The sequence below is a fragment of the Nostoc sp. UHCC 0302 genome (assembly GCF_038096175.1).
In the GTDB taxonomy this organism is placed as follows: Bacteria; Cyanobacteriota; Cyanobacteriia; order Cyanobacteriales; family Nostocaceae; genus UHCC-0302.
Genome location: NZ_CP151101.1, coordinates 1 through 230,686, shown reverse-complemented (window position 1 = coordinate 230,686; position 230,686 = coordinate 1). Strand labels below are relative to the sequence as shown.

203 protein-coding genes, 12 pseudogenes and 4 CRISPR repeat arrays (1 of these 219 cut by a window edge) are annotated in these 230,686 nt (G+C 41.0%); of the genes and pseudogenes, 94 read left to right on the top strand and 121 right to left on the bottom strand.

Features of this window, described 5'->3' with window-relative positions:
• Both WKK05_RS39440 and WKK05_RS39435 read left to right on the top strand, forming a co-directional pair.
• On the top strand, positions 1-164 hold the 3' portion of the coding sequence (locus WKK05_RS39440; RefSeq protein WP_341531685.1) for an AAA family ATPase. It extends 5,791 nt beyond the left edge of the window; the window shows 164 of its 5,955 coding nt (coding positions 5,792-5,955); the start codon falls outside the window, past its left edge; its stop codon occupies positions 162-164.
• 540 nt (positions 165-704) lie between these two features.
• Entirely contained in the window at positions 705-878 is a 174-nt protein-coding gene (locus WKK05_RS39435) for a hypothetical protein (protein ID WP_341530168.1), read from the top strand.
• A 233-nt stretch (positions 879-1,111) separates the two neighbouring features.
• Here WKK05_RS39435 and WKK05_RS39430 read toward each other — a convergent pair whose 3' ends face one another.
• Together WKK05_RS39430 and WKK05_RS39425 are read right to left on the bottom strand one after the other, a co-directional pair.
• Positions 1,112-1,333: a hypothetical protein gene (locus WKK05_RS39430; RefSeq protein WP_341531684.1), complete on the bottom strand. Its 222-nt coding sequence runs from the start codon at positions 1,331-1,333 to the stop codon at positions 1,112-1,114.
• 401 nt (positions 1,334-1,734) lie between these two features.
• Entirely contained in the window at positions 1,735-2,850 is a 1,116-nt protein-coding gene (locus tag WKK05_RS39425) for a hypothetical protein (protein WP_341531683.1), read from the bottom strand.
• Positions 2,851-3,304: 454 nt separating this feature from the next.
• Here WKK05_RS39425 and WKK05_RS39420 point away from each other — a divergent pair, with 454 nt between their 5' ends.
• A complete protein-coding gene (locus tag WKK05_RS39420) occupies positions 3,305-3,526 on the top strand; it encodes a hypothetical protein (protein WP_341531682.1) in 222 nt (73 codons plus the stop codon).
• 31 nt (positions 3,527-3,557) lie between these two features.
• On the opposite strand, the gene WKK05_RS39415 is transcribed toward WKK05_RS39420, so the two are convergent.
• From WKK05_RS39415 to WKK05_RS39355, 13 genes are all read right to left on the bottom strand, one after another.
• Positions 3,558-3,980, bottom strand: coding sequence for a hypothetical protein (locus WKK05_RS39415; RefSeq protein ID WP_341531681.1), 423 nt, complete (start codon positions 3,978-3,980; stop codon positions 3,558-3,560).
• 119 nt (positions 3,981-4,099) lie between these two features.
• Positions 4,100-7,342 carry a plasmid replication protein, CyRepA1 family gene (locus WKK05_RS39410; RefSeq protein ID WP_341531680.1) on the bottom strand — a complete coding sequence of 1,081 codons (3,243 nt, stop codon included), beginning with the start codon at positions 7,340-7,342 and terminating at the stop codon, positions 4,100-4,102.
• Positions 7,343-7,475: 133 nt separating this feature from the next.
• Complete coding sequence (locus tag WKK05_RS39405; protein WP_341531679.1) at positions 7,476-8,075, bottom strand: alpha-ketoglutarate-dependent dioxygenase AlkB; 600 nt, start codon at positions 8,073-8,075, stop codon at positions 7,476-7,478.
• Positions 8,076-8,378: 303 nt separating this feature from the next.
• Positions 8,379-9,116 carry a hypothetical protein gene (locus WKK05_RS39400; RefSeq protein ID WP_341531678.1) on the bottom strand — a complete coding sequence of 246 codons (738 nt, stop codon included), beginning with the start codon at positions 9,114-9,116 and terminating at the stop codon, positions 8,379-8,381.
• A 94-nt stretch (positions 9,117-9,210) separates the two neighbouring features.
• On the bottom strand, positions 9,211-9,450 hold the full coding sequence (locus tag WKK05_RS39395) for a hypothetical protein (RefSeq protein ID WP_341531677.1): 240 nt from the start codon (positions 9,448-9,450) through the stop codon (positions 9,211-9,213).
• Positions 9,451-9,484: 34 nt separating this feature from the next.
• A complete protein-coding gene (locus WKK05_RS39390) occupies positions 9,485-9,943 on the bottom strand; it encodes a DUF1392 family protein (RefSeq protein WP_341531676.1) in 459 nt (152 codons plus the stop codon).
• A 424-nt stretch (positions 9,944-10,367) separates the two neighbouring features.
• Positions 10,368-10,583 carry a hypothetical protein gene (locus WKK05_RS39385; protein ID WP_341531675.1) on the bottom strand — a complete coding sequence of 72 codons (216 nt, stop codon included), beginning with the start codon at positions 10,581-10,583 and terminating at the stop codon, positions 10,368-10,370.
• A gap of 81 nt (positions 10,584-10,664) precedes the next feature.
• Positions 10,665-11,495: a hypothetical protein gene (locus WKK05_RS39380; RefSeq protein WP_341531674.1), complete on the bottom strand. Its 831-nt coding sequence runs from the start codon at positions 11,493-11,495 to the stop codon at positions 10,665-10,667.
• A 97-nt stretch (positions 11,496-11,592) separates the two neighbouring features.
• A complete protein-coding gene (locus tag WKK05_RS39375; RefSeq protein WP_341531673.1) occupies positions 11,593-11,781 on the bottom strand; it encodes a hypothetical protein in 189 nt (62 codons plus the stop codon).
• A 343-nt stretch (positions 11,782-12,124) separates the two neighbouring features.
• Positions 12,125-13,612 carry an IS1380 family transposase gene (locus WKK05_RS39370; RefSeq protein WP_341531588.1) on the bottom strand — a complete coding sequence of 496 codons (1,488 nt, stop codon included), beginning with the start codon at positions 13,610-13,612 and terminating at the stop codon, positions 12,125-12,127.
• A 3-nt stretch (positions 13,613-13,615) separates the two neighbouring features.
• Positions 13,616-13,861: a hypothetical protein gene (locus WKK05_RS39365; protein ID WP_341531672.1), complete on the bottom strand. Its 246-nt coding sequence runs from the start codon at positions 13,859-13,861 to the stop codon at positions 13,616-13,618.
• Positions 13,854-14,333 carry a hypothetical protein gene (locus tag WKK05_RS39360; RefSeq protein ID WP_341531671.1) on the bottom strand — a complete coding sequence of 160 codons (480 nt, stop codon included), beginning with the start codon at positions 14,331-14,333 and terminating at the stop codon, positions 13,854-13,856. Before WKK05_RS39360 ends, WKK05_RS39365 begins: the two co-directional genes overlap by 8 nt.
• Positions 14,334-14,455: 122 nt before the next feature.
• Positions 14,456-15,388 carry a hypothetical protein gene (locus tag WKK05_RS39355; protein ID WP_341531670.1) on the bottom strand — a complete coding sequence of 311 codons (933 nt, stop codon included), beginning with the start codon at positions 15,386-15,388 and terminating at the stop codon, positions 14,456-14,458.
• Between the two features lie 212 nt (positions 15,389-15,600).
• On the opposite strand from WKK05_RS39355, the gene WKK05_RS39350 reads away from it, so the two are divergent.
• The 3 genes from WKK05_RS39350 to WKK05_RS39340 all read left to right on the top strand — a co-directional run bounded on the left by WKK05_RS39350 (position 15,601) and on the right by WKK05_RS39340 (position 20,999).
• Positions 15,601-15,954, top strand: a complete 354-nt coding sequence (locus tag WKK05_RS39350; protein ID WP_341531669.1) for a helix-turn-helix transcriptional regulator — start codon at positions 15,601-15,603, stop codon at positions 15,952-15,954.
• 220 nt (positions 15,955-16,174) lie between these two features.
• On the top strand, positions 16,175-17,137 hold the full coding sequence (locus WKK05_RS39345; RefSeq protein WP_341531668.1) for a hypothetical protein: 963 nt from the start codon (positions 16,175-16,177) through the stop codon (positions 17,135-17,137).
• A gap of 266 nt (positions 17,138-17,403) precedes the next feature.
• Positions 17,404-20,333: direct repeats of the CRISPR family, unit length 37 nt; unit sequence GTTTCCATTGACTAAATCCCCTCACGGGGACTGAAAC.
• 210 nt (positions 20,334-20,543) lie between these two features.
• The gene (locus WKK05_RS39340; RefSeq protein WP_341531667.1) at positions 20,544-20,999 is read left to right on the top strand and encodes an EVE domain-containing protein; all 456 of its coding nucleotides are present in this window, start codon (positions 20,544-20,546) and stop codon (positions 20,997-20,999) included.
• Positions 21,000-21,293: 294 nt separating this feature from the next.
• Positions 21,294-23,630: a CRISPR direct-repeat array (repeat unit 37 nt; unit sequence GTTTCCACGAACCATTACCCCGCAAGGGGACTGAAAC).
• A gap of 62 nt (positions 23,631-23,692) precedes the next feature.
• Here WKK05_RS39340 and WKK05_RS39335 read toward each other — a convergent pair.
• Together WKK05_RS39335 and WKK05_RS39330 are read right to left on the bottom strand one after the other, a co-directional pair.
• Positions 23,693-24,265, bottom strand: a complete 573-nt coding sequence (locus WKK05_RS39335; RefSeq protein ID WP_341531666.1) for an HD domain-containing protein — start codon at positions 24,263-24,265, stop codon at positions 23,693-23,695.
• Between the two features lie 7 nt (positions 24,266-24,272).
• Positions 24,273-25,640, bottom strand: a complete 1,368-nt coding sequence (locus tag WKK05_RS39330; protein ID WP_341531665.1) for a TIGR03985 family CRISPR-associated protein — start codon at positions 25,638-25,640, stop codon at positions 24,273-24,275.
• A gap of 100 nt (positions 25,641-25,740) precedes the next feature.
• Here WKK05_RS39330 and WKK05_RS39325 point away from each other — a divergent pair, with 100 nt between their 5' ends.
• The 10 genes from WKK05_RS39325 (at position 25,741) to WKK05_RS39280 (ending at position 36,187) form a co-directional block, all read left to right on the top strand.
• On the top strand, positions 25,741-26,046 hold the full coding sequence (locus WKK05_RS39325; protein WP_341531926.1) for a CRISPR-associated protein Csx3: 306 nt from the start codon (positions 25,741-25,743) through the stop codon (positions 26,044-26,046).
• A gap of 42 nt (positions 26,047-26,088) precedes the next feature.
• Complete coding sequence (locus WKK05_RS39320) at positions 26,089-27,021, top strand: CRISPR-associated protein Csx3 (protein WP_341531664.1); 933 nt, start codon at positions 26,089-26,091, stop codon at positions 27,019-27,021.
• 15 nt (positions 27,022-27,036) lie between these two features.
• A complete protein-coding gene (gene cas10 / locus WKK05_RS39315) occupies positions 27,037-29,322 on the top strand; it encodes a type III-A CRISPR-associated protein Cas10/Csm1 (RefSeq protein WP_341531663.1) in 2,286 nt (761 codons plus the stop codon).
• A 98-nt stretch (positions 29,323-29,420) separates the two neighbouring features.
• A complete protein-coding gene (gene csm2, locus WKK05_RS39310; RefSeq protein ID WP_341531925.1) occupies positions 29,421-29,849 on the top strand; it encodes a type III-A CRISPR-associated protein Csm2 in 429 nt (142 codons plus the stop codon).
• Positions 29,850-29,851: 2 nt separating this feature from the next.
• Entirely contained in the window at positions 29,852-30,802 is a 951-nt protein-coding gene (gene csm3 / locus WKK05_RS39305) for a type III-A CRISPR-associated RAMP protein Csm3 (protein ID WP_341531662.1), read from the top strand.
• Positions 30,803-30,805: 3 nt separating this feature from the next.
• The gene (gene csm4 / locus WKK05_RS39300; protein ID WP_341531661.1) at positions 30,806-31,888 is read left to right on the top strand and encodes a type III-A CRISPR-associated RAMP protein Csm4; all 1,083 of its coding nucleotides are present in this window, start codon (positions 30,806-30,808) and stop codon (positions 31,886-31,888) included.
• Positions 31,889-31,890: 2 nt separating this feature from the next.
• Positions 31,891-33,165 (top strand): type III-A CRISPR-associated RAMP protein Csm5, encoded by a 1,275-nt coding sequence (gene csm5, locus WKK05_RS39295; protein ID WP_341531660.1) that lies wholly within the window; start codon positions 31,891-31,893, stop codon positions 33,163-33,165.
• A 27-nt stretch (positions 33,166-33,192) separates the two neighbouring features.
• Positions 33,193-34,476: a protein kinase gene (locus WKK05_RS39290; RefSeq protein ID WP_341531659.1), complete on the top strand. Its 1,284-nt coding sequence runs from the start codon at positions 33,193-33,195 to the stop codon at positions 34,474-34,476.
• 15 nt (positions 34,477-34,491) lie between these two features.
• A complete protein-coding gene (gene cas6, locus WKK05_RS39285) occupies positions 34,492-35,253 on the top strand; it encodes a CRISPR system precrRNA processing endoribonuclease RAMP protein Cas6 (RefSeq protein WP_341531658.1) in 762 nt (253 codons plus the stop codon).
• A gap of 22 nt (positions 35,254-35,275) precedes the next feature.
• Positions 35,276-36,187: a putative CRISPR-associated protein gene (locus WKK05_RS39280; protein ID WP_341531657.1), complete on the top strand. Its 912-nt coding sequence runs from the start codon at positions 35,276-35,278 to the stop codon at positions 36,185-36,187.
• Positions 36,188-36,249: 62 nt separating this feature from the next.
• Here WKK05_RS39280 and WKK05_RS39275 read toward each other — a convergent pair whose 3' ends face one another.
• Entirely contained in the window at positions 36,250-36,888 is a 639-nt protein-coding gene (locus WKK05_RS39275) for a Uma2 family endonuclease (protein ID WP_341531656.1), read from the bottom strand.
• Between the two features lie 127 nt (positions 36,889-37,015).
• Here WKK05_RS39275 and WKK05_RS39270 point away from each other — a divergent pair, with 127 nt between their 5' ends.
• From WKK05_RS39270 to cas6 (WKK05_RS39220), 11 genes are all read left to right on the top strand, one after another.
• Positions 37,016-37,624, top strand: a complete 609-nt coding sequence (locus WKK05_RS39270) for a DEAD/DEAH box helicase family protein (RefSeq protein ID WP_341531655.1) — start codon at positions 37,016-37,018, stop codon at positions 37,622-37,624.
• Positions 37,625-37,626: 2 nt separating this feature from the next.
• Entirely contained in the window at positions 37,627-39,669 is a 2,043-nt protein-coding gene (gene cas3, locus WKK05_RS39265; protein WP_341531654.1) for a CRISPR-associated helicase Cas3', read from the top strand.
• A gap of 369 nt (positions 39,670-40,038) precedes the next feature.
• A complete protein-coding gene (locus WKK05_RS39260; protein ID WP_341531653.1) occupies positions 40,039-40,314 on the top strand; it encodes a hypothetical protein in 276 nt (91 codons plus the stop codon).
• 125 nt (positions 40,315-40,439) lie between these two features.
• Complete coding sequence (locus tag WKK05_RS39255; protein ID WP_341531652.1) at positions 40,440-42,257, top strand: hypothetical protein; 1,818 nt, start codon at positions 40,440-40,442, stop codon at positions 42,255-42,257.
• Positions 42,250-43,212 carry a DevR family CRISPR-associated autoregulator gene (locus WKK05_RS39250; RefSeq protein WP_341531651.1) on the top strand — a complete coding sequence of 321 codons (963 nt, stop codon included), beginning with the start codon at positions 42,250-42,252 and terminating at the stop codon, positions 43,210-43,212. The genes WKK05_RS39255 and WKK05_RS39250 overlap by 8 nt, the downstream gene beginning before the upstream one ends.
• Positions 43,193-43,951 carry a hypothetical protein gene (locus WKK05_RS39245; protein WP_341531650.1) on the top strand — a complete coding sequence of 253 codons (759 nt, stop codon included), beginning with the start codon at positions 43,193-43,195 and terminating at the stop codon, positions 43,949-43,951. Before WKK05_RS39250 ends, WKK05_RS39245 begins: the two co-directional genes overlap by 20 nt.
• Positions 43,929-44,978 carry a CRISPR system precrRNA processing endoribonuclease RAMP protein Cas6 gene (cas6, locus tag WKK05_RS39240; protein WP_341531649.1) on the top strand — a complete coding sequence of 350 codons (1,050 nt, stop codon included), beginning with the start codon at positions 43,929-43,931 and terminating at the stop codon, positions 44,976-44,978. Before WKK05_RS39245 ends, cas6 (WKK05_RS39240) begins: the two co-directional genes overlap by 23 nt.
• A gap of 16 nt (positions 44,979-44,994) precedes the next feature.
• Positions 44,995-45,594, top strand: a complete 600-nt coding sequence (cas4, locus tag WKK05_RS39235; protein WP_341531648.1) for a CRISPR-associated protein Cas4 — start codon at positions 44,995-44,997, stop codon at positions 45,592-45,594.
• 59 nt (positions 45,595-45,653) lie between these two features.
• Complete coding sequence (cas1d, locus tag WKK05_RS39230) at positions 45,654-46,631, top strand: type I-D CRISPR-associated endonuclease Cas1d (RefSeq protein WP_341531647.1); 978 nt, start codon at positions 45,654-45,656, stop codon at positions 46,629-46,631.
• 25 nt (positions 46,632-46,656) lie between these two features.
• A complete protein-coding gene (cas2, locus tag WKK05_RS39225) occupies positions 46,657-46,950 on the top strand; it encodes a CRISPR-associated endonuclease Cas2 (protein ID WP_341531646.1) in 294 nt (97 codons plus the stop codon).
• Positions 46,951-47,170: 220 nt separating this feature from the next.
• A CRISPR array of direct repeats spans positions 47,171-49,720; the repeat unit is 37 nt; unit sequence GTTTCCACGAACCATTACCCCGCAAGGGGACTGAAAC.
• A 105-nt stretch (positions 49,721-49,825) separates the two neighbouring features.
• Positions 49,826-50,977, top strand: coding sequence for a CRISPR-associated endoribonuclease Cas6 (gene cas6, locus WKK05_RS39220; RefSeq protein ID WP_341531645.1), 1,152 nt, complete (start codon positions 49,826-49,828; stop codon positions 50,975-50,977).
• 261 nt (positions 50,978-51,238) lie between these two features.
• Positions 51,239-52,754: a CRISPR direct-repeat array (repeat unit 37 nt; unit sequence GTTTCCAAATTCAATTACCCCGCAAGGGGACTGAAAC).
• Between the two features lie 630 nt (positions 52,755-53,384).
• On the opposite strand, the gene WKK05_RS39215 is transcribed toward cas6 (WKK05_RS39220), so the two are convergent.
• The 4 genes from WKK05_RS39215 to WKK05_RS39200 all read right to left on the bottom strand — a co-directional run bounded on the left by WKK05_RS39215 (position 53,385) and on the right by WKK05_RS39200 (position 57,666).
• Positions 53,385-53,942 carry a hypothetical protein gene (locus tag WKK05_RS39215; RefSeq protein ID WP_341531924.1) on the bottom strand — a complete coding sequence of 186 codons (558 nt, stop codon included), beginning with the start codon at positions 53,940-53,942 and terminating at the stop codon, positions 53,385-53,387.
• A gap of 18 nt (positions 53,943-53,960) precedes the next feature.
• Positions 53,961-54,311, bottom strand: a complete 351-nt coding sequence (locus tag WKK05_RS39210; protein WP_341531923.1) for a hypothetical protein — start codon at positions 54,309-54,311, stop codon at positions 53,961-53,963.
• A 33-nt stretch (positions 54,312-54,344) separates the two neighbouring features.
• Complete coding sequence (locus WKK05_RS39205) at positions 54,345-55,031, bottom strand: patatin-like phospholipase family protein (protein WP_341531922.1); 687 nt, start codon at positions 55,029-55,031, stop codon at positions 54,345-54,347.
• Positions 55,032-55,770: 739 nt separating this feature from the next.
• On the bottom strand, positions 55,771-57,666 hold the full coding sequence (locus tag WKK05_RS39200; protein WP_341531921.1) for an alpha-amylase family glycosyl hydrolase: 1,896 nt from the start codon (positions 57,664-57,666) through the stop codon (positions 55,771-55,773).
• A 531-nt stretch (positions 57,667-58,197) separates the two neighbouring features.
• On the opposite strand from WKK05_RS39200, the gene WKK05_RS39195 reads away from it, so the two are divergent.
• Positions 58,198-59,685 carry an IS1380 family transposase gene (locus WKK05_RS39195; protein ID WP_341527375.1) on the top strand — a complete coding sequence of 496 codons (1,488 nt, stop codon included), beginning with the start codon at positions 58,198-58,200 and terminating at the stop codon, positions 59,683-59,685.
• A gap of 556 nt (positions 59,686-60,241) precedes the next feature.
• Here WKK05_RS39195 and WKK05_RS39190 read toward each other — a convergent pair.
• From WKK05_RS39190 to WKK05_RS39165, 6 genes and pseudogenes are all read right to left on the bottom strand, one after another.
• Positions 60,242-61,030 (bottom strand): annotated as a pseudogene (locus tag WKK05_RS39190) (tyrosine-type recombinase/integrase).
• 58 nt (positions 61,031-61,088) lie between these two features.
• Entirely contained in the window at positions 61,089-63,131 is a 2,043-nt protein-coding gene (locus WKK05_RS39185) for a family 16 glycoside hydrolase (RefSeq protein ID WP_341531920.1), read from the bottom strand.
• Positions 63,132-63,707: 576 nt separating this feature from the next.
• Positions 63,708-65,342: a hypothetical protein gene (locus WKK05_RS39180; protein WP_341531919.1), complete on the bottom strand. Its 1,635-nt coding sequence runs from the start codon at positions 65,340-65,342 to the stop codon at positions 63,708-63,710.
• Between the two features lie 818 nt (positions 65,343-66,160).
• Positions 66,161-67,012 (bottom strand): hypothetical protein, encoded by an 852-nt coding sequence (locus tag WKK05_RS39175; RefSeq protein ID WP_341531918.1) that lies wholly within the window; start codon positions 67,010-67,012, stop codon positions 66,161-66,163.
• Between the two features lie 356 nt (positions 67,013-67,368).
• The gene (locus WKK05_RS39170) at positions 67,369-67,674 is read right to left on the bottom strand and encodes a protealysin inhibitor emfourin (protein ID WP_341531917.1); all 306 of its coding nucleotides are present in this window, start codon (positions 67,672-67,674) and stop codon (positions 67,369-67,371) included.
• A gap of 183 nt (positions 67,675-67,857) precedes the next feature.
• Positions 67,858-69,030 carry a M4 family metallopeptidase gene (locus tag WKK05_RS39165; RefSeq protein ID WP_341531916.1) on the bottom strand — a complete coding sequence of 391 codons (1,173 nt, stop codon included), beginning with the start codon at positions 69,028-69,030 and terminating at the stop codon, positions 67,858-67,860.
• Positions 69,031-69,166: 136 nt separating this feature from the next.
• Between WKK05_RS39165 and WKK05_RS39160 the strand changes: the two genes are divergently transcribed.
• Complete coding sequence (locus WKK05_RS39160) at positions 69,167-69,316, top strand: hypothetical protein (RefSeq protein WP_341531915.1); 150 nt, start codon at positions 69,167-69,169, stop codon at positions 69,314-69,316.
• A gap of 771 nt (positions 69,317-70,087) precedes the next feature.
• Here WKK05_RS39160 and WKK05_RS39155 read toward each other — a convergent pair.
• The 5 genes and pseudogenes from WKK05_RS39155 to WKK05_RS39135 all read right to left on the bottom strand — a co-directional run.
• Complete coding sequence (locus WKK05_RS39155; RefSeq protein WP_341531914.1) at positions 70,088-70,648, bottom strand: transposase; 561 nt, start codon at positions 70,646-70,648, stop codon at positions 70,088-70,090.
• Positions 70,638-70,766, bottom strand: a pseudogene (locus WKK05_RS39150) (transposase); the annotation flags it as partial. The gene WKK05_RS39155 and the pseudogene WKK05_RS39150, both read right to left, overlap by 11 nt.
• A 54-nt stretch (positions 70,767-70,820) precedes the next feature.
• Positions 70,821-71,330: a transposase gene (locus WKK05_RS39145; RefSeq protein ID WP_341531913.1), complete on the bottom strand. Its 510-nt coding sequence runs from the start codon at positions 71,328-71,330 to the stop codon at positions 70,821-70,823.
• Positions 71,293-71,643 (bottom strand): transposase, encoded by a 351-nt coding sequence (locus WKK05_RS39140; RefSeq protein WP_163928970.1) that lies wholly within the window; start codon positions 71,641-71,643, stop codon positions 71,293-71,295. The genes WKK05_RS39145 and WKK05_RS39140 overlap by 38 nt, the downstream gene beginning before the upstream one ends.
• Before the next feature lie 321 nt (positions 71,644-71,964).
• A pseudogene (locus tag WKK05_RS39135) lies at positions 71,965-72,399 on the bottom strand (transposase); the annotation flags it as partial.
• Between the two features lie 16 nt (positions 72,400-72,415).
• On the opposite strand from WKK05_RS39135, the gene WKK05_RS39130 reads away from it, so the two are divergent.
• The 3 genes and pseudogenes from WKK05_RS39130 to WKK05_RS39120 all read left to right on the top strand — a co-directional run bounded on the left by WKK05_RS39130 (position 72,416) and on the right by WKK05_RS39120 (position 73,256).
• Positions 72,416-72,628 (top strand): transposase, encoded by a 213-nt coding sequence (locus tag WKK05_RS39130; protein WP_341531912.1) that lies wholly within the window; start codon positions 72,416-72,418, stop codon positions 72,626-72,628.
• Entirely contained in the window at positions 72,549-72,713 is a 165-nt protein-coding gene (locus WKK05_RS39125) for a hypothetical protein (RefSeq protein WP_341531937.1), read from the top strand. Before WKK05_RS39130 ends, WKK05_RS39125 begins: the two co-directional genes overlap by 80 nt.
• Before the next feature lie 2 nt (positions 72,714-72,715).
• A pseudogene (locus WKK05_RS39120) lies at positions 72,716-73,256 on the top strand (transposase).
• A gap of 44 nt (positions 73,257-73,300) precedes the next feature.
• Here WKK05_RS39120 and WKK05_RS39115 read toward each other — a convergent pair.
• Positions 73,301-74,700: pseudogene (locus WKK05_RS39115) on the bottom strand (transposase).
• Between the two features lie 113 nt (positions 74,701-74,813).
• Between WKK05_RS39115 and WKK05_RS39110 the strand changes: the two are divergent.
• The 3 genes and pseudogenes from WKK05_RS39110 (at position 74,814) to WKK05_RS39100 (ending at position 77,656) form a co-directional block, all read left to right on the top strand.
• Positions 74,814-74,957, top strand: a complete 144-nt coding sequence (locus WKK05_RS39110) for a hypothetical protein (protein ID WP_341531911.1) — start codon at positions 74,814-74,816, stop codon at positions 74,955-74,957.
• 316 nt (positions 74,958-75,273) lie between these two features.
• Positions 75,274-75,714, top strand: a complete 441-nt coding sequence (gene cynS / locus WKK05_RS39105) for a cyanase (protein ID WP_341531910.1) — start codon at positions 75,274-75,276, stop codon at positions 75,712-75,714.
• Positions 75,715-76,254: 540 nt separating this feature from the next.
• Positions 76,255-77,656, top strand: a pseudogene (locus WKK05_RS39100) (IS110 family transposase).
• Between the two features lie 129 nt (positions 77,657-77,785).
• Here WKK05_RS39100 and WKK05_RS39095 read toward each other — a convergent pair.
• The 10 genes from WKK05_RS39095 to WKK05_RS39050 form a co-directional block, all read right to left on the bottom strand.
• Positions 77,786-79,318, bottom strand: a complete 1,533-nt coding sequence (locus WKK05_RS39095; RefSeq protein WP_341531909.1) for a hypothetical protein — start codon at positions 79,316-79,318, stop codon at positions 77,786-77,788.
• A complete protein-coding gene (locus WKK05_RS39090; protein WP_341531908.1) occupies positions 79,318-80,538 on the bottom strand; it encodes a hypothetical protein in 1,221 nt (406 codons plus the stop codon). Before WKK05_RS39090 ends, WKK05_RS39095 begins: the two co-directional genes overlap by 1 nt.
• Before the next feature lie 141 nt (positions 80,539-80,679).
• Positions 80,680-81,771, bottom strand: coding sequence for a hypothetical protein (locus WKK05_RS39085; RefSeq protein ID WP_341531907.1), 1,092 nt, complete (start codon positions 81,769-81,771; stop codon positions 80,680-80,682).
• 114 nt (positions 81,772-81,885) lie between these two features.
• Positions 81,886-83,781, bottom strand: a complete 1,896-nt coding sequence (locus tag WKK05_RS39080) for a ferritin-like domain-containing protein (RefSeq protein ID WP_341531906.1) — start codon at positions 83,779-83,781, stop codon at positions 81,886-81,888.
• Positions 83,774-85,096: a radical SAM protein gene (locus tag WKK05_RS39075; protein ID WP_341531905.1), complete on the bottom strand. Its 1,323-nt coding sequence runs from the start codon at positions 85,094-85,096 to the stop codon at positions 83,774-83,776. Before WKK05_RS39075 ends, WKK05_RS39080 begins: the two co-directional genes overlap by 8 nt.
• Positions 85,093-86,727: a ferritin-like domain-containing protein gene (locus WKK05_RS39070; RefSeq protein WP_341531904.1), complete on the bottom strand. Its 1,635-nt coding sequence runs from the start codon at positions 86,725-86,727 to the stop codon at positions 85,093-85,095. Before WKK05_RS39070 ends, WKK05_RS39075 begins: the two co-directional genes overlap by 4 nt.
• An 85-nt stretch (positions 86,728-86,812) precedes the next feature.
• The gene (locus WKK05_RS39065; protein ID WP_341531903.1) at positions 86,813-88,075 is read right to left on the bottom strand and encodes a hypothetical protein; all 1,263 of its coding nucleotides are present in this window, start codon (positions 88,073-88,075) and stop codon (positions 86,813-86,815) included.
• A gap of 227 nt (positions 88,076-88,302) precedes the next feature.
• Positions 88,303-89,649 (bottom strand): hypothetical protein, encoded by a 1,347-nt coding sequence (locus tag WKK05_RS39060; protein ID WP_341531902.1) that lies wholly within the window; start codon positions 89,647-89,649, stop codon positions 88,303-88,305.
• A gap of 843 nt (positions 89,650-90,492) precedes the next feature.
• Positions 90,493-91,161 carry a hypothetical protein gene (locus tag WKK05_RS39055; protein WP_341531901.1) on the bottom strand — a complete coding sequence of 223 codons (669 nt, stop codon included), beginning with the start codon at positions 91,159-91,161 and terminating at the stop codon, positions 90,493-90,495.
• Positions 91,162-91,312: 151 nt separating this feature from the next.
• Entirely contained in the window at positions 91,313-91,960 is a 648-nt protein-coding gene (locus WKK05_RS39050) for a sigma-70 family RNA polymerase sigma factor (protein WP_341531900.1), read from the bottom strand.
• Positions 91,961-93,353: 1,393 nt separating this feature from the next.
• Here WKK05_RS39050 and WKK05_RS39045 point away from each other — a divergent pair.
• Both WKK05_RS39045 and WKK05_RS39040 read left to right on the top strand, forming a co-directional pair.
• Positions 93,354-93,485, top strand: coding sequence for a hypothetical protein (locus WKK05_RS39045; protein ID WP_341531899.1), 132 nt, complete (start codon positions 93,354-93,356; stop codon positions 93,483-93,485).
• A gap of 450 nt (positions 93,486-93,935) precedes the next feature.
• Complete coding sequence (locus tag WKK05_RS39040) at positions 93,936-94,490, top strand: hypothetical protein (RefSeq protein WP_341531898.1); 555 nt, start codon at positions 93,936-93,938, stop codon at positions 94,488-94,490.
• Positions 94,491-94,956: 466 nt separating this feature from the next.
• On the opposite strand, the gene WKK05_RS39035 is transcribed toward WKK05_RS39040, so the two are convergent.
• Positions 94,957-95,229 (bottom strand): hypothetical protein, encoded by a 273-nt coding sequence (locus WKK05_RS39035; protein ID WP_341531897.1) that lies wholly within the window; start codon positions 95,227-95,229, stop codon positions 94,957-94,959.
• Positions 95,230-95,679 (bottom strand): hypothetical protein, encoded by a 450-nt coding sequence (locus WKK05_RS39030; protein ID WP_341531896.1) that lies wholly within the window; start codon positions 95,677-95,679, stop codon positions 95,230-95,232.
• A 370-nt stretch (positions 95,680-96,049) separates the two neighbouring features.
• On the opposite strand from WKK05_RS39030, the gene WKK05_RS39025 reads away from it, so the two are divergent.
• Positions 96,050-96,997, top strand: coding sequence for an RpoD/SigA family RNA polymerase sigma factor (locus WKK05_RS39025; RefSeq protein WP_341531895.1), 948 nt, complete (start codon positions 96,050-96,052; stop codon positions 96,995-96,997).
• A 39-nt stretch (positions 96,998-97,036) separates the two neighbouring features.
• Positions 97,037-97,327 (top strand): HNH endonuclease, encoded by a 291-nt coding sequence (locus WKK05_RS39020; RefSeq protein ID WP_341531894.1) that lies wholly within the window; start codon positions 97,037-97,039, stop codon positions 97,325-97,327.
• Positions 97,328-97,392: 65 nt separating this feature from the next.
• On the opposite strand, the pseudogene WKK05_RS39015 reads toward WKK05_RS39020, so the two are convergent.
• Together WKK05_RS39015 and WKK05_RS39010 are read right to left on the bottom strand one after the other, a co-directional pair.
• Positions 97,393-98,336 (bottom strand): annotated as a pseudogene (locus WKK05_RS39015) (IS5 family transposase).
• A gap of 231 nt (positions 98,337-98,567) precedes the next feature.
• Positions 98,568-98,834, bottom strand: coding sequence for a hypothetical protein (locus tag WKK05_RS39010; RefSeq protein ID WP_341531893.1), 267 nt, complete (start codon positions 98,832-98,834; stop codon positions 98,568-98,570).
• Between the two features lie 252 nt (positions 98,835-99,086).
• Between WKK05_RS39010 and WKK05_RS39005 the strand changes: the two genes are divergently transcribed.
• Entirely contained in the window at positions 99,087-99,338 is a 252-nt protein-coding gene (locus WKK05_RS39005; RefSeq protein ID WP_341531892.1) for a hypothetical protein, read from the top strand.
• 302 nt (positions 99,339-99,640) lie between these two features.
• Here the strand turns inward: WKK05_RS39005 and WKK05_RS39000 are convergent.
• Positions 99,641-101,127 (bottom strand): annotated as a pseudogene (locus WKK05_RS39000) (IS1380 family transposase).
• Positions 101,128-101,390: 263 nt separating this feature from the next.
• On the opposite strand from WKK05_RS39000, the gene WKK05_RS38995 reads away from it, so the two are divergent.
• The gene (locus WKK05_RS38995) at positions 101,391-101,783 is read left to right on the top strand and encodes a hypothetical protein (protein WP_341531891.1); all 393 of its coding nucleotides are present in this window, start codon (positions 101,391-101,393) and stop codon (positions 101,781-101,783) included.
• Between the two features lie 266 nt (positions 101,784-102,049).
• On the opposite strand, the gene WKK05_RS38990 is transcribed toward WKK05_RS38995, so the two are convergent.
• The 3 genes from WKK05_RS38990 to WKK05_RS38980 form a co-directional block, all read right to left on the bottom strand.
• On the bottom strand, positions 102,050-102,247 hold the full coding sequence (locus WKK05_RS38990; protein ID WP_341531890.1) for a hypothetical protein: 198 nt from the start codon (positions 102,245-102,247) through the stop codon (positions 102,050-102,052).
• A 947-nt stretch (positions 102,248-103,194) separates the two neighbouring features.
• A complete protein-coding gene (locus WKK05_RS38985; RefSeq protein ID WP_341531889.1) occupies positions 103,195-103,446 on the bottom strand; it encodes a hypothetical protein in 252 nt (83 codons plus the stop codon).
• A gap of 73 nt (positions 103,447-103,519) precedes the next feature.
• Entirely contained in the window at positions 103,520-103,954 is a 435-nt protein-coding gene (locus WKK05_RS38980) for a hypothetical protein (protein WP_341531888.1), read from the bottom strand.
• A 272-nt stretch (positions 103,955-104,226) separates the two neighbouring features.
• Between WKK05_RS38980 and WKK05_RS38975 the strand changes: the two genes are divergently transcribed.
• Complete coding sequence (locus tag WKK05_RS38975; protein ID WP_341531887.1) at positions 104,227-105,249, top strand: filamentous hemagglutinin N-terminal domain-containing protein; 1,023 nt, start codon at positions 104,227-104,229, stop codon at positions 105,247-105,249.
• Here WKK05_RS38975 and WKK05_RS38970 read toward each other — a convergent pair.
• The 11 genes from WKK05_RS38970 to WKK05_RS38920 all read right to left on the bottom strand — a co-directional run bounded on the left by WKK05_RS38970 (position 105,212) and on the right by WKK05_RS38920 (position 114,045).
• A complete protein-coding gene (locus WKK05_RS38970; RefSeq protein WP_341531886.1) occupies positions 105,212-105,586 on the bottom strand; it encodes a BRO family protein in 375 nt (124 codons plus the stop codon). The two genes, WKK05_RS38975 and WKK05_RS38970, sit on opposite strands and share 38 nt — an antisense overlap.
• A 24-nt stretch (positions 105,587-105,610) precedes the next feature.
• Positions 105,611-107,191 (bottom strand): hypothetical protein, encoded by a 1,581-nt coding sequence (locus tag WKK05_RS38965; RefSeq protein ID WP_341531885.1) that lies wholly within the window; start codon positions 107,189-107,191, stop codon positions 105,611-105,613.
• Between the two features lie 235 nt (positions 107,192-107,426).
• Entirely contained in the window at positions 107,427-107,813 is a 387-nt protein-coding gene (locus tag WKK05_RS38960) for a four helix bundle protein (protein ID WP_341531884.1), read from the bottom strand.
• Positions 107,814-107,884: 71 nt separating this feature from the next.
• A complete protein-coding gene (locus WKK05_RS38955) occupies positions 107,885-108,565 on the bottom strand; it encodes a hypothetical protein (RefSeq protein ID WP_341531883.1) in 681 nt (226 codons plus the stop codon).
• 2 nt (positions 108,566-108,567) lie between these two features.
• Positions 108,568-108,969: a hypothetical protein gene (locus WKK05_RS38950; protein WP_341531882.1), complete on the bottom strand. Its 402-nt coding sequence runs from the start codon at positions 108,967-108,969 to the stop codon at positions 108,568-108,570.
• Positions 108,912-109,430, bottom strand: a complete 519-nt coding sequence (locus WKK05_RS38945) for a hypothetical protein (RefSeq protein ID WP_341531881.1) — start codon at positions 109,428-109,430, stop codon at positions 108,912-108,914. The genes WKK05_RS38950 and WKK05_RS38945 overlap by 58 nt, the downstream gene beginning before the upstream one ends.
• Entirely contained in the window at positions 109,396-109,920 is a 525-nt protein-coding gene (locus WKK05_RS38940; RefSeq protein ID WP_341531880.1) for a hypothetical protein, read from the bottom strand. Before WKK05_RS38940 ends, WKK05_RS38945 begins: the two co-directional genes overlap by 35 nt.
• A 149-nt stretch (positions 109,921-110,069) precedes the next feature.
• Positions 110,070-110,879 carry a hypothetical protein gene (locus tag WKK05_RS38935; RefSeq protein ID WP_341531879.1) on the bottom strand — a complete coding sequence of 270 codons (810 nt, stop codon included), beginning with the start codon at positions 110,877-110,879 and terminating at the stop codon, positions 110,070-110,072.
• Between the two features lie 238 nt (positions 110,880-111,117).
• A complete protein-coding gene (iscB, locus tag WKK05_RS38930) occupies positions 111,118-112,401 on the bottom strand; it encodes an RNA-guided endonuclease IscB (RefSeq protein WP_341529966.1) in 1,284 nt (427 codons plus the stop codon).
• Positions 112,402-113,201: 800 nt separating this feature from the next.
• Positions 113,202-113,624, bottom strand: coding sequence for a hypothetical protein (locus WKK05_RS38925; RefSeq protein ID WP_341531878.1), 423 nt, complete (start codon positions 113,622-113,624; stop codon positions 113,202-113,204).
• Positions 113,625-113,835: 211 nt separating this feature from the next.
• Positions 113,836-114,045 carry a hypothetical protein gene (locus WKK05_RS38920; protein ID WP_341531877.1) on the bottom strand — a complete coding sequence of 70 codons (210 nt, stop codon included), beginning with the start codon at positions 114,043-114,045 and terminating at the stop codon, positions 113,836-113,838.
• Between the two features lie 283 nt (positions 114,046-114,328).
• Between WKK05_RS38920 and WKK05_RS38915 the strand changes: the two genes are divergently transcribed.
• Positions 114,329-114,544, top strand: a complete 216-nt coding sequence (locus WKK05_RS38915) for a hypothetical protein (protein ID WP_341531876.1) — start codon at positions 114,329-114,331, stop codon at positions 114,542-114,544.
• 2 nt (positions 114,545-114,546) lie between these two features.
• Here WKK05_RS38915 and WKK05_RS38910 read toward each other — a convergent pair whose 3' ends face one another.
• The 9 genes from WKK05_RS38910 to WKK05_RS38870 form a co-directional block, all read right to left on the bottom strand.
• Positions 114,547-115,449 (bottom strand): hypothetical protein, encoded by a 903-nt coding sequence (locus tag WKK05_RS38910; RefSeq protein WP_341531875.1) that lies wholly within the window; start codon positions 115,447-115,449, stop codon positions 114,547-114,549.
• A gap of 100 nt (positions 115,450-115,549) precedes the next feature.
• On the bottom strand, positions 115,550-115,906 hold the full coding sequence (locus WKK05_RS38905) for a hypothetical protein (protein WP_341531874.1): 357 nt from the start codon (positions 115,904-115,906) through the stop codon (positions 115,550-115,552).
• A 172-nt stretch (positions 115,907-116,078) separates the two neighbouring features.
• Entirely contained in the window at positions 116,079-116,282 is a 204-nt protein-coding gene (locus WKK05_RS38900; protein ID WP_341531873.1) for a hypothetical protein, read from the bottom strand.
• Between the two features lie 28 nt (positions 116,283-116,310).
• Complete coding sequence (locus WKK05_RS38895; protein ID WP_341531872.1) at positions 116,311-116,577, bottom strand: hypothetical protein; 267 nt, start codon at positions 116,575-116,577, stop codon at positions 116,311-116,313.
• A gap of 13 nt (positions 116,578-116,590) precedes the next feature.
• Positions 116,591-116,920 carry a hypothetical protein gene (locus tag WKK05_RS38890; protein WP_341531871.1) on the bottom strand — a complete coding sequence of 110 codons (330 nt, stop codon included), beginning with the start codon at positions 116,918-116,920 and terminating at the stop codon, positions 116,591-116,593.
• Positions 116,917-117,117: a hypothetical protein gene (locus WKK05_RS38885; protein ID WP_341531870.1), complete on the bottom strand. Its 201-nt coding sequence runs from the start codon at positions 117,115-117,117 to the stop codon at positions 116,917-116,919. The genes WKK05_RS38890 and WKK05_RS38885 overlap by 4 nt, the downstream gene beginning before the upstream one ends.
• A gap of 59 nt (positions 117,118-117,176) precedes the next feature.
• Entirely contained in the window at positions 117,177-117,380 is a 204-nt protein-coding gene (locus WKK05_RS38880; protein ID WP_341531869.1) for a hypothetical protein, read from the bottom strand.
• 84 nt (positions 117,381-117,464) lie between these two features.
• Positions 117,465-118,586, bottom strand: a complete 1,122-nt coding sequence (locus WKK05_RS38875; protein ID WP_341531868.1) for a hypothetical protein — start codon at positions 118,584-118,586, stop codon at positions 117,465-117,467.
• 35 nt (positions 118,587-118,621) lie between these two features.
• Positions 118,622-118,759: a hypothetical protein gene (locus WKK05_RS38870; protein ID WP_341531867.1), complete on the bottom strand. Its 138-nt coding sequence runs from the start codon at positions 118,757-118,759 to the stop codon at positions 118,622-118,624.
• A gap of 123 nt (positions 118,760-118,882) precedes the next feature.
• Between WKK05_RS38870 and WKK05_RS38865 the strand changes: the two genes are divergently transcribed.
• From WKK05_RS38865 to WKK05_RS38855, 3 genes are all read left to right on the top strand, one after another.
• Positions 118,883-119,209 (top strand): helix-turn-helix transcriptional regulator, encoded by a 327-nt coding sequence (locus tag WKK05_RS38865; protein ID WP_341531866.1) that lies wholly within the window; start codon positions 118,883-118,885, stop codon positions 119,207-119,209.
• A 174-nt stretch (positions 119,210-119,383) separates the two neighbouring features.
• Positions 119,384-120,982: a hypothetical protein gene (locus WKK05_RS38860; protein ID WP_341531865.1), complete on the top strand. Its 1,599-nt coding sequence runs from the start codon at positions 119,384-119,386 to the stop codon at positions 120,980-120,982.
• A gap of 228 nt (positions 120,983-121,210) precedes the next feature.
• Positions 121,211-122,458 carry a hypothetical protein gene (locus WKK05_RS38855; protein ID WP_341531864.1) on the top strand — a complete coding sequence of 416 codons (1,248 nt, stop codon included), beginning with the start codon at positions 121,211-121,213 and terminating at the stop codon, positions 122,456-122,458.
• 293 nt (positions 122,459-122,751) lie between these two features.
• On the opposite strand, the gene WKK05_RS38850 is transcribed toward WKK05_RS38855, so the two are convergent.
• The 8 genes from WKK05_RS38850 to WKK05_RS38815 form a co-directional block, all read right to left on the bottom strand.
• On the bottom strand, positions 122,752-123,909 hold the full coding sequence (locus WKK05_RS38850; RefSeq protein ID WP_341531863.1) for a filamentous hemagglutinin N-terminal domain-containing protein: 1,158 nt from the start codon (positions 123,907-123,909) through the stop codon (positions 122,752-122,754).
• A 366-nt stretch (positions 123,910-124,275) separates the two neighbouring features.
• A complete protein-coding gene (locus WKK05_RS38845) occupies positions 124,276-126,867 on the bottom strand; it encodes a CHAT domain-containing protein (RefSeq protein ID WP_341531862.1) in 2,592 nt (863 codons plus the stop codon).
• Positions 126,868-127,035: 168 nt separating this feature from the next.
• Positions 127,036-128,829, bottom strand: a complete 1,794-nt coding sequence (locus WKK05_RS38840) for a ShlB/FhaC/HecB family hemolysin secretion/activation protein (RefSeq protein WP_341531861.1) — start codon at positions 128,827-128,829, stop codon at positions 127,036-127,038.
• Positions 128,819-131,749, bottom strand: coding sequence for an S-layer family protein (locus WKK05_RS38835; protein ID WP_341531860.1), 2,931 nt, complete (start codon positions 131,747-131,749; stop codon positions 128,819-128,821). The genes WKK05_RS38840 and WKK05_RS38835 overlap by 11 nt, the downstream gene beginning before the upstream one ends.
• A 30-nt stretch (positions 131,750-131,779) precedes the next feature.
• Positions 131,780-132,592 (bottom strand): DUF928 domain-containing protein, encoded by an 813-nt coding sequence (locus WKK05_RS38830; protein WP_341531859.1) that lies wholly within the window; start codon positions 132,590-132,592, stop codon positions 131,780-131,782.
• 2 nt (positions 132,593-132,594) lie between these two features.
• A complete protein-coding gene (locus WKK05_RS38825; RefSeq protein ID WP_341531858.1) occupies positions 132,595-134,952 on the bottom strand; it encodes a CHASE2 domain-containing protein in 2,358 nt (785 codons plus the stop codon).
• 20 nt (positions 134,953-134,972) lie between these two features.
• A complete protein-coding gene (locus WKK05_RS38820; RefSeq protein ID WP_341531857.1) occupies positions 134,973-135,932 on the bottom strand; it encodes a DUF1822 family protein in 960 nt (319 codons plus the stop codon).
• Positions 135,933-135,937: 5 nt separating this feature from the next.
• On the bottom strand, positions 135,938-136,690 hold the full coding sequence (locus WKK05_RS38815; protein WP_341531856.1) for a hypothetical protein: 753 nt from the start codon (positions 136,688-136,690) through the stop codon (positions 135,938-135,940).
• Between the two features lie 610 nt (positions 136,691-137,300).
• Here WKK05_RS38815 and WKK05_RS38810 point away from each other — a divergent pair.
• From WKK05_RS38810 to WKK05_RS38790, 5 genes are all read left to right on the top strand, one after another.
• Positions 137,301-137,717: a hypothetical protein gene (locus WKK05_RS38810; protein ID WP_341531855.1), complete on the top strand. Its 417-nt coding sequence runs from the start codon at positions 137,301-137,303 to the stop codon at positions 137,715-137,717.
• A gap of 284 nt (positions 137,718-138,001) precedes the next feature.
• Positions 138,002-140,224, top strand: coding sequence for a peptidase domain-containing ABC transporter (locus tag WKK05_RS38805; protein ID WP_341531854.1), 2,223 nt, complete (start codon positions 138,002-138,004; stop codon positions 140,222-140,224).
• Positions 140,225-140,230: 6 nt separating this feature from the next.
• Complete coding sequence (locus WKK05_RS38800; RefSeq protein ID WP_341531853.1) at positions 140,231-141,616, top strand: HlyD family efflux transporter periplasmic adaptor subunit; 1,386 nt, start codon at positions 140,231-140,233, stop codon at positions 141,614-141,616.
• 404 nt (positions 141,617-142,020) lie between these two features.
• On the top strand, positions 142,021-142,737 hold the full coding sequence (locus WKK05_RS38795) for an AraC family transcriptional regulator (RefSeq protein ID WP_341531852.1): 717 nt from the start codon (positions 142,021-142,023) through the stop codon (positions 142,735-142,737).
• Positions 142,738-143,040: 303 nt separating this feature from the next.
• The gene (locus WKK05_RS38790) at positions 143,041-143,409 is read left to right on the top strand and encodes a beta/gamma crystallin-related protein (RefSeq protein WP_341531851.1); all 369 of its coding nucleotides are present in this window, start codon (positions 143,041-143,043) and stop codon (positions 143,407-143,409) included.
• 301 nt (positions 143,410-143,710) lie between these two features.
• Here the strand turns inward: WKK05_RS38790 and WKK05_RS38785 are convergent, their stop codons facing one another.
• The 15 genes from WKK05_RS38785 to WKK05_RS38715 all read right to left on the bottom strand — a co-directional run bounded on the left by WKK05_RS38785 (position 143,711) and on the right by WKK05_RS38715 (position 152,604).
• On the bottom strand, positions 143,711-144,253 hold the full coding sequence (locus tag WKK05_RS38785; protein ID WP_341531850.1) for a WGR domain-containing protein: 543 nt from the start codon (positions 144,251-144,253) through the stop codon (positions 143,711-143,713).
• 245 nt (positions 144,254-144,498) lie between these two features.
• Positions 144,499-144,729 carry a hypothetical protein gene (locus WKK05_RS38780; RefSeq protein WP_341531849.1) on the bottom strand — a complete coding sequence of 77 codons (231 nt, stop codon included), beginning with the start codon at positions 144,727-144,729 and terminating at the stop codon, positions 144,499-144,501.
• Positions 144,730-144,802: 73 nt separating this feature from the next.
• On the bottom strand, positions 144,803-146,428 hold the full coding sequence (locus tag WKK05_RS38775; RefSeq protein WP_341531848.1) for an AAA family ATPase: 1,626 nt from the start codon (positions 146,426-146,428) through the stop codon (positions 144,803-144,805).
• The gene (locus tag WKK05_RS38770; protein WP_341529936.1) at positions 146,425-146,682 is read right to left on the bottom strand and encodes a hypothetical protein; all 258 of its coding nucleotides are present in this window, start codon (positions 146,680-146,682) and stop codon (positions 146,425-146,427) included. Before WKK05_RS38770 ends, WKK05_RS38775 begins: the two co-directional genes overlap by 4 nt.
• Positions 146,683-146,724: 42 nt before the next feature.
• Positions 146,725-146,931 carry a DUF2997 domain-containing protein gene (locus WKK05_RS38765; RefSeq protein ID WP_341529935.1) on the bottom strand — a complete coding sequence of 69 codons (207 nt, stop codon included), beginning with the start codon at positions 146,929-146,931 and terminating at the stop codon, positions 146,725-146,727.
• Between the two features lie 3 nt (positions 146,932-146,934).
• The gene (locus WKK05_RS38760) at positions 146,935-147,402 is read right to left on the bottom strand and encodes a DUF1257 domain-containing protein (protein ID WP_341531847.1); all 468 of its coding nucleotides are present in this window, start codon (positions 147,400-147,402) and stop codon (positions 146,935-146,937) included.
• A 148-nt stretch (positions 147,403-147,550) separates the two neighbouring features.
• Positions 147,551-148,624 carry a hypothetical protein gene (locus WKK05_RS38755; RefSeq protein WP_341531846.1) on the bottom strand — a complete coding sequence of 358 codons (1,074 nt, stop codon included), beginning with the start codon at positions 148,622-148,624 and terminating at the stop codon, positions 147,551-147,553.
• A 72-nt stretch (positions 148,625-148,696) separates the two neighbouring features.
• Positions 148,697-148,885: a hypothetical protein gene (locus tag WKK05_RS38750; RefSeq protein ID WP_341531845.1), complete on the bottom strand. Its 189-nt coding sequence runs from the start codon at positions 148,883-148,885 to the stop codon at positions 148,697-148,699.
• A gap of 3 nt (positions 148,886-148,888) precedes the next feature.
• Positions 148,889-149,158, bottom strand: coding sequence for a hypothetical protein (locus tag WKK05_RS38745; protein ID WP_341531844.1), 270 nt, complete (start codon positions 149,156-149,158; stop codon positions 148,889-148,891).
• A gap of 88 nt (positions 149,159-149,246) precedes the next feature.
• A complete protein-coding gene (locus WKK05_RS38740; protein WP_341531843.1) occupies positions 149,247-149,543 on the bottom strand; it encodes a hypothetical protein in 297 nt (98 codons plus the stop codon).
• A gap of 123 nt (positions 149,544-149,666) precedes the next feature.
• The gene (locus WKK05_RS38735; RefSeq protein ID WP_341531842.1) at positions 149,667-149,939 is read right to left on the bottom strand and encodes a hypothetical protein; all 273 of its coding nucleotides are present in this window, start codon (positions 149,937-149,939) and stop codon (positions 149,667-149,669) included.
• Positions 149,940-150,162: 223 nt separating this feature from the next.
• On the bottom strand, positions 150,163-150,717 hold the full coding sequence (locus tag WKK05_RS38730; protein ID WP_341531841.1) for a hypothetical protein: 555 nt from the start codon (positions 150,715-150,717) through the stop codon (positions 150,163-150,165).
• A gap of 463 nt (positions 150,718-151,180) precedes the next feature.
• The gene (locus tag WKK05_RS38725; protein WP_341531840.1) at positions 151,181-151,786 is read right to left on the bottom strand and encodes a hypothetical protein; all 606 of its coding nucleotides are present in this window, start codon (positions 151,784-151,786) and stop codon (positions 151,181-151,183) included.
• 369 nt (positions 151,787-152,155) lie between these two features.
• Positions 152,156-152,335: a hypothetical protein gene (locus WKK05_RS38720; protein WP_341531839.1), complete on the bottom strand. Its 180-nt coding sequence runs from the start codon at positions 152,333-152,335 to the stop codon at positions 152,156-152,158.
• Positions 152,314-152,604: a helix-turn-helix transcriptional regulator gene (locus WKK05_RS38715; protein WP_341531838.1), complete on the bottom strand. Its 291-nt coding sequence runs from the start codon at positions 152,602-152,604 to the stop codon at positions 152,314-152,316. Before WKK05_RS38715 ends, WKK05_RS38720 begins: the two co-directional genes overlap by 22 nt.
• A gap of 389 nt (positions 152,605-152,993) precedes the next feature.
• Between WKK05_RS38715 and WKK05_RS38710 the strand changes: the two genes are divergently transcribed.
• Complete coding sequence (locus WKK05_RS38710; RefSeq protein WP_341531837.1) at positions 152,994-153,797, top strand: hypothetical protein; 804 nt, start codon at positions 152,994-152,996, stop codon at positions 153,795-153,797.
• A gap of 19 nt (positions 153,798-153,816) precedes the next feature.
• Positions 153,817-154,878, top strand: coding sequence for a hypothetical protein (locus WKK05_RS38705; protein ID WP_341531836.1), 1,062 nt, complete (start codon positions 153,817-153,819; stop codon positions 154,876-154,878).
• A gap of 165 nt (positions 154,879-155,043) precedes the next feature.
• Here the strand turns inward: WKK05_RS38705 and WKK05_RS38700 are convergent, their stop codons facing one another.
• Complete coding sequence (locus WKK05_RS38700; protein ID WP_341531835.1) at positions 155,044-155,991, bottom strand: XRE family transcriptional regulator; 948 nt, start codon at positions 155,989-155,991, stop codon at positions 155,044-155,046.
• Positions 155,992-156,268: 277 nt separating this feature from the next.
• On the opposite strand from WKK05_RS38700, the gene WKK05_RS38695 reads away from it, so the two are divergent.
• The 4 genes from WKK05_RS38695 to WKK05_RS38680 are packed head-to-tail and all read left to right on the top strand — an operon-like array spanning position 156,269 to position 161,339.
• Positions 156,269-157,801, top strand: a complete 1,533-nt coding sequence (locus tag WKK05_RS38695) for an SAVED domain-containing protein (RefSeq protein WP_341531834.1) — start codon at positions 156,269-156,271, stop codon at positions 157,799-157,801.
• A gap of 55 nt (positions 157,802-157,856) precedes the next feature.
• Complete coding sequence (locus WKK05_RS38690; RefSeq protein WP_341531833.1) at positions 157,857-159,026, top strand: hypothetical protein; 1,170 nt, start codon at positions 157,857-157,859, stop codon at positions 159,024-159,026.
• A complete protein-coding gene (locus WKK05_RS38685; RefSeq protein WP_341531832.1) occupies positions 159,026-160,840 on the top strand; it encodes a ThiF family adenylyltransferase in 1,815 nt (604 codons plus the stop codon). Before WKK05_RS38690 ends, WKK05_RS38685 begins: the two co-directional genes overlap by 1 nt.
• A gap of 7 nt (positions 160,841-160,847) precedes the next feature.
• The gene (locus WKK05_RS38680; RefSeq protein ID WP_341531831.1) at positions 160,848-161,339 is read left to right on the top strand and encodes a Mov34/MPN/PAD-1 family protein; all 492 of its coding nucleotides are present in this window, start codon (positions 160,848-160,850) and stop codon (positions 161,337-161,339) included.
• Positions 161,340-161,463: 124 nt separating this feature from the next.
• On the opposite strand, the gene WKK05_RS38675 is transcribed toward WKK05_RS38680, so the two are convergent.
• Positions 161,464-163,029, bottom strand: a complete 1,566-nt coding sequence (locus WKK05_RS38675) for a restriction endonuclease subunit S (protein ID WP_341531830.1) — start codon at positions 163,027-163,029, stop codon at positions 161,464-161,466.
• A gap of 192 nt (positions 163,030-163,221) precedes the next feature.
• Positions 163,222-164,691: an N-6 DNA methylase gene (locus tag WKK05_RS38670; protein WP_341531829.1), complete on the bottom strand. Its 1,470-nt coding sequence runs from the start codon at positions 164,689-164,691 to the stop codon at positions 163,222-163,224.
• 303 nt (positions 164,692-164,994) lie between these two features.
• On the opposite strand from WKK05_RS38670, the gene WKK05_RS38665 reads away from it, so the two are divergent.
• On the top strand, positions 164,995-165,612 hold the full coding sequence (locus WKK05_RS38665; protein WP_341531828.1) for a Uma2 family endonuclease: 618 nt from the start codon (positions 164,995-164,997) through the stop codon (positions 165,610-165,612).
• 12 nt (positions 165,613-165,624) lie between these two features.
• Here WKK05_RS38665 and hsdR read toward each other — a convergent pair whose 3' ends face one another.
• The 5 genes and pseudogenes from hsdR to WKK05_RS38640 all read right to left on the bottom strand — a co-directional run bounded on the left by hsdR (position 165,625) and on the right by WKK05_RS38640 (position 172,838).
• Positions 165,625-168,957, bottom strand: coding sequence for a type I restriction-modification system endonuclease (hsdR, locus tag WKK05_RS38660; protein ID WP_341531827.1), 3,333 nt, complete (start codon positions 168,955-168,957; stop codon positions 165,625-165,627).
• A gap of 494 nt (positions 168,958-169,451) precedes the next feature.
• The gene (locus tag WKK05_RS38655; protein WP_341531826.1) at positions 169,452-170,936 is read right to left on the bottom strand and encodes a serine/threonine-protein kinase; all 1,485 of its coding nucleotides are present in this window, start codon (positions 170,934-170,936) and stop codon (positions 169,452-169,454) included.
• A 173-nt stretch (positions 170,937-171,109) separates the two neighbouring features.
• Positions 171,110-171,259, bottom strand: a pseudogene (locus WKK05_RS38650) (transposase); the annotation flags it as partial.
• 73 nt (positions 171,260-171,332) lie between these two features.
• On the bottom strand, positions 171,333-172,604 hold the full coding sequence (locus tag WKK05_RS38645; protein ID WP_341531825.1) for a patatin-like phospholipase family protein: 1,272 nt from the start codon (positions 172,602-172,604) through the stop codon (positions 171,333-171,335).
• A gap of 81 nt (positions 172,605-172,685) precedes the next feature.
• Positions 172,686-172,838: a plasmid partition protein ParG gene (locus WKK05_RS38640; protein WP_341531824.1), complete on the bottom strand. Its 153-nt coding sequence runs from the start codon at positions 172,836-172,838 to the stop codon at positions 172,686-172,688.
• A 910-nt stretch (positions 172,839-173,748) separates the two neighbouring features.
• Between WKK05_RS38640 and WKK05_RS38635 the strand changes: the two genes are divergently transcribed.
• The 20 genes from WKK05_RS38635 (at position 173,749) to WKK05_RS38540 (ending at position 187,731) form a co-directional block, all read left to right on the top strand.
• The gene (locus WKK05_RS38635) at positions 173,749-174,057 is read left to right on the top strand and encodes a hypothetical protein (RefSeq protein ID WP_341531823.1); all 309 of its coding nucleotides are present in this window, start codon (positions 173,749-173,751) and stop codon (positions 174,055-174,057) included.
• A 117-nt stretch (positions 174,058-174,174) separates the two neighbouring features.
• Positions 174,175-175,218 (top strand): hypothetical protein, encoded by a 1,044-nt coding sequence (locus WKK05_RS38630; protein WP_341531822.1) that lies wholly within the window; start codon positions 174,175-174,177, stop codon positions 175,216-175,218.
• 128 nt (positions 175,219-175,346) lie between these two features.
• Positions 175,347-176,282 (top strand): hypothetical protein, encoded by a 936-nt coding sequence (locus tag WKK05_RS38625; RefSeq protein ID WP_341531821.1) that lies wholly within the window; start codon positions 175,347-175,349, stop codon positions 176,280-176,282.
• A 147-nt stretch (positions 176,283-176,429) separates the two neighbouring features.
• On the top strand, positions 176,430-176,927 hold the full coding sequence (locus WKK05_RS38620) for a hypothetical protein (protein WP_341531820.1): 498 nt from the start codon (positions 176,430-176,432) through the stop codon (positions 176,925-176,927).
• A gap of 318 nt (positions 176,928-177,245) precedes the next feature.
• Positions 177,246-177,617: a hypothetical protein gene (locus WKK05_RS38615; protein WP_341531819.1), complete on the top strand. Its 372-nt coding sequence runs from the start codon at positions 177,246-177,248 to the stop codon at positions 177,615-177,617.
• Positions 177,614-178,180: a DnaJ domain-containing protein gene (locus tag WKK05_RS38610; protein WP_341531818.1), complete on the top strand. Its 567-nt coding sequence runs from the start codon at positions 177,614-177,616 to the stop codon at positions 178,178-178,180. Before WKK05_RS38615 ends, WKK05_RS38610 begins: the two co-directional genes overlap by 4 nt.
• Complete coding sequence (locus WKK05_RS38605) at positions 178,177-178,875, top strand: hypothetical protein (protein ID WP_341531817.1); 699 nt, start codon at positions 178,177-178,179, stop codon at positions 178,873-178,875. The genes WKK05_RS38610 and WKK05_RS38605 overlap by 4 nt, the downstream gene beginning before the upstream one ends.
• Entirely contained in the window at positions 178,841-179,494 is a 654-nt protein-coding gene (locus WKK05_RS38600) for an alpha-ketoglutarate-dependent dioxygenase AlkB (RefSeq protein WP_341531816.1), read from the top strand. Before WKK05_RS38605 ends, WKK05_RS38600 begins: the two co-directional genes overlap by 35 nt.
• A 62-nt stretch (positions 179,495-179,556) precedes the next feature.
• A complete protein-coding gene (locus WKK05_RS38595; RefSeq protein WP_341531815.1) occupies positions 179,557-180,723 on the top strand; it encodes a helix-turn-helix domain-containing protein in 1,167 nt (388 codons plus the stop codon).
• Between the two features lie 60 nt (positions 180,724-180,783).
• Positions 180,784-181,635 (top strand): hypothetical protein, encoded by an 852-nt coding sequence (locus WKK05_RS38590; protein WP_341531814.1) that lies wholly within the window; start codon positions 180,784-180,786, stop codon positions 181,633-181,635.
• A gap of 44 nt (positions 181,636-181,679) precedes the next feature.
• Positions 181,680-182,513 (top strand): Rpn family recombination-promoting nuclease/putative transposase, encoded by an 834-nt coding sequence (locus WKK05_RS38585; protein WP_341531813.1) that lies wholly within the window; start codon positions 181,680-181,682, stop codon positions 182,511-182,513.
• A 414-nt stretch (positions 182,514-182,927) separates the two neighbouring features.
• A complete protein-coding gene (locus WKK05_RS38580) occupies positions 182,928-183,437 on the top strand; it encodes an SLOG family protein (RefSeq protein ID WP_341531812.1) in 510 nt (169 codons plus the stop codon).
• Positions 183,438-183,442: 5 nt separating this feature from the next.
• Positions 183,443-183,646, top strand: a complete 204-nt coding sequence (locus WKK05_RS38575; protein ID WP_341531811.1) for a hypothetical protein — start codon at positions 183,443-183,445, stop codon at positions 183,644-183,646.
• A 10-nt stretch (positions 183,647-183,656) separates the two neighbouring features.
• Complete coding sequence (locus WKK05_RS38570; RefSeq protein ID WP_341531810.1) at positions 183,657-183,848, top strand: hypothetical protein; 192 nt, start codon at positions 183,657-183,659, stop codon at positions 183,846-183,848.
• A complete protein-coding gene (locus tag WKK05_RS38565; protein WP_341531809.1) occupies positions 183,841-184,221 on the top strand; it encodes a hypothetical protein in 381 nt (126 codons plus the stop codon). The genes WKK05_RS38570 and WKK05_RS38565 overlap by 8 nt, the downstream gene beginning before the upstream one ends.
• 10 nt (positions 184,222-184,231) lie before the next feature.
• A complete protein-coding gene (locus WKK05_RS38560) occupies positions 184,232-184,624 on the top strand; it encodes an ASCH domain-containing protein (RefSeq protein WP_341531808.1) in 393 nt (130 codons plus the stop codon).
• Positions 184,621-185,076, top strand: coding sequence for a hypothetical protein (locus WKK05_RS38555; RefSeq protein WP_341531807.1), 456 nt, complete (start codon positions 184,621-184,623; stop codon positions 185,074-185,076). The genes WKK05_RS38560 and WKK05_RS38555 overlap by 4 nt, the downstream gene beginning before the upstream one ends.
• Positions 185,077-185,213: 137 nt before the next feature.
• A complete protein-coding gene (locus WKK05_RS38550) occupies positions 185,214-186,368 on the top strand; it encodes a DNA cytosine methyltransferase (protein WP_341531806.1) in 1,155 nt (384 codons plus the stop codon).
• Entirely contained in the window at positions 186,365-186,835 is a 471-nt protein-coding gene (locus tag WKK05_RS38545) for a DUF1392 family protein (RefSeq protein ID WP_341531805.1), read from the top strand. Before WKK05_RS38550 ends, WKK05_RS38545 begins: the two co-directional genes overlap by 4 nt.
• Positions 186,832-187,731 carry a DUF488 family protein gene (locus tag WKK05_RS38540; RefSeq protein WP_341531804.1) on the top strand — a complete coding sequence of 300 codons (900 nt, stop codon included), beginning with the start codon at positions 186,832-186,834 and terminating at the stop codon, positions 187,729-187,731. The genes WKK05_RS38545 and WKK05_RS38540 overlap by 4 nt, the downstream gene beginning before the upstream one ends.
• 10 nt (positions 187,732-187,741) lie before the next feature.
• Here the strand turns inward: WKK05_RS38540 and WKK05_RS38535 are convergent, their stop codons facing one another.
• On the bottom strand, positions 187,742-193,258 hold the full coding sequence (locus WKK05_RS38535; protein WP_341531803.1) for a ribosome assembly protein 4: 5,517 nt from the start codon (positions 193,256-193,258) through the stop codon (positions 187,742-187,744).
• 28 nt (positions 193,259-193,286) lie between these two features.
• Complete coding sequence (locus tag WKK05_RS38530; RefSeq protein ID WP_341531802.1) at positions 193,287-194,636, bottom strand: ATP-binding protein; 1,350 nt, start codon at positions 194,634-194,636, stop codon at positions 193,287-193,289.
• Between the two features lie 516 nt (positions 194,637-195,152).
• On the opposite strand from WKK05_RS38530, the gene WKK05_RS38525 reads away from it, so the two are divergent.
• Positions 195,153-197,372, top strand: coding sequence for a choice-of-anchor Q domain-containing protein (locus tag WKK05_RS38525; protein ID WP_341531801.1), 2,220 nt, complete (start codon positions 195,153-195,155; stop codon positions 197,370-197,372).
• 331 nt (positions 197,373-197,703) lie between these two features.
• On the opposite strand, the gene WKK05_RS38520 is transcribed toward WKK05_RS38525, so the two are convergent.
• Both WKK05_RS38520 and WKK05_RS38515 read right to left on the bottom strand, forming a co-directional pair.
• A complete protein-coding gene (locus WKK05_RS38520; RefSeq protein WP_341531936.1) occupies positions 197,704-198,900 on the bottom strand; it encodes an IS4 family transposase in 1,197 nt (398 codons plus the stop codon).
• 377 nt (positions 198,901-199,277) lie between these two features.
• The gene (locus tag WKK05_RS38515) at positions 199,278-199,418 is read right to left on the bottom strand and encodes a hypothetical protein (protein ID WP_341531795.1); all 141 of its coding nucleotides are present in this window, start codon (positions 199,416-199,418) and stop codon (positions 199,278-199,280) included.
• A 69-nt stretch (positions 199,419-199,487) separates the two neighbouring features.
• Here WKK05_RS38515 and WKK05_RS38510 point away from each other — a divergent pair, with 69 nt between their 5' ends.
• Together WKK05_RS38510 and WKK05_RS38505 are read left to right on the top strand one after the other, a co-directional pair.
• Positions 199,488-199,685 carry a hypothetical protein gene (locus WKK05_RS38510; protein WP_341531800.1) on the top strand — a complete coding sequence of 66 codons (198 nt, stop codon included), beginning with the start codon at positions 199,488-199,490 and terminating at the stop codon, positions 199,683-199,685.
• A gap of 87 nt (positions 199,686-199,772) precedes the next feature.
• A complete protein-coding gene (locus tag WKK05_RS38505; protein WP_341531799.1) occupies positions 199,773-199,970 on the top strand; it encodes a hypothetical protein in 198 nt (65 codons plus the stop codon).
• Positions 199,971-199,992: 22 nt separating this feature from the next.
• Here the strand turns inward: WKK05_RS38505 and WKK05_RS38500 are convergent, their stop codons facing one another.
• Positions 199,993-200,625 carry a MarC family protein gene (locus tag WKK05_RS38500; protein WP_341531798.1) on the bottom strand — a complete coding sequence of 211 codons (633 nt, stop codon included), beginning with the start codon at positions 200,623-200,625 and terminating at the stop codon, positions 199,993-199,995.
• A 749-nt stretch (positions 200,626-201,374) separates the two neighbouring features.
• Between WKK05_RS38500 and WKK05_RS38495 the strand changes: the two genes are divergently transcribed.
• Together WKK05_RS38495 and WKK05_RS38490 are read left to right on the top strand one after the other, a co-directional pair.
• The gene (locus WKK05_RS38495; protein ID WP_341531797.1) at positions 201,375-203,246 is read left to right on the top strand and encodes a choice-of-anchor Q domain-containing protein; all 1,872 of its coding nucleotides are present in this window, start codon (positions 201,375-201,377) and stop codon (positions 203,244-203,246) included.
• 292 nt (positions 203,247-203,538) lie between these two features.
• Positions 203,539-203,694, top strand: a complete 156-nt coding sequence (locus tag WKK05_RS38490; protein WP_341531796.1) for a hypothetical protein — start codon at positions 203,539-203,541, stop codon at positions 203,692-203,694.
• 317 nt (positions 203,695-204,011) lie between these two features.
• Here the strand turns inward: WKK05_RS38490 and WKK05_RS38485 are convergent, their stop codons facing one another.
• Positions 204,012-204,152, bottom strand: coding sequence for a hypothetical protein (locus WKK05_RS38485; protein WP_341531795.1), 141 nt, complete (start codon positions 204,150-204,152; stop codon positions 204,012-204,014).
• A gap of 553 nt (positions 204,153-204,705) precedes the next feature.
• On the opposite strand from WKK05_RS38485, the gene WKK05_RS38480 reads away from it, so the two are divergent.
• The gene (locus tag WKK05_RS38480) at positions 204,706-205,704 is read left to right on the top strand and encodes an NAD(P)/FAD-dependent oxidoreductase (protein WP_341531794.1); all 999 of its coding nucleotides are present in this window, start codon (positions 204,706-204,708) and stop codon (positions 205,702-205,704) included.
• 239 nt (positions 205,705-205,943) lie between these two features.
• Here the strand turns inward: WKK05_RS38480 and WKK05_RS38475 are convergent, their stop codons facing one another.
• On the bottom strand, positions 205,944-206,282 hold the full coding sequence (locus WKK05_RS38475) for a hypothetical protein (RefSeq protein WP_341531793.1): 339 nt from the start codon (positions 206,280-206,282) through the stop codon (positions 205,944-205,946).
• A gap of 292 nt (positions 206,283-206,574) precedes the next feature.
• Here WKK05_RS38475 and WKK05_RS38470 point away from each other — a divergent pair, with 292 nt between their 5' ends.
• On the top strand, positions 206,575-206,868 hold the full coding sequence (locus WKK05_RS38470; RefSeq protein ID WP_341531792.1) for a hypothetical protein: 294 nt from the start codon (positions 206,575-206,577) through the stop codon (positions 206,866-206,868).
• Between the two features lie 235 nt (positions 206,869-207,103).
• On the top strand, positions 207,104-207,247 hold the full coding sequence (locus tag WKK05_RS38465; RefSeq protein ID WP_341531791.1) for a hypothetical protein: 144 nt from the start codon (positions 207,104-207,106) through the stop codon (positions 207,245-207,247).
• Positions 207,248-207,307: 60 nt separating this feature from the next.
• On the opposite strand, the gene WKK05_RS38460 is transcribed toward WKK05_RS38465, so the two are convergent.
• Together WKK05_RS38460 and WKK05_RS38455 are read right to left on the bottom strand one after the other, a co-directional pair.
• Complete coding sequence (locus WKK05_RS38460; protein WP_341531474.1) at positions 207,308-208,000, bottom strand: Coq4 family protein; 693 nt, start codon at positions 207,998-208,000, stop codon at positions 207,308-207,310.
• A 573-nt stretch (positions 208,001-208,573) separates the two neighbouring features.
• Positions 208,574-208,705, bottom strand: a pseudogene (locus tag WKK05_RS38455) (DNA polymerase IV); the annotation flags it as partial.
• A 506-nt stretch (positions 208,706-209,211) separates the two neighbouring features.
• Between WKK05_RS38455 and WKK05_RS38450 the strand changes: the two are divergent.
• Positions 209,212-214,212 carry a hypothetical protein gene (locus tag WKK05_RS38450; protein WP_341531790.1) on the top strand — a complete coding sequence of 1,667 codons (5,001 nt, stop codon included), beginning with the start codon at positions 209,212-209,214 and terminating at the stop codon, positions 214,210-214,212.
• Positions 214,213-214,653: 441 nt separating this feature from the next.
• On the opposite strand, the gene WKK05_RS38445 is transcribed toward WKK05_RS38450, so the two are convergent.
• Together WKK05_RS38445 and WKK05_RS38440 are read right to left on the bottom strand one after the other, a co-directional pair.
• The gene (locus tag WKK05_RS38445) at positions 214,654-215,211 is read right to left on the bottom strand and encodes an Hpt domain-containing protein (RefSeq protein WP_341531789.1); all 558 of its coding nucleotides are present in this window, start codon (positions 215,209-215,211) and stop codon (positions 214,654-214,656) included.
• Between the two features lie 34 nt (positions 215,212-215,245).
• Entirely contained in the window at positions 215,246-215,464 is a 219-nt protein-coding gene (locus WKK05_RS38440) for a zinc ribbon domain-containing protein (protein WP_341531935.1), read from the bottom strand.
• A gap of 213 nt (positions 215,465-215,677) precedes the next feature.
• Between WKK05_RS38440 and WKK05_RS38435 the strand changes: the two genes are divergently transcribed.
• Positions 215,678-216,820 carry an IS4 family transposase gene (locus WKK05_RS38435; RefSeq protein WP_341531934.1) on the top strand — a complete coding sequence of 381 codons (1,143 nt, stop codon included), beginning with the start codon at positions 215,678-215,680 and terminating at the stop codon, positions 216,818-216,820.
• A gap of 22 nt (positions 216,821-216,842) precedes the next feature.
• Here the strand turns inward: WKK05_RS38435 and WKK05_RS38430 are convergent.
• Positions 216,843-217,226, bottom strand: a pseudogene (locus tag WKK05_RS38430) (transposase); the annotation flags it as partial.
• A 77-nt stretch (positions 217,227-217,303) separates the two neighbouring features.
• Between WKK05_RS38430 and WKK05_RS38425 the strand changes: the two are divergent.
• The gene (locus WKK05_RS38425) at positions 217,304-217,516 is read left to right on the top strand and encodes a hypothetical protein (protein ID WP_341531480.1); all 213 of its coding nucleotides are present in this window, start codon (positions 217,304-217,306) and stop codon (positions 217,514-217,516) included.
• 156 nt (positions 217,517-217,672) lie between these two features.
• Here WKK05_RS38425 and WKK05_RS38420 read toward each other — a convergent pair whose 3' ends face one another.
• Genes WKK05_RS38420 through WKK05_RS38410 form a run of 3 tightly spaced genes read right to left on the bottom strand, consistent with a single transcriptional unit; the run spans position 217,673 to position 224,278 of the window.
• On the bottom strand, positions 217,673-221,236 hold the full coding sequence (locus WKK05_RS38420; protein WP_341531479.1) for a CHAT domain-containing protein: 3,564 nt from the start codon (positions 221,234-221,236) through the stop codon (positions 217,673-217,675).
• 57 nt (positions 221,237-221,293) lie between these two features.
• A complete protein-coding gene (locus WKK05_RS38415) occupies positions 221,294-223,987 on the bottom strand; it encodes a CHAT domain-containing protein (RefSeq protein ID WP_341531788.1) in 2,694 nt (897 codons plus the stop codon).
• A 48-nt stretch (positions 223,988-224,035) separates the two neighbouring features.
• Positions 224,036-224,278 (bottom strand): hypothetical protein, encoded by a 243-nt coding sequence (locus WKK05_RS38410; RefSeq protein WP_341531787.1) that lies wholly within the window; start codon positions 224,276-224,278, stop codon positions 224,036-224,038.
• Positions 224,279-224,385: 107 nt separating this feature from the next.
• Here WKK05_RS38410 and WKK05_RS38405 point away from each other — a divergent pair, with 107 nt between their 5' ends.
• Positions 224,386-224,892, top strand: coding sequence for a DUF1993 domain-containing protein (locus tag WKK05_RS38405; protein ID WP_341531786.1), 507 nt, complete (start codon positions 224,386-224,388; stop codon positions 224,890-224,892).
• Between the two features lie 60 nt (positions 224,893-224,952).
• Here the strand turns inward: WKK05_RS38405 and WKK05_RS38400 are convergent, their stop codons facing one another.
• Positions 224,953-225,318, bottom strand: coding sequence for a hypothetical protein (locus WKK05_RS38400; protein WP_341531785.1), 366 nt, complete (start codon positions 225,316-225,318; stop codon positions 224,953-224,955).
• A 296-nt stretch (positions 225,319-225,614) separates the two neighbouring features.
• Between WKK05_RS38400 and WKK05_RS38395 the strand changes: the two genes are divergently transcribed.
• Both WKK05_RS38395 and WKK05_RS38390 read left to right on the top strand, forming a co-directional pair.
• A complete protein-coding gene (locus tag WKK05_RS38395) occupies positions 225,615-225,908 on the top strand; it encodes a hypothetical protein (protein ID WP_341531784.1) in 294 nt (97 codons plus the stop codon).
• A gap of 235 nt (positions 225,909-226,143) precedes the next feature.
• Positions 226,144-226,287, top strand: coding sequence for a hypothetical protein (locus WKK05_RS38390; protein ID WP_341531783.1), 144 nt, complete (start codon positions 226,144-226,146; stop codon positions 226,285-226,287).
• 60 nt (positions 226,288-226,347) lie between these two features.
• On the opposite strand, the gene WKK05_RS38385 is transcribed toward WKK05_RS38390, so the two are convergent.
• Together WKK05_RS38385 and WKK05_RS38380 are read right to left on the bottom strand one after the other, a co-directional pair.
• A complete protein-coding gene (locus tag WKK05_RS38385) occupies positions 226,348-227,040 on the bottom strand; it encodes a Coq4 family protein (RefSeq protein WP_341531474.1) in 693 nt (230 codons plus the stop codon).
• A 573-nt stretch (positions 227,041-227,613) separates the two neighbouring features.
• Positions 227,614-227,766: pseudogene (locus tag WKK05_RS38380) on the bottom strand (DNA polymerase IV); the annotation flags it as partial.
• A gap of 393 nt (positions 227,767-228,159) precedes the next feature.
• Here WKK05_RS38380 and WKK05_RS38375 point away from each other — a divergent pair.
• Positions 228,160-228,531 (top strand): GIY-YIG nuclease family protein, encoded by a 372-nt coding sequence (locus tag WKK05_RS38375; RefSeq protein WP_341531933.1) that lies wholly within the window; start codon positions 228,160-228,162, stop codon positions 228,529-228,531.
• Between the two features lie 120 nt (positions 228,532-228,651).
• Positions 228,652-230,682, top strand: a complete 2,031-nt coding sequence (locus WKK05_RS38370; protein WP_341531782.1) for a DEAD/DEAH box helicase — start codon at positions 228,652-228,654, stop codon at positions 230,680-230,682.
• The last annotated feature ends 4 nt before the right edge of the window (positions 230,683-230,686 follow it).

Sequence of the window (230,686 nt, the reverse complement as noted above, 5' to 3'; positions counted from 1 at the left end):
TAGTTGAACAGTTGCATTCTTCTGCTATCCGGGTAGATGGCAAGCAAATTCTGAAAATCATCGAGCAAATTTCCCATAATCATGCTGACATCGCCTCAAGCCTTACTGATCTGGTTGATAACTTTTGTTTTGAAGAAATTGTCACTTTAACTCGACCAGGCTAGAGCAATCCTCTCCAGCATTAAGAATGCCCAGTCCGGATTTGTGATCAGCTAAATTTTGTGCTTGCTTGCGCTAGCCACCTATCTGCAATTTCTATAGGCACAAACCCGTGATCAAACTTGGCTTTTCACAATATGTCACCTTCCTACGCTTGGGGGGTAGAGCATTTTATGACTTGTTAGTGCCTTGTCAAACCACACTGTACTTTTTTTATGAACTGATGACAGATGTAATGGTCTTTCCATTACATCTATTAGATGCGCGTAGATACCTGTTTTCTGTAAATTAAGCCTATCGAGCTAAGGGACACATTAAATTCAAATTTAAATCAGAAGCCGAAAAATTAACTTATAGCAAGTCATGAAAACAACCTTGACTTTTTGAGATAAGAATGATTTCTAAGTAAGCTTTCTAGATAGAAATTGTAAAAGTTGTTTTTTGACAGACACTTAAATTGCTGAAGTAATTTCATCTAAAACCTTTGGAACAGTTTGCCACGACTGCCTCTTTAGATACTTTCAATTGATTTTAGGAGGGGAAACATGGCTCAAGTATTATGCCTTTTAGAAAAGTATTTTCGGAACAACGTTGTCATCTATATTGCTCTGTGCTTACTATTATTTATGCCCTCAATGGCTCTAGCCCAAGATGACAATAATCTTAACGATCCTCCACCGCAAACTTCAGGTATTTCAGGCGGTTCTAGACTGAAGTAGCTTAAGTCTCAACTGACTTCAAATAAATCTAGCTGAAACTATTGCTATTACTAAGTTAGGGCAAAAGTAAGAAGCTCATACAGAATTTACTAATTTTTTACTTATGAATTAATCTTCTACATCTGTACCCCTCAAACCCTTGCTGATATTCTTAAAAGGCGCAAGATGGGGTGCAACACAAGCTCTAGAATTCATCCCATCCATTCCACTCAATCGGGAGCAGATGCAATCAACTAACTAAATTTTTCTGAATTTATCTCCTCGAACTCTACCATCACGCCCCATCGTTCATCACTCGTGAGCCTGCTGAATAATTCTTTCACCGAATCTATGCCGAGTTTTACCCGTTCAATCGCCAGTCGAGCATAGTATTTTACCCTATCCCACCACTGTTTACTGAGATTTGGCTGTCCGTCCACACCCCCCCAATTATTACTTTCATCTTTAACAGCCAAGAAACCTTTTCACCCAACGGTTACACTCAATCTGTTACCCGTGAAGTTTTAGCGAGTGGTTATCCGACTGAAGATCAAAAGCAGATTCTTGAGCTTGTACGTTATACCATCGCACCAAGAGCGAAACGACCTACTCATACTCATCCGGGAATGCGGATTGAACTAGTAGAAGCGGGAACTTTAACTTATACTGTTGTGGCAATACTTTTTTGTTAAGGGGGAAATTTTCTGAAATTTAGATCAATTGGTCAACGGGTTCAACATGAATTAGCTCAATTATCTTCTCCGTTAATCTCCCCTTTGACAAGTTATGATTTCATCCTTGAAGCTCTCTTCCACCAAGCTTTATTCTATGCAGATTTATAGAGAATTGGTATTAGCTTTAATCTATAATAGCCAAGCTAATTATTGTTTTGACAATTCTCTAGTGAATCCCACCTATTTATGCCATTGTAACTCGAAGTCGGCTGTATACCCATTTTCTGAGCAGCTTTAGCTAGTTCGATTGTCCCTTCTTCTTGCGCTTCTGGTAGAGTTCTCCACGAAACATCAATAACATTATGAGCTTGATTAAGTAATTCCAACCCACGACAATAAGGAACAGCGGTGTTTGGTTGTGCATATTCTTGCTCACTTACCAACGATGCCTTGAGCAGAATATTAAGTCCATCATTAAAATTTTGAGCAGGAATTTGTTTTGCTCTTTTGAAATCTTCCAAGCGAGAAATACTAAATTGAGCAGAAGAATCTTTACTATTCCAAGTTTCGTAAACAAATAGTTTACCTACGTAAACATTTACTTTAGGTTCATTGGAGCCAGTGGCATCCTTGTACTTTAGGAATTTAGATTGCATGAAATCGTTTTTAATTTGCTCACCATAGATTGTTTGGATCAGTTGCAGTCCTTGCGAATGGCTTGGTGTAAAAGCAAGCGGGCGACGAATACTGCTATAGTCTCTGTAGTCAATTGTTTGGCTAGTAACTATTCCATTGGAGTCAGTAAAGACCTCGAAGGCGATGTATGAAGCAGACAAGCCTGCTTTTTGACCGAGATTGATAACGCTTTTGTAATTGGGATATCCCTGCTCAAACTTTTCTACTGATTGCAAAGGAAGCAAAAAACTGTGCTTGCTAGCCCATTGTCGCACTTGCTCAATGGTCTGACCCGGTAGGCCAGATAAGGTCTTGCTTGGAGATTGTTGAAGTTGCTTGACTTCATGAACATACGCTTGACGAGTGCGACGATTAAATAAGCAAAGAAATTGCCCAACTTGATTATTCATATCTGGCTGTGAATAGTTGCCACGAATAAGCAGAGCATCATAGCCAACTTCATCACCAAATCTGAAAATACTACCAACGGGTTGGGCATTCTGTAAATTACTGGCATTTAGACAACTAGCATTCACTTGTTGGTAGTGTTTTTCCAAAGCATCTGGGGAAGAAGCTTCTGCTGTTGTTGCCGTTGCTAACAGCCCTCCAAGCATGAGAGTAAATAATACTTTGGTTTGATTCATATTAACCTCCAATTTTATTGAGAGTGGATTAGTCAAAACTTTAAAATATAAGAATTAGCAACAAATCTGTGCAAATAATATCAACTGATTTATTACTAGCTTTTGTATGCCATACTTCTTGCTTACCTGACAATTAAAATAATAATTTGAACTCAGTTTTATAACATCGTTATAAGTGGAAGTTACATTTCCAATTTTGGAAATAGAAGTGAAAGAAAGCTTTTTAACCATTGTTGGACATGGATAATAGTTAAACCACTATTGACCTATACCCCCAACTTCCCGGGAGCACACCAAAGACTTACACCCGGACGCAAAGTTAACAGCCACTTGCTACTGACCCAGGTAGCGGATTTAGAAGCTTGGTTAAACCAGTAAGCCGGAAATAACATGACCCAGGTATCCGTTCCATAGAGCATGGTAGTATTTAGCGACGTTTATCCTGGTGTGTAAGATGGCAATAGAACTCTATCCATCATCCTTTCGCTGCGACTGTGGACATGACTCATATTTCTTTGAGAATACCGTTAGGGAGATGAAAAACATGAGCATCCATAAGCGAGTCCGTTTAAGCGACTCAGAAGATAACAAACACACAATTATTTTTTTTCAAGGCAAGGCGATAGAGATTATTTGCCCCCAAAGAGGAACTTGCACAATCACCGACTCACAGTAACGGTTTTGATGGAACAGTGACTACTCGCTCCCTAAACCACCGCCTTCCCTACGCACACCACACACAGGCCCATACCTGCCTCCAAACTGAGCCACTGCCCCAGATACTCATTCCGGTAAGGCTTACCATCAGCAACACCAACAGCCTCGCCAACTTGGGAGACAAGCTCAGTATAGAACCGACCAGCGCTGTCGAGTCCTTCCCGCAATTTCAACTTCAGCCGCTGACAGCCGCTGACAGCTTCATTTAATATTTGGGGAGTATCGTGTGTGTCACTGACTTTGGTTTGTATACCTATATTATTAGTGACTGACACGGATTCACGATTTAACACTTCATCCCGACTTAGCCAAGAATCAAAAATCGAATCACGCTCGTCATCGGATGGCACAAACTGATAAACACACTCCCGTTTTCCTCGCGGCCCAAAGCGACCGATATCAGATAACCGCAAATCAACCTTGTCCAATAACTTTCGCGCGATGCCTGCGGCAACCCTTGACAGGGAACGCTATCGGGGTAAATTTCTCGCAAGTGTAAAGCAACAAGCGTTCGCCTTGCTCCCCCAACAACTTACTCCATGCACTCGACCCAATCGCAAACCACAGATTTACAACCGTCCGCAAAATTAACCCCAACCATCCACTGACCCAAGTAGCTGTTCCAAAACGGCTCACCCGAAGCAACCCCAACAGCCTCACCGAATGAGGAAACAAGTTCACTGTAGAACCGACTAGCACTTTCTAATCCCTGCCGCAGCTTCAGCCTCAATCCCTTCCAGCCCTGAGTAGCCTCATCTAATGTTTGGGGAATATCCTGTGTGTCACGAGTTAGAGTTTGTATATTAATATTATTAGTGACTGACACGGATTCACGATTTAAGGCTTCATCTCGACCCAACCAAAAATCAAAAATCGAATCACGCCGATCATCAGCAGGGACAAACTGATAAACACACTCCCGCTTCCCTCTTGGGCCTAACCGCCCAATGTAAGAAAGTCTCAAATCAATCTTGTCGAGCAGCTTCTGTACGATCGCGATTGGTGTAAGTTTCTCGGAAATAGTCACGTGAAGATAGTTCTTGATGACATAGCGATTCTGTAGTGCGATCGCCTTGAACTCCTGCATCGCCTCATCAGAAGACCGCAATTGCTGTTTAGGCGTGAGCAACTGCAACAGATTCAGTTCTTCTAATAACAGCACCCTAGACAACATCTGCCCCTTGTTGAAGTCGGGTTTCCAAATCGCATTTTCCCCAGCTTCGGCTTGTGCCTTAGCACGTTTGGCATCACGATTAGCAAGAAACTTTCGCCCCACAGTCAGATAATAGTGCAGCCGCAGTTGGGGATACCAAGAATCGTCATCCTTCTCGACTAATTCGGGTGTTACTTCAACTTCATAGCGGCGTGACAATTCAGCTTTCCGTTGCTGATATCGTTCGTCCTTGGTCTTCACCCGCTTGGATTGCAGCTTTTTTAACTCAGTATCAGACACATCTTCTGATTGAGAAATAGAATGGCATTCTTGGGAATACAATTCTTTGGAAGCTGCCTTAACTTCTTTAACAATTCCCTTAGTTTGGTCAGGGTCAGAATCATCCGCATCAATAAGGATGTAGCCGTCAGTCTCCAATCCTGTGAGTACAGATTCACGATAACGGCGCATTTCTACGTTAATGACAGCACCTCGCTTACCCCAGGTTTGCAATGATTCGGGTTGAAAGTTTTGGTCAATAAAGCTGTAGTCTGAATTGTCAGCAGCAGATAATAGAGCAATGTTAGCCTGGGTTGCGATATCCTGACTACGCAATAAAGACCCAATAGAAGTTGAACCATTGCCCACAGTCCCCATCCCGTAGCGACTAACCCAGATGTGACGGTCAACAGTTTCCCTCAACCGTGCTAACGTCTGCCGCACTGCGTTCACAGGCTGAACTCCCTGGAATATTCCCCAGACAGAGTTAAAATGACCTTGAATATCGATAGACACACCTGTTTCCAGGCTGGGCGAGGCAATGACTAAATCATACTGCGTGAGAATCTCGTTGAGGTGGGCAATACACTCAAAAGCTGGGTGCGTTAATTCTGAAACAGAATGGCTGTCAATTCGCAGTATCCGCAGGTGAGGGAATTTGCGACGAAACCGTTGCTCTAGCGCTTGGGTTCCCCACTTAGATGTGGCTTTTTGGGCAGAACAACATAATAAATGATGTCCTCCCTTTGAAATCGCCCGATCAAGAGCGGCAATCAAATTCTTGGGGTTACTGCCGGAGTAGTTATAACATTTGCCAGAGAAGGGCTGATAGTTGTTGACGATGACAAACGGGTTAACTCTATATTCTCCAGCTAGAGTTAGAACATACTTAATATCGGTATCGGAAACATCAGCAGAAGATAGGTAAATCTTACCCTGACTGCTACCCAAGACATTTTGAATCAACTGTTTGAGGTTTTTGAGAACAGATACCCGCCGTTTGGCAACCTCAGTAGTAGAGTTGAGCAAATGCCAGAAAACTTGGTCGCATTCATCAATAATGATGACATCGTTTGACCAGTCGTTGGGGTTGAAACGAGCAAGGCTTTGCTGATGCAACGAATCAATACACAAGCCGTAACCCAACAAATCGCCAGTATCATTCGTGCGAACTTCACTGACATAGTTAACACCGAAGCGGTTACACAACGCCTCACCCAGTTGAATACGATGGGTGATGATGAGTACGCGCCGCCCTTGCTCATGGGCTTTGGCCACCTCAGTAGACAGCCACTCGGTTTTACCAGTGCCTTTTGGGGCTTTGAGAACGAGCAGCTTTTCCCCAACGGGTGCAATCAGCTGGCCCAAGAAACGTTGATTGAGTGCGATCGCTGGCGGATAAGTCAGCAATGTAAACAGCTTAATCTCCCATAATTCCAATGCAACAGCTGTATTGTAGAGTGCATCAAAGGCAGGCTGACCGTGAGCAACGATAAAATCATCAACTCCTTTCTCTGGCCCTAACGGTAAATCAATCACTCGCAGGGAACAACCTTCATTTACCAACAGCCGTCCCATGCGACTGATGGCGGTTCTTACCCGTTGGGCAGTTTGAGGCAAGTTGTCCTGGTCAAAGCAAATGTTAACCTGCCTATCCTGTGTTGCGAAATGTTTCAAATCTGGAATCAGAGAGGGTTTACCAATAGCGTTGCCGTATTCATCAGTAGGTGTGCGGTAGCCACTATTGACTCCAGGAATGGCGATTGCTGCATAACCAGCAGTCAGTAAGCAAGCAGCTTTTTTGACGCCTTCGACAATTGTGACTGGTACGTTGTGCCGCCAGACCCAGTGCCAGAAACCACCGGGATGCTGTAAATCTTCTTCGGTGATCGGAATACCACTGCGATTTGAAACTTTCACCCAGATGCGATTCGGCACTAACAGGAAGAAAGCGCGTGTTTCTTCTCTATATGGATGCTCGTATTTGATAAACTTGTGGATCTTTTGGCGATCTCTTCGAGGTTGGTCAGGTTTGAAGCAGCCCCAGAGCATTAGAACGTAGTTGTTAAGAGGGTCAACGCCACTGCACCACCAGCCGCCTAGTTCTATGTGCTGGTATTTATTCAAATCGCGATCTCTCAGGCGTCCATCGTTGCGGCGGGAGATTTTGGGACTGTAGAGCAGATATTCGTGTGGTACATTCCCGGAGAGTGACCGCACATTCAGGGCAATGATTTCTTCGTCAACCCCACTGTTGAGCCATTCTTGTTGATGCTTGGCTTGAAAATCATCGTTATTAGTTGTAGCGATCGCACTCATATCTCCTCCAATATTTTGACGCATGAAAATGGAGCGGCACTATGGGTCATGCCGCTTTGAGACTCTTTTAGACTTGAGAAAGGGAAAAGCTTAAAGGGGAAGGGTTAAAGCAGTAAAAATAATTCTTTTCCCCTTACCCCTTACCCCCTTACCCTTTTCATCTCCTACTCCCTGTATGTGGCCGAAAAGTAAGATTAATCCGAGTGCCAACCACTTTGTTCGTTTTTGGCACTTGATGCAGATGTGTGGACTGACAGCCTGGGTGCATCACAAGCAAGCTGCCGTGTTCCAACCAGAAATCCGTTGGTCTGCCTCCGATTGGTTTGATTTGGAATTTGCGACACGACCCCAGGCTGATTGATGCGATTGCCGGCTCCAATCCCATTGATGCTTCATTGTCAGCGTGCCACCCTATAGAATCCGTCCCCGAACGGTATTGGTTGCCGATGACGATGCGGAACTTGTAGCCAGTTAACGCAGTGATGCGATCACGTAAGTTAGACAGTTCTTCTGTCCAAGGGAGTGGTCGTAAAAACACACTGTTGGAGTAAAGATAGTTGCAGCCCTGATCACCGTAAATACATTCCAGGCGGGGAACAGGCATAGTTTTACCGACCATCCTGATATAATTCTGCTGCCACTCCAGCTTCAAACAGTGTTGGTAAAGTTCCGAGACTTGCTGCCTTTCTAAGAAATCAGGATAGTAGGTGACGGGTAATACTGGGGCTGATTGGGGAAATAAATTGAGTTGTTGCATTATACTTTCCTCAAATTCATACTTTTGGCGATGTATGGTTTTTAACCTTCTACTGTTAGACTGGTAAGAACGACTTATGACATAAAATTGCAACGCTCTTTAAGAGCTGCTTGGTAAGCCACTGTTCTGTATCGAGCGTTCGCTTTTATTTTTGTTCGGCTTTGAAAACCTCGACCAAAATACTCTCTGGGTATAAGCCGACTTGTCCAAACCGTGGGTCATCTCCAATTCGCAATTACCAATTCGCAATTCGCAATTATTACTCTGTATCTGAAGGTGGGGGCTTGTATCTGAATGAATCAATTATTCAGTTACATCCGTAATTGCGAACTGCGAATTGCGAATTGTTTGTATTCCTTTCTTGCGGCACAACGCGCTGGCTTTTTTACCTTTGCCGCCTGCTTCTGCCAGAGATATTTCCAACCCCTGAAGTTTGGCAAAACCCATGATGCTGTACTTATGTCCACATGGGGTGTTGAACCTGTCTTGTTCCACTTCAACCGCAGCAATTCTCACCAAGATTTCGGTTTGCTGCTGTTGTTGTTCTAATAAACGCTGTTCTTGGAGTGCCATATTTTGAGCAATGGCTGCCAATAACTGTATCTGTGTCATCGCAGTTTCTTGTTGAGCGGCAGGTTTTGTCCAGCCCAATTTGTCTTGAATCCAGGCGCGAATGCCGATAGTGTTAAATGAGCGGCAGACTAATCGGGCTTGTTTTGTGCAGTATCTCCCGGCATCGTAGGCGTAATATTCTAGGACGATTGCGTTGGCGTACCCGCCTGCCGAAGGCATCGCCACGTCAGGGATGCCAAGGTTTCTCCACATAGTTAGTTCACCAGCCTCAAATCCTTGTGAGATAATGGTTTGGGCTAATTTAGTCGGTTTTAGTTCACCACCTTGGAGATGATTAATGATTGCAGTGTGGTCAACTCCAGCCAGTCTTGCAGTTGCTCGAACACTGGCTTTAGCTTGACCGAATTCATCAACTTCAATTTCTGACTTGATTTGTTCTATGATTTGTGCAATTTCGATTTGAGACATAATTTCTACTTGTGTGATTGGAGAGACTGGGGAGTAATTGTTCAAGGGAAGGAGAGATATAGTGCGAAATCTCTCCCTTGTGTATGCGGTCGTTTTACTTTTTGACCATTAGCCGTGGCTTTTTACCGACAAATTGGCTTGCGTGTTGCCGATTATGTTCAGCTAAGAGATTGGCGGCACAGGAGAGAAAATGCTGTTCGAGTTCACGGTTGAGTTTGCCTCCTGTAAGTTCAGCTAAAGTCTTCATCCCCTCGACCAAAGTATGCAGTCGTTCTTCAACAGGAGGTAAAGCCCTTGTAGTAATTGAAATGCTTTGGTTGATTGAGTAATTCATGTTGATTCCTAATGTTTTCAAAACGGCGATCGCGCTAAAAAAGCACTCGCGCCAAATCCTTCTGGGCTACAAAAGCTAGTCGGTCATCTAGGGTGGTGACTTCTTCTAATACAGGGGGCATCCACTCGACGTAGTAAAACCAAGACCTGTTGAGTAATTGAATCCCCAGAATCAGCCGTTGCTTTGTTCTTCCAAAATCAGAACGCAACATCACGCGATCGCCGAGAACGAAAGCAGGTTTTTCTATAGCAGCCAGTTGCATCTCCCCAGTACCGATGATTTCGTGTTCTGTGGTGTGGATAATGTCACCAGCACAGGCAACCGCATAAATCCATCTGTCCTGTTTCCACTTGACCCCGCAACAGTAACCAAATGTTTTCGTAGTACAGATGTAGACTCGTTCGAGCAGATTGACTTCAAGTCGTGGGATGCAAGAACCCCAAGGTGGCGAGATGTACCAGCACAGATTTAGCGCGTTAATGTGGTCAATCATGATGCTCGTCTCCCTAGCAAGTAGTTAATGGCTTCTGGGTCGATTTCGGCAATGCGCTTTTTAAGATGCTGTGGTGGATTGTCAAAAAACCTTTTAAGATGCCATTTACGAATCTGATAATATCTAACAGAATGCCTACCAGTAGAAAGCCAGCCACGTCTTACCCAGCCGGAAACAGTTGTAGGATGAACACAAAGGATACGAGCAATTTCAGCAGCACTATAGTTATCAAGAAATGGGCGTGTGGAGTAACCCAGATTCCAGAGCTTGGTAGAAATAGCGTCGGGTGTACGGAAATAGCCGTGTCTTTTAAGAATTGAGGCAATTTGTTTGGGGGTATAAAGTTCAGCTTTCGCCTCAAGAATTGTGAGTTCTTCTTCAGTCTATTTTGTAGTTTTGATAATCATATATAGCCTTCCTAGATTTATGCAGATATGGAATCATTGGGAAAACAGCTTTTAACAATTCGGGCGCTGATTGATTCAAAGTCAACTCGAAAAATATTCAAATCAGTCAGCATTTTCCCACTGTTGTATAAGTCGGTAATGTATTGTTTGATAGCAGGTTCATCAAGCCCATTAGGAATATCAATATGGGCTTCACTTGTGATTTTTTCAACAACTGTAACGATGACTTTCATCTTGGTAATTCCAATATGATTAATGGAGTGTTATAGAAGTCAGAAGTGATATTTTTACTGACTCCTATATTCAGAAACGCGTTACACTACCCCAGCTTTTACTGTTTGCAAGTGTTGCATCCATGTCTTGATTGCTGTTAACTCATCACCACCGTTAGCCACTGCATCAACAACTTGCTTTTGATAAGAAGATTCCGCATGATTAGGATGCTTACATTTGTCCGATGCCCAAGCTAAACACATCATTCTTATTAGCTCATCAATCTTTTCTTCAGGTAATAAACTAGGACGGTCAACATCTTTAAATTGCAGCCACTCTTTAACTAAATCAACTGGATAATCCAGCAATATACGAATGTTTCGTACTCGTAAATCCTGTGGATGGATTGCTTGAGGGACTACACTAAGTTTCGGTGTTGGTGGAATAGTTGAAGATGTCCCACCTAAAAGACATTGGATATCATGAATGATGCTTGCCCAATCGATATCCTTACTCCACTCTCTCTTGATCCTGGTTTTAGTCGCTGCATCATAAAGATTGCAGAAAACTGTATTCTTTTCCCCAGCAGTAGCAGCAATAATTAATGGTTTCTCAAAACTTTGGATACATGATGCAGCCAGAAGAAAGCTTTTGGCAAAGTTAGTCTCCACCGAAGTTCTGATGACATAAAGTTCATCGGCGCTGACAACAATCTCAAGTTTGATATTATCCTTGCCTTGGAATTCTTTAGTTATCAATCGCAACTCTGACAAATAGCCAGCCAATGCACGTTGAGTCACTGGTATTTTTTTATCTTGATTAATATCAAACTTGTACCAAACGTAGCATTCCCCATTTACTTCTCCCTGATTGACGTACAAGTAAACTGGTTCAGGTGGATTGCAAAGACCTAGTTGAATTTCAGTATTCATGATTTTCTGTAGTGTGTACTTGGTTGTGAAGGGAGTATTAACTTTCTGTATGTAGCAATTACTCAAACAAGTAATAATTCGAGTGATCGCTTTCGTTCTAATCCAGAATCTTGTTATATCTGCAATTCTTTTCTAGCTCGTGCTTGAGGTAAGACAGTGCAGTTTGAGCATCCCCTATAGTTAAATCAGGGTGATAGTTGAGTGCTTTGAAATCAGGATGTACCACAATCTCGTTCAGAATAAATTTTGCAGCATCAATTAGCGTATGTAGAGGAGGATGAGGCATTTTCAATTGCTCCTATTTGTTAAAATTCTTCAGCAATCTCTAGCAAAAAGCCGTATCCCGGATTTCTCACAAGTGAGAAAAAAAATGCTTGGATTAGCCAAATTTAAGATGATTTAATTAATACATCATCAAAATACCTCCAGAACGTGGGCAACTCAAAGTAAAGACCGACCCCATTAAAGATATATAAAATACATCAAAAGCAATAAATACTGAAAAGACTAACTTCTAGTAATAAAAATTGATATGCCAAGTCATGGGTTTAAATCAAGTAAAATAACCCTAAAAACCAGCTATTAAAAATCAAAATCAGTTATTACTTATGAATTCAATTAGGTCATTATCAGCCAGGGCAAGGTAATTGAGATAAACTCTTATAAACCATTGCGAAAATCTCTTTATAAGGGCAGGCACTACTAATTGCGATTAAAATTAGTCGTTGACTAATAGTAATGACGGCTCCTAGCTTCAATAATTTTGTGCGTATAGTCTCAACAGTTGCATTTTTGAATTCCGTCTTTGCTAAACATTGTTCTCGTAGAGCATTCATCAAAATATAAGCAATAGACGCAAACCACAAACGTAATTGATTTCCTTCAAACGTATGGGTACTTGTTCTATCACTATGTAACCCTAGCTTTTGTTCTTTTAAACAATTTTCCATATTCCCGCGCGGGCAGTACTTTTGAGTATAAAGTCGCCCTGGCGGGATTTTATTAACAGGGAGCGAAGTGACTACAAAGCGAGTATCGACTTCTTCATAGCTATATTCAACTTTGGCAACAACACGACGACTATGGCTCCAGCTATCTAGAGTTTGATAGTCAAGAGAACAATACCAAACTGAGTTATTAACAAATGCTGCTGCATCATTTGTTAAATCTGGTGATGGGGAGAATAAGGTTTCAAAAAAATCGACTATCGGTTTAAGCCTTCCTGAGTATTCTTCAGATGCACGATGCTTTATTGATTGAGATAGCTGAATTAGCCTCGGATTTTGTGCCAGTCCAAACACATAATCAATTTCAGTTTGAGATTCACACCATGACATAATATCTTCTCTAGAATAAGCGCTATCTCCACGAATAATAATTTTCACATCCTTCCATCGTGAACGTATTATTTTTATGACCCGTTGTAATTCTGACAATCCCCCTTCTGCTGGGTCTACGTTAGATGCACGAAGTTTTGCTGCTAGTATTTGTTGACCGCAGAAAATATAAAGTGGAGCATAACAATATCCCCGATAATAGGGATTAAAAAATGTTTCTTCTTGATTACCATGAACTAAATCATCAGTAACATCTAAATCCAAAATTATCTCTCGTGGAGGTTTTGGGTAGGATTCTAAAAATATTTCAACCAAAAGATTTTCTATCGCTTCTGCATCATGTTCAATGCGGTGATATCGACTATCCACTCTTGATGATACGTTTTCTGGACAATGCTCGATACGATTTAAGGTACTTTTTCCCGCCAATGTAATTGATTCTTGCTCCGAATTAATCACTTTTCCAACTGCAAGTGCAAATATCGCATCATGGCGTAGAGTTTCGTGGTCATTTAAGTCTTCATAGCCCATGATTAAGCCATATATTCTTTGTGCAATTAAGCTATTAATTGGATGCAGAATTTTATTTGGCTCTCGGTAGTCTTTGAAACATGCTGCCAGCCGTGATGTTATTTCTCTTTTTCTGTCCAGTTCCGCAATTAGTATTAGTCCTGCATCCGATGTTACAGGTTTACCCTTGAAATTAACTATAACTGGACATGACTTTACAGGTTCAAATCTGAACTGTTCCGGTATACAATCGTTTTTATTTGGGGTCATACTTCAAACTGCTGAAACTCTTTTGCAATATACATTTTGGCAGTTTTTGACCCCTATTCCTTCAAGCTTTGTGAGAAATCCGGGGTATCCAGTGTTTTGCACTTGGACTAGTTTCTTATCGAGCAGATATTGGATGATAGTTTCCGAAAACTGAATGCGATGTAATGGAGCAGAACCACCAGAACAGCGGAGCGAACGCAACAATCTAGCTGAAGTACGCTCCACATAATTGTCAACAACCTTAGCCATTGGTGAACCCTCCAGTAACTATTGATAACTGTTGTTGCAGGATGGATATCTGACGCTGATAGAAGTCAATCTCTGCTGTGATTTGTATGAATAATTCTTGTGGAGAGAGAGGCTGAATTTGATTCTCTTGCAAGTACGATATCTCGTCAGAATTCTTGTTAGGCATCATTGCATAACGCCAACCGAAACAATTCGCAATTCGCAATGGGCTGCGCCCCGCTACGCTAACGCAATTCGCAGTTAAGGACTTCCAAATAAAGAAATATCCAATTGCTTTTAAGGCAGGGAAAGGGGAGCAGGAAGAGAGAAAGCCGTTTTGATTTGGTGAAATTGGATAATTTATTTCTTGGAGTTCTCTTAAAGATAATTGCGAATTGCGAACTGCGAATTGCGAATTGCCTTGCTGTGTTCGCTGTTCCAAAGCAAAGCGAGGGTAACCCCAGTGTCGGGGAATGGATATTGTGGGTTGCATTGTTGTAATTGGTGAATGAAGGGATGAATTAGGCAGAGGTGCAGAGGAGCAGAGGAGCAGAGGAGAGATGTTGTACAGATTCTTTCCCCTCTGCCCCCCTGCACCCTTGCCCCCCTGCCTTTCTACGCTGCGACTAACTCCAAGTGCGACTCATACCCCCGTAACCGTTCCCAGTCCTCGGAGGTTAGTTCATCAACTGGGCGATCCAGCAATTGCTCACATTCGGTCGCTTCTGCATCTAGCAACTGCTGTAGTTCCTCGGTAGTCAGTTGTTGGAGTGGTCGATATTGCAAGTATTCAGGAGTGGGTTCAGTGGAGAGTGAAGTGTCTACGATTGAAAGCGAACGCACTGCTTCATAGACCGAGTTAGAATACTGTTGCTGACCTGAACAACCCACAATCACCCACCAGTTACCGTTAGTGCAGCCGACTTGTCCCAGTTTCAGGTCGTTGTGGTAAATCCCATCGTCGAGAATTTCAAAACCGTAATTTTGGCACTCGTTGAAGATATGCGCCATGATTCGGTTTTCAGTAGTGTGAGGTAATTCTGGTTTTTGTGGTGGGAGTGCAAGTTGCTGATTTTCTGTAACTAATTCAGCTTCTCCAAAAGGTACTCGTTCATTGAGAGTGCCGTCCTTGTGATGCCATTGAATGAAGCGGTAACATCTGGCATAAGTATTGGCGCGGAATTTTTCGACACCCTCCACCAAGACTACCCAAGGTTGGGTTAGGTGATTATCGTAGGTGATCCAAGCGATGATTTCATCACCTGCGTAGACTTCATGATCGTAAAACGAGATTTCCACTGTTCTGAGTTCTTCGGGGGCTACCGCTTCGGCTTGCTGGGCGATGTAGCGATTCAGTTCGGCTTGGGCAACAGTTTGCTCGCCAACTTTTTGAAGCTGCGTGGACTGATGAGCGGTGATTGCATCTATCCAAGTTTGGCGCTGAGTTTTGTTGCCTGCTGGGCTTATGCCGAGTTCTGCGGCAATTCTTTTGAGGCGCGGGAGGGTGTAGCGCGAGAGGGCTTGCTGGGTGTATGCGAGATAGGTCATAATAGAAACTCCTGTAATAGGGTCAAAGGGTGATCGCAACAAGTTTTCCACGACTGGCGATTGCCCTCTGTTATGTCTTATCTTACCAACTAATAGTGGGTTGTACAATAGGTTGTTAGATAACAGTTGGTTATTTAACAGATGCTTACAATAAATACTATTAATAGATAGACTTCTGAGAGTGGGTTAGTCTATTTATATGCATTCAAATCATGGCTGTGGAAGTAAGACTCAAAGAAATTAGAAAAGCTAGAGGGATTTCCCAAAATGAACTTGCAAGGCGGCTAGAAATGTCGTTGACTAATGTTCAAAAAATTGAATATGGACAAGCCAAGTCAATACCTTTAGATACGCTGGACAGGTTGTGTAAAATATTACAATGTGAAGTAGGTGAGTTACTAGTTCGTGTTCCAGACAACGATGGAGGAAATTCAGAAATACCTGTAAGTCAGATTACTTCATTCACAGAGCAAAATACTTCCATAGATGAATTTAAACCTACTGATGATCAGAAAATTAAAAAATCTGTCAGCATAATTTTTCCATTTGAAAAAAAATCAGCATGAGTGCTTTGATCTCAAACTCAAACTAGGGTTGCCGAAGATGGCTAAAGTTTGTATTTGTTGTGGTTTTAGTAATCGGCTCTTACTGGAACACTTTATTCCACAGTCTATTACTTAAAATGAACTAACTTATGATTGTGGCTTACCTTGAAGTGATTGTAATAACCTCAAATGTATTTGCAACTAATCTAAGCAAACGCTACTGAAAATAAAGGGTGGAATAATGGCTAAACCACCATCTTCGCGCAAAAAAGCCACCTCCGCCGCATCCAATAACGATAAATTATCGGCTAGTTCTGCGGAGGATATTTTTGAGCCAGAAGACCCAGCTTCAGCAACAATCACCGTTAATGCTGTTGAAATCCCTGAATTAACCGAGCAAGAGCAAAGCGATCGCTTGCATTTGGAACGGCAAGTAGAAAAAGCGTTTTACCTTGCGGGTAAAGCCTTAACTCAATTACGAGACAGAAAGCTGTACCGAAGTACGCACAAAACCTTTGAGGAATACTGCCGAGAGCGTTTTGGTTTCGAGCGGCGTTATCCGTACAGGTTGATGGAAAGTACGGTGGTTGTGGATAATCTCATAAAAATGTGTCCTAATAGGACACATTTTCAAAATGATTTGGACACATCTGCCCCAGATTCTAGTGAAGGACAAATTTTACCGATCAACGAATATCAGTTGCGGCCTTTGATTCCGTTAGAGCCGGAAGTACAAAGAGAAGCTTGGCAGCAGGCGGTGGAGGAAGCGGGTGGTAAAGTCCCAAGTGGTAGGATTGTGAAAGATGTCGTGCAGCGCATTATTGAGCGAACCAGAATACCAAACACCTATCAGCTAGGCGAAGTCTGCCAAATCCTTGCAAAAGATAATCCTGAACTCAGGGGGAAGGGTGGGTGTTGGGGCATTGTTAGTCAGGTGAATGATTTTAGCTGTACTGTCAGAACCTGGGATGGGGAGTATACGGTTGGGTTGCAGTACCTGAAGTCCTACAACTACCTACCCCAGGAATGTCAGCAGATGCAGGTGATTTGCGATCGCATTAATCGACTACAGAAGAGCGAAAATTTAGAAGAAGCTGCTCGTGCTATGTTGAAATATCTGGGGGAGTTGAAGCGACCGTATTTGACTGCGGTGGAAGAAAAGCTGTTGAGTTTGATTGAGCAAGAATCTGGGATTACGGATTGAGGCGACCCGTGAAAAAACTCGACAATAATAAATACTCATCTTATGATTAATTAATCAGCTTGATGTTTGGCAAGTCGAAGCGAGGTCAAAAACGCCGGAGACTCGTCAAAATCGCCAGAACCTTGACAACGTAATAGTTTCAAAGTTTCAGTGCTAAGGGAAGTTGCAAATTACTTGCAATAAGAGCGGCTGAAAATGACCAAAATTTTCGATCCGTCAAAACACTTCCCAGGAAGCTTGCTCTGTAACAGTTTCAGCACCGAGCGGTTTCCATTGACTAAATCCCCTCACGGGGACTGAAACATGAGGATTAGTTATTAATGAAAAAACCCGCGCTCTACGTTTCCATTGACTAAATCCCCTCACGGGGACTGAAACACAGGTAGAAGCCCAGCAAACCGGAGGTCATTAAGAAGTTTCCATTGACTAAATCCCCTCACGGGGACTGAAACAGTACTTGTACCTACACCGGGTACTATCTGCTGACTAAAGTTTCCATTGACTAAATCCCCTCACGGGGACTGAAACACTTATCACGAGTTGTTGCTGCTAGCTCCTTCTCTAGTTTCCATTGACTAAATCCCCTCACGGGGACTGAAACATGGAACGTTTTACTCTTCTGTTGGCGGTGCGTCAGAGGAGGGTTTCCATTGACTAAATCCCCTCACGGGGACTGAAACAAAAATCACCATCAACAAATTCTAATCTGCACCACAGTTTCCATTGACTAAATCCCCTCACGGGGACTGAAACATTTAACACTTAAGCTGGTCAGCTTGGGCTTTTTGGGTTTCCATTGACTAAATCCCCTCACGGGGACTGAAACATAACCTGTATACAAGTTTATGAACAATATCTTAAAAGGGTTTCCATTGACTAAATCCCCTCACGGGGACTGAAACACGAGATGAATTTTTGGGCGATGACGCAACGCCCAGTTTCCATTGACTAAATCCCCTCACGGGGACTGAAACATCAAGTTGCAGCAGGAGGCAGAAAAGCAATCGCACAAGTTTCCATTGACTAAATCCCCTCACGGGGACTGAAACAATCAGATGGTTCACAAAATGCTAGCAGCGCAGGTTGAGTTTCCATTGACTAAATCCCCTCACGGGGACTGAAACCTTTGCTTTTTCAAAACATCAAAAGCATTAGCAGTTTGTTTCCATTGACTAAATCCCCTCACGGGGACTGAAACATTTAAAAGCTCACTTAGTTCTGACCACCAAATACAGGTTTCCATTGACTAAATCCCCTCACGGGGACTGAAACTTTCAATACTTATAATTTCCTGTCCTTCCCTGACTGGGTTTCCATTGACTAAATCCCCTCACGGGGACTGAAACTTGATTTCAGCTTGGCTTGCCAAAGGGTATCTGATGGAGTTTCCATTGACTAAATCCCCTCACGGGGACTGAAACATACAACAGTTAGAATCAGGAGAAGCTTACAAAAAGGTTTCCATTGACTAAATCCCCTCACGGGGACTGAAACCAAGTACAGTTTGAATGGCTAATATATCCCCTAAAAGTTTCCATTGACTAAATCCCCTCACGGGGACTGAAACGCAGAGTTGGGAGTGTCGCATTTGTCGCCGCAAGAGGTTTCCATTGACTAAATCCCCTCACGGGGACTGAAACCAAACCATTGTTGTAAGCCTATCACCTGTTTCAACATTCAAGGTTTCCATTGACTAAATCCCCTCACGGGGACTGAAACAACACCCCAGAGTTGCCAGTAACTTTTACTGCATAGGTTTCCATTGACTAAATCCCCTCACGGGGACTGAAACCCGAGAAATTGCACCTGCTGCGATCGCAACACCAGAGTTTCCATTGACTAAATCCCCTCACGGGGACTGAAACCTGTATATGTAGCAGGAATAAAGCTTTTGCGTGTTGGTTTCCATTGACTAAATCCCCTCACGGGGACTGAAACTAACTTTGCAGCTTGATCAATCATGGTTAATTTTGCGTTTCCATTGACTAAATCCCCTCACGGGGACTGAAACACATCTCCGATTGTTTTTAAGTCTTTAATAATTTGAGTTTCCATTGACTAAATCCCCTCACGGGGACTGAAACAGATTTACGAAGATAGATCGGACTGCAATCTTACCTAATGTTTCCATTGACTAAATCCCCTCACGGGGACTGAAACGATATATTGTTAGCAGTAGCCGCAATCACCCCATTTTGAGTTTCCATTGACTAAATCCCCTCACGGGGACTGAAACTTTCTATGCACATACATAAAAAAAAGGGGCTTTTGTTGGTTTCCATTGACTAAATCCCCTCACGGGGACTGAAACATTGAACAGAAAGAGAATTTCCTTAATCTGATACTGTTTCCATTGACTAAATCCCCTCACGGGGACTGAAACATGTCGATAATAAAATGTTGCGTTTATGGCAAACATTGTTTCCATTGACTAAATCCCCTCACGGGGACTGAAACTTGCTAAACAAAAATTAGATAAATATTATCAAGAGTTAAAGTTTCCATTGACTAAATCCCCTCACGGGGACTGAAACGTTAGACCCACATAATTCTAATGCTAGGTTACTATTTTGTTTCCATTGACTAAATCCCCTCACGGGGACTGAAACGTACCTAGCGATCGCCTAAGCTCCTTATCTAGTTGGTTTCCATTGACTAAATCCCCTCACGGGGACTGAAACCTGCCACTCTCCAAATAATTCTTGATGCAAATCAGTTTCCATTGACTAAATCCCCTCACGGGGACTGAAACTCTACTTTGTCTCCTTGCTCAAGTTTGAGAATGAACTGGTTTCCATTGACTAAATCCCCTCACGGGGACTGAAACATGTCAATCTACGATGACTTGCCTGTTAACAGAAAAGTTTCCATTGACTAAATCCCCTCACGGGGACTGAAACATTCTCTCCTCCCTCCTTTGCATTTTTTACGTAAAGATGTTTCCATTGACTAAATCCCCTCACGGGGACTGAAACAATGTAGCGATCTACACATTGTTTTTATTCCGATACAGTTTCCATTGACTAAATCCCCTCACGGGGACTGAAACGCTTATGGGACAACTGATTTGGTTTATTACACTCAAGTTTCCATTGACTAAATCCCCTCACGGGGACTGAAACACTCTCGTAGTTTTTCTTGTGGGTTCTCGGACTGGTCGTTTCCAAACTTAATTACCCCGCAAGGAGACTGAAACGTTTGTAGAGGCTAGCAAGTATATTGATATTCCTCATCCAGGTTTCCATAGACAAAAAGCGAACTCTCCAACTTCATCTAGCGATCGCTGGTGGTGTTTATGAGCCATTACTCCACAATATGTCAAAGGATTTCGCGAAAATCCTGTTGAAATAGCGCCAAAACAGACTCAAATGGTAAATTAAAAAGCCTGTATATCTATGTTTTGTCGATGAATTATTGGCTGATGAAATCAGAACCAGAAGCCTACAGTATCGCTGACCTTCAACAGCAGGGTGAAACTGTCTGGGATGGTGTACGCAATTACCAAGCTCGCAATTATCTACGTCAAATGCTGATCGGAGACTTAGCTTTTTTCTATCACTCCAACACTCCTTGTCCTGGCATTGCTGGGTTAATGCGTGTAACCAAAACAGATATTGCTGACCCGACACAATTTAAGCTAGATAGTAAATACTATGATTCAAAATCGACTCCTGAATCACCACGGTGGCAAACAGTTTTAGTAGAGTTCGTTGAAGCGTTTAACCAGCCCATCTTATTGTCAACACTCAGGGAGAAATTTAGCCCTGGAGAATTGATACTGGTCAGAACAGGAAATCGGTTATCAGTGATGCCCATCAGTGAAGCAGTAGCTCAGAAAATCTTAGCGATGAAAATGGTTTAAACGCCGAGTCCCAATATCCAAGAATCAGTTATAGTCAAGAAAATACTCGACAAACCTAAGTAATCGCCATATGATGTCTGTATCAGCCTCATATTTGGCAAGTCGAAGCGAGAGCAAAATCTCTGGGGACTCGTCAAAATTGCCAGAACCTTGACAATATAATAGTTTCAAAGTTTCAGTGCTAAGGGAAGTTGCAAATTACTTGCAATAAGAGCGGCTGAAAATGACCCAAATTTTCGATCCGTCAAATCACTTCCCAGGAAGCTTGCTCTGTAATAGTTTCAGCACCGAGCAGTTTCCACGAACCATTACCCCGCAAGGGGACTGAAACTTCAAAGGATTGCAAGCACTGGTGCATTTCATCTACGTTTCCACGAACCATTACCCCGCAAGGGGACTGAAACGTTATCCCAACCAGTCGATTAATTGAGAGGTTAAAAGTTTCCACGAACCATTACCCCGCAAGGGGACTGAAACTTGGTTCTACTGCCACAGGGAATCCTGGGACTGACGTTTCCACGAACCATTACCCCGCAAGGGGACTGAAACACCCAACCAGCGTGAGGTGCTGTCTTGGTACTGTTAGGTTTCCACGAACCATTACCCCGCAAGGGGACTGAAACATTGTTTCCAATGGTGGGCAACAAATACCGGGAAACTTGCGTTTCCACGAACCATTACCCCGCAAGGGGACTGAAACGAGTGTAGCAATGGCAGGCTTCTTTACCGGAGGGGCTGCAAGTTTCCACGAACCATTACCCCGCAAGGGGACTGAAACCAAGCATCGTGCAAGCCACCCGCATACTAGATCGTGTTTCCACGAACCATTACCCCGCAAGGGGACTGAAACCAAGTACCCGTATCAATTGTTGATGCGAAAAAACGTTTCCACGAACCATTACCCCGCAAGGGGACTGAAACGGGAATGGCCCCATTTTAGGTTGAACGCCCAGAGTGTTTCCACGAACCATTACCCCGCAAGGGGACTGAAACGCTTAGGGGATGCCATTAACCCTCTGAATATCTTAGGTTTCCACGAACCATTACCCCGCAAGGGGACTGAAACTTGTGATTTACGTACTGGGAAAGCTTATACCGCTGGTTTCCACGAACCATTACCCCGCAAGGGGACTGAAACGATATTGCGATCGCTCCTCCATAAATAGGATATCGGGTTTCCACGAACCATTACCCCGCAAGGGGACTGAAACTTTGAATTACTGCTGTTACTCCGGGAATGCCTTGCAGGTTTCCACGAACCATTACCCCGCAAGGGGACTGAAACAATGATTGTGAACAGTAGAAGTACCAAGGAAAAGAGTGTTTCCACGAACCATTACCCCGCAAGGGGACTGAAACATTGTTTTAGCCATTTTTAGGCGTGCGATCGCGGCAGGTTTCCACGAACCATTACCCCGCAAGGGGACTGAAACTTTCGTAACTTTTGCCGTTAAATTCGAAATTAGCAAAGTTTCCACGAACCATTACCCCGCAAGGGGACTGAAACTACTGCTCCACCTTTCCAAGCAGTGTTGTTGATAAAAGTTTCCACGAACCATTACCCCGCAAGGGGACTGAAACCGGACAACGCTGGCTAAGTATGACACAGCAATTAGGTTTCCACGAACCATTACCCCGCAAGGGGACTGAAACCCGCAGACAAGGAGGCGGTTTATAGCGATCACCGTCAAGCGTTTCCACGAACCATTACCCCGCAAGGGGACTGAAACCCTTGAGATATGTGAGCCAATTCTGAGCGATCGCGTTTCCACGAACCATTACCCCGCAAGGGGACTGAAACCCAATACACTGAGCAACAACTACGCGATCAGCAAAACAGCTTTGTTTCCACGAACCATTACCCCGCAAGGGGACTGAAACTTTTTTCTCATCCATAGTCACGATATACTCTTTGGGTTTCCACGAACCATTACCCCGCAAGGGGACTGAAACTACCTATGCTTTAGCTAAAGTGTCTGCCCTTTTATGGCTTTGTTTCCACGAACCATTACCCCGCAAGGGGACTGAAACCACCACAATCTAAGATATTTGTTCTTGCGATCGCCGCGTTTCCACGAACCATTACCCCGCAAGGGGACTGAAACGTTCATCTACCTGGGGTGCAATGCCTGAGCTAACTAATGTTTCCACGAACCATTACCCCGCAAGGGGACTGAAACCTTACGACAACCGATCCGGGTATAGAGAGTGGGCTAGCAGCGTTTCCACGAACCATTACCCCGCAAGGGGACTGAAACTTTTCCAAGAGACTCGCAAATAGCAAACGCGTCCGGTTTCCACGAACCATTACCCCGCAAGGGGACTGAAACACAAAATCGTTATTACTCAAACAGAGAGCGGATATCAGTTTCCACGAACCATTACCCCGCAAGGGGACTGAAACCACCTGGAATCTTTTTCTCTTCTCCATTTTCATCAAACGTTTCCACGAACCATTACCCCGCAAGGGGACTGAAACTTCTAGATAATTACCGATAACTGAGACAGGGTAGGCTGTGTTTCCACGAACCATTACCTCGCAAGGGGACTGAAACGCACGTCGTCTCAGCGATGGCTACAGAGATAGGCATGGGGTTTCCACGAACCATTACCCTGCAAGGGGACTGAAATCTTTATAAGTAAGTTTCCACAAACCATTACCCTGTAAGGGAATTAAAAATTGAATCGAATTCTTAGCTTTCGTTGCAAAGCTCTTGAATCACCCGTGAGAACTCTTGAGTCAGGAAATCTGAACCAGTAGCACTATAAACTTGCTGTAACTGTTGGTAAAACCATAAAGTTCCTTCCCTACCAGTTTTAAACTCTTTCCAAATGCTGCTGCCGTGTTGTCGGAGGTCTGACAATAATGACCTTGCATTGTGCAGTTTATCTGCCAAAGACACCCGCAGGACTGAGGGTGAAGCATGACGCAGATTTTCTAAATATCTCTGTTTCCGCTCGAACCAAGGAGGTTTCGGGTATGTGTCACATTCGGTGCAGCCATCAACTATCATAGCGATTGTCTCACCGAAACGCTGACGGATTTCCTCACGGGTGGATTTGCCGCCTTGGTCTTCTATTGCATCGTGCAATAGGCCCGCGATCGCTTCTTCTTCGGTTCCGCCAGCTTCTAGTATGAGTGCGGCGACACTCAACAGATGAGCCACATAGGGGACACCACTAATCTTGCGAGTTTGGTTAGCGTGGAGACGAGTTGCATAAACTAATGCTTCTTCAAATTTTGTTGTTAACTGTAATGTATTCATAGGAAAATTAATGTTGATGGTAAAGCTGAAATTCTTTGGCTACATCGTCGGCAATACTTTGTCTTAATTCATAAGGAAAGAGAACTTCGCATTTAGGCCGCCATGCACGTAAACGCATGATGACGTTGTTATCTCTGTATTTCTCGTCTTGATAACGAATAAATACTTGATAATAAGCATCTTGGGGCGAGCGATTGGCCAGAATTTTGAGCAAAGTCTGTTGTTCTGGTTGTTCGATTTTTTGTTTAATTAATTTTTGTGCTTGTTGGTAAGAAATTTCTTCAAAGGTTTCATGTCTTTCAGTACCCTTGACATAGCGATCGCCAAAATCTCGCTCAAACCGTATCAACATGAGTTGTGAAGGCAAATAAAAATCAAATCCCCAAGCTTTAGACATTTCCAAAGCAATATAATCTGGGCTGGGTAAAATATGCTTTTGATAATTTTGGACTAAATTTAAGGGCAATCCGGAGTTATCCCAACTCAAAAGAATCATCTTTTGAATACGGTCAAGGCGGAAGTTATACCATTCGCTTTGTTTCTCGGGGCTTTCACCGTAAGCACATAAATAAACTGCCCTCTGTACGTAGTAAATACAGACTGGATAAACAATGCAATCAAGCTGATGCCCAACTTTGGCACTTGCGTAAGTTAGTTTAATTGGTGGAACTGGAGTTTTTGCCCAAAGCTCTCTTAACTGATACTGCCAATCATCAACAGCATCTAAGGTACTACGAGGTACAACATAGTCTACTTTCAGAAAAAAGCGTTGTACCCCGTTAATTTTCTGAAAGTGATTCTGGGCAAATCCCACCAAATCATCGTGAAGGAAATTTAATTCATAAACACTCAGTTTGTTAGATTCAGCTTCATCTTTTGGCGTAACTGGACGTTCTGGAAACTCGCTGACACGGTAATATTTTTCGTTTTTATAAACCAACCAACCTAAGTCTGCTAGAACTTCCAAATCGCCTTGCAAGGAACGACGAGTTATACCAAACAATCTTCGCTTTAATACTTTTCTAGAATCTGTTATCCCAGTGTGAGCCATCAACGATTCTTGCCATTGGTGAGCAACAACACCCGTTTTCTCGTTAAATAACCACTCTTGAGTTGTTTTAGCACAGGGGCAATTAGGATCGTGCAAGCTTGGAACTTCTTCGCCTTTAGTGTGAGTGAAACTAAAAAATGCGTCTCGCCATTCCGCGTAAGTAAACGAATCATTTAAAGCTAAACGCTCTTGACGATCGCCATAGAGAGATCGCAACCACACCCATAATCGAATTGTCCGCAACAGTTTTTGCTTTAGTGAACCGCGTGCTAACCATTGCAATAATTCAACTTGAGCAACGTCTTGAAATACTAATTCAGACACAGCCGAATCTCGATAAATAACTTTCTTTAAGATACATCCTTTTGGAAGACATCTTTTCCAAGTGCGTGTATGATGTACCCAGCAAATCAAAGCAATGGTAATGTCTACTTACAAAATTGAGATTAAAGACAACCTATTACGAGTAAGTTTTGGCGAAACTGCCCAAAATGACCAGATTGTACGTGATGCCGCAGCCCGATTGGAGGAAATGGCAACACTAGGTGAATTAGCAGGAGGTCAGTTACTCAAGATTAACGGGCCGATTTCTATACCTGTAGCATTTGTTTTAGCACACAAGCTGGCTCACATCTACGGGGCAGTTGCTTTTTACGATCCTAAGTTAGGTAAATATGTGATTTGTATCACACACAATCCTTCATATAAATTGGGAGACTTAATTGATTGATATTTGATGGGCAAAAAATGAGTGTAGTTATTAGTAAATTTTATGACAACGTATCATATCAGTCTGGAAGGCGATGTTTTGAAAGTCAGGTTTGGCAGACCTGCGAATGGTGACCAAATAGTGCAGGATGCGGCGGCTCGTTTAGATCAGATGTTGGCATTAGGTGAACTATCTGGAGGAAAACTACTAAAGATTGATGGGCCAGCATCTGTTGCCGTTAGTTATTTGATAGCCCACAAGATATCTCATCTGTATAGTGCGATCGCTGTTTTTGACCCCAAGATTGGTAGACCAGGGTATAAAACTTTTATTACAGCAGTTTCCCAAACTCCGGCATACACAATCGGCGAACTTATTGAAACGGATGAACCGCACAAGACTAAACCAATTATCAAAGTTGTACTTTGTGGCCCTCCACAGTCTGGTAAGTCATGTTTGCGTGAGGGTTTAAAGCAAGCAATAAGCGCTATTCCTGGCGCACCCTATCCTTATGTAATTACTGCCTGTCCAGATGGTGAAGGCGCTTGGTTTTCTGATGCTGCACGGCGAGATCCAGATTTAGCAAGACAACTGAAGGATGAGTATAAAGCCAAGTTCACGGCAGAATTTGCACAGAAAGCTGCGGGTTGGGTACGGAGCGCTAATACACCACTAAACATTATCGATGTAGGCGGTAAAATCAGCCAAGAAAATCGAGTCATTATGCGTGAGGCAACTCATGCGGTGATTTTAGCTGGGAATGAGGGCAAGGAAGAAGTTCTGCTATGGGAAGAGTTTTGCCGCGATTTGAATATACATATCATTGCTAATCTTGATAGCGATCTTCAAGCTAAAAAAGATAAATTTGTAACTCAATCACCGTTGCTAACTGGGAGTATTCATTGTCTTAAACGGGGAGAGGATGTTTCATCTCGTCCTATAGTACAGGCTTTAGGGCGGCTATTGGTGGGGTTGTGCGGTAGTTCGCAATTGTAGTAAAAAAAAGTTTTTATGATGACAAGCTCTCAAGTCGCGTTACAGGTTGTTCAACAAGCGATCGCAGCCTTGGCTGGATGGGCAGATCCAAATAATCCATTAACTTCTAAACTCAATTTTGTTGAGGAATATCCAGAAGTTACCAGAGCCAAAGAAATTCTAGGTTGGAAAAAAGATACAGAAGTAGGTACATTACGCCTGTTATTTGACAGAGTGAATCCATCTGATGAACTCAAGCAAGAAACATCAGAACTGCATTACCATCCACTGATGCCTATTGATAATGACAACAAAGAATATCCAAAGATTCCTTACCCTTTAAATTATGAACCTCAAGAAGAACAAAAAGCTTTCAAAGAAAAAATTAAAAAAGAAGTTTTAGAGTCTCTTCATGAAAATTGGGAAAATCTTTCTTTGTTAATGCTGATATTAGAAAAGTTTGGCTCATGTCTTAGCTTTACAGAATCTGATGTAGCTTTGGTAGATATGAATAGAGCTACAGCAGCAGTTGCAGTAGCATTATTCGATAATTCTGAAGCTGAAAATATTAGCTTGATTGCTGGTGATTTATCAGGTATCCAAAAATTTATTTATACTATTTCTTCGGATGGCGCGCTTAAATCACTGAGGGCGAGAAGTTTTTATCTTGAATTGGTTACAGAAGAAATTGTACAGCAGCTTTTAGAAGAGTTAAATTTACCACGAACTAGCATTATATATGCAGGTGGAGGGAATTTGTACTTACTAGCTGCGGCAAGTAATAAAACAGAGGAGAAAGTTAAACAAATTCAAAATGAGTTTAATAATTGGCTAATAAATAAATTTCAACACAAAGTATTTCTAGCTCTTGAGTGTAAAACTTTTTATACTAATGATATAGTAAATAAAAATTTATCATCTCATTGGAATGAAGTAATTCACCAACTTAATAAGCAAAAAAAGCGTAAGTTTTATGAACAGATAAATAACTTACTTGCAGTACGTGATAGTTTTGGCGATCGCTGTCGCGTTTGCTATAGAGATGATACTACAGATTTAGAGCAATTAAATACTGAAGATGATTCTATTCTTGCTTGCCCAACTTGCCGTGAAATGTTCCAGCTAGGTAGTCAGTTATTTAAAACTAAGGCTGTTGTGCGTTCGCGTCATAATAATATATCAAGTAAGTCAGATGCCGATTATATTATTAATAATTCTCACTATTTTCTCTTTAACCAACTACCAACACAACAAATTCAAAATGATGAAACACTATTCTTAATCAATAACTGGAAAATAAAAGATTATCACTTACCTCATTCTGTACCTCTTTTACTAGGAAATTATGGTCAAGAAAGTTTTGAAAACCAAGGAAATTTTATCCGCGCTCATGAATTAGCAGAAGAAGCAAAAGGAATAAAAAGAGTTGGTTATCTACGAATGGATGTAGATAATCTAGGAAAAATATTTGCTAAGGGATTGGGTGATAATCACACTTTGCCAAGGCTTGCGGGATTATCACGTCAGATGAGTTATTTTTTTAAGGTGTATCTCAATAGTTTGGCAGCTAATAGAAAAGATACTTTACCTGAGAATCATAAAATATTAACTAATGACAAAAATCAAAAAAAATTTGCACGGCTAAATCTTTTGTTTATCTATGCAGGTGGAGATGATTTATTTGTCAGTGGTTCTTGGGATGAAGTTGTTGAATTTGCTTTTGATATCTACCAATCTTTTCGAGCTTACACAGGTCATAATCCATATATTACACTCTCGGGAGGTATCAGTATTAATGATGTAAAATATCCTATTTATCAAGCAGCTTCTGATTCAGGTGAATCTGAAAAGAAGGCAAAAGCAAACAAGCGAGATAGTTTATGTTTATTTGGAGAAGTCTTTAAGTGGGATGAATGGCTAGGTCAAACTAATGTATCAACAGATAATATCAAAGTTATTGCAGAATCTAAATTATACATTAGTAAAAAGGAGCAATTGGGATTGTTCGGAATATTGCCTTTTGTAGATAAATTGTTTAATAATCCAGATTTAGGATATCCTCAAAGTTTTATTCGTAACCTTTTGGTAACGGCTGAAATCCAGGAGTTAGCATTAAAAAAAGCAAAAAAAGAGGAAATAAATGATATCAAATATTTTCTACATTTACCGAAGTTAGCTTATACTATGTCGAAATTGCCTCAAAAATTACGCAGCCATGAAGATTTTGTACTTATTCGGCAGTCTTTGATGAGTCCATACAATGCCCCTTATTTTCCGGCAATCGCTACTTGGATTGAACTACTTACAAGAACACAAGCATAATGACAGAACCAATACGACTTAAATCATCAGTCAAATTAGATAAAGAATTGGCAGTTTCTAAAGCTGCGATCAAAAAATCTGAAGATATCAGTCAAGAAATGCTCAAATATATTACATCTGATAATTTTAAATGCTTGAAAGACTATCCAATTCGTAAGTTAGTTGAAGACGCTGAAGCTTTCGGGCCAGAACTGAAAAAGCAGAAGCTAGAAACGAACCAGATTCGCAAATTTCTGGATGCGATAAATCGTTTGAAAGCAAAGCTTAATCAGGATGATGAAGAAATTCAACAATCTCAGATGAAAGAAGAAGAAAAGGAAAAGGCAAAATTTGCAAAGATTAAAGATGAAATAGTTTTACTTAAACCTAAACTTGCCTATGCAGCCGCACGACAGGATGCTGTCAAATCATTGAGTAAAGTCATGTCAGCTGCAATTGACAAGGTATATACAAAAGAAGACTTTGATCGCCTTGTTCAGTTGATTGAATCAATTATTGCTTATCACAAAGCAGAGGATGGGAAATAATCATGTCAGCATCAAGAGAGCAAAAACCATTACTTGGCAAATTACGTCTCACAAGCATCATTCTAGTTGAAACTGGCCTTCATATTGGCGGTGGTGGGGAGAATCTGAACATTGGTGGATTGGATAAACCCGTAATTCGTGACCCAATTACTAGACATCCTTACTTACCAGGATCATCTATCAAAGGCAAACTACGCTCAATTTTAGAACGTCTACTGAATAAACCACTCAACCGCACAGGTGGAAGTGGTACATACCGCTATGAAAGTGATGATTTAGAAGATGGTTACACGGAAATTGATGGACAAGATATTCCATATCAAGGCGCTCGTCATTGCCAACTAAGCCGTATTTTTGGCTCTACAGGCGGGCCTGGAAGTGGAGCAAAAACTTGGATCAAAACTTATATCGTGAAAGCCCAGTGTTTAGAAGAAAATAGCACTAAACCTATTAATGGTGAGAGCTACACCAGCACTAAAGGTCGAAACGCACCTGCTCGACTTATTGTTCGCGATAGCCATCTTTTACCAGACTCAGCTAAAAAGTTAAAGAAAATTGACACTGGGTTATATATGACCGAGTGGAAGTTTGAGAATGGCTTGGATCGAATTACAGCAGCAGCTAACCCAAGACAGTTAGAACGAGTACCAGCAGGTTCAGAGTTTCGTTTTGAACTTGTTTATACGGTGGAGGATGCTAGTCAAGCTATTGAGGATTTAAAGAACTTAGCGATCGCAGTTGCCATATTAGAGGATGACGCTTTAGGCGGACATGGGTCAAGAGGTTACGGCAAAGTCAAATTTCATAACTTTCAATTTTCTTACCATGATGTAGAACAATACCGCCAGATTACTAATACTGGAGGTAGTTCATTAAGTCCTATTTCTTTGGGTGATACCTCAGAGTTATTAAGCAGATTTAGCGAAATTCAAGGCTTATTACCAGGGAGTTAAAAAGTGAGCATCTGGAAGTTAGTCAAACTGAAATTTGGGCGAAATGTTGCCCACTTTGGTGAACTGGGTATTGGTATGGAAGAAACCAGCGAACGAGTACTATCAGATACGCTATTTTCTGCCTGGGTAAGTAGTTACTCAAAATTGTTTGGTAAAGATGCTACTACAAACTTTCTAGAGAAATTCAACTCTCAACCAGAACCACTATTTCGTCTGAGTTCCACATTTATCTTTCACAGTACAGGAGAGAATACAACATATTACTTACCGTGTCCTTTAAAATTTCCTCCCAATTATCCAGTTGGAAATGATTTAAACTTTATCAAAGCTTATAAGTCTTTGAAGTATCTGCCTTTAGATATTTGGCAACGTTGGTATCAAGGAAATGGATTTTCAGATGGTGAAGAACTTGAAGCAAAAATCAAAGGTGAAGCTAAGGGAGTCTTAAATCAAAAAGGCACTTTTAAGTATAATGAGGCTTTTAAAATCAACAAGGTTCCTAAGATAGCTGTTGATAGAGTTACAAGAGCAACGAATATTTACTCCACAGGATTTGTGCAGTATCAATGGGAAGGCAGCCAGAAAGAATCTGACGAGTTTGAAAGTTTATCAGGTTTATATTTTCTTGTTCGTTTTGCTGAACCAGATTTAGAAAATATTTTTTTTGCTGTTTTAGATTTTATGGGAGGCGAAGGAATTGGTGGTGAGCGTTCTAGCGGTGCTGGACACTTTGAAACACAGCAAACAGAATTAACTGATATTTGGAAGCAAGTGCTTGATTTTAAGGATACAAATCACCATTGTTTAATTAGTTTGTTCTGGCAGCATCCTTTACCTAAAGAAATTTTAGATGATGCAAGTTATGAACTGCAACAAAGAGGTGGCTGGCTTGCTTCTCCTGTTTCCGATGGGCGACAGTTGAGACGTAAATCAGTACAAATGTTTACAGAAGGTTCTGTCTTTTCCATTGCTCCTCAAGGACAGCTTGCAGATGTAACTCCTGATAAAATAGGAAAATTTTTAGACCACAAAGTTTACCGCAGTGGCATTAGTTTGAGTTTAACCATTAAAGCGCAGGAGGAATAATCATGGTTGCTTCCGATTGTATTCTCTCTAAACCAGAAGTATATGAAAGTAAGCAAATTCAACTCACTAGCCCAATGTTACATATTGGCAGTGCTGTATCTAAATTGAGTCCATTTGAGTATACAGCCACAAGCAAGCGAGTGTATCTCCCTAACCCAGAAGTGCTTGCAAGAGCTTTTCAACAACAAGGTCGCATGAATGAATATATTCGCCGCATTGAGAATCAAGAAGAACTTAACACTCTGCTGCAAGCAACTTTTGGAGATGACTGGGAAAATGCTTGTGACTCGAATAAAGAACCTATTTTTCCTAAGCATACAAGTAGCTTGAGATGGACACAGCAGAAAATTACTGACCTTCGTCCGATGATTCGTAATGGTTTTGGGCAATTGTATATTCCTGGTTCATCTATTAAGGGAGCAATTAGAACAGCTATTGCTTATCACTTACTCAAACACGCTGACCATTACCAGATTCCTAAAGGAGAAAGAGTCAGTGAGATCGAGCGTAGACTACGCCAAAAAATAGGCAATCTCAAGCAACAAGCAAAGTTTAGTGATGACACACTATTTATGAATCAGCTTTTTACTGACTTCAATCTTATCTATCAAGAGAGACCAACTTTAGGTAAAGTAAGTCTGCAAAATTCTGATTTTATGAGAGCAGTTCAAATTACTGATACTGAGCCTTTATTGGAAAACAAGATTGACCAACGTGGGCAAGTTATCTATTTAAATCTACCGATCGTAACTGAAGTAATAATTTCTAGCCGTTTTCCAGACCGTAAAGCTAAATATCGAGCTTCGATCTACTCAGAAATGGTACGAAATGTAAAGACTCAATTCACAATCAGTATAGACCAGGAAATGCTGTCTTGGTTTCAACATAAGCAAGCTATGCGTATTCCTTTCAATAAAATTGAAGACATACTGAACATTTGTAAAGAATTTGCTCAAGATCAATGGGATTATGAACACGACTATTGGTTAGGAATTGATGATAATTTAAGTTCTTCTGGCATTAAGTTAAACTTTAGGGAAATTCGCAATATATACGAGCCAGAGGAGTGTCCACACCATTTACGATTCGGCTGGGCAAGTGGAATGATTGGAACAACTGTAAATTTATTATTTAAAGATGATCTAAGAGAGCAAATTCGTGACTCTTGTGGGCTGAAAGCACCTGGTTTCGAAGCTCCAAAATCTAGACGCATAGTTGTAGATAAACAAGGAGAAATTAAATATATACCAGGATGGGTAAAGTTCAAAATTTTGTAATTCAAGTAAATAGTAGTTACCACAAAAATGATTGGCAAGATAATTGGTGGACGCTATCACATTATTTATTATTTAGGTGGAGGCGGATTTGGTCGGGCTTATTTAGCAAAAGATAATAATTTTGCTGATGATTATTGGTGTGTAGTTAAACATCTTCAGCCTTTACTGAGTCCATTAAGTACAATGACATGGGAAACTGCAAAACGCTTATTCGATAATGAAGCTAAGGTTCTGAGTAATCTAGGAGAATATGATACAGTTCCAAAATTGATTGATTACTTTGAAGAAAACCAAGAATTATATTTGGTTGAAGAATTTATTGACGGGCATGAATTGACTGAAGAATTAGAAAATATTTTCTTTGATGAGTTACAAATTTATGAATTACTAATAAGCATCCTAGAGATATTGCATTTTATTCAAAAACATAACGTTATACATCGTGATATTACCCCAGATAATTTGATTAGGAGAAGAAAAGATAATAAATTAGTTTTAATTGATTTTGGGGCTGTTAAACAAATATTAATTGATAATGAAGGATTACCGAGACGTTCTCATACGATAGCGATCGGGAAAGAAAATTATATGCCGGATGAACAAGCAAATGGTAGACCAGGATTTTATAGTGATGTGTATGCAGTTGGTGTTATTGTAATACAAGCTTGTATTGGTGCTATTCCCTTGAAAGATGATAATGGAGAGTTTATCTGGCGTCATCAAGCTGATATTAGCCCTGAATTGGCAAATATTTTAGATAAAATGACATCGTGTTATTTTAGATATCGTTATCAATCAGCATCAGAAGTTTTAAGCGATATTAACTATTTGCAAGCTAAGTTAACAAATATAAAAATAAAAACTTTTAAGTTGAACTATGCTGATATTTGGTATAAAAGGGCTAATGAACTTAGAAATAGAAAATATCATGAGGCAGCGTTATTACTATATAAAAAAGTGATTGATATTCAAGAAAAGCATTATAAAGCCTGGTTTAACATGGGTATTACTCTAACCTATCTTCATCTGTATAATGACGCAATAGAATCGTATAATCAAGCTTTAAAACTAAAATCAAAATCTTCAGAAGCTTGGTTTCACAAAGGCATTTTACTATATAAATTAAATTTTTACGAAGAAGCCTTAATTGCTTTCAATACAGCAATTCAGTTTCATCTGCATTATGCAGTGGCTTGGCTATATAGAGGATATACATCAAATCTTCTTGGCCGCGAGGAAGAAGCGATTGAATCTTTTAGAAGATCTGTAAAGTTCAGACCTAGTTATATAGCTATTTTGGACAATATCTAAGCATATTTAATAATTATGTTAATTCGCTCTAGTTGGACATTAACTGTACATGAGCCTACTATCTTACCACGTACCTATAGTTTGGAATTAGTTAAGTACTTGCACCAATGTATGGGGTTAGAAATGGGAAATGAGATAATTCCATCTACTACATTTTCAGGACTTCTGGGATTTTATTCAATATCAGGTAACTTTATAACTTTTCATCCTGATGAATTTTATCAATTATCCCTTTGCGGTTTACAGGAAAAAGCAGCAAAGGCAATATCTATTCTTGAATTACCTCCTTCACTAAATTTCCTTGGTGCTAAGTTTAACGTCATCAACCGCCAAGACGAAATTACCAACTATGAAGAAATATATACAAATTTGGTAGCAAAAGAGCCAGAATCATTCAGAAGGTATAAGTTGCAGTTCATTACACCTACAGCTTTTGCTCAGTGTGGAACAAACTTACCTCTACCCTTACCTACATTAATGTTTCGCAGTTGGTTAGAACGCTGGAATACTTTTGCACCTGTTTATTTAGGAAGTGATGAATTAATTGCTTATCTTGATAACGTTGTTGTACTTAAAAATCACAAAATTCAAACACGAAGTTATCAATTACATAAAGGATTTGTAAATGGATTTGTTGGTAATGTAACTTTACAAGTTTTAAGTCGTGCTGATCCTTTACTGGCAAATGTGGCTAATTTATTGGTTCAATATGCACGGTTTTCTGGTACGGGAATGAAGACACGTTTAAGTATGGGACAGACATTAATAAACTACTAAAAATTTAGGGAATTAAAATATCATGGAAACAATGATAATGACTGTAGGTACTTCACTTCTTACTAATCGTGATGATAATTTAGAGAATAAACGTCCTTGGGTTGGTCAGAAAACAATAGGAAATCGGCAAATAGCTCTTAAATGGATGAATGAAATAGATCAAGAAATTGTTAGTGCCGAAACAAATACAATCTGGCGGCTTAATCCCAGTTTTAATGATGAAATTATATTATTGCATTCAGATACTCCATCTGGCTTAGAATGTGCTGAGATAATACAGGAGTATTTACACACTGTTTTGTCTCAAAAAAATGTATGTTTGCATCCAGTTCCAGGAATTAACTATGAGTTAGATGAATCAGGTTCGGCATTAGAAAAAATGGCGATACTTCTAAAAAAATTGATTATAGAAGCGCAGGGAAATGTTACTTTAGCAGCAACCGGCGGTTTTAAAGCCCAAACAATGGTTATGGCACTAATAGGCAACACTTTTAAAGTTCCTGTATGCTATGTTCACGAACAATATAAGGCACTTATTTACTTACCATATTTATCTGATAACGCTCAACCTCAAGTATTAGTAAACCGTGCAAATTTACCTGAATCTGGTTTAGATAGATCAAAGATTATCAAAGTTCAAGATGATTCCTACGGTCATCATCGACCAAAGGTGTGGAAAAAAGTAGAAAAAATGCTCCAAAATATTTCTTGGATTGAGTATGTGCGCTTTGACAAAAATGCTTTTTCTGCTCCTAAGAATGGTGTAAAAGCAGCTACACGGAAAACACCTGATGAGCGTCATGTATTTTGGATTCATTTACATGAAAGTGAACAAAAACATATCGCCGTTTCTGTGGAAACTACAGGTTATACACCAGAACATTTGGAACAAGCAACAAAAGAGCTACGCGAGCGCTTAGGTAGCTTAGTTTAAATCAACATCTCCAAAGTTTAACTACTTTTCCACCATAAAACTTTCAACGAGAAGCAATCGCCTCACCCTTCTTCACCCATCTGTCCTCGTACCCATTCCCTAATTGCTTGTCGGAAAACCCGTCTTCCTGCCATACGGTATTTTTCAATTAGTGAAGGAATTTCTTGAATATTCAAATTAAAAAATACTAAACTTGTTTCTGTTTGGATATATTCTTCACCTTGCAATTGGTAAATTCTGATTTCTCCAGCGTCATAAGACCAAATTTCAGGTACACCTAATCGTACATAGATAGGAAAGCGATCTAGAGATTTACTGGTAACATCAATTTCTAAAGCTAAATCTGGAGGTGGGTCTTGATTTAAATCAAACTTGAGCTTGCCTCGAATTAAAGCTTCATTTTGGAAATAAAAACAATTATCAGATTCTACCCCAGCCTTTTTTAGTTCTCGTTTCCAGGTAGCTGAACCGTAACACTCATAATCTAGCTCTAAAACTTCAGCCGTATCTTTGATAATGTCACCAATTATTTCTTTGTAATATTCATGTTCTGCTAATGGTGTCATAATCTCTAACGTACCATCATCATAAGCTACCCTAGCTGCACGACTTTCACCTAAGTCTACTAATAAATTCTCAAATTTTTGCCAACTGATATTGTAGAGAACCACTCGATCAGCGCGACGTTCAGTTAGCAGCATAATTCCTCGCACAATCAGTAAGCAATCAATAATAGTCAGTAATCAGTGAGGACTGTAGTATAAATTTGAAAATTTATAACTAATTACTGACCAATCTCAAAAATTATCCTAATTCATTTTATCAATTATGATTGATAAATATTTCCAAACCCTGACTACATTTCCCCCGCGCAACTTTCAACGAGAAGCGATCGCTAAACTCCTCAATCACCAAGATATCCTACTCCGCGCACCAACAGGTTCAGGAAAAACAGAAACAGCGATTGCACCCTTCCTCTTCGCCAAAGCCCTCAATATAGACTTCCCCAACAAGCTCATCTACGTTGTACCTCTGCGAACATTGGCCAACAGTCTCCGCCAACGGACTGAAACATTAGTTGCAAATTGGGAAAAGGCTTATCCATCATCCCGTTCCCTAACTGTCACCCTACAAACAGGAGAAAACCCAGAAGACCCCCGCTTTGAAGGTGATATAGTCTTCTGCACAATTGACCAAATGTTAAGCAGTTTCCTCAATATTCCCTATTCAGTCGGTCGTGGTTCTGCCAATGTTAACTCAGGAGCGATTTTCGCTTCATACTTAGTGTTCGATGAATTACATCTGCTTGACCCAGACCGTTCTTTTGCTACTGTGCTGAAAGTTTTGCAGCAGATCAAAGGTATCGCACCATTCTTACTGATGACCGCCACGCTTACAAATGAACTTGCCATCCAAATCAAAAACTTGATTGATTAATCATGGAAATTATTCAAATTGAAGACGCAGATTTACAGGTGATAGAAGGCGATCGCTGCCGTACCTTCCAATCTGTGTCCTATCCACTTAATGCCTCTGTCATCCTAGACGATATTCAAGCTTATGGGCGTAAACGAGTAATAGTCATCTGTAACACTGTTTCTCAGGCTCAGGGATTATTCAGGGATTTAGAAGAACTAAACCACAATGAAAGATTGCACGTTACACTGCTGCATTCTAGATTCTTACCAGAACACCGCGCCCAAAAAGAAACCGACCTCAAAACTATATTTGCTCAAGACTGGAAAGACGATGGCGATTGCTACATTTTAGTTTCTACGCAAGTAATTGAAGCAGGAATCAACATTACTTGCCAAGCCATGCACACTCAACTTTGTCCCATGAATTCACTCTTGCAACGGGCAGGACGTTGCTCTCGGTTTCGGGGTGAGCAAGGAGAAGTCTATATTTATCCTACTATTGAAGTGAATCCAGCTTCTTGTACAATAGCGATCGCAGATTTAGAAGAAGAGGAATCTGACCCCAAAAAGCAAAGTTTTTTACCTTATCCCAAAGAAACGTGCGAACTGACATGGCAAGTTTTAGAAGCACACACTCAGTCCGCACAAGCCAACGAAAATGTTGGATTTCGCACTGAAGAGAATTGGATTAATCAGGTTCACACCGCAGAAGACTTATTGCAGCAACAGCGCCGACAAAATAACCAGATGCAGTTTGAACAGCATTTTGAAGCTGCATATTTTCGAGGATGCCAATCTGCTGCAAGCGAGTTAATTCGCTCAGTGGATAATCGCAGTTTGTTTGTCTGGGAACAAACGCCAAGGATTGACATTGAAGAACAAACCATCGATCCCCGCAAGTTACTTGCTTTTTCAGTGCCGATCTCTACTCTATGTAAAGCTTGGAGAGAATTTCAAAGTTCAGGTTTTGGAGCAGATTGGATTTTTCAGCGAATTGAACTTCCAAAGAAAAAATCTGAAAGCTATAGCCAACCTGTTTGTAGTCCTATTATTTCCCGTGCAGCATTGGTTAGCAGTATTCAGATTTTGGTCAATCCACGCTATCTCTACTATGACGAACACATTGGTTTACTTATTGGGATCAATGAGTTTGGGAATGGTTTTGCATCACCGCCAAAACCACAACGTTTCATCAAAAATGAGTATCGTTACCATATGGATACTTATGCGGGTCACTTGGGGTGTATGTGGACTTGTTGGCGCAGCTCCTTTGAAACTACTCATCTGAAAAATGGTGAACCTGTGCATACGGCTTATAACAGCGTCAAAGATGAGCTTTTAAAAGCAGGTGGACAATTAATCAAAAGCAGAATCTTTCCCGAAATACAACAGCAGGATACAGAAGCACTCTTTGAATTGCTGGTGTTGTTAGCTATTTTTACCCATGACTTAGGTAAACTCCAAATCAAATGGCAAGAAGTTATGCGGGGATGGCAAGCGATCGCTCACACATCATTCCAAGCTAAAAATCCCAAAGCATACTTATTGGCACATACTGACTACAATCCCGAATCCCAGGAGCAAAAAACTGCACTCAAAGCCCACGAGAAAAAACATCAGCGCCCCAACCATGCTATCGAGAGTGCATACTTAGCTCAAGATATTTTGAATCAATGCTTAGTGCCTTTACTAGAGGATTATTTTTCTGCTGATAAGGAACAGATTCAATACATACGGCACACAGTGATACTAGCAGCAGGCCGTCATCACTCAGCTTGGACTGGAGGATGGCAAGAAGCAGACTTAACCCGAATTAAAACTATACAGCTACACCCGCAAGCACAACAAGTGATCGCTCAAAGTTGGAAAACCATGCTGCGGTATTTGCCCTCTACCTTAACTCTACCATCAGCCAATCTCAGCAAGAATATCTATCCTCTCAAACGAGAATTTGATTTGAATCGATTTACTAATGACCAAATTGAGTATTTACAACTTTATCTATTAGTGGTCAGAGGTTTAAGATTGTGCGATCAGCGTTCGGTGCAACTTTATAACATCTAGCTATTTATTTGCTGGTAATTTTTTTACTACGTTTTCAAAAGTCTTGTGTTTGATAACAGACAGATGGACTGAATGGAAGACTTCAACCCATAAGAGTAGTTTCAGTCCCGTTGTATCAGGATTATCCCCATTACCAGGATTCATTACCATCCACACAGTATTTGTTCATCTGTCTGCTATTCCTAGAATACAATACCGAGAATACAACTTTAAAGTAAAAGTATACTCATATGGATTGAAAAAGAATTATATTCTATGTACAATCAAAAGCGTCCCTGAACTAGCACTTCAGAGACGCTTGATTTTTAGACCACCTGAACGGCTGAAATTTCAGATTGAGCCGTATCAGACTTTTGTATCTCCATAATTATGACCGAAAAACTAGCAACCTTGAACCTCAGCCACTCAGAATCTATTTTGGCTGAGGGTTTGTTCACCAAGAAAGTTACAGAACTTTACCAAATATTGGCAAATGAACGAGTTTCGACTACAGAAATTCGTCAACGAGCTAAAAAGGGTAATCTTCAGCTTTCCTATCCACACGGAATCTTACGAATCATACCCTCACATCAAAGTAAATCCGGCAATATGTGGCGATGGGATGTAATCTTCTCACCAATAAGCTGGACAAAAATTTCTCATTGAATTTAGTTAAACTGAACAGTTTTTTGTGTTTGTTGGGGAGGGTGTAATTTTGTTTTGGAATACCCCTCTTCCAACGGGGTATAGAATCTTATTCAGTTCACAACTTTCATAGGTCATACGCCTAGATGATAAAGAATTTATTTGTCACCAAAAAATACGGAAATTATGCTGATACGTTTCTTCTACTGGGTTTGGTGCAACTTGTTGAGTATGCCTTAAGGAAAACAAATCAAAAAAGCGATGTTGGGCTTGTAGATGAAGGTACACGTTACCGCATCAGTTTAAAACAGGCTGTAAATCTGGAGGCGATCACAAAGCTTGATTACACTAATCCGTTTCCACCAGTAAAAGGTCAAAAAACGGACACAAGCAAAATTCCCCAAGAGACAGACTTTTTTGACACAGCAAAGGAGAGCGAAAAACGGAAACTATATAAAGATTACGTATTCCAGCAAAGGGGTAAGCCTCAATGGAATGAAGATGCACCAAAACCACCCCATGCCAGTACGCAAAATGGCGTGATTCTGACTTCCATGCGTCACGATCGTAATCATAACGAACTGTGGCAGTTAGGCTGGCAACTAAAAGACCATTATGGTGCTTTACTGGTTGCGCTATTCCAAGCATTTAGTGAAGAGATAAACTTTGAATTAAACACGGAAACTAACCGTTGCCAGGAATTATTTACCCAAGCCACTAACTGTAAATTGCCAGAGGTAGCTAGTGCAGTAAAAATTTACCTACCTACTTCTGTACAAGGCGTTAACCGAGTTAAGGCAGATACTAATAAAGTTGACTCTCAAAAGGCAGATTGGTTGAGCTTATGGCTGATTGCTGGGGGTTTATTTAGCTTTGGGATTGCTGAACGCATAAAAATAGCTGATCGTGTTTTTGACTGGCGAGTAGTTGTTCTAGAACCTCAAGATATCCAATTGAGTAAATACAAAGAAGTACTAGATCAACTTCGTAAGTACAACCCGCCGTCTGGTGGGCATGGGGTGGCTCGATTTGACGCAGAGTTGATTTTGCGATTTTGCCAAGAACTCCTGAATAATCATGCTTCTCAAGCTGATGCAGAATCTGATGAATTTGATATTTGGGAACCGATTAACCATTTTGTGAAGAGCTTTCTTGGAACTCATTTTGGCTCTAAAGGTCAAGTTTATGGAGTTAAAGAAGTCTTTAGTTTGGGACTGCCGGGTTGGATTCGTCCAGACAACTCTCAAGAATTAGCAGACTATCAAAGCGTTGTGCAAGAGCATTTGTCAGTAATTAGCACCTTATCAGCCGAAGAAGGACACGGTGAATTATTAGCTGCTTATCGAGACTTTATCACAGGGACAAGTTTGCGTCAGTTCTTTCCTTTTCAAGTCAGTTATGCAGATTACGTTATTAAACAGCTGGCAGATTCCAAAGCTAGGCCTGTGCGTTTATTTTCAGTTACAGGGTTAAATACGATGACAAAAAAAGATTCAGACTTTATCAAAATTATCCAAGATCCCAGTTTCTTACGCATAGCCAAAGCAATTAATCAAGCAACTGTATATGCAGGAAAAGTACAAACAAAACAAGGCCCTAAAGAACTTGGATGGCAGCGAACTTACGGGTTAGCACAGCGTTTGAGTAGCCAATCCGGGTCAAAAAATGATTTTTTAAAGGAAATTACCGACTTTCTCGCAAAATACGAAGCTGAAAATTTACGCCTGTCTGAGCAATTGCAAAAAGAAGGTAAACCCCTTAAACGAGTTTGGACAACTAAAGAAGACCTGGATCGCTTGGTGGAATTAGTCAACAACAATGACACTGTACTAGTTGCCAATCTTTTAATTGCTTATGGATATGCTCGTTGGAATAAGCCCAAAGAAAACGATTTAGAAACTGACGACGAACAAGATATTAACTTAGACGATACTGCAATTTCCGGAGAATCAAGCGATGACTAATACACAATTCCCAGCTTACTCAATCTCTATTAGTGGTTCTTTGTCTTGGCAACTTCATGCTCTAAACAATGAAGGCAACGAAGGTAATCAAAGTTTAACCCGTCGTTATTACATTATTCAAAAAGGAATGAATGAGCCTGAGTCGGTCAATGGTGTTTCTGGTGATATGCTCAAACATATTCAAGCAGAGCATTTGCATCGTATTGCTATTGAATCAGGTCTAAATTTATCAGAAGGCGGTAAGCAATTTAACCCTGACCGTATTGGTTATGACATTGATAAAAATATCGGTATCTTCACTGAAAAAGATACAGATTTAACCACAAAAACTGCCAAAGTTATTCAACGTTGCAGCATCAGTGACTTAGAAGGGTTTATGGTAACTGAGAAAAAAGGACAAACCCTTAAACGCGAGTCTGTGATAGAATTTGGTGCGGTGGTAGGTTTACCAACTTTAGTAAAAACTCAAAGTTACTTCCATGCCAAGTACGGTACAGATAACCCAACCCCCTACAATGTACAAGTCAGTTCTGGTTTGTATGCAACTGTCTTAAACATTGAAGCTTTCCGTATTGGCTACAATCCCCATAATTTCAACTACAGCATCGATACTGTTGAACGCAAAAAACGTCTAGATGCTTTACTTAAAAGTGTTTTGTACACTTACCTCCAACCCAACGGGGCAAAACGCAACACTAACTTACCTCACCCCGACCATTTTGAAGGTGTAATTACTGTTAGTACCCGCCGTTGTCCTGCACCGATGATTAGTGCTTTAGAAGCAAGCTACAACCGCCAGATTCATAGTTTGGCTAATACCTTAAATAACCTCAACGGTGCAGATACCATACTCTGCTTTGATTTCGAGAATATTGCTGAGTTTGCTGCACAAATCGAAACTCTAATTGAAAGAGCGCAACCTTGGGAGAGCGACAATGCCGAAGCGGTTGAATAAGTCACACACTACTCAACAGGAATTACCAGTAAATGCCAAGCAATGGCTGACTGTCACTTATCAACCAGTTAGCCTCTTCTCTCTCAAGCGTTCCGATGCTACTAGCATGGCTGCTCGGTCTAACCTTGTGCCTACTCCTTACGCTATTAAGATGGCATTGTTAAAAGTGCTGTTAGAAAGTCAAGGAGGACAGCACCAAAGTGACCTTGACCAATGGATTAAAAGCCAATTTATTTGGATTCGAGACTTGAGTATTCACATTTGGCCACCTGAAAAATTGGTGGTTAATCGCAACGGCTACAAACTCCGTTATTACGACCAAACTGCTGATAAAGCCGACAAAAGCCGCTCCACTTTGCCAATGCAAGATGGTTTTGTGTTTCGAGAATGGGTGTATATGCAAGGTCATCTGCAAATTTGTTGTGGCCCTAGCGATCGCTTAACTCAGTTAGAGCAACTATTCTCTCTAATTAACTACTTCGGTAAACGGGGCTGCTTTTTTCAATACCTGCCACAATACAGCCAACAAACTCTTGATCTGCTGTTTCAACACAATTCTACCATTGGCTTTACAGTACAGCCAATGGATGATTTGGGTGAGAAAACTACCTTTAGTCGCATTAATCCCTATTCCACAGATAAAGCACAACTAGATAAAGACCGAGTAATCAAACCTGGATTTCTTCCTGTGCAACTTACAAGTAGCAGCGCCCGTTATGACATTTACCAAAGATACTGAAGCTGTTTTAACCCGATTAAATTTAGTTCTCAAGCGCACACAAACAGTAACTAACCTAACACCATTAATCTCTTGGTTGCCAGAAATAGAGCTTGCACCAGCCTGGATTCCCCTAAAAACTCATGCTGGTGTCTCCAAAATTATGCCTGTAATGCCAGATTTGAGTTTGTACCCGAAACTTATGGAACTCATTTGCGGGCGTATAGCTCAGGGCAGTTACGTAGAATGGCAACAACAACCCTATGAAATGACAGGAGTCGAAACCGATACTAATACTCTGCACGTAATTCAAATTTCTCTTGTCGCCACTGCACCATTACCATCAACGTTAGGACGAGCAATTCATGCTCAATGTTTTCAATGGTTTGCTAATGCTGATGCTGCTTTAGCTCAACATCTGCATCAGCAAGAGAGTGTACCCTTTACCCTGGGAGTAGAATATTTTTCTTCAAAAAAGATACAGCTAAGAGTTACCCTGCTGAAAAAGGAACTTTTAGCGCCGCTGCTTTGGGGATTACATAGCAACTTGGGGGGTGAAATAACTTTAGCAGGTGTTCCTTGCCGATTAAACGAATGGATTGATATTTCGCAAACTAGTAGTTTTGCAAAATTGGTACAAATTCCAGTCCAAAACACTATCAAACTACAATTCGTGTCTCCTACTAGCTTTAAGCAGAGTGGTGCAATACAGCCTTTTCCATTACCAGAGCTAGTTTTTAATGGACTACAGCGGCGTTGGAACCACTTTGCTCCAGCAGAATTAAAATTTCCCGAAACTAAGTGGAATAGTTTCGTCTCTGCTTTCCAACTAAAAACCCAGGCTTTAAAGCTAGAAGGTGGTGCAGAAATTGGAAGCCAAGGCTGGATAATATACCGTTTTCTTGACTCTGAGCCTGCAAAAATTGCTACAGTTCTAGCTCATTTCGCCCATTTTGCTGGAGTAGGACGGAAAACAGCTATGGGAATGGGACAGACTCGTGTGATTGAAAAAATGGAAATTGGTAAGGGCGAAAAACTTAATAACTAAAGTTAACTAACAACTTATGACTGAAGATTATTTACCTCTGGCGTATCTCAACGCTTGGGAATATTGCCCACGCAGATTTTATTTAGAGTATGTGTTGGGTGAGATGTCAGATAACGAACATATTATCTTAGGCCGTCACATACACCGCAATATTAACGAAGAAACAACATTTCAAGAAGGCGAAACGCTAATTCATCAACAGCAATGGGTGTGGAGCGATCGCTTAAAGGTCGCAGGTATCATTGATGCAGTTGAAGAATCCAATGGTCAGCTTGTCCCTGTGGAATATAAAAAAGGGAAGATGGCACAACATCTTAATGACCATTTTCAACTTTGTGCAGCTGCTTTGTGTATAGAAGAACGTACCGGATGCAGCCTTGCTTACGGTGAGATTTTTTATCACACTAACCGCAGAAGACAGACAGTAGCATTAACACCGCAGCTACGGCAAATGACTGAGCAAGCGATCACTCTTGCTCAACTTGCTGCCCAAAGAACTATGCCTGCGCCAATTGACAACACTAAAAAGTGTCTTTCATGCAGTTTAAAAGAGATTTGTCTGCCTTTTGAAGTTAAACAGTTACGAAGTTCAATGAATCCTGAAACCGATGATTAATTTCATTAGGAGAAATTGATTAATCATTTTTATCCACCACTCATTACCAGCGCTTTAAAATGTCAGTACTTTACGTCACTCAAGCTGATGCCGTTTTGAGCAAGAATTATGAGGCTTTTAATGTTGCTCTCAAACAATCAGATGGTTCTTGGAAAAAACAGACTGTTGCAGCCCAAACTGTTGAACAAGTTGTCTTGATGGGCAACCCTCAAGTCACAGGAGATGCTCTAGTGTATGCTTTGGAACTGGGTATGCCTATTCACTATCTTTCTAGCTTTGGTAAATACCTGGGTTCGGCACTTCCTGGTTACTCACGCAACGGTCAATTGCGACTAGCACAATATAAACTTTATAGTGACCCTGCTGGGCGTTTAGAATTAGTCAAAACGATTGTGGCAGCCAAAATCCACAATCAGTATCAGGTTTTGTATCGTCATAATGAACGAAATAATCCTCTCAAAGAACGTAAAAGTTTAGTCAAAAGCCAAAAAACTTTAGACCAAGTAAGAGGGATTGAAGGTTTAGCTGCACGAGAATATTTTGCCTGCTGGCCACGTATGGTTGGAAAACAATGGACTTTTACTGGTCGAAATCGTCGTCCACCTACCGACCCAGTGAATTCCTTGCTGAGTTTTGCTTATGGTCTGTTGCGAGTTCAGGTGACGGCTGCGGTTCACGTTGCAGGGCTAGATCCATATATTGGTTATTTACATGAGGTTCATCATGGACAGCCATCTATGGTACTAGATTTGATGGAAGAGTTCCGCGCTTTGATTGCAGACAGTGTAGTCCTAAGCGTATTGCATAAACATGAGATTCAACCTGATGATTTTAACGAAAGTTTAGGTGCATATCGCCTAAAGGATACTGCTAGGAAAACTTTTTTACAGGCTTTCGAGCGCAAAATGAATGATGAATTTAAACATCCAGTTTTTGAATACAGATGCACTTATCGGCGAGCGATTGAACTACAAGCAAGGCTACTGGGTCGCCATTTACAAGAAGGGATTTCATATAAAGCTTTAGCTTTACGTTAGTTATCATTCAGCAAAAAATCTGACAATGACTACGCTTTTCTACTTAATTATCTATGATTTACCTGATAAAAAAGCAGCTAACAAACGTCGGACTCGTTTACACAAGATGCTGTCTGGTTACGGTAAATGGACGCAATACAGCGTTTTTGAATGCTTTTTAACTACTATCCAATTTACTACACTGCAAACTAAAATCGAAAAGCTAATTAAACCTGATGAAGATGCCGTGCGGATATACGTACTTGATGCCGGCGCAGTTAAGCGTACAATTACTTATGGTTCGGAAATACCTCGACAAGAGCAGACAATCGTTTTATGATTAGTGTATTAGCTTGATGTTTGGCAAGTCGAAGCGGGGTCGAAAACCCTGGAGACTCGCCAAAATCGCCAGAACCTTGACAACATAATAGTTTCACAGTTTCAGTACTAAGGGAAGTTGCAAATTACTTGCAATAAGAACGGCTGAAAATGACCTTTTTTTTCGATCCGTCAAAACACTTCCCAGGAAGCTTGCTCTGTAACAGTTTCAGCACCGAGCCGTTTCCACGAACCATTACCCCGCAAGGGGACTGAAACATTGAGTTGATATCCTGTAATGCGTTTATTCCAAAAGTTTCCACGAACCATTACCCCGCAAGGGGACTGAAACAACGTATTCACCAGAAGGTAACATGAAAACTTCTAACGTTTCCACGAACCATTACCCCGCAAGGGGACTGAAACACCTATCTGCAAAAGCAATGTCTGCGGCGACAGATGTTTCCACGAACCATTACCCCGCAAGGGGACTGAAACATTTTATTAGTATCAATCCACATCCGACTTTTGACTGGTTTCCACGAACCATTACCCCGCAAGGGGACTGAAACCAGATGTACTTTCACTGGTAGACTGAGTTTTTTTCGTTTCCACGAACCATTACCCCGCAAGGGGACTGAAACGTTCCAATTGTCATTAGTCCTTTGCGAACGGCTGAAGAGTTTCCACGAACCATTACCCCGCAAGGGGACTGAAACGTAAAAAAGTCAGCCCTTGAGTTGCTAAAACCAGGTTTCCACGAACCATTACCCCGCAAGGGGACTGAAACTCAATGTATTGAAATTCGATATCGGCGTCACTCCGACAGTTTCCACGAACCATTACCCCGCAAGGGGACTGAAACCGCCACAGAGTCAGCGAATGCGTGCCGATGGTACAAGTTTCCACGAACCATTACCCCGCAAGGGGACTGAAACGTGTAAGTATCATCAGATTTCTTGATCCGCTTTGCTTTGTTTCCACGAACCATTACCCCGCAAGGGGACTGAAACATTATGTTCACAACAATTCGCGCAGATAGTATTACCGTTATTAGGTTTCCACGAACCATTACCCCGCAAGGGGACTGAAACCCGCCAAATAAGCTAAAGGTACACCAGATTCACGGTTTCCACGAACCATTACCCCGCAAGGGGACTGAAACCTTTATGGGATTGGGATTCAGGCGAAGACGGTTTTAAGGTTTCCACGAACCATTACCCCGCAAGGGGACTGAAACTAGACAAACAGCGTTACCAATATTTCACTAGCTAAAAGTTTCCACGAACCATTACCCCGCAAGGGGACTGAAACTCATAATTCGCGCTAGAAAATCCCGCATTGGTAAGTTTCCACGAACCATTACCCCGCAAGGGGACTGAAACATCTAGCAAAATCAAATCTGTAAATAAACTCAAAAGTTTCCACGAACCATTACCCCGCAAGGGGACTGAAACAATCTTCTTTCTGACCAGCAGAAGAAACTCGGCAATAGTTTCCACGAACCATTACCCCGCAAGGGGACTGAAACCGTCAATCAAGGTTTGGTGGTTCTAAATACAGCATTGAGTTTCCACGAACCATTACCCCGCAAGGGGACTGAAACTTACTTCGTATGGTTTGATGAGACCCAGGATATTAAGTTTCCACGAACCATTACCCCGCAAGGGGACTGAAACGCATCTGTGGCACCGGGGGTGAATGTTCCAGCATTTGTTTCCACGAACCATTACCCCGCAAGGGGACTGAAACTTTTGGCGATGATACCGCTATTGTTGTGCCAGCAACAGCAGTTTCCACGAACCATTACCCCGCAAGGGGACTGAAACAGACCTAGTACTGCCAATACTGCGGCAATTGGAGCAAGGTTTCCACGAACCATTACCCCGCAAGGGGACTGAAACTTTTTTCAGAAGGCTTGTTGATTGCCGCTTCACCTTTTGGTTTCCACGAACCATTACCCCGCAAGGGGACTGAAACCTTTTAAGATAGTTACCGACCTTAAACTTTGACGAAGCTAACAGTTTCCACGAACCATTACCCCGCAAGGGGACTGAAACTTTACAACAATACTTTTAACCTCAGTTCCAATGGCGGTTTCCACGAACCATTACCCCGCAAGGGGACTGAAACAAAATTAGAGAAGACACAGCAAAAGCTGTTAGTGCGTCGTTTCCACGAACCATTACCCCGCAAGGGGACTGAAACGTTTTACTGTAGTAACTTCGTTGGATACTAAGAGAAGTTTCCACGAACCATTACCCCGCAAGGGGACTGAAACCTTATCTAAACCGAATTTCTTGCGATCGCTCATATCGTTTCCACGAACCATTACCCCGCAAGGGGACTGAAACTTTTTTCAACATCGATAATATCAGTTTTTAATAAGGGTTTCCACGAACCATTACCCCGCAAGGGGACTGAAACAACTTGGTATCAAGTTTACCACAAAAAATAATTTACGTTTCCACGAACCATTACCCCGCAAGGGGACTGAAACTCTGTGCGTTCAGACATATTTATAAAGACACATTAAAGTTTCCACGAACCATTACCCCGCAAGGGGACTGAAACTTCGAATGTTATCATTAGCTAGTGGGGATACAGTAGTTTCCACGAACCATTACCCCGCAAGGGGACTGAAACAATAAATATTCTAAAGCTCCCAAATGAACCTTTTTAGTTTCCACGAACCATTACCCCGCAAGGGGACTGAAACTCGCTGATTGATATACCCTCGTCTATAGTAATCGTAGTTTCCATAAACCATTACCCCTGACGAAGGCTGAAATAGGTAATCACTGCCGTACCAACGCCACCAGCCTGTAATCAATTTTTCTCATAAGAGGATAGAAATCGCCTAAAATATTGAACACGATTTGAGCTAGTAGTAAGCGATGCCAAGAGCAGTCACAAGCACCAGCCGCAAACCTAAAACTAAATCAGTGCCGACTTCTTCAGTTCCTACATGGGCAGATAAGACTGAATTAGTAGGCTTGGTGTTTGATTTAGAACCAACTGTCTCAGTTTCCCTCTACTCGCAATACAGTATTGCACTCCACGCTTGGTTTTTAAAGCAAGTACAGCAAATCGACCCAAAACTATCAGCTTATCTCCATGATGGAGAATCAGAAAAACCTTTTAATATCTCAGCCCTCTCAGGTCAATTAGTTGCTAGCGGCAAACAACTAAAACTGGAAGTCAATCAGACTTACTACTGGCACTTAAATGCTCTATCTCAACGGGTGGTGCAATTTCTAAAACTTTGGTTAACGAACTTACCCAAAATTATTGAGTTGAATGGAGTATCGTTGCAAATAAAACAGGTGAGTATCGCTCATGCTCCAACCACTTATACACAATTGCTGCAATCACCAAGGCAGCAGTCTATAGTTGATCTCAGTTTTATTTCACCAACAAGTTTTCGTCGCAAAGGTAATCATTTCCCTCTGCCAGTCCCAGAAAATTTGTTCCACAGCTACCTACGACGCTGGAATGACTTTTCACAGATGCCAGTAGAACAAGAGACTTTTCTCAAATGGGTAGATGAAGGAGTAATTATTCATCAGCATCGTTTGGAATCGATGAAAGTGGCAGCAGGAAAACGTGGGTCAGTCACAGGTTTTACTGGAGCAATATCTTTGGGTTTAAGCAAGGCAGCTTTAGCAAATACTGAGTTTACTCAGTTGTTTTATGCTTTGGTTAGGCTTGCCCCATACTGCGGCACAGGGCATAAAACTACTTTTGGTTTGGGACAAACACGCTCTGGTTGGTTAGCAGAACAAAAGTCAGCTATAGCTGAGCAGTTGATTACGGATATGCTAGCTCAACGCATTGAAGAACTAACTGAGATATTCACTGCCCAACGCAAACGCAAGGGTGGCGAACGTACAGATAGAATTGCCAGCACTTGGGCAACGATATTAGCCCGTAAAGAAACGGGTGAATCAGTCAAGGCGATCGCTTCTGATTTGCAAATGCCAGATGAAACGGTGAAAACTTATGTCAAATTAGCTCGCAAGGCGCTCAAACAGGAAAATAACAGTTAATACACTTTGTTTCTCGACAATAGTAAATAGTAGTCTTATGATTAAGGAATCAGCTTGATGGTTGGCAAGTCGAAGCGAGGTCAAAAACGCTGGAGACTCGCCAAAATCGCCAGAACCTTGACAATATAATAGTTTCAAAGTTTCAGTGCTAAGGGAAGTTGCAAATTACTTGCAATAAGAACGGCTGAAAATGACCAAAATTTTCGATCCGTCAAAACACTTCCCAGGAAGCTTGCTCTGTAACAGTTTCAGCACCGAGCTGTTTCCAAATTCAATTACCCCGCAAGGGGACTGAAACGTGATTTTTATCAAGATTCTAATATTATCCAGGTTGCGTTTCCAAATTCAATTACCCCGCAAGGGGACTGAAACATGTACATCTGATGTAGGGACTTTTACCATTATCGCTAAGTTTCCAAATTCAATTACCCCGCAAGGGGACTGAAACATAGCATTAAAAATCTCATCTGGTAGCATTCCACTATGTTTCCAAATTCAATTACCCCGCAAGGGGACTGAAACCTATCTGCCTCAATTCCTCCCAATGTAACTAGTTCTGGGTTTCCAAATTCAATTACCCCGCAAGGGGACTGAAACACAAATGGGTAGGTGAGAAAATACTGATGAAACTAATGTTTCCAAATTCAATTACCCCGCAAGGGGACTGAAACTTTAATAGCGATCCAGTTTGGATCGCCGCGTCGCTCCAAAAGTTTCCAAATTCAATTACCCCGCAAGGGGACTGAAACGTTTTAGTCCTTCTCTTTCCATTTTTGAATACCAAAGTTTCCAAATTCAATTACCCCGCAAGGGGACTGAAACCTGTCTTTCTTGCTCAATGAGTCGCGCTAGCCCGTTACGAGGTTTCCAAATTCAATTACCCCGCAAGGGGACTGAAACTTCAATAAAGCTATAGGTTTGCTAATGCCGCTGGTTGGTTTCCAAATTCAATTACCCCGCAAGGGGACTGAAACAAAAAATGAATACTATTGAAAATCAAGATCCAACCGAGTTTCCAAATTCAATTACCCCGCAAGGGGACTGAAACATTTCTCACGGATAACTCGGCAGTGAGAGTAGTTGAGTTTCCAAATTCAATTACCCCGCAAGGGGACTGAAACATTAATTTTTATACATCAATTTAAAAAAAATTAAAAGTTTCCAAATTCAATTACCCCGCAAGGGGACTGAAACCAAAAAATCCAAAGCAATTTATCAGAAGCGCAAAAGTTTCCAAATTCAATTACCCCGCAAGGGGACTGAAACAACACAGGTGCAAATGCAGCGCTATTGGCTGGGCAGGTTTCCAAATTCAATTACCCCGCAAGGGGACTGAAACGTATCTATCTCCGCCAGCAGTTCAGTTTTTAGAAAAGTTTCCAAATTCAATTACCCCGCAAGGGGACTGAAACAGCGATTGCAGTAATTAAAGCTGTTATTCCGGCAAGTTGTTTCCAAATTCAATTACCCCGCAAGGGGACTGAAACTTATAGGGCGCTCGCTTACCTCTGCCGCCTTTCAAGTTTCCAAATTCAATTACCCCGCAAGGGGACTGAAACCGCGATCGCCTTCTTTTCTACATCTGACAACTGAAGTTTCCAAATTCAATTACCCCGCAAGGGGACTGAAACCGATCGCGAACCTTTGTGACCGCATATCTAATTCTGGTTTCCAAATTCAATTACCCCGCAAGGGGACTGAAACCAGCAAAATGATTGCTAACTTGTCTGAAAAGTTAGGGTTTCCAAATTCAATTACCCCGCAAGGGGGCTGAAACTTTGAACTTATTAGTTTGTGGAGATTTGAGGATAGCGTTTCTTAAAGTCCCCGTAGTCGTCAGTTTCCATAGACCAGAATACTGGCTTTGTTTACTCGCGCGATCGCTTTCAACATTACAAAGAAACGCATCGCACTTTACCCAATCCCGCAACCAATCGCCCAACTCATCGCACCGAGGAATATTGAGAGCGCTACTGATGTAGCCTATTAGATTGCTACTGGTCGCTACCGTAGTAAACCTTGTGCAAATCCGCAGAAATCGCATGAAAAAAGCGTAAACTGTAGATTGGCCGTTTGACTACAGCAGATGCTCTCCTGAAACTCAACTGGCTGTACCTATCAATTCAAAGTCGCCACAGCAGTAGGCGTGCATTGTTAACTTTGGTATGTTGTATGATTGTTAATCCTTTTCCCCCTATCCTCACGAAAGTTAGTCGTGGTAAACCCTCTTTTGTCACTTTGGTAGAACCCAATCGCTGAAAGCCTTCCAGGGCTTCCATCTCCAGACTTTGGCTACAAAAAAAGAGTTACTGTTAGAAAATAAAAGCTCAAAGCTCGACTACATAAAAGTTTCAGAATTTTGCTTCGATTATTGTTTTCTGAAAGTGGCAAAAGAGAGATATTTTGGCTAGATGATCAGAATTAACTTAATCACAATAGAAGTCAATAGATATAGCAACCCCGTAAAAATAAGACTAAATTTGAAAACTGCACAGACAGCTGCTACTCGAGCCAAGGGTGAACTATCCTTTACCTCGCCATATAGAAAAGGAAACAGGGTCAGGTTTTCGATTACATCCAATAGAGCTGCAACCCACTGTCCCCAACCAAGAACAACTCCTGCGCCGATCCACTCCCCATCAAAATTGGTTAACGACTTTGTTACCCAAATACAGGACAGACTCAAAGTCGTAGAGTAAGCCCCTATATATAAGAAATCAAGCGATTGAAGCTTCTGAGCTTGGTCTAAAACATTTCCTTTACACCAAGCATCCACAATGGCTTTCGCTTTCGCAGAGCTACCTGCAAACTCAAGGGAGATGATCCCATTGGGTACAACATTAGGAATATTCAAAAGCTTGTCAATCTTGTTCAGTTTCCACATTAGGAACAGAGTGGCTCCTGCCAGCACTGCCAGCAACACACTTGAAGTTCCGGTTGGAAAACCTTGAAAGGGGTGTCTCATAGTATCTTTTTAATAAATCTAAAGTGTGATAGAGCGCTCTATCAAGATATTGGCAAGTGCATTTAACCTCTTATCTACCTCACTCCGTTCCAGATACTTGAGGGCTGCCTTCACAAGCTTGGCAATATTCTCCTCCCCTGCATTAAACGCAGGAAGATCCTCCATCAACGTAGGCTGGAAGCGATAATCCTTTTCAGGATCTAACAGCTTATTGCTCACGTAATCTACTGCATCACTAGAGCCGTCAAACAGCACATCCAAAAGAGGGATACCTTTGAGAGGACTTGCCCAATCAAGACCGCCCCAACCCAGCGCTTCCTCGACCCCAATCGCCTTAACATTTTGCCCTGTCCCAAACGAAGCAACCACTAAGTCTTTACGTGAAGGTTGGTCATCCCAGACTCAGCGATTGGCGATCGCGCACATCGCCGGATTATTGGCAAATATACCTCCATCAATTAGCGGAACGACTTCCTCTCCCTTATAAGTTGGAATACCCAAACCGCTCTTGTTCTGCAATTCTTTTTTCCAGAACGCGATAAAGTTACTTTCTTTCAGCAAGTAAGCTGGAAACGCAACAGGCGCAGCAGCAGACGATCTACAAACTTGCCAGATTGGAATTTGTGCAGTGCTGGATTCAGTGCTAACAAACACAACAGCTTGACGGTTGTAAGCATCGTAGCAAGTTACAAGTGTGCATACGGGTAAGCTATTGAATAGCTCTTTACCAAAAATAATACCATTTTGAAGAACTTCTTCTAGCCCCTTGCCATCATAAATGGGTTGACTGTAACCAAACGTGATGCGGCTGATTAAACTCTTAAACACTTGCCAGAACTTTGGGAAAATTTTAATTCCCCGTTCCTCGTAAATTTGTCTAATCTGACCAGCTGGATATCCCTTAGACACCCCACAGGCAATAATGCTTCCTGTAGAAGTTCCAGCGATGATGTCGAAATATTCACGGAGTTGTTTATCTGGTTGTATAGCTTTGAGTTTAGCCTCTAAACGCTCCAGTAAAGTAGCAGTTACAATTCCTCGAATTCCGCCACCATCGCAAGATAAAATACAACGAGTGTTGGGGGCCATTGTGAAAGTCCTCTTTAAAAATAAAATATTGCCAAAAGTTTTCCTGACCAGCGCCTTGATTTTGGCGTTGATTTTTCTAGTCATCGTCTTGTGATTGTAGAATGCTCCAGCACTTTATTTCTTCTAAATATGGACTAAATTTATTTCCCAGCATGCTGCTTAAAAACTACACGGGTGTCCGCCAAGATACCTGCAAAAGTGTGATTAGTTCGCGTATCTCGGCGATCACCCTACACACTTTAGTCCCAGACTTTAGTTGTACTTGCCTACTCAGATGAGTTCTTAATATCTAAGAGGATGAGCTAAAAATTATTAAAATAGGGATAGAAGTGAGGAAACTACTATCAGGGTTATTTCCTTCTAAAAAGTTGCTGTAGTGTATCTATATCAAACGAACATAGTCGTTGAGCTTGAGCCTTGCTTGGAAACTTTTTTCAAAGATGAGCTTTCTGCCTTCTTTGCTTTCGTATTATGCAAAACTCAACAATAATTTTATAGTGCCTATGTGGGTACTATGAAATTTTCATATTTTATGCGTGGGTGTTTATACGTTAGAAATTAGATGACATAAAATCTAAGGCTTTGTCAAACATAGATAATCGGTTTGGCCCATCACTCAATTTTATTTCAAAGTAGTTTTGAACCATATCTAAGACGAAAAGTTCAAAATTTAGACTGAAATTGAATGATTTAAAATTTGAAACCGAGGAACCTTCTTAGCATAAATATGCTTATCAAATTAAACTTTTGCGTAATAAATTTTTCCCCAATTAGAGTTTAATTTTTGATGGTTCAGCCAATACACTTCAACTTGGAATTCTTCATCAGTTAACAAGTCTTGCCATCGACCGTTGTGGGGGAAAGGAACATCGACAAATTGCTCAAAACTTGAGCAATTTAAGGTGATAATAAATTTTTCCAATTGACCATCTTTTCCTATACCCCAGCGATGATAAATGATAACATCCTTGTCAATATCAACACCATAACCTTGATTATTGAATTTAGTATTTCTCTCGTCATAATTATCAGGGTAAAAGAAAGGTGAACGCAGTGAAGGATAATCTTTCCTAATCTGAATCAGTTTTTTGTACAAGTCAATTAATCTACTACCTGTAAAATCAGTACTGCGTTCCCAATTAACTGGTCTGGAGCGTACACGATCAGATCCACTTTCCGGCAAATAATATTCATCACCAAATTCCTGACCATTATGAATCAGTACTGTACCAGGCAATGTCAACAGTGCCATAGAATAAGGCTGAGTTTTAAACCAATTTTCCTCTCTAGAGACACCAACTCTAGAACCACCAACTTTATTAACTAAAGTGCTGTGGTCATGATTCTCAATGTATATTACAGGATTATTGCCTGGATAAAAATCTCTACTGGTATGCAGGTCCCTCATGATTGACGTATTAACGTTGCCAGATGCACCAGAGTCAAAAGCCTGAAACATTAAAGTATCATACCAACAACCTGTTGCACCAATTCTATTGGTATCATCAATTGCCTGATATCTATTATCAGTTAAATGTTCTATCATCAAAGCAATATTTGTTCGATTAGTACCATATAGATAACCACGCAAATTTGAAATAAGCCTACTAATTCCAGGATCTACACCATCTCTACGGAAAAATCCCAAAGTATAATCAAAACGTATACCATCAATTTGATATGTATCTAGCCAATATTTGCATATATCGAATATAAATTCTTGAGTACATTTGTTATCAAAATTTAGTTCTTCCAAAAAACCTCCACCCTCGAAATTACCAACAAAAGGTGAATCTTGAGGATTCTGGTACAGCCAATAATAGGGGAAGCCTCTACCTGGGTTATTTTTATCTACATCTACATGGTTGAAAACACCATCCATAATCACATGGATATTACGGCTATGAAGCTCATCAATTAGCATCTGTAGCCTAAATAACCTATCAAGATTAGCCCCTAATTCGGGAGATTTTGGATTTGTATAACGGTCTTCAACAGCAAAATATAAAAATGGATTGTATCCCCAACTAAAATTACGACCATAAGTAGCTGTCCAGGGCATAAATTCAACAGCATTAATACCCAAATCTACCAAATAATTAATTTTTTCTCTAATTATATCCAAGGGAGCTTTTCCTTGAGCTTGGGGATTGCTATGAGCAAATAGCTTTTCAACAAAATCATCAATCATGATTTCATATATTATTAAATCCTTTTGTGTCAGGCGGTTATCTATAGATTTGACGTTTTGAACTCGGTTTCCACCAACAACAAAAGCAGAATTTTCATGATTTGGATCTTGACCACTGTATTTTGTGCAAGGGTCATTGCACCATCTTTGTTCACCATTTTCAAATGTGACAAAGAATTTGTATTGATAAAAGCCATCAGGTAGAGTAGTTTTATAATCATATAACCATCCTTTTGGATGGTCTTGTCGGGTCATTTCTGGAGCATTGTTGATATTCCAATTTTCATGATTAATCTTGCCTTGAAAATCACCTACGATTTTAATATTTTTGATGTGCGGTATTCCCCCTTTGATATATTGTGCTGGATCTTTATTACTGCTTGGAAAGAACAGCTTAAAAGTAACGTTGTTACTAGCAGTAACAACACCAAATTCTTCGTACATAATTTATTACAAATTTAGTTGCTTGTTAAAATTCAACATTACGTATTACACTGTCGGTTATTCCTCTAACTTTAGAAATATATTTTGTTTATTTTTTTAGTTTTTCAGGGGAGATGAATCCCCATAAAAACAAGGCAAATTTATTGCATTTAACCCTTAGTATTGGAGGCGGATATAGCAAAAATACTGTTCAATAAAAATGATTTTTAAGTTTAACCTAATAAAACTGGCTCTATCGTCTAAACTATGCTGAATCAACAGCTATATTCCAACAGATTAAGCAAAGCAACCCACTATTTTGTATCGTCTGTTACATTAGCATATCAAACCCGATAGAGCCTAAAAACTACAATAAATGGGGTCAAATAAGGTGTCGCTAAGTTTTAAGGCTTTGGATTTTGGCTCTTGCGTCCCTTTTATGGTAGTTGAGGATTGATTGCAACAAAACCCGGATTTCTCACAAAGCCGGAGAAAAGAGGAGTCAAAAACTGCCAAAATATCTATTGCACATGAATTCCAGCAGTTTTAAGCATGACCCCTCAGAAAACAGATTGTATACCGGAACAGTTCAAATTTGAACAAGTTAAATCATGTCCAGTCGTAGTTAATTTCAAGGGTGAGAGGGTAACATCAGATGCAGGATTGACTTTAATTGCGGAGCTAGACCGAAAAAGAGAAATTACATCGCGAGTAGCAAGATGTTTTAAAGATTACCGAGATTCCAATAGAATTGACCATTCAGTAGAAAGCCTAATCACGCAGAGAATATATGGTTTGATAATGGGTTATGAAGACTTAAACGACCACGAGGAACTGCGTCACGATCCAATGTTTATCCTGGCGCTAGGGAAAATAATGGGTTCAGAAAAAGAACTACCAGTCCTAGCAGGTAAAAGCACTTTAAATCGTATCGAACACTGTCCAGAAACTGTTGAATCAAGAGCATCAAGTCGATATCATCGCATTGGACATGATGCAGAAGCTATAGAGAAATTATTAGTTGAAATATTTTTAGAATCCTACTCCAAAGCACCACGACAGATAATTTTAGACTTGGACGTGACTGATGATTTAGTGCATGGCAATCAAGAAGAAGTGTTTTTTAACCCTTATTATAGAGGATATTGTTATGCTCCACTTTATATTTTCTGCGGTAAACATTTAATTGCAGCAAAGCTTCGTGCTTCTAATGTAGATCCAGCGTCGGGTGCATTATCAGAATTGCAACGAGTAATAAAACTAATACGTTTACGTTGGGATAATGTGAAAATTATTGTACGTGGAGATAGTGCGTATTCGAGAGAAGATATTATGAGTTGGTGTGAATCTCAAGTTGGAGTAGATTATGTCTTTGGGTTAGCCCAGAATAGTCGGTTAATTCAACTATCCCAACCAACCCAATACCGGGCTTATCTTGAATATTCGCAAAAACTGGAAACTGTAGTAGAGTTTTTTGAAACTTTATTTACTCCGTCAGATGACTTGAAAAAACAAGCAGCAGCCTTTGTTGATAACTCAGTTTGGTATTGTTCGCTTGATTATAAAACTTTAAAATCTTGGAGCCGTAATCGCCGTGTTGTCTCAAAAATTGAGTATAGTAAGTCAGGGGTAAGTACTCGTTTTGTTGTCACTTCACTCCCTACTAAATTAGTGCCTCCAGGACGACTTTATACCCAGAAGTATTGCCCACGAGGTGATATGGAGAATCGTTTAAAAGAACAGAAGTTATCACTAAAAAGTGATAGAACTAGTACTCATACATTTGCTGGAAATCAACTACGTCTGTGGTTTTCTTCTGTTGCTTATATTTTGATAAACGCTCTCCGAGAGCAATGTTTAACAACAAGCGAACTCAAAAATGCTACTGTTGGAACTGTTCGTACAAAGTTACTGAAATTGGGAGCCGTTATTACTGTTAATAGCCGATATATTTTAATCGCTATTAGTAGAGATTGTCCATACAAGAATATTTTTGCAACAGCTTACAGCTATTTATCTCGGCTAAACTGTTCTGGTTGATTTTCAGCTAATTGGAATTATAGTTATTAGCTTTAACTTGGGTAGATTTCATTGATTTAACCCTAGCTTTAGGCTGTCTATTTATCATTTTCAATAATCTTTGCTTTAGTATTTATTGTTTAGAATGTATCATATTTGTCTTTGTAGTTTCGGTTTACACGTTGTCATAATCTGTTGTTGATTATAGTTTAGTGTTGTATAAAATAATTTACTTTAAGTTTTACTCATCTCAATGATTTTTTCTCACTTGTGAGAAATCCGGGAAAACACTTGTAGGGCAAGGTTTATAAAGAATTACGGTGCTGTTTTAAATTAAATGCCTACAGGGTAAAGCTTTCAATAATTTTGAACCAGGGTTTCCATAAAAATAACCGAAGAGCCTGGATTTTTTACTTTTGGGTGTTTGATATCAAACTTGGGCTTTATCAGACACAGATAATCGGTGGAGGTCGATTGCGTCCCGCACTGCCCTTTGGGCAATCGCTAATTAAAATTGTGATGACCATCGCTTCACTAAAACCTCTTCAGAACTCCTATCAGGGCTAACGTGCAGATATTAACTCGTAGTATCCAAACTTGTATGCCTAAGAGTTGCCTGTACCAAATGCAGCGGAACGCCTTCATCTAATGCGTGGGTAGCATGACTGTGCCTAAACCAGTGCGCTGAAACATTCATGGCATTCTCTAATTCTGCTGCCCTCGCCGCCCTTTTCACCACTCAGTCAATATGGGAAGGAGCCAAGGGTCTACCCGTAGCACTGGCAAACACAGGCGCATCCTTCAACGCTTCGCCGCGCAGTGCCATTAATTCCAGCCATAGCGATTGGGGGACGTGAACTCTACGAGTGCGCCCACCCTTGCCGTAAACATTAATCTGCCCACCACCAGAACGAGAAGCAATCGCATTTTTCCAACGCAACCCGCACAACTCAGATACCCGAATCCCAGTTAAATACAGAGTTTTTAAAATTAACCGATTGCGCGTGTCAGTCGTCGCTGCAATCATCGCATCCACATCCTCCGGTGTAAGAATACGCTCCACCAAGGTGTCTTTCGGCTTGGGCAACTTGAACTGCTTGGGGATCGGACTGCGAGTCAGGGGCGGTTTCTCCAAACTGGTCACATAGGAAAAAAACGCCTTGAGGATATTGAGATGCTTAACCTTAGTCGTATCTGCCTCTTGCAAGAAATCCAACCAATCCCAGACGTGGCGGATCTGAATTAGAGCGATCGCGTCCACCGAGGTAAAAGTTAGGAACTTGCAAATGGTATTGTGATACGAAGCTCTTGCTTTACCGTGATGCACGTCCAACCACTCTTCCACCAACTCAGTCAGCTTCTTCATTTCAGCAACAGGCATATTATGAGTAAAAACCTTCTATCTTCCTTTCTTTCTACGTCTATTAGAGAGCTTCTAGACGGATGTTCCCAAAGTGAGTTATGCCCGTGTGATATTGCAAGCCGATATAACCTGAATTCTGGAGGTTGCTAGGTAAATCGTTTGTTTTACTAACTAGATAACCGTTAAGCCGTACGGTAATTGATGAGCCTTTAACCTCGATCTCGTAAGTGTTCCAAACTCCTTCTCGGCTTTCTCCTGGTGTAAATGGTAGCTTTGTTGCCCACAGCTTTGCTGGTGCCAACCGATAAATAGCACCTGTTTTATGTAAAGGACTACTAAAGGTTCGTTGATCTGAAAAGAAGTCGTATCCGGTCTCATCGATTTGTACTTCGATCAATTGATCGTAGAAGGCGGCATCAATGATTGACGGAGGTTGTGGGGAACGCAGTACAATACCAGAATTTGCTGATACATCACCGTCAAGCAGGAAAGACATCCATTGTAAGGTAAGTCGAAAGTCCTGGAATGGTTCGTCGAAGTAAATAAAGGGTAACTGATCTGTTGGCGAATTAGTTCGATCAATATTGATGACACTAAACGTTGGGGTCTCAAAATAGTCACGGTTTAGCTCTAACGGTTGCTGGTCAAAACTTCGCTTCCATTTGGCTTTCTCGTTTGGCCAAAGTTGACGAATACCAGTTTCGGGGAACGGATTGACTGGCGGTGGCTCGGTCGATTTAAATCGTTCGGCGATCGCCTCAGCTGCCTTGCGTGCCAGTGTAAGTCCCGTCAGTACAGGGTTGGCAGAGCCAACGGTGGGAAAAATTGACTGATCGACACAGACGACATTTCCGACATGATGAAACCTGCCGTTAACATCGGTAACTGATTGATAAGGATCGTCTCCCATCCACAGAGTTCCCGCCTCATGCCAAGTTGTGCCAAGTCCTTGCCTAATTTCAGGAGCAACTTCCATACTCAACTCGTTGGCAATGCGATCAAAGGCATCGTCCATGTCCTTCCACATGTCATTGTTTGATTCATCTCGATAGTGCGTAAAAAGCCGACGATGTTGGAAGATCGGATCGTTTTGATCTTCGTTAGCAAGGTTAGCCCAGTTTTTGTCGGGCTTTGTAATAATCGAACCATCCCGTTCACCTCGCAGTTCGCCAATGCCTCGAACAGCAATATTAACGGTTGCATCTAGGTTAGCGCCTTGCTCGGCAATCATCCGCGCGGCCTCTAAGTCGGGAATCATGCGGTAAATTACGTCAGATTGTCCTTCCACATTTACCGCGCTTTGAATTTGAAAATGAAAACGCCCCCTGTCGCTGAAGGACTGGAGGTGTAATGCGGCGGTTTGTGGGCGCTCTACAAGCGTTTCATTACTGCCAGTTGCAATCTTGTACAACTCATTGAACCTCTCACGCTTGATTTTCACGGTTACATCACGGCGTAAGTGATTGAGCAAGTTAGCCCCCATCAATTCTTGGCGTTGGCGTTTCTCGGCGATTGAGAAGGACTCTAGGGCAAGCCGTGTTGATTCCAACTCGCTCATCGCAATGACAACAATTGTTGTCGGCTTCAGCTTGAGATCTACAAAACGCCCGTTATAGTGAATGGTTAGTCCATTAACGTTATAGCCGTCGAGCTGTTGTCCATCTCGTTCAATCTTGGGTAAATTCAGACGTACAACGTGGGCATTTGGAACAATTGCTAGACGAGTTTGTGTCCCCGACTTGGCTCCTTCTGCGCGTCGTGCCGAAATCAACCCCGGTAAACTACTGTACTTGTCCAAGGAGAATAAGCCGGAGATATAAGACTGAGTTTGAACAGCAATCGGCGCGTTTTCTGGCTGTTCTAGTTGAAAGTCAACTCCTGGGGTGCTATTAATCTTGTTGACAGCCTTACTGAAGATTTCACGCAGTCCTTCGTTTAATCCAACACCACTATCAGAATTCGGAGCTTCTTTTGCCGGATCAAAAATAAAGTCGTCAGTTGGTTTCACTCCGATTTCATACTCTACTACGGAATAAGCACCTTTTACATTCTCCGTTTTGAACAGCGGATTGAGAAATTCCTTTTCGATTAAATAGGAGCGCACATCTTCGGGCCATTCTGCAAGATCCTCCGGGAGCAGTCGAGGGCACCAACCGCCCCAGTACAGAGATTTTCCGCCAACGCAGTAAGCTGTTCCTGTATAGGGCTGATTACTCCTCCAGCCGATCCCCCAAACTACATTACGTGCTGTTTGAGCCGATGGACTGAACGTGTCCAAGGCGCCATCAGGATTGTTGGCACCTATATCCGGAATATTTTGTCCATGTTCAGGCAAGAGGAATGGTCCAGCATCGAGTACCAAAATTCTCGGTTCTCCGAATTGGTTTGTATCTTTTGGGTTTTTTGTGAATTGGTAAACTTTCGCTGCACAATAGCTTCCGTACATTCCAGCCCCTAGCACAACTACATCAAAATTCAGTAGTTGATTTTCATCTGGGACAACTTCTTCAAGCGTATTGCAAATAAAACGACCCATTAGATCTTTTGAGAGGGTTGTTGCCTGAACATCCGGCAATTCATCCTGACTAAAAAAGACGATTTGTCCATTTTGATCGCGCAGATCAGTTCTTTTAGGAAGTGGCATTACAGATACTCCTGTTGCAGATATTCAATGATTTAGTTAGTGGCCCAAAGATTTTAGAAAACTCAAGCAGGGAGAAAAGAAGTATCCACCACCCTTAAGTGTTACAAACTGTGCGAAATTTGTTTCTACTGGTCGTGTGGGCGCTTTTCCCCATGCTCGCGGCCAGTGTCGGGGTGGCTGAGCTTCTTCTCTAATAAGCGGGTCTTTATCACCATCAATCTTTTGACCAATGACAGCATCAAGACCCGTTTGGTCAGGGTAGTTCTTGCTGCCGGCTCGTTGCTCTTCTGGTAAGGGCTTAGTGCCATTTTTGGCATTCTCCGCCGTGTCAAAATCTGGTTGAAGAAACCGGGGATTATTTGACCAGAACCGCTGCATAAATTCAAATTGCTCCCAAATATCTGCCTGGTAGCAAAAGAACAATAAACCGACACCGCCAGTTGGCAAGTCATCTGGGCTATTGGATTCTGACAGCGATCCACCGTAAGGAATTGCCCGCCGAGCAATCCGATGTCCAAGTTCTTCTTCAACCGAGCGGGCGAAGGTACCATCACTTCTGACTGACTCTAATCGCGGGTTTGTCTTCCGAATGTGTGCGTGAAAAGGGCAAGTTACACCGCCTGGATCGCCGCTGTAGTTAAAGTCATTTGGGATTGGTCGCGTCCCATCCCCTGGCTGAAGTACAAGTGGTGTTCCATCCTTAAATCGTCCAACAGCCATTGCACCCACCAGTTCAAGTGGCAAACCGAGTTCTTTAGCTACCTGACGCTCCGCAAGTCTGAAAGCCTGCACATTTTGCTCGAGTTTCCGGTACACAAGGAAACTTCCAAAACTCCGATTGGGAGAACCGTTGGGATCCGGTACGAGGACGAGACTTAGGGGTGCACGGGGATCCCAAAAACTTCCTGCACCGTTGTGAGTCTCCCGTTCTGCTTGGCGTCTCAGGAATAATGGTTGACTTCGCCCGTCTACATAGCCAAAGTGCTCAACCGCGACACCATCTTCTGGGTCAGATGGAGAGAATCGCTTCTTTAGATTCATTCCGCGCTCGCCCACTATGATTTCCGCAACTCCATTAAGCTCAGCAACTACAATTCTCTCGACAGCTATCATCTCGGCTGGATCGTCTGCTGCGAGGAAGAACATTGCGTGAATTGCTTTGTCCGTATAACCTTCTTCCCATTGCTTCTGAGGAGGATCGAGCAAGAACCCCTGCCTACTTGCCATTCCGTCTCTGAACACATCGCTGTATGCGCCTACATTAGGGTTTTGATCGCCTTCTTGGTTATTTCGTCCCTCTGTTGCTGGCTCTTTGCTTTCGCTAGGCTCGCACTGCATTAGATTTGAAGCTGAGTTACCCCTGTTTCGAGGATCGGCTCCCCTTGGGATTTGCTCTTCCGGAATACCGAACACTCTGTAACCCTCTGCTGAAAGGGCAAAGTGGCCAAAGACTCCCGCGTCGATATCATTCTCGCGATAGGCAATCGATTGCTCGACCTGGGCCCAGGCTGAAGTAATATATCGGCTTGCAAAACTAGCTATCCAACGCTTTATGCTCTCTTTACGACTAGTATGGAAATGTAGAAAAAAATGTACGGCATGATATCGACCATGACCAGTGAGGATATTTCCCTGCAAGTCTTCTAATACGTCTCGAAAAGTGGGATCCATCTCATCAATAGGCCCACGGTTATGGCTCAAATCTAATGGCATTATCTGACTCCTTTACTAGGATTGTTATCAGAATATATTTGCTCTAGAGAACAGGTAGGGCAGAAGCTACTCAATAATATTCAATCGAGATGCGTGTAACTTCTTGCAATACGGTTAGATAACATTTGAAAAAAAACGGACTCCTGGGGCAAACATATATTCGCCTCCAGTTGCTACTAGGGGTGGATCTAGCGAAGCTGTCATGAGGGGCAAGATAGCTGGAAACTATTGCTATATCTACGCTTAAGCATTTTTGACATCGAACTAGAATTTCTGCATGAATGCACTGCTACTTCTCACCCCATAATTGCTTTTCGCCTACCAAAGAGAATTAACCCTGTTATGTCAAACTGGGAAAAGCCAATCTCTGAAAGCCTTTCAGAGCTTAATTTTTCAGCTTTTGGCTAGAAATTTTAATTTGTATTAGAAAAGAAAGGCTCAAAGTTTGATTAAATAAAGGTTCCAATGTTTAGCTGCGATTATTGTTTTCCGAAAGTGACAGAACAGGGTTAATAATACTGTTTGGTTGGAGTCTTTGGATTGGGCTACAAACCTTGATATCAAAGAGTTTCAGTCAATTCACGCCAAAAGATGATCATTGCCCTAGCTGTAAAACCTGTAAATAAAGTTAATAAATACTCCGGTTTTTGTAGCGATGGATACCTAACTTTTGTCCCCTGGTGACAGCTTCGCTATATCTAGGTCAAAATGCGCTTTGGCTACTTTTACCCCCTCTAGAGAAATTCGGTCAAATGGCAGTTGCTATACTAGTTTTTCTACTCTTGCAGTTCATTAGCAAAATACTCTAAGACAAGCCGAGTTTTAGTTTCTTGAACACCCGTTGGGTCAAGCTTATTGTCCTTTAGATATTGCATGAACTCCTCTTGAGCCACCTGTGCGTGCTTTGGCTGAACTCGAATGGATAACTCAAGAAGCTGTCTGCCGTCAGGTATGTGCCAACGTTCACAACGAATCGGATAAGTCAAACTGCCACCAAGCTTTGGCTTCCAGCGAAAAGCTTTAACTGGACCAAGTACTTGCAAATTATTAAGGTGAATTTCAATTTGAGCACTTGTCTTCAGAAAATGTTCCTGTTGCTCAGAAAAGAGTTTGTCTAGTGAGCGCTTACCTTCGAGCGTCTCTTCAATTTCATCTTGTTTCTGCTCGGTGGTGAAGGATGCAGATTCGATTCGGCGATCGCCTACCCAATCTCCTTCAATTTTGAAACCCTCTATTCCTCGCCATTCTGAAGAAATCTGTGACGAAACAGGACGAAGCTTTACGGTAGAATCATCTGGGTTGTCCTGGTTTTTACGAAGGCGCAAAATAATGCCATGCTCGAATAGTTGAAGTTTTCCAGTTGTGCGGAATGTTTGAATATCCTCACAGAAGTAAATTTTACGTTTCTCTGACTCATCTTGTTTCAGTTTAAACAAATCTTCTGCAACCTTGATTTGTTCTGGTTTGATTGTCACCTTAATTTCAACCGCGTCAAGTTGCTCCAATGAGTTACTCATATTTTTAGTCACTACTATATAAATTGCCGCTAAATCTAGTAGTTCACCAACCCAAAATTGCTGTGTAGGTCGAGCAGGGGGAGAATTGGAGGAAATAATGCTATTATTCATTGATTTTGCTTCCCCTGCCTCCCTTGCTGACCACAACGCAAAGTTGTCTTGGCAGACTACTAGTACGCAGGCTTGATAGAATTTTCCTAGCTAAAGAACAGTCGTTCCTTCTCACGAGGCGAATTTGGCATTAAGCCGAGATAGCTACATATTCGGAAAGTAAGGCTGAAAACGATTATCCTGCTTAGGTTTGGTAATTTGTTACTTCTTTGTACTTAACACCATTATAGATAACGAAAAATCAAGCCTTTTCAGCCACTATTTCCGTTTTCGTTCTTATCTCGGCTCAATGCCAATGCGATCACTATCAGAATTTATCGAAAACAGCCAAGACAAGCCTTGAAAAAGAAGCGGCTTCATTTCCCTGCGCGATGACTCTCAAGCCACTGGAGTAAAACGGCGAACGAAGGAGACATGGTTATATCAGACTGACTAATTACAGTCGGTTCGCTGCCATCTTCCTCAATCGTGATTGTGTAACTCATCGCATCTCGGGCGCGCCCCGGTTTATCCTCTTTGATCACTGAGGCTGTCTTAGCCGCTGCCACTAACCGTACCAGCTCTGATGCTACCGATTCTGGAAGAGCAGACGATTCTACAATATATGGTGATCTGAGGATCCCAGCCGCCAGACCGCCGTACTTCGTTAGAGTGACTTTCATATTGCAATTTTTCCCAGCAATCGTTGCATATTATCAAGATAGATAATAGACATCTCCAAAAAGAAGGTAAAAACGTTAAATATAAAATCTCTACAAGGTTTCTGGGCAACGTATAGTTCATTTCTGGAGAAGTCTAATAATAGAACAGTACCCACAGGGCTTACTTCTTTTCCTTCAGGGTACTTACTTTGTCAATGTCTTAACCTGAGAAGCCAGGGACTCAATTTGCTTAGTTAGTGCGACGAGAGAATCACCATCGGCCGTGCCGTTCCGACCTTTGCTGGGACCCCAGCTCCTCGCACCTGCAATCCGGATTCCCACCTGCCGCCAAGCTGAAGCTACTGCCTGCTGCTGGATACTGTTGGGGCCGTACATCTGTCCAGCCTTCATATAGGTGGTGTTCGCAAAGTCTTGGAATTGAGTGAGCTGGTTCGATGCAAGTAGCGATTCGTACCAGATGGAGCCGGGATCCTCCCATGCGTTTCCACCAATATTGACGGCTGTTAGATAAAAAGCCTTGTTCGGAATACCCGAATTGATGTGAACCCCACCCCAATCACCTTCTTGGGTATCCGGAAGTACAACGAACCTATCCATGTGGTCGGGCTGCGGGTCTTTGCCTAACTGGCTGTTGTCGTAGGCTGTCCCTGGGGCCTTCATTGATCTCAAAGCATCAGCACCGATATGCGGGGTAAATATCTCAGATCCAATTAACCAGTCTGCCTCGTCGGCCGTTTGTCTGAGTGACCACTGCTTGACCAAAGACCCGAACACGTCAGAAATAGATTCGTTCAAGGCTCCTGACTGAGTGTGGTACTCCAAGTTAGCGGTGAACTCAGTTACCCCGTGTGTTAGCTCATGGGCGATCACGTCAAGGGACTTAGTGAAGTCGGTGAAGATGATATCATCTCCGTCCCCGAATACCATCTGTTGTCCGTCCCAGAATGCGTTGTTGTATCGAATGCCATGGTGGACGAATCCGTCCAGACGCATACCTCGCCCGTTGAGTGAGTTCCGGTTTAGCACTTCCTTGTAGAACTCTCGAGTGGTTCCAAGCCCTTCGAAAGCTAGGTTGACGGACTCGTCTGGAACGGGGTCCATATCATCCTCTCGACGAGCAAGAACAGCAGAGGAGAGGATATAGCTGTTTTGGCAGTTATAGATGCTGCGCCGACCGCTAGCTGGAGTGGCGAGAAAGCTAGCGGATGCCCGCACTGTTCGTTCACCCCGTAATTGAGAAGTTGTCAATAGGGTGTTCAAAGCCGCTTTGCGGACATTTTCGTCTTTACTTTCCAACAACTTTTTAAGGAGATGGGGGGGAGTAATGCAGCTCAAGCAACGGCAAGTTTGGTTCATAGGATACCTCGCTGGTTAGAGAATTAGGATAAGCTTTTTCAGCTTCTATTTCCGTTTTTGCAGAGATTTCGGCTCAATGCCTAATTAGGCTTGGTTTTAGTAACAGAAAAATTTTGGTCGTTAGTGAGGCATCGGAATGAACTGTCCCATTTACGACGCTTGGCTGATCACCACTCAGAAGTCTGCAATAGGGGAGAAAGTAGCGAAGCTGCTATTAGCCGCCATGCAAGGGCTGAAAACATTACCCAGAGAGAGTTTTATCAAAATTTTTCGACTTTTACCCTAAAAATAAGATTTTGCTCAACTGGATACACACTTAAAGGTGTACCATTTAAACCTCACTGATTTTTGCAGCCTAAAACCCTTGTGGTTACGTTAGTAAATGCCGTATCAAATAACTTAGACTTCAATTGATACAGCCAAAACAAGCTTTTTCTCCGTTTTTTGCTAAAAAGAGCAATTTTATTTTTGTAAGCCTTTCCTAGCAAGACTTACAGGCGTTGCGTGGCGGCTCGTGTCAGACTCGCTACTTTCACCCCCAATAGCGGGAATTCGTTGTTTGTGTTTAGGACTGTCCCATTTATGGTTCAATTTGGGACAGTTAAACGTTCATAAACGAGCATAGGACTAGAAAAAAGATGACTTCTAGAAACCTTGCTCTATAAGCTTCTCAGTCTTAACGACCAAAACTTTTCCTTTGCTAAAACTAAGCCAATTAAGAAACTTTATCCCTCCATTAGAAGCAAGATACTAGCTTTAACCACCTCTCTTAAGAGCGATACCTTAGCTTTCACTATCCTTCTTAGGAAGGAGATTCCAGCCTAAGCTAAATTACCAAAATCCAAGCAACTCTTAACAAATAGGCGGCGCAGCGGAGTGTCTGCCTCTGCCTGCAACAATCTGGGTGGCTCAACAAGTGTATTTTTGGCAGTGGCAGACACCGCCTATTTGAGCGAAGCGGTTAAGAGTTGCGCTATCACTTAGAGGGAGATTCCTTTAGAGCCTGTCAAGAGACAACTTTTACAATTTCTTTCTTAAAAACAATACCGTAGCCAATTTACGAGGGTTCAACGCCTGTAGAAACGGGATGGATACGTCGTAAAGAAGTAAGCTTGGCAAAAATCTCGGCTAATAAAATAGGCTCAGGCATTTCGGGAAGCATTTTTATAATTTCACGGACATATCGAAAACCACGATAATGAGCCTTAAGATCAAGAATGCCGGAGTCGGGATTAAGGAGACGAAAATCCATGAGAAGATTATGGGATAAGTTGACCATAAAGAATGCTAGATTAACAGCATTAGTCACAGCAATTTGACTTAAGTTCATAAAATCTTCCAATCCCCAAAATTGCTTGGCATCTCGAAAATTGAATTCGATCTGAAAGCGCAGCTTGTAGTAGTCAATTATTTTCTCAGATGACAATTCCAGGTCGCTAGAAAATAGAATCACATGGCTGCGAGCATGAGTTTTAAGATTGGTTTTGACTAGAATAACTACATTCAAAGCTTGAGCAAATTCTCCTGTGTTGTAAAGTCGCTTGATAAACGTCAGTTTGAATATCCTTATCAATGGTACTTTTACACAAATACTTGTTAGGTATGATATTGTAGTCAATTTTATCTCCGTATTTCCGGCGAGAGGAACTATTGGGGTCAGGGTGTTGATAAGGTATGTATAATGCCGAATCGTAGCGAAGCTTAGAAATTATATGCAAGTTAACTTGACGAGCCATCTGCAAGGCATTATTGTTTCCAAAATGTCCATTTAACACTAAGTAAGTAAGAACCTATCCCACTAATAAGATTTTGTTAATCCAGATGTGGATTGTAGCAAGGTCAATGAATGCGTCAAAGTAAACTTTTTGACGTTCCCATCTAACAACGAGACGACGGTATTTGCGCTGATACCAAGCAAAACACCGCTCTTGCTGAAATCTAGGAACAGAGATTTTGATTGGTCTCCCTCTATTTTTCTTGGTTTTCCAAACTCGTTTTGGGATTTGAGGGCGAATACCTCGTTTGCGTAGATCAGCGCGTTTTTGTTTCGAGTCGTAACCTTTGTCAGCAGCCAGCACCTTGATTCGTTTACGTGGTCTGCCGCGTTTTAATGTTTTGAGTTTGACTTTATCAAGTAGAAGTATTACTTGTTCTCTTTCGTTACCGTTGGCTGGGGTAGTGGAGTTAGCCAAGGGCATTCCACCACCTTCGGTCACCGTGTGAATGAGAATACCTTTACCTTTGCCACCATAGGCTACGTCTTCACCTCCTCCTTTCCCAGGGGGAAAAAGACCCGTCAACCGCGCCAAAGTTCCAGTTTATCAGTCCCTGATCATTAGCGATCGCTAATATACGCGCCTGTAAATGTTCAAATGTTCCATCCTCACGCCATCGTTTTAGCCATCGGTGGGACGAGCTTTTAGATGCCCATGTCTCCCCACGCGGCAGATCACACCATCGACACCCAGTAATCAAAATGTACAACAGGCTATTTAATACATGGCGATATGGTGCATGAGGCATTCCTTTACCACGCTTGGATGCCTGCTTAGGAAATATATCCTCAAATAACTTCCATTCCAGGTCGCTCAAGCCCTCAAAACGTCCAGCCATCAACGGATACACCCAACTCAATTCATAAATAGATTACCACAATCTGGCATTAGTGGGATAAGTTCAAGGGGAATAAATTTAGCTAATAACTTAAATAGCGACTTAATCATTTTTTTAATTCGGAGTAATTCAGGTGTGAGAATTACCTGAGTTTTATGGCTCTTCGGTTATTTTTATGGAAAATCTGATTCAAAGTTATTGAAAGCTTTACTCTGTAAGCATTTCATTCAAAATAGTGCCAAAATTCTTTATAACGCTTGCCGTACAAGGGTTTTGTTACAATCAATCCTCACTCACCATAAAAGGGACGCAAGAGCCAGTTTTATTCTTGTTTTTACTCCCCTTTGGTCGTCCACGCCCACGTTTCTCTTGCGGTTTTATTTCTTTGGTTTGTGACGGGCTACTTTTTTCTATATCGCTCTTTATCACCTGTTCTATCTGAATCGGAAACGAGTGCCTTTGCTCAACACTGACTAATGATAATGTAAAAAAAGATAGCCCTAATATGGGTTTGCTAGCCAGGCTAGAAAAAAATCTATCCAGCCCGTAAGTTTGTTTCCCTGATTTACTGATTACAACTTCATCTCCTGCTAGTAAATATACCTCATTCGCACGAAATAAATGCCTGCGAAAGAATACCCAAAACAATGTCGCCCAAGGTATTACTGTATGAAAGAATCTCAACATCGTTCTATAGAACCCATTTGATATCTTTGAAGTGAACAAGTAAAATCGGCAGAAACAGTGGAATAGAATCAGGTCAGGGCGAGAAATGGGATATTCAAGCGACGTAACAGACAAAGAATGGGAAATTATTGAGCCATTATTGCCAACCAAGAAGAAAACAAGACCCCCTGTGTGGACAAAGAGGCAAATTTGGAACGGGATATTTTATCAACTTAAGAATGGTTGCAATTGGGCAGACTTACAAGCGAGATTTGCCGCCCTACTCTACTGTGTTCTGGTATTACAAGCAGTGGTGTGAAGATGGCATCCTTGATCCAATTATGGCTAATTTACATCAGAGAGTGCGTGAACAAGTAAAAAAAAACCACAGTGGACAACCCTAATCATGATTGATTCACAAGCGGTCAAAAATACTTGTAATGCCAGTATTGAGCCGAAAGGATTTTGTTTTTACAAAGCGACCAACGGGATCAAAAGACATCTAGCAGTAGATATATTGGGTTTCCCCTTCTTCACTCACTGCACTACCGCCAACGTATCTGATGACCAGGGGTTGATTGAAATCTTCTCACAAAATATCGATTATTTCAAATCTAAACCACTAGATTTGCCCAAAACAACTATTTTAGTAGATCATGGCTACCATCCTGAAAAAATTATCCCAGCCTTGGAGCAAATTTATCCCCAGATCATGACCAAAATCCAATTTGAGCTCGCATGCCTTGCCATCAAAAGCTGAAAAGGAAGCCAAAGGACAATCCGGATTTGTTCCAGTGGCTGCTAGATGGGTGATAGAGAGATCGAATGCTTGGGTAGAGCGATGTAAAAGTTTAGTCAAAAACTTTGACCGGACACTCGCTCGTGCCAATGCCAAGCTCAAGCTTTGTTTTATCCGATTGATGCTCAAACGACTAGCTGCTAGCTAGAAAAAAGATATTAAATGGGTTCTATATCCAATACCGTAGCCAATTTACGAGGGTTCAACGCCTGTAGAAGCGGGATGAATACGTCCTAAAGAAGTAAGCTTGGCAAAAATCTGGGCTAATAAAATAGGCTCAGGCATTTCCGGAAGCATTTTTAAAATTTCACGAATATATCGAAAACCACGATAATAAGCTTTAAGATCAATAATACCGGAGCTAGGATTATGCTGACGAAAATCAGCGAGAAGATGGTGGGATAAATTGACCATGAAGAATGCGCTTGTTAGCAGCATTAGTTACCGCAACTTGGCTCAAATTCATAAAATCTTCCAGCCCCCAAAACTGCTTGGCATCACGAAAGTTAAACTCAATTTGGAAGCGCAGTTTGTAGTAATCAATTATTTTTTCATATGACAATTTTAGGTCGCTAGAAAATAGAATTACATGACTACGAGCATTAGTTTTCAGATTAGTTTTGACTAAAATAACTATATTCAGTGCTTGGGCAAATTCCTTGTGAAGGAGAGTAGCTTGATAAATATCAGTTTTGATATCGTCTTCAATAGTACTTTTACATAAATACTTGTCAGGTATGTTACAATATTCAACCTTGTCACCCTTCGGGTTCAGCAGTCCCCTGCGACGGGAAACCCGTCTTCAGGGCTGCTTCACCGTATTTACGACGAGAGCGTTTATTGGAGTCAGGATCTTGATAGGGTATATACAATGCCGAATCACAGCGCAGCTTGGAAATTATATGTAAGTTAACTTGTCTAGCCATCTGCAAGGCATTATTGTTTCCAAAATGACCATCTAATACTAAGTAAGTTAAAGGGATAAAGTTAGCTATTAACTTGAATAAATTATTAATCATCTTCTTAATTCTTAGTAATTCCGATGTGAGAATTACTTCTGCTTTGTTTTTATTTTTACTCCCTTTTGGCCGTCCCCGTCCACGTTTTTCTTTAGGTTTGATTTCTACTAATCTTGGCGATATACTACTTGTTTCTGTATCGCTCTTGATTACCTGTTCTATCTGAATCGGAAATGAGTGCCTCTGCTCAACACTTACTAACGATAATGTAAAAAAAGATAGTCCTAATATAGGTTTACTAACTAGGCTAGAAAAAAATCTATCCAAGCCATAAGTCTTTTTCCCTGATTTACTCACTACAACTTCATCTCCTACAAGCAAATACATCTCATTCGCACGGAACAAATGCTTGCGGAAAAATAGCCAAAACAACGTCGCCCAAGGAATTATTGTATGAAAGAACCGCAACATCGTCCGATAACTGCCACCAGTCCCTGTCCAACGGGAGATTCCTAACATCGTTATTCTCCCATTCATTGCTAGCATCGCCATTATTATCTGGTTCAACTGACGCATCGTCGTAGCATTTATCTGGGGTAATAGGCATTGTAAAAGTGATAGGATATCGAACATGGGCGAATTGTAGCGTTTGAGTTGTCGTTGTGGTAAACAATAACTCTACTACAGAGCGCCCTATCTCTTCACCCTCTTCTTTTGGCTAAGGTATTGATATCGAAATTCCTCTCATGCTCACCGCTACAACTATTGATGGTATTGCTAAGCACTTTCAGGGTAGCTATGTATTGCGGCAGACGAATAATATTCCCGGCTCAACTCAAAGTCAAAGGATGTGGCATATCCACTCTGCGAAGATTACTCCGGTCAATTAATTCTGTTTTTTCATTCTTAATACAGAAAAATAGCGGCTCTATCGGGTTTAATATACTAATGTAACAGACGATACAAAATAGTGGGTTGATTTGCTTAATCTGTTGGAATATAGCTGTTGATTCAGTATAGTTTAAACGATAGAGCCAAAATAGCTAGATTTCTACACCAACCCACACTTCATATTGCTTTTAGTGCAACCTCCGACATCAAAGCGCCAACTTTTAGACATTACGTAGCGATATGTACAGAACAATTGAGCCAACTTTAGTGGCAAAATGTTTAGAGCTTGCATGAATTGACTAAAGGAGTTTTCAAATGTCTGTTTCCGAAATTACTCAAAAGCTTCTAGCAGCTAAACAAGATAAAGGACTTAGCTTCGCCGATTTAGAAAAAATCCTTAAACGCGATGAAGTATGGATTGCAGCTTTAATTTACCGTCAAGCTAGTGCTTCTGAAGAAGAAGCAAAGTTATTAGTTGAAGCTTTAGGACTAGATATAAGTTATATTCAGCAATTAACTCAACATCCTACCAAAGGTTTAGGAACAGTTGTACCTACTGATCCATTAATTTACCGTTTTTATGAAATTATACAAGTTTATGGATATCCAGTTAAAGCCGTGATTCATGAGAAATTCGGTGATGGCATCATGAGTGCAATTGACTTTACGTTGGATGTAGAAAAAGAAGAAAATCTCAAAGGTGAGCGGGTGAGAATAATTATGTCTGGTAAATTTTTACCCTACAAAAAGTGGTAGTAAAATAGTTTTTGTTTCTGCACTAATTTCTTATTCTTATAGCAACTTTGGTTGGCAACTTTTGATATTTTTCATAGGATTTGAGTTATCCCTCTTCTGCCACTCTCCGAAAACATTTGCTATTTCTGAGTTCTAAAGCTTTTGTATAGCAAACGATCACCAGTTTTTTCCTAATAACAAATACAAGATCCATTTTTTTCTAATAGTATAGCTTGTATTGATCGCCTCATCAGGCTTCTAGCGATCGCCCTCCCGGAGAGTGACAGAAGCTGTTTACGGACGCGCTGGCTTCCGTTATGGATGAAAGAAAATGTCCCGAAAAAAATTACACTTTTATTGTGTCCTGACAGTTAAGACTGATCCCCCAATGGTGCTTTGCCGCCCGTACAGAAGCTTGGTTCTGGGTTGAGACGGTTATGACATTGGTGAAATGGCTACTGCCATTATCCCGTTTAGGAGACTGTATTCATCCGTCAGCCCAGGTTAGGGCACGCTTCCAATTGCGACTATTACTCTGCATTAAAGAGGGAGCCTTTAATGATGAAAACATCAAAGTCCAAATCCCGTTTCCATCAACCAAGGACGAATGACACTTCTGACCTAAGACAAATCAACCCAAATGCAGCAGGTATTGATATCGGTTCAGAATTCCACTGGGTGAGTGTTCCAAAAGATCGAGCATCCGAGAGTGTAAGACGTTTTGGCTGTTACACCGGTGACTTGTATGCCCTTGCAGATTGGCTGGCTGAATGTAGAGTGGAAACTGTAGCAATGGAATCAACAGGGGTGTATTGGATTGCGTTGTTTCAAATCTTGGAGACAAGAGGTTTTGAGGTCAAGCTTGTCAATGCCCATCATGTGAAAACTTTACCTGGACGTAAAACTGATATTTTAGACTGTCAATGGCTGCAACAGTTACACAGTTATGGATTGTTGTCTGGTTCTTTTCGCCCGGAAGACCAGATTTGTGTTCTGCGGAGTTATATCCGCCACCGGGATAGTCTTATCAAAAGTGCTTGTGTTCACATCCAACGGATACAAAAGGCTTTAACCCAGATGAACGTGCAATTGCATAAAGTTGTTAGCGATATCACTGGTACCACTGGGATGGCAATTATTCGAGCTATTGTTGAAGGAGAAACAAATCCACAAATTTTGGCAGCTAAAAAACATCACCCATCACCGCGTTAAACGCTCTGAAGCAGAAATTGCTGCTGCGTTAAATGGTGATTATCGTAGTGAGCATGTCTTTGTACTTCAACAAGAACTACAACTTTACGATGTTTATCAAACTCAGATAGCAGCCTGCGACCGCCAAATACAGGAGTGCTTATCTCAATTTAGCGACAAAGTTAATTTGAACGAATCTCCGCTTCCCCAACCAAAGCACATTCGCCATAAACCCCAAGGCAATGAACCTGCTTTTGATTTACGTACCCATCTTTACCGAATTAGTGGCGTGGACTTCACTGCTATTGATGGTCTTGGTATCCTAACAGTACAAACCATTATTTCTGAGGTTGGTTTAGATCCTAGCCGATTCCCAACTGTTAAACACTTTACTTCTTGGCTTGGTCTTTGTCCTAGCAATCGCATCACTGGTGGCAAAGTTAAAAGTTCTAAGACTCGTCTTGTAGTTAACCCTGCTACCAATGCTTTCCGAATGGCAGCACAAACAGCTGGCAAGAGCAATTCTGCTTTGGGTTCTTTTTATCGTCGCTTACGTTCTCGCCTGGGTACACCCAAAGCTATCACTGCTACTGCTCATAAGTTGGCACGAATTTTCTATCGACTTTGGACGAATGGAGGTAACTATCAAGATCCTGGCATGGATTATTATGAGCAACGTTACCAAGAACGAGTCATCAATAACCTCCAGAAAAAGGCTCTAGCTTTAGGTTTTGAGCTTGTTCCTCAGCCTCAAGCAAATACGGTTTCTTAGGAGAGGGATAAGTATTGTTGATAAAATCATTGAAAATGTCTGCCATGAATTGAGTTATGGACATTCTTCGGCTTATTTCCCAACAACTCTAATATTCAATCGAGATGCGTGTAACTTCTTACAATAGGGTTAGATAACATTTGAAAAAAACCGGACTCCTGGGGCAAACATATATTCACCTCCAGTTGCTACTACCCACCCACCTGGAATTGGGAGATCAAAGCCACTAGTGTCATTGACCAAAGAAACTTTAGTATTACGTGCTGCACTGAGTATCGGATCTACACCTCCGCCAGCCTTTGGTTTATTTTCATCATTCACCCAGTCGTTCATCAAAAACTCAAACTGCTCTTCAATTGATGATTGGTATGCAACAAACAGAAGCCCCCGATCAGCCTCAGGTTTTTCATCTACTTCCGGTCCAAAAGTGATACCACGTCTAAGAATTAACTTCTGAAAAACCCGTTCCCTGTTTCCAAGATCTGTACCAGATTCATCTCTCGGATTTACCTTGCGAATGTGTGCTGCAAAAGGGCAAATACGTCCATCCGGATCAGATGGATTGAGTGGATGGGGGTCATTTGGTAGCGGTACAGTCGTTGCTTCGGCAAAGGTGAAGTAGTTCTCACCTAACTTGTGTTCTCCTCGATCAACATTGGGATCGCGCATTACTGGCCATCCAGACGCCCACCGACCGACAAGCAATGCACCAAGTCGCTCTGGAGTGAGGTCTGGATCAAAACCATTTTGACGCAGTGTTTCAGATGCTTCAGCAAGGAATGTATGAAACCCCTGCACGTTCTGAGATAATCTCCGATAGGCTAAGAACGAGCCATTCACTGCCCAAGTCGGTCCAGGAGGCTCCGAATTTGGACGACTCGATTCTGGCTTATCTTTAAACTGTCTCAAGTAGCCAAACAAGAAATGACCTGGCCATATTAGAGGACGACCAGGTGCAGCAAATCTACTGCGGTAGATATCGAATGCTGAATCTTCTGGCCATGTTCGTGATTCAATAAAATCTTCTGCTACAGTGGATTTACGCCCTCTGAGTGCTGGATGCGAAACGCCATCCTTGAAGCCGAAGTGTTCATGCCCAGCCAGTGCACCAGGTCGTACTCGCCCTCGATCAACATGGATCAGTTGTAGTCCCTGCTGTTCTGCGGAAGTGATGAGTTCCTCTTCAGTTTTCACCGCCCAATCAAAATCATCAGTTGCGAGAATGAGAAGTATATCTGGACGACGAGAACCAGATCCGAAAATCCAATTTTCTGGTGCTCCTGGTTCACCACTACCCCGAGGCGGGTCGCCAATGGAGGCTGCTCTTTTTTCAAGTCCTAGTTTAAAAGCTTGATCGTCAAAATCCTCAATATCTGGTACGCCAAGTTTCGCAAGTCCTTGTGCTGAAATTGCACAGTTGAGAAACAAGAAGTCAAGATTGTCAGGCTCGCGCCCTAATTTCAAACGCATCGCCTTCCACATACTGTGAGCAGCAAGAACCTCTCTAGCTGTCCACAGCTTTGGAGCGAGTGACTTGAGCCACAGTCGTGCTGGCTCGGGATCAACAATTTGAAGGAACAAGAAGTGTTGGCTATCCTTCTTGAAGCCTGGCAAAACATTGCCTTGGATATCGTCAAGATCTAAAAGTGGCTCTTCAAGCATTACATCTCTCTACGTGTTCTGTTTGTGTTCATACGGCTAGACATACCACCAAACGCAGTAACTGCACTTGAAGGAGTTACTGCCGCTGAAGTTGGTAATGGGAATAAGGGTGTACCTGTGCACCCGATCACTCGCGGCAACGGAATTTGTTGCGGCTCACTTACCAAAACTCCAACACGCACATTGATACGAGCTGCAATCTGAGCACCAAACTCGATTTGCTCGCCATCAATCTTGATATCCGAAACAGTGTAGTCCTTGCTCTCAGGTACTGCATACACAGCACGAACAATATAGGATTTGTTTGGATCAGTATCCTGTGAGCCTCGTAACACTTTCCAGAATGTATTGGCTGGAGTTGAATCAGGTGTCTCCCACCCTCTCAAGTCAATATCACTTATATAAAGCCCAACTGGATTTTCAATAGTAATAAAGCGGTTTTGTCTAGCAAAGTTATTAATTGCGTTACCAATACTCGGATCGCTTTGACGTGCTTCATCGCCATACTGACCGCAGCGAATAAGTCCTAGTGCATCTGTAATGGGATTACTAAGCCGATTAACTCGCAAGATACAAGACCGAGACACAATGTTCACTTGCGCGCCAAGTGTGTTGTTCGGTTGCTGCATATGTACAGCAAATTCGTTATTGTAACGGTTGTACCAGTCATATTCACCACTGCTGTCAACTAAATCATCAATTGTAACTGATTGAATTCCAGTGAGCTTGCGATAAACATCTACTAATAGATCGCGTGATTCCTGTGACGTATAGAACATGAAATTGTAGTATTCTGGGGGCTCGCTCGTGAAGATAACTTCTGTAATCTTATTGTCAGTGTTACGTTTGACAACCCACTGGCAGTATTCATCTTGAATTCTGGTGATCACGGATGAGCCATTCTGAAAATCAAAAGGTTGTCGTTGATCCAAAAAGGTAAATTTCTCATCTGTGTTGTTGAATTGTTCATCAAAGCTTGTCGGGAGCGCTGACCAGATAACATTCTTAAGTTCTGAAGGGGACACAATAGGCATTGATGCAGGATTGTATACGCGCAAATCACTGTCAGAACGGCCCCATCTTTGCAATTCTCTTAGCGCATCACCATAGAGATTTCTTTCATACTGCTCATTGATGAATGAGCTCCACAAGGCTTTTAAATCAGGAACACTTTCAAAATCAGTCAATTTTGCGGTTGGCTCGAATACCCACATTTCCAAGGCTCCTTTCGATATTTTGAACAAGACAAATTACACTATATTGATAAAATTGATTAAACAAAATTGGTACAGCTTTTAATGTGTGCTTAATTGGTTAAAATCTCATCTTTAAGGTAAAAGTTATACCCAGATTAAAATCACTTATGTTTCTAATTTTACTAATTGAAAACCCTTTAAGATATGAGTGAAATCTTGATGTTTAGTTTGTTGTAATAGTTCTTGTGCTTTATGCATTCTCTCAATCTCCTCTTGCCAAATTGATGAAGTAAATCCTTTTGAATAATATTTAAGACATTGTTGGATATGTGCAGCAAAAGCTTTTCCTAATCTCAGGGAGTAGTGTTCCAAACAGTCACTACTACTTAAACCAGAAGCAATAGCATCTATAATACTGGTTGCTAGGATTGCACCTCTAATAGCGTACCCTGTACCATCTCCACTAATCGGGTCTACGGAAAAAGCCGCATCTCCTACAGCAAGCCATTTATCTCCACACAAAGGCTGTAAAATTTGAGGAAAAGCTGTAAAAATTGCTAAAGTTCCTGACAATTGTGAAATGAAATCTTGAATATGGCGTGTTTGTTTAAGTAAGTTTATAAAAATTGATGCAGGTTCTCCTGAAAATGGGGGAACCATACTTTGGAGTATTGCTCTGTTGCCACCTAATGGAGCAAAAAATAGCCAGCCTCCTGATACACTTTCTATCCAGTAAATATCTTTTTTAACCAAGTTAGTCAGCCTAACTTCTTGAGAAAGTATGCATCGATTTCCAAAACTGTGACGATGGCTTGCTCCCAACTTTCGAGCAATTATAGATTGACGACCACCCGCGTCCACAATCCAAGCAAATTCACTTTGGCGTTCCAGTAAATTATCTATACTAGCTGGTAATTCCTGAAATTTAATTTGATTGTGGTACTCATCTAATAAATGCTGCCAAAGACAATTCCTTAATGAGTTACCATTAATAACCATGCTTGGTTCAGCCATACTTAAAAAGTTTTCATCATTTCCCCAGCATACTTTACGCTCTTGGAGCAGATGCAAACTATTCCAAAAACTACTCTCTAGTTGCCAAATATCTTGCAGAAGATTGCAGGTTATCTGATTAAGGATTAAAGTTGGAGAAAAACATTGATTTCCCCATATTTCTATTTCCCAGCCGCGATTTACAAGCAAACGGGCACAAGATAACCCAGCAATACCATTACCAATCACTAAAATTTTTTGCATTATTAAGGGGAAATCAATAATTGTAGTTGAGCTAAGGCAGGAGGCAAGAGCCAAGAGCCAAGAGCCAAGAGACAGAGGGGTAAAGGAGAATTGCTCTGTTACCTGTCACTTGCGCTAATCTGCATCTTCTTCAATCAATTGATGTATGTGTTGGAATAGTTCTTCGTTGATATGCTGTTGACGTTCAGCTAGCTCACGTTCTGTAAAATCGCTAGTTTCTTGTAATTCTGTAATAGTATCTTTTGTTTCTATAAACAGAGCATTCATGCGACCGCTAGCATTGGCACGAGTTATGGTAGTTGTAATGGTTGGCGGGAGCTTAAATCTAGCTCTGACACCTTGACTGGCCATATAGTGATTGGTTTCGTGCAGGTTAAACATAGCACGACGCGATTGTTCTAGTACCAGTCCGCCAGCGCGATCGCCTAAAGCAAAACTTACCTGAAGCGCACCTAGCAAAACACTATAGTTTTGATCGCTTAATTTTTGTAAACTAGCTAATTGCGTTCCAGATTGGGGATTTTTTAAAGGACGAAGATAGGAATCAGGGGAAATTCCCGCTAAATGTTGCTGAACAGATACAAACCGCCTGTAATGATTTTCTCCCTCATCAATAATTAGTTTGATTAAAGGTAATAACCGTTCTCGTTCGGGGAATTGTTCTGGTTGGCGATCAATACTAGTCAATAAGCGAACATACATCCCATCAATTCCTTCTCCAACTGACTGACTAGGTTTTTCCACATCAATAAACCATTGCAGTTGTTCTGGTGTCAGTCGCTCAAGCTCAAAAGGTCGGTTAAAATTGCGTCCAATAAATTGCGCTCGTCCTAGAGAAGGCGGTTGCTGCATCAAATCAAGCGCTTCATTTACCCAACGAAGGTGACGCATTTCATCAACTGCAATCAGAAAAACTTCATTGGCTGCGGCAAAAATGCGGCGTGTTTGTTCGTCTACATCCGTATCAGGTAAACGCATAGGCGCATTTACTGAATAGTGTGCATAGAGATACTCAACACACAAAGCGTGTTCGACTGTAGTAAGATAGCGCAATTCATTAATAACTTGTTGTCTAGTCATCAACTTATTTACTGGCGGGACAGGCGGTGGTATAAACTGTTCGCTTTCGCGATCATTTAATACAACTGGTAGTTGATTCCAAGCTCCTTCAATTAGTTCAGCATAATTTAATTCTTGGTCTCGTCCCCATTGCGCCAAGACTTCTGATGGCTGTGGTGTGATATTTCGATTCTTACGCTGAAAATTTAAATAAGGTTGCTGTCCATCTGCACTGGTAACTATATCAGGTTTACTTGCAGCCCAATAGAAGCAACCACAATCACGAAAATCATATTGCCAAGGTGAACAAAGACTGCGAGTGAGGTCGCCGGGTTGATAAACATCTATATCAATTACACCGTTTTCATCTAAGTATTGAGCGCGTTGACCAACTAATACCGCTACCACCAGCCTACCGTTATCATCACGTTGGAATAAACTTTTTCCTGAATCATAAATCTGATTTAATTGTCGGCTCAAACCCAAGCTAGGCGTTAGTATACTGCCTGGTGAAGGGCCAAGGGCAATCGCAATTTTTCCAGGAATTAAGTCATGAACGCGCCGCCAAACTTCTAATCCATTTAATCCATTGAAAAAGAATACAGGTGGATCTGCTTCGCTTTGATTATGAGAGGATCTGCCCACTAATGCCCAGAGAAATAAAGGAGGATTATTATCAGCTTCGGTTAATCCCTGTTGTGCTGGCTCACCATTGGCTAATATTTGATGCAGAATTGCCCCATCTGAACGATGAAACTCAAAAATCAAACCAGGAAAAAAGGCTTTATCAAGATTGCGCTGATCAAACTCAAGTCCTGGATAACAGTTATCAACACCACTTTCAAGTCTCGTATTGCTTGGGTTACCACCTACCACATAATCAGCCCGTGCAGTCAAATTGCGCGGAAAAATTTTCCATTCACTCGGATTTTGAGAACTGCCATTATTCATAAAAACCTCTAAGTCTGGGTTCAGCCAAGTTTATTTGTTGATTAAAATATTGAGGACGAATGGTAGATAATTCAACATAAGCACTCAAACAAAAATCTAACCATCCTCGAATATAATCACAGCCAATTCGCCCTCGGCGAGACACTTCATGATAACAACCACCGCCACACAAATATCTAGCCCAGCATCCTTTACAAGGTTCGATATAATCCACATGATTACGAGTTAAATGCTCTGCTCGCGCTGGCAAATCTGAACCTTCCCAAATGCTACCCATCGCAAACTTAGGATCGTCAATTAAACGATGACAAGCAAATAACTTACCTTCTGCATTCGTACTTAAATAGGCTGCACCTGCACCACAAGGATAAGGCCGATGGCTACCGCGATGAATTTGGTGTAGTGCTGTTTCTAAATTACTAAAAGGATAGGATCTGCCAGCTTCAATTTCTTGCAATGCTTTTTGTCCGCAAGCGATAGCCTGTTGCAATAAAAGAGTAAAGTCTTTAGGAGCAAAGGCTAAACTAGGATCGGGTGATACTAAGACTACAGCAAAACCAACTTCATCAAAGCCTAAGCTAATCACATGATCGAGGATTGGTAATAGTTCTCCTGTTTTAGGAGTAACTGTAATGCGGGCTGCTAGATGTTGCGGTCTGCCGTAGCGATTCAGTAACGCTAATCCTTTTTGTAAACGCTTGTAACTACTAGAACCATTATTCATGGCTCGAATGGCATCATTTTGTTCACGATTCCCGTCTACACTGATGGCTACAGTAAAAGGAAACTCGGCAAATAGTTCAGCATCTTTCTTTTGCAGTAATGTTCCATTAGTAGTAATGGAAAAACGCATCTGACGATTAGCAGCTTGAGCCGCTTGAGCAGCATAGCGAGTAGTTTCGTGGACTACACGACGGTTAAGCAAAGGCTCTCCCCCCATATAACCGACAACTAATCCTACTGTCGGGTCTGACTCGGCAATTAGTCGATCAACTGTTGCCTTAGCTACATCCAGACTCATCAGGCGGGCGTGACCGCCAAATTTACCTGTATCTGCATAGCAGTAACTACAGGACATATTGCACGCCTGAGCAACATTCAGAGAAATTAAGGCAAGAGGAGGAGGGGTAAGGGGTTGACCGTCGATGTATTGGGAGAATGAATCTAAGGGAAAAGAGTCCACCTCTGACCAAGATTGTTCTAGACGATTGGCAACTTCTGGAGCCAAGTCGTAAATCCGACTGCCATCTACGACGAATAAATGAGAGCCTATTACACTTTTGAATAAGCGTAGTTCTGTGTCAGGATGTTTCATGATCCTGCCTCTGCATCTCGACGCAAACGATTTGCCCATGCTACTAGTAGGTCATACTGCCGTCGAGTTATGTGCATAGGATATCGATCAGAACCGCGCATTAGTGCTGGCATTTTGCGGTCATAATAGCGATCACCAATCATTGGTTCACGAATCCACTGAGCGATGAGTTCAGGATTTTCCCGCAATCTATCTTCAAATATTTCTAGAGAAACAAAACGTCGATGTCGCTGACGACCAAATTCTGTTAAAGGTAAAGGTCGTCCGAGAATTTGTTCTATCTGAGGAAAGGCTTTAGCTTCTGCGGTATTTTCCGATAATCCTTGAGCTAGAGCAATGTTACGGTTTTCACTCCGAATCCGGTCGTTTTGAAAGTCTAAATTCATTCCCTCCATCGTTTCTAAAACTCGTTCCAACAGATCCCCAACTTCTGCGGTGGTGAGATTCATGTCTGCAACATAGTCTAATTCAGACACGCTTTGTCGAGAGACGCGATCACTCAATCCATCTGCTAGCGAGGTAATGGGACGGCGATCGGGTGCATAATCTGGTGGCCCAACGACTATGCGACCAATAGCCTTTAAACCTTGAACAGAGCAAGTAACAAGGCCATCACAAACATCATCAACTAAACCGAGACTGATTCTTCTATTTGGCTCTGTATCGTCTTCTAGTGCAAATAATCCACCTGGATTCGTGCGCGGATCGTCAATGATTCTGAACTGGCACCAAGTTGCTTCTGGATTCAAAATCAAGCTTACTACATCCCGACTCAACGTATCTGTGATGATGTTGGCTCCAGAAGTGGTATTATCTTGCTGAAGACTTAAAAGGGGATTTTCAATCACAGGACGAGCAGGTTGAAAATTGGGATCGTTCTGCAATTCTGCTAAATATTCTTCGCGAACTTTGGTAAATTTAGCAAAATGACTGTCATCTCTTTGGGCTGGAGAACCTTCACCCTGCATGATAATTAGATCGATCGCTTTTATTGCTGAATCCAAGTCTTTAACCTGAATCATCCCTGGAAAAATCCCAGTTGCTTGAGCTTCAGGCGGTCCAATAAACAGTTTTTGACCGATAGTCTGAAAGCCTTGGCGGATTAGTCCGTACAGTTCTCCAATGGTGTTATACTCAAGTTTTCTAGGAAGTAATGGTTGTGGTAGCGCCGCCAGGAGTCTTAACAATTCTTCATCTCTGATGCTCTGACAAAACTGAGTCCAATTCCCTCTTTGTTCCTCATTATCAAAATTATTTGGCAATTCAAAGCAAATATAGCGGTTCAGCGTGGTTTCATTGAAAGGCGCTAGTTTAAATGAGAGTTTTAAAGAAGTGTAGGTTTTAGCCTGGGGAAAATTTGCGCGTCGGAAATATGGCGCCCCTCCTATGGCTGTGAGGAGATTGCTAGCAAGTGCAAGATGCAGCATTTCTTCTACTGCAATTCCATTAATTGTCCGCCGCCACCGATTAATCTTATTTAATTGAGCTTGAGAAACTCCCTCATCTGTGGATTCTTTTAAAGAGAAGGCAGTAAAAAGATACTGGCAGGCCAGTGAATGTTCCAGTTCTGATGCCTGTGAGAGAAGATAAAGTAAGTCTTCTCTGGTTTTGACTTGATTATCTGTACTCATATTGGGTAATAGTTTAAGAAGGAATGATAATGGGTAATGGTATATTGATAATTACCCATTACTAAATAACTAAAAGCGTTTTTAGTTACGTTAAAGCGTAGGACAATAGTCCACAATCATCCAAACTTCTGATTTGAAAAACCAAAGAATTATTAGGAAAACTAATCTCGCGCCAAGCAAAACACTCTCGAATAGTGTTTTGATGCTGTCCGCCAGAAATACTAAGGTCTGAATTCATTAACTGTAGACCAACTTTTAGGTAAGAGAGGTTGTCAGGAGAAATGCGATTCCAAGTATGAGCTAGTAATGCTCCAAGGTAATCTCTAGCTCTTAACAATGATTCTTTGAATTGTTGATCCCTCCCTCTGTAAGCTGCTGCAAACTCAGCTTGAATGGCATTATCGTCTTCATTCTCATCTGGAGAATGGAAAGATCTTTTAGCAAGCTCTTCAGAAATTAAACCAGCCTGTACCAATTCCTTTTGAAATACTTCCACAAACACATCAAAGATTGCACCAGTTAAGGGAAGAGATAAATCATGAGGTTCTCGACTGACAGTAGACATTCGTTCGTAGTTAAAAGCTTCACGGATTTGTAGAACCTCAGATAATTCGCCTAGTCGGTTTAACTCATTAGTTGTAAAGAGATTACCTTTACTATTCTCCAATATTCGCTCAACCATCTTATTGAAGTGTAGTGATGACACTATGGCCACTAAATCTCCTGCTGATTCATGGAACCCACCATACTCATCTGTATTGGTAGTGCCACTGCTAGGTAGTCCAACTTCAGCAAAAATAATACTATGACCTAACTCGTGAGCGAGGACATCAAAATTTTCGCAGTAAGGCCTGGTTAGGTCAATTGCACCTGTACGGGTTCGTCCATATCCAAATTCCAAGAAACCATAACCAGACTGGGCATTGTCCCAACTAATAAGAGGAATTAGTTCCAGCTTTTCAAAATCTATGCGAAAATGCCACTCAATCCGTCGCCCAAAATAGTCTTCCCAGATGTCTAGAACGCGGCGAACGGTAGCATACATAGTCGCAGCAGAAAATTCTCTGCTATTCACATCCAAATGATCGAAATGTCCATCTAGCCCTGGCAGTACGGGGGGATTGGATGGCCCCAAATAAGGTCGTTGGTTAAATAAACCATAGGGTCTTTTGTTAACTGCGTCTAAAACATACATCCGGTTATCTGCAGGACCAGGCAGAATTTGATCAGGTGAAATTGTGACTCGAACAGTTTCTGGTTCTCTAAAGATTTCTAGGAAACGAGGCTGAGGAAAAATCTTGAATCTTGTTCCTGTCCCGGCAATAGCAGCATCTAATCTCATAGACATATTGATTTTCCTCCTTGGGAGTTTTTACAGAAATAGAGAGCGTCCGACTTCTAAATAATTGTCAGGTTCAACATACTGTGAACGATATAGCAATCCGTGGGAGTTGCAAACAAATTTGTTCTCCCAACCTTGTTCCCTACCTTTACGAGTAAGTTTATAAATCAAATAGGATTGCTATGGTAATGCTGATTAACAACCAGCTGAGAGCGAATGTGTTTGGTAGAAGTTTATTGGAAAGCCGCGATAACTTTGTCGGCTACGGCTTTGCCAACTGTCTCACCGCCAGTAGCATCAAATATCCAATGCACGCCAAGATAGATGCGACTGATCTTGTTTTGTTCGATAGCTTCTCGAAGAGTAAAACTTGCTTCCCATTTTGGACGGACAACGCCCATGTTATCTGTGGTCTTGCCGTTAAATTCGTCGGAAACAAACTTTACAATAATATCCTCAGGTTTCTTACCAACGAGAGCAGCTGCTACCTCAAAACAAGCTGAACCAAAAGTGGCGTGTCCTGATGGATAAGCTGGGAAATTCGGAGTAAAATTGCTCCCAAGTCCTCCGAAGGTAGGTGTTGGAAAAGGGTTACTATTGGGCGCTCCCAAAGGAAGCCAGAAGCGATCGCCTCGTCTCCCTCGAAGACTATTTCCATCCCCCAACCCCGTTGGTCCCCAACCGACTTCTGCCTCACGAATGCCCACCACAGGTCTCCAAAAGTCATAGGCGTATTTCCAATGCCATGCTGCGATTCCAGCATCAGCCATAGCAACATTAATTGCAGTCAATAGTTTAATCTGTTGGCTATGAGGGAGGGATTGAAACTCAGGGATAGAAAGTACAACTTGGTTATAGAGACGTGGTGGAGTTCCAAGTTGGTTAGTGCCATCATAACCCCAGAAAATACCGATTTCAGCCTTATGACGAAAATCTGGATCACTTTGAAGAATGTTGTTCTTGCCACATTCAATCACCTGATCAAAAGCGATCGCATAGTCATCGCTGTTCAAAGCTGGTGGTGCATCTAAAAATGCATCATTTACAACATTACTAAGTACAAAGGGCTTAACTTGTCCCCAGGTACGACCAAAAGCCATTTGCTTTGGGTTGAGCGGATCGGGACGGTGGCGACCAGGCTCTAGACTATAGTTGGTATCCATATCTGGTGAACCAGAACCATCGTTGTTACGAAAATCCAACCAAGCATCGGCAACTTGCTTGCCATAGTTCAGTGCTTCAGAATTAACCCCAATAGTAAGCCGTGAAGTTTCCGTAGAAATAAATTGAACGAAGTCGGGATAAAGTTGCTTTGCCGCGAAGACACCAGCACCCAATAGTGCAGCAGTCCCTGTAGCTTCATCATTACCAATTTCCCCAGGTGGATTCGGTAGGCTTCCAAGTTGCGGATTAAGCTGCCCTGTAACTTTCGCATAAGCATCATGAGCAGCGAGGTGAATAATGGCTAATGCCCGAGAAGTTTTGGTAGGACCTGCGTTGTTAGTGTTAGCCGCGTGACCGTCACTAAAATCTTTGGCGGCTAATTTAAGACCTAAATCGTTAATGCTCAGTATACTCATTGAAGTTCTCCATGTCTTATAATCGAATGGCACTAATAAAAGCTTAAACTTCGTCAAGGCAGGATGTTAGGGGTGGCTGAGTAGCTGTAGTGTTTAAGACAACTAAATTTTAGTTGCGTCAAGGAGTTCAACATCTTCTTAATTCCCCACACCCTACACCCCACCTGACTTTTCACGTTATGTGGAAAAGGTGATTTTAACGTTTTCTCAAGCCCCTATTCTTTCGTTACTTATTGTCATTAGCTTCAAGTTATTGATAATAAGCCTGTGGAAAAAGTAACGTAGTTCTGTTGTTTGAGGACTTCCCGTGAAAAGTCAAACACCCCACACCCTAAAGCCAGTTATATCAGGGCTTTGCGCTCAATTTAGTGCCATTCAGATGTGGACGCTTTAAGCTGATCGGCATCTAAATTTCTGAAGTGATTTAAGCTAGACAAGGGTTTCAGCGCCTAAAATTCCCACTTTAAATGCTGAACAGCTTAGAACTTACTCGTAGTGAGTAGCCACTATTTCTTATAACGAATACCAAACGCAAAATATTCCTAAATTTGCAAAAAAGTTTGTAGCGTTGCAGGATGAATTTTTTATGTCTTTACCGTGTTTTCTAAAAACCAGAAATTTCAACTACTAATACTTGAATTGAAGGGTTTATGGATTTTATTATACGGTAAACTATAGAAGGCTTACGTTAGCTCGTTAGGATATTTGCATTCTTACAATCCAAGCCAGGACATACAAACTCCAAATGCATAATACGAGTTTACATTCCTTTATATTCAGGCTCAAGAATGTTGTGCATTTACCGACTGAACAATACTCATGTTTTGTACGAAAAACTTCTGCTCACTCTTGTTCTAGATGCAATGCTTCGTCTAATACTGCATTCGTAAACTTTATACTTTCCAAGTAAGTCTGGTAAGCTGCCACTGGCACTGTCAACACATCACTCCAAGCTTCCTCTTGTTGATGAAAAACTTGAATTGCTGAGTTCTTGGCAGCATCTAAATTTCCACTTACTAATCCCAAGCGACGAGTTTCCAACACTACTGGTAGTTCCTCGATTAACCCGTGGTAATAATCTCCTACTGCCAGCAAGTGATTATAAATCTCGCGGGAGAGCTTTTTCCCAACTGGTTGTAATAAGTTACAAGTTAATGCAGGAATAAGATGCCAAGTCTCAGCTAGTAAATCTTGTCCAACCCCAGATATCTCTGAAGGAATCAACAAATCCACATCGTTGAGAAACTCTGTTTTAACGGATAAAAACATTACAATGACAATTGCCCACTGTTGTTCTTTTTCTACTGATGCTTCAGGTTCTTCGGTAATCATCACATAGCGCGGTGGTGAATTTCCTGCTAAAAATCTTTGTACTGAAGAGGGATACAAAGATTGTTGCTCTTCATTTGAGAACTCTAGAGGGCTTTGCACCAAACGACTAACTTCCCAGATTTCTCCAGGCTGTGGGATTGGTCTGTTAGTACTTTGTGTATTATTCCTATTTATACGCATAAGTTTGTAAAACCCAACGAAGATGTCTTAATGTTGGGGATTTGAAGTGTGATTGTATTTATATATTAGTTAACGAACGAGCACGCCCAATTATGACGGCTCGTTTAAATCTTTACAAATTTGAGCAACAACAAATATATGAGCTATTGATTTACCATTGATTTCTTGAGTACTCATGTGTTGTTTTCTGCTTGTCAATTGCTTGCTGTTTTTGCTTAACGTTTTCAAATTTGAATAATCCTAACGCCTCAGCAATTCGTTCTACCAGTTCTCGCCAACGTTTACAGACTTCACTCTGGCTAACTCCTAGATCAGTTGCAATTTGCGTTTGTGTTTTTTCGTCAATCTTCCCTTGCCATAGTTTAAGATATTTTTGATAAGGGTACTTTTGATCAAGCTGGTAAATTGCCTCTACCGCTTTAATAATCAAATCTGCACGCTCTGCTGCGTCTAAAATATTGTATTCATCAGGAATTGTATCTAGCAGAGCTATATCTGTCTCAGGAATAGTGCAATCTAAACTTTGATAATTTCGCAGTCTTTCTTTACGAACAAAATCAATGACTTCACATTTAGCTACTGTAAATGCCCAGTGATAAAACTGTTCTAATTCCCTTGATTGAAATTTTCCAGCTTGAATAGTCTGAAAAATTTTTAAATGAACTGCTTGAACAGCATCCTCCCAAGATAAGCTAATCTCCTTAGTGTATTTACGAGCAATCTGCTCTAGTTTGTGGCAATAGTACGAGTCGTGTAGAATTTCCTCGTAATAACACTCTGATTGCTGTTGTGATAACATCTGGCACGTCCTTTTCGCTTGGACATTGTGTGTATTAGTGTAGTTTTTGCTCAAACCACTGCAAGTTAACCCAGTTATTTAGCAATTGCAGCATGTCTAAATGTTGTATTTCATCCTTTGATCTCTTGCTGGTAAAAGGGTTTGTTTGCTACTGATTACGCGCTACAAACCCTACCGGAAGAACTGTAAAGTGCTTTATGCTAATTGACGTTAGCCTGTCTTCTAGGACTAACAATAATGTAAGGAGGTTCGAGTTTAACCCAGCAGTTAAAAGTATTGTGAATCCTCGAACTACATGCTGGTCATTCTTGCAGCTTTAGAATTACAACCAGTAGTGTTCAATTTATATCTTTTTTAACTTACCTCTGATCAAGATTTTTATCATAGTGACACTACACTTTTTTACAAAAAATAATGATTAGGATTTAGATGAAGCTAGTGTCAAAAAATATCATTCCAAAGTAATCGCGTTTTACTTCTTTAGATACATGGAAATCAGACAAGCGTAACTGTTAAGTAAGCCGTGTTTAGATATGAAGCTAACTGAGCTTACATATTGCCGGACTTTTTCTTGATCACATCTAAATTCTCCGTTCCATAGTACTGCTCAGCTTCAGAACGTAAACTAGCAAAGATATAAAACTGTTATTTTAATTTGAAGATTAGATGAATATTGTAACAAGAAACGCAATAGTTTAGATTTCTTCAAAAATAGTTATTTATCTTCAAGCTATTTGGAATATTTACTATTAAAACTGTTGTAGAGTATGAGGCAAAATTAGCGCTAATTTTTAATAATCTTCTAAGGATATCTGCAAACAGGAAAATATCAATAATTCTATTACTTAAAGTAAGTCTAATCTTCCCAAGTTTGAATATTTTTACTAGGGGAGCAGCACATTTCGCTGAGATAACTAGGCATCGCTCCGAAACTCTAATATTTGCGCCACTTATTGCAGAGCGTTTAACCGCTCATCTTTTATCTTAAGTGTGATTACATCTGTGACCTGTTGAAGTTTGTGAAGCATGCTAAAAAATTAGCAACTAACTAATAGTTTATCAAGCTGGTTGCTGTATCTATGATAGCTACAAAATTCTCGATATATCTGCTTGTACTTAAATTTGTTGCACCAACAGTTGTTTTGCCTTAACCACCGAACTGTGCCTTAATAGCTTTTGTGCAACTCCTAAACTTTTTTGCAATTTTTGGAATAATTTAGCTTTGGTATTCGTTATAAGAAATAGAAGCTGTTGATGATGCTAACGGTACTTGATGACAGCTTCAATCAATCGTTGATCTGTTAAAAGCAGCCAAATCTAAATTTTAGGTGCTTTGAATATTTCAACGCAGTATGGTTTGACGAAAGTAATTTATATAACAGAGACAACACTTATGCAAGCCCAAATTCTTACATCTGATTTGTTAGTAGATTTATCTAAAGAGCAACAGCAATTGCTATCTGGAGGTAGAAAAGATGATGATCGGCACAACGACCATAACTATGGCGACGAGTACGAACGTTGACGTAAGCGTGATCGGCACTGTTACTGGCGTAAGCGTTGCTATAAGGAATGGCATTGCTCACGACATTAAAAATATAATAGTGGATTGGATCAATCGTTTATCAAGTTGGGTGAGGAAAGCGGAAGCATGGTAATGAAAACTAAATTACTGAATTTTTTTGCTGTAATTAGCTTGCCTTGTTCGTAACTCAAAAGGATTGCTATGGTAAAGAAAAATGACATATCAATCAAAAAATTGTATGTACTTTTCTAAATCTTTGTCATTACTCTTAGCTGTTGTTTTAGCTTCAAAGTAAATGCATAGAATTATATGACAAACAATTTGATCGCAACTATCATCAACGATATGAAGCCGCCTCATGAAGGAATACCACATGGGGTTCCAGCAAGTTTTGATTGGGCATGTGCTCCTCGTATAAATATGGGGAACAAGCCACGAGGTTTTAGAACCATGATGGCATGGGGACAATTATATGAAGCTGCCGAAGGTAATACTGCTGCTAATACGCGGGTTCAAATAAAAAATATCCAGGCTTATATGCTTAGTAAGAAAGAGAAGAAATGGTATTGCCTCCAAAGTTCAACAGCAGTTGAAGGGGCTGCATATCGAGAGGATTTTACCGAAAATCAGAGCCAAACCGCGGATATTCGTTACGAGCAGGATGGTAGTATTTCAGTTAAGGCAGGCAATGGATACAACTTTCACTTCTGGTGTCCCGGTGATCGGGTTACAATCGATCCTTGCGACGTGGCAGGTATCTTTACGACTGTGCAAGCGCGGTTGGTACTTGATAATACCGAAGGAGAGGATGATCGCTCTAAAGCTCTCTATTTGCTAAGCATGGGCGGCGATTACTGGCTTGACTTAGCTAGTAAGTGGAGCGAATGCACAGTCGATGATATAGCTATTGGTAAGTTTAAGTACGTAACAGAAGAGTGGAAATCTTTCAATATGTCTACTCTTACATCAGACCAAATCTGTCAAAACCCGCCACCACTCTACTAGGGAAGAATGACGCATTCATTACGCCCCTGATGTGCGATCGCCATACCGAATCATGTAAAGCGTCATCCCCGGAGGTTGCTACTTGGGAAAATATCTATGTAATATCACTATCAAGTTAGAGTATTATATAACTTAACTATGCTTAATACTTGTCATTCATCTACCATCACATTTTTGTACTTCTTATTTGCCTTTTACCAGTTTGTTCGACTAGGTACAAGATATGGGTGTTGCTGATTAAGAATATGAATTTGCCTCACCCAAAGGTGCAAAAACTCCAAAAATAAGAGTTAAAGGAGTATCATTTGAGGAATTCATATTTCGATTTAGCAACGCCAAATAAACACTCTTTGAATGCAAGCATTACAGCCTTAATGGCAGTAATTTGGCACAGCGACAAATAAAAGTCACTGTAATGCAATTCACTTCAAACCACCCTGCTGAACCCGCAGGGTGGTTGATTACTTTACTCATCCATTAAGTCTGCATATTGATTGAGGTAATCAACAGCTTCAAGAAAATGGGTATAGCAGTCAAATGCCAAATGGTTTAATTTTTCGCGTACTCTTCTTTTAGTTCGAGCATTGGACTGAATCCAAATAATAGAGTGCCAAGCTTTGTCATATTCCTTAGCACAATTAACAGCAATTCCTAATTTAAATCTTGCTGCTTGGAGTAAGGAGTGATTGCCCGGAACATGATTCAGGGCAACCGCTAAACAACAGTATGTAGAGATCATTTATGCAGCTTTACGCGGTTTGACTGGCTTGCATTTGCCTGGAGACTTTACTTCAGCCTTTTTAGTTTTCGGTGACTTGTTGGCAACATTGTCAGATTTCTTTGAGCGATTAACACGTTTTGGTTGTAATGAAATTTCTTGAACTGGAGGCAGCAATCTCAATGTAGGGAGTGAGAGAACAACTGCTTCATTACTGTTATGATGAACAACTTCAGTTTCTAATGACCAAGGATCGGGTAATTCTTCAAAAGTCTGAACTTGTGGTGTGATTACCTCTGATACTGATACTGGTATTATAGGAGCAACTACATTTACATTGCTAACTGAAACCAGGTTATTAGCTCCAGTAGCAGATACAAATAGTCCAGTAATGAACTGGAATATAACGAGATTAACGAATGCCCAAAAGATAACTACGATTGTCAAGGTAAGCGCAGATTGCATATCCATGATTATTTCTCAACTAAGTATTTGTATTTTTCAATTGATGTACGCAAAGCGTTTTGAAGGCTTGTTCAAATATGAAGGGACTTTGAACAGTTCCTCTCTTGAAGAGGGGACTTCACTTTAGAAATAGCGTAGCGTTTATTTTTCTGAAATTAGCTAAATTTCTTCGTTGTTTTAAAGCTCATTTTGAGAATAGCGCAGCTTTTACTATTTACCTATTTAAAAAACTAAAGTATTATGTATATAAATTTGTTCGCCAAAAATAAATATAGCCCTAAGTCTATGATTAGGATTTGATTTATTAGCTAATCCGTGAAATAAAATATTTATCTCAAACAACAAATAAAAACATTCATCACAATTAATTGAAAGTATGACTAGTGCAACTCCCGATTTAGTTCGCTCGTATTTAAAAGAAATCGCTCGCTACCCTCTGCTGACTCCTGAACAGGAAATTTCCTATGCTAGGCTTGTGCAACAGATGATGGCAATTGAACAGCAGCGGCAAGTGATTGCACTTCAACTCAACCGAAAACTAACAGCAGGGGAATTAGCAGCGGCTCTTGGTAAAACTGAAGCTGAAATAGAGTCAATTATTCATCAGGGGGAACGAGCGAAGCAGAAAATGGTGACTGCTAACCTCCGCTTGGTAGTTTCTGTTGCTAAAAAGTACCAGAACCGAAACTTAGAATTTCTTGACTTGATTCAGGAGGGTACACTTGGCTTATACCGTGGCGTTGAAAAATTTGACCCAAATAAGGGCTACAAACTTTCAACTTATGTCTACTGGTGGGTTATGCAGTCAATCACACGAGCGATCGCCGAACAATCACGAACTATTCGTTTGCCTATTCATATCAACGAAAAGCTGAATAAAATCAAGAAAATAAAACGGGAATTATCCCAGTCCTTGGGTCGGAAACCGACTGTGGTAGAGATTGCTGAAGAATTAAAGGTTAAACCAGAGCAGGTTCGAGAATATATTCAAGCAGACCGAAAGCTAGTTTCTTTAGAAATGCGCGTTGGCAGTGAGCAGGATACGGAATTAAGCGAACTTTTAGCTGACGAAAATGTTTCTCCAGATGAACAATTAAATTTTTCATTGATGCGTCAGAATCTCAAAGACTTGCTAGCGTCCCTAACCCCAATACAACGAGAAGTACTAACTTTACGTTTCGGGCTAGAGAATGACCATCAACTGAGTTTGACTCAAGTTGGCGATCGCCTTAACTTGAGCCGGGAACGAATCCGCCAGCTTGAAAATAAAGCTTTAACAATTCTCCGTCGTCAACAAAGCGACATTAAGGAGTATCTTAATTAATTAAAATTTACTCACGCTCAAGTTGTCGAATAGGAGAGTATGAGCCGAAGCCGCTATCCATCTAACTGGAAACAAATTGCTACTGCTGTAAAGAATTCTTCTGATTGGCGTTGCTCTCGTTGCGATCGCCCTTGTCTGCGCCCAGATGAAAAGCCTGTTGGTTTGTCTAAATCCCAACGCAGAGTTTATAACCTTCAGGTACATCACTACAATTTCGATCCTGCTGACAACCGTCCAGAAAACCTTGCCCCATTGTGCAGTAGTTGCCATTTGTACTACCACCGATTCGGGCGAGGCAATATTTCACCAGGGCAATTATCACTGTTTTAGTATTTAGATGGGCTTTGTTGCATGAAACAGAAAAAAGCCACACCTTCTCTTAATAGAACAGTGAGTTAGTCTTGCACTTTGTAGCTATCTGGTTTGCCCAATTGGATCATGCGATTAAGCGCAGCACATTGCAGGAATAATTCAACAGCTTGATTGTCGAAAAAGCGTCGTCGTAACTTGCCTCCAAAAATACTTTTAAGTCGAAACATAGCGGTTTCAGACAAAGAACGTCTATGATAAGCACTCTGATGTTTCCATTGCTGGCGACCAATTTGCTCTATCTGACGCAGATTTTCATCTCTTGGATGTGGCGGTAGTTCAGAATTTTTAGACTGTTGAATTTGAGCGTTACTACGAGGTGGAATTGTAGCTTTGGCCCCAGCAAGAGCAATGGTATCATAACAGTCGAATGTGTCATAAGCACCATCGCCTGACACCTGTTCAATCTCTTGATTAATCTGCTCTAACAAATCCGGTAAAATCTCGCAATCAGCCATATCATTAGTAGTCACCACCGCAGCCAAAATTTCTCCGGTTGCTTCATCACAGCCAAGATGCAACTTCCGCCACGTCCGTCGTTTACCTACCCCGTGTGCGCGAACCTTCCACTCTCCCTCCCCGTATACTTTCACCCCAGTTGAATCCACCACAACATGGATAGCGTCGTTCTTTGGAATTACAGGCAGTGTCACTGACAACTTGCTCAAACGACGGCATAGGGTAGAGTGATCCGGCACTGCTAGCTCAATCCCCATCAGCATGAACAGTGACTTCCATTACACCCTTCTGCTTGCCGCCCTGGTAAATTAAACACCGATTGAATCGTTACCATAGTGGCGATCGCTACGTCACTATAATAATTTGATGCTCCCTTTCTCCCCGTTTTCTGTTGGTTGCGCCACTGCTCAATTACTTCTTCGTTCACCCAGAAAGTTATACTGCCTCGCTGCTTTAGGGAAGCATCATAAGCGTTCCAATTCCGAACTTTATACTGGGCTTTCGTCTTCATCGTTGGGCTAGGCAAAGGTATTGCGGGGTAGGATTCAGGAAGGAGAGAGCGGTTTTGTAATAGACACAGGCTAGATTCAGGTAGACAAAATCTACTCAAATCTAGCTCTTGCATGAGGCGACTACAGTGAAATAGACGGTGAGAGTAAGTAGTGATTTCAGCTAAAGCGAGGTATTTCAACTTAATTAAATATTTTTATATCACATACCTGGCGTAGCTTAATTTTCGCTGTTATGGGGTAACTTGGCTTTGCGTTAGTCTAAATTCTAGTAAAGTAGGTTCTAGTGATAAAAGCCACTCATATATATCATCTGATGAGCTAAAAAAGGCTGTTGGTACTTGCTTAACCTCGATACTTTCTTTGAAATTAGAAATTGATTTAAGGATATTTAATATCCTTGTTCCTAGCTCTCGATACTTAATTTCATAAGAACTCATGCCATTCATTCGACTTAAATAATCTGCCCATTGCCAAACTGAAAATAGTGAGACTTGCATTTTCTAGGACTTTGCTAAATTCCAGCTTTACTAATTATAATTTTAATTTTGTTAACAAAACAAAATTCAGTCCTTCCGGAGTCAGAATTCAGAAGGACTGAATTTTCGTAAAGGAACTAAATAAAAAGAGTTTATACTCGTACTTCCAAGCTGCGCTACATTTACCAATCGCACTCCTGTTCAATTCTGACTCCTGACTCCAGAAGGACTGAATTCTCTATTATTAAAGAAGTAGAGACATAAAATTAGCCAATGCCCAGCAAAATAGTTGAAGTTAAAGAGTACACCGTCAGAGCGCATCAAAGACAGATTCACACCCGCGTTTTTAACTTTATTTGCCAGCAGTGCCAAGAGCCGACCCAAAGAGAAACCTTTGGCCCGCGACCGCTCTACTGTGAAAAATGCCGCGCACCCCAAGCACCCAATAAATCAACAGTAGTCCCGCGTAACAGAAGAAAGCCCAGAGCGATGAACTACAAGAGTGGCAAAGATATAGCGGGGTAGATTCGTTGTTTTGAGATAGGGGCGATAAGCTCCTGTTTAACGCAAATTTCTCACAAACAATAAAAAATCAATTCACATCGCTTGATGTAAGACACTTTTTGATACATCATCAATTGAAATTTATGATGGGAAATAAAGTAAGTACAAAATAGCAATTCTCAAGCTAAAACAGTTACTAAGATTTTTGCTTATGCTGAGATTGAAACACTTTGTTCATAAAATTAAGCATCCAAAACAAGGCTTGAATCAAACCAAGCCAAAAATATTATTAGAGAGAAGGTGAAATGCTGCTTGACTCGAAATTAAGCGGTATTCGGGAGCATTTTTAAGCATTTGTAAGCAGCAGCAAAGATATGTTTTACAGGACTTGAGCTAGTAATCGCAATTAAAATTCGCCGTGAGCTTATAGTAATTAAGGCTCCTAACTTCAATAATTTTGTCCGAATAGTCCCAACTTGAGAATTTTTTAATTCGGTTTTGGCTAAACATTGTGACCGCAATGCATTCATCAAAACGTAAGCAAGAGAAGAAAACCATAAGCGTAGCTGATTTCCTGCAAACGTATGAGTACTAGTTCTATCACTAAAAAGTTCTAGTTGTTGTTCCTTAAAGCGATTTTCCATCTCCCCCCGCTTACAATATTTTTCTCTGTATAGTTGACCAGGGGGTACTTTATTGGTAGGAAGACTTGTAACAACAAAACGAATATTGTTTCCCTTTATTCCATATTCAACCTTACAAACAACACGACGACTACGACTCCAAGATTCACGAGTCTGATAGTCTAACGATTTATGCCAAATTGAGTTATCAATCAGGTCACAAGCAAGTTCAGAAATTTGTTCATCTGGTTTAAATACAGTTTCTAAGAATGAAGTTACTGTTGATAATTTCTGCTCAAATTCAAGCTTCGCTCTATGTTGAGTCGTCGTAGCCATTTACCTCGACGACTATTTCGCGCTAATCCAAAAACGTAGTCAACTCCAGCCTGCGACTCACACCATGTCATGATATCGTCTCTGGAATAGGCACTATCTCCACGTACTAAAATCTCAACATTCTTCCATTTTTCCCGTATTTGTTTAATCACTCTTTGTAGTTCTGATAATGCCCCGGCTGCTGGGTCTACATTTGAAGGTCTAAGTTTAGCTGCTAACAAATGTTTTCCACAGAAAATATAAAGTGGAGCATAACAGTATCCTCCGTAATAAGTATTGAAGAAAACTTGCTCCTGATTGCCGTGCACTAAATCATCCGTTACATCTAAGTCTAAAATAATTTTTCGTGGTTCTTTTGAGTAAGATTTTAAAAATATACTTACAAATAGGCTTTCAATTTCTGCTGAAGAATGCCCAATTTTATGGTAACGACTATCCGCTCCTTGTTCTACATCTTCAGGACAATGTTCCAACCTATTCAATGTACTCTTCCCTGCTAATATTGCAGGCTCATCCTTTACTCCAATTCTTCTCCCTAATGCTATAGCAAACATCGGATCATAACGTAATTCTTCATGGTCATTTAAGTCTTCGTATCCCATGACCAACCCGTAGATTCGTTGTTTAATTAAGTCTTCTATTGAATGATCAATTCGATAAGGCTTTCGGTAATCTTGGAAACATAGTGCAAACTGTGATGTGATTTGCAGTTTTCTGTCTATTTCAGCAATTAGGCTTAAACCTGCATCAGATGTTACTTGCCCACCCTGGAAATTAACTACGACTGGAACTGACTTTGGCTGTTCAAATCTGAACTGTTTTGGTATACGATCTGTCGAAGCTGGGGTCATGTTCTATAACTGCTGAAATGCTTGCTATATATACATTTTCGCAGTTTTTGATCCCTTTTTTTCAGATTTTGTGAGAAATTCGCGTTTAAGCATAAAGGCGATCGCTTGGGACTGTACGACTAAACTCTTGCTCAAGTGCTGTTGTTACGTTATGTTTGATTACAAAGAGAAGGGAGCTGCATGATCACCTAAGCGATACTCTTTATGCGTAAGCGGGAGCTTATCGCCTTTTAACTAAAGCAATAATTATCAAGAAACACACCATGAGCAACCCGCAGCGATTAGACAATGTTGAAAATGAACTGGAAACTGTAAAACAATTACTAGTATCTACAGCTAGATACGCCGAATCAACTAACAGTAGGCTTGACCAACTTGTTGAGCGCCAAGATTTGACCCAAAGGCAGCTTGACGGTTTAGCTGTAGCCTTTCAAGGTATGAGTGAAACAGTTGATAACTTAGCTACGAAAATAGACAACTTTGTTGATACAACTACAGATTTTATCGAGACAACAAAAGCTAGAAATGCCGTATTAGACGGTGTAGTTCTGAGACTAGATGAAAGTCAAGCCAGATTAGAGGCAAGTCAGGCATCAACTAACGCCGCAGTAGATAGATTAGAAAGAATTCTAGAACAATTGATTAAGCGAAACTAATAAGTTTTATCAAACCTGTTTATTACTTTTTTGGGTTAACAAACCAAAGCAGAATATTTTAGCCTTTCCTACCTTTATTGCATTTAAAACCGCTGGTACTGAAAGGCGGTTCTAAAGTAGGATTAAGTAGCTAATTCGAACTATGACTCTATAAATTCATCTGATTTTATTGTGAAAGTTTTAGTGCCAAGTCATTTATAAAATCACGGGTGCAGACAAGATAGTTATCTCTATTTACAACTGTCAAATCTGAATATTTTTTAGGATTAGCGAAATCCTCGTCCGTCACCTCGATAGGAGCTAGAATCGTTAGCAGCACTATATTCGGTAATTCGGGAGAGTACATTTTGAGGCGCAGAGCTACCAAGAAGTACAGAAGATAAATTATTGACTTTCTGTTGGCAACCAGCAGTTAAACAAGTACAAATCAGGGTTGTAATTAAAGAATAGAGAACAGGACGCATACCCAATACTGACTTCAAATTGTACTGATTAGTTCTACAAGCGTTCTGTCACCAGACCGGAAAATTTGGTAGAAAGCTTGTGTTTTTAATAACTTGTAAATTATTTCAACTATGTGTATCAGTCTAAATCATGGCTGAGAAATGCCTAGCAAAGAAGTAGTACTGAAGAAACTCTAGCTAAGACCGATAGATTACAAGAGTAGCAAAGGTATTGTCAGGTAGACAAGACCAGTCATTTAAGAAAGGATCTAGCAAAGCCGTTCCGCTCTGTGATTTAACATCTCCAGAGCAAAATAGCCGAATAGGTGAGTTAGTGATTTACCAACCCCAAAATTTTGGAAATAAGGGACACAGAGGCAAAGTTAAGAAATTGTGCTGCAACTCCCTAACTCTGCATCTTTATATGCGCTCTTCTGCTCGCCTGCACAAGAAAGCGCTTTCATCCGACAATTTTAGTTTGCTCGAGTACTAGTTATTGCAAGAAGCATTTTTCATTAAAGCTTCCGTTTTCATCTTTGCATTCACTTTAGAATATTTGCTGAGGACAGGAGCGTCCGAACCAATGTTTTTTGAATCTGAAGATAATGATGAAATTGATAGATTAGAGCTAATCTCTTCTGGTTGAGAATCTAAGGGTGTTTTTTCTGGCTCCGAGTAGTTGCAGATTTTACTGTGAAGCAGTGTCCCAAATGTGACATTAATTACAAAGGCTAAGGAGTCTACGAAAATTATATCTATAATTCGATTAATCATGAGTCCCTCTTGAGCTAATAAAAGCATCAAGTAATGGTTGAATTAGACTACATAGCGCATAATGCTTTTTCCAGAAATCTTGTCCAACACTTGTAATAAAAGTTAATAAAATCTTGGCTATATAAGAAAGAAAATTTAGTAGCAAGTATAGGGAGTGGTGGTGTTGTCGATACTGTCATCTGTGAATTAAATTTTTATAACCGTTGCTTTAAGCGACTTTCTTTCCCTAATAAAAAAACTAGATAAAAGGATTTTTTAAAAAAGGAAATAGAAAGCCTAATATCTATATGATGAAGTTTGCCAAGACGATTACCAAATACCTTTCTAAGTTCTGCTAGCTGAACTGGAGTAAAAGTAATTGCTATTTGAGGAGGAATACGCGCAAAAAAATATTTTCTAAAAGTATCAGTGTCATTAGGATTCTTTATAAAACGTTTTCTCAGCATATAAATTTTTATCTAATAATAAATGAGCTTTACAAGTTGGGATTATGTTTATAATCCCACACTTCCCATAATGCTAGATTCTACTCGTATGTTTGCATTCAGCTTGCTCATAAATCCAAGAAATTGAAGTAGGATAATCTGAGGTAAATATAGGGGTAGCTGAGGATAATGCAAAGGAAAATATAGTATAAATACAAGCTAGGAGAGTAATCGAAAATCCCATGAGGAACAAGATATTAGCAGGAGTCCAGAAAGGGTATAAACGTTTTTGATAGCGTAGACGCAATTGAGAGCGACGTTCTGAACCTGCCAGCAATACCAGATAAAACTTTAATCTGGGAATTGGAACTGAAAGTCTTATATCTAAAGGATGACGAGTCCAAGCATGAGAGCAAAAACTCCTCCTTATGGCTTCTAACTGCTCACCGTTGAAAGTATCTGCTATTTCTGGAGCAATTTGAGCGAAAAGCTTCTGAAAATCAGGATCAGTATACTGAGGATTTTTCATGAATTCAACATCATATTACACACTACTATTACATCAGTTATTCTTTTGTTCCAGATACTACACCTAAGAAGATATCTCGCTAGGGATATAGATTTTACCAAACTCAGTTGGGGGTATTTCCTATTTTTCCTGAACCAACACGACGATTGCACGCCCATTTTACTGTTTGTCATTTATATATAAGAGAATGTGAAAATAGGGTTTTTCAATTATTCTCTAGTGAAAGTAGAAAAGAGGTACTATGACTACTGGGTGCTAAAAGTGAGATTGTTGTGAAACTAAAATCAGAGTATTATCAACGCTGGAAGTCGCTGCTATTTGGTTTTGGAACGATAACTCTTACAGGATGCTATGCAAGCGCAACTTTTGTAACAAGTAGCCCTGTGAACGCTCAGATTGTTCCCGATAATACACTGCCGATAAATTCTAGCGTTACACCAGGATGCACGGCTTGCACAATAGAAGGGGGAACTGTTCGAGGAAGCAACCTGTTCCACAGTTTTAGGCAGTTTTCTATACCTACGGGTGGAGAAGCATTTTTTAACAATCCCACGTCGATTGAGAATATCTTCACTCGTGTTACAGGAAACTCAATATCTAATATTGACGGTTTAATCCGGGCAAATGGGACGGCGAATCTATTTTTCCTCAATCCGAATGGTATTTTTTTTGGGAAAAATGCAACTCTCAATATTGGAGGCTCGTTTATTGCAACTACAGCTAATGCAATTGGTTTTGGGAATCAAGGCTTTTTCAATGTGACATTGGCTAATTCTCCTGGTTTATTAACTATTGATCCCTCTGCATTATTGTTTAATCAAGTAAAAGCTGGAAGTATTCACTCTCAGTCCATTGCACCAGCGGGATTAGATCCAGCAGGATATCCTACCTATGGTCTGAGAGTGGCTAATGGTAATAGTCTATTGTTAGTAGGCGGTGATATCAATATAGATGGATTAGAGTTTAGAGATCCACCAACTGGAAATATCTCACCAGGAGTAAACGGAAATCGTGGAGGATTAAAAGCATTTGGTGGTCGAGTCGAACTGGGAGGGTTAGCAGGAATAGGTAGCATCGGGCTTGAAGTCAATGGCAAAGAGGTAAATTTAAGCTTTCCTAACGATGTAGCACTAGCAGATGTATCTCTTACCAATAAAGCTGAAGTTAATGTTCGAGCAGTAAGCGGGGGTAACATTACAGTTAATGCTCATAACATAGATATGTCAGGTTCAAGTCAGTTGATGACAGGAATAGCTCTCAATTTGGGTTCACCTCAAAGCAGAGATTTGGCTTAGGAATTTCGTACTTTCCAGTGCGCCGCAGTGATGGAAGCACTTCGTGAAAAACCCATCGCTGGAAACGTTTAGCAACAGGTTTACGGGACTTGAAAATCAATCGGTAAAGCCCAGCCTCGGTCACTGTTAGCATTTCCTGCCCTTGCGGATTGTCATCGCCAGGGGTATATACATTACATAGACCCCTCTCATCCGCATCAAAAAGAGCTAAAGCTTGTGAGACGTTTTGAATTTCCAGAATTGCACACACATCCGCTGCAATCCATTCGGGTTTTTCTGGAGTGCCGACGAAACGAACTTCTTGAGCCTCAAAAACAAAAATTGATAAATTAGACATAATCTGAATTTTAAGGAATGGAGATTAAGCGGGAATAGTATCGAATCGATATGCCTGGAATCTGGCATCTAACAAACCAGATTGAACGATGCCATCACCCCGGCCTTGCAATGATGTGACAGCTTCACCCCGCCGCATCAGAATCATGCGCCCCGAAGTAGCGTCAACACAGCGAAAAGCAATCCGGCACGGCAGATTATCACGTAAGTCAGGTGGCAGTCCTTGTGGATCTTCCTTGCTACGTTTAGCTCCACGCTGTAAACCAACAACGATATGGATTTTTAAACCTCTGCCCCGGCGACCGACTTCACACAACTGTTGATCGTATGCTTTACGTAAAGCATCCTCAAACGGGACTGTGCCTTTATATTCGTCAATAAACAATATCCAAGGAATTTCTAAGTCTAATTGCGCTTTAGTCATGGAGTTACGGCTCACGCACTCATTAAAATACTCACCCACAAATTCAAAAGTTTTCCCCATGTCGTTCATAGTGATAGAGGGGAAACGGTCAGCAAAATCTTCGTAGTCACTGACCTTGCCACCACAGACATCGACTCTTGCACCCTGCATTAATAGACAATAAGCCGCAGCGCGGAAGAAATTGCTCTTGCCGGAGCCAGTAGTACCTACCACTAATATTTGTGGTGTGTCTTCACTGGACAAATTAATGATGACTTCGCCATCTAAAGATTGACCCAGAACAATCAGGCGCTCACCGCTATTCCACTGACGAGTGGGAAAATCATAATAAGTCCTTTGTTGAGGTGGCAAAGGCACTTCCACAGCAATCTGTTCTGGGGCATATATGTAAAAGGGCAAATCTTCCTTCTCGCTAATGCCCAGTGCCAGCTTGCTTGCTGCTTTAAATTTCGGTAGTGAATTGAAATCTTCTGTTTTGACAGAGAAGATAAGTCTTTCGTAGCTAGGTGCTTTGTCAACACGCAGGCATTGGGTGTTGATTCCAACAACAGTTGCAGCTTTAGTAAGCCCGTCAATCTTTGAGAATTTGGGTGGCTCTATAACCGCTGTAGTGCTTGGGGTAACTACAACGGAGGCATTCTTGAGTTGTTGATGTGCCACTTGTGTTTGTAGTTCTAACTGTCTGGTATTGAACACAGCAGCAAGCTTGGCTGTCTCTAATTGCATTTCTGCTTCACTTGCCGCCAGCAAAACATTACCAAGTGGTTCTCCATTTTGCAGCATCCCTAGTGCCATGCGCTCAATCGCACCGTTACGTCCGGTAATATTAAGGACATCACTGAATAAGGGTGCTGTCTGTTGTAAGAGCTTGAGTTGCCTTTCGGTTTGCTTATCTGCTTCCTCAGATGACCGTTTCCTCTCGGCTGCTGAAGAGAGAAACTGCAATTGCTCCTCCGCCTGGGTATCCTTCATAGCGGCCAACATATCTTCTTCGCGCTCTTTATCGCTATAGAATTTCTCTAGTTGTCGCAGCCTGACCCCAGCGTAACTAGCAAGAGCGATCGCAGTAATGTTTCCTGGCAGGAATAGTTTTAAATCTTTGGGGTTGATAGATAACGTTAAAGTTAGAGCTACTAACCCGCTGCCCCCGATTTTTAACCAAGAAAGTAACATTTGCACCATCCAAAAGTTAATCCAACAGCGATGATTTGCAAGAGCATTGAATTGTCAGCCTTTCCTTTGGTATAAGTAATAACTGATATCACACCAATCACTAGGAAAGACCAGGGCAGTAGACTGATAAGTTGTGCAGTTGCACTTGCGATTAAAAAGCCACATATCCAGATGAGTAACTTACAGACTTGTGACATACTTAAAGAGGTAGAGGGCAGGGAGCAGGGGGCAGGGGGAAAAGAAATTAACGTTTCACAAGCCAAGGTAGAGGGTTATTAATTATCGTTACGATAATACCTAAAACTCGGTTGTAGGTTCCATAAAGTTCCCTGCCTGTATCGACATCTATATAACCGCATTTAACTGCAAACTTTATCCAAGTTTGGGTTTCTGCTGCCTCAGCTTCACTATCATTTAACTTAGCAATAAAAGCAGCTTCATAACGGCGTTTTCTCCACGCTTCTGCAAGATTTGCACATACAGAACGGGATGACCTACGTATCTGATCAGTTAAAGAATAACGCTCTTCAACAGGAAACTTTTTTGAAAGTTCAAATATTTTCATAGCTGTATCAAATGCCATTTTATACGCTTCTAAGTCTTCATGACTTTTAATAGGTTGCTTTTCCATTTTCTTACCAAAAGCCTCCATTCATCTGTTTTTATTCCCCCTGCCCCCTGCTCCCTGCCCCCTGCCTCTTGCTAATTACTTGCTGATTTAATACGTTGCGTAATTCCTAGTGATGAGCCGGAATAACGAGCTTCACGAAGCTGACGGAATCTATCAACCAAAGAAGTTGTCTGTTCTTCGTAGGGCGTAGGTTCTTTCTTGGCGGTTTCGGTTTGTACTTTTTCTTGCTTCTTCGCTTTTGTCTCTGAGTACTGTGAAGCAATTCGCCCCAAGCTGATTGCCAGGTCATCTTGAACGGAGGCTAGAGCAGAACGATTTGAACCAATTGTTTGGCGGAATTTGGATTCTAAATTAGCTAAAGTAGTCGAGAGGTTTTTCTCTAGTTCTGCGCTCTGCACCCGCGCTTCGGCTATATTTTCAGAGACTTCAGCTTGCTTCTCCCGAACTTTGTAAAAGGATTTGAGGTAGCGACTAACAGCAGTTGAATATTCTGCCCAGTTTTTAGCTTGGAACTCTGCACCTTTAGCTTTTTCAAGAGCAGTTGCCACATCTTCTTCGCTGAGGTCACCAAAGACTTTAATATCTACGGGCAACATATCAGCAATACGTTGGGCATTCTTCCAAACTGCTGACTCTAAACCAAAGTGAGAATCGGGTGGGATTAGCGCTTTGCTCACATCACCATTTAAATCAGAGAGATTTAAACCGTTATTTTTTGCTGGTTCAGATTTTTGGGGGATTGCTTTTACCATAACTACCTAACGTCAATTAATGAATTACAAGGCTTATATTCAACAAATACATCGTCTTCAAATTCAAGCCAATCTCCTCCTATCGGTCGGAAGTAACGGATATTGTTTTCTAGTTTGACTTCCAGATTAATTTCAGGGAACTTAAATATGTTCTCCTTCTCAATTACCCTGGTTAACTCAACGTCCCGGTCAATCATCACACCCAAACATAAAGTTACTCCCGCTTTTTTGTACTTTTGCCAGTAATAGGAGAATTCTTTCTTATCCAGGAAATTAACATTAATCTTGGGAATACCTTCTTCAAACAACAGGGCAAAAATCCCTAATTGTTCGTAATGAATCTTGGCTATTCCAAGGTTGTTTTCGTAACACCAGTATGCTCTGTGGAAGTGGGCGGTTTGCAAAACGTTTTCTCCATTTTTCTGATTAGTAATTTGGCAATAGATTGCCATACCAACGACCAAGCTTGTTGGTTTCGCCATTTCAGTTGGGCAGCAACAATATCCTTCTCTGTGGGAATTATGCTGCCGTACTTCTCCAGATTTTCAATCGCTTGACGGAAGCTAACAACTTCCGACTCTGAAGAAGGGATGTCAGGAGCGACAGCTGTCTTCAATCGCTCCATTACCCCTTTAACCGTTGCAGATTCTTCTTTGAGGCGCGTTAGCTCACCGTGCATCACATCAATCATGGCTAAGTTAGATTGTGCGATCGCAGACTGGAAGTCCATCAACTGCGTTTCAATCTGTCGTTGTACTTCCTGGCTGATGATTTGGGTAATTTCAGCAAATCCTCGTCCAGAGTTTACCGTGTCAATAAACTCTTGGATTTCAGGCGATGTTTGCGATGCATTCAAATTGTCCATCTGACAAATCTTTCCACTCCAGAGTTACGCCGATACGATTTGCAAAAGTATTAACGGTCTGTTTCATTGTTTCAAACGGCAAGTAATCACAACTATCAATTAGTTGCTCTAACTCTACATCAATAAAATGTTGTTGTGCCGCAGCTTTTTGTTGTGCCTTCTTTTGAGCCATTTTAGCTCTAGCTTGTTGTTTCCCCTCCTCACGCGCAAGCTCTATAGCTTCTAATCTGGCTAATTCTAGTGCTTCTGTAATTGAGCGTTCTTTGTCTTTTTGTTGGAGGATTATGTATTTGTCTTGCACTAATCTCTGAATAATTGCCATTCGTAAGTCAAAGTCAAAGGCAACCTCTAATTCTTCAATCGCCTGTGCTGAGGTTTGCTCTTGATAAGCATTAATCTCTATCTTTTTAGCTTTAGTAATGCTTTTGGGTTGTTTATCTATTGATGTCTCTTCTGTTGATACTGTCAATTCAGAGCCTTTACGTGCCATGTTTTACTCCTTAGTGATTAGAATTCAGAACACATTCGTCAAAAATCTGGCTTTAGCAGTAAAGATATTTAATCATTCTGAAAGACTCAATTCTGAAGGACTCAACTCTGACAAATGTATTCTTGTATTAAGTCCGTCTAGTAATCGAATCATGCACACCTTTTTTTAGCTGCTATATTCTTCCACTCCGATAGTTCTGAAGGTGAATAATGCCTTCGTTGGCTGAAATGACCCCACTTATATAGTGTGCGTGTTGAAATTTTGTACCCGTAGGCTGCTAAGTATTTAGCTAAATCTTTGCCAAGACACCCCCGCATCTGCCATCGATAATACATCTTGCCACTCGAATTGGTTTCAAGTGTCATCGCTCGACGTGACCAATGTTTCATCATTGTGATCAAACGGTTGACTGAGGGAAACTTTTTTGTAGGATTGTCATGTCTCCAGCAGGCCATATATACAAGTATTGATGCCAATCCTTCTTCCACATAACGTTCATACTTCGGTATCCCCAAAAACCGCTTCCAACTAGCCCAGCAATTTCTAGAGATGCAGCGGTTCATGATCTGATCACATGACTTTTTCACATTCGACAACGCTATGAGTTTTGGAGCAGGTGTAGGAGTTTGTTTCTCTTGTGGAGAATTTACTGCTTCACAGAAAGCATCAAATACTTCATCAAGTTTGTACTCATTACTTTGCCAGTAGTTTCTCAAGCTCCGATATGTGACTTTCACGCGGGGATAGCACTTGCGATACCACGCCAAGCACAACAGTAATTCTGTTTGTTCCGGTGTGTAGGAGCGCTCGGACACCTTTTTACCCTGTGGATAAACTGCACCCGCAAGTCGCTCCCAATCGCGCCAAGTGCGCTCACTTATGGTTGCTCCCCGAATCTTTTCACATTGGTTCTTGAGATTGCTGGATTGGCCTATCCAATCTTCTAAAACTAATGGCATAATTTCTAATTTATAATATTAAACTACTGTCACTCGTAAGAGGAAAATCTTTATTATTGCCGCATAAAAATTGGCAAGTTTGATGAACGCTATCTGTCTATAGTCTTACACTTTTATTTACTATAACTTTAACACATTGCGCTATTTATATTAAATATGAAAAGAAGATTTTTGCTATATCTGTTAATTTTATAGGTAAATATCTCCGAGAATATTAAAACTGTTTTATCGAACATCACTATTGTTTATATTCATAACCGTCAGCCTTTTGTCTAGTATTCAAATATTTAGGATGAACATCAAATTTTTTATCTAAAAAGTATAGAACAAAACTAGGGCGGAATCTAATAGCAATTCTGCCTATATAAGTCCCTGCGAATTTACCAGTTGGAATATTGGCTTTAACAATATCGCCAGTGGTAAAACCCTGAAAGTATTTAGATGAAGGTGCATGAGCTTTTGGAAATCCAAACTTGTTTGTACGGCAACGCTGACGAGTACCGTGACCTTTGGCTGTAATCGCTAGAGGTTTAATGCCCTTTATTAACAACTTTTTGGGTGTACTAGCTCCCACACACAGCGAATCAGCCCAGTGAGATTTTTCAATTCTATGATTGGTTCGGTTCCACTTAGTCTGCCCACCACTACCAACTTCGACTGGTAAACCAGTTTGTTGAAGTCTTCGGTATAATTCCCAACGAGTTACATTCACAGCAGTAGCGTCAACTAAAGGTTTTTTAGCTTGAGATAAAATCCGGTTTAATAATTCAGGTTTCTTTTTAAGAAACTCGATGATTGGTTGATTACCTTTGGATTGATTACATTTTTGACAAGCTAACGTGAGATTACTAACACGATTAGTCCCACCACGAGATTTAGCGACAATATGCTCAATTTGTAATGGCACATCTTTAACACTACAATAAGCACATTGATGCCCCCATTTGGTCAAAAGATACTCTTTAACTTCAAAACCAAATAACTCACCACGTTGATAATCTACACCTTGTATCTCTGGTTGTTCGAGTTTCTGTAAGTCAAATTTGACTAGCTCTTGAGAAATTGCAGTTATGGGGCAAACATGACGCAATCGGTTTACCCAAGTTAAAACATTCTCAATCCGAGATTGCAGTGATGGTGGTAGCCAACCTTTCTTACGTTTTCTGTTAAGAAAACGTGGTTTACGATAACGTGTTTTGCGTAAGCGTCGAGAACGTCTTAATTGCCTTCTTGATAACAGTGCTTGCTTAATTTGAAACCCACGATGGCTGATTTCAGCAGCAAATACACATCTATTCGTATTTTCTTGGAGTACAGTTAGACCTGTAACTTTGCTGCCTGGAGCTATCTTTACCTGATGTGGATGTATCACTGATTGACCTACTTCTCGGTCTTTAATTATTATTGTGAACGGATACTGTTTATAAACTGTTGCTCTCCCTTGTTTTAATAATTCTCTCGCTCTTGCTGCATGGCAGGGGTCGAGTGGTTGCTTGTTTTTATCTAATACAAAAACATACATTACTGTTATCTCTTACCTTACGGTAGTTAAGTTTGCCTCGCCTAGATATCACGGCTTGTTCGACTCAAAACACTGCTTGGTTATCCCGTCCTTGCTGTTTAATTTTGAGTGACAGTGCCCAGAACTGGCGCGTATTCTGGGGTGTCGTGACCACAATATCGTTTACTTTTGAGAGTAGGCTGGTCAATGTAGACTTGTTTCCAAGCACTCACTAGAATCTATAAGATTTAGCTGCGGGTCATTGACTCCTCTAGTACTACTGTCATGATTCAACTGCTGTAAAACTAATGTGGCCGTCAATATTGAAAGGGTAATCGTGATGATTGCTGCACAGAATTCTAACAAACCTGACGAATTTTTTTCTTCTATTTCTATTGTTTCAGTTGTCCCATCAAATGATGTTTTTGAATAAGTCTTTTTCTTGTACACATTGGGCTATCTCCCGTATATATGGATACTCATGGTTATTTAATCTGTACTACATTTATTCCTCGTCAAAAAAAGTGTGTAGGAATTTTTAGGGGTTAGAAGCTTGTTTGGGTTCACTTCGCTTGCTAACGTTTTGCCGAACTCATGCTGTACATGGGTTTGAGGCTTGTAGCATTTTAGTATTACTCCAACTTATGATTATCAATGAGGTTACTAACCAGCTATTTCAGCAATTTTTGAGGAAAGTCGGCGAAACAAATGTAGTTTGTTCTTGGGGGCGAAATACTATTTAATCCTTGTACAGTATATGTAGCAGCTTGTAATTGGTAAAAAATCGGCAGTTCACTTTTTTTGAGCAAAATTTCCAAATTTCATTTTTGTTGTACTGAGACTCTATGTATTTCTTGTGACTGAATAAATTGTGACTGCTCTCTTTGATATTGTTCAACACTGAACTCTTTGAGAGCCTCTTGTAGGCGGTCTTGAACTATCACTTTTTTTGCAATGCCATGAGGAAGAAGAGTGAAAATCTCACCAATCTTTCCCGTCACCCAAATTTGATAGCGGATTATAGGTGGTGCTGAATTAACGTCAGATATTTTTTCAACCATCTCTAGATGTTGCTGTTTGTATTCAGGTACAGACATTGCTAGTTCATGCCACCGCTTCCAAGTGCGGTAACATATTCCCAAAATCCTTGTTCCCTCTGCCACAGATAACGGTAAGTCAATTAAATGTAAACCTGTTTCTGGGTTGGGCGAGTCAAATAGTCTATTTCTCCACTCCTTCATCATTTGTCCATTACTAAGTAGTAATTAGTTAGTTTTTAATACTGCCACTTGTTTGTTAGCTTGTAGCGATATCATGATGACTATTTCATTAATTCAAGTTGAATAATTTATAGTCTGTTAATTGGCTTTTCATTGATATCGTTAATACCACAATAAAAAACCTGCACAAGGCAGGCAATACAATTTCGTGACAATTTCGTGACAAAAATTTCCGTTAGTACTTAAAAAAAACTGAGTAGTTGATCTCTCCAACTTCCGACCACTCTTGATCAAGTTTTGCCAGTACCCATTTGACGTATTTAGGGGTTCTGTTCATCCAATTACGGATAGTTCTGGGGTCGCGCTCAAAGAAGGTACATAGCATTCCTTGAAGCCTTAGTTCTTCTGTACTATCCCATTTACATAGAAATTCAAGTAAACTCATACAGCTCCTCTGTAGGTTATCTCTACGGTTGAGTACTCCTCCGGTGGCCTTAACACCGGGGGTCAAAATTTTGGTTATTTATGGTGATGTTGAGAAAAGTTTGCTTTGGCCATAAATGGAGGGTTTTGAAAGCTATTCACCGAAAAAAGAAAGAAAATTCTCCTTTAAAATAGCATAGTTACCCCTATCTGAATACCTATACAAGATATAGTGATTCCCAACTTTTTTGATAAAAACAGTGAACTATAGGGGTAAAGTTATATAAACCAGCCTCATAAAAAAAATGCCAAAGAAAACTGCACCAAAAATGATTCAGACCGTAGTTTCTATCCCTGCACCACTATATGAAGCTGCAAAGCGAGTTCAGGCAATGGAAGGCTGGAATGAATCAGAAATGCATCGCCTGTTTTGGGAGAAAGGCTTTGCTGTTCATATAAACGCCACTCTTGCCCGTTACCAAATGGGATTAATTACCCCTGAACAGGGAACAGTAGAATAAGCTCAAGAATTTTTCCCAAATCTTGTAATTAGTTCTTCACGTGACAACTGTATGAGCAATGGGGTAAATTCTGTTGCTGGTAAAGCTAATATCGTTTCAATAATTCCTTGAAGCTCGTTATCTAATGAGCCAAAACGAGTTTGTAATAAATTTTCAACTACCAGACGTTCTCCTTGTTGAATACCTTCTTGAATCCCTTCTTGTTTAGCTTGCTCACGGTCTTGCTGATAAAGTGGTTCCAGTCGCATAATTAACTCCTGATCATCTGGTTCTAAATTTTGATTCACCCTTAAATTCTGGCGCAAATTGTAGACTAATTCCAGTGTTGCTTTCTGGAAGGGATGATTTGCCGATAAAGCTTGTAACTCATCAATTGCCTGTGACTGCACTTTTCCCCGTCCCAGGATTCTTAGCCACAGGGTTTCTTCAATAACTGGTAGCTGGTGAATAGCAACGATAGCTGTCCTGAGTGCGTCTGCCAAGAAGTGTACTCCTGGTAACCAATCATTCGTAGGCATTGCCCTAAAGCTAGATAATAAATTCGCAGATGCAGTTGGGGTCAGAATCCACAGTTTTGGAATTTCCGATTCTTGAACATTACTTGTATTTCGATTAGCTTCTCGTTGCAATGCCCCTTTGACTTCTAACAGTTTTAGCAAACAGTCACAGATTTCGTCATTTGATGCAGCATTGCGGTATGGTTCAAAAATAGCAGGTGTGGCTGCAAATCTTCCTAATAATCCTAAAACTTCTAAGTTAGTGATTTGTTCTATCTGAGGAGAAAATGAAACATCAATTTCTCTGACTTCTCCCGCTACACGGCTGGGAGCTTTTACTTCCCCGTATGGTTGTAGTAATTCTTCTAAATAGTCTTTCGCAAATTGGTCATGAATAAATCTAGTCATAAAAATTTAATCATTCTACAGATAATTGTTATTAATTAGCTAGCCATTATCAAGCGGTGACTACTTGTTTTTACCTAAAAGCTTCATTTATTGCTATTGACTACGAAGCCTTTTGGTTAAATGTAGCACTTCCACAAAAGCTTCCCAAAGCAATTAACATCCAACCAAAACAGATATGCTTGTTTTTGTGCCAATCTGGTTGGTTCTCTATCGTTGGGACAACCTCAGCACTCATGATTTCTAGCGCCCAGCAAGAGAGCGTACTTATTCCAAATAAACTACTACAAACAATCGAAGTGATCGTTATGATTTCAAATATGCGCTCTGTTAAAACCTGTTGGCTTGTCAAACGCCTAATCTGACGGTGACTCCGGAAAAATGCTAGCTTTTCCAAGTCTATATGTTGCGACGGCTCTAGTAGGGTTAAAGAACTAGAAACTTTTTTGTTATCGCTCATTTGTTCTCCTCTTGGTAATGTGGTTTAACCGTGTTAGTTGCATTAAAAATGATGTTTGCATAAAATATGCTCTACCTCGTAGGGGTTGAATAATCTTTCGTGAGAGGCAGCAGATAATACTTATGTACTAATATATCTCGTTACCTCTCAACTTAAAAGAGTTTTTGCTTACTTAATCGACTACTCTCAATTTTTTTGCTTTTGTCCTTTTCTTTTCCAAAACTTGAATTCCCAATGTACCCATACCCAGCCCAATAGTTCCCCCACTGATGGCATATATCGTGTTTCGCCCCAAAAACTGTACACCAAAATACCCAATAGCAATAGCTGTTGCTGTTCCAGTGATGCAAAAAGCGATAATGTGAGTTCGTTTCATAAAAATATTCTCCTTTGATTTGTTTGAGCTAAAAAGTGCTGCTACTCTCTGATAAATCTGTATCGCCCTCTCCTGATTCTTTTTGGTCATGAATGATACGTTCCACTTCAAGAATGGCTTCTAACACCTCGCCCAAAATATTTACTGCATCTTTCAGGTAGACATTATTCGAGGTCGAAAAGTCAGGTGACCCTTGTAGCTGACGATAATCCTTACTGCTCCCTATGAAGCGCAAAGTATATTGACATCCCTGCAAAATAGCCCGAATCTCTGATGTTGACAGTTTCATTTCCATACAGCAGCTACTCCTAAAATTTGTCCTGGTGAATACTAAAGCCTGCTCCGACCAAAGCACTGCCCAAAAAAGCTGAAAAACTCACCAGCATTCCTCCGAGGCAGATGTTTTTTTGGTACTGCCAACCAGAGATAATTATGTTGGGATTGGCATTCATTTCGACAATCTCCATTCCCCAGCAAGCCATCGCTCCTACTCCCGACAATCCAGTAGTCAGTAATGATACAATTGCTGCTGTTTCCAGAGTTCGATCAATGAAAATTCTGGGGTTAAATCTCCGTCTAGTACGGCGGCGAAGAACTATTTTGGTAGAGGCTGATTGAATTGTTTGGCGCGTTCTCATGCTACGTCGTTTACCTCCACATAAATTCCTGCACCTGTATTCGTAATTTTTACCAAGTTGTTATTTATCAGTGTTTGAATCACCGCAATACTAAAATGGATGCTACTGAGTCTTGCGCTGCCCCCACAACGCTTTATATATTGCAGGCATAGAGAAGAACTGTCTTGTGAGGTCGGATGTGAGTTCTTTCGCGGCATAATGTTTTATCCTTATAACGTATAGTTCATGCAATTGATTTTTTAGGATGCATACAGATTCATGATTTCTTTTCCTGATTAATACATTCATCTACACATCCTATTGCTACTTCCAAATAATGCAGTACATCGCCTAAATGCGTTGCCGCTTCTGGGTCAATCTTCATCTCTGCAATCAACTTCTGCCATTCTGGAGACTGCGCTACAGCCTGAATCTTCACGTAGCACGAGTTAAAATCTTTCAGTATTTCAACTGGTTTCATTGGTGGGTAACAAGGAATAAATTATTACAAGTAGATAATCTAGCGTGGTAAAGGGTGGGTAATTGAAATACCTACCCACTTTTCTTAAGCTGCTATTAATTCTTCCGTCTGAGTCTCGAATTCTAGCATCCACTTCCACATAGGGATAGTGCTAGTATTATCTGTATCTATATTAGTAAAAGCGTCAAATTCTTGCCTTTCCTTAATACTGATGGGAATAGAAAGTACTGTCTGACAATTATAGTTTACCCCGTCATCAGTATGCTGTTCCACTGCTAAATAGCTTCCAAATAGAGAATCTGACTTTGAAGATACTGTATTGTGTTCGAGATGAACTTCCGTTGGTTTTAAACCTTTGATAGCATCTTTTACAGAGATACAATTTACACCTTTTTGACTCAGCCAATAATGCGCGGCTGAGTCATTTTCCCAAAAGCAATCACTGTTACGCACTCTGAACACAATCCCCAGGTGTTCGTCACCCTTGTAAACATTGTAAGCAGTTTGAATATCAGTGCGTCCCAGGTAGTGCAGGCGATAGTCGTCTTGGGGCTGGCACAAGTCCACTGCACGGATGCCGTGATAATTGCAGTTGCCGCAGCCGCCTCCATTGCAGGTGGGACAGATGGCGGCAGGTGAATTCCACTTGGGAATGCTGAAGTCCCATTCCACCAGGGGTTGTTTTGCTGTGGTTATTTCTGTGGTGTCGTCTGCTGATGCGGGTTCTTCAGTAGTTGATGATTGAGCAGTGGCAGGTAACAGAGCGAATAAAGTCCCCCGCTTGTAGTGCCAGCAAATATCGCTGTAACACTTTTGCCACCAGCCACGGCGGAACACTTCTCTGCCATTGACCATCGCTACCCAACGCTGAGTCAAGTGACTGTCGTCGTAAGTTATAGTTGCAATCAGTTTTGAAGCGGCGTAAATTTCGTGATCGTAAAAGCTGATTTCTACAACTGTAAATTCTTCTGGTGCTACAGCTTGCACTTGTGCTTCGATGTGACGCTCTAGCTCGGCTTGGGCAATCGCTTGCTCATCGACCTTGCGGAGTTGGGAGGATTGGTAAGTGGTGATTGCTTTCACCCAGGCATCTTTGCAGCGCTTGTCTGTAACTTCAACGGTAGCACCAATCTGGCTGTAGATTTCTTTGAGCCGAGCTATCGATTTGAGTTGCAGCTGTTGTTGGGTATATGTGGTGTATGTCATTATATTTGTTACTCCATCTGTAGAGGGTGGGAAATCTAAAAGGCGATCGCTTGAGTTGTCCAGACCGAGGCGATCGCTTTTTGCTTGATGTGTTCAGGTGCAGGCAGTTTATTTATCTTTATCTCATATATATAAATATATATGAGACGTAGAATTTTATCAATAACAATCATATATTTACCTATAGAATATTTATTAATATACATCTGAGTTGGATAAAGCATTATCTAATATGTATACTGATTAGTAGTTGATTTATCCAAGCAAGACGAGGATTAAACTAAGGGAGGTGTCGCATGAAAAAGCAGATGATTGTTTGGAAGTTAAATGAAGTGATGGCAAGGCAGCGCATCAAAAACAAAGACTTGGCAGCATTTCTTGGAATTGACGAAAACTCTGTTTCCCGGCTGAGGAAAACAGATGAAATGCCTCGCTTAACAGGAGAAAGACTTAATGGACTTTGCGTTGCTCTTGGATGCCAACCTGGGGATTTGATCGTTTTTATCCCTGACGATGAGGCAAACCCTAGACAAGATACTCCACAACAAATGGGGTTACTCCCTGGTCTGAACCAGGGAACTTTAAAAACTGCTAAACCGAATATGCAAAGCCTTGCAGCATAAAGCGATCGCCGCCGACCAAAGCACTGCGATCGCCTGCTCAATCCGTTAAGACAAAGTGAGCTTATTACAATGCTGACATATTTTTGGGAAAACCACTCAAATCAGCTCTCCAGTTCACTTTGGTTAAACTGCAACACCACAATTTTCAAGCATTTACCATAGTGGGCAAGAAAAATGCTGACACTAGAGCCAGAACAAACGCCAGAATTCGACTACAGCAGTCTCAACAGCAGCATACTCGATACCTTAGCCGCCATTGATCGATTCGAGTGGCAGGCAATAGAAGAATTGCAGTTAATGCGAGACAACCGCTATTTCAAGGATGCTGGGTACACCAGTTTTGAAAGCTATTGCGAAAAAGAACTTACCAGATATGGCGGTTACCGTCGCGTCAGGGATTTGCTCGCTGCTAGTAAGGTGGTTGACACTCTGCCAGAGTCGCTCAGGGAAAAGATTACTAAACCATCCCAGACCCGTCCCCTGCTCCGGTTAGTTAAAACACCTGACAAGTTGCGAGAAGTCGTTGCGATCGCTTCCAAAGAAAAACCCTTCCCCACTGCCGCCGATTTCGCTAAAGCAGTAAGGGAAGTAGTACCTAAAACGTCAAATCCGGCTGATACTACCACAACAGAAGAAAAACCCAAAACGCAATTGTGTCAAACGGTCAGGGTTTCATCACAATCTCATCCCCGTTACGGCGAATCTGGAGTGATTGAGGCAGACGCACCAAACACTTCACAGCAAATTGTCACTTTCAGCGATGGCGAGAGACTACTGGTAAACAATCGTGATTTGACTGATGAAAATGACACAATTGCGTCATTTTCGAGTGATCGGAAATACCCCAAAGAATATGCCGAAGTGATTGCGGATCTAAAAGAACAGCACAGGCGGGAGCTAGAGCGCTTGGAGCAGGAGTTGAGGATTGGCTTGCAAACAGAAGCTAATGCCAGAGCCGAAGCACAAATAAGAGAACAACTTGAATCATCCCAAAAACTCTACCAGCAGCAAAAGTTAGAGAACATAAAGTTACAGCAGCGCCTAGATGAGATGGAGGGGTTGAGGCAACTGGAACTGGAGAATCAGCGATTGCAGCAACGTATTCAGGAGTTAGAAAACGCCTTAGAACAACGTCCTACCCAGCAGTGGGGGAACACCATGAACCAGCAAGCAACCAAGGCACTGAACAAACAGGTGAAACTTGCCCTGGAGAAGACGATTGACCTGCGCTCGCTTGCCCAGGAACCACCCAAAGAAAACGCCCAGGAATGTCTACGGCTGATGGGCATGGCTTTGAAGAATCTGGCCAGCGCGATGAACAACACCCAAGCGCTCGAAGCTGCGGCGATAATTCTGAGGAGTGAACCGACACCGCAGGCGATCGCCTACCGTGCCGAGCAGTTGGAAATGCTGCCCCAGGCAGTTAGCGATATTAGGCGAGTGTTGTCCAAGGCTGGATGTACGTGGCAAGATTTTCGGAGCGTTGCCCAAGAATATGAGGTAATTAAATCGGATTACTGGGCGGAATTGACCACTCAGGAAACAGAGTTAATCAAATCTCTAGAAAACTCATCTACTGAACCCCGCACGATTGGCATCGGTTCTATTGTTGCTCATGCTGACCCATACCGAACTCTGTATTTGCAAAAGGGTGAAGTTGTGGAAGAGCTAGGGGAAACAGTAGTTGTAGCCTGGGAACACTGGCGTAATGAGTTGAAAAAGACTGAAACTTATTCCAGGAACGAGTTGCGATTCTGGCAACCACATACCTGAGTAAACGAGGTTTTTGGCTAGAGCGATTGCAAGCGTTAGAAACTCTGCAATCACCCTTTGAAATGTGTCCCCGCCGCTTTCTGGTAGACAACAGCTAAATTTTAACAAACCTGCTAGTTGTACTGCCAAAGCAGAGAGTGAGTTTTTAGACAAATAAATATGAATACTTAACTCCGCGACCATAGCGGAGATTAATTTCGTGCGTCAACATAAATAAGAGGTTGAAAAATGACTGCAACTATCACTCGTCCCAAGTCCAAAAAGTCTGCCGCCGCAAGTATTCCACAGTCACCATATAAAAGGCTTCATGTGATTATTCCCATAGAAGATATGCTGTGGGCATCGCAACAAAAACCCTCAGTGACACAATTGTGGCAGGAGGCGTGGACGGCTGACCCCTATGGTTCTCGGTGGATGCCGCTGACTACTGCTCTTAGCTACAGTACTTTTATCTCTGCAAAGAAAATTCTAGCTGAAAGTGGGCTGTTCATCTTCAAGCCTGACAAGTCGATTCAGGATGGCCGAGAAACTGTGCGCTGGATGGTACGGAATTTGCATGGTAGCAGAATGAAGGAGTTTTGGGAGAAAGCCAATTCTGAAAACCAACAACCAGATTCTCAAAAACAAGAACCAAATACTGAGATTTTAGAGAAAGATGCTGGCTCCGAAGAAATCCGTTATTTATACGAAGCGTCTATTTCAGGCGAAACCCAGTCAGAGCAAGCGTTTCAACAACCCTCACGAACTACTCAGGAACATCTCACAAACTCATCAAATGAGTTTGTGAGATGTATCTCTGATACGCTTTATGAGATTTTGCCCTCTTGTGAGACGGCTCACGCGCCCTTGGGGGTCGCGTCGCCTCAGTCTGTTCAAAGCGTGTCAGAGAATGAAGTTGAGTTACCTGCGGTAACGGACTGTACATCTCTACGAGAGGCTGCGCCAACGCTAGCGCTTGTGAATACTGCACAGAGTCAACCTGCTCCGTTATTGGCTGATAATCAGGACTGTGGCGTTGAAGCGATATTCCCTCATGAAGGTGCTTGTTCCACCGCGTCCGTTGCCCAAAATGAATTTTCTTCAAGTTTAGCGATGTCTAACGATAAGCCGTTTCACCTCTACACTAATCAAACTCAGGGGCAGGTAGAACAGGGAAATTCAGTTTTGTTGTCAGGAGAAAACCAAGCCTTTGGTGTTGAAGTGAAAGACTGTTATGAAGGCACTGGTTCCGCCGCACGCGTCGTAAATCCCGAAAAATGGTCGCATGAGGCGATTGTTGCGCGGTCAAATATGCGACCGGAGCGTATGCAGAAACTCAAGGTGGCAAGCACTTCGGGACAGAATCCAGGCTTTGAGTTCTTGCTCTCGTGCTGGGATGATCCGGCACTAGTGATAGTGATCAAGAAATTGCTGATAAAGTTTCCACAGTGGGGTGTTGCGATTGTGGATGGGGTGTTGCTCGATTGGGAGGGGTAACGTTATTGCCCAGTATAGCAATGCTTCATGCAATCGCTAACTTTAAAACAGGCACTATGAACAAGTAAGGGAATCAAATCACCAAAGGTTGTATTTCTCCCTAAAGCCAGAAGCGGCACAGAGGAAATCTAATGTAATTGCTCCATTTGAGTGGGCAAAGCAGGAGAGGATTGCGATTGCGATTGCGATTGCGATTGCGATTGCGATTAGCAATGTCAGGGTTAGTGTATACGCGCCTTGGTCGAGGCTGTGGAATTGCAAGAGACAATGAGGCGGTATCCGATGCAGGGGTATTAGCTACCATGACACTGAATTGGGTTCTGTCTTGCAGTATGAGGAGTAATGTTAGATGAATTAGCGCTGAGAACTATTTGACCTTTAGCATTGAGCATCGCACCTGTGGCTTCAACAATCCGTTGAGGAGCAGAGATAGTTGGTTTAATAGTGACAGGTGGTAGGGAGCGGTTGTTGTTACTGGGTTTAAAAGACACCCAATCTATTTGTGGCGCATCAGGAGTGAGAATGTCTTTAGGATTGGCTGGGAAACCGCCGCGTCCAGTGATCACAAACCGATTTTGGGCGTAGCCTGGACTATAGCAACCTCGTATTACCTCAGTATCAACTGATATTCTTGGAAACTGAAACTCAATCAAGCGGATATTAACTTCTACAAATTCTATAGGTTTTATTTCAATATTACCCCCACCAGCCCCAGCTAAAAATATACCTGCTTCATCTATACCCAGCGCTACAGTACCAGGTTCGCCTAACCCTCCTAATTCAACTCGTCCACCAAAAGCATTTAATTTTCCACTCATGCTGATATTACCACCTACCAAGAGTAAACTCTCACCATCCGGTACTCGTAAACCAAATGCATCAAAGCCTGCTGGATCTTTTCCTGCAAATGCAACTGAATTATTTTTAATCTCAGCGTTTTGATTAATTTGATTAAACAGCAATGCTGAAGGATTAACAGTCAATAAGCGTGAAGGGATATTTTTCTCAGTAGCACTAAAAAATCCAATATCTCCAAATTGCAGTGCATTCGCTGTAGTCGCAATAAAAGAGCCACCAACATTTAATTGAGCATTCTGACCAAAAATAATGCCGTTGGGATTTATCAGAAATAGGTTAGCTGTACCTTTAGTGCTGATTATCCCGTCAATGTTAGAAACTGACCCACCCGTTACTCGACTGATGATATTTTGAATATCAAGAGCATTATTAAAAGAAGCAGTACCACCAGTAGGAACAGAAAACTCGCCAAAGCTGTGAAACAAATTACTTCCTGCTTGTGTTCCTCCAGTGATATTGAGAGTGCTGCCATCGGGTGTAACGATAGAATTATTAGGCAAAGTACCATCCGGGGTAATTTGAGCAGAAGCACAATTTGCCCCGAAAGCGATCGCACCTCCAATCACCATTCCTAAAAAACAAGGATTAGTCATCCCAAACATCGTGACCCCCTAAGCTTTCTAAAAGATGCACTCTTTTGTAACAATTAGAGAATTAAGGTAACTCACTCATTCTGGCGACTGACACCTTTATTCTTTATGATTAAAAATTACAACCAATTGCCCAGAAGAACATAAGGGGCCCAAAAATACGGACGATTCTCTTTAGCTAGAATCGCAAGTTGGGCGCGTTGCAGAGCTTGGGCTTTAGTTACCCCAGCATCCAACTAGGCTGTTGACTCTGTACCCTTTAGCCCACAAGACTTCATGCAAAAACTGTGTTTTTTATTTTGGCGTAAAGATGGCTGTCACCAGCGCTTTCATACAAGTACAAACCAGCACGAATAATTTTTCGGGAAACTACCGAAAAATAGCCAAAGTCAACAGCCTAGCATCCAACTGCCGATATAATTCACTCATAAAGTCAGTAGTAGATTCATCATCAATTGTCCACAAAGTAGCTAATGTACTACGTGCGCCTGCTCGCACAGCAACTCCAGCTAATCCTAAAGCAGCTCGTTTATCTCCAGTAGCGGTTTTACAGGCACTAAGGACAAGTAATTCAATTGTTTCTGGTCGGCTTTCACCTCTAGCCCGTAGTAAACTATCTAACTCCCTAACTTTCAGTAAGCTATCCCAGGTCAGAATATAGGTTTGTTCAATATCTGAACTAAATTGGCCATGAGTAGCTAGATGCACTACCGAGAAGGGAGTAGATTGAATTTGCTTTTGTAGATTAGCTTTAGTGAACTGTTGATTTAAGAGTTGTTTACTTGATTTAACTTCAGATTGAACTTGTTTTAATTCCTGAGTAACATTTAAAAGTTCTGGAAAAGATTTACCTTCAATCACTCGTTCTTGCTCAACCCCAGCGATTAAAACGTTTAGCCGTACATTTTGTAAAGGTTTAGGGGCAAGCAGTTGTAGCCCAGGCATCAAAGAAATAGCATACTTTTCTATGAGGTATTTCTGCTGTTGTTGATCATAAAGAATTGCCATCGGGATATTCCGCAAAGAACCATCCAGCACAAATACTAAGGATGTTATACCCTTGTTTGCCAAATCTGATTCAATTGGTCTAATTAGCCAGTCATATAACTGTTGTGAGCGCTGCTTAACATCAGGCTCTCGGCTAGCAACAGGTAAATCTTTCTGTAGTTGTTCTACAGTTTTTTCTAATACACCTTTAGGGACTTTAGCTGTTTGACGGGAGATTGTATCTTGCCCTGGTAGCCTAGTAATAATCTCTAATCGGTTATCTAAAATAATTGGATAGATAACAGCTGTGGATTTTTCCTTTTCAACTAACTTATCAAGGTCAACTCTTGGTAGCAAACAAGGTGAACGAAAGAAATTATCTAACTCTGCTAACTGGAGAGATTCAATTACCTGACGAGCTTGAACGAGATTATCTGGCTTTTGAACCGTATTTTCCGGAAGTTGTAATAGTAAATCAACATACTGTCGATATACAGGTTCTATGCTCTCACGGAAAGAAAATTGTACATCAGGATTTATTGCAACTAAATCATTCCGAAGGGACTTGAGAGCGTTATAAGCTCGACTATAAGCATCTGTTGCTGCTGGAATATCGGATTGTTTTTGCAGTATCCGTCCCATCTGCCAATGCCATTGATAAGCAATATCTTGGGCATCAATGGACTCAGCCTCCACCAAAGCTTGCTGTGTAAGACCTCTGGCATCAGCTAACTGTCCGGTTTGTTCGTACAGTTCACCAAGAGTACCAAGAGCATAAGATTCGGTTCGTTGATCTTTTAAACTCTTAGCCACTTGCACAGCTTGGGCTAGCATTTTAGCAACATTTTTTGGCTCAACTGAGCTTTGTGTCATTTTGCTCAGACTTTGAGCAAAATTAATCCGGTAGTTAACAGCCGTTCGACTTGGAGGCAAATTGTCTATCCCCGACTGAATTGATGGCAATAAAGCTTTTGCTGTGCTAACTTCCTGTTGCTCTATCAACAGTCTTAATAAATTCAATTGGGATTGGAGGCGCACAGTAGGCGTCGCAGATACAATCTGTACTGCTTGCTGATAATATTGGATTGCTGTTTTGGCGTAAGCTTTTGCACTGCTTGAGTCACCCAAACTCAATTGAGCATAAATTTGAGCGCGAGCTGTATTACCTAAACTCAATAAAGCATTACTTTGGGCGAGTACATCTCCTGCCCGTTTAGCCACAGAATAACTTTCTTCTAGGGTTTTGTGTGAGTCATTTAAATAACCCAAACTTCGCAAGACATTTCCTAAGCTATACAATCCTGTAGCTTTTACAGGAGAATCTGGTTGTTTTTGGAGATTTTCTCGTACCGAAGTTAAAGTCTTATCTGCTTGTAGATAATTTCCCAAAGCTTGCATTGCTTGGGCTTGATTAATACGATTGCGAGCCAGCGCTGATATATCATCCAAGTTTTGATAGATTTTAGCCGCTTCTTGCCAAGTACTTAGAGCTGATTCAGTTTGTCCTTGTGCTAATTCCAGCCCACCGCGAACATCTAAAGCTTGAGCAAAGACTTGGGATTGTTCTTGCGAAGAATCTGACAATTTGAAAGTTTGCAATAGTTTAATACTTTGTGCGATCGCTTCATTGGCTTCAACCCATCGTCCTAATTGCTGATAAGCTAAAGAAAGGTTAGTCAAAGCTATAACTTCGTTCAATACATCATTAGTAGCTTTAAATTCATCTACTGCTTTTTTTAGAAGTTGTACTGCTTCTACAAATTGTCCCCCTCCATAAAGTGCTTGACTTTGCTGCACTAAACTGAAAATCTGGGCTTGGTTAACGACAGGCTTTGTTGCTAGAACAGTATCAGATATAATTTTAGATTTGGCAAAAGCTGTTGTTAAGGAAATATGGTCATTAGCAAAAACCGAACCAAGTACACACAAAAATACAGTAAACAATGATAATAATAAATATTTGAAAAATTTCATATATATTATAGAATTATAGATTTTATTTTAGATGTATTTCTGATAATTTACTCTTATAAACAACTAGTAATATTACGTTTGTCTGGAGTAATGTCCTAGCAACGAAAAAGTAACGTTTGCTAAAATTTCGGTGTTTTTAACATCACGTATTCGCTCCTTCGTATAAGGTTAAAACGGGTTATATTGTACAAAAAAATACAAACCGTTATCTTGCCATGTATTACCTTGAGTATCAACAGAAATTAAAGGGATACCCCATTCAACAGCAGCAGTAAAGTTATTCCCTTGTAACCAACGCAAACCTAAACCAATAGAAGCTAGAGTATTAGTAGTATTAGTATTATTCTCTTCTCTACTCGATGAATTGTTCCAAGCAGTGCCAATATCAACAAATGGAGTAACTTGCATAATTCCATTCCATTGTGGTACACGCACAATTGGTAGCCGTAACTCAACAGAAGCAAGAGCACCATTATCTGCTAATAGTAAATCTTGACGATACCCTCGTACACTATCGATACCACCTAAACCAAATTGTTCTGAAGCTAAAAGTGTTGTAGAAGCCACTTGCACATCGCCACGAATTAATAATAAAGTATCAGGAGCTAACAGGCGTACCCATTGTGCTTGTCCTCGCCAAGCAAAGAAGCGGCTATCAGGGTCATTCTCATTAACTGTGGCATTAAAGGCACCAGTTCCCAGACTAAATTGGGAACGAGCCGCAATTACCTCTTGACTATTGCGAAGAGTCCACTCTTGAAAAAACCGCAACGCAGAAACACGAGTGTTCCCTTCTGCATCAGCCCCTGGTGAAAGTAGATAAAGGGGGATATCCTCCTGTTCTAGCACAGAGGAGGAAATATCACTTTCTCTGCGAGAAGCCGTGACTCCTAAAGCGAATTCTTGGTTAGGAGTTTGCACTAAAGGCTGCCGAAATGTCAGTTCATAATATTGAGAAGCTGATTCGATATCTAGTTTATTGAAAGGACGTTCAATGATATTAGCTGATGTGTTGCCATAGCTGAAGGTAAGAGTACCATTGCGGGGGTTGACAGGCAAGCTGTAGCTGGCGTCTATGGTATTACTGCCATCAGTATTGCTGTATGCTAACGATGTACTATCTCCAAATCCTAGCAAGTTGGCTTCGTTAACTTGTAGTTGTCGTCGGAAACTACCAATACTAGGGGAACGACCATTGTCAAATACTGTTTGTACATTGAATGTATCTGCTTCTGTTACTTTAATAGCCAACAAATTAGCGCCAGGACGTGAGCCAGCAGATAATTCAGCGGACAAGTTTTGAATTAAAGGGTTAAGTTGTAATAGTTGCAGAGACTCTAGTAGGCGTTTTTGATTTAAAGGGGCAGATGCGCCATTAGCTATACGGCTGCGAATATAGTTAGGGTTGAGCCGCCTAGTTCCAGTTATCTGAATATCCTCTAATTTCCCTTCAATTACCTGGATTTGAACAACACCGTCAGTGAGAGTTTGTTCAGGAATATAAGCTCCAGAAGTGACGTATCCCGCATTAATATAAAGTTCGGTAATTTTGGAACGAGCTTCTAATAATTGTGCAAATGTTATTGGTTTGTTAATCAAGCCAGCAAATACTTGATTTAATTTGTCTGGACTAAATACTGTACTCCCAATGACTTCAAACTGTTTAACAGTAAAAATTTGCGGTGTTGTAGTCAGCGGTTCATCTAATGGGGGCAGGAGTTGATCTGGTTTGAGTAATTCGGATGGAGGTGGTAGTTGGGATGGTGGAGACGGTATTGGTGGTATTTTAGGTGAAGGTGGTTGGACATCCTGCGGCGGCGGGAGTTGTTGACTTGTGGGAGAATTGTTTTGAGGTAGTTGTACACGATTTATTATCTGCGCCCTGCTAGGTGTAGTTGTCAAACTACTGAGCAATACGAGTAAGCAGGGGGCAACAAAAGTTTGAGTAACTTTAGCGACCATTACACTGAATTGGGTTTTGCTTGAAAGTGCGAGGAGTAGCGGTGGATGAATTAGCACTGAGGACTATTTGACCTTTGGCATTCAACGTTGCGCCTGTAGCTTCAACAATCCGTTGAGGAGTAGAGATAGTTGGTTTAATAGTGACAGGTGGTAGAGAGCGGTTACTGCTACTAGGTTTAAAAGACACCCAATCTATTTGTGGCGCATCAGGAGTGAGTATGTCTTTCGGATTGGCTGGTAAACCGCCGCGTCCAGTAATCACAAATCGGTTTTGGGCGTAACCTGGACTATAACAGCCTTGGGCTACCTGAGTGTCAACTGGTATTATTGGCAATTCAACCAAGCCACTGTTAGGGTCGATATCTGGAGTATTTAGTTCTACAGTACCGTTAATGCCAAACTGGGAACTAGCAGTGATATCGCTTGTTTGTGGGTTTTCTTTGTCTCGAAATTGAGTGCCGTAAACACCAAAAGCGCTGATTTTAACGTTCCCTCCCCTACCTGTGAAAGCATTAGCAGTAATATCACTATTTTCATTGGGGACAGCAATAATAAAGCCATGAGGAGCATTGATAGTGATGTTTCCACCGTCTCCACCCTGGTTTTCAATGCCTGCGGTTGTAGAAATTCTACTGCTACGGCGAATTAATAACAAATCTAGATTTTCCCGATGATTTTCTAAGGTAATATTGCCACTTTTACCAGAGGCAGTTTCGGCTATGATCGCAACTCCGTTATCCAACCGGATAGAGCGTGCTGCAACTTTTATACTGCCTGCCGCGTTATTATTCCCTTGACTAATGGTAGAGACTTTAGCACCATTGCTGATAGAAAGTGAACTGGTAGAGATGTCTATGTAACCACCATTACCTATGGCTTCCTTGTCTGCTGTGCTGAAGACTCCACTAGAAAATCCGTTCCTATCCATCCCATCAATGACAATATCGCGGGCACTGATGAATACGTTTCCTGCATCTCCCCGTCCAACAGTACTGGTAGTTATGACAGCACCATTAGTGGCAGAAAGTGAATCCGCTGTAATATTTATACTGCCCCCCTGACCCACATATTCTGTTTCCATCTGGCTATATACACCACTGGGTAAGAAATACGGTTGCACTTCATTCAAATATGAGCCTACTCCATCCAAGACAATATTGTGGGCGTTAATGAACACGTTTCCCGCACTTCCCTGCCCCAAGGTACTGGTACTTAAAGAAGCGCCATTGCTTACTCTTAGCGACTCTGCTGTAACATTTACACTGCCCCCCTGACCCACGCCAATATCTCTGACAGCGCTCGTAGCAGCACTGGATTGTCTGATTTTTTTATTTTTATCGAATCTACCCATCCCGTTAAAGACGATATCGCGAGCGTTGATGAACACCTTACCTGCATCCCCCCGCCCAAGAGTGCTGGTAGTTATAACACCACCATTAGTGACAGAAAGCGAATCGGCTGTGATGTTGATATCACCTCCCTGACCCACGCCTTGGCGGTACGCAGGGTAATATGCTGTTTCAACCTGGCTGTATACACCACTACTTTCTAATAGGGTACTTTGCCCATCAATGACAATATCACGGGCATGAATATTTACAGCACCCGCATTTCCCTTTCCTACGGTATTGGCTTCTAGTACAGCACCATTGGTTAGTGTGAGTAACCTTGCTTGAAGATTGACATTACCCCCCTGACCGATGCCAGATGATTCCACTTTGCTAAATGCACCACTGTTCAAACTACGAGCTTTTTGGTTTTCTCCATCAAAGGAAGCTGTATCACGGACATTAATAGTTACGCTACCTGTATCTCCTTGTCCGTAAGTGCCAGCATACAGCTGAGCACCACCGTTAACAGACAACGACCCCGCCGATATTTGGACATCACCTCCTTTGCCTTTTGCCTCTGTTAGCACTGCATTAGAAACAAAAGTGTCAGCATCAGCAATAGTGAATGTCTCTGTAGCATTAATTACAATATCTCCAGCTTTTACGTTAGATCCCCCTAGCCCTCTTCCTATTCCTGCCCGCAGTTGACTTCCTCGCAAAATCTTTAAGTTTCTGGCGTTGATGGCGATACTTCCGCCATTGGCTGCGCGTACATTTACATTAGCACCCCTAAGAGACACATTTGCTCGTAATACACTATCAGGAAAATTCAAACTCAAATTGTTGCCATTCAGATCAATTCCTACAGTTCCAGGTTCTGCCAATCCTCCCAACTCAACTCGACCACCAAAAGCAAACAATCCGCCGCCATTCATGCTAACGTTGCCACCTACAAGCAGCAAACTTTTACCATCAGGAACACGTAGACCTTCAGGAGTAAAATTTTTTGACGGGTCTAATTCTGCTCCTTGTGCTTGTGAGTTATTTTGAATCGGCGCTGCTGCAATTTGATTAAATAACAGAGCGGAAGGGTTGACCGTTAGCAACAGTGAAGGCACTTCTGGATTAGTAGCACTGAAAAAACCTAAATTGCCAAATCCAATCGCATTGGCTGTAGTCGCAATAAAAGAGCCACCAACATTTAATTGAGCATTCTGACCAAAAATAATGCCGTTGGGATTTATCAGAAATAGGTTAGCTGTACCCTTAGTGCTGATTATCCCATCAATATTAGAAGCTGACCCACCTGTTACTCGGCTAATAATATTCTGAATATCAAGAGCATTATTAAAAGAAGCAGTACCGCCAGTAGGAACAGAAAACTCGCCAAAGCTGTGAAACAAGTTTTTACCTGCTCGTGTTCCTCCAGTAATATTGAGAGTGCTACCATCTGGTGTAACGATGGAATTATTAGGCAAAGTACCATCCGGGGTAATTTGAGCAAAAACGTACTCTGGCGAAGAAGCAATTAGCATACCTCCCATTACCAAACTACAACCCCACCACCAATCTTGAGTTATTCCTGACATTGCACCCATCCTGTTACCCGTCTTATTTTGTCAGTTTTCTAAGTTGTAATGCTGTATGATTGCCTCTTTAGCAATATCTTGTAAACCAATGGCATTTAATAAGTCAACCCAATCTTGATTAATAGCTGTATTCTGAGGATTGGTGCGGCGTAGTTGTCCTAAATTAGTTACAGCATCGTACCATATATTATTGGTACTATAAGCAATGTACTCCCTTGGTTTTGCCGCCTTCAACTGATTATCAAGAGCCTGAGTTAGTACCTGTCTTTGCACAAACCCATCTACATAAAAATTGTCAGAGGTTTTTTGCGGATCGTTACAATAAATATGAAAATACCAGTGATATTTTTTATCTGTTTTTAAAAAGTATTGCGGTTGTGCTGGTGGAGTAATGCTGATAATCCCTGATTTTCCAGAAAGAGTAAGAGGTGTTCGGTAAACATTCTCTACACCTTTACCGTCTTGCGCCTGCAACACAAATTCTGCGAAACGCACGGTTTCAGGGACTTGAGGAACATAAAACCAAAAAGTGGGATTTTCTGCAACTGTTAATGCCAAGACTGATTTCCCTCCATCCCCAGGTACTAGAGCAGTAAGACGTTTAAGGGATACAGGACACTCAGGATTACGCCCAGCCCCGGCTCTGCGCCGACCTGTAGGTGCACCATTTCTAGGCAATTTTGGTTGCTGGAAAGATTGAAAATGCGAATTTTTAACAGGGCTTTGGGTGGAGTTAGGCAATTGTGCTTGTACTAATTCTAAATAACTGGTTGTACTAATAATTAGCAAAGGAATTGTGCAAACACTTTGAATTATTGGGATTAGTAATTTTTTTTTAATCATGATCAAAAATTAAATTTTTTCTTATCAAGATGAGAACGTCTAAACCATGAAATTACCATTACTTGGGTAGCTAACACCGCTAATGCTGAGGGGATTAATGGCACCCATCCAGCCACTGTAAAAATGCCAAAACATATCCCAAATAGTGTTAAAAGGGTTATTAAAGTTGCTATTCCCAGATGCAATGGTTTGGAATAATACCATGCTGTAATACCTCCAACCAGCGACCATACCCATATCCAAAGTGTCTCTATCCATCCAGACCACCACCATAATAAAAGTCTGCCGTCCAAAACTGCACTTAGGATTTGACTTAGCATTTGTGCCTGTACGAATACCCCTGGTATCTGCTTTGTTCTAGATTTAGTACTAGTGCTAAACGGTGTTTTCCAATAATCGTTTGTATTGGTGGGGGCAGAAAGACCAATCATCACAACTCGATCTCTAAGTGATTGGATTGATGCTAATGGGATTTTTTCATCTAACACGTCTCTCAAACTAACCTGCTCGGCAATTTTATCAACAGAAGGGAGAGAACGATAATTCAACAATATTTGATAACCAGATGCATCTATTTCTTGATAACCGCTGGCGTGTTCGTTTAATTGCCGGAACACAACATCACCAATTTGTAAATAACCTGATTTTGTAACGCTCGATGTTTTGCCCGCTTTATCTAAGTAATGAAGTGCTAATTGTAGGTTAAAAGCATATTCTGTAGTACATAGAGATGTTGGAGGTGGAGTCAAATATAAAAGCTGGCGACGAGCAATAACTTCATCATCTGCAACAAAATCACTAAAACTTAAACGTTCTCTTTGAACTCCATCAGGTGATGCAATTCCATCAGTATCACCATCATCATCAGTAGTAGCAACTTTGCACACAAAAAATAAACGGTTATTCTCCCTAAAACGAGTAGCTAAATCTAGATATTTAGGGTCTACAGTCCCATCACGATAAATATCTAAACCAATAGTTCGTGGTTGATATTTATTTAATTTCTCTAATAGTTGAGCAAGGGCTTGGTCAGATAACGACCATCGCATTTGCATTCCTTTATTAATTTGGTATTGAATATCTGCTTCATCAATAGTAATAATTAAAATCCGTTCATCAGGTTTTTCAGTTACAAGTTGCGATCGCAACTGCATAAAATGGTCAAAAGCGTGTAACTCTGAGGTTTGCAAATAACCCCAATACCGCGCCCCCATTACCAAACTTGTCACCAACAAGCTTGTGAGCAATATTGCAAAAATGCTCTTAGTAGTGAGCATTCTTCGGTGCAACGGCCAAATCATTGGTGCTGACAAAGGATTTTGGCAAATTACTGGTAACCAAGTTGCACAAGGGTATTCATCTTCTATTCCTTCTAGCCTTTTTCGAGCCTCACGTAGTGCAGAGTACAAGGATTGTCCACTAGAAAATTCTGTTAAAAAATGTTTTAAAAATTCTTGTGCTACTAAGTCCGGCACTGGTTCACGCATGACAATGACTTGAGGAATGTGTAAATCCTCTAATGCTTCTGCTAAGCCTAAGCCATCGCAGGAATTGAAAATTGCTAAACGTAATCCGCTCTCAATTGCTTTTTTGAGTCCATGTGCCAATTTATCTAGACTAATTGTTGTAGTTTGGTTAATTTGTAGAACTCCTTTTGATTGACTGTAGCTGTGTCCAGCAAAAAACAAAATATTCCAACCTTGATTCCAAAGCTCATCACTTAATTCCTTTCGTTGTGGTTCTACCAAAAATTTTATTTTAGCTTGGCTTGATAATTTTTCTAAGAAACGTTTATCTTGACTAATATCTATTCCTTGACTATTTCCAAAAATCGCTAATATTTTAACTTTGTTTTCTTGAATATATATTTTATTAGGTCGCTGCGGTTCTAATGGACTAAGTGCTACTTCCGCTTTCGGATAATCATCAAGAAAGTTCCACAAATGCCAAGGAATCCGCCGCAATAATTGATCACTAGTTGCAATCATCAGACAGATTTCTTCATTGGGATTTAATTGTGTGCGTAATTTCTGGTCTATTTTGCGAAACTGTTCACAATTTAGCCAATTGTTAATTCTAGACGATAATTGTTGACATAAATCGTTAAATTCAACTTCCGAAAAATTTGTGACATCAGTATCTTCAACTTCCAAACGTACACACCAACCAGAATAGCGATAGAGAGCTGAGTATAGTATTTGCCAATTTCGATACAGTTGAGGAATTTCTGGCGCTGCTGGTAAACTACCACGAAATTCCATCGCTCGCAGATCATCTATCAACCCCAGTTGAACTGTGACATCAGGAAAGCCTTTATAGAGGTCGCCCTTACCCAAATTCAAGACAACTAACTTACTCATTGCACTCCGACAAAAAAGTGTCAGATGACAAAAGTCTCCTTAATTGTGAAATTTCCATCGGACACTTGTATATTAAAGCCTTCTCCAGGATACCCTCTAAATCGTTTTAATTGAATAAAGTTATCATTACTTCGAGATTCAACTTCTTGAATATTTTCTCCTGATTCTGTTTGTAAATTTAATTTAAGATGAGATGGTAAATAAGTCTTCTCGCCCCTTGGATGTAGCTGTACTAATATCTCTAATTTATCCTCAGCCAAAGGTGCGATCGCTACTAGCAACACTATTGACTCATTTCCTAAATCTAATCCCAAATCTATGATTTTTGCTCGCTCTACACTACCTCCACTTGAAGATGAAAGGCTTCTTAAGGCAAATTTTTTCTCATTTCTACTGCCGAAAATTTCTTCTAGAGACATCCAATTATTTTCAAACAAATTCTCAAACCATTGGCTTAATCTCACTCCTATCTGGCTAGCACTGAGTGAAGAGGAAGTAACAGTGTCAGGGATGCAATCAAAAAGGAAACTAAGAGGTTTGAAGCTCAAAAGTGGTATTTCTTGGGAAGTAGAAGAAAAAGTAACTGTTTTAATGAATCCTAGCAACTGCACTTCATTTAAGCGTTCACCGAACTGGACAGCAACATAACCAATTCTATTTTCCATGACTTCCGGTGGTAAAGAAATTGCCGTTTCTCCAGGTTGAACTGGACGACACTCTAACCTACCAATATTGGGAAGAACTAGATCCGCAATGTCAAATAAAGCTCGTTTGAGTGGATGCCAACTATCACCTTCTCCTAAAGCCGTATCAATCTGTAACCATTTCAAATAATTATGAACAGCATAAACTGCTAGTGTATTGAGATATATTTGTTTTCCTTTCTGAGGTGTAGTTTGTTCAGCAGCAAACTGACGGGCGATGGCATGGGCTTCTTGCCCAAGGGGAACTTTTACACAAAGTGTTTCTGTGCTACTCATGGCTGTTAATTAGATTGATATCCGAGTTGAATGGCAACTTCTTGCAAGAGTGGTATTGCTTTTAACTTCCAGTGCGATACGAGAGTTTGGTAATTAATTTGGCACTCACGAGCAATATCAGCAAGTGTATCTGGTGGGTTCTTAAAGATGAACAGCAACCTTTGGCTGAGTACTTGGCAGTTACATTCGGGGTGTTTTCGAGGATAGCAATTTCGTAATTGCTCGTCTGGATCTTGCTCAATGTAATCCGCTAGGCTAGCGACCAATAGCTGTTGTGAGTTCTGTTGTAACTGTTCTAAATAAATTTCTAATCCACTTAAAACATACGGGTTAGATGGTGTGCCTAATAACCTCCCTTCTTCTGAGACTCGTTCTAGCCAGCTTGTTACCTCTGCATCTGCATCCGAAATATTTTCATCCAAGGAAAGCTGAAGCCTTCTTGTTTGAGGGGCAGATGAGGAATTTAAATCTTTAACACGCCAGTAAAGGTAGCCTTTGAGCCATTTTACTAAGTCAGTTCGTACTGAAGATGTACGTGGCTGAAAGTTTCTGATATTGTGGCTCAACCACTCAAAACTTTGGTTTAAAGCATCTAAAAAGTGGTCAGGGCAGTCCATGCTTGAGTATTTTCTAAATTCCGGTAGTCCCTGAATTAAAATCAGAAGCCGACTCATAGCTTTTCGCCATTCCCGGCTGCCGTCTGGGTGTTGACAAACTGCTGCTATCAATTGGCGCAGGCGTTCATCGAGATCATCCATAAAAGCCTTTACTCAAGAATGTACAGTAGATACAAGACAGCAGCACAATCATCAGCACCGCTTTATTTGACCTTACTCTTATATCAGGCAAGAATTAAAAAATTATGAAAACTTTAAAATTGCACTGAGCGTTTCTTGAGATCCTGTGTAGGAGCAGATAAGAAAGATTATTGACGGCAAGTTGACTAAAGTATCACAGTTTTCATAGTTATCTAATTTTCCACTGATATAGGATTAGAGGCTTGAACTTAAAAGAGATTTTGAAAACTTGTTACCAATTTAGCTTGCTTGACAGTTTTCATAACTTTTCAGTTTTGCCTTGATTTACAAGTAAGAGGTTGGTTAAAGTAATAGTAAAAACCAAGCTATTTTGTATTTACTAAATAGCATACTATCAATCGAATAAAGTTACTTTTAAAACAGTAACTTTTCATCCGCTGATATTAAGTGGTTTTTGCTGCTATCTGCTTGAAAATTTCTTGTAGAACGCCTTCTCTCAAGCAAAGTAAAATCTAGCTATTTGTTGATTGCTATGAAAGCTGTAGCAAACTGTCCAACAATCAACAACAGATTCCATTTCAACATCAATCTTAAATAAAGGAAAGTAACAATGTTAAACACCAAAGAACATTTCAATCAACTTCACGTGGACACTATTCAACAGGAACCTTTGTTCACCGACTTGACTTCCGAAGATGCTGCCATTGTTGAAGGAGGTAAAAGTTTCAGCAACGATATTTTTTTTGATGCTTCAGTTAGCACAAGAACATTCAGCGGTGTGAAATCCGGTGGAATAGTCCAGCTCTCGACCAATACCTATAACTACGGATCTGGCAGAAATCCAACTTTCAACGCAATTCTCAGAAATCTAACTACTGGTAAAACATATCGAAGGGTACTCAAAGTTGGTGAAGCTACCGCTACATGGACTAACATAGCGGGAGGAAAAAACAAGTACGCAATACGCTTTACAGATAGTAAAGATGGTATATATGTCGGTGGCTCTATAGGAGTTTACTACTCCTAATGTAGCACCTTTACTAAATGTTCAGAATCTAATCAAACAACCTGAGAATAATAGGTAAAAGCTCAAAACATGAAGCTAAATGCTTAATAGTCTGATTAAACAAACTGATTAGACCAGCAGAACATTAACGGCCATCAAAACTTTCTTTTGATGGCCTTCTCTCCAACAAAAAGGAGATATAACACATTTTTTGTTGATTTTTGGAAAGGTACGCTTTTTGCATCTTTCAGAACAATCAACAACAAATATAGAACCAACAAAGCTAGATGGCTTGAATTTTGACGATGAAATACCAAACTGTACTACAACACAGCGAAGAAGACTGTGGTGCTGCCTGCCTTGCTACTATTGCAAAACACTACGGACGCACTTTTGCCATTAATAAAGTGCGAGAAGCGGTTGGTACTGGGTCACGAGGAACTTCTTTACTGGGTTTGAGACGGGGGGCAGAAGCTTTAGGGTTCAATGCTCGCCAAGTCAAAGCCTCAGAGCAACTGCTCGACTCTTTGCATAAAATTTCTCTACCAGCCATCATACATTGGAAAGGCTACCATTGGGTCGTTTTATACGGACAGAAGGGTAGAAAATACGTGATCGCAGACCCCGGCGTAGGTATCCGTTACCTTACCTGTGAAGAGTTGCTCGAAGGATGGGGTAATGGCATAATGCTGCTGCTGGAGCCAGATGACAGCCACTTTTATCAACAATCAGATGATCAGATTGGCGGCTTTGGGCGTTATCTAATGAGGGTTTTACCCTATCGCGTCATTCTCATTCAAGCGATCGCAATTAATATTGCTATTGGACTACTTTCCCTTGTCTCTCCCTTGATGATGCAACTGTTGACTGATGATGTGTTAGTCCGGGGAGATACTCAACTGCTAACTGTCGTGGCAATTGGGTCGATTGCTATGAGTTTATTTAGCAGTGCCATCGGTTTAGTACAGTCTCACTTAATTGGTCACTTCGGTCAAAGGTTGCAATTAGGGCTGATTTTAGAATACGGGCGACAACTGTTGCGCTTGCCTCTCTCATACTTTGAAGGACGGCGCAGTGGTGAAGTAGTTAGTCGGATTGCTGATGTAGATCATATCAATGAGCTAGTTGGCCAAATTGTCCTCGGTTTGCCTAGCCAATTTTTTATCGCCTTGGTTTCTTTGGGCTTTATGCTCTTTTACAGTTGGGGATTGACTTTAGCTTCTGTAACAGCCTTTATGATTGTCACTCTCATCAACCTGCTTTTTCTCCCCGCCTTACGCCAGAAAACCCGTAATGCGATAGTGTTAGGTACAGAAAACCAAGGCTTTCTCGTTGAAACTTTTCGCGGTGTCCAGGTGTTAAAAACCACTCAAGCCACTCCTCAAGCTTGGCAAGAGTATCAAGCGAATTATGGACGCCTCGCTAACTTGGGCTGGAGTACGATGAAACTGGGGCTATACAGTGGCACAATTACCAGTATTTTTTCCACTTGCACTAATATTGCTTTACTTTGGCTAGGCTCATATTTAGTAATTAACCGCACCTTAAGTATTGGACAACTGCTAGCGTTTAGCGGCATGAGTGGCAACTTTCTCGGCTTTTTGGGTTCAGTCATCGGCTTAGTTGATGAGTTTATCACTGCTCAAATTGTCATTCAACGCATGACGGAGGTGATTGATGCTACTCCAGAAGACGAAAAAGACGAGAAAAAGCCTTGGTCTGAAATTCCTAGCAATGCAGACATTACTTGCACCAACCTTAATTTCCACCATGCAGGTAGAGTGGACTTGCTCTGTGATTTTTCCCTAACTATACCTGGGGGTCGAGCCATTGCCTTAATTGGTAAATCCGGCTGTGGAAAAAGTACCCTCGCTAAAGTACTTGCAGGTTTGTATTTCCTCCAATCTGGCAATATCCGTTATGGTATCTATAATCAGCAAGACCTCTCAATGGAATGTCTACGGCAACAGGTAGTGCTAGTGCCTCAAGAAGCACACTTTTGGAGTCGCTCAATCGTGGAAAATTTCCGCTTCAGCTATCCCCAAATTACATTTGAACAAATTGTGCAGGCTTGCTCAATTGCTGGTGCAGATGAGTTTATTAGTAAACTGCCCGATAAGTATCAAACTGTTTTAGGCGAATTTGGCGCAAATCTTTCTGGTGGACAACGCCAAAGATTGGCGATCGCTAGAGCTATAGTTACTGACCCGCCAGTATTAATCTTAGATGAATCAACTGGCGCTCTCGACCCAGTAAGTGAATCCGAAGTGCTAGACAGACTACTTGACCATCGGCAGGGCAAAACCACAATTATGATTAGCCATCGCCCCAAAGTCATCGGACGGGCAGATTGGATTGTACTACTAGAGTCAGGACGCTTGAAAATCCAGGGCACTCCAGAGGCTCTGCGCTGTCAAGCTGGTGAACACTTAGACTTTCTCGATAGTGTTGACACATTAATAAATGGTTTAGTGCCTGAATCCTCTAATTCTCACTCTAACGGCAAATTAAGCACAATCAGTAAATAAAATAATATGATTAGCCATCCCAACTCAGACTACCTGCCCCCACTTCGAGACAACGAGTTTCTCCCACCACTTGGTCGTTGGACTACTTGGGGCGGACTAGTGCTTATTTGTATTGTGGGGCTAGCTATTCCACTTGCCTCTATTACTAAATACAAAGTAACAGTTAAAGGACAAGCTGTTGTCCGCCCTGCTGGTGAGTTACGGCTCGTTCAATCTGCTACAGAGGGCCAGGTAATGCGCGTTTTTGTTGCAGAGAACCAAGTCGTCAAAAAAGGGGATGTCATTGCTACTGTTGACAACTCGAAGTTGCAAACCAAAAAAAGCCAACTGCAAAGTAACATTGGGCAAAGTCGTTTACAACTCGTTCAAATCAACGCACAGATTAATGCCATTAATAGCCAAGTTTTAGCTGAAGCTGAGCGTATTACTCGTGTAATCGCTGGTGCTGAAGCAGAGTTAAACGGTCGCAGCCGGGACTATCAAGATAAACTTGTTACCACTGCTACTGATGTTGAAGAAGCGGATGCCAACGTCAAAGCAGCAGATGCTAGTCTCAAAGCAGCTCAGTCAAAACGAAATCGATACGAGGGTATAGCCAAAGCCGGAGCCTTGTCTCAAGATCAATTTGAGGAGGCACAATTAGCTGTTCAGCAACAAGAACAATCTCTCAAAGCAGCTAAAGCAAAATTGCAAAATGTCCAAACTGCCATTGATCCCAGTAATGCAGCAGTTGCGATCGCCTCTCAACGTATTGCCCAAGAAAAAGCTGCGGGGAAAGCCAGTATTGCTACTTTAGATAAAGAACGCCAATCCTTAATCCAACAACGAATTGAAATTCAAAAACAGTTAGAGCGCGACAAAAGTGAACTTCAGCAAGTAAATATTGACCTTAGCCAAACTGTAATTACTGCCACAGCAGACGGTATTGTTTCTAAGTTGAACTTGCGAAATCCTGGTCAAACTGTACCTGTCGGAGAAGAGATTGCCCAGATTGCTCCTAGTAATATTCCTTTAGAAATTAAAGCAGCGGTAGCCCTTCAAGATAAAAATAAGTTGAAACAAGGTCAAACTGTACAAATGCGGGTTTCCGCCTGTCCTTATCCAGACTACGGCACTCTCAAAGGCAAAGTTAAGACGATTTCACCAGACGCGATCGCACCTCAAGGAAATAATACAACTGCTACTGCTCCTACAATATCTGCCAGCCAAAAGATGGCAGATGTTAGTAGTTTCTATGCGGTCACAATTGAGCCAGAAAGCTTTTCTTTAGGTAGGGATAAACATCAGTGTGCGCTTCAGCTAGGAATGGAGGGTACTGTCGATATTATTTCTAAAGAAGAGAGTGTGCTGCAATTCTTTCTTAGGAAAGCAAGATTGATTGCAGACTTATAAATTTATTGAGCGAGATTTTATAAAGAGAATTAGCGTTGCTTCTGTTGCGGGATAAATTAGGCTGCTAAGGGTATAAATCCGTAATAGAGGTAGTACTAAACATTCCATCATTGATGCTATTTTTTATTAAAATTTTTCTTTATTAGGTGGCTCATAAATGATATGCGTTTACCCTAAATTACTATACTTAGTTATCTTATTTATATGCAAAAAATTTAAATATAATGAAGTACATAATATAAGTCCCAAAATCAGAGATAAATACTTTTCTTCTTCTTGATTTTGACTCTTTAATTTTGAATTTTTCTGTATATATACAAATTAAAGTTATAAGTTAATTTGGCAGTTTCAACATATAAATTAATCTTTCCAAACCAGATTCAGTAATTGTAAGGAGTTAAACTGTGATTTCTAGCAACACTATTTTAGAAAAACACAATTATCAAGTCACGCCGCATATCTGGAATCATGATATTAGTAATCGCCAGCAGAGTTTTTTGGACTTACAGAGAACTAGTACAACGTTGAAATTAAAAATGCAAGAGCTTTTGGGTCAATTAAATCTAAGTACTACTAAAGAGCAATTGTATGTTAAGAAACATTCCTGTCAGAAAACAGATACAGAATTAGAAAAGACCCTTTCTTTGCTTCAGGCAACTTTAAACTTCACAGAAGAATTATTGGAAGCAATAGCTCCTCTACTGGAAGAACAGATAGCCTTAAAGCAGCAGGATTTAGCTAGCTCTCACCAAATAGCAGAGTCACAGCGGCTTTTTCCTACTTGTCTTCAACTAAAGGAAGTTTTCGACTATATCGAAGCTAATTATCATCAATCGATTACTTTAAGCGACGTAGCTATTGCAGTTGGTTACTCCGCAGCTTATCTAACTAATCTAGTGCGACGCAAGACAGGTAAAACAGTTAATGATTGGATTTTCGAGCGTCGTATGCTAGCTGCGCGTACCTTACTTTTAGAAACTAACCAGCCAATTAATCAGATTGCTTTTGTAGTAGGCTATCAGTATGAGGGATATTTCTTTCGTCAATTTCGTCAGTTTCATGGCACTACGCCTCAAGCTTGGCGTAATATTCAACGTTCTAATATTAGCGTTAACCGATAACGACATAATTAATAGTCTTACCAACAAAATGTGCATTGTCTCTAAAGAATTTGTTTTATATACTGTTAAATATAGAAAAACAGATTAGTTTTTGAAACAAGATTATGCAACTCTTCAAAAGTGCTTATATCTTGAAATCATTTCAGTAATTAAACTAGTTTTCTGTCAATATAAGGTTCTTTCTCAAAGAATCCCTTTCAAACTATTGATATCGATTGAAATTAGCTATTTTATTTAACTTAGAATAGCTAAGTTTAGTAGAAAATCAATACCAATCTCAATTCTGAATAAAGGAAAATCGCAATGTCTAATAGCACGGAAGGTTACAAAGTACTTGAACTTAATTCTGGCTTTCAAGAACTTAACGATGAAGTTGCTGCTAGCTGTAATGGAGGACTTGCTCCTGTCACATTATATAACAATTACGATTTTGGTGGCTCAAAAAAAGATATTTCCAGTAATGACGACAATCTCGACAATAGCGCTATTGGTAGCGGTTGGAATAACAAAACTTCATCTCTCATAATTAGGCGTGGAGTATGGCAGATATTTGACAAAGAAAAATATAATACTGGAGGAAGGTATGCAATATTAGGCCCAGGCTTCTACCGCTATCCCAGTAGCTTTGGGCTTGCGAATAACACATTAACTGGTATTCGGCGATTAAGCTAGCTCTAAAAATTTTTTACTTTAGAGATTAGTACTTTAATATTGAACTACTTCAGAGCATTAGTTTTGAAGTAGTTCAATATTAAAGTCTATTTTTATTTAATTGTGGCTTTCCTAATTTGGTATAAAGTGACTCTGCTAATTTAATTAGTTATTAGAAAATAGGCTTAATAAAATTGTATTAAAAAAAGATATACTTTCTTTTTTTACTTAAATAAATAAATATTATATATATTTAACTTTTGATTAAGTGGTAATAGTTATTAGGGCATGAATAATGAAATTATATTCACGCCCAACAGTATTACAAATGCCGCCAGAAGTTCTTACTGATAGTCTTGGGTTCTTCAGTTGGTTCAGTAGTAGTAGCAACACCCACCACAGCAACTTGTGGTGCAGGTGTAGTTAACAGTGAGTTGAGTAACTCTCGCTGATGATCCACATCAGTAATAGTTCGGTATATTGTGTAGGGATCAATTTGCATCCCCAATGGCGTGGGTACGATTTTTAAGTATTGATTAAGAAGCTGAATATAATGCTCATCAAAATTTCGATTAACCACATAAGAACGTAAACCATTAAGCAATCCAATAGCTCTCTCAATTTTATAAACATCACTTGTCTCTATTTGTGGCTGACTTTCGCGGTAGCCTTTCGTTTTCTTTTCGGCTACGAGATTATGATATTTAGAAAGAGCTTGTTGATGGCTATTAAAGGAATGAGTTTTGGTTTGAGCGTTGTAGCCGACTCGTCCCCACTGAACTGTTAACTGACTACTTTCAACCTTAGCTGACCAGAATTTGTTGCTATTGTTAGCAGCATCAACATAAACAAGATATGAATACATAGTTTTAATGCTGTTATTAGTGAGCAGGTGGATATTTGATATTCACTTTGTTTTGGCGTAGCGGTCGCTCTCTACAAAACGACCGCTTTTCATTCAGTTCATATTCCGAAATTTAGCGGCACTTACGAATTGAGTTTTTGCCGTCTGCACAACAGGACTACTCACGGGTATAGCGGTAGTCGCCCTCTCCCTGGTAACAACGCCGCTCTGTATTGGTTTGACGGCAGTAAAAGAGGCCAGCAACGCTAATCAAGTGTTATCTTTTTTTCCAATTCAATCAATAAAGCTGCAATTATTAAAGCTTGGTCTTTTGAATTTAAAGAAGCAAGGATTTTAGCACACTGAGAAAATGCATCGTGCAACCCTCTATAATATTCTTGAGATTCTCCTTGTGGGATTTGTTGCTGCGCTACTGTTAGAAGTTCGTCTGATACGAATTCTTTGAGGAGCGAAATCTTTGGATTTTGTTGGCTCATTTATTTCCTAAATTTAATTTTTGCATTTAACAGGGCGATCGCTTCTAATATTATGAAGCAAACGCTATTCTCATCAGTTCATATTCCGAAACTTGGCAGCACGTAGCGATTGAGTTTTCGCCGTCTGCACAACAGGACTACTAGCAGGTCTTGCAGTAGCTGCCCAGGATTGCATACGCCCAACTGCTGCCGCATCCTGAATGGCAAGCGGGGTAATGGTTTGACGGCAGGCTTCTAAATCCCCAAGTGTGATTTGCTGTGGTCTACCTTCGTCAAACGCCAACAGCGCCGCTTCAGCAGCTAGCGTCTCCAATTCCGCACCGGAGAATTTTGCGGTGTTGGCTGCGATCGCTTCGAGATACTCCGATTCAACAGTGATGCCAAAGCGTTGCAGGTGGATGCTGAGGATTTGCGCTCGTTCTGGTAGAGTGGGAAGATCAACGAAAAATTGCTCATCAAATCTTCCCTTCCTCTTAAGTTCACTCGGTAGTACTGACGGGTCATTGCAGGTTGCAACTATAAACACGCCGCTGGTGCATTCAGCCATGAACGTGAGCAAAGTACCCAAGATGCGTTGGGAAACACCACTTGTATCTCCCTGTCCTGACAGTGCCTTCTCTATTTCATCAACAAACAACACACACGGTGCGATCGCAAGAGCTGTTTTCAATGCACGTTTAACATTACCTTCAGACTCACCCACAAGAGAACCCAACATCGAGGCAATGTCTAACTGCAACAATGGTAAATTGAGAATGTTAGCAATGTTTTTAGCACAGTGACTTTTACCTGTTCCGGGTGGGCCAGCCAGCAGCACACCTTTTGGTTGGGGTAAGCTAAGACTTCGCGCCTCTTGGGTGAACAGCCGCCGCCGACGATTCAACCACTCACGCAAGTTATCCAAACCGCCGAACGGTATGCTGGCTGGCTTGCCCAACTCGATACCCATCTGAGCCAGTAGCCGAGTTTTGTACTCGACAGCTTTAGGTATGAAGTCGGCATCGACAACAACACCATTATCAGTTAGCTTTTCTTTTACCGTCAGACGTAAGAAATCACTAATCTCTTCCAAGGTCAGTCCTAAAGCTGCGCGAGAGAGAGTTTCTTGATCGGAATTGGTTAAATTCAACTTAAAAGGCTCATCAATTTGAGAAGCTAATTCCCACAGGTCATACAAGTAAGAATTTATATGCTCTTTTACCTGCTCAACAGTGGGGAGAGGTACTTCACAGTAAGGAATTAAGCGTATAAGTGACTCGTGTAGTTGAATGTTTTGCCCCAGCAGCACAATGCGTTTCCCAGTTGGCTTGAGGCGATGGTAGAGATTTTTTACTTTACTGACAATCTCCCAGGATAACGAAGGCGAATTCTTCCCAACAAAGGGGTGAATATCTCCAAGAATGAAGACTCCATCACTACTAAAATTCGCAATATAATCAAACACGTATAACAGCGGGTCAGCGTGTGGTGGTTTATTATACTCCACTACTGGCTTAAACATCAAGCCACCATCCGACGCAATCAGACATTGTTCTAAACTGGAAACACCGAGGTTCCAGAAGAACACAGGACTTTTTAACTTATTGTTAGCTTCAGTAGTTAACCACTGAATAATCGTTGCTTCGTCGGGGGACAGCACATCAAGCGCTGCAATGGGGATTTGTGAATCAAGCGTGGAGAGTAAATTTGAGAGTTTCATTGTTTTGGTATTTCGTAAGGGACTGGAGATAATTCGTCATGAGTATTTACGAGTTTGACGATTACCTCATAGACTTCGGCATCGCCGTCAAAAACCTCAGCCATACCATTGCGCTCTAATTGGGCAATGGCAGAAACAATTGCATTCAACAGCACGCACAATCCCTCAGTATTAGCTTTAATGATTACTGGCTCATGTGCTTTCTGTTGTGCATAAACGTGAACAAATGGGTATTCTTTAGCTAATTCGTTCATGATTGGTTTTGAGGGGGAAACTTGTTGATTCCCCCATATTGATTACTGACGCAGGCGTGTTTGACTACTGTTCGTAGTCCGAAGTTGTTGGGTTTGGGCTTCGTCCTTAAACTCTCGTTCGCCCACAACTCCCAATGCCTCTTCAAACGGTTGCGTAGCTGATAAACAACTCACTCCGTCAAATCCCTCAGCCTCCACACGAACTTCACCTGTAGCTGAATCAAAATGAATCAATATTGAACGTTCCATGCGTTATCTCCTTGTATATTGCTGTTGTTGCTGTTGTTGCTGTTGTTGCTGATGTCCACTGAAGGTAAGACGTAGGGTTTGCACAGTGTCGTTTGTAGATTCGGCGATCGCGCACTCTCCAAATTGCTGCTGAAGCTCCACAGCCTTGGCACGAACCATCCGCTGTCCATAAGCCAGCATTAACTTGTTACTGAAGAAATCTTGTCCCAATCGCGGGTCTGTCTCGTAGGCATCATGTATCACGTCATACACGTTACTCTCTTGATTCCATTTGAATCCAATGTCTGCACGGGCTTTAATCGTGCGACCAGATACGATAATTTCAGCACTCCTTCCCTGGGAGCTACCGTAGTAACCCTTTAATGGCTGTGCTTTTTCATGAACCAGTGGTTGAAGTTTGAGATCCGTCAGAGCTTGTACTAAGCATTCACGATTAGTAAGCCTAGTTTTTACTGTTGAGAAATGTGACATTTTTACCGCCTTTGTGATGAATAAAGTTGATGAAAGAAAGTTTTGACAAATACTAAAAGTGCGATATTCTTTGTGAGGTGAACGTTACACTTTTAATCATCAAGTTCATTAGTCTTAAGCGAATACACTCTCGCTTAAGACTATTTTTTTACCTGAACTTGAACGACATGACGGTAGCTTTTGATAAGCCCACGTCGCCAGTTGCTAACTGTTGGAGATTACGTTGTTCATCTAACAACTTGGTGCGGATAGAATCCATTTTTTGCTGCAACTGGGAGCGCGTATCTGAACCTAGATTCTTCGACTCAATCGCCGGATCATTCACAATTGAATCCAAGTGCGCCATCATCGCCTCCAAGCTGCTGCCTGCTTCAGGATCAGCGTTTGCTAACAACACCTGAACCTTCATCAGATGGCGTTGCATCTTTTTCTTAAAGAGAACTGGCTTACGTCCCGGCTCCCAATCAGCCAGTTCCGACAACAACACAGCAGCGAGTTGTTCACCACCAGCGAGGGCTGATTCACGTAACCGCTGCTCCAGATTTTGGTCATACTGTTGGATGAACTTGGTAATCTGGTCTAGACATTCGGCTTGCTGCTGATTGAGCTGCTCGGACAGTGCCGGGATAATCACTGGACGACCTATGATTACTTGTAAGTAGTCTTCAAGGTCAGTCAGAGTAGGGAAGGCTCGAAGCAAGTTGGCTTTTACTGATTCTTGCTTATCCTGGGCTAATTCCCAAGTGTTAAGTGAGAGAAACTGATCAATCCGCTCTTGATAATCTTCGAGTCCTGCTTCATAATCAACTTTTAATTGATTACGCAGTCCAGGGGCGATATTATCTCTGATATTGAGAAGTTGACTCCAAACAAGTGGGGCTAAATCAATTGGACAAACCCAATCACCAGTATCAGATGACATCCACTCCTGCACAGAAGCAATCTCTTGTCTGAGTTGGGCGGCGGCTTCGTCCAACTTCTTGAATACCTTGATACCTCTGAGCCCAACTTCGGAATTCGTTACTTTCACGAGGTCTGATTCAATTTCAGAGACTTCAGCTTTTAGCACATCGGCCCATTTAGGTGCAGCAGATTTTGTACTTTTCTTTAACTGAATCCGAAACCGAATACGGGTTTTATTCAACTGCGAGAAATTATGACGTTCAACCACTGCATTAGTTAAGAAGGTTGCACTAGCAGCGTGATCAATTGCTTGTACCATTTCTGTCAATTCCCCAATTATTACTTTTCACTCTTGTGTAGCGAAGCTCTCTCACAAAGCCATAGTTGGAAACTAGATCACAACCCAATAAATTCCTGATTTCCGAACCATGCAGGATGTACGATTAATAGTTGCAGTTCCTAACTCGTGGCTATCTTTTAGCCGATGAATGTTTTTGATAGCTCGGTAAACTATCTTTGTAGACCCATTGTTTTGTAGCTTAATGGGTCTTTTGACAACAGGTGGTTTATAAATTGACATAGCTCAAAATAATTGAAGTTGTTCAGAATTATCTTCAGGTGCAGAAGTCGAGGCAGACATCCCTACTACTTCAGAACAACGGATTGCTAATTTAGTACGGTTCAGAACTATATCCGACTTCCTCTTATGCCCTGGCGTAGGTAAATGACCGAAGACATATCGGGGATTAGTACTAGTACCTGATTGACGCAAATACTGATATAACCCTCCATCAATTTGGTAAACTTTTGATGGATTTAATAGCCTTGGATCGTAAACAGGATTAAGTTCCATTTTCGTTCTCCTGATTTAGTAAATACTTTCAATTTCTAAGCAGCGTAGCGATTGCCTGGAAATACTGTCAAAAATTGCGCTCTCTTGTTTAGTTGTAAACTTTAAGTGATGGAGCTTTCCGTTTCAAATTCCCGTTACCATCGTCGCCGTTAGTTTCTATTGTTGGCTGTTGACGGCATTCAGATTTATTGCACACATAATCCCAATGATTAATCTGCGTTTTCTGCCGATGTTCTACAAGAATAATAATGTTCCTGTACTTTGGGTCTTTACCACTTATCAAATAAGCGTCGCCGAGTGCATAAAATCCTGTAGCTATGTAATGCCGCTTATCTAACCCCATCAGTGCATTCCAAGCTGATTCGTGTTGTTGAACTTTACTCATTTTTTACTTTCTGGTTTCTTTGTGTCATAATCCTTTGTTGAATCGATTTTTCTCTACAGCCATACTGATTAAGTCTGGCTATAGAGTTTTTCATACATAGTCTGATCCTTCAGTGGCAGAAGATTACAGATAGAAATGCTCGAAAATCTGATAAAGTTTTCCCTTTTCTTCATCAGGCAATGTGTTAAAATCAAACTCTGATGAATCCCAAACTTCATCAAGACTCGTGGATTCGTCAACAATGTCTGCAATTAATCGTGTCTTGTCATCGTAATCCCATCCGTTAGCCAAAAGCCACGGCAGAACTCCCTCAGATTTCAACAGCTTGGACAAGTCGAACGAGTCAGAAAACTGTTGTAGGTTTTCGACAGTTGGATGAACGATTGTTGTTGTCATCAGATTATTTTGGGTAATGAATATACAGCACAGTAAGCTGTAGACAAGGCTTGAACAACTGATAGTAAAATTTGTTACAAACCCTGTTTATAACTAACTGATGAATTCATACTTAAGACATAACTTTAAATAAGTTATCAAGTCATCTGCAATAATTGGTTATTAACCAGTTCTTCTGTTAAATAGGCGGATTTTTCCGCCTATTTTTATCAAGATTTTCTGCTTAAAACACCATTTCATTTGCAGCTTTGACTACATTTAAAGCTTGACGCGCAATCACTTTAAAGTCCGTTTGCTCGTTATAGTTAGCCATGATTAGCTCAGACCCAGCCCACACACGGCAGAACAGCACAGTTCCCTTATCCCCTGCCTGCGGTTGAATTGTCACTGGGGAATAAAGCTGTTGTGGAGTTAACAAGGCAACGGCTGCTAATATGCTTTTTGAAAAGTGCGTATCATAACCAGTTTCTAAGATGTATAGTCGGTCTGCCTGAATTGAAACTAGCAATTTGCACTTTTCTTCCCCATTCCTGTCGCTCTTTTCAAATTTCAGTTCTCGCAGATATCCAGTCAGAGCAGTTTGGGTAATCGCAACTGGTTCATCATTCGATAGCGTATACCATAACGATTTATTATGGCGATTGCAATAGACTTTGCAACTCCCAGCATCAGAGTGCAATCCCAGTTTCGGTTTATTAATTGAAGCGACCAACTGCTTGAGTAATTCTTCTTGGCGCATTAGGGCAGTAAGTAATTCTGATGTTTCTTGAGGAGTCATGTGTTTGATACCAATACATTTTCATTGATGCTTGGCGCAGCCTTATTAGGGTTATTGTTTTTAGATGTGTTTGTATATCCTGCCTTTAGTATTTTGTGGCTTAGAAAAAGCTGTATTATTTATTACCTTTAAAAGTGTTACATTGCAGTTTCTTCTATCTAGCAGGATATTTATTAACTGCATGATTGCTCTATAGTAACAGTGCACCAAAGTTGATTAAGCCCCATCTCGCCATATAGATGAGGCTTTTACTAGTATCTAGATTGAATGCATGAAATGCCATTGTATATATGATGCATATCAGTATCTGCAAAGATATTCATCTGATACTATTCAAGCATTAGAACTTGTGTTCATACTAAAAAGCCAGCTAGGCGTCTGGCTTTTTAGTTTTCGCAGTCTCCTTAACTACTTTAACCAAACCATTTAGTAAGACAAAGAGCTTTTTGCTGCTAATGAGCAATTACGCCGCTACTGGCTTCCGACTTTCTGACTCTGGCTGATATTCCACTAGCCTTCGCCATTCTTCAACCGTTAGTGTCTCGAATGGTCTATCTAACAAGTCTTCGCAACAAGTTAGTTGAGCCATCGACAACGACCACACCGCATCAAATGCAGAATCACACGGGACTTTCTGCTGATGTTCTGACGAAGCTCTTGTGACCCACCATCTGCCGTTAGTACAGCCTACTTGACCAAGCTTCTGGTCTTGGTAGTAAATACCATCGTCCAGGATTTCAAAACCGTACTTTTCACACTCGTCAGCAATCTGAACCATAACTTCATTCCCAGTTGTCGCGCTTGGAGCTTCTTGCTCTTGCACTGGTAGTGAGCCGGCTTTATACTCCCAGCAGATGTAGCGATGGCAAAGCATTGGGGTAGCAGCACGATGGAGTTCTTTCTCGTTGACCATGACTACCCAGCGTTGCGTTAAGTGTTCGAGGTCATAGGTTATGCTGGCTATGAGTTTGTCATCAGCGTAATATTCGTGGCAGCCAAAGCAGACTTCTACTACTCTCAATTTTTCAGCTTTGACGCAAGGGGTTACAGTTGTTGTAACTTGTGGCATAATTTTAAGATTCCTTTTGGATAGAAAGGTGATCGCGGAGTTTTCCGGACGTAGCGATCACCTTTTGATTTACATGAACAACGTTGTGCAAGCACAACGCTCTCATTCTAGATTTGGCGCAGCCTCATAAAGTAATTCCAAGGCAAAGCGTATCAGCTGATGTCAAAACATCAGACAGCACTAAGCTGTAGAGAAGATATTGAAATTTACCGTGTCCTCTGTACAGCCGCGTGGTAAGAATTGAAAAGGCGATTGCATACTGAGGAGTTCACAATCGCCTTTGTTTTGCAAAGATTGAAGTTTTTACAACCAGTTTTTAGACGTGGTTCGGTCATCTGGATCATCCCAGGTGGCTTGACCATTACAAGTTTATGGCTGCGGCTGCTCATCCCGCTGGCTATTAGTTTTTGATAGTTGTGTCGTTTGTTTAATTTGGTTAGTTTGGGTTTTGAGTACTTCTTTCTTTTTCTGAGAGGCATCGCGCTCAATTCCTCTCTTATATAAATAATTTACAACATGGTATTGTACTATGTCAACAGAACTTGGCATATTTGTTGTAAGCTTTCAGGATTAATTACTAGTGCTGGAAATAGTCTCCAGATAGGTACATCAAGTGCATTACAAATAGCAAATGCATCTTCTTTAGAGATTGATTCTGGCCTGTTCCGTGGGTTTGCCCATTCAAGATTTTGAATAAAAGTATTGCTACAACCAGCTTTTTCCGCTAATTTGTCTCGGCTAATTTTGCCACGTAACTTCCTTAATCGTTGTGCTGTTTCTTCATCCCAAGTAAAACGAGATACATAGGACAGTTTCACAAGACATACCTCATCTATCATTTAACTCTCCTCTAATTTACAACACCACCTTGTGTTTTTAGAGTTTTTTGATTACACTGAGGTAGTGATGATGCAAAAGCGATCGCCAGCCGGGAAGCAACGCGATCGCTTTGCCAAACTCATTTACAAAAAGTGAGCCAATTATAATGCTGACACACTTTTGGGGTGAAGAAGAAATTAACCAAAAGCCGATGACTTGGTTAATCGATAATTAAAAGTGATCGCAGGGTGTTACGGTGTGCGATCGCTTATGAATGGCAGGTAATGAGTAATTATTACTAGTCTACAGCTTTTAGTTACAAAACTTAAAAATTCTCGGCAGCTTAGTTGCAATGCCGCAACAGTTCCATGCGTCAAAAAGAGGAACTATGGACGAGCTTAGTTTTCAAATTAAGGACGAATTAGGATTTTGTACCCGTCAAAATGATGGGGTGAGTGGAATGACCGTTACTGCTTTAGCTGATTTTTGTGGTGTAAATCAGCCTGCAATTACCCAATTACTCAACAAGATTCGTGATTCCGACCCCATAACGAATGACTTACCAAAATCGCTGAAAGAATTAGCTGGCAACGATTGGAGGCTCATAACGAACAACCCTAACGGGAGCTTGTATGTAATTGACGAGCTTTGCCACGCGATTCTGGAATACTACGCTGTAGACGCACGGAAGTACAAAGGTAAGCAAATCGCCCTCAACAATTACCGTATGGTTGCCAGGGCTGGACTGCGGGTATTCATCTGGTCACAAACGGGCTACTCACCGCAGACTCTCAGTGCAGAACAGATGGCATTGCTCCAGTCCATTCCTGCAATGCAACAGGCGCTCTTCGACCTCCAAACCCAAGTCCAGAATCTACTGCCCCCATCAGCCGACTTCATGCCCCCCGCCTGGGATGCCGAAGTTTGGCGAGCGCTTCCTTCGCAGGACAAACGACACTTCCGCTTTTTGTACCACCGTCGCAACTTTCGACCATCTCAAGAGAATCAACCGTTAGCCCTACCTGCTGCCACCATTGAACTTTGGAAGAAACGGCAACGGGCTGAGGTTGAACAGTTGGTAGGTGAAGTCTCGCCCGAAGAGAAACAGCAACTTCAAGCAACCAAACTCCAAAAGCTCAGAGAATTTTGGTCACAAGCTTCAGAAGAAGACCAAGAAAATATGCCGTTCTAGACGATACAGGATGTAGCAGATGAGTAGCATTAACCCTGCTGAGAAATTTTCAGTCTTAGTTATATTGCGCCGAGAGTATCTGGATATCACAGGCAATTTCTGTGCTGCCAAGCTGATCGAGTATTTTCGGCATTGGACAAAGTGGAAGCTGAAAAATCACCGTACTCCTTGGGTATACCAGCCTCTTAAGAAAATCTACGCTGATTTGATGGGTGAGCATAGTCTTCATATAATCAGAAGTGCGATCGCTTTGCTTGAAGATATGGGCATCATTGAGAAGCAGAAGAATCCGGGTAATGGGCAGGATAAGACTTGGCAGTATAAATTGAACCTTGAGGTACTGAATAGGTTACTTGAACACCCCAAGCTCAAAACTGAGCATTCAGAATTCACTGTAGAACAACACCACAGATCCCATCCTGAAGCTTCTAAGCCACAACAACACATTGCTGTTGAGTTAAAAAAAAATGAGGAAGTGGAAAAGGAAAATCTAGATAAGCAAGTCCTGGCTACTCCCTTTGTTGAAAAGACAGAACTGCTTCACTTAATTAACGAGACAGATTCTGGGGAGGGCAAATTTTCCGCCGCCGAGTTCGTGCCAAAATCAAGTCAGGAAGTTTTGGTAGAACCTGCCCAAGCTACTCACTACGTAGATGAATCAGAATTGGATGATTATGCCTCCGATTCTGTAGAAGAATTCTCTTCACCGAGTCAGCAGGAAATGCAAGACGTACTGGAACAGTTACGAGAAATACCTTGTACCCCTCAGTTTCGGCTCAATTGTGAGATTCAACGTACAGTTAAGCGATGTTGGGAGAATGTACCGGGTGCGATCGCTTATTTGAAAGAAGCACTCCGAACTTGGAAAGGGATTAAATCACCGGAGGCTGTATTTGTGGCGGCTTGTAAGGAAGGGAGGAAGCCGGAGTCTGCACAGGTTAAATGTGCTGTGAAGGATTGGTTCGAGTGGGCAAGGCAACAACGGATTGTGATTGCGATGTCGGGGGACACTGTGTATACGGCGGATGGGGAAGCAGTGGCGTTGGCGGAGATGATGCGGCGGTGTCCGGTGGGTGTGTAAGAGTAAATGTGTACCTCTGCCCGATTTGAATATTGAGAAATGTATTGAGCATTTTTAGATAAAAGTGTTTCTAGGATGGCTCAAAAAGCTCAAATTTACTCATGAATTTTAGAATTACTTTACTATTGGGAATCTAAGTAAATTGGTAGTAGAATTTAAACAAAATTACTCTTTTGGAACAAGTGTAATTTTCATCCCTTTGTACTGATGCCATAATCCAAGGCGCTTGATTCGATATTCTATGAGGTCAGGCGTAACCCCATAATTTGCTGCTAATTCAGAGATACCCTGTTTTTTTTTAACAAACTTTTTGATTACATCTGATGGCAGAAGAGTTGCTGCGGCAAGATAGTAGGCATCATGCTCCTCAACTTCAGCAAAAGTTCTGCCATAAATATCTGCTACCTTTGTTATTCGTGTCAATTTGTGTCCAAGTAAGATATGCCACATTTCTTCTAACAAAGAAACTCTTTGGCGTTTTTGACTTTGAGAACTGTTCCAAACAATTGCCCATTTATCCGAACCTTCTTCAAGGGGGATACTCATGGCAGACCAGTTTTGTTTTCCCGAATTTAATAATTGAAGCTTTAAATCATTGTCAATATCTCTAACATCTGCAAGGCTCATCATTTCTACACCCTCAATCTTCAGACGAAAAGGATCAAGTGGTTCGTTTTCAAGCAGACCGATTTCTTCACGAAATTCTTCCGCTATTTTTTCCATTTCATCTTTAGTTAAAGAAATTGCAGCATCAGATTCTTCAATACTGCTTTGTTCTATAAAAGTACGAATTGAGTTTGAGCTATATTGGCATTTAAGGTGATCTGCAACCTTTAAAAGTCCTTGAACTGTTTCTGAGTCAATTTGCTTGCGCGCACGAAAATGAACCAATGCTACGCTATCGAAATTAATACCTGCAAGTCTAGCATCATCGCCTAGCCACTCAAGAATACGAATCTTGGTATTATTGTCGGGTTCTCCATCTCCTCTCTCAACTCGCCCTAGAGTTGAAAAGCTTACACCTATTACAGATGAAAGCTTTCTAAGGCTATAGCCCTGAGTCTCTCGTTTCTTTTTGAGCAATTTAACTAACAGTTCTATTTGGCTATCCATATAAAATAAAGGTTTTTTTAATTTTTGTGCGATGGTGAATTATTGACACAAACTTTTTTAGCGAATAATCTATATCTAATCTTGTGCGATAGTGAACCACTGACACATCTATATTAAAACTCAGATTGTGTGTTGTGGTATCGTCAGTTTTTTATAATTTTAATCAAGGAGATAGAATTCAAAAAGAATTAGGCATTTTAGTGGTTATCTATATTTGATTTGAAACCAATAATTTTTGTAGCAGATTAGTGCTGACTTAAATAAAGAAAAATTGATTATGGCTAAAAGAGCAATTGCTGCTCGTATTCAAGGAGATGACTATCAAGCGCGATGGTTTTGGTTTCAAGTTTGCCGTCTCTTTAGTGAGCGCACAAAAGTTGTGCGTGTTGGTTATGAAGCAAACAACATTAAATCTTTTGATGATGTTGTGGTCTATTATAAAGGTATGCAAGATGATGAGGGCAACCCTCTCAATACGGAGTACCATCAGGTAAAGTTCCATGTTACATCAGCTGGAGCTTTTACTTATAAGGGCATGATGAACCCTGCATTTATCAATGCCACATCAGTTTCCATACTTCAACGCCTAAAAAATGCCCAGACCCAATATGCTCCTAACGGTACTGAAGCTCACTTCATACTTTATTCGCCTTGGCAAATTGATCCTGATGATCGTCTTGCACAAGTACACTCTAAGACCGATGGCAGACTTGACTGGCATCGCTTGGCTGAAGGCGGTTCTAACTCCCTCATGGGTAAGTTACGGGCTGAGTGGCGTGAACACTTAAGCATTGAAACAGATGAAGAACTGTGCCTTGTTCTGCGTCCTTTAAGGATTTTACAAGGACGAACTCTTAAAGAAATTGGTGACTGGCTTAACGATAAACTATATAGAGCTGGGCTTCTTCCTATTGAAGAAGGGCGTTTATGTAATTCTTACGATGAACTAGCACGGCGATTAATTCAAAGTGAAAAAACAGAATTTACTCGTGCTGACATTGAAGCTATTTGTAAGCGCGAAAATCTTTGGCTAGGGCATTCTATCGTGGAACCTGATGTCTACCGTCTTGGAATTCGTAGTTTTCTTCGTTGGGCTGAACACTTAGAAGATGAAACCGATGCTATGTTAGATTTGCTTCGATACTTTAATGGTCGTAGTATTCGGTCTTTAGATCTCTGGCAAACAGAAATATATCCCTCGGTAGATAAATTTCTTACTAACCACTTACGTTTCGGTCAACGTTGCCACTTACATCTCCATACCCATGCGTCAATTGCCTTTGCTTCTGGATATTGCCTTAACTCAAAATCTGGAATAGATGTCGCACTTACTCAGTCTACCGGAACTGGAAGAGAGATTTGGCGACCATCTCCTTGCCTTGTTCCTAACCAATACCCTGCTTGGACTGTTACTCAAGAATCAATGGTAGAAGACGGTACAGATGTAGCTATTGCTCTCTCTGTAACCCATTCAGTTGCATCGGATGTTCAAGCATATATTGCACTAGCACAGTTGCCAATTCATCGGATTTTTTTCTATATGCCTTCTAATGGGGCTAACTCGCAAGCAATAGTCGATGCAACACACGCTAAATTACTTGCTGATCAATTATCAGCCCGTTTGAGAAGCGATCGTACAATTCTGGAACGCCAAGGGAAACTACATATTTTTGTTGCTGCCCCAAATGCGCTAGTTTTTTTTATTGGTCAACTAGCCCGTAGCTTTGGCTCATGTATTTTTTATGAATACGACTTCGACCAAAATACACCTGGTGCATATCAGCCATCTCTGATGTTTCCACCTCTTTAATATTCTAAAAACATTAATAGTTAAAATTAAACTTCTTTATAAAACAAATGTAAGTATGGAATTACCAAGTTACTTTAATGATTTTCTTGCTCAGATTCGTCCTCAAGATAATCATGTTAGTGATTATAAAAATGGCCACCGCATCTTACGAGATCGGCTTAAAGCAGATGAAGCTTTATCTTCTATTATTGTTGCAACATTCTTACAAGGCAGCTACCGTCGTGCAACTGCTATTCGTCCCCAGGGTCAAAAGCGAGCAGATGTCGATGTTATTGTAGTGACTAGACTTAGTGAAGGTGAATATACACCTGAGAAAGCACTTGAATTATTTGTGGCGTTTTTAGAAAAACATTACAAAGGTAAATATAAACAACAAGGGCGTTCTTTTGCTATTGAATTATCTTATGTTGATTTAGATTTAGTAATTACATCAGCACCTTCTGAAAGTGAAATTGGAATCTTTAATAGTGATAGCGTCATTTCTGATGATACGCCAGAAACGCCCGAAGCAGATGAAGACTGGCGCTTAGTACCTTCTTGGATTTCCTTAGAAACGAGGTCTATTGTTTCATTTTCGCAAAAGAATTTTCGTTTAGATACTGCGAGTACACAACCTGAGTGGAAGCTTTCGCCCCTTCGTATTCCTGATCTCGATACTGAACAATGGCAGGATACTCACCCCTTAGAGCAAATCAGGTGGACTTGGGATAAAAATCGTAGATGCAATAAACATTATATTAATGTTGTCAAATCTCTGAAATGGTGGCGACGGATAAATCATTCAACACCTAAGTACCCTAAAGGATATCCTGTTGAGCATTTGATTGGGCAATGCTGCCCAGATGAAATTAAATCAGTAGCTGAAGGGATAACTATAACCCTAGAAACTATTGCCAAGCAGTACCAAAGTTACGCTGATTTGAAACTATCTCCCACATTGCCAGATCATGGTGTGCCATCACACAATGTATTCAAACGTGTCTCTGGTGAAGATTTTGCAGAGTTTCACAGTCAGGTATGTGAAGCAGCAGAGGTAGCCCGTCTTGCCTATGATACAAAAGATATTCTCACAAGCGTTCAATACTGGCAAAAACTTTTTGGAAATAAATTTCCAGATGCTCCTCCTAATAATGGTAATAGCGGCAATGGTGGGAACAGTCCTAAAGGTGGCGGTTATACACCTCGACAGGGGGTATCTCAATTAGGAGGAGGTAGATTCGCGTAGTGAGCTATAAAAAGATACCTTCTACGGAGCTTCTTGCTGCTCGTAGAGTCCTTGAGAGTATATCATGCGTTGAAATTTTACATGACTGGACATGGAACGAGCAAGTAGCTACTTGGACATTGCACTGTCGCATATATATTAATTCACAACCAAGTATCTTTATTCCACAATCAACAAACTGGTATGTTCTGGTTAGTTCAGAGTATCCTTGGGGAAACATTGGGTTTTATCCAGCAAAGGAAAAGGGGCTTACCCACACCTTTCTTCACCAAAATTTTAATAGTTTTGGCGATAGTAAAGTACCTTGGCGTGACGGTAAAATCTGCTTAGATACTACTGTTCATGCTTTAGGTCGTCAAGGCTATCATAGCGAACCTTACGATTATCACTGGAGGCTAGAATGGCACTTTAGGCGTGCTATAGAATGGTTAGTGGCCGCCTCAGAAAATAAACTGATTTATCCAGGCGATCCGTTTGAGCTTCCTCATTTTCCTTTAAGTAATTCTATAACAGTTGCTTTCTCGGAAAGTGAGGAGTCTTTTAGTCAATGGCAAAAAATTTCTGAATCGGTTGGACTGGTTCAGTTAATATCTTTGCGTAAAAAACCAGATGTATTTTTTATAAAATCATTTCAATCAATTCGTGGCAAAGAATTACTTAGGCTTACATGGGGCCGAGACATGAACGAATTGAAAAGTGAGTCAGTTTTAGGAATATGGATACTTTTACAACAAATCCCTGTCTTCAGCCCTTGGCAGGTTCCAGTAACATGGAGAGAGTTACGAGAAGTTTGTCGAGAGCAGAAAATTAACATTAATGAACAGTTAAAAATAGCTGCAAAGTTTATACGTGATGGGAAAAGCCATATTGCTCTTATTGGTTTTCCGATTCCTGCTGAGATAGATGGTAATTTACACCAGATACATTGGCAAGCACTACAATTGCCTGTTTTATCCGAAAGTATAAAAACTGCTAAAGGTTTCAGAACAAATGAAGAGGGATATTGGCAGCGAGACAGAACTGAAATTCTGCGTGGAAATGTAAATTTAGTTTGGCTTAACTCAGAGAACTGGCATATTAGGCATATTGCAACTCGTGGTAAACTACCTGAACCCTTAGCTTCTAAGAAAATACTTTTATTGGGTGCAGGAGCTATTGGTTCAGTAGTTGCTGAAATTTTAAGTCGAGGGAATGCACACAAGATAACTATCTTAGACTCAGATACCTTTGAAATAGGTAATTTAACACGGCATACCCTCAGTTTGTATGACCTAAAAGTAAAAAAAGCTACTAAACTTGCTACTCGTCTTAACAGTACTTCTCCTCACGGTACTGTGGTAGGTATTGATCGCAACTTCCCTCAACTTGAAGAAACTGACAAAGCTAACATTCAACAGTCTGACATAATTCTTGATTGTACAGGAAGTGATACAGTACTTTACCACTTAGAGCATTTTTTCTGGGGGAGTTGTAAACTATTTATTTCTATCTCGCTGGGGATAGGTGGCAAGCACTTGTTCTTATTTTCGAGTTATGGTGATAGTTTTCCTTATGCTACTTTTAGAGCTATGCTAAATCCGTGGCTACACAAAGAACTTAAGGAATATAAAGGGCAACAATTGCCAAGGGAAGGGATTGGATGCTGGCATCCTGTGTTTCCTGCTCGGATTGATGATGTATGGATGATGGCATCAATAGCAGTGAAACATATTGAATCATTGTCAACATCGCCCCCAGAAAACCCTAATTTAGTTGTTTTTGAGCAAATATATCAAAATGGGACTTTTTTAGGTCTTCATCAGCTTGATAGCTAAATATAAAATGAGCGATTTAGAATTTTGGTCGGAAGACAAAAGATTTGCATTAAAAATACATAATAGAGAAATATCTCAATTATTAAAAGTTTGTGTACGTGCAGGTGTACAAGAAACGGGAGGAATTCTTGTAGGTTTCTACACCGAGTTACACAACTGTGCAGTCATTACATCTATTTCTGATGCTCCTTCAGATTCTCATAGTGGTCACAACTGGTTTTATAGAGGTACACATGACCTTCAACAATGGCTAAATCGTTTATGGATGAGAGATAAAAAGCAATATTATCTAGGTGAATGGCACTTCCATCCGTTTTCTAATTCTAACCCTAGCGAAATAGACATTAGCCAGATGCAGAAAATTGGAGAGTCTAGTTCTTATCAATGCCCTGAACCATTACTATTAATTATCGGTGGTGATCCTAATAATCAATGGAATATGAAAGCTTATATTTTTCCTAGAAATTATCCTCAAATAGAGCTAATTATCTATAACTGACCCTATAAGTTATATATTAAAGACTTATTTGTGTCGGCTAGATGGGATGATTTAATAAAAAAGAAATATCAACTTTATTTTGTTATTAAAGCTAAGAAATTTAAAAGTTATAACTTGCTTGTGTTCATGATTCCAGCCCCAGTTCTAGCTGCACAGGTTCCTCTTCTTGCAGCTGTGTGTTTTTGGTACGTCGAGTGCTTGTTTTAGCTGTAGATTTTTTATCTGTTTTAGTTTTGAGTTTGGCGTATTCTGCACGGATTCGTTCTAGCAGGACTGATGCAGGTTCGTCGTTAGGGTCTTGGGGTACGAGTTCACCACGAAAGGCTTTACCCAGTATGGATTGATCAAGCAGGCCTAGGTTTGCTTTAATTTCTTGGTACTGGTACTCAATTGCATCAGCAATTTTGTAAAAGTATTTTACCCTATAGATAATTTCTTTTTGTTCTATAAGTGGTGGGATAGCTATAACAACATCTTTAAAAGCATTTTGAGATATATTTCGCATAGAAAGTTGATTACCAGTAGCACGGCTCTCTATTTCTTTTCTTCCTAATTTTGATTTCAAGTAAAAATTTATATAATTATTTTCAGCTTCTAAGAATGTAACTCGCCAGACCTTATCGCTAATCATTATTTTATGTCTTATTTCTTCAACTACTACTGATGCTCCTACTAACTCAAGTGTATTTGCTCGTGAAATTAAAAAATCCCCTTCATTAATAAATAAACTAGGCTCAATTTTAGATTTATCTGTAACAGTTTTAGTTTCTTTCTCATCAAAAAATCCCCAAGTTACAGCACTAATTTTTACTAAACCTACTTTATCTTCTGTAACTGGTATTTCAGGACAAGAAAAGTTTTTCCCAGCTTGAATATTTTTTACAACTAATTTAAGCGGAGTCCAACTCCAGGTATTTGGGATTATTTGTTGATCTCTATTAATATTATTTGTTTCTTTATGAAAGTTCAGATTCAAGCTATGTGAAGTTCGCTCAAGCAAAACCGAAGCAGGTTCAACATCAGGATTCTCCTCCCGCCAATCAGCAGTAAGGTCGCCACGAAAGGCAGCAGCGAGGACAGACTGACGAAACTGCTTTAGCAGCGCAGGAATTGCCTCAAGTGCTTCCTTTGCTCGCTGCGTGCGTTCTTTCAATTCCTCAATCTTGGCAACTATACGGCGTTGTTCGTTGAGGGGTGGGAGGGGAAGTGCTAATTGTTTGAAATCAACTAGATGAAAATTTTTGATAGCACTTCCTGTAATGTCGTTTTGAACATTTATGGTTTGAAACCATGCTTGAAAGGCAAGGGATATAAATGATATGTTTATCTCAGATGAGGCTGGTTTAAGCAAAGCCACACTAACGAATAAGCTAAATTCACACTTTGCTTTTACTATTGCACAGCGCCCAATAGTTCCGCTTTTAGTAATTAGCAAATCTCCATATTCTGGATAGCATCTTTGGCACAGTTTTTTATGTTCTTCTTGTGAAATGTATTTACAACTATCAAAATATATTTGTCCATCTCTAATATCTTTTACTGATAAAAATGGTACTCCATGCTCAACGTAAGTTGGAGTATGATGTGTTCCATCAACAATTTTTTTCATAAGTTGATCGAGTATTCCCCAACACCAACCATCAGGCAAGTTAGATACTTGAGAAATATTAAAAGCTAACTTATCACCCACTTCAATTTCTCCTCATCTCCAATCTATAACTCATTTAATCTAGAAAATATTATTTCTTTACAGAGTTTTATGAATGCTAAAATTCTATTTCTACTCACAGACAATCAAATTTTTATACCGCTATTCATACTTCTCTGATAATAAAAACTTACTCTGGTAACTTCTAGGGTTTGGTTTTCTGTGTGTTCGTTCCTATTCTAAAGTTGACAACCCTACTGAAGTACTAACAGCCTCTGCCGCCTCTTCCCCTTCCAGCAGTATCATCAGTGACTCCATCTCCTTAGTTGCAATCCGCAGTTTTTCCATAATCTCAGCCGCAATTACCTCTGGCTCTGGCAGATTATCCCCCGACTGCAAACTCTCATCCCGTAACCAGGAAATATCAAGGTTATCATTACGCTTAGTAATCTGCTCTCGTGTAAAACACCGGAAGCGTCCATCTTCTTCTTGATCTACACGGGGACTATTACCATTCGGGTCATCTCCATAGCACTGCTCAAATTCAGAGAAATGCTGACGAGTTAGAGGAATACGCTTACCAAAACTGGGCATATTGGTTCGCATATCGTAAAACCACACCTGCTTGGTGTTGCCCTTATCTGTTGTTCCACGTTGAAAAAACAGTACGTTAGTCTTAACACCTTGGGCATAAAATATCCCAGTGGGCAGCCTGAGAATGGTATGCAAATTGCACTTATCCATTAAATCCGCACGAATGCTGCGCCCTACCCCATCTTCAAACAGTACATTATCAGGTAATACCACTGCTGCCCTACCTCCCGGCAACAATCCCCGGTAGATATGCTGTAAAAAAGCTAACTGCTTGTTTGATGTAGGATATGTAAAATCATCGCGTGTTGGCAATCCACCACCCTTTTTCGTTCCGAAAGGGGGGTTAGTCAAGATAACATTGGCTTTTGGTAACTGCTGCCCATCACTAGAGAGAGTATCCCCCAACTCTACAGCCCCCTCAATGCCATGTAACAGCATATTCATCAATAACAGTCGATGGGCATCTTGGACTAATTCAATGCCGTAAAATGCTTGGTGGCGGTGAAATGACTGTTCGGCTTCGCTTAAATCAAATAAGTCACTCGTGTATTTTCTAATGTAGCGATCACTGGCAATTAAAAACCCACCAGTACCAGCAGCAGGGTCTTGTACCAGTTCTCCTGCTTGAGGTTTGATGAGTTCCACCATGCAATCAATCAAAGGACGCGGGGTAAAGTATTGCCCTGCACCAGATTTTTTCTCACTGGCGTTTCTCTCTAAAAGCCCTTCATACAGGTCGCCTAACCCTTCTTCTTTGGCAGAGTACCAGTCAAGCTCATCAATACTTTTGACTAGTTTGGTAAGAATTTGTGGTTTTTTAAGGGCAGTTTGAGCATTAACAAAAATTGCCTGTACTCGTAGCGAACTGTTAGTCCCCAACTCCAACAGGGCAGCACGGTAGAAGTTCATCTGTTCGATGCCATCTCTGGTCACCAAATCACCCCAACGATAACCTTCAGGGATTTGAGTTTCTGTACCTGTTTCCTGTGCCATCTTGAGGAACAGCAAGTATGTTAACTCTGTTACATAAGCCAGATAAGTAATCCCATCATCCCGCAGGATATGACAGAGATTCCAGAGTTTTTGTACGATGTCAGTAGTTGCGCTCAAGGTCTTAAATAAATGCTCACTATACAAATGCTGCTTTGTAATTATAAGCAATTAGGTAAAGTTGTCAAAGCCGAGTATTTTTATAATTGTGTAAAAAAGATAAAGGCAAATTAAAATTATTTTTGAATTACTATAAAAGAAGCATTGTTGCTTAAATTATGTTAATTACTAAGTTATGTATACTTCTTAGTTAAATCTAATTTTCACCCTTTATAAAGGATACTCTTATAATAAAAATTATTATTGGTGTTCACAAAAACTTGGGAGATTTAAACAACTTTAAATATATTTAGAGGTAAAATTATGGCTCAAACCTTGCATCAATTAGCTACATTTGATGAATTTATCGAATGGTATCCTAACGATGGCAAACGTTATGAATTACACAGGGGAGTAATTGTTGAAATGGCGCCTCCAACCGGAGAACATGAAAAAGTTGTAGGGTTTATAGCTCGGAAATTAACTGTCGAGTTTGATCGCCTGAACCTTCCTTATACTATACCTAAAACTGCATTCGTTAAAACACCTGATGCTGAATCTGCTTATTCGCCTGATGTGTTGCTGCTAAATCTTGATAATCTCGCCAATGAATCGCTTTTTCAAAAACAGTCAACAGTAACCCAAGCTGCATCCGTTCCAATAGTAGTTGAGGTTGTATCAACTAACTGGCGCGATGATTACTACAGTAAGCTTGGAGACTATGAAGAAATGGGCATTCCTGAATATTGGATTGCTGATTATGCTGCATTAGGAGCAAGAAAATTCATCGGTAACCCGAAACAACCCACTATTTTTGTATGTCAATTAATTGATGGGGAATATCAAATGAATCCGTTTCAAGGCAATGCTGTGATCGCATCACCTACCTTTCCCGAATTAAATTTAACCGCACAGCAAATTTTTGATGCGGCCAAATATTGATTCGCTTGAGTTTTAACCCACATCTTGCCATAGCGATTCATTAATCTGCACTAAAACCTCTGACAACTGCCCATCAAATATTTTATTTAACCTAACAAAACCGCCACCTTGGGTTCTAAATTCGCCTTGGTCTAGCGTTTCAATATCAACAATCGTCTCAGCTTTCAATTGCTTACCAATACGCTCTAGCCATTTGCGTTGAGGTGGTGTCCAGTTTTGAGAAGCCAGAATTTTCCTCATTGCCTTGTCTACCCTCTCTTCGTAAGAAACCAAAGCATCACCCAAAGCGGCTTGGCGGATAAAGCCAATGATTGAAGCGGCAATATCAGCATTGGTCATCTCCCGCCATGCCACCTGTAACGTCCTTTCTGAATATCCCGCAAGGTCTAGCATTAAACGCAATTCCTTTAACTGCGCTCTGGTTAACTCGCGGGGACGGGTAGTAACTACCATCAAAGCTGGAATCTTATTGATGTTCTCTCGTAAATATGCCCCAAAACTATCTAAATAATCTTCGGGTTTTTGAGCATTACCATACCCCCTCTCTATACGCCGTAGCTCGTCGGCATGACGGGAAATTAGTATCGGTTGCCTACCGCCATCTCTAGCATCTAACATTTGTGCGATCGCTGCTCTTTGTCTAAACCATTGCTTGAGTTGCTGAGGGTCGGTTTGGCGCAAATGATTGATCATGTCTGCCATTGGCATTCCGGCAGCAGCTTCAATACTCTCCCGGTTGCGCTCGCCTAGTTTTCTTTGCTGGCGTTGCAGTTTGGCTAAGAATTGTTCAACAATGGTAGCCGTAGCAGTGCTGTCGTTAACTGTCTGCAATTCTGACACCAGTTGGGTAAACGAAATCTTGGGGTTAACTGCCACTGGTTTCATTGTGGACAAAGGCGACAGGGCTGAATATAGATTTACTGCATCGTAAATGTAGAAAACTTCTTTTTTAATCGCATCGCAACGACGTGTAGCCCGTCCTAACATTTGTTCGTAAAGGATGCGCGAGTTTACCCGTCGAATAAAGACTAAATTGCAGATTTCGGGTACATCAATGCCAGTAGTTAACAAGTCTACCGTCACGGCAATTTTCGGGTTAGCTTCGTTTTTATAGCGGCGAATTAATTGTGATGGTTGGTCTGCCTTGCCAGTAATCTTAAGAACTGCATCATCTTCAACACTGCCATACTGGTCAATTAAGGCTTGTTTTAATAAGTGAACAACAATATCAGCGTGACTATCATTCACACAAAATATTAAGGTTTTCCCTGGTAATGAAGGGTCAATATTTTGGGCTAAATATTCGCAGATGACTCGATTAAATTCTTCAGTAACCACTTGGCGGTTAAATCGTTCTACTTCAATTTTGACTTCATCAGGGGCATTAACTAGATCAATCCTGCCTGTGAGCGGGTCAAAATATTCCATTTCTGCCCCTGGTTGCCACACTATGCCATCTTCGCTAAGGGCTGTCACTATGCGGATGGGAGGCTCACAGTCAATGAGGTGGCCATCAATGACTGCTTCTTTATATCTGTAGGTGTAAACAGGTTGACCAAATATTTGCGTAGTATGCAGGGCAGGGGTTGCAGTAAGTCCAATTTTCACGGCATCAAAATGGTCGAGGACGCGGCGATACTTAGAAACATAATCGTTAAAGTCGCGGAAGGTGATTTCTGTATCGCTTAATTCCCTATCTAGCAAATATCCTCTGTGGCATTCATCCACAACAATGCAATCATACTGATCGGCGGTAGGAACGGCTGCGTTCTCGCCTGGGTAAAGAATACGCTTGACAAATGCTTGTACAGTATCAATGTGGACTTTGGTATCGCTATCTGGTACTGCCTCACCCAGTTCTTTTAGACCAAAAATATCAGCGAAAGTTTGTAAATTCTCTATTCGCGTTTCTTTAAAAACATTACCTGTCTGTTCTCCCAATACTGTGCGGTCTACCAGAAAAAGAACGCGGCGAAAACGTTTAGTCTTGAGAAGACGATAAACCAAAATAAGGCAGGTTTTAGTTTTACCTGTCCCTGTGGCCATTGCTAATAATAATTCTCTAAAGCCTTTGGCTAATCTTGTTTCAACGGCTTGAATCGCTTTGATTTGGTAATCACGCAGTTCCAGGTTATAGTTAAAACCTTCTTCGGCAAGTCGTTGGTGTGCTTGGTCTTCATCCTGCCCAAGTGCATCAACAAAAGCTTCTGGTTTGTACCAAGTGCTAAGAGGACGACGGATATTTTCAGGGCGGCGTACATCACAAAACCAAATGCCGCTTTTGGTTTGCAACTGTCTCAAAAATTCTCGTCCATTAGTGGCAAAGACGAAAGGTACTTTGTATTCTCCCCAGGGGCCACCGGGTAAGGTTTCGTTATCTTTAATTTTGTAACCGCGGCTGTAACGTTTGGCTTGGTCGATGGCAGCATAAACATCAGTGCTTTGGCGTTTGGCTTCGACTACAGCCATTACCTGGAGTCCCACAAACAGAACGTAGTCAGCGCGTCCATCATCTGTAGGCCATTCTGCGATCGCCAAATTCCTACCTTTTTGCGGACGAGTGCCTATACTGTACGTAAGCTGCTCTGAATTTACTTCCCAACCAGCAGACCTTAGCTGAATATCGATGAGGCGGCGGGTTTCCCGTTCATCCAGGTCAATGTTTTCTCCTGCTTGTTGGGAACGCTGAATAGTTTCTTGAATTGTTTGTACAGACTGACTTTGTGCTGTGGCTTGAAGAGTTGCAAGGTGATTTAAGGCAACTTGTCTTTGTGCCTCAGCTTCTTTGGCTAATTCTTCTGCGGATATGCGATGCTGTGCTTCTTGTTGGACAGCGATTTGTGCTAGTTCTGTGGCTGTGCGACTGGTTTGTAACTCAGCCCGCAACTGTTCTAATTCTTGTTTGAGCGCCTGGGTTTCTACCTCTGGGTCTTGAGGTGGGACAAACGGGCCAGGGTTAAAATCTGGGTTTTTGGTCGTAACCCGATGAAACCAGATTGCTAGCTGCCGTGCATATTTCAAGTTGCTCAGGGCAGTTCTCTGGTCATCAGCAAGCGCGTGTGTAGCATTATTCCCAGCTAGACGCAATTCATTGAATAAATCATAAGACTTGCCTTTGAGGATTCCTTTGTCCCGCAGGCGACGCATCAAATCAATTTGCCGCTCTTCACCTTCGTATATTCCTACTTGAGCAGCAATCAGTTGTGCCAGTAGTTCACCAAACTGACGCAGTTTTATTACACAAGTATTAGGGTCATTAGTAAAATACCTTTCTGCCAAAGCTCCTAGTCGCACCAGTTGCGGATCATGGACTGCTAGAAATCCAAAGTTTGGCGATACTAACATCCTGGCAGTTTTTCTCCCTTGGGGCTTGCAAGTGTAGATTGCTACTGTATAAGTATCTTTCTAACAGATTATACCTGAATTTGTCCCGTATTAGCCTAAGCTTTAAGCTTTAATTGCAACCTTTCAATAGTAAACAGCTTTATTTTTCTGGTTTGAGGAGAGTGATCGCATTCCTCGGACGCTTATGTCTCTTTAGTAGAAACCAATCACTGTAAGCCTTCTGGAGCTTTATTTAATTTCTGGTTTTTGGCTAGAAATTCTAGTTTCTGTTAGTAAATGAAGCTCAAAGCTTGATTCAATCAAAGGTTGAAAGTTTCGCTTCGATTATTGTTTTTCAAAAGTGGCATAACAGGGTTATGTTGAGCATAAATCTGCTATATTGTTGGACTCATTAAGTAGCTCTGGTGGTTCTATTACATTACAGCAGATTCAATTCTCAGCAAACATAATCTAGTTTATGTTAAGTCTTTACTAAATCCGGAAACGCCTATAGATTAAAATTTCTCGCATTCTTCCATTTTCTCGAAAAGAGAAGAGAGTCTGTTCAACCTAGCTTGCTCAACTACGTAATAGAATCCAAAAAAAGCCATAAAAAAAACCAAACTCCAACCCCAGGTAAGTACTATAGTAAAAGCCAGTATAATCCATCCAAGAAAGCCCCAAGTCACAGGTGGAAGCCATAGATGCTGGAGAGCAAACTGAGCAGGGAAATGCCCACTGGCATTTATTCTACTTCTGTTAAAAGTTAGCTTGTTTAAATCTAATCTTTTCCATCCGACATCCTCGCCAAACTTTTTATAGTCATGACCAACGCTTTGCCAGATAGGCTTTTGCACACTAAAGCCAAAATTCTGATTACTGTATTTTACCCAAAGTTGGTTAATAGTGCATAAATCAGTACAGGGAAATTTTTTAATAGATTTAGAACTTAGCCGGCCTTTTTTTTCTCTACCAGTTGCTTTAAGCATGACAGCTAAAGTTTCCTCATCTGCTTCTTTCCATTTTTTGGCTGCAAGCAGATCGCGTAGCTGAGTGTAGTTCATGTTGCACTCGCTCAATAGTAGGTCATAATGAGGTAAAAATTGTACCAGCCAATCTTCAACTTTCTGAGGTCGTTTACTAGACTCTAGTTCCATCCCCCAAAGAATTGCTCTGTTCACCCCATCACTGATATCAGGATTAATCTTTTTAGGTTCAATCAGTTCGTCTGGACGCGATTTTCTGTCTCTTTCTCTTGAGCTAATTGGATCTTTTTTAGTTAGCAGATAGTATAATGTTGCAGCTAGACTATAAATATCGGTAAAATGCCCTCGTCTATCCCTTCTGTGAAACTGCTCAGGTGGAGCATATTTCTCTGTAAATATCGCGGTTTGCGATTGGGTAATTTCAGGGATAAAATCTCGCGCTATTCCAAAATCAATCAGTACCGCCTCTTTATTATTTGTACGCACCATAATATTTTCTGGCTTAATGTCACGATGCAACACCCGTTGATTATGAACAACTGTTAAAGCTTCACCAATTTGCTTAACATAACCTAATGCTTCTGCTTCTGGTAGGAAAGAATCTCTACTACTTACAAGCTCTTTTAAGTTTTTTCCCTCAATATATTCCATTACAAGGAATAGTAATTCTAATGGAGCTACATTGCTATTCTGAGTGTTGAAAGATCCGCCATTTGGTAGTTTTAACTCTTCTAAAAAAGTTTGATAAATCTTGACAATATTAGGATGTTGAATCTTAAATAAAGTATCAGCTTCCTTTTTAAATGAATCTATTGCTTGAAATAGTTTTTGTCGATTAATATTATCAGATTGTATGTGTTGCAGTAATTCATCTTTTATAGCCTTAATAACAACTAAATTATTTGGACTATTTGTATTAATAGCAAGATAGGTAATGCCGAAGCCACCTTTACCTAGTTCTTTTTTAATAAAATAGCCACGCTTTTTTAATTTTTCTTTTATAAACTCATTCATATCATTACTCAAAATAAAGATCGCTGACAAACAATACTTAATAAATTAGATCTGATTCGTAAACAAAAGCTCAAGATATCTTTCGCTTGACCATTAAACGAATCAATGACCCTACGCAGTTGTGCAATAGGAGGGCGGCAAGGTAGTAGTATTTACTAGTATCTGGTACGTTAGACGTAGAAAATAGCATTCACAATTTCTCTTAAATCTACTTCTACTGGATGTCCAAATCCTTTAGGCTTGAGAATTAACCATTAAGCATCGCTTAAGTCATTTGAGTAGGGTTTGCGCTCTTCGCTTTCAACTGGGGGTAGACTGCTCATCGACAACAACATAAATGTTATCGATTCAGCCTAGAGCCAGAGTAAAACGAGGGTCTGTTTATATAAATTTTCTTTACAAATCAGATCTTACGATTTTAGACAACTCATTACTTAATCTTTTTAAATTATATATTTCTTTATTGATAAATCTCTGCGACGCTTCTACTAAATTATCAATATTGTCAGTACTAGCATCATCCATTTTGTCATTTACATAAATTAAATCATTTTCCCCCATACTATAGTGTTTTGAGTTTTTTATTTCTGAGTATTGTGGTTGAAATCGATAATACTGTTGCTCCTGAATACTTCGTTGCAATTTAGCTGATAGTAATTGTTCCATTTGATAGTCTACTACTTCACTTTGACCATTCAAAGTTATATCAATCAATGGTTCTATCCATTTAATTTGTCCCCAGTTAGCTATCTCGTCGATATCTAATCCACGGGCTTTTCTTCCTGTACCTAATGATACTACCAACAACTCATCTAAAGGAATATTTTTTCCTTTCTTGGCTTTGTAAGAATTCATTGCTTCTATAATTGCAATAGAAGTTGGATTATTAGCAAATACCCCACCATCAACTAACGTATACCCTTTATCTGGATGGTTGATAGCATCAACCCAATAGGGTTTAAAGTATGTAGGTGCAGCCGAAGTTGCTAATGCTGCATTTTCCATCGTGTATCCTTCACATATTACTCGGTATAATTTAGATGTTTTATATTCTTCTTCCTTTTGGGAATTACTTGTGAAAAAAATCGGTTTTCTAAAATTAGTAGAATAACTAGTGATTAAAATTTCAGCAAGTGCTTCTTTCATATATGTATCTTTTAAGTAATCATTAATTACTTTTTTCTTCCCTTTGCGAGAATGTTTGCTACTAAATAAATCTTCTGCTTCTATCTGTGGAAGAAATTTATTCAGTATAGCTTTTAAAAGATTTTCTTTAGCGTTATCAAAATTTGATTTTTCCAGTTCTCTCCCTTGAAAAATTCCTTTTCCTTGTTCTATGTATAAATTTCCTAACTCTTTTACAATATTTATTATGTTATTATCAAAATTTGATTTTTCTGGTTCTCTCCCTTGAAAAATAATTTTTCCTTGTTTTACATATAAATCTACTAATTGTTTAGCTGTAAATTTAGGTTTAGTACGATCTTTTTCACTTGGTTTTGTAAGTCCTAACGTTAATATACCGCCTGTTGATGTTCCTGCAATTAAATCGAAAAGCTGGCATATTGGTTTTTGTGTTTCTTCCTCAATTTTAGCTAAAATCATGGCTGGAACGATACCTTTAATACCACCACCATCAATTGACAATACTGCACGTTGAAAGCCCATATAACTATTCCTTAAAAATTACATCAAGCACATTAAATTTACTCCTGCAAAGCCATTTCGTAGAGCATTCTTCTAATTAGCTTAGTCCCTTCTTTCTCTTAGTAATTGAGAGGTTTCGTTGGTTTTCAACCATTGCTCAACTAACTCAGTTATCACTTGGCTCATCTTCAGCCCACGTAAAGCGCAAGCTGCATGAAAACGTTTTTTCAAGTCGTCTGCAATACTGATATGCATAGCGGTTATTCTAAATAGTGTCTATACAAAGCTACAAATGCACAAAACTTCATTCCAGATTGATATTAACAATATTCAGTAGATTTACGATAGTGGTTAAGCATAAGAAAATCTAAACTCTTTGACTAAATGTTTACAGTCTATTTACTACTCCTTGATCCTAGAATTCAGCAAAGGGTTGCTTACGATTTCAACACCCCCAACACCTGCAATATCCCCTTCACTGCCACCTTCTCCCGCTCCATCTGCTGAACTCGCTTCAATAACCGCTTGGGAATGTACTTTGAGGGTTTGAGAGTGCAATAGCCCTTGGCTTAAGCGGGAGCTTATCGCCTTCGCTCCAAAACTCGTAGTGCTAATAGGCCTGTGGGTAATCCTTGCCATTCTCGGTAATTAGTGCAGGTGAGCGTTTAATGTTGCCTGAACTAATTGACAAATAAAGATTCTTGCTCGATAAACCTCAAAAGTTATTCTTCAAACTCAGTCAAATACGGTCGCTTCAATTCTCCCAGGTGCTTCAACACAGGTTTTGCTGCTTCTCATAAATTCTTATTGTCCCATAGCCGACTAATGCCATTGCCTCCGGCAGACGGGTGTGCCATCGGAAATTACAAAAACTCTACTGAAACCTTATAAACACGTGGAACTCACAGCAAGCTTATTCTTTAATAAAATTCGACAGCTAATTCAGAATTAATTGAAATAATACTTTGAGTCTCTAATGCAGCAAGCTTCTTTTTTAATTCTCGGCCAACAATTTCTTTAAGCGACAAAACCTGTCTAGTTTATCAAACCATGCCAAAGTGACGATCACTTACGGAGCTATCGCTCTATGCTGTCTATTAACCATTGACTCTAGATTAAGTAAACTGTTAGCTTTATGTCAATAGAAAATAGACAGGAAATTACTATGATTGATTTAAAAATGGTTGCCTCAATTTATTGGAACAAGCATTTAGGACAAAAACTTAGGCGATTGCGAGGACAACAGAGTGTTAGAGCAGTTGCTGAAAAAGTAACTGAACTAGGAGAAAAAGTATCTTTTCAATATATCCATATGCTGGAAGACCCCACTCGTTATCCTACAGCAGCTTCAAGCGTCTCTACTGAAAAACTTAAAGTTATCTTAGAAGCATTGGGTTCTAACGTCGAATCATTTTTGACAAACTCCGCCAAAATTTTTCTAGAATCTATTGACAGTCTAGAGACACTAGACTAAAATATTAACATAAGCGTAAGCAAATAGTTAAACGCTTATATTACTAATTCAAAAGACGACCGCCCCGTCTCGCAAACTAAGCGATCGCCCTTTGACCCTTTCACAGGAGTTTCTATTATGACTTACCCCGTTTACACCTATCAACAGCTGCAACACAAAACTCTCAGGCAACTTAAAACTATTTACTCTCAGCTTACCTGTTCTATCAAAGTTATAGACAAACGCTGTAAAGAATGCTGGGTACAAGCTATTCTTACACACCAGTCCACCCTAAATTACAAAGTCGCTAATGAACAAGCTGTTGCCCAAACCGAACTCAACAGCTACATCACCGTTCAAGCCCAAGCTGTTGCACCTGAACCCTTGACAACAGTAGAAATCACTTCTAATCACTACGAGGTCTACTGTGGCAAAGAACTCGTCGCTTACATCGCTTATGATTATGACGAGTTCGCAACTCAGCCTTGGGTGGTGATGGTCAATGGTAAGGAGAGATTCCGCTACACTACTGTTTCTCGATGCCAACGCTTCATTGAATGGCATCACAAAGACGGCACACTCAGGGAAACATTCCCTGTACCGCTTGAAGTCCCACAAGCGCCAAGAATCCTGGAAATCTCAGACTATGACCAGGAAGCGTTTATTGGTGATGACTATCTTGTAGCCAGTATTGTTTACGATCATGACAATTACGAGAATTTATACTGGCGAGTTCTGGTAAACTCAGTTGAGATTTTCCGCGACCTCTCCGCAGCCAGATGCCACAGCTTTATCAAGCAACAGTACCAGCAAGGCACATTACCAGTACAAGAGCAGTTACCAGAAGAAATTTGCATCACTGGTAATGAAATCATGTCCCAGATTTTTGTTGAATGCGAGAAATACGGCTTCGATATCTACAATGACGGTCGCATATACCATAATCACCATCTGTTGGGTGAAGTCGGATGCACTGACGGGAATTGGTGGGTGATAAGCAGTCGGGAGAATCAACAAGTGATGTGTAAGTCTGCATTCGATGCAGTCTGGCGCTTATCAATGCTAGAAATCTTACCCAGCATCCAGATAAAACTTGCTGATTGTAAGGAATTATTAGCTCGACCCTTTGAATTACTGAGTTCTGATGAATGCAGCGGCGACGAAAGCACGAGCCAGAATTAATCGCAGCATAAAACCAGAAGTGGGCAGCAGTAAATATTGCTGCTCATCTCTACTTAGAGCAGATACATTTTTTCAAGCACTGCCAAACTTTTTATTTGTTTCCTGCTGAAGCACAATTAGGAGCCAGCATGAGTTTATCTTTGAATCCAAGCGCCTTAGTTGAATCTCCATCTCTTAGAACATCTGCGTTAGATGGATTAGATGATACGCATTCTCAATATGTATTAAACAAAGCAAAAGCCCTTGTGTTTGCTGTTTGGAATGGGCAAGGTTGGGCAACAGTTGAACAGCTAGCTCAATACTTCCAATGTTCTATACAGGGTGTTAAGCATATTTACGAGAGAAATGGTCAAGAGTTTCGGGCTAACGAAACTAAGAAGTTGACTGGTAAAGAGTTGTTAGATGGTCGCTCCTATTTGGGGTTACCATCCCGGACATCCCAAGCCAGGGTATTTTCACCCCTTGGTACACTCCGTATTGCAATGCTGCTAACTGAATCTGAGGTAGCTGCACAAGTGCGAACTATCATCTTAGAACTAATTGTCCAAGTACCAAATATTACACCAAAAGTTGAGGTTAGCAATGTCCTAGCGCTTCCCCCAGTCGAACAGCGTTTGCAAACTTTCGTCCTGGCGATGAAGACTCTCGCTGAACTTACAGGTGGCAGACTCAACCCATACATGGAACAACAATTTAAAGACTTTGCCGGGAACCTTTTGGCTGAACACAACACAAAATTGCTAACCCCAAAAGAAGAACGCTGGCTAGGGGTGGTCAACTTTGCTGAGATTGAACTCGGTAAGAAAGTCCCCCTAAGCGGCACTCACTACCGGGGACATCTTGGCACATGGGTGAGAACATTCTACCCACATTTAGGCTCGCGCCAAGAAACACGACTGGTTAATGGTACTCAGCAAGATGTCTACGTCTACGCCTGCCATGACCCAGAAGTTGCAGCCGGCTTGACCAAAGCTGTAGAAGAATTCTTTGCACATCCTCACCCCAGTTTTGCCCTCAGACAGGCGGGGGCTTTCGCTAGTAAGAAGGAAAGAGTATCGGTTTAGTAACCATCTGCCAGAAGTTATCACTAACTTGAGTTTTCTTTTGCTAAATGCTGGCTATTAAACCGATATCTTTTGAGTCGCCTATTCCAAATTGATTCTAAAGCTTGCTGATGAAACAAAGAATAAGTAACAGATAAGGAGAGGTTAATGACACGATTTCAAGACCCAAGAGCCGCAGCGATCGCTACTCAGATAGACCAAATCAATGCAACCGGTTGGGAAGGAGCTTGCGACTTAGCACTACAAAACCACACAGCAAAAGGCGGTTTGTCCCCAGTAGCAGCAGTATTGCGTTTCGATATGTTCCTTACAAAAGCGCAAGATACAGCCGATAAGCGACAAGCACTTTGGACAGAGCAGGTAAGCCAAAATATCAGCGGTATCGAGTGGTACACCGTAGAGTACGGTGGTATGGCTGTAAAGCTTCCCCGCCTGTGTGAAGAATTAACTTTAATTCCTGGGGATAAGGAAATATTGATGCAGTCCAAGCCGGTAGCGTTAGAGTTTCTCGCGCACTGGAACATCTCTTTCAAACTGTGGCGTTACGACCGCTCTGTTGAATCGCGTTGGCTTTCATCTCGCTGGAGCCATTTCCAATTCGCAATTCGCAACTCGCAATTCGCAATTAATAATACCCCAGCATGAATGCGGGGACTTGGGTATTGATACTACATATTTTCTTTCTTCTCATAACTAAAATTAGAGGCTTTGGCTCCAAGGTGGATCAATTATCAATTACGTCCCTAATTGCGAATTGCGAATTGTTTGGTCTGCTGGGGCAATCCTTTGGCAGTCCACCGCACCGCTAGCTATTCGGAGGCTGGCTCAAGTTGGTTTCAGTGGAATAATTTTACCCCGTGGAGGTAAGAGTGACCGCACGTGTTTAGTATACCAGTGCAATCAGCCAGCGAGCGCATCGGACACGCGTTAATATTACTCAAAAGCTCAAAGGAGAAGCAGAGAATGCTATTCGGATACCAAAAAGAAGAACTCATTGAACAACTAGTAAATGATTCTTTAGGTGTGAATCACCAAAATCGTTTTCTTGATGTCAAAAGATGGATACAAAAACAACCACTAGTAATCGCAGGTTACTTTGATGACGTCAAGGGAGTTAATTTAGTTCACCTAATTGGATTATGGCTTGATGGAGATTTTGCAGAATATTATCCATACGCCGCAGACCATTTTCAGATTTTGGTTGTTGATGAAGATGATGATAGAAGTCTAAAAAAACTTCTCAAAGACTTTAGGTATTGCCATTATCTAAAAATTTGGGTGAGGGGTGAAGAAATTTCAGCATTAGAGATAAAAGAGTTTTTGGAAGTAGTATGAAACTAACAATAACCCAAGCCCTACAAATCCTCAAACTGCGATCGCCCTTTGCAATGGCTGACCTAAAGAAAGCCTACCGAACCGCAGCCCTTAATACACATCCTGATTGTGGGGGCAGTAATGCCAAATTTATCAGAGTAGATGCTGCTTATGATTTGTTGAAATCTTGTGCATCTGATTTCCACAAATTAGATGATGACTATTGGGTTAATTATTGGGAATCTCGATTAGAAGATTTACGTAAAAAGTTTATAAAAGACTGGCGCAATGCTTTTGAAACTGCCAAGTCACAGAATCAGGGGATGTGGTTCTCAACCTGCATAGAACGATTCGCCCGTGCTTATATGCGACCTCGTACTGAATGGTTTGAAGGGGTATTGTTCCCAAAATCAACTCCTCATGTTCGAGATAAATATCGCCAATTACTGTTAGAGATTGCACCAAATCAAAGGCTAAGAGAAGAGTGGGCGTTGAAATACTATCGCTTGGAGTTTGGGTTTAATACCCCTTATGTGTTTTATCTACCACCAGCAAAAATACACCAGACACAGGAGGCAGTATGACTGTTGCACAACTGTTGACACCACAACTACAAACTATTGGTAGGCATCTTCTGAACTTCTACGAATCTCCATCGTGGTTTACAACTGAACTACTGCGCCACGTTCCGTTATCTGGTGTGATTGGTGAGCCATGTGTCGGACATGGGGCGATGCCTGCGGCGGGCGCTTACGCCATCGCTTCTTTACTTCGGGTTTGGCCACACACCACAAATATCTGGACTAACGATATTGACCCCAACAAACAGGCTAATTACCATTTGGATGCAACACTGTCCGAGTCCTGGGATGATTTTCCAGCGTGCGATTGGATCTGCACTAATCCCCCATATTCAGAGTTTGCATCCCCAATTATTAAGAATGCCTACCAGAAAGCTCGTATCGGTGTCGCGGCATTCTTGTTAACCAGTTTTCTCGAACCCTGTGATGATCGGGCGGATTTCTTACAGCAGCATCCGCCGTCACTTGTCATCATCATGCCCCGCTTTTGCTTTCGTAAGGACAAAAGGGGTACTCGTTGGGCGACGGATAATATCACCATCTCATGTTTTGTGTGGGATAAACGCGCAACGGAACAACAAATTATTATTCGCCCCAAGTCTCAAATCCTGGGTTTTTACAAGAATCCAGAACAGGCCATAACTCAAGAACGGGCAGAAGAAATTGTTCGGACGATTGCTCAAGGGAAGTATTTATGAAACAGATAAATTTTTTGATGAACCGACGGCAGTTTTACCAGTCAATTACTATCCAAATTTTCTTTCTAAGGAAGAAGCCTCAGAACTTTACCAACATTGTCAACAACTGCAATGGAAACAAAACCAAATACGTATGCTTGGTAAAACGTTGCTTGTACCTCTCCGAAGGGAGACGCTACGCGAACGCCTAGAGTGCATTTATGGTGATGAAGGCTGTGATTACCTCTACTCCAAGAGCGTCTTACTCAAACCATCGCCTTGGACAGAACCTTTAGCTAAGTTACGTGACTCTATCACCGCGACCACTGCCTACAGCTTCCGAATTGTGATTGGCAATCAGTACAGAAGCGGCCAAGACAGTATCGGGTGGCACAACGATAGTGAAGCTTCGATGGGGCTAAATCCGGCGATTGCATCCATCAGTTTAGGTTCAGCGAGGAAATTCCAAATCAAGCCCATCGGGGGCAAGCCTACTGACTTTTGGCTGGAGCATGGGAGTCTGCTGGTGATGCTTCCAGGCTGTCAGAGTACCCATCTGCATCAAGTACCCAAAACCACTAAGTTTGTGACTACACGGTTCAATCTCACATTTCGACCGCACGTTGGGGGTAAAGGATGATCTGTTGTTATCACTCTTGGTAATGTTTACATCCAAAATTATCAATATTTGAGGAGAATTCTATGGGCTTTCGTAATGGTAAACCCTCCAAACAGTTTACAGCAATTCCCAACAGTTTAATTCGTGATTATAATCTTACTGATTCAACATTTAGGTTAATTTGTTGGGTCGCTTCTCACGATGAAAACTTTGATATTAGTTTTACAGTAATCGAAAAATATCTGGGGTATAAACGAGACAAAATTCGTAGCGCTATTAAAAATGCTGAAGAAAATGACTATTTAGTTAGAGTCCAAGAAAACAATCCAAATAATGGTAAGTTTGATTGGCAATATTACATTTTCACTAGCAAAGAAGACACAAAGTTTTTTCGAGAAAATCATTTATCCATAGGTGGGTCATCCATAGGTGGGTTACCCGTCGATGGCTCGTCCATCGATGGCTCATCCAACGGTGGGTCATCCATAGGTGGGCTATCCAACGTTGGATCATCCACCCCTCATATAGAAAAACAATTAGAAAAAAAACAATTAGAAGAAAAACACAACAGAGAAGAATCGCCCTCTATCTCAAGCGACTTGATTGAAGTTGAAGATTTTTCTCCTACAGAGACTCAACTTCAAAAACTCCTTCAAGCCAACCCATTACCGCAACCTCAAGAACAGGAATACCAAAGCCCAGAATTTTCTTTTTTACCAAGAAACCCAGAATCTATGACTCAAAACGAAGATTCTGCATTTGGGTCAAAAGTCCTGGGTTTGTTCGATAAATCCGAACAAACGAACATTATTTCATTCCCTGCCTCAACAGAGCGCTCATCTCGTGATCTTGCCAAACTCCAGAAATATCAACAACTTGATGAAAAAGGCATCACCCTCAAAAAGCCAGAGTTAGTTGACTGGGCTTGTTTAGAAATTGGTCAATACGTCAAAACTTACCGTCAAAGCGGCTGCATCCTCACTGGCGGTAACGATGTCTCACACGAATTTGCAGTTTACGTCGCTTCACAGAATTGCAAACAGAGGCAAGAACCAACCATTGCACTCGGCTTTAACGTGATCAACAAATGCGAAGCTGACCCTCGGTGTTGGCAGAAGTTAGTGATTTGGGTGATCGAGTGGCAACAAGCTCGTCAAACCCGACAGCAAGTTAATGTTGCCGCTGCTGTTAATCACCAACAGGAATTAGAGCGTATTCGGCAAGCTGCTAACACTCCTTTTGAACTTTAAGGAAGTAAGAGCCTACACAACTACTCCAACGTAATATACATTCTCCTCTTTTTGCCAATTATGATTACACAGTCTAAGTTTGAAAAAGGTATTTCAATATTGCAAACCCACTTTAACCGTGAATTATGCCCGGAAGCGATCGCAATTTGGTCAGAATATCTCAATGAACATCTTGACGATCAAGAATTTACCTGTGCGGTTAAAGAAGCAATTCTGACTTTAGATTTCTTTCCCAGTGCCAAGAAGTTAGTCGAGTTTGCCACTGCCAGTTATGAAGTGCAAGCGATCGCTGATTGGCGTATGATTATAAAAGCCGCAAAAAGTTCTAATGAACAATGGCAATTAGAGATTCTTCAACCTTTAAAAGAACGCGCTCATGTTGCACTTAAAACTATTGGAGGATTGCAGCCAGTGGCAATGGCTGAAGAATGGCAACTACACAGGTTGGAGAAACAGTTTATAACTGTTTATTGTGCAACTCATGACAACATAAAGTTTTTACCACCTTCACCACCATCAAAGCAGTATCCTCTTGAAGTAATTCCACAGTCATCTGATAGTAGACCAATTGATTTATCAACCAAGTCCCCATCAATTCGTCGAGTCTTAGAAACTCTCTCTTTACGTTCAAATGGTCTTGATATTTCACCAGAGCAAGCTTGCCTTAATGCTTTTGCTCGCTATGATTGGCAAATTGATTCTGGGCGATTGGATTATTTTGTACAGTTAGATAAAGATGCTAAACAGCAGTTTATGACCAAGTTTAGCTTTGCAATGAGAAATAAAAGTTTATGGCGTTCAGCTACATCAGTTTTTGATGAGATTAGCGGTTACCAAGTTCCAACTTCCCAAATCGATGCTAAAGCAATTGCACGAGAATGGTTGGCACAAGATGAAGATGTAGAGTTCTAGTTCATAAAATCATTAGGTCTTTATTTAGACAAGGATGAGATAAATTGAGTTACGATAACACTGCCAAGTATTTAGCTGAATTGTATCCTGCCGAGTTTGCCAAATGGTTATTAATCCCAGAGCCGCAAGAAGTTACAGTATTAAAAACTGAACTCTCCCTTGAACCTATTCGCGCAGATTTTGTAACATTTCTCCAAACAACTAATCGGATTTTGCACGTTGAATTTCAGACACTAGCTACATCTAATCCCCCAATTCCTTTACGGATATTAGATTATTATGTGAGATTAACACGACAGTATCGAAAACCAGTAACCCAAGTGGTGATTTTCTTACAAGAAACTAGTGATCTACTTGCATTTACTGAAGAATATACTGATGAACAAACCACTCACCGTTATCGGGTAATTCGTTTGTGGGAGCAGGATTCAACATTCTTTCTCGATAATCCAGCACTGCTGCCTCTTGCACCGTTAACTCGAACTGATTCACCTGCCGCTTTATTATCTCAGGTTTCTCAAAGAGTAGCTAGAATTTCAGATAGAAAGGAAAAACAGAATATTGCTGGCTGTACGGAGATTTTTGCAGGTTTAAGGTTTGAAAAAGATTTGATTCACCAATTTTTACGGGAGGATATTATGCAGGAATCAGTTATCTATCAGGATATTTTGCAGAAAGGAGAACAGCGGGAAGCTTTTCGTTTCTTAAATCGTCAATTAAATCGGCGTTTTGGTGAAATAGATTCCTCACTAATTGAACGAATTAGAGTGTTATCTACTGAGCAGTTAGAGGTATTAGGTGAAGCTTTTTTAGATTTTGTATCGGTTGATGATTTAACCAATTGGTTAAATCATCAACCGACTAACACTCAGTCTTGACTTCCCCTCCTGAAAAATTGCAATTCTTCAATTTGAATAACTTGCAGAAGAAAAAGAAGCAGAGGTTGGTGCATAAAAACCTCTGCTTTACAACAAAATCAACTAGCTTTAATATTCCTGCGCTTTATTAAAATGAGTTTATCAACATAAAAAAGCCGGAGGGAAATCGGACGCAATCCTCGGCTTTTATGAATAAAAGACTATTTTTATAGTGGCGCATTACATTCAATAATTCCTGGCTTAATGGCATATATCCTACTCTGTCAAAAGGCAGAAATTAGCTCATTCTTACATTAGACTTTTGTTACTAAACTCAAGCATTTATGGAGAAATCTGGAATAATATTTAATTAGTTGAAGCATTCATGTGAAAAACCCATCATCATTACTGAAAAGTTAGAAAAAAGGCTTACACATGACTAAAATCATTGCCGGAACAGGCCATCGTCCCGAAAAACTGGGAGGCTATAACGAAGAAGTTTTCACGCGATTAATAGCATTATGCAAAGCCTCTCTCCAGAAAATGCAGGCTACAGAAGTCATTAGCGGTATGGCATTGGGATTTGACCAAGCGTTTGCTACGGCTGCAATTAAGTTACAAATCCCCTTGATTGCAGCAATCCCATTCAAAGGACAGGATAAGAAATGGCAACCACAAGATAAAGAACATTACGAACACATTCTGTTTCAAACGTCATCAATTATCTATGTTGATCTCCTTGAAGAATATTCAGCATCATCATCAGGATATAGCAGTGAGAAGATGTACAAGCGTAATCAGTATATGGTGGATCACTGTAATGAAGTACTAGCACTTTTTAATGGTGCGGCTAGTGGTACTGGTAACTGTGTTAAATATGCTGAAAGTTTGAACAAACCAATATTCAATGTTTGGAAATCATGGGTTAAGTATCGGGGCTTTTGAAGATTATGAAATACAGCATCGAACTGTTAAACGAAACCACAAAGCTAACTTTAATAATTCAAGACCAGCTTGATTGTTCATTTGATGAAGCTTGTGAAGTTACAAAAATTATCTTTCGTCAAGTCAGGAATAAAGAACTTGTGATCAATAACTCTTTGAAATCTTTACTACCTGATTTTCTCCAACAAGTAAGAAATACCACTAAATAAATACAACAATATGCACAACCAAGCTAAATCAGGACATCTCAAGAACTTCTCTGGCTTACAAATTGAATCCGCTATTGCCAAAGCATTTAAGGATCTGACTAATTCTGACCATGAAATTGAGATGATCACATTTCAAGTTGAAAGAAGCTCCGACGAAGTAAAAATTGTTTTCTATGCAAGACAGGAAACTGAGAATGATTGAAACCTATCAACGACTTCTACAACAATGGGCATCTCTTGCCCCTAATGAATGCTCTACCACTGAGCGGGATTACAGGTTTAAGGTAAAAGTGCTGCCCGAAGTTGAAAAATGTTCTTTTGACAACCCCTGGCGTTCGGTCACTTCCGAAAATTCGGCTTGGCGGCTTCATGTAGCTGAAGATGTAGTTCTCCGGCAGTTAAATTTCGTTCTTCTGACAGTTCTACATCGCTGTTCTGTCCGTCAGACTAATATCAATTTCACTTTCTCCTCGCAAGGAACTATCGCCACAATTTGCAACGGGTTGAAGTCGCAAATACATCCACATCCAGCACTTGCAGCATTAGATGCTTATGTTCAACTACTGAATTTCTAGAGGGTGGTACATGAAAGCGATCTCCGTCCGTCAACCCTGGGCTTGGGGAATTATTTACTCTACCAAGGATATAGAAAATCGCGGCTGGCCCATCAACTACCGAGGCGATATTCTCATTCATGCTGCGAAAAAGTGTACCAAGAAAGAATACGAAAGTGCCTCCATCTTTTGTCAAAGCATGGGTGTGTTTATCCCAGAGTTAAAAAGTCTCTGTCGTGGTCAAGTTATCGGCATTGTCACAATAGTTGACTGTCGGTTCTCACAAGTTGCGTCTGGGTGGGGTGTACCTGGGCAGTACCATTGGCATCTTGAGAATGCGCGAGAAATCACACCGATTCCCTACATTGGGCAGTTGGGTCTTTTTGAAGTACCAGACGATTTGGTCATGGAGGCGATCGCATGACTAAAACAGGCCTCCGTCAGACTATACCCAAATCAGTAATAGTTGAGTTATCTGCAACACCCGAAAAATTCTTAGAGAACGGACTTAAAGCCCCACAACCTCATAGCCAAGGATGTCTGTATCCGTACCTCGAAAAGAAAAAGTTACTTAATGAGACTGAAGTAGATTATCAAGTACCTCCTTCTATTGCATTAGTGGAAGTTACGTTCTCTGCAACACCCGAAAAATTCTTAGAGAACGGACTTAGAGCCTCACAATTCCATAGTCAAGGATGCCTATACCCGTACCTAGAAAAGAAAAAGCTACTTGATGGAACTATAGCTTTTTACCCACGAGTTATAGGCCAACGTAACCCAGACAACGCGGCTCATTACCGATGGGGCAAAATCAATTCGCAATTCGCAATTCGCAGTTATTGCCTACCTCAGTGCGAGTGCAACGCGAAAAGTTAAGGACTTAAATAACAATTTCAAGCTTTCTTTGCAATAAGTCATGAAATTAAGGAGCTTGTATTCTAAATGAATCAATTTTCAACTTTCTCTACAATTGCGAATTGCGAATTGCGAATTGTTCGTGCGGCGCTGTCCCTATGATTCGGACACTGCAACTTGATGGGGCAACCAGGGAAGATATAATCGCTTTTATCAAAAAAGCGAAATCCAAAAAGACATCACCAAAAATTTTAGATGTCTGCAAAAATTTTGATAACACAAATGAAAAACCAACGCTTCCAGATGATGCCCCGATCGCCGTAATACTTTTCGCAGGTGGCGGCGGCATAGAAGCGGGTATGGTCGAAGCCGGAATTCGTCCAGTCATCGCAGTGGAGTTCGACCCGACTAAACCAGAACTGAGCCGGGCGATCGCCAAAACCCATCATCGTAACTTCAGCGAGTATGGCTGTAGAATAATCCAGCTAACAGTTCAAGAAGTAGCGCGGTTAGGATTCATAGGGTTTCCCCGCCGCCCCGATTACCTCCATGCCTCGCCGGTGTGCGCCAACTTCAGCCAAGCCCACACAGCCAAAGCAGGCAAGGGCATTGAAACGGTTGATGATCTGACAGCTGCATTAGCTGTAGCAGAAGCTATCCGACAGTTGCAGCCAGGGGTGTTCACTCTCGAAAACGTTCCGCGCTATCAGAATAGCCAGAGTTTCAGTATCATTCTGTCAGCTTTGGCAAAAGAGGGGTACTCGGTTGATTACAGCGTGGTCAACATGGATAAATCCGGGCTACCCCAAGCGCGGCGGCGGTTAGTTCTGATTGCAAGTAGTGGGTTTCGCGTTGCACTACCATCCACATCTAAACCTATTGGTTGGTATGATGCAATCGCTCACCTCATCCCCACCATGACCGATTCCCAACTACTGCCCAAACAACAGCAAGCGGTAGGACAGTTTTTGGCGACGGGCGTTCCCACACCACTGCTTATTGAACGAGTCGGAGGGCGCAAAGATGTGAAATACAAGCCTGCACATTTACCCTGCAATACAATACTGCGCTCCCATTTCACAGATCACAAAGGTTGCAACAGAAACAAGTTCGCTAATATTTGGTTACCCGATGGTGAGGTCAAGTCTTTGTCAATCCAGGGGGCAGCGAAGTTACAAGGATTTCCCGATTGGTACGAATTTCCGCGAGAGGCAGCAACGGCGGGGTCAATTATAGGGTATTCCGTGCCTCCCAGTTTCGCAAGTCAATTATTCGCATCAGTACAGAGCAAATTATTAGGAGTGACTGTATGACTAATCTTGTCCACGACTTAGAACAATGCTGGTACATCTCCCCACCCTGGGGTCAACGAATCCCGCCGTTGCTAGTCAGTTTGCTTGAGCGCGTGTACGTCAAAAGAGTCAAAGCGTTCGGTTACTGCTGCGGTGTGGAGTGGTCGCCACAGGGTTGGAAATACGAAATATCTACTGGTAATGACAACATTAATGTTTGGGGTAACGAACTCATCGGTACAGGAAATTTGCAACCGGTTACTAAAGAAAAACCTGTGTTTCGCTTGGGTGAGTTGGTCGAGTTTCGATTTCATGGTGATGGGCCACCGATTCGGATTGTCCAGGGCATTCAACTGATTAACAGTTCTTGGTTTTACAGTATCGAATGGATGTCCCCTGGCATATCGGAAAAAGGCGACGAGGTTTTCACCTCCAGAGATTCTATTGCGCGGGTGACTGACTACGACTTGGAGAAGGTGCGATTATGACAGTCTACACATCATATTACCGTGGTGAAATTCGAGGTGAGGGCATCTCCATCTCCCTGTACCCTCCCAAAAATTGGAAAGGCAAACACCTTCCACTGTTCGCCCCAACTCCAGAACTCCTGAAATGGTGGAAGTCTTCAGCCCAGGATGCTGAAGCTGAACTTGAATACGAGCGTCAGTTTCTGCTCGTTCTTCAGGAGCGGCAACAGTTGATTGACCTTTGGGTTCGGAAACAGCAGCAGTCCAGCGCAGATATTACACTGTGTTGTTTCGAGAAGACCGGAGATTTTTGCCATAGGCATATCGTTGGGCGGGAAGTTGTGCAGCGATCGCTTCCTCAAATGTGGGGTGGGGAAGTTAGTCAGGCGGTAAAGGATACGAACTTAATTCGCACCCTTGAAACTGTTGCCGGATTAAATAAGGGTAACGGGTTAACCGATACCCACACTCCTCACAAAACACAAAGTAAACAATATTACAACTTTGTTCCTGAGTCAAACACTAATAAAGGTGCAGCCAGCCAAACCCTACTTCTTCCAAAAGAACAGCCTACCGAAACCTTGGGTACTGCCAATGACAGTATCCTTGCCCCAGTCAAATCTACTACCGAACACTTAACTATTCCTGAACTGCTTGGTGGGGTTAAGAGCTACGACTACCTTCCTCCCGGCTGGAAAAATGTAGAGGTCATTGCAGATGTGGCAATTGGAACACAGGTGCAAGTCTACAATCTCGTCTCCCGGCAGTGGCAACTGGGAGTGGTGACGGACTATTGGGAACCAGGGAGCTTTCTGGTGGTGCGCTGTGGCAGGCGGGTGCAGAAGGTGTTCAGTGGGGAGGGGGTGGCGGTGTTTGGTAGCGTAGAGAAGACTGTAACCAAGTCTACTGTGCAGTAGTAAAAATCATCTACTCGCCACGCAGTTTTTTAAGTTCTGCATCTGTAAACGGATTCTTGCCAGCGCGCAACTCTTTTACATAGCGTTGTATTTGTGCTTTACTATCTTTATCATCGGTCTGGGCAATATATGACTCAAAGTCTGCAATTGCTCCTTTGAAGTCCCCTGTTAATGCTCTGGCTAACCCACGTATGGCTTGGATATTGCGATCGCTTGGCGAAAGGGCTACGGCTTTGTTGCAAGCAGGTAACACAATGTTGGCTTGTCTTTTTAAGCTACCTTGCCTACAAAGTGAGTTCCAATTTTCAGCAGAAACTTCTACCTTAATATCAAATGCTTGGGCTTTATTATAAGCTTCTAAGGCTTCTTTAAACTTTTCATTGAAAACAAAACTTGTACCTTCTTCAAGCAAAATTGAGGCAGCTTTCGTCCTTGGCTCAATCTCTAATTTAGAATCTAGTTTCAAAGCTTTTTGAAAATCAACAACTGCACTCTCAAGATCACCTGCTTGTGCTAACTCTTCACCCTGAGCAACTAGAGAAGAAGAATCAGCTAATTGCTGCGCTTTTTTACCTGGATCAGTTGGGTTAAGTTTTAAATCAACATCCCACTCCTGTGCTTTGTGAAACTTAGTAACAGCAGCTTGGATGTTACCCTTGCGTGCTAAGTTTTCACCTTGAGCAACTAACGCACTAGCCGCTTGTTTTTTGATTTCTGAAATCTGGCAGACTGTTAATTCTTCCAAGGTATCAGGATGAATAGCGAGATAATTATTCAGCCAACTACAACCATCTTTTAATAAATTATCTAAATTTAAATCCCATAAAACTACTGTACCATCATAACTTGCAGTGGCGATGGTCTGGTTATCCGGACTGAAACTTACACTAAAGACTGTACCGCTATGCCCCTTGAGTGTTTTAAGTTCCTTGCCACTCCTATCCCACAGTTTTACTGTGTTGTCAGAACTAGCAGTGGCGATGGTCTGGTTATCCGGACTGAAACTTACACTTGTGACTGCACCGCTATGCCCCTTGAGTGTTTTAAGTTCCTTACCACTGTGATCCCACAGTTTTACTGTACCGTCATTACTTGCAGTGGCGATGGTTTGGTTATCCGGACTGAAACTTACACTAAAGACTGCAAGGCTATGCCCCTTGAGCGTTTTAAGTTGCTTGCCACTCCTATCCCACAGTTTTACTGTGTTGTCATAACTTGCAGTGGCGATAGTCTGGTTATCCGGACTGAAACTTACACTACTAACATAACCGCTATGCCCTTTGAGTGTTTTAAGTTGCTTGCCACTCCTATCCCACAGTTTTACTGTGTTGTCATAACTTGCAGTGACGATGGTCTGGTTATCCGGACTGAAATTTACACTTCTGACCATACCGCTATGCCCGTTGAGTGTTTTAAGTTGCTTGCCATTCCTATCCCACAGTTTTACTGTACCGTCTTGATTTGCAGTGGCGATGGTCTGGTTATCCGGACTGAAACTTACATTTAAGACTGCACCGCTATGCCCCTTGAGCGTTTTAAGTTGCTTGCCATTCCTATCCCACAGTTTTACTGTACTGTCATCACTTGCAGTGGCGATGGTCTGGTTATCCGGACTGAAACTTACACTTAAGACTGCACCGCTATGCCCGTTGAGTGTTTTAAGTTGCTTGCCATTCCTATCCCACAGTTTTACTGTACCGTCTTGATTTGCAGTGGCGATGGTCTGGTTATCCGGACTGAAATTTACACTTCTGACCATACCGCTATGCCCGTTGAGTGTTTTAAGTTGCTTGCCATTCCTATCCCACAGTTTTACTGTACCGTCATCACTTGCAGTGGCGATGGTCTGGTTATCCGGACTGAAATTTACACTTCTGACCATACCGCTATGCCCGTTGAGTGTTTTAAGTTGCTTGCCATTCCTATCCCACAGTTTTACTGTCTTGCCATCACTTGCAGTGGCGATGGTCTGGTTATCCGGACTGAAACTTACACTATAGACTGCACCGCTATGCCCGTTGAGTGTTTTAAGTTGCTTGCCATTCCTATCCCACAGTTTTACTGTACCGTCTTGATTTGCAGTGGCGATGGTCTGGTTATCCGGACTGAAACTTACACTACTAACATAACCGCTATGCCTCTTGAGTGTTTTAAGTTGCTTGCCATTCCTATCCCACAGTTTTACTGTACCGTCTTGATTTGCAGTGGCGATAGTCTGGTTATCCGGACTGAAACTTACACTATAGACTGCACCGCTATGCCCGTTGAGTGTTTTAAGTTGCTTGCCACTCCTATCCCACAGTTTTACTGTCTTGTCATCACTTGCAGTGGCGATGGTCTGGTTATCTGGACTGAAACTTACACTATAGACTGCACCGCTATGCCCGTTGAGTGTTTTAAGTTGCTTGCCACTCCTATCCCACAGTTTTACTGTCTTGTCATCACTTGCAGTAGCGATGGTCTGGTTATCCGGACTGAAACTTACACTTGTGACTGCACCGCTATGCCCCTCTAAACGGTTACGTTCTCTAAATTGATTTTCATCTAATTGTAAGTAGATCGCTTCCCGTAACGCTACAGTTGTCTGCATCCTGATATTATTTGATTTTGAAACTTCTGTCTTTTTAAGATTTCCCCCTGCATTTAAAGCTTGTGTTAAAGCATCAAAATACTGCTCTGAAAGTAAAAGTGCCTCACTAGAATTAGCTAGTACTTTAATTTCGCTGTTTTGGGCAAGATTTCTTTGTTCTTGAGCAAGTTTTTTCTGTTCTAAGGCAAGATATCTTTGTTTTTCGGCTTGCTGTGTTTGAAAGAACGCTGTAACTGCCAGCACAGCTAAGACTACTCCAGCTGCAACTGAACCAAATAGAGCGCGTTTCAAAAAACTATTAAGTTTAGCCTCACCCAGCTTTCTTTGTTCTTCACTGAGTTTTCTTTGCTGCTTTTCCTCTTCCAGTTGAGCCATCAACTGATTTAACTTCGGCTCTTGCTGCTGGCGAACAAGCACAGCGATGTAATCATGTACTAGCTGATAACGATTAGCCCGATTCTCTAGTAACAAAATCACCAAACCAGATTTGACTAAAATTTCTAACACCAAATCTAAATTATTGCTAGGAGTGGCTATCTCTGCGGCTAAGGCTTGCAGTTCTAGTTCTATTTCAACACGCGTTTTAAGTGGACGAGTCCCTTTTTCATCTGTCAGCAAGTACAACAAAAACTCGGCTATCTGTTGGTTCTCTACACCACAATCATTAACCACCTCAGCCAAATAGCGTTTAACTAGTTCTTCTTTCGTACCACGCTGCTGATATTCTGCCAGAGTCGTTATGTTCTCTGTTTGTAGTTGCGATCCCACGATCTGTAATTCAATGGGACGTACTTCGCTTAGCTCTACAGCCAAATCCTGCACTATTTGCTCGATTAAAGCACACTCTAAGTTAAAACTGGTAGTCTTGATCAAACGCTGAATGATTGACTTGGTATCAGCAGATGAAAAATTACCTAACTTGTAAAGAACATTACTGCTAAGAATATCCTTACCAATAATTGCCATATTAGAGAGATCATTACACTCCAACAAGTAGTGCAAGTAATCCACCCGCAACGACAAAATTATCTTCACTGAAAGAATATTAAGACATTCACCCAGGAACTCAAAAAATTGCTGTCTGTGATGCAGCTGGGTGTAAACAAAGAAAAACTCTTCAAACTGGTCAAAAATCAGCACTGTTCTGAGATTGTGCTGTTCATTTTCGCGCAGTTGGGCAATTAAAGCGTCAACCTCAAGTTCTAAAACTTGCTCATTTCCAGCTCCCCTCCTTTCATGAAAAGCTTGTTGCAATGATCGCCCGAGTTCTTCCACCCAATTAGTGTAAACTCGCATTGCCACAGGTAGATAGTCTTGAATACCTACGCTTTTATTCTTTAAAGCCGGAACTAATCCCGCATTAACTAGCGAACTTTTACCTACACCTGATTGCCCATGAATGACTATTAGTTTGTGATCATGCCGTCCCAGACGTTCCACTAATCGTTCAATATCTAATAACCGACCTGATGCAGCAATTTCTGGGGCAATACTTTCTTGAATATCAGTTTTGTTCAGTGCTACTTGAGCAAGTTTAGTTGACTGTAATCGACCTGCACCGATAAACGCCCTCAAACCAAACTGTTGTTCAACAGACCTCTGCTGTTGTTTGATGTTGTATGCTTTGAGATATTCTTTTTGCTCACAGTAGACGCGCTGCAAGTAACTGAGAATATCCAGGTGAAGCTGTAAATCTTTAATAGGGCTGCTAACATCTCTTGCAGCTTCTAAGTTAGCAATTGCCTGTTGAGTTAAACCTAATTCATATTCAGCCTGCGCCAAAATATATTTATAAAAACTCGGATCATGTAATTCTACAGATTCTTGCAAGAGGTCAGGTATTACCTCTGCACTAGAATTTCCTGGTAAGACATCTAATGCTTTTTGTGCTAATTCTTTGGCTTCACTCCAGTGCGATTGAGCCAGTGCAACCTGGGCTAAAAACCCGTAATCTAGAGCTAATTCTATTGGCTGATTGTTAGCTTGATGTACTTCTAAAGCCTGCTGAGCTAATTTTTTGAGTTGCTCCCACTCTTTCAAATCACGCAAAATATTACCAAACTTGGCAATAGAACTAGCAGCTAAATCTTGCCTATTAGCTTCGTTAATAAAGGCAATGTATTCTTGCGTATATTGCCGAGTAGCTTGCCAGTCTCCATGAGCAGTATCTTTAATTTTAGAAGCTTTGAGATAATAACAGTAAGCTATCTCACCGAGAATCTTTCCTTGCCTTTGGGTATTATTCAGTTGTTGCCATATAGCTCTAGCTTTTTGGTAATACTTTAAAGCTTCGTCTATTTTCTTATTAGTTTGTTTGACAAAACCTAGCACAGGGGCTAAATTAGCTTCTGTTTCGTTGTCACTAGACCGCAATTCTCTCTGTGCTGCCTCTAGTTCTAACTCTAGTATAGAGTAATCATTTATACTTGGTTTACTATCAAAATATTCATCAGCCAGTTGTTTAATGAATTGGGCTAAATCAGGCTGCGCGATCGCAAAACTTCTGCTAGTTCCCCAGCTTTCCAAGTCAGGGGCAATCTCCATAATGGTGTGGTGGATTTCTTCACTAATCCACACGACTACGGGAATAGACAAGTTTTTACGAAATTCTTCGCGTACTTGATTAGCACTTGTCAACATCTGCGGTAAATCTTGCAATGACTCCCAGCCCACAATCATCAGAGCTTGGGTATCTGACTGTAATTCTGAACGGATTGCAGTGTAGAGCGTCTTTTCTGATTCTTTAAGTTGCAGTACCTGAATTTTAATTTTACAGATTTCGCTTAACCTTGCTATCAAACGAGTCCTTAAATCGCTGTAATTACACCGCGCCCAAATCAGCTTAAATTGTCCCACCGAAGCTTGAAGTGTCCAAGCTAACTGCTGTAGTGAACGCTCGTTGTCTATGGGTTCATCTGATTGGCGCTGTATATCCATAGAATTTTGGTAACCGTGAACTGCTCCCTCAATTGTTTAAGTCTGCCGCTTCTGCCAAAATCGGGTTTAAATCAAACCAGGATTCGCCCCCATCTCGATATTCAAACACAAATCTACTACGGATCAGCTTTTGGTAGCCTTGGTCATCACTGACTTTCTTCTTCTGCTTAACATAACGTAGTAACTGCCACTCCGAATCTGAAATCGGCATTGTCATCTCATTGCGTCGAGAGCGAATCACTTGCTCCAGGGTATTACGGGAGAGCGGCAGTGTCATTTCTTCCTGAATCCAGGTATTCAGCAACCTGAGCAAATCTCGTACATGACCACCACTCGCTCTGCACAAACGTTCTAAGGTTTCTGCACTGTCAAAGATTTCACTAATGTAGTTTAACCGCTCATCTGGTTGTAAATCGGGAAATGCCCTTGCCAGTACCATCTGCTGCATCAGCCCCATCCCCTGCTCATGTATGCTACCGTCTGGCCATTGCACTGGAACCATCGGCAGTACCTTCGGGTCTTCTGGGAATCTTTGGGTCAGCGTTCCGTAATCATTGGAGAACTTCAGCGCCAGGGGCATTGTGAAAACCAAATGGCAGTTGAGCTTTGTCAAAAACTCCCCCTGATCCACGAACATATATTCTTGTTGTGGACGACCCCACGGCTTAATCCGGTTGTCTATGCGGTCGAGGTTATCGACTATCACCACCAGTCCTCTTTTCCCCTGCTGCTTTAGTTTGGCGATCGCTGGCTCTAGCAGTTCTCGATTAATCGCTTCGAGGAGTCTAGTTTTCTGTGGCCCCAAGTACTGGTTGAGTTTCTCCCGCAGTATCGGGTTGCTTTTCGTCTTCGCTGTGATTTCCCCAATTCCTAAAGCGAGGGAGAATTTTTCTTTTTCAGTAGACAAGCCAACATCACCAACTGGTGTTTTTAGCTTCAACCCCGTCACCTCGGAGTCTAGCGCCCTCAATGCCCCTTGCAGTAGTTCGTGGAATTTGTTCGGTTCAGAGAGTGTGATTTTCTCCAGGCTTTGGCTTACACGATGGGCGATCGCCAGTAACACATCTGCAATGTCTACATCGGTCATTTCCAAATCTTCGCTGGATTCAAAATACACCACGTGGAAGTCCAGCGCCTCTAGTTCCACCTGTAGCCTGACTAATTCTGTCGATTTCCCGCAGCCGATATGTCCAGTGAACAGGGTGCAGGTCGGTTCGTTCACTTTGAAGAACGTAATTTTCTGCTTCAGCTTGCCAATAATATCGCCGCCTCTCACTGGGGAGAAATCAATGTAGTACTTCTTATCTAAACCTTGATTGACCTGTAAAGTCCGGCTGGGGTCTGTTCGCTGGAAAAACTCTAGTAAATCTATGGTCATAAATCAGTAATATATTGATTATTAATATTTTTTAGAAAAAGAATAATTATTAGACTTAATTAAATAACACTACACTTATCTTTACTCTCATATTTTAAGTGTTTATGCCTTAACGTGAATATTCAAATACTTACAGTCATGGGTTACCCCCAGTAGTACCCTCAAGGGTAATATTCCGTAAATTAACCCGAGTTCGGATTAAAGACGATGAACCACCGTATTTATGACTTAGACGCGACAAAGGAATACTTACATCAATCTATCAAATAAGTGTATATTTGCTACTTGTCTACTACCAATAGAGAGATTGTTTTAGACAATTTTTCTCCTAAGATTAGTTATTAAGTGTATATATATACTTGTGAAACTAAATGTATTTCTAATAGCCTTAGTAATTTTAGTTTCCTGAATTCATGTGTTCCTGGTTTAGAAGGAATTCTCATGCTTTTGATGCGGCTGCTAAGTGTTGCTTTCTTGTGTAATATTTAACCTTCAAAAACTGGAGTCACATCATTCATGGCTATATTTAGCGTTAGTAATACCAACGATAGCGGGACTGGTTCCTTGCGCCAAGCGATTAATGACGCCAACGCTTTATCAGGATTCGATGTTATTAATTTTGCTGGATTGTTCGCTCAGGACTTAGCTCATACCATTACTCTAGGTAGTAGTAGTCTTCAAATTACAGATAATCTTGCTATTGACGCTCCTGATGCATCTAAACTGACAGTGAGCGGTAACAATAGTAGTCGTGTTTTTGAAATCACTAGTGGTGCAAATGTTGACATTATTGGGTTAAGGATCGCTAATGGTTATAGTGCTAGCGATGGTTTAGGAGCAGGTATTCTCAACAGGGGTACTTTGAATCTAGTCAATAGCATTATCGGCGACAATCTAACATACTATGAAGGTGGAATTTATAATCTTGGCACTCTCAGTGTCAGTAACAGCAGCATCATTAATAACTTCTCATTCACTGGCTCAGGCATTTATAATGCTGGTAGTCTCATAGTAAACAATAGCTTCTTCACAGCAAATGAAGGTAGTGGAATTTATAACTCTGGCAACGCTATAGTAAACAACAGCACCATCAATGACAATACAGCAGGTCAAGGCGGAGGAATTTATAACTCTGGCAACGCTATAGTAAACAACAGCACCATCAATGACAATACAGCAGGTCAAGGCGGAGGAATTTATAACGATGGAACTCTCAGCATAAGTTTTAGTACCATCAGTAACAATAGTACAGACGAATACGGTGATGCTGGCGGCATCTATAACACTGGTAAATTAATAGTCACCGATAGTATTATTAATAGCAATCGTGGAGGCGTTTATCGTTATAGTGGCACTGGCGGCATCTATAACTCTGGCAACGCAGTAGTGAGCAACAGCACCATTAGTAACAATCGTGCAGAGATCGGCGGCGGTATTTATAATGACGGCACTTTCACGCTAAACAATACCACTATTGATGGCAATCTCACAGAGGTAGCAGCCGGCATCTTCAACACTAGTATTTTGACGGTGAACAATAGCACCATCAGCAACAATGGTAGCTACTCTTCCGGTACACAAACTGGTGGTGGCATATACAATAGTCGTCAGTCTGCTACCTTGACGATAAACAATAGTACCATCAGGAATAACTCAGCATTCAATGGCGGTGGTATATACAATGATGTCTCAGCTACTTTAACGATAAACAATAGCACCATCAACAATAACTTAGCATCGTATGGCTCAGGCATCAGCAATGATGGTATTGCAACGGTAATTAACAGTACTATTAGCAGCAATGAAGCAGCAGATTATGGGGGTGGTATTTATAATCAAGGTATCCTGGCTGTAGTTAACAGTACCATCCTCAAAAACTCTAGTAATTTAGGAGGGGGTGGCGGCATCTACAACACCCAAGAAGGAACTGCTACTATTAAAAACAGTATTATTGCCGGGAATTTTGACAATCCCAGCAATGTCTCAGCTAATGCTACTTCTTCTGATGTTGCGGGAAGTTTTATCACTAATAGATTTAACTTGATTGGGAATTTGAGTGGTAGTACAGGCTTTAACAGCAGTGAACAGCTAAACGTTCCGCTTACCGACGTGCTGGATACCATCTTGCGAGATAACGGCGGTGCAACCAAAACCCATGCCCTCGTCGTTGGTAGTCTAGCCATTAACGCCGGACTGAATGCAGATATCCCGGCTGATACTACAGACAGGGATGGTAACGGCAACGTTACTGAATTCATCCCCTACGATCAACGTGGTGCTGGCTTTAATCGGATTTTTAACTTTACAGTTGACATTGGGGCTTACGAGCTACAAGCGTATGTGATTGATGGCACTAATAATGACGACACTCTTTTTGGCACTAATAACAACGACATCATCACTGGCTTACGTGGCAGAGATATATTAATTGGCAACGGTGGTGCAGACTCATTTGTCTACTCCCGTATCCAGGACTTAGGCGATACCATTACTGATTTTGAGTCTAGTACTGATCAGATTGTTTTACGCAAACTGTTCGGAAATTTAAATCTCAGCAATTTGGATTATACCAGTGCGATCGCTGGCGGCTACTTACAATTTGCTCCCCAAGGCAGTAATACTGTGGTCTTGATTGACCCAGATGGTACTGCGGGTTCTGGTCGAGCCGTGAAGTTAGTTACTGTTGAGAATGTTTCTACCTCTGCATTAAACAAATCAGTTAACTTTGCCTTTTAATCTTACCCTCCCCTGGTACGCTTGCATGAACGTAAGTGAAAAAATAATGTTACGTCAGTAAAAAAACTGCTCTGGTATTTGTACCAGAGCAGTTTTGAGTAGTGGAGATTAAATAACGGGACTTTTAGGCTGTCGTCCCTGACTTTACATATAGTAGATTCGGTATGTAATGGGATACAGCTATAGTTTTAAACTTTCCGGACAGGTGGCAAAAAATTTTGAACCTGGCATCATATAACGGCAGTAGCCTAATGCAATACCTTCGGCTGAATGTGTGACAACCATTGGTTTACATTCGTCACTCTGCGGCCTTGAGGGGGGACAAAAAGAGCTAGGATGCAGATAAAATAAGCCTCATAGCCCTTTCTCCTTGTTGATAATACTTACGCTTATTAGGAGCTAGTCTCATTAACTCAGCCACCAAGTCATAAGAATTTTCCATGAAATCGACCCAGTTAGATCCCTTCGGGTTCGCAGTCGCCTGCGGAGGGAAACCCTCCCGCAGCGCTGTCTCACCATATAATCCAATATAAAAACTACTATGACGGCGAACTGTGCGCCCAGATTCTTTTATTCGGCCGACATATTTTTGGACACCCATACGTTTAATTTTTTGACCAGATATAGTTGCAGCCGTATATGCGAGTGAGATTAATAATATTAGAGAAATTAAGCGTTGACCTGATACATTAGTATCTTCTAAGTTATATCCACCGCTCTTAAAATCTCTAAACATCTCTTCAATATCAAAACGTTGTTTATAAGCCTTAATAGCCGAATCTAAGCTATCTAAATTAGTTAGGATAAACCAGCCCTCCTCCGGCGCAACTCCAAAACGTTTACGTTTCCATTTACTAGCAAGATTAAAGCTAATAAATCCTGTAGACTTTGTATATTTAATACCTTGATAAAAGAAAGAAAGTCCAGGTGCTAAACCTGAATTTTTTAATTGCAACCAAATTTCCGGTTCTATTTCTATAAATGCATCTTTTTTTAAGCGCAAACAGAAATATACTTTCTGCTCTGTCAGCCAATTAGCCAGCTTTATAGAACAAAATTCACGGTCTCCTAACACTACAGTTTTATAATTATTAAAAAGCGGCAATGCTTTTTTGAATACTGCTTCTTGTTCATCAAAATTGCTTGAACCCAATTTGTCTAATAGCTTAAAATATATTGGAATAGACCTTTTATCCCAAACCACACTAATCATTAACAGATTAATACACCCCCAGTTAGTCCGGTCAATTACTAAATAAATAACTTCATTTAAGGGGAAATATATTTCTAACCAGCTTTTAATAATTGGGAACCAAATTTCTTCAACATTGATGTAATTTAAAGATAAAAATCGCTGAATTCTTTTCCTTCTACTTTCAAATAGTATTGGTATGGGTAAAGCAGTTGCTAGCGCCTCAAGGCTAACAGTTTTAATAGATTGTAATAAATAGATGAGGAGTTTTAGTAATAAGTATTCAGTACGTCCAAGTGATCGCTTGAGGTGTGTCTCGTAGAATTCAGGTAATATTATCATTAAATAGAACTTATTGCGAATGAATGCTCTTTTTGTTTTACCACAAATTGCTATACTCTTTGCCCTGTACCTATTTCAGGGTATATTGTCCCCCCTCAAGCTCTGCGGCATACCATCATCGAAGAGAATAACTCCACACAGGGGCGATCGCTCTGCTTGTAAAGTGCGCTATTCATCCAGCGATAGCCTGTTTGATGAATCCGGTTGAATAAGTGATCGCTCGACTTCAGGTAGCAGCACGTGGCCTGAAATAGTACATATACATCTGTAATCAGCGAAAATTATCCTAAAATGGTGGTTAGAGTCAGTGCAATGTTATGAACCACCATATCTGTACCTTAGACGCGACGAAGGAATCGTTAGCCATCGACTCAATCGACTACATCGTTGAGTGTCTGGAAGCGTGTGAGAATTTCGCTCCGGCTGGCGGATTTACGAGAGATATTTCCCAGGCAAACGCTGAAGGTCGCTAGTGTCAAAGTGAGTGCTAACCAGAGGGAGAGAATTATCATGAGGGTTGCAGCAGTTGAACCAGTCTCAAGCTGCTTAACTAGACACCATCAGTCAGATTTTGGGAACCAATGGTTCCCATTTGCCGGACAAGCGCATCACCCGCAAGGTTGCAATCGCGGGCTGTAGAGGGCGGTTGTGGCAAGGGTAGGGGAGAAGCGATCGCCTTCATGCAAAAGCTAGAGCTTATCGCTCATGGTAAACGCACTCTCACAAAAATACTCTACCAAGTTATTCACTTAGCAGAGTATATAATAACCAATGCTTGATTTATCAACATTTAGCTTATCCCTGTTTTGTCACTTCCGGAAAACAATAATCGTAGCGAAACGCTGGAACTTTTATTTAATTAAGTTTTGAGCTTTTCTTTTCTAATAGAAACTAAAATTTGTAGCCAAAAACCCAAAAGTAAAGCTCAAAAAGACTTTCAGGCACTAGTTTCTCCCCAAATGACAGACGATACCTGCGGCGGGCGGGTACGTCGTGAGCCGCTGAAGTTAAACTCGCCGTTAACCCGTTTGGCTTGTTTTGACCAGATGCAATTTTCTTCTTAACAAGTTAAGAGTAAAGATTATTTCATTTGACAGGAAACGCCTCTTTCAACAATGAAATAGAGCCATCAGCAATAAACCGCACACCAATTGCTAGGATGAAAAAACCAAAAACTCGATTTAAGGCTCCTACACCATTTTTTCCTAATCTCTTAATCAGTGGTTCTCCTAAGACAAGGCACAAGTAAAGGCTTATCCCGATTAAAACTATTCCCATCAAAGATTCTAGATACTCTACCCAATGATTAAAGCTAATCGATAAACTCGTTACTACCCCAATTGCTCCAGGGCCGCTGATCAACGGCACTGCCATTGGTGTAAAAGAAATATCCTCTTTCTCCATAGCCTCATCATTTTCTGATGCAGTTAGTCGTTGACGAACTGTAACCATTTCCCACGCTGTATGGGCAACCAGTAATCCTCCTGCTAGCCTCAACACATTTAGTGAAATTCCAAAAAATTCTAGTATCCATCTGCCAGCTACTAAAAACACAGCTAAAATTAAAACTACATTTGTGGCAGTTTGTTTCGCCTGCTGATGACGCCCAAATGATGTTTCCGTTGCTGTTAAGCTGTAAAAAACCGGAACTGCACCTATTGGATTAGCGATTGGGAAAAGAGCCACGAAGGTTGCTAATGTATTTGAAATTAACGACATTATTAATATTTAGATATCTGAGTTCCCTAGAACCAGAGTTTAGCAGACAGTTGAGGTGCGGTTGTACCCACCTTACTGCTTTGGCGTAACTTCCAAAGACCACCAAAGCAACTATAGATAAAGTAATGAGTACTTACAATCACAGTACCCTTACCCTTACTTAAGTCAAATCTACTACGCCCGCATTTGACCATCCCTGAACTACTGGGTAGAGTTAAGAGCTACGACTATCTGACTCCCGGATGGGAAAATGTAAAAGCGAGCGCAGATGTGGCAATCGGAACTTCAGTATAAGTCTACAATCTCGCTTCCCGCCAGTGGCAACCGGGAGTAGTGAAGGACTACTGGAAGGGGGGTTTCTGGAGGTGCGCTGTGGGGGGCGGAGGCAGAAGGTGTTCAGTGGAGAGTGTGTGGCGGTGTTTGATGGGGTAGGTGCGGACAAAAGTGTACCATGACCTCTTCAAATCAAGTCAAACTCCTCAACCAAGTGAATATTTGCTACTTGTTTTATACCTAATGAGAGATTGTTTTATTTAATTTTTTATCATAGGATTTATTCCGTTAGAGTGTCTTTATATACATTTAATTGCCAAGCTGTTTCAGCAAGGTCTTAAATAGTTCTTAGTTAGCTTGTATTTATTAATCCGTGTGTTCCTGATTCTCAAGGCGTTCTAATTATCTTTCTTTAGATGCTAGGGATGGCTTTTTTCGAGTCATATTTACCAAGAAAAAACGGAGTCACATAATTCATGGCTACATTTAACGTTACCAACACCAATGATAGCGGTACTGGTTCACTACGGCAGGCAATACTAAATGCTAATGCTCTAACAGGGAAAGACTTGCTCAATTTTAATGGCGTGTTTGCTGACTCCATTGCTGATACCATCACCCTTGGTGGTAGTAGTCTTACTATTACAGATGACCTGACCATTAACGGCACAGGTGCAAATTTGCTTACTGTTAGCGGTAATAATAACAGTCGTGTTTTTGAGATCAATAGTGGCACAACGGCAGAGATTGTTGGACTGACTATTGCCAATGGCTATATTTTTGAAGATTTTCCTGGGGGTGCTGGTATTCTTAATTCTGGCACTTTAACGTTGAGCAATAGTATTGTCAACGGTAACATAGCAGAGTCTGCAAGTGGTGGTGGCATTTTCAACTCTGGCACTCTCAAGTTAAGCGATACTACCATCAGCAACAACAGGTCACAAGGATACTACGGTGCTGGAGGCATTTACAATAGTGGCACTTTGATAGTGGATAACAGTAACATCAAGTCCAACTCAGGTGGTGAGTTTATTGGTAGCGATGGCAGTGGCGGTATCTTCAACTCTGGGACTGCAACGTTAAACAACAGTACTATCAGTAACAACGGAGCTAGGTTCGGCGGTGGCATCTACAATGCCTCTGGTACGTTGACTATAAACAAAAGCACTGTTAATGGCAACGGTGCTGAGTTCGCTGCTGGTATCTTGAATGATGGTATTTTAACACTAAGCGATAGTACTATCAGCGACAACTCAGCAGATGGAACCGGCGGCGGTATCAGTAATGGTGGTACATTGACGATAATCAACAGCACTCTCAGCGATAACTCAGCAACTGCTGAGGGCGGCGGGATCATTAATGGTGGTACATTGACGATAATCAACAGCACTCTCAGCGGCAACTCAGCAAATCTTGGCGCTGGTATTTATAATTTCCAAGGTCTTCTGACAGTGAGTAACAGCACAATTACTCTCAACAACCCTTCTATTTATGAATCTGAAGCAATAGGTGGTGGTGGCATATACATTGAGGATGGCACTATCACGGTTAATAACAGCATTATTGCTGGCAACTTTTACACTCCTGACAATGGGACAATTAACGTTACTAACCCCGACGTAGTAGGCGACTTCATCAGTAACGGCTACAACCTAATTGGTAACCTCAATGGTTCTACAGGCTTCAATACTAGCGAACAGTTAACCGTTCCCATAACAGAGGTGCTGGATCTGACGCTGCGCGATAATGGCGGTGCAACTAAAACTCATGCACTCGTCACTGGTAGCAAAGCTATCAATGCTGGGAATAATGCAGATATCCCGGCTGACATCATAGATATAGACAGCGACGGCAACACCACTGAACCTGTTCCTTATGACCAACGTGGAAGAGGTTTTGTACGAGTCTCTGGTGGTCGAGTAGACATCGGTGCTTATGAGGCACAAGTCAATGTCATTAATGGTACTTCTAAAGCAGATACTCTCATCGGTACTAGTAATGACGATATTATTACTGGCTTCAAGGGGAGAGATACCTTCACTGGTGGTAGTGGTGCTGACGCGTTTACTTATACCAGCATTCAGGATGCAGGTGATACTATCACAGACTTTCAATCTAGTACAGATAAGATTGTGCTGCGTCAACTTTTCCAAAGTTTTAATCTGCCTAGTTTGAACTATACGAATGCCATCGCCAAGGGTTACTTACAGTTTGCTTCTCAAGGCAGTAACACTGTTGTCTTGATTGACCCAGACGGTACTGCTGGCAAGGGTCGAGCCGTGAAGTTAGTTACTGTTGAGAATGTCTCTACCTCTGCATTAAACAAATCAGTTAACTTTGCCTTTTAATCTCACCCTCCCCTGCTACACTTGCGTCAACGTAGGTGAACTACTAGTGAGTCAAATGTCATAAATGAGGCTATGCTAAAATCGGCAAAGCCTTTTCAGGATAAGATTTTCCTGTTTTTCACAATGGCTATGACCACGCCACTTGACCCACTAGTGTTACATCAGTGAAAAAATTGCCCTGGGCTACTAGGGCAATGCTTTACTTGGAAGATTAAATAACGGGACTTTTAAGCGTTGTCCCTTGGTTTACATATAATTCGTTTGGTATGTAATATTCTTCAGCTAGAGCTTTGTGTTTTATGCAAAAGTAACGAAAACTCTTGAAACTGCCGTCACACAAGAGTCAAGTGCCAGTATCAACACCATCACCCATGTAACCCAGCCAGATACGTGGCAACCAATGGTTTACATTTGCCCTTCTGCGGCATACCATCACCGTCCCGAATAACTCCACGCAGGGACAATTGTGCGATCGCCTTTATGCTTAAGCTTCTCTTCTCTACGAGAGGCTGCGCCAACGAGACGCTTCGCGAACGCTTATCGCTCCCAAGAGTAAAGTGCGCTATTCATCCAGCGATAGCCTGTTTGATGAATCCGGTTGAATAAGTGATCGCTCGACTTCAGGTAGCAGCACGTGGCCTGAAATAGTACATATACATCTGTAATCAGCGAAAATTATCCTAAAATGGTGGTTAGAGTCAGTGCAATGTTATGAACCACCATATCTGTACCTTAGACGCGACGAAGGAATCGTTAGCCATCGACTCAATCGACTACATCGTTGAGTGTCTGGAAGCGTGTGAGAATTTCGCTCCGGCTGGCGGATTTACGAGAGATATTTCCCAGGCAAACGCTGAAGGTCGCTAGTGTCAAAGTGAGTGCTAACCAGAGGGAGAGAATTATCATGAGGGTTGCAGCAGTTGAACCAGTCTCAAGCAGCGTAAAAGGAATTCACTGCTTTTCCTAACTTTTTGGTTTTAGAGGTAGAACAGTGTATTTCTTACAGAAGTACTTTCAAAACCTCAAAGAATGCTCTAGGCAAGCTTTTCAGGAGTATTCCTAAAAAGTCTTGAGGCAATAGAATATGTTTGAAACTTATTCAATTACAGCGCTCACTCTAATTGAAGAAGTCAGAAGCCAGAATTGGTGAATTTAGCAATTTCACTTTTGCTGTTTCTAATCGTGAGTGCTATCTTTATATCGCCCAATTAGGTAAGCTGACAGAATGAAGACACTTTCTTGGCACTCCCCTATATTGAAGATACTCACTCAGAGGTTAGGCTTGTGCCTGAACAACAACTTCTACGCATGGATAGGTTTGTTTACCAAAGCATAACAAACTCAGATGACTACTCGTCTGAGTAAGGTGATTAACTAAGTAGATATTAGATTGCTGGCTTCTAACTTTAATTGTAGACAAGCTCATTTTTAGTTACGCTCACACATCCCGGAGAATGTTATGAAACTAACAAAGCAAAATCTAGCTGAACGTACAGAGCATATCTATGATGTGATTGTAGTTGGTGGTGGAGCAGGCGGTTTATCTGCTGGGATTTATCTACAACGGTACCTTCTGTCCAGTTTAATTATTGACAAAGGCAAAGCCCGTTCCTTCTGGATGCAAGAACTGCACAACTATCTTGGCTTGCCACCTGATACACCAGGGCGCTCGCTTCTGCGACAAGGCAAAGAACACTATCTTTCCTTGGGTGGGGATATGCTCGATGGTGTTGTCGAGCACATTGTGGATGAGGGCGAAACCTTTGTAGTCAAGGTCAAAATCGGTCGGCAAGACAGTATTTTTCAAACATTTCGCACTAAGTACTTAATTGCTGCTAGTGGCATCATTGATTACTTACCCAACTTAGACAATATGCGAAATGTATATGACTATGCTGGGTATAACCTACACGTCTGTCTGATTTGTGATGGCTATGAAATGGCAGATAAACAAGTCGGAGTATTTGCTAACACCGAGAGCAACGCAGAAGTGATTTTTTCATTAGGTTGGTTTACTCCCCACATCACCTTGTTCACCCAAGGATTTTTTGAGATTAGCCAGGAGTTACGGCAGAAATTACAGGGGCATGGCTATCAAGTCGTCGAAATGCCGATTAAGCAATTCCTGGGTGAAGACCATCACATAAACGGTGTGGAACTCGAAGATGGCACTGTCATCGGGCTAGAGGCTGGATTAATTTCAATGGGGTCGAAGTATCACGCTGATTATCTGGATAAATTCAATCTGGAAAAGCAGGGTGGAAACTTAGTCACTGATAAGATGGCAAGGACTTCACATCCCCGTATCTTTGCGATTGGTGATCTCAAGGTTGGATTAAATCAAGTTGTAATTGCCGCAGCAGATGGAGCATTAGCTGCTACTCAAGTCTGGCGAGATTTGCGCCGAGTTCTCAAAGCTAAACCTCAACTAAATATACCTCAAGGAGCGCACAAATAGTCAGCAACTCACACAAAGCGCCTCAATGCCGAAAGCTTACCCCTTGATGACAAAACCCCGGAATGAATTACGTAAACAATTATAAAGTGCTTGCTCATAAGCATTTCTGCTTTTCAAGCGTGCCATTCGTCTTTGGGACAACAAAAGTGACGGCGTACCCACCCGCCTTTAGCATCGCGCTGTAAGAGCAAATCAACTTCCCGTTTTCACACAAATTCCTAAGTGAATACGGAGCAAGCTTACTCGCCAAATCGAATTTCCTGTTCAAAGTCTTCTAGGCTTTTCTGACGTTTCTTTGTAGGTGCAGACCCTGCCCAGTTCACTATCCCCGATTTCTGCCATATTAATGCACATTGATGCAGCAAGAATTTTTCTATACTGGCATTCGTCACCAGATGAATGTTGCCCGATAAGCTAAAAGTGTAATCAGTATTCTCTAGAAAACCCAGAGGCTGAAGAAATGCTATAACCTGTATAATTTCTTGACTTCTAGACCTTAAAATTATCTCTCTTCTCTTACTCTTTGGGTTACTTGACTTTACAGACAGACTCTTGTTTTTATCTTTTGACTGGCTCATGGGCAATTCTCATAAAGACATTTTCATTTACTACTTACACATCACAGAGTAAGGCACAAAGGTCAACCCGCAAGCTTTCACTTTCATTATCTTTTTGCCGACCAGTGGTCGGCAAATATTTGTCAATATGGGAGTAGACAACTTCATAGCTATAGTTAAACCTATATCTACAACAGGCTAGACTTACACGTTCCCTTGCTAGTAATCTGCACCCATACAACAAACGGCAAGATGTGCGAGGATTTGGTTCTAACTTACTGTATTCTGGGATATCCTACCTTGTGTAACCCGAATGAATTCTATAGAAATGCGCCGACTCATCAAAAAAATTGAAAAACCAGTGCGTAAGCGAACAGAAGTAATACCACCACCAGAAGACGAAATTGTTCAACCTGAAATTCAAGTTCCTCAACCTCTAGCTGAGTTAGAACCAGTAGTTGAAGAACCCACATCACCCGCATACATTGAACTACCTGAATCTGCTGCATACATCCCCGAATATCGTCCTCTGCGCTCTGTGGGCAACTCTGGCTGGCAAGTGTCTGATGTCTGGCGCGATATCCGCGTGGATGACTTTTGCAGATGAGTCGAAATTAAATTACACACTAAAATTAAGTAATTAGCTCTAACAAACAGTAGAGCTATAATTTTTATTTATCCTATGTAAAATAATAATATGTAGTAAGTTTTCATCTATACACAGCAAGCTTGATGACAGTTTTTTGTAGCAAAAACGTAGTAAGTTCAAATGAAGGTGCGCCTTAAATTTTTGGGAAAGCATTTGTATTTATATAGTATAAATAATTACTAAAAACAGAAATATGCTTTCACTGCCTAAACAACGCGATGCCATTCGCATTCGCGTTCGCGTTCGCGTTCGCGAAGCGTCTCGTAGAGAAGCGTCTCGTAGAGAAGCGTCTCGCTTGTTTTGCATTATTAAATCTGGGCAATTCCTTACAACCTGATACTACGATTTTCATAGCCCAACTGACTCAAACAGCATTTTCGCTGTGGTGAAGTATTTGCTAGGCAATTGCAGCTAAATCATGGTCTATGGCTCTCATTCCTAAACTCGCACGAACTTCGCTCATCTGTACATTCCAAAATTGATCCCACTTTTGGGCTATTAGTTTACCAGGAGTCTGAGAACCAAGCTTATAGCCACGAGCTATTTCTATCATTAAATCATTGAACTTTGTTGGTTGATAGAGACTGATTTTGACCATACTAAAACTTACTAACATCACACTAATTGGAATTCGAGTCTGAGCTAAGACAAATGCTTGTAGTCCAATTTCTCCAATACCATCAGTATCTAATCCAGTGACTACATGATAAATATCATGGGTAGAACGCCACAGCATTTTGAGATAGGAAATATCATCAACTACCGGAACTTGTTTGTAAAAATAAGGATCGAAACCTCTAGCTTTCATCTCTGTGGCGTAAATCTGCCCTAAAGTTCCTTCTGGGAGTTTGGCTAAATCATCTAAATTCAAAGGTGCAGGCAGCCAGCGTTCTTGAAATAAAGCGTTTACTTCTGGAATTTTTTTTAGTTCATCAACTGCTAACTGTGCCATTTCTGTTTGATCAAGAGCATCCTCAAACTCAAATACTAGATCAGTATTACCATTTATGGGTTTTAGGCTACTAGCAGTTAAAAATTCTATGTAGGCGAGGAGTCCTTTATCATTATTGTAGTTAATTACATTATTCATAATGATTTTATCCGTTTAAAATTTATACCACAAGTCTAGAGGAGAATTTATCCCTCAATTTATGGCAAGCTTATTACAATTTTCATGAATCCTCAGAGGTATTTATGGCAATTTTGGCTCTTAATTTTTACTTGATAAATGAGCTTCAACTCGTTATCTTTATTTTGATAGTTGGTCAAGTCTGCTCAACTTTATGAGCCACAATCCGGAATCAGATTTTCATTCCAAGATAAGCTGAAAATTTATCTGATTTTTGAGAATAATCACAATTTCATGTAGTAATACATGGAAATTCTACCTGATTCTGACTTTTACCGTTAAGCCTTGAAAGACTTGCTGCGAAGGGTTTAAGAAGCAGCACAGCAAATACAGTACAGTAATTGAAATCGGGTGCTAAAGATAACAAGCAATGCTGGACTGGTGGGAGAAAATTTTGCGACCTTAGACATCGAATTTCGACCTTACAAGGATTAGTCCAGGACATTTAGCGATAGCCGTTCGCGCTAGCGTCTCCTTTGGAGAAGGCTTAAGCTTTGCTTATCGCAGTTATTGTTCGCCTTGGTCTCCGACAGGAGAAGGCATTGCTGAGTGAATACCAAACTTCCGAGCTTCATAACTAGCAGCTGCAACTACGCCTCGCTGATTCGGGCTGCCACCGACTACTAACGGTTTACCTCGGTAGCTAGGGTTGTCCCGCTGTTCCACCGATGCGTAAAAAGGAAATACGTATTACCCGTAAGGGTAATATTCTTTTCAAGAATATAGCGCTATATATTGAAAATCCTTTGCTCTTGAGAACTGCTATAACTAATGTTATTTTTCCAAAATAGCGCGAGAAAAAATTAATATTCGATACTGCAAGCCTACTAATTGTTGTGTAAACTTGTCTAACTGAGGCGTTCTCTTATCGACTTCTTTGCGTTGGCTTTACGGGTATACATTGGTCATAAAATTGCTTGTCTTCGTTTATTCTTCTTTGTTCACCTGAATTCTTACTAAGCGGTAAACAGCCAAAATTTTTGGCTTAGCTTAAATGTGTTTATTTCTACGTTGCAGGAGTAAAAAACGCCTATTTCAAAAGCTTACGTTTGTACAAAACCCAAATTCAGATGTAACTTTATAAAACTTAATTTTATTTTAAAATTAATAAAACATTTTAGCCGTAAGTATTATATAGTTTGATTAAATTATTAAGTTAATCCTAGTAACCTATGGTGTTAAATTCTCCAACTTATATTGATGATTCTGGCTTAGTCCTCAATGATAGTAGCAATACTCAGTTACCAGAATCTAGTAATGATACTTCTACATCAGCCATCAACAATAATTCTTTAGAAAGTATTAATACTTCTTCCCCTAGTGTTTCTGCACAACCTAATATTGACGCTAATTCAACACCAAAAAATCAAATTTCTCTGGCTGACACGCAGATTGCAGAATTAAAGCAGATTACAAATAATTTAACAACGAACTTTCCAGAAGGATACCGTTACATTTATAAAATTATCAAAGACAATTCTAATGTTAGTGATAAAACACAATATTGGTTCAGCAAAGCACCAGAAATCAATTCTAACGATCCCAACAGTTCCGGTAATATTTATATTCGTTCAGTAACAGCTAATGGATTAATTTATGACGGCAAGTCACCTGAAAACATTCAAGCCATATCCGACAGTATTGCCAGGGCAGTTTTATCTGATATTGTTGCCCAAAGCGGAATTCCAGAATTTGGTTTAATGCTGAGTAGAGATATCGAAAACTCGCTCGCAGTCGGTGGGCAAACAATAGGTGGTTGGGGAGGAGCATTTTACTATTGGAACGCTCCGCTATCTGATGGCCGCACAGTTGGCCAAACAATTTTACAAGACCCGAATGAATATGAAAAATTTCTGACACTCAATAGCAAAGCGATCTCTGATGCTCGTAGTAAAACCCCATTTTGGGAAGCGCTCGAAACAGCAGTGGGTGCAGAAGCTCCTTTATCTGTCAAACAAGAAATTTTTACACGCTGGTTATCTGGAAATTATACTGGAAATCCTAATTTGGTAAATGGTTGGTTTTATAGCCCATCTGAGCAAAAGTGGTTTTTACAGCCCATAAGTTCAGACATACTACCTTCTTTTACTATCGAAGCAGATCCAGATACGGCAAATAGGCTTAATCAAATTCGAGATATTCGCCTTCAGCATGGAGGAAAGATATCGAGTCTTGAGCCAACTATCATTGATAATCCTGATGGAAGCACCACATTTGCTTTTACAGACACTTCTGAAATTGAAGATTGGTCAACTATCAACCTATCGTTTGATGTAGAAGATAGACCACAAAAAGTACTTCTTACCTTGAATGACAACACTGTTACAGATGTAGTTTATGATACTGATAATAGTGAAGAGTGGAATAGTTACTCGGTCGAATATAATGCTTTAGGTCAGGTAAGTGAGCAAACTGTTGAGCGAGACGATGGCTCGACTTACAGCATTACTTTTACCTCAACAGATATTACCGATCCCTCTAATCCCCGCCAATATCAACTACCTGGACAGTCGTTGACAACTACACTTGATTCTCTCAATTTTATTAAAGCAATCCAGAATGGACAACCTACATCCATAGCAATTTCTGGACTGAGTATAGCTACCAAACTTTCCCCCGACAATGCACTTCTAATAGGTGCTTCTGCGGCTAGTGGTGCAATTATCAATCTCATCAATCTGGAAAATTTGCTCCGCAATGGCGATAAAGTAGCTGCAATTACCACGGGTACACAAATTGTTTCTTATGCAGCTAATCTATATAAAGAATACTTGATAGCTCAGTATGGAGGTGATGGTATTGCAGCACTGGCTGATAATATTGATTTCTGGAACTTTGCAGATGATGTTGACAAGACCATACCTTATATTAGTATCTTTAATAGTCTCTATCACGAAGATTATTTCAATGCTGCTCTTGGTGTCCTGTCTCTCATCCCTGCATTTCAACCATTTGTTATCGGGGTGGAAATTGTTGAAATTATAGTCGATCTCTTCAGCGATCCACCAGAGCCTTGGGGTGATAGCAATTTTATTTGGCAAGGTAACCAAATTGGGCTTTCAATTGTAGGTGATCATGGTGGCGATGAATCCGTACAGAATGTAGCCAATCAACTTCTTACTGCTCTCAATAAAATAGTTTCAGATGCTCAGAGTAGCTCTCCAAATTTCCAACTTGGGCTAATTGCCAATCGAATTCCAGGATTATCTCTAAGAAATGGCTCATTCATTTTACATGAAATCGATTTGATTAGTGGGCAAGCTAAAGATATTTACTATGATCGCGATGGATATTCCAATGCTGTAATAGGAAGCTCCCAATATTTCACCAATCTCGGTCAAGATTATACAATTGCCACTTTCAAGCGCGGAGCGATCGCACCACAATGGGAAGTAGACACTGCTAGGCTACAGACAGAAATCGGTAGCTATAATGCCGGATTGACTGAAGAAGAACGAGCAGCCAAAAATGGCAAGTTGCCTCCGGCATTAACTTCTAATGCTACTACTGAGTCTTTCAAACCGATTATCTTAGATTTGAATGGTGATGGAGTAGGAATAGTTGATCGAGATCACAGCAACGTTGCTTTTGATGTAGATGACAGTGGTTTTATCAAACAAACGGGTTGGATAGATAAAAATGATGGTTTCTTAGTACTTGATCGGAACTTCGATGGCGATGTCACCTCTGGCAAAGAGCTATTCTCCAATATTGAAGTCGCAGTAGATGTTCGTGGTTTAGCAAGCCTAGATTGGGTGGATGCTAATGCCGATAGTCAAATCACCGCAGCAGATCCAGTTTACAATCAGCTACGGGTTTGGCACGATGCTAATAGTAATGGAGTTACTGATCAAGATGAAACCAAGACTTTAGCAGAACTTGGGATTAGTTCAATCAACTATACAATTGGTAGTTATAACGTTAGCGATACAACACGCGAGATATCTTCTCCCGAACTCGCCGCAGATACTCAAGGTTCTCAGTTTCAGCTTGTTGAAAATGGTACCCTGATTACCAGTACCGATGGTCATGCTTCGCTGGTGGTAAATCATGTTGATGACTTATCTAATCTTCAGCCGAATAGTGACGGCGTGACGACATATGAAAATTTAGGTGTAGATATTTTTCTCGGTGATTTGCTCGCAAACGACATTACCTCATCTAATAAATTAACTATCACTGGTGTAGGTAATACGCGTCATGGCACAGCAGCTTTGCAAAATGGGATAGTACACTTCGTTCCAGAGATCGACTATTCCGGTACTGATGCCGGATTTGACTATTACACAAGCACTAATGATAACGCAGATTCCAGCACAACATTAGTTGCAGTGAACGTTATCCACCAAAACCGAGCGCCTGTAATTGATGGTGTAGTATACGATCAAGTACAAGTACAAGTTCCGTCTGATTCTGACTCTCAACAGTCTAATTTTTTACTACAAGATGACCCGTATAATGGACGAATCCTTGTACACGATATTGACGATGCCACCGAAAGTCTAACATTCTCGATTAAAAATCAGGCTCGGTACGGTTATGCTACCATTGACGAGCATATAGGGCATTTCAGTTTTTCGCCAAGTGCGGCACTGGGAATTCAAGATGCATTTGTTGTTGAGATTAAAGACCCACACGGTGCAGTAGCTGATCACACCTTCATTGTGTCCCTACCTATTCCAGTACCAAATGATACTGGTGGTGGCGATGCTCCTAGCGGCGACAGTCCTGGCACTGCTCCAGGCGACAGTCCTGGCACTGCTCCAGGCGACAGTCCCGGCACTGCTCCAGGCGACAGTCCTGGCACTGCTCCAGGCGATAGTCCTGGCACTGCTCCAGGCGATAGTCCTGGCACTGCTCCAGGCGACAGTCCCGGCACTGCTCCAGGCGACAGTCCCGGCACTGCTCCAGGCGACAGTCCCGGCACTGCTCCAGGTGATAGTGATGGTAGTGCTGGTACTGGTAGCAGTGGTGATGGCAGTGCTGGTGCTGGTAGCAGTGGTGATGGTAGTGCTGGTGCTGGTAGCAGTGGTGATGGCAGTGCTGGTGCTGGTAGCAGTGGTGATGGTGGTGCTGGTGCTGGTAGCAGTGGTGATGGTGGTGGCGGTGGCGGTGGCGATGGTGGTGGCGGTGGCGGTGGCGATGGTGGTGGCGGTGGCGGTGGCGATGGTGGTGGCGGTGGCGGTGGTGGCGACCCTATCGTCCTCGATCTATTAGGGACTGGCTTCCATCTTACTAATGCTCATACCTCTCAATCTTTCTTTAATATACTTGGTGACGGCTGGCGTCACCATACTGGCTGGGTTAGTTCTGGCAACGGCATCCTAGCTTACGATTACAATAGTGATCACATCATTAATCACAGGGGCGAAATCGCATTTATTGATTATAAGCCAGGAGCAAAAACCGATCTTGAAGGTTTATCTGCTTTTGACTTTAACGATGATGGGATATTTAGCAACCTCGACAACAAATGGAATCAGTTTGGAGTTTGGGTAGACAATAACAGTGATGCCGTGACTGATGCTGGCGAGTTTAAGACTTTAGATAGCTTAGGTATTAACTCTATTAACCTGACAAGTGACCATCAGCGTACAACTGTTAATGGTAATATAATTCATGGCGTAACTCAGGTTAAGCTGAAAGACGGACGGCAGATTAAAGCTGCTGATGTGAGTTTTCAGGTAACTAATCAAGTATTGCTGGTACATTCCGATGGTACTAGCGAAGTTTTCAACCTTCCCACCCATACCCCCACCCTATCATCAAAGAATCAGGAAAACGATTCGCTCACTGGTAGAGGTAATAATACCTTAGCAGGAAATTTTGAAGGCGATGTTCTGACAGGTAGTCTCAGTGCTGACCAGTTTATCTTTACAGATTTAAATCATGCTGTTGATCCCATCATTAATTCCACTTTGACCCAGAAAGACTTGATTCTAGTTTCTGCGACTGGTTTTGGTGGGGGGCTGACATCAGGACAGGTAATTAACTTTAATCAATTCGTTTTGGGTACTAAAGCTCAGAATCCAGTTGAGCGATTCATCTACAATTCAAATGATGGCTCTTTATGGTTTGATGTAGACGGGAGCGGAGCCACTCCCGCTGTGCAAATTGCAACTTTTAATAACAATCCTTTGCTTAATCACGAGCAAATATTTGTAACATATTGATTATCAGCTAAGACAATTTGCACAAAATTATGCCTTGAAAAAGAAACATAGACAGTTTTGGAAAAAGAAATTGGACAACTTGAAGCTTACAAGTGCTTGTTTTTAGTTAGAATCTCCCAAGCTGTTACCAGATATTGTCACAAGAAAGTAGACAGGTTGTCCAAAATCTTGTTTAAGTCACAGAATCTTTGGATTCTTTATAAGGAAAACCGCAATAAGGATAGAAACGGAATTTTAAAGACGTAATTGGTTCGTTACATTGAGCGCAACTATATCTGGGAATATCTTCTCCAGCAAGGAGGTAACGGGCGGTAGACAAGGAAGGATAACCTCGAATATTGGTGATTTACTCTGTTTAGAAAACATCTTTACATAAGATGTCTCTATTAATTGTTTTCTACTAAGCACTAGTTCAATCCTGTGTCGAAAAACGATTAATTTTCACTGCATTACATAATATCGTTGGTCTTTATCGTTATACTCACAACCTAATCCACTGGGGTCTTTCGATTTACTCCAGCTAATAAATTCACCTATACTTTTCGAGTTACTACGTACTTTCTTTAAAGTTTCAATATCTACCTTCAATTGATTTGCTAATTCAACTTCTGTATGTATTAGTTGCTTCGGCTTTGCCGTCGAGCCTCGCTGATAGTATGATTGCCGTTTTGAACCTTGCGTATTGATATAAGTCGCCAACTGGTTATACGCCGTCTCTAGTTTTTGTATGCGTTCGCTTAAAGTCGAAACTTGTTGCTCTAACTGTTTCACATCAGGGTTTTCTTGCTGCGATTGTTGCTGACTCGGATTAATGCCATAAGCATCATCAAGGCTATCAATTTCACTAATTAACGACTGCAATCCCTGAAGAATAGCACCTGTATGACCATCTCGGTGTAATCTCGATAGTTCTCTCACCGCTGATATCAAAGCAACTGGAACCCGAATCATTTTGCTTTTTAGCGGCTTTGTATCTTCCTTCTCCGGCTTTTTTGGCATAAGGATATCAGCGACGATATCAATATTTTAGGGGCTAATGGAAAACATTCGTTTTAGAATCTTTCGACTCCTTATAAGGAAAACCACAGTAGGGACAGAAACGGAATTTTAAAGACGTAATCGGTTCATTACATTGAGCGCAACTGTTACGTAACCCAGTCCCGCACAGAAAACAAAACTTAGAGCGCGGCAGCAACCAGATGTCTTCTGGCGGAGTACCAGCTTGCCAACACTGGGGGCAAAATCTTATCACATCTGACGTAACGACAGCAACACCGCGGACAACAGCATCGAGGTACTCCGGTGGAATCTGCAATGCAACCGCTAGCCCACGCTGACTTTTGCTATTGAGTTTAGTAGCTTGAGGGGGGACAAAATACCCTAAAATAGATGTATGGCAAGGAGTGTAGCAATTTATGGTAAAACAAAAAGAGCATTCATTCGCAATAAGCTCTATTTAATGATAATATTCCCTGAATTCTACGAGACACACCTCAAGCGAGAGCTTGGACGTACTGAATACTTATTACTAAAACTCCTCATTTATTTATTACAATCTATTAAAACTGTTAGCCTTGAGGCGCTAGCGACTGCTTTACCAATACCAATACTATTTGAAAGTAGAAGGAAAAGAATTCAGCGGTTTTTATCTTTAAACTACATTAATATTGAAGAGATTTGGTTCCCCATAGTTAAAAGTTGGCTAGAAATAAATTTTCCTTTAACTGAAGTTGTTTATGTAGTTATAGATCGGACTAATTGGGGATGCATTAATTTATTAATGATTAGTGTAGTTTGGGACAAGAGGTCTATACCAATATATTTTGAGCTATTAAATAAGTTGGGTTCAAGCAATTTTGATGAACAAGAGGCAGTATTTAAGAAAGCATTACCGATTTTCAAGGATTACAAAACTGTAGTGTTAGGAGACCGTGAATTTTGTTCGATAAAGCTGGCTAACTGGCTCACAGAGCAGAAAGTATATTTCTGTTTGCGCTTAAAAAAAGATGCATTTATAGAAATAGAACCAGAAATTTGGTTGCAATTAAGAGATTTGGGTTTGTCCCCTGGTCTTTCCTTCTTTTACCAAGGTATTAAATATACAAAATCTCAAGGGTTTGTTAGCTTTAATCTTGCTGCTAAATGGAAACGTAAACGTTTTGGAGTTGCGCCGGAGGAGGGTTGGTTTATTCTAACTAATTTAGATAGCCTAGATTCGGCTATTAAGGCTTATAAACAACGTTTTGATATTGAAGAGATGTTTAGAGATTTTAAGAGCGGTGGTTATAATTTAGAAGATACTAATGTATCAGGTCAACGCTTAATTTCCCTAATATTATTAATCTCACTTGCATATACGGCTGCAACAATATCTGGTCAAAAAATTAAACGCATGGGTGTTCAAAAATATGTCGGTCGAGTAAAAGAATCTGGGCGAACAGTTCGCCGTCATAGTAGTTTTTATATTGGATTATATGGGTCTAACTGGGTCGATTTCATGGAAAATTCTTATGAACTGGTGGCTGAGTTAATGACACTAGCTCCTAATAAGCGTAAGTATTATCAACAAGGAGAAAGGGCTATGAGGCTTATTCTATCTGCATCCTAGCCCTTTTTGTCCCCCCTCAAGGTCTACGGTCAAGACCCTGGATAATCAGCGCCATACGAAATCTGACCAGTGTTGCTTGAGAAAAAGGGGCATTTTCACAATCTATGCAATCAAGTACTAACTGCCAACGCCTGTCCATGCTCAATGCTTCAATTGCTTCGGCATCTGAAGCACCTGTATACGCTTGCAAAATGGTTACTAATGCTAACTGTGCTGGTGGTACTGGTGGATGCCCTTTTGGAGAATCTGCATACAGCTTGCTCAGTTCTTTTTGGAATTCCTCATCAAATAATTGATGGCGATATTGCCGTAAAAATGTAAACAGCTTTGCTCGTTTAATGCGCTTAACGATATTTTGCTCTGATACTGATAACTCTATCGGTGGATGCCAATTTCCTGGTCGCATACGTATATTCGTGGTTGCTCATTGCACATTTATTACACGAATTTACCCTAATTCAGTCCTCACCTCTCCTTGAGACTTTGTTAAATATCGCTCAAGCCTTCATTGCCGTTGTAAGCATTGGCTGGCAACCGTTTACTCTATTTTATCCTCCATTATTTACTTCACTCTCAGTTGATTTCTCTTCTGTTCCCCGATTACTGAATCGGTGTTCTAGTACTAAGGTTGATGCTAGCCAGAGGGAGAGAATTATTCTTTGGCTGCAACAGTTGAACCAGTCCCAAGCAGCGTAACTAGATAACATCAGTTATATTTTGTTAGCCGTTGCTTTCTATTCGCCAGTCAAGCGTTGCACCACCAAAGGGCAAAATTGCACCTTGAATTATTAACAGTGCGTTGGTGCTATAAATTTATTTCCCGGCTCAAAATTTTCGCAGTATCACCTCATATCATCGCCACTCACCTTGTAAAGTAAAAGCCGCCCAGACATTAGTCCGAGAATAATTGGGATTGGGACTGCGCCACATTTCTAATTGTGCAGCTCTCAGCGCTGCTACAGGTCGTAAATTATCTTTGAGCATTTTTGTGTAAAATTTTGTCATTAATTCTGCTGTTCCTTTATCGTCTACACTCCACAAACTGACAGCAACTCGTGGACTACCGGCATACATAAATCCTCTTGTCAATCCTACCAAACCTTCACCTTTTACTTGTTCTCCAAGTCCGGTTTCACAAGCGCTTAGCACCACTAATTCTGCTGGAAGGTTGAGGTTAAAAATATCTTGAAGTTGAAGAAAACCATCTTCAGCATTTCCTTTTGAATCTACCAAAGATAGCACTACACTAGAACACTTAGGATTGTTAGTATCGAAAAATCCGTGAGTTGCAAAGTGTACAATTTGGTATTGACTCATTTCTGGATTCGTTACGGTAGTGCGATTAGCATCAAAATCAAAAGCTGATTTGCTTGATGATTTGGGAACTAAACTCAAAATATTTGTGGCTTCTGTGTATGTGCCTTCAAGGCGAGGAAAGCTAAGATTTGAATCACAGCTATAACGCTTCAGTGCTGAAGCATTTAACTCAGTAGAGTTGGGATTTTTACCTCTATTTTGACCACCTGGAGCTACGTTTGGCTTTAAGCGATTATCATCTTTACTAAATACTGGATCTGCCAACACAGCTAATTTTTTTACAGCAATATTGCGGTTTTTAATTTCATTCCTCACCACCGCAATTGTAGAAGCCGAAGGCGCATTCACAATTTCATGTTCTACTAACAACGGTTGTAATTTTGTTGGTGTTGGATTTGGCAACGCTGCAAAGGGTATATATTGTAAAATTCCATCACCCACAATCAACAATCGCTTATTTCCTAATTCCTCCGCCACAGGCTGAAGCAACATTTGACTTAATTTAGTAGCAACTTTTTCAGGATTTTCAGCATTTTTTCCAGGTTGAACTGTAATTCCACCTCGTGAATATAATTCCCCACCGCCTTTGATATTTTGAGCAAACTTCTTAGCTGCCGTTTCAATATCTTCACCTTTGGGTAATTCATAACTTTTTATTTCTGTCTTTGTCACTAACCAAAGATAACTGTGTTCCTGTCCGAGGGAATATTGTAAAAGAATTGTGTTGTCATCAAGAACTAAGGATTGAATTTCTGCGAGTGTCAGGGGTTGGGGTTGAGTAATTGCTGCATAACCCGGACTTTTAGCGCGGATAGAAGCTAGGATTTGCTGATATTTCTCTGAAAGTTCCTCAATTTCTTTATTTAATTCATCTACTTGTTCTGGGGGTTTTTTACTTGATAAGAGTTCAATCCGGATTTTCCTTCTGGCATCAATTTGTTGTTGTAAACTACGTTCCTCTTCTAAGAGTTTTGGATCTACTCCTTTACGGATATCTGCATGGGCTTCTGTCAGAAGTTCTAGCAGACTGCGGGCGCGGGAGCGTTCGCTGGTGTTGAGAGCAAGAGCGTTGTATCCTTTTGATGGGTCTTGTTTGTGCAGTTCCATCAAAATGTCGATTTTCAGTTGATAATAATCTTGTACTGTGGCAAAAAAGGAAGTTTTTAAATCTTCACTAACGACTTCTTTGCGAATGTTTTCGATGATTTTGATTGCTTTATCTATTTCTGTGAAGGATTCTGGTAATTGGTTGTTTTGGCGTTGAAGTTTGGCGATATTGTAGAGACTTTGGGCTTGTTCAGCACTAAAGCCTATTTCCTTATACAGAGCAAGTTGTTCTTGATAGGCTTGTATAGCTTTATCTGGTTGTTTAAGGGCTACGTAAGCTTCAGCAGTTGGGGCGATCGCTCTTGCCTCTAAGTCCCTATAGCGAGATTCTCGTGCTGCTTTTCTGGCTTTTTGAGAGGATTCTAGAGCCTGGGAATAATTTCCTTGTTTAAGCTCAACTTGAGCGCGGATATTAAATGTAGCTGCTTCTGTGGCTGATTTATACTCATTAACCCCTAAATTACGAGATAAATTTAGAGTCTGGTTAGCAAAATTAATTGCTTGTTGAGAATTGCCCGCAGCAAGGTAAGTTCGACCAATACGCTCTAGTGATTGGGCTTCATAGTTACAATCTCCAGCTTTTTTGGATATTTCTAATGATTTCTGATAATAATTCAGAGCTCGTGGGTAATTTTGCGACTTGCGATAGACATCTCCAATGTTGCTCAGAGTACGGCTTTCATCGCTATGATCCCCGATAATTTGATCTAGGGATAATGCTTTTTCATAAACATTTAAACTCTCAGGATATGCGCCTAAAGACAAATAAAGATCACCAAGAGTCTCTAAAGTCTTAGCTTCTTCTGGACGATTTTTTATCTGACGTTGAATCTCTAAGGCTTGATTGAGTTTATCAATCGCTTCTTGTTTTTTACCTTGCTTATTTAAAATATTAGCAATATGCTTAAGTGTCTCTGCTTCTTCTGGCTTACCGCCCATTATTTGCCTCAGTTTTAGTGCTTGTCGATGAACTTCTAGGGCTTTTTGATATTCTCCAATTCTTGTATATACCAAATTACCAAGATTTGATAGAAACTCCGCTTCAGCCCTAAGAAGTTCTTGTGTGTGATATTTTTGAACTAGTTGTTTGTAGTATTCGATACTATTATTGGTAGCTGCGTCAGAATTTGGAGTTGCTGATTGCTTCGACGAATTCTCTAATTTCTCAATATTGGGAGTCTTTTTTATTGATGCTAATTTATCGGCACAAATTGAGCCATTTAACACGAGGTATATTACATCGTAATTGCCTGTATCTCTCTTCAATTCTGGATCGAGATTATTAGCCTGATTTAGGGAATCAAAGCCTTTGTTTGTTTCACCTAAACTGATGTAAAAAAAAGCAATATAATCGAGTATTTCAGCTTGTTTGAGGACATCACCTTTTTCTTTCCAGTATTCCAAAGCTTTGTTGTAATACTCAAGTGCTTTCTTTTTTTCGCCTAATTTGTCACTGTAAATCTGTCCAACCGTGGTGTAAACGATAGATGGTAAATCAACATTCTTAGGAGAGAGTAATGGAATTTGCAGACGGATATCAATCGCTTTTTGATATTCTCCCATTTGGTCGTAGATCAAGCTAAGTGAAGTAGTGGCTCCACCCTCACATTCCTTATCCCCTAAAGCTTGACAAATAAGTAGGGCTTTCTGAGCATATTCCAAAGCTTTGGGATATTCACCTCGAACCCAGTAGAATTTAGCAATTTGATCAAGAGTTGTGGCTTCTTTTTTGCGGTCTTTTGCTAAACGCCAATATTTTAGGGCTTCTTCAAATTTAGGAATGACTTGGGTTAAGAAGGGTGCTTTCTGTTTGCCTAATTGATAGGCTTCTGCTTCTGCTTTTTGGGCCGCAGCACGATTGCTATCTGGGGTGTTGGTTTGGGTTATTAGTTGAGAGGTTGAGGGTATTGGTTTGGGATAGGCGCTGACTGTTTCTGAACACAAGGATAGGCACAGCAACAGGATTAATCTTAGAGGATGTAGTTTGGTCATATTAGCGTTATGTAATTTATCTTTTAGGAATCTCTAACAATTACGAATTAGTTAAACTTATTCTGCTTCCCCAATAAGAGTAAAAGCCGCCCAATTAACAGGATTTGGACTCTTTTTCATCGTCGTCAACATTGCCTGCCGCAGTGCTTGCGCTTTATCAGGATTTTTTTGAAGATTTTGATAAAATTCCGTCATTAATAGTGCTGTGGGCGCATCTGGAACCGACCAAAGCGATACTAAGACACTGGGTACACCAGCACTAATTAAGGAACGAGATAAACCAATTACTCCATCCCCAGTTAGGCGTCCGCGTCCGGTGTCGCAAGCGCTTAAAACAACTAACTCGGCATTTAGCTTCAGGTCAAGGATTTCTGAGGCTGTTAATAAACCATCATCTTTACCGGATGGAGTCAAAGCAATACCGCTATTTAATCCTTGGATATCATCAAATAAACCGTGGGTTGCTAAATGAACAAATCGCGCTTGGGGTAAACGCTGCACTACAGTTGAAACTGTTGCTTTGTTGCCAACGAGAGGTTGAGTTTTGAGTAATTTGCTAATAGCGATCGCTTCAAGTTCTGCACCAGGTAAAGGAATTAATTGTTGCGGAGTTTCGCCGATTTTTGGTGCGATAAAAGGCATTGTTGGATTACCTACAATCAGCGTATCTTTCCCTTCTATGGGTTTTGTGCCGATTCGTTGTTTCTGTTTGTGGGTTAAGTCTAAAACTTGAATTGATGGTGATGTGAGAATAGTGTGTTTTTCAATCAGGTATTTACCGTCTGCGTCTTGTAATGCGGCGAAGGGGACTAGGAATAGAGAACTTTGAGGAATAAAAATAACTCTGTCATTAGAATTTTTGGGTAATAAGTCAGCGATAGGGTTGATTAATAATTCGTGTAGACGCTTTAAATTGTTTTTGGCTTTAGGTGCGTTGGGGTTGTAACTGACATTGATGCCACGAAAAGCTGTACCTCTTGCACCAATGGAGTTACGGCTGGTAATAACGAGCTTTGCAAGAGTTGTGTTTTCTTTTTGCCACAGGGGTTTGAGGTCAACATTGCGAAAAAAGGTGACTTCACCTGTGGGTTTAATTACCCAAATATAGAGTTCTGATTCATGAGTTTCTTGTTTACCCTGAATATTGAAATCATCATAAATAATTGAATATTCAACGAGGGTGGCGTTTTGCTCTTTGGCAATTTGTTGCAGCAGCGATATTTTAGGTTTTTCTGAGGACTGGTTGAAATTTTGGCTAGATAAGCGTGAAGTCAATAATTCAACAAATGCCCTAGAGCGTCCCCGCTCAGAAATTTCTAGAGCATCATTGGTTTTATTCTGAGCAATTAGGACTTGTTGTAATGTACGGTAAGTGAGAGCTTGTTCCTCAAAAATTGAGACTTTATAGCTATCATTTTTACCCAACTGTTCCCTGAGAGATTCCCAGACTTCAATTGCAGTGCGGAGGGTTCTTTCTGCTTCGGTAAGCTTGTCAGTTTCTTGGTAAGCAATTCCCAGATTGCCCAGAGATTGACCCTCGCCTAAACGGTTTCTGATTTCGCGTGCGATCGCCAATTTCTGCTGGTGATACTCAATGGCTTTGCTATAGTCTCCCAGAGCTTGGTAAGCAATTCCCAGATTGCCCAGAGATTGACCCTCGCCTAAACGGTTTCTGATTTCGCGTGCGATCATCAAACTCTGCTGCTGGTATTCAATGGCTTTGCTATAGTCTCCTAAAGCATAGTAAGCAAGTCCCAAATTGCCCAAAGCACCACCCTCACCTTGACGGTCTTTGATTTCACGTGTGATCGCCAAACTCTGCTGGTAGTATTCAATAGCTTTAGGGTAGTCTCGCAGAGCTTGGTAAGCAATTCCCAGATTGCCCAAAGCACCACCCTCACCTTGACGATCTTTGATTTCGCGTGCGATCATCAAACTCTGCTGCTGGTATTCAATAGCTTTAGGGTAGTCTCCTAGAGCTTGGTAAGCAATTCCCAGATTGCCCAGAGATTGTCCCTCCCCTAAACGGTCTTTGATTTGGCGTGTGATCGCCAATTTCTGCTGGTGGTACTCAATGGCCTTAGCATAGTCTCCTAAAGCATAGTAGGCAATTCCTAGATTGCCTAGAGCATTTCCCTCCCCTAAGTGGTTTTTAATTTCAAGAGCGATCACCAATCTTGAGGAGTGATACTCAATGGCTTTGCTATAGTCTCCCAGAGCTTGGTAAGCAATTCCCAGATTGCCCAGAGATTGACCCTCACCTTGACGGTTTTTGATTTCGCGTGCGATCGCCAAAGTTTGCTGCTGGTATTCAATAGCTTTAGGGTAGTCTCCTAGAGCATAGTAAGCAAGTCCCAGATTGCCCAGAGCATTACCCTCACCTTGACGGTTTTTGATTTCGCGTGCGATCGCCAAACTCTGCTGCTGATATTCAATCGCCTTGGTGTAGTCTCCTAGAGCATAGTAAGCAAGTCCCAGATTGCCCAGTGCATTACCCTCGCCTAAACGGTCTTTGATTTCTCGATATATAATTAGCGCCTGTTGCCAAGATTGTAATGCTGCTTCAAATTGACTGGTTTGAAATTCCTCCATACCTTGAGCTAAAAGTCTGTCTGCTTCTGCTTTGCCGTCGGCTGGTGTTTGCGCCAATACCTGCGATGCTTGGAATAATATTGACAAATTTGCGATGGGTTGTGAAACAGTCAAGATGAGAGTGATTAATACGGTTAAACTAAGTTTGCAATAACCCATAAATTTTAGAGTCAGGAGTAAAACAGGGAGTTTAAAAAGATATATCTCTCACCTGCCCAAGGATATGCAAATTCGATTCACTGTGCGAGAGTGAACAAAAGCGATAAACCTGACGGCATGGCTACGCTTACCGTCAACAGCTTGGTTTGTGAGAAAGGGCGGCTTATTACTGTGAGTGTATTGTAAATCAAGGTATCTCACCCGTTTGACAAGAAAATTTAGCGATCGCACGACATTGTTAACTTGTAAATGAGCGTAAACTGATAAATATATCTTTGCAATTGGAAGCAAAGGCGATATCCATTGCAACCGTGTTTCGAGAGAGCAGCGTACACGGCATTATAAATGATTAAATACAGATACTATACGAAGATTGAACTTTTTCAGGAGAAATATTAATGACCATTTCAATGTATCAAGCTTCAGTACCAGTGTTTATTCACACACTAACTAACCTTGTAGGTATTCTTGAAAAAGGTGCTACATATGCACAAACAAAAAAAATAGATCAGTATGTGTTGCCCAATAGTCGTCTATTTCCAGATATGTTTCCATTGTCAAGACAAGTACAAATTGCTTCTGACATAGCCAAGAGAGGTGCTGCACAATTAGCAGGGGCAGAAGCACCTAAGTTTGAGGACAATGAAACTACATTACCCGAACTTATTGACCGCGTTCACAAAACTATCTCTTATTTACACACATTTAAACCTGAACAAATAGATGGTTCGGAAGATAAAACAATTACCATTACGCAGGGTGACAAGAGTCTATCTTTTGAAGGAATGCCATTTCTCCTATATTTTGTTTTGCCAAACGTTTATTTCCATGTCACTACAACCTATGATATTCTCAGACACTCCGGCGTAGAGCTTGGCAAAAAAGACTTCCTAGGCAAGCGTTAACGCTCGGTAATATAAGAGTAAACTGATTTTCATTCTCCGTATCGGGTGAGCGTATAGCGGCTAAGTTGTTGTTGCATCGCCCGATAATTCTACGCCAAATCGAATTTCCTGTTCAAAGTCTTCCAGGCTTTTCTGACGTTTCTTTGTAGGCGCAGACCCTGCCCAGTTCACTATCCCCGATTTCTGCCACATTAATGCACGTTGATGCAGCTTAAACTGTTCTATACTGGCATTCGTCACCAGATGAATGTTGCCCGATAAGCTAAAAGTGTAATCAGTATTCTCTAGAAAACCCAGAGGCTGAAGAAATGCTATAACCTGTATAATTTCTTGACTTCTAGACCTTAAAATTATCTCTCTTCTCTTACTCTTTGGGTTACTTGACTTTACAGATAGACTCTTGTTTTTATCTTTTGACTGACTCATGGGCAATTCTCATAAAGACATTTTTATTCACTACTCACACATCACAGAGTAAGGCACAAAGGTGAACCCGCAAGCTTTTACTTTCATTATCTTTTTGCCGACCAGTGGTCGGCAAATATTTGTCAATATGGGAGTAGACGACTTCATAGCTATAGTTAAAGCTACATCTACAGCAGGCTAGACTTACACGTTTCCTTGCTAGCAATCTGCACCCATACAACAAACAGCAAATCGTCTCGGATTTGGTTCTAACTTACTGTATTCTGGGATATCCTACCCTACTCTATGTAACCCGAATGAATCCTATAGAAATGCGCCGACTCATCAAAAAAATTGAAAAACCAGTTCGTAAGAGAACACAAGTAATCCCACCCCCAGAAGACGAAATTGTTCAACCTGAGAGCCAAGTTCCTGAACCCCTAGTTGAGCCAGAACCAGTAGTTGAAGAACCCACACCACCCGCATACATCGAAATACCTGAATCTGCTGCATACATCCCCGAATATCGTCCTCTGCGCTCCGTGGGCAACTCTGGCTGGCAAGTGTCTGATGTGTGGCGTGATATACGCGTGGATGACTTCTGTGGGTAAGCTAGAATTAAGTTATACCTTTAAATAAGGTAATTAGCTCTAACAAACAGTAGAGCTATGATTTTTATTATTCGTATGTAGAATAAAAATCTGTAGTAAGTTTTTATGTATATACTGCAACCTTACTGGCGGTTTTCTGTAGCAAAAATGTAGTAAGTTCCAATGAAGGTGCGCCTTAAATTTTTAGTAATTATTTATACTTAATATAGTATAAATAATTACTAAAAACAGAAATATGCTTTCACTGCCTAGACAGCGCGATGCCATTCGCATTCGCGTTCGCGTTCGCGTTCGCGAAGCGTCTCGTAGAGAAGCGTCTCGTAGAGAAGCGCCTCGCTTGTTTTGCATTATTAAATCTGGGCAATTCCTTACAACCTGATACTACGATTTTCATAGCCCAACTGACTCAAACAGCATTTTCGCTGTGGTGAAGTATTTGCTAGGCAATTGCAGCTAAATCATGGTCTATGGCTCTCATTCCTAAACTCGCACGAACTTCGCTCATCTGTACATTCCAAAATTGATCCCACTTTTGGGCTATTAGTTTACCAGGAGTCTGAGAACCAAGCTTATAGCCACGAGCTATTTCTATCATTAAATCATTGAACTTTGTTGGTTGATAGAGACTGATTTTGACCATACTAAAACTTACTAACATCACACTAATTGGAATTCGAGTCTGAGCTAAGACAAATGCTTGTAGTCCAATTTCTCCAATACCATCAGTATCTAATCCAGTGACTACATGATAAATATCATGGGTAGAACGCCACAGCATTTTGAGATAGGAAATATCATCAACTACCGGAACTTGTTTGTAAAAATAAGGATCGAAACCTCTAGCTTTCATCTCTGTGGCGTAAATCTGCCCTAAAGTTCCTTCTGGGAGTTTGGCTAAATCATCTAAATTCAAAGGTGCAGGCAGCCAGCGTTCTTGAAATAAAGCGTTTACTTCTGGAATTTTTTTTAGTTCATCAACTGCTAACTGTGCCATTTCTGTTTGATCAAGAGCATCCTCAAACTCAAATACTAGATCAGTATTACCATTTATGGGTTTTAGGCTACTAGCAGTTAAAAATTCTATGTAGGCGAGGAGTCCTTTATCATTATTGTAGTTAATTACATTATTCATAATGATTTTATCCGTTTAAAATTTATACCACAAGTCTAGAGGAGAATTTATCCCTCAATTTATGGCAAGCTTATTACGATTTTCATGAATCCTCAGAGGTATTTATGGCAATTTTGGCTCTTAATTTTTACTTGATAAATGAGCTTCAACTCGTTATCTTTATTTTGATAGTTGGTCAAGTCTGCTCAACTTTATGAGCCACAATCCGGAATCAGATTTTCATTCCAAGATAAGCTGAAAATTTGTCTGATTTTTGAGAATAATCACAATTTCATGTAGTAATACATGGAAATTCTACCTGATTCTGACTTTTACCGTTAAGCCTTGAAAGACTTGCTGCAAAGGGTTTAAGAAGCAGCACAGCAAATACAGTACAGTAATTGAAATCGGGTGCTAAAGATAACAAGCAATGCTAGACTGGTGGGAGAAAATTTTGCGACCTTAGACATCGAATTTCGACCTTACAAGGATTAGTCCAGGACATTTAGCGATAGCCGTTCGCGCTAGCGTCTCCTTTGGAGAAGGCTTAAGCTTTGCTTATCGCAGTTATTGTTCGCCTTGGTCTCCGACAGGAGAAGGCATTGCTGAGTGAATACCAAACTTCCGAGCTTCATAACTAGCTGCTGCAACTACGCCTCGTTGATTCGGACTGCCACCAACTACTAACGGTTTACCTCGGTAGCTAGGGTTGTCCCGCTGTTCCACTGATGCGTAGAAGGCGTCCATATCAACGTGAACTATCTTTCTAGTTGTAGCGACAGGTTCTTGTCCCAAAGGTAGCTCCACCACAAGCAGTCTCGCTTTTCACGCCATTTCCAAGCAAATTAAATCCTAAACTAGAAATCTTATAGTACACTAGCACTAGTTTGAGCTAAATTCTGCTCCCTCTGCAAATTATTTAAAGCTTGCTTTAACTTTCGGCTATCTGCTTCGATTGGTTTTCTGTTAATGAGTAAGCGTGACAATGTGGCTCAAATTTGGTATAGCCTCAGATGGAAAATTAGTCTGTGTTGAAGATGTTGGTAGTGGCAAGACTGAGCTCACGCCTTATACAAAAATACGCCAGATAAGTCATATCGCCTCACTGACTTAACACTTTACCGCGCTCAACTTCAGCGCATTTTATCTTGTAAACTGTATTTTTTAGAGATTCAAACGCCTAAACGTACTCTGCACAAAATAGGCGTTACCGCTAGACCCATACAACAACGATTGGCAGAAATAGAAACGGATTTACTTGCACATTATAAAACTATTACTATTCAACTACTTGGAACTTGGTCACACAGGGGTAATGTTGAATTATATTTTAAGCATCGTTATCAGAATTTCAATTATCGCATCGGCAGTTTAACCGAGTACTTCAAATTTGGTGCTGCCGATGCTAACGCTGCCCTACATGAGCTACAACAAATGAAAGCTAAAGTCCTTTCTCCTGTCGAGATAGATATTCTTAAGGACAACATTAGCTTATCTCAAGTTGCTATCTAGCCCAGACTTATTACTATTGATAATTGCAAAATATTTTTATTCATTACTATTAATAGATCCCAAGTAATTATATAATGCCCATAACAGTAATAATAACTAATTTCTGAAGTTATGGCCCAAATGTCTCTTACCTATGAACTTAGAGATTATCAGCATAAATGGATAAAAGATATTCGTCATTCTTGGGCTAATGGTAATAGGCGGGTACTTGCCCAACTCCCTACAGGTGCAGGGAAAACAGTCTGTTTTGCTCATATCTGTCATAAATTCTTTCAAGAGCAGCAACAAGTCTTAGTCGTCGCTCACCGCCAAGAGTTAATTTCTCAAGCTGCCGAAAAGCTCTCACAAATTGTTGGTGAAAGCGTGGGGATTATTAAATCAGGTATCCCATCTCACCCAGAACGTAGAATTCAAGTTGCTAGCGTTCAAACCTTAGCTAGACGAAAAGTATTAGAGTTTCCTTTAAATGTTGGCGTCGTGATCTTTGATGAAGCACATCATGCGAGTGCCTCTTCATATAGACGGTTGATTGAGCATTATGAAACTGCACAAATATTAGGTGTTACTGCTACTCCCCAAAGAATTGATGGTCAAGGCTTTATTGATTTATTTGATGATTTAGTCATTGGTGAAACTACCGCCCAATTAATTAAAACTGGTTATTTAAGTAAATTTCGCTTATTTGCGACTAATCAAACTATTTCTACTGTTGGAGTTGAGAAATACGGCGGCGATTTTAAAGCTTCACAATTAGCTGTTGCTGTTACTAGCCAGATTGGTGTTAGCCAAATCTTTCAAAACTTTCTCAAATATGCTTCTAATCTCCGCACAGTCATCTTTGCTTCTAGCCTTGAACACTCTCGTGCCTTGGCAAAAGAATTTTGTCGTCACGGCGTTAATGCTGAACATTTAGATGGTTCTACACCAAGTGAAACTAGGTTTCAAATTCTCCAACGCTTCCGTAGCGGAACTACTCAAGTCATCACTAATTATGAAATCATTACTGAAGGTTATGACTGTCCTAACATCGAGTGTATCTACTGTGTACGCCCTACTGAAAGTTCTACCCTCTGGCTTCAAATGACTGGACGTGTTCTTAGGACTCACCCCCTCAAACCAACTGCGGTAATCATTGATGTTACCGATAACTGGAAGAAACACGGACTTCCTGATGAACCACGTCAATGGAGCTTAGAACCACAAAGCCGAATTGAATCCCCAACTTTTGGTTTAATCCAATGTTCTAGTTGCACCCATGTTTTTCAACCGCTGCGAGATGAACTTGCGATTATTTATGCAGAAATTGGCGAAGATGGTTTACTAATTCAACATCACTCCTGCACTTGTCCTAGCTGTGGTGATTGTATTGAGTTTACGACTAAAGAAACAAGAGCGCAAAACCCAAGCCTTACAAGAATTCGGCTCAAACACAGTCTCAGTCTTGACATCACTGAAATTGACTTGTCTGTGTCTGGGCAGAAGCTAGAAATGGTTGATGACCTCCTTTACAAACAACACTTAAAACATTCCCCTCCTGCTAAAATCTACAAAGCTATTTTCATGACCTTCATTGAAACAATTGCTGAATTTACTTTGGGAGATTGGCGCGAGATTGTCAAAATGATTGAGCCTTCATTACCTCTGGTTACGAAAAAAGCCTGGGAATTATACATTGAAGGGTTAGATAGACATAAAAATCGCATACTCGCTCTCTCTTTTATTGAACAACGAAAGTTAAAGAATCAAACTAGCTCCTCGTTGCTCAAAGGGGCGTCTCCTGAACCACCCTCGAAGACATCCAATCAAATCTCCTCTCCACAAACACAACCTCACACATCACCTACGTTCATCAAAAAATTAGGGAATTCCTATTTTCAGAATAAATATGCATCCCAATGGAAAGAATCCTTGGCTCACTGTTCAATGTTAACTGGTGATTTTTTGAGCAACAATGCCGGATTATTTCATGTCGAAACTACACCGAAGTTTGTCAATATTTCTATTGAAATTAGAGATATTCCTAGCCTCAGAGCAAGACTCAAAGATATTTTTGACAACACAGAAATCCAAAATGCTTTTAGTCAAGGTTTTGGCAAACAAGCCAAGGTCATGCTGCGGTTAGCCCAGCAGAGTAATCAAGCCACTTCATGAGCAT

Coding starts and splice junctions, on each gene's coding strand:
- WKK05_RS39435 (WP_341530168.1), top strand. CDS start 705: ATGGCTCAAGTATTATGCCTTTTAGAAAAGTATTTTCGGAACAACGTT.
- WKK05_RS39425 (WP_341531683.1), bottom strand. CDS start 2,850: ATGAATCAAACCAAAGTATTATTTACTCTCATGCTTGGAGGGCTGTTA.
- WKK05_RS39420 (WP_341531682.1), top strand. CDS start 3,305: ATGGCAATAGAACTCTATCCATCATCCTTTCGCTGCGACTGTGGACAT.
- WKK05_RS39410 (WP_341531680.1), bottom strand. CDS start 7,342: ATGCGTCAAAATATTGGAGGAGATATGAGTGCGATCGCTACAACTAAT.
- WKK05_RS39405 (WP_341531679.1), bottom strand. CDS start 8,075: ATGCAACAACTCAATTTATTTCCCCAATCAGCCCCAGTATTACCCGTC.
- WKK05_RS39400 (WP_341531678.1), bottom strand. CDS start 9,116: ATGTCTCAAATCGAAATTGCACAAATCATAGAACAAATCAAGTCAGAA.
- WKK05_RS39395 (WP_341531677.1), bottom strand. CDS start 9,450: ATGAATTACTCAATCAACCAAAGCATTTCAATTACTACAAGGGCTTTA.
- WKK05_RS39390 (WP_341531676.1), bottom strand. CDS start 9,943: ATGATTGACCACATTAACGCGCTAAATCTGTGCTGGTACATCTCGCCA.
- WKK05_RS39385 (WP_341531675.1), bottom strand. CDS start 10,583: ATGAAAGTCATCGTTACAGTTGTTGAAAAAATCACAAGTGAAGCCCAT.
- WKK05_RS39380 (WP_341531674.1), bottom strand. CDS start 11,495: ATGAATACTGAAATTCAACTAGGTCTTTGCAATCCACCTGAACCAGTT.
- WKK05_RS39375 (WP_341531673.1), bottom strand. CDS start 11,781: ATGCCTCATCCTCCTCTACATACGCTAATTGATGCTGCAAAATTTATT.
- WKK05_RS39370 (WP_341531588.1), bottom strand. CDS start 13,612: ATGACCCCAAATAAAAACGATTGTATACCGGAACAGTTCAGATTTGAA.
- WKK05_RS39365 (WP_341531672.1), bottom strand. CDS start 13,861: ATGGCTAAGGTTGTTGACAATTATGTGGAGCGTACTTCAGCTAGATTG.
- WKK05_RS39360 (WP_341531671.1), bottom strand. CDS start 14,333: ATGCAACCCACAATATCCATTCCCCGACACTGGGGTTACCCTCGCTTT.
- WKK05_RS39355 (WP_341531670.1), bottom strand. CDS start 15,388: ATGACCTATCTCGCATACACCCAGCAAGCCCTCTCGCGCTACACCCTC.
- WKK05_RS39350 (WP_341531669.1), top strand. CDS start 15,601: ATGGCTGTGGAAGTAAGACTCAAAGAAATTAGAAAAGCTAGAGGGATT.
- WKK05_RS39345 (WP_341531668.1), top strand. CDS start 16,175: ATGGCTAAACCACCATCTTCGCGCAAAAAAGCCACCTCCGCCGCATCC.
- WKK05_RS39340 (WP_341531667.1), top strand. CDS start 20,544: ATGAATTATTGGCTGATGAAATCAGAACCAGAAGCCTACAGTATCGCT.
- WKK05_RS39335 (WP_341531666.1), bottom strand. CDS start 24,265: ATGAATACATTACAGTTAACAACAAAATTTGAAGAAGCATTAGTTTAT.
- WKK05_RS39325 (WP_341531926.1), top strand. CDS start 25,741: ATGTCTACTTACAAAATTGAGATTAAAGACAACCTATTACGAGTAAGT.
- WKK05_RS39320 (WP_341531664.1), top strand. CDS start 26,089: ATGACAACGTATCATATCAGTCTGGAAGGCGATGTTTTGAAAGTCAGG.
- cas10 (WP_341531663.1), top strand. CDS start 27,037: ATGATGACAAGCTCTCAAGTCGCGTTACAGGTTGTTCAACAAGCGATC.
- csm2 (WP_341531925.1), top strand. CDS start 29,421: ATGCTCAAATATATTACATCTGATAATTTTAAATGCTTGAAAGACTAT.
- csm3 (WP_341531662.1), top strand. CDS start 29,852: ATGTCAGCATCAAGAGAGCAAAAACCATTACTTGGCAAATTACGTCTC.
- csm5 (WP_341531660.1), top strand. CDS start 31,891: ATGGTTGCTTCCGATTGTATTCTCTCTAAACCAGAAGTATATGAAAGT.
- WKK05_RS39290 (WP_341531659.1), top strand. CDS start 33,193: ATGATTGGCAAGATAATTGGTGGACGCTATCACATTATTTATTATTTA.
- cas6 (WP_341531658.1), top strand. CDS start 34,492: ATGTTAATTCGCTCTAGTTGGACATTAACTGTACATGAGCCTACTATC.
- WKK05_RS39280 (WP_341531657.1), top strand. CDS start 35,276: ATGGAAACAATGATAATGACTGTAGGTACTTCACTTCTTACTAATCGT.
- WKK05_RS39275 (WP_341531656.1), bottom strand. CDS start 36,888: ATGCTGCTAACTGAACGTCGCGCTGATCGAGTGGTTCTCTACAATATC.
- WKK05_RS39270 (WP_341531655.1), top strand. CDS start 37,016: ATGATTGATAAATATTTCCAAACCCTGACTACATTTCCCCCGCGCAAC.
- cas3 (WP_341531654.1), top strand. CDS start 37,627: ATGGAAATTATTCAAATTGAAGACGCAGATTTACAGGTGATAGAAGGC.
- WKK05_RS39260 (WP_341531653.1), top strand. CDS start 40,039: ATGACCGAAAAACTAGCAACCTTGAACCTCAGCCACTCAGAATCTATT.
- WKK05_RS39255 (WP_341531652.1), top strand. CDS start 40,440: ATGATAAAGAATTTATTTGTCACCAAAAAATACGGAAATTATGCTGAT.
- WKK05_RS39250 (WP_341531651.1), top strand. CDS start 42,250: ATGACTAATACACAATTCCCAGCTTACTCAATCTCTATTAGTGGTTCT.
- WKK05_RS39245 (WP_341531650.1), top strand. CDS start 43,193: ATGCCGAAGCGGTTGAATAAGTCACACACTACTCAACAGGAATTACCA.
- cas6 (WP_341531649.1), top strand. CDS start 43,929: ATGACATTTACCAAAGATACTGAAGCTGTTTTAACCCGATTAAATTTA.
- cas4 (WP_341531648.1), top strand. CDS start 44,995: ATGACTGAAGATTATTTACCTCTGGCGTATCTCAACGCTTGGGAATAT.
- cas1d (WP_341531647.1), top strand. CDS start 45,654: ATGTCAGTACTTTACGTCACTCAAGCTGATGCCGTTTTGAGCAAGAAT.
- cas2 (WP_341531646.1), top strand. CDS start 46,657: ATGACTACGCTTTTCTACTTAATTATCTATGATTTACCTGATAAAAAA.
- cas6 (WP_341531645.1), top strand. CDS start 49,826: ATGCCAAGAGCAGTCACAAGCACCAGCCGCAAACCTAAAACTAAATCA.
- WKK05_RS39215 (WP_341531924.1), bottom strand. CDS start 53,942: ATGAGACACCCCTTTCAAGGTTTTCCAACCGGAACTTCAAGTGTGTTG.
- WKK05_RS39205 (WP_341531922.1), bottom strand. CDS start 55,031: ATGGCCCCCAACACTCGTTGTATTTTATCTTGCGATGGTGGCGGAATT.
- WKK05_RS39200 (WP_341531921.1), bottom strand. CDS start 57,666: ATGTACGAAGAATTTGGTGTTGTTACTGCTAGTAACAACGTTACTTTT.
- WKK05_RS39195 (WP_341527375.1), top strand. CDS start 58,198: ATGACCCCTCAGAAAACAGATTGTATACCGGAACAGTTCAAATTTGAA.
- WKK05_RS39180 (WP_341531919.1), bottom strand. CDS start 65,342: ATGGATCCCACTTTTCGAGACGTATTAGAAGACTTGCAGGGAAATATC.
- WKK05_RS39175 (WP_341531918.1), bottom strand. CDS start 67,012: ATGAATAATAGCATTATTTCCTCCAATTCTCCCCCTGCTCGACCTACA.
- WKK05_RS39170 (WP_341531917.1), bottom strand. CDS start 67,674: ATGAAAGTCACTCTAACGAAGTACGGCGGTCTGGCGGCTGGGATCCTC.
- WKK05_RS39165 (WP_341531916.1), bottom strand. CDS start 69,030: ATGAACCAAACTTGCCGTTGCTTGAGCTGCATTACTCCCCCCCATCTC.
- WKK05_RS39160 (WP_341531915.1), top strand. CDS start 69,167: ATGAACTGTCCCATTTACGACGCTTGGCTGATCACCACTCAGAAGTCT.
- WKK05_RS39140 (WP_163928970.1), bottom strand. CDS start 71,643: ATGGCTGGACGTTTTGAGGGCTTGAGCGACCTGGAATGGAAGTTATTT.
- WKK05_RS39130 (WP_341531912.1), top strand. CDS start 72,416: ATGGGATATTCAAGCGACGTAACAGACAAAGAATGGGAAATTATTGAG.
- WKK05_RS39125 (WP_341531937.1), top strand. CDS start 72,549: ATGGTTGCAATTGGGCAGACTTACAAGCGAGATTTGCCGCCCTACTCT.
- WKK05_RS39110 (WP_341531911.1), top strand. CDS start 74,814: ATGCTCACCGCTACAACTATTGATGGTATTGCTAAGCACTTTCAGGGT.
- cynS (WP_341531910.1), top strand. CDS start 75,274: ATGTCTGTTTCCGAAATTACTCAAAAGCTTCTAGCAGCTAAACAAGAT.
- WKK05_RS39095 (WP_341531909.1), bottom strand. CDS start 79,318: ATGCTTGAAGAGCCACTTTTAGATCTTGACGATATCCAAGGCAATGTT.
- WKK05_RS39085 (WP_341531907.1), bottom strand. CDS start 81,771: ATGCAAAAAATTTTAGTGATTGGTAATGGTATTGCTGGGTTATCTTGT.
- WKK05_RS39080 (WP_341531906.1), bottom strand. CDS start 83,781: ATGAATAATGGCAGTTCTCAAAATCCGAGTGAATGGAAAATTTTTCCG.
- WKK05_RS39075 (WP_341531905.1), bottom strand. CDS start 85,096: ATGAAACATCCTGACACAGAACTACGCTTATTCAAAAGTGTAATAGGC.
- WKK05_RS39070 (WP_341531904.1), bottom strand. CDS start 86,727: ATGAGTACAGATAATCAAGTCAAAACCAGAGAAGACTTACTTTATCTT.
- WKK05_RS39065 (WP_341531903.1), bottom strand. CDS start 88,075: ATGTCTATGAGATTAGATGCTGCTATTGCCGGGACAGGAACAAGATTC.
- WKK05_RS39060 (WP_341531902.1), bottom strand. CDS start 89,649: ATGAGTATACTGAGCATTAACGATTTAGGTCTTAAATTAGCCGCCAAA.
- WKK05_RS39055 (WP_341531901.1), bottom strand. CDS start 91,161: ATGCGTATAAATAGGAATAATACACAAAGTACTAACAGACCAATCCCA.
- WKK05_RS39050 (WP_341531900.1), bottom strand. CDS start 91,960: ATGTTATCACAACAGCAATCAGAGTGTTATTACGAGGAAATTCTACAC.
- WKK05_RS39045 (WP_341531899.1), top strand. CDS start 93,354: ATGCAAGCCCAAATTCTTACATCTGATTTGTTAGTAGATTTATCTAAA.
- WKK05_RS39040 (WP_341531898.1), top strand. CDS start 93,936: ATGATGGCATGGGGACAATTATATGAAGCTGCCGAAGGTAATACTGCT.
- WKK05_RS39035 (WP_341531897.1), bottom strand. CDS start 95,229: ATGATCTCTACATACTGTTGTTTAGCGGTTGCCCTGAATCATGTTCCG.
- WKK05_RS39030 (WP_341531896.1), bottom strand. CDS start 95,679: ATGGATATGCAATCTGCGCTTACCTTGACAATCGTAGTTATCTTTTGG.
- WKK05_RS39025 (WP_341531895.1), top strand. CDS start 96,050: ATGACTAGTGCAACTCCCGATTTAGTTCGCTCGTATTTAAAAGAAATC.
- WKK05_RS39020 (WP_341531894.1), top strand. CDS start 97,037: ATGAGCCGAAGCCGCTATCCATCTAACTGGAAACAAATTGCTACTGCT.
- WKK05_RS39010 (WP_341531893.1), bottom strand. CDS start 98,834: ATGCAAGTCTCACTATTTTCAGTTTGGCAATGGGCAGATTATTTAAGT.
- WKK05_RS39005 (WP_341531892.1), top strand. CDS start 99,087: ATGCCCAGCAAAATAGTTGAAGTTAAAGAGTACACCGTCAGAGCGCAT.
- WKK05_RS38995 (WP_341531891.1), top strand. CDS start 101,391: ATGAGCAACCCGCAGCGATTAGACAATGTTGAAAATGAACTGGAAACT.
- WKK05_RS38990 (WP_341531890.1), bottom strand. CDS start 102,247: ATGCGTCCTGTTCTCTATTCTTTAATTACAACCCTGATTTGTACTTGT.
- WKK05_RS38985 (WP_341531889.1), bottom strand. CDS start 103,446: ATGCTGAGAAAACGTTTTATAAAGAATCCTAATGACACTGATACTTTT.
- WKK05_RS38980 (WP_341531888.1), bottom strand. CDS start 103,954: ATGAAAAATCCTCAGTATACTGATCCTGATTTTCAGAAGCTTTTCGCT.
- WKK05_RS38970 (WP_341531886.1), bottom strand. CDS start 105,586: ATGTCTAATTTATCAATTTTTGTTTTTGAGGCTCAAGAAGTTCGTTTC.
- WKK05_RS38965 (WP_341531885.1), bottom strand. CDS start 107,191: ATGGTGCAAATGTTACTTTCTTGGTTAAAAATCGGGGGCAGCGGGTTA.
- WKK05_RS38960 (WP_341531884.1), bottom strand. CDS start 107,813: ATGGAAAAGCAACCTATTAAAAGTCATGAAGACTTAGAAGCGTATAAA.
- WKK05_RS38955 (WP_341531883.1), bottom strand. CDS start 108,565: ATGGTAAAAGCAATCCCCCAAAAATCTGAACCAGCAAAAAATAACGGT.
- WKK05_RS38945 (WP_341531881.1), bottom strand. CDS start 109,430: ATGGACAATTTGAATGCATCGCAAACATCGCCTGAAATCCAAGAGTTT.
- WKK05_RS38940 (WP_341531880.1), bottom strand. CDS start 109,920: ATGGCACGTAAAGGCTCTGAATTGACAGTATCAACAGAAGAGACATCA.
- WKK05_RS38935 (WP_341531879.1), bottom strand. CDS start 110,879: ATGCCATTAGTTTTAGAAGATTGGATAGGCCAATCCAGCAATCTCAAG.
- iscB (WP_341529966.1), bottom strand. CDS start 112,401: ATGTATGTTTTTGTATTAGATAAAAACAAGCAACCACTCGACCCCTGC.
- WKK05_RS38925 (WP_341531878.1), bottom strand. CDS start 113,624: ATGATGAAGGAGTGGAGAAATAGACTATTTGACTCGCCCAACCCAGAA.
- WKK05_RS38920 (WP_341531877.1), bottom strand. CDS start 114,045: ATGAGTTTACTTGAATTTCTATGTAAATGGGATAGTACAGAAGAACTA.
- WKK05_RS38915 (WP_341531876.1), top strand. CDS start 114,329: ATGCCAAAGAAAACTGCACCAAAAATGATTCAGACCGTAGTTTCTATC.
- WKK05_RS38910 (WP_341531875.1), bottom strand. CDS start 115,449: ATGACTAGATTTATTCATGACCAATTTGCGAAAGACTATTTAGAAGAA.
- WKK05_RS38905 (WP_341531874.1), bottom strand. CDS start 115,906: ATGAGCGATAACAAAAAAGTTTCTAGTTCTTTAACCCTACTAGAGCCG.
- WKK05_RS38900 (WP_341531873.1), bottom strand. CDS start 116,282: ATGAAACGAACTCACATTATCGCTTTTTGCATCACTGGAACAGCAACA.
- WKK05_RS38895 (WP_341531872.1), bottom strand. CDS start 116,577: ATGGAAATGAAACTGTCAACATCAGAGATTCGGGCTATTTTGCAGGGA.
- WKK05_RS38890 (WP_341531871.1), bottom strand. CDS start 116,920: ATGAGAACGCGCCAAACAATTCAATCAGCCTCTACCAAAATAGTTCTT.
- WKK05_RS38885 (WP_341531870.1), bottom strand. CDS start 117,117: ATGCCGCGAAAGAACTCACATCCGACCTCACAAGACAGTTCTTCTCTA.
- WKK05_RS38880 (WP_341531869.1), bottom strand. CDS start 117,380: ATGAAACCAGTTGAAATACTGAAAGATTTTAACTCGTGCTACGTGAAG.
- WKK05_RS38875 (WP_341531868.1), bottom strand. CDS start 118,586: ATGACATACACCACATATACCCAACAACAGCTGCAACTCAAATCGATA.
- WKK05_RS38870 (WP_341531867.1), bottom strand. CDS start 118,759: ATGATTGTTATTGATAAAATTCTACGTCTCATATATATTTATATATAT.
- WKK05_RS38865 (WP_341531866.1), top strand. CDS start 118,883: ATGAAAAAGCAGATGATTGTTTGGAAGTTAAATGAAGTGATGGCAAGG.
- WKK05_RS38860 (WP_341531865.1), top strand. CDS start 119,384: ATGCTGACACTAGAGCCAGAACAAACGCCAGAATTCGACTACAGCAGT.
- WKK05_RS38855 (WP_341531864.1), top strand. CDS start 121,211: ATGACTGCAACTATCACTCGTCCCAAGTCCAAAAAGTCTGCCGCCGCA.
- WKK05_RS38850 (WP_341531863.1), bottom strand. CDS start 123,909: ATGACTAATCCTTGTTTTTTAGGAATGGTGATTGGAGGTGCGATCGCT.
- WKK05_RS38845 (WP_341531862.1), bottom strand. CDS start 126,867: ATGAAATTTTTCAAATATTTATTATTATCATTGTTTACTGTATTTTTG.
- WKK05_RS38840 (WP_341531861.1), bottom strand. CDS start 128,829: ATGGTCGCTAAAGTTACTCAAACTTTTGTTGCCCCCTGCTTACTCGTA.
- WKK05_RS38835 (WP_341531860.1), bottom strand. CDS start 131,749: ATGTCAGGAATAACTCAAGATTGGTGGTGGGGTTGTAGTTTGGTAATG.
- WKK05_RS38830 (WP_341531859.1), bottom strand. CDS start 132,592: ATGATTAAAAAAAAATTACTAATCCCAATAATTCAAAGTGTTTGCACA.
- WKK05_RS38825 (WP_341531858.1), bottom strand. CDS start 134,952: ATGAGTAAGTTAGTTGTCTTGAATTTGGGTAAGGGCGACCTCTATAAA.
- WKK05_RS38820 (WP_341531857.1), bottom strand. CDS start 135,932: ATGAGTAGCACAGAAACACTTTGTGTAAAAGTTCCCCTTGGGCAAGAA.
- WKK05_RS38815 (WP_341531856.1), bottom strand. CDS start 136,690: ATGGATGATCTCGATGAACGCCTGCGCCAATTGATAGCAGCAGTTTGT.
- WKK05_RS38810 (WP_341531855.1), top strand. CDS start 137,301: ATGTTAAACACCAAAGAACATTTCAATCAACTTCACGTGGACACTATT.
- WKK05_RS38805 (WP_341531854.1), top strand. CDS start 138,002: ATGAAATACCAAACTGTACTACAACACAGCGAAGAAGACTGTGGTGCT.
- WKK05_RS38800 (WP_341531853.1), top strand. CDS start 140,231: ATGATTAGCCATCCCAACTCAGACTACCTGCCCCCACTTCGAGACAAC.
- WKK05_RS38790 (WP_341531851.1), top strand. CDS start 143,041: ATGTCTAATAGCACGGAAGGTTACAAAGTACTTGAACTTAATTCTGGC.
- WKK05_RS38785 (WP_341531850.1), bottom strand. CDS start 144,253: ATGTATTCATATCTTGTTTATGTTGATGCTGCTAACAATAGCAACAAA.
- WKK05_RS38780 (WP_341531849.1), bottom strand. CDS start 144,729: ATGAGCCAACAAAATCCAAAGATTTCGCTCCTCAAAGAATTCGTATCA.
- WKK05_RS38775 (WP_341531848.1), bottom strand. CDS start 146,428: ATGAAACTCTCAAATTTACTCTCCACGCTTGATTCACAAATCCCCATT.
- WKK05_RS38770 (WP_341529936.1), bottom strand. CDS start 146,682: ATGAACGAATTAGCTAAAGAATACCCATTTGTTCACGTTTATGCACAA.
- WKK05_RS38765 (WP_341529935.1), bottom strand. CDS start 146,931: ATGGAACGTTCAATATTGATTCATTTTGATTCAGCTACAGGTGAAGTT.
- WKK05_RS38760 (WP_341531847.1), bottom strand. CDS start 147,402: ATGTCACATTTCTCAACAGTAAAAACTAGGCTTACTAATCGTGAATGC.
- WKK05_RS38755 (WP_341531846.1), bottom strand. CDS start 148,624: ATGGTACAAGCAATTGATCACGCTGCTAGTGCAACCTTCTTAACTAAT.
- WKK05_RS38750 (WP_341531845.1), bottom strand. CDS start 148,885: ATGTCAATTTATAAACCACCTGTTGTCAAAAGACCCATTAAGCTACAA.
- WKK05_RS38745 (WP_341531844.1), bottom strand. CDS start 149,158: ATGGAACTTAATCCTGTTTACGATCCAAGGCTATTAAATCCATCAAAA.
- WKK05_RS38740 (WP_341531843.1), bottom strand. CDS start 149,543: ATGAGTAAAGTTCAACAACACGAATCAGCTTGGAATGCACTGATGGGG.
- WKK05_RS38735 (WP_341531842.1), bottom strand. CDS start 149,939: ATGACAACAACAATCGTTCATCCAACTGTCGAAAACCTACAACAGTTT.
- WKK05_RS38730 (WP_341531841.1), bottom strand. CDS start 150,717: ATGACTCCTCAAGAAACATCAGAATTACTTACTGCCCTAATGCGCCAA.
- WKK05_RS38725 (WP_341531840.1), bottom strand. CDS start 151,786: ATGCCACAAGTTACAACAACTGTAACCCCTTGCGTCAAAGCTGAAAAA.
- WKK05_RS38720 (WP_341531839.1), bottom strand. CDS start 152,335: ATGCCAAGTTCTGTTGACATAGTACAATACCATGTTGTAAATTATTTA.
- WKK05_RS38710 (WP_341531837.1), top strand. CDS start 152,994: ATGGACGAGCTTAGTTTTCAAATTAAGGACGAATTAGGATTTTGTACC.
- WKK05_RS38705 (WP_341531836.1), top strand. CDS start 153,817: ATGAGTAGCATTAACCCTGCTGAGAAATTTTCAGTCTTAGTTATATTG.
- WKK05_RS38700 (WP_341531835.1), bottom strand. CDS start 155,991: ATGGATAGCCAAATAGAACTGTTAGTTAAATTGCTCAAAAAGAAACGA.
- WKK05_RS38695 (WP_341531834.1), top strand. CDS start 156,269: ATGGCTAAAAGAGCAATTGCTGCTCGTATTCAAGGAGATGACTATCAA.
- WKK05_RS38690 (WP_341531833.1), top strand. CDS start 157,857: ATGGAATTACCAAGTTACTTTAATGATTTTCTTGCTCAGATTCGTCCT.
- WKK05_RS38680 (WP_341531831.1), top strand. CDS start 160,848: ATGAGCGATTTAGAATTTTGGTCGGAAGACAAAAGATTTGCATTAAAA.
- WKK05_RS38665 (WP_341531828.1), top strand. CDS start 164,995: ATGGCTCAAACCTTGCATCAATTAGCTACATTTGATGAATTTATCGAA.
- hsdR (WP_341531827.1), bottom strand. CDS start 168,957: ATGTTAGTATCGCCAAACTTTGGATTTCTAGCAGTCCATGATCCGCAA.
- WKK05_RS38655 (WP_341531826.1), bottom strand. CDS start 170,936: ATGAATGAGTTTATAAAAGAAAAATTAAAAAAGCGTGGCTATTTTATT.
- WKK05_RS38645 (WP_341531825.1), bottom strand. CDS start 172,604: ATGGGCTTTCAACGTGCAGTATTGTCAATTGATGGTGGTGGTATTAAA.
- WKK05_RS38640 (WP_341531824.1), bottom strand. CDS start 172,838: ATGCATATCAGTATTGCAGACGACTTGAAAAAACGTTTTCATGCAGCT.
- WKK05_RS38635 (WP_341531823.1), top strand. CDS start 173,749: ATGATTGATTTAAAAATGGTTGCCTCAATTTATTGGAACAAGCATTTA.
- WKK05_RS38630 (WP_341531822.1), top strand. CDS start 174,175: ATGACTTACCCCGTTTACACCTATCAACAGCTGCAACACAAAACTCTC.
- WKK05_RS38625 (WP_341531821.1), top strand. CDS start 175,347: ATGAGTTTATCTTTGAATCCAAGCGCCTTAGTTGAATCTCCATCTCTT.
- WKK05_RS38620 (WP_341531820.1), top strand. CDS start 176,430: ATGACACGATTTCAAGACCCAAGAGCCGCAGCGATCGCTACTCAGATA.
- WKK05_RS38615 (WP_341531819.1), top strand. CDS start 177,246: ATGCTATTCGGATACCAAAAAGAAGAACTCATTGAACAACTAGTAAAT.
- WKK05_RS38610 (WP_341531818.1), top strand. CDS start 177,614: ATGAAACTAACAATAACCCAAGCCCTACAAATCCTCAAACTGCGATCG.
- WKK05_RS38605 (WP_341531817.1), top strand. CDS start 178,177: ATGACTGTTGCACAACTGTTGACACCACAACTACAAACTATTGGTAGG.
- WKK05_RS38595 (WP_341531815.1), top strand. CDS start 179,557: ATGGGCTTTCGTAATGGTAAACCCTCCAAACAGTTTACAGCAATTCCC.
- WKK05_RS38590 (WP_341531814.1), top strand. CDS start 180,784: ATGATTACACAGTCTAAGTTTGAAAAAGGTATTTCAATATTGCAAACC.
- WKK05_RS38580 (WP_341531812.1), top strand. CDS start 182,928: ATGACTAAAATCATTGCCGGAACAGGCCATCGTCCCGAAAAACTGGGA.
- WKK05_RS38575 (WP_341531811.1), top strand. CDS start 183,443: ATGAAATACAGCATCGAACTGTTAAACGAAACCACAAAGCTAACTTTA.
- WKK05_RS38570 (WP_341531810.1), top strand. CDS start 183,657: ATGCACAACCAAGCTAAATCAGGACATCTCAAGAACTTCTCTGGCTTA.
- WKK05_RS38565 (WP_341531809.1), top strand. CDS start 183,841: ATGATTGAAACCTATCAACGACTTCTACAACAATGGGCATCTCTTGCC.
- WKK05_RS38560 (WP_341531808.1), top strand. CDS start 184,232: ATGAAAGCGATCTCCGTCCGTCAACCCTGGGCTTGGGGAATTATTTAC.
- WKK05_RS38555 (WP_341531807.1), top strand. CDS start 184,621: ATGACTAAAACAGGCCTCCGTCAGACTATACCCAAATCAGTAATAGTT.
- WKK05_RS38550 (WP_341531806.1), top strand. CDS start 185,214: ATGATTCGGACACTGCAACTTGATGGGGCAACCAGGGAAGATATAATC.
- WKK05_RS38545 (WP_341531805.1), top strand. CDS start 186,365: ATGACTAATCTTGTCCACGACTTAGAACAATGCTGGTACATCTCCCCA.
- WKK05_RS38540 (WP_341531804.1), top strand. CDS start 186,832: ATGACAGTCTACACATCATATTACCGTGGTGAAATTCGAGGTGAGGGC.
- WKK05_RS38535 (WP_341531803.1), bottom strand. CDS start 193,258: ATGGATATACAGCGCCAATCAGATGAACCCATAGACAACGAGCGTTCA.
- WKK05_RS38530 (WP_341531802.1), bottom strand. CDS start 194,636: ATGACCATAGATTTACTAGAGTTTTTCCAGCGAACAGACCCCAGCCGG.
- WKK05_RS38525 (WP_341531801.1), top strand. CDS start 195,153: ATGGCTATATTTAGCGTTAGTAATACCAACGATAGCGGGACTGGTTCC.
- WKK05_RS38515 (WP_341531795.1), bottom strand. CDS start 199,418: ATGATAATTCTCTCCCTCTGGTTAGCACTCACTTTGACACTAGCGACC.
- WKK05_RS38510 (WP_341531800.1), top strand. CDS start 199,488: ATGGTTCCCATTTGCCGGACAAGCGCATCACCCGCAAGGTTGCAATCG.
- WKK05_RS38500 (WP_341531798.1), bottom strand. CDS start 200,625: ATGTCGTTAATTTCAAATACATTAGCAACCTTCGTGGCTCTTTTCCCA.
- WKK05_RS38495 (WP_341531797.1), top strand. CDS start 201,375: ATGGCTACATTTAACGTTACCAACACCAATGATAGCGGTACTGGTTCA.
- WKK05_RS38485 (WP_341531795.1), bottom strand. CDS start 204,152: ATGATAATTCTCTCCCTCTGGTTAGCACTCACTTTGACACTAGCGACC.
- WKK05_RS38480 (WP_341531794.1), top strand. CDS start 204,706: ATGAAACTAACAAAGCAAAATCTAGCTGAACGTACAGAGCATATCTAT.
- WKK05_RS38475 (WP_341531793.1), bottom strand. CDS start 206,282: ATGAGCCAGTCAAAAGATAAAAACAAGAGTCTGTCTGTAAAGTCAAGT.
- WKK05_RS38470 (WP_341531792.1), top strand. CDS start 206,575: ATGAATTCTATAGAAATGCGCCGACTCATCAAAAAAATTGAAAAACCA.
- WKK05_RS38465 (WP_341531791.1), top strand. CDS start 207,104: ATGCTTTCACTGCCTAAACAACGCGATGCCATTCGCATTCGCGTTCGC.
- WKK05_RS38460 (WP_341531474.1), bottom strand. CDS start 208,000: ATGAATAATGTAATTAACTACAATAATGATAAAGGACTCCTCGCCTAC.
- WKK05_RS38450 (WP_341531790.1), top strand. CDS start 209,212: ATGGTGTTAAATTCTCCAACTTATATTGATGATTCTGGCTTAGTCCTC.
- WKK05_RS38445 (WP_341531789.1), bottom strand. CDS start 215,211: ATGCCAAAAAAGCCGGAGAAGGAAGATACAAAGCCGCTAAAAAGCAAA.
- WKK05_RS38420 (WP_341531479.1), bottom strand. CDS start 221,236: ATGACCAAACTACATCCTCTAAGATTAATCCTGTTGCTGTGCCTATCC.
- WKK05_RS38415 (WP_341531788.1), bottom strand. CDS start 223,987: ATGGGTTATTGCAAACTTAGTTTAACCGTATTAATCACTCTCATCTTG.
- WKK05_RS38405 (WP_341531786.1), top strand. CDS start 224,386: ATGACCATTTCAATGTATCAAGCTTCAGTACCAGTGTTTATTCACACA.
- WKK05_RS38400 (WP_341531785.1), bottom strand. CDS start 225,318: ATGAGTCAGTCAAAAGATAAAAACAAGAGTCTATCTGTAAAGTCAAGT.
- WKK05_RS38395 (WP_341531784.1), top strand. CDS start 225,615: ATGAATCCTATAGAAATGCGCCGACTCATCAAAAAAATTGAAAAACCA.
- WKK05_RS38390 (WP_341531783.1), top strand. CDS start 226,144: ATGCTTTCACTGCCTAGACAGCGCGATGCCATTCGCATTCGCGTTCGC.
- WKK05_RS38385 (WP_341531474.1), bottom strand. CDS start 227,040: ATGAATAATGTAATTAACTACAATAATGATAAAGGACTCCTCGCCTAC.
- WKK05_RS38370 (WP_341531782.1), top strand. CDS start 228,652: ATGTCTCTTACCTATGAACTTAGAGATTATCAGCATAAATGGATAAAA.